This is a genomic window from Streptomyces sp. NBC_00859, assembly GCF_045161865.1.
GTDB lineage: Bacteria > Actinomycetota > Actinomycetes > Streptomycetales > Streptomycetaceae > Streptomyces.
In genome coordinates, this window is record NZ_CP108826.1 from 4,380,122 (window position 1) to 4,604,347 (window position 224,226).

Sequence of the window (224,226 nt, forward strand, 5' to 3'; positions counted from 1 at the left end):
GGGACATCCGGCAGGCATCTCTGGAATGACGTTCCAATGTTCTGGTACCAGACTGGAGCGGCGTTCCAGTGATGTCAAGCTGGAACGTGGTTCCAGGGATGTGTCAGGATGTGTGCATGGCAACGAGGACACGTCGTACAGAGCGACGGGAGGAACCGCTCTCCCGGGAGCGCATCGTCCGGGCCGCGGTCGAACTTCTCGACACGGCGGGTGAGGGCGGTCTCACCTTCCGAGCGCTGGCCGGTCGCCTCACCACCGGGCCCGGTGCGATCTACTGGCATGTCACCGGCAAGGAGGAACTCCTCAGTGCCGCCACGGACGCCGTCCTCGCCGCAGCCGGGACCATCGGCCCCGCCGATGCGGCGCCGCGGGAGGCGATCCACTCCCTCGCGCTCGGCGTGTTCGACGCGATCGAGGCCCACCCGTGGATCGGCCCCCAACTCGCCCGCGCCCCGGGGGAGTCACCGATGCTGCGGGTCTTCGAACACATCGGACGCCAGGTCCAGGCGCTCGGAGTGCCCGAAGCGGCCCACTTCACCGCCGCTTCCGCGCTGCTGAACTACATCCTCGGAGTGGGCCGGCAGAACGCGGCCGACGGCCGGGCCCACCAGGCTCACCAGCCGGACACGAGCCGGGCCGAGTTCCTGGACACCGCAGCGACCGCCTGGGCGAACCTCGATCCCGACGAGTACGCGTTCACCCGTAACGTGGCGGGCCGGCTGCGTGATCACGACGACCGGGTGGAGTACCTGGCCGGTATCGACTTCATCCTCACCGGAATCACGGCCGGTCAGGAGCCGGCCGGCCCGGCGCGAGCGTAGCGCAAGACCCCCTGGGCCGTGCCGTGGCGGGCCGTGCCGGGCTGGTGGCGTGGGGCAGCCGAGCGGGAGCGACCGCCGCCGTGGTGACCGTGGCCGGTGTCCTGTGGCGTCTGCTCGTCCGGGCGGAGAAAGCCGACGAAGTCGATCACGTCACTGGGTGCGGGGTTTCCAGGGTCCTCGGCAGTCGCGAGCTCGGCGCTGCTCGCCCCTGCTGCTGGAGTTCCAGCACGTCGGCGACGACGCAGCTGACGTTGTCGGGACCGCCGGAGCCGTTGGCGAGTGCGATGCATTCGCGTACGGCCTCCTCGGGCTCGGCGGCCCCGGCGAGCACCCGGTGGATGTCCTGGGCCGGCACGGCGGTCGGCAGGCCGTCGGAGCAGAGCAGGTACCGGTCTTCCGGCCGTGCGTCGTGGAGGCGCAGGTCCGGGGTGGTGTCGGCTCCTCGGCCCAGAGCCCGGACCAGCAGCGACCGCTGAGGGTGGGAGGCGGCTTCTTCCGGGCTGAGGCGCCCATCGTCGACCATCGACTGGACCATGGTGTGGTCGTGAGTGATCTGGAACAGCTCTCCGTCGCGCAGGAGGTAGACGCGGGAGTCGCCTATGTGGACGAGGGCCAGCTGTGACCCGGTCCAGAGCATCGCGGTGAGTGTCGTGCCGGTGTCTTCGGGCGCGGAGTCGCCCCCGGCGGCGTCGTGCACGGCCTGCCCGGCCTGTTCGATGACGTCTTCGAGGACGTTGAGAAGATTTCCGGCCGGGACGCCTTCGGTTTCCAGCTGCTTGAGCGCCTCGATGGCGGCGGCGCCGGCAGGGGCTCCGTGGCTGCCCCAGCCGTCGGCGACGGCCAGCAGGCGGGGTCCGGCGTAGGCGGTGTCCTGGTTGCTCTCGCGGACGAGGCCGGTGTCGGAGAGGGCTGCGTATCGGATGCCCAGGGGCTTGACGGTCGGGGACATGGCAGGGTCCTTCCGGTTCAGGTGGTCGATGAGGAAGGTGGCCAGGTCCCGCCGCGCGGCGGTGTCGGCTTCGGCCTGGGCCCAGAACGCGCGGACCTCCTGGGCTGCCGCGGCCGCGTCCAGCGTGCCGATGTGCTGGATGCGGGCCAGGGGCATTCCCAGGCGGCGGAGCCAGGCGACGAGCCGGGCTCGCTCCAGTTGTTCCGGTGCGTAGAGGCGGTAGCCGGTCACCGGGTCGACGCGAGCGGGAGTCAGCAGGCCGAGCTCGTCGTACAGCCGCAGCGCCTTCGGCGACAGCCGGGACGCCTTCGCGAACGCCCCGATGGTCAGCAACGTCATGCTCGTCCCTCCTCATGCCGGGCGCATCACCCGGCCCCACCGATGCTGCGGGCTCCCCCAAGGTGAAGGTCAACCACGGCTTCGTGCGTGCCTGTTGCGTGATCGGCCGAGGGCTGCGCAGGGGGCGGAGCGGCGCACGAGAAGTCATACACCGCCCAGTCGGTGAGCCTGCGATAGCCGAGACGCTGGTAGAGGGCGTTGCTGGTGGGGTTGGACAGGTCTGCGAACAGGATGACGTCCTTCGCGCCTGCGGCCCCCACAACCGAAGTCCGGTCCCGATCTCTCCAGTCTCTCCAAAAGCCTTGTAATCAGAGTGAGTTGGGTTCGCCTCGGCGACGCGGCGATCCGCCGCTGAAGCACTCTGTCCGAAGTGGCACTCGCAGCGCAGGCATGCTGCGAGTGCCACCTTCGGAGACCGGGCTCAGGGGCGAGGGCGCGTCCGCGGATCTCAGTCGAGACAGAACTCGTTGCCCTCGATGTCCTGCATCGGGATGCACGAGTCAATGCCGTCATACAGGGTTTGCAGGTACACCGCGCCGAGCGGGAGCAGTCGTGCGCATTCGGCCTCAAGTGCGACGAGGCGCTCTTCACCCACGAGTCCGGTTCCGACGCGTACATCAAGGTGCAGCCGGTTCTTGACGGCTTTCCCTTCGGGGACGCGCTGGAAGTAGAGTCGCGGCCCCACACCTGAGGGATCACTGCAGGCGAACCATGAATCCCGCTGCTCAGGTGGCTGCGAGCGCTTGAAATCGTCCCAAGTGGCAAACCCCTCCGGTGGTGGCGGTATGACGTACCCCAGCACCTCGCACCAGAATCGAGCGAGCCGCTCAGGTTCTGCGCAGTCGAAGGTGACTTGGAACTGCCTGATGGAAGTCATCGGCCCACCGTATGGGGGTGTGCTGTTCGCCGGAATCCCGGGTGTCAACGCCACGCGCGTCGAGGGCTCGCGTGACATGAGCAGCACCCATCTCACCAAATCATCTGGAGCGACGGCCACTTCGTGCGGCAGGGCACCCTCACAAGTACGCCGGGTCAGGACACTCACAAGGCGCGGGGGAGGAGGCGCGGGTCTGTGGCTACCCCGAGGGAGCGCGTTCACCGCGATCAGGTCACTCACCTGCTGAGCATTCGGCGAGGGGGCGGAGCCGAAGAGCTCGGTCAATGACCGCGGGGGGAATGAGGCTGCGGGGTTGTACAGGTTCGTCCCGGGCGGCACGATTTCGTCGATCCGGTCGAGGGTCGCATCGTCCAGGGTGAGCGCGGCGCCTTGAGCAGGTCCTCCAGCTGTTGCCCGGTCCGCGTTCCGATGATCGGCGAGGTGACGGCGGGATGGGCCACGGTGAAGGCTACGGCGAGTTGGGGGAGGGTGCAGCCGATGCTTGTCGCGAGCTCGATGAGTTGTTCGACGGCGTCGAGCTTGGCGGTGTTCTCGGCGATCGCGGGATCGAAGAACGCCGGCCGGAGCGCGGCACGGCCGGATTCCAGGTCGATGGGCCGGCGTAGGCAACGGAAGAACGACTCGCGCTCATGCGCGAGCGCCAGGCGCACGTCACCGCCCAGATCGGCAGGCTCACTGAGTCCCTGGACCTGATCCGGTTCAAGGCCGGGGTGCATGAGGATCTTGTCGACCAAGGCAGCGACACTGCCCGTCCATGTGACGCCCCTTCCTCTGCGGCTGACGAAGAACGCACACCGACGCCTCACCGCGAAGCAGTGATCGAGTAGCGGAACCGCACGGCGACCCGGGCGGGCTCGGTGCAAGGACCCCTTATGGCCTGAGAGTCACGCCGGTGGCCGGATGAGTTTGGCGGCCACGGCGTCGAGGACCCAGTCCAGGCCGGTCGCGAAGGAGGTCCCGGCGTCCACGTCCGTGCCGTCGTGCACGGCCTTGGCCAGGGCCGGGAAGCGGCCCGTGGCCAGCATTTTCGTCAGATGCGGGCCGCGGGCGCGCTGCCAGTCGTGCTGGGACAGGCCGGTGGCGCGCTCGGCCCGCACGTTTGTGATCTCGCGGCGGATCGCGCCGTTGAAATAGGCGCTGACGGTCCCGACGGCGCGCATGACGGTGTCGACGTCGGCGAGGCCGTCGAGGGCGGACAGTGTGGCCTCGGCCACGGCGAGGCCGTTCGGGCCGAACGCCGGGCGGCCGCCGAGCAGATCGGCCAGCCATTCGTGACGGAGTGCGGCCTGCCTGGTGCGGTGGGCGAGAACGCTCAGCGCCTCCCGCCAGTCACCGGGCTGCTCCTCGGGGAGAATCTCGGCCTGGACCTCGTCCACCATGAGGTCGAACAGCTCCTCCTTGGTGGAAATGTATCTGTACAGCCGCATCGGGCCGGCGTTCAGGCGGGCGGCGACCTTGCGCAACGACACCGCCTCCAGCCCTCCCTCGTCGGCCAGCGCGACAGCGGCGGCGACGATCCGCTCCCGGTCGAGCGACACGGGTCGAGGCGGCGGATCGGGCCGGTCCCAGACAGTCATGCTCACACCGTACCGTTGCGATCCATCGTATCTTGCCAATACAGTGTATCGACATGAGACATCGCATCGCAGTAGTCGGGGCGGGTCCCGCCGGCCTTACCTTCGCCCGCGTCCTGCACCGCCATGGCTACCCCGTCACCGTCCTGGAACTCGATCCCGCACCCGATGCCCGCCCTCCGGGCGGCACGCTGGACCTGCGGGAGGATCTGGGCCAGCTCGCGGTGCACAAGGCAGGGCTGATGGCGGAGTTCCAAAAGCTGTCCCGTCCCGAGGGGCAGGCCATGCGCATCCTGGACACGGACGGGACCGTCCTGCGCGACTGGCAACCCCGTCCGGATGACCGGGCCAATCCCGAGATCGACCGCGGGCAACTCCGTGACCTGCTGCTCGGACCTCTGGACGTCCAGTGGGGCCGGGGCGTGACGGAGGTGGTGCCGGGGACCCGGGATGGCGCACTGGTTCACTTCGCGGACGGGCGGCAGGACACGTTCGACCTCGTGGTCGGCGCGGACGGCGCCTGGTCCCGGATCCGCCCGGCGGTCTCGTCAGCGACACCGCACTACACCGGCGTCACCTATGTCGAGACCTCGCTCGACGAAGTCGACACCCGCCACCCTGGCCTCGCCCGGCTGATCGGTGACGGTTCCGTGGCTGTGTATGGCGTGAACCGCGCGCTCGTCGCCCAGCGCAACAGCGGCGGCCACGTCAAGGTGTACGCCCAGTTCCGCGCGGAACTGGACTGGCACAAGGGCCTGGACCTGGCCGACGCCGAGGCCGTGCGATTGAGCCTCCTGGCTCTGTTCGACGGCTGGGCCGCCCCGGCCCTCGACCTCCTCCGTCACGGCTCCGCTTTCGCCCACCGTCCCCTCTACGTCCTGCCCGTGTCCCACACCTGGACCCACACCTCCGGGGTGACGCTGCTGGGCGACGCCGCCCATCTGATGCCCCCATTGGGGGCGGGCGCGAACCTCGCGATGCTGGAAGGCGCCGAACTCGCCGAGTCCATCGCCGCCGGTCCTGAAGATCTGGACGAGACCGTCCGTGCCTTCGAGCAGCAGATGTGGGCACGGGCCGGCAGATGGGCGAAGATCACGACGGCCGGTCTGGAACGCCTCGTGAGCCCGGACCCCGCCGAAGCCCTCGCCCTCTTCGACCAGGTCCAGCCGGCCTGACGGGCGGGGGCGGGCAGCATCGGCGCCAACAAGCCCGCTACGGCTTCACGGAACAGTACGGCTGAGCCCCAGCACGACAGCTGTCATCGATCTCGCCGACCTCCCGCCCCGACCGGGCCTTTCCTGAAGCGCTGAGCACGATATCTGTCGCCGAATTCGCATCGTTGTTGAAGTGTCCCGTGCTTTTGCAGGCAAGTTGGCCGCAATCAGGCACCCCAGCCAGAGAAGCGGGCAATGTCAGGACTACGCGGTCCGGAACGCGAGATACCGGCTGAAGGCTTCGTAGCTGTCGGGGGTGAAGCGCCATTCCAGCAGGGCCGACCGCAGCTCCGGCTCGGTCAGCCAGCCATGCCAGGCGACCTCGTCAGGATCGGCGGCCACCGGGTCCGGCACCACGGCTCCGTGTACGCCGAGCCAGTGAGGGCTCAAACCGCTGCGGTTGAGGAACGTGAACAGCAAGCGCGGCAGCACACGAATGCCCAGCTCCTCGGTCAGCTCGCGCGCGGCGGCCTGTTCGTAGGACTCACCGGCAACCACGGCGCCACCGACCACGACCTCATGGAGCCCGGGGAAGCGCGACAGCTGCTCCGACCGCCGGTGAACGAGGATCCGCCCACGCTCATCACGACAGACCGTCACGGCGACCCGGTGCAGCCAACCCTCCCGGACGGCCTGTCGACGGCTGACCACCCCCAGCACACGATCTTGATCGTCGACACGCTCCACCAGTTCGTCCACGAAGCACACCCTGGCAGAGCCCACTGACAACGCCGCTCCGGCGGCCCGTGGTGACGACGCCGCGGATCGTGGGGGTGTTCACGATGACGGATCGTGTGTGGTGGTCGATCCGCGCTTTCCCTGGAGGACTCCAGCCCATCCTCGTCCAGGACGGTGCCGGACGGGAGCGGACGGCGGGGGGATCAGGGGTCTCGTCGACGAACGCCCCAGCCCTTCTTCGTAGTCAGTGACATCTGCGGGTTGGCGATGTCCTGTGGCGGAGCCTCGCTCACAGGCGGCTCCTGTCGGTGAAGGCATCGAAGACGCGGAAGGGAATGACGTTCGACGGCTGCTCCGGAACGGTGGTCTCGTCCTCGGTGTCTTCCGGAGCCGGTGTCTGCGGCAGCGCAGCGACGGACCGCGGAGGCCCCCAGGGCGGCGCGGGTTCAACCCGGTGCCGCTGTAGGTGCGGTGGTTGGCGCGGACACCGTAGTCGTTGACCGAACGCCGGAGTGCCGGCAGCAGGTCCAAGTAACCGGGACCGTTGAGTGGCATGGGCAGGTAGCCGGTGCGGGAGACCAGTAGGGCGTATGCGCCGTTGGGAGACATCGGCCGACCCGGTAGGAACGGGCCGCTATCAGCCGATGAGCGCCTCGGTGATCTGCCGGGTGGTCTGTGCTGCGACCTGAGGGCTGACGGCGGCGTAGGAGGTGTAGGCGTTCAGGCCGGTGGCCATGGCCCAGCCGCGGCCTCGCAACCATGTGGCGTCGTCCACGCCGAGCGTGTCGCGGAAGGTGGCTCGGCTGCCGGCCGTCATCAGGGTGAAGGCGATCATCAGGTCGCAAGCCGGGTCACCGAGGCCGAGCCCGCCAAAGTCGATGACGGCGCTGAGGTGACCGTGGATGGTCAGCAGGTTGCCCGAGTGGAAGTCGCCGTGGAAATAGACCGGAGGGCCGTCCCATCCGGGGGCGCTCATGGCCGCATCCCACAGACTGGTCATCGCCGAGGCGGCGAAGACGCCATCGACCTTTGCGATGGCGACCCGCGTCGCGCGGTCCCGGTCGGACAGCGACCAACTGGTGAGATATTCGCGGGCGGTCTTGGGTGTGTTCTCGGGCACGAACCGCTGTAGAGCGGCCAGGAAGTGCGCCAGTTCGATGGCGGTCCTGGTGGAGTCGGCCAGTGCGCCGACGGTCGCCACTTCGCCTTCGAGCCATCGGGACACCGCCCACGGCCACGGATAGCCGAAGTCGGGTTCCCCCACCCCTACCGGTAGCGGAATGGCCAGGGGGAGGTAAGGGGCGAGTTGGGGCAGCCACTGGAACTCCTTCCTGGCCTGACCGATCGCCCCGGCATGGCGGGGCAGCCGGACGGCCAGCTCCTCGCCCAGCCGGTAGATCACATGGTCGGAGCCGGCCGGGTCAAGCAGCTTCAGAGGCAGCCTCGCCCACCGCGGGAACTGGGTGTCGATCAGGCGCCTGACGAGTGCGGCATCGATCTCGGGTCGGATGTCTGCGGTTCTCGCGGTTGCCAAGTCAGCTCCTGCGGTCGGTCCACTCCGTGCGGCGCACGGTATGGGGCATCACAGTGTGCCGAGGCTCTGCCTGTCGATCGAATTATCGCCGTGCGCAGCCATTCATCGGAGCGCGGTTGGCTCCGGATGCTGATCGGGGTCCGTTCAGTTCACAGTGCGGGTCCGGCCGGCGGGAAACCGCAGACGTACCGGGAACGGACAATCGTGCTCAGGCTCAGGCTCAGGCTCAGGCTCACGGTCAGGGCCGGGTGGCATGTAACACTTTTGCAAGCGCCTGCTTGCAAAAGTTAGCGTCATGGGTGCAGCATCGACCTATGGCATCACTCAACGTCGGCAATCTCGGTGAGTACCTGCGCGAGCAGCGGCGCACCGCGCAGCTCTCGCTGCGCCAGCTTGCCGACGCCGCCGGGGTGTCGAATCCGTATCTGAGTCAGATCGAGCGCGGCCTGCGCAAGCCCAGCGCGGACATTCTCCAGCAGCTGGCGAAGGCGCTGCGGATCTCCGCGGAGACGCTGTACGTCCAGGCCGGGATCCTTGATGAGCGGGAGCGGGACGAGCTGGAGACGCGGGCCGTCATTCTGGCCGACCCCTCCATATCCGAGCGCCAGAAGCAGGTGCTGCTCCAGATCTACGAGTCCTTCCGCAAGGAGAACGGGCTCGAAGCGGACGGGCCCCTCACGGCGGCCACCGACACGGCGGCGGACGGCAGTGATGCCGCGCATCCGTCACAGCACGAAGCGCCAGGAGCGCGTGAAGCGGACCAGGCGCACAAAGCACACGACGAGCACGAACAGAACTGATCCGGGAGGACCACAGTCATGGCCATCACCGATGACCTGCGCAAGACCCTCACCGACCCGACCCCCCTCTACTTCGCGGCCGGCACCGCCGACTTCGCCGTGCAGCAGGCCCGTAAGGTGCCCGCGCTCCTTGAGAAGTTCCAGGCCGAGGCGCCCGCCCGTATCGACGCGGTGCGCAACACCGACCCCAAGGACGTCCAGGACCGCGTGACCACGCAGGCCAAGGAGGCGCAGGCCAGCGTCACCGCGAAGGTCAACGAGGTGATCGGGGCGTTCGACACCGACCTGAAGAAGTTCGGTGAGACCGCGCAGGACCTGGCGCTGCGCGGCGTGGGCGTGGCCGCGGAGTACGCGGTCCGGGCCCGTGAGACGTACGAGAAGGTCGCCGAGCGCGGCGAGCAGTCCGTACGGCAGTGGCGGGGAGAGGCCGCCGACGACATCGTCGTGTTCGGCACCGTCGTCGAGCCGGACGCGCCCACCAAGCCGAAGTCGGGCACCAGGGCGGGCGGCAAGGCCGGTACCACCGCCACGCCCAGGACCAAGACGAAGGCGGAGACCAAGACCGCTCCGAAGCCGGGGGCCAGGACCGAGTCGAGGATCGCTCAGCCCCGCACGGCCGCCAAGCCGTCGTCCCCGGCGTCCTCGGCCTCCACCTCCACTTCCTCGTCTCCGGCGAAGGCCCAGGCGAAGACCGAGGTGAAGGCGGAGGCCAAGCCCGCCGCGCCCAAGAAGCCTGCTGCCTCGCGCGGTACGACGGCCAAGAAGCCCACGCCGCCCGCCGGTAAGTAGGCGCTTGCGTCCAGATCAGTCCGGGCCGGGCACCTCCTGGGTGCCCGGCCCGTTCTCCCGGTAGCGTGGCCGTGTTGATGGCCGGTCGAACAGGCGGTGTTGCGCAGTGCTGATGCAGGGTTTCGCAGGATTGATGTCTCTGTTGAGCTTGGCGCTGATCCTCTTCAGCGGCTTCGCTCTGGTGGACGCGATGATCCGCCGGGAGGACGCGTACCGTGCGGCGAGCAAGCAGACGAAGCCGTTCTGGCTGATCATCCTGGCCATCGCGTTCGTGGTGAACTGGCTGTTCCCGATCCTGTCGTTCCTGCCCATCATCGGGCTGGTCGCGACGATCGTCTACATGGTGGATGTGCGTCCCGCGGTCCGGCAGATCTCGGGCGGTGGCGGCCGCGGACGCAGCGGCGGCGGCTCCAGCAGTGACGGCCCGTACGGTCCGTACAACGGCGGGCGGTAGACGGCTCGGGCGCCGGCCCCGGCCTCCCGACCGCGGCCCCCGGCCTCCCGACCCCCGGCCTCCCGACCCCCGGCCTTTCCCTGTGCCCAGCCGGTCCGTGCCCAGCCGGTCCGTGCCCAGTCCCCGGCGGGCCCTCACACGTTCTCCCGGTTCCTCCCGGCCCTCACCTGTAGCCCGCCCGTGGCGAAGCCTGATGCCGGGCCCCGGTCGACCGGGGCCCGGCATCAGGATTCGCCACGGGACAGCTGTCAGTGCGTACCCCGGCGCTCAAGAACCCCGGCGCTCAAGAAGCAGCACCGCCACGTCGTCGGTCAGCTCGCCGCCGTTGAGGTCGCGGACCTCTGCCACCGCGGCCTCCAGCAGGCTTTCGCCGCGCAGTCCGGCCGTCAGCTGGCGGTCGATCATCTCGACCATGCCCTCCTGGCCGAGCCGCTGCGTACCCTGGCCGATCCGGCCCTCTATCAGGCCGTCGGTGTACATCAACAGGTTCCAGGCGCGGCCGAGTTCGACCTGGTGGCGGGGCCAGCGGGCACGCGGGAGCAGGCCGAGTGCCGGACCGCCGTCCTCGTGCGGGAGGAGCCGTGCGATGTCTCCGTCGCGGGCCAGCAGCGGGGCGGGGTGTCCCGCCAGACAGAGCCCGGCCTGGCGGCCGTCCGGGGCGATGTCGACCGTGGTGAGCGTCGCGAAGAGCTCCTCGCTCTCCCGCTCGTGCTCCAGGACCTGCTGGAGCGTCGAGAGCAGTTCGTCCCCGCAGAGCCCGGCGAAGGTCAACGCCCGCCAGGCGATGCGCAGTTCCACGCCCAGCGCTGCTTCGTCGGGTCCGTGCCCGCAGACGTCGCCGATCATCGCGTGAACGGTGCCGTCGGGGGTCCGCACCACGTCGTAGAAGTCGCCGCCGAGCAGCGCGCGTGAGCGGCCCGGCCGGTATCGCGCGGCGAAGCGCAGGTCCGACCCATCGAGGAGGGGCGTCGGCAGGAGGCCGCGCTCCAGGCGGGCGTTCTCCTGGGCGCGCAGCCGGGACTCGGCCAGTTTGTAGTGCGCGGTGTCGGCGCGCTTGCGCTCCACCGCGTACCGGACCGCCCGGTTCAGCAGTCTGCCGTCCAGCTCCTCGCGGAGCAGATAGTCCTGCGCGCCGACCCGGACGGCGTCCGCCGCGCTCTCCGCGAGGCCCGACGTGGCCAGCGCCAGTACGGCATGGCTCGGCGCGAGCTTCAGGACATGGCGGAGTACGGACAGCTCGTCGTCCTCGTCCGCCCCGGGCAGGGCCAGGTCGAGCAGGATGCAGTGCACGTCGTCCGTGAGCAGCCGCTCGGCCTCGGTGAGGTTCCGCGCGGTACGGACGCGTACGCGCATCCCGGAGCCGTCGTGCGGTTCCGGAACCGTAAAAGTGCCCGCTGGATCGTTCTCGATCACCAGCAGCGTGAGGTCGGTGCTGCCGGTGGAGTCCGGTCCCCTGGTCTGGTGGGGCAGAACGGCCTGACCGTTCTCCATCGCTTGGTTTCCTTCCCTCCCCCCGAGGGCGCGGTGGAGCGCCAGTCGACGCACCACCGACGGGGACCTTAGCGGTTTGCGGGGCCACTGCGGAATGGGATCAGGAAAACCGCCGGGGTCATATGCCCTCTCCCGGCCCGCATCCGGCGGTTTGGCGGCAGGTCGGCCCATGACGAACGTCACTACGGGACCCGCTGGATCCGGGGTGACGCACGCCACCACGGCCCGGCCGGGAGGAGCGGCTGGCCGTCCGGCCGGGCGGCTACTTGTCCGGCCGGACCACGCCGAGGATCGGCATCGAGCCCGCACCGCCGATCGTGACGTCCCTGCCCGGCCGCGGGGCGTTCACCATGGCCCCGTCGCCGATGTACATCCCGACATGGGTCGCGTCCGAGAAGTAGATGATGAGGTCCCCGGGGCGCATGTCCTTCACCGAGACGTGCGGCAGCTGCTTCCACTGCTCCTGCGAGGTGCGCGGAATGGGTGTCCCGGCGGCGGCCCACGCCTGGGAGGTCAGTCCCGAGCAGTCGAACGAATCCGGTCCTGCCGCGCCCCACACGTACGGCTTGCCGATCTGGTCCGTGGCGAACTTGACGGCCTTCTTGCCCTCGGCGCTCGCCTTGTTGTCGATCTCCTTGAGGATTCCCGAGCTGAGCCAGGCGGTCTGCGCCTTGAACTCCTGGTCCTCCTCCAGCTTTTTGAGCCGCGCGCGCTCCTTCTTGGCCAGCCCCGATTCGAGCTTCTTGGCCGCATCGATCTTCTGCTCGATGTCCTTCTTCTTCTTGGCCTGCTTCTTGCGGTTGGCTTCCAGCTTCTGCCACTGGTCGGCCGCGTCCTGCGTGTAGTCGGTCAAGTCCTTCTGGGTGCGGCCCATTTCGGCCAGCAGGTTCTTCTGCGCCTGCTGCCCCGCGCGCATCCGGTCGGCGCCGTCGAGGAAACTGTCCGGGTCGCCGCTGAGCATCAGCTGCGCGGCGGGTGGCAGGCCGCTGTCCCGGTACTGGGCGCGGGCCTCGGCGCCCGCCTGCTTCTTCAGTGCCGAGATCCTCGACTGGCCCTTGACGATGCGCTGTGCCAGCTCGACGATCTCGGACGACTGCTTCTCGGACTGCTCCTTGGCGAGGTTGTACGCGTCCGTGGCGGAGCCGGCCTGACGGTAGAGGTCGTCGATCTTCTTCCGGACGGCTTCGAGGCGCTCGGTCTCGGGGCTCGAAGCCGTGGAGCCCGCCGACCCGGCGTCCTTGGGCTCGGAGTCCGCCGACCCGGAGTGCGGCGGCCTGGGATCGGCGTACGCGGCAGTCGGCGCGGTCAGCACGGTCAGTGCGCAGACCAGCGTGATCGCGGCGGCGACACAGCGGCGTCGGTTCACGAGCTCCCCCTCCAGAGCTGATTTACCGTCAGTAACTTAGGTGGCGTTGGCGCGATAGTGCCATGCCCTGCGCGAATGCGACAGAGGTGTACAACAACTCCCCGGCCCCACCCGTGTCCCCGTGTCACTCCCTGTTCCGTCCGACGAACGGAGCCCGGCTCAAGTTCCCGGCAGAGGCGCCAGCGCCGCCCAGTTCACGGTGACTTCACCCTGCCGCCACCTGCGGACATCGTCGGCGAGCGGCCAGTCGCCCGCGAGGGAGCGGACGGCTGTGATCCAGCGCTGCCGGGCGCCGAGCGACGCGTAGGGGGCCGCCGCCGCCCAGGCGCGGTCGAAGTCCCGCAGGAACGCGTGCACCGGCTCACCGGGGACGTTCCGGTGGATCAGCGCCTTCGGCAGCCGCTCCGCCAGATCGGAGGGCTGCCCCAGCGAACCGAGCCGGGTCGCGAACGTGACTGTGCGCGGACCGCCGGGGCCGAGCGCGACCCACACGTGCCGCCGCCCGATCTCGTCGCAGGTGCCCTCCACCAGCAGCCCGCCCGGCGCGAGCCGCGCGCACAGCCGCTGCCAGACGGCGGCGACCTCCTCCTCGTCGTACTGCCGCAGCACGTTGGCCGCCCGGATCAGCGACGGGCTGCGGCCGTCCAGCGGCACCTCGAAGCCGCCGTGCCGGAAAGCGAGCCCCGGCCGCTCGTACGGCTTCGCGGCGGCGACCCGGGCGGGCTCGATCTCGACGCCGACGACCTCGACGGCGGGCGCTGCTGTACGCAGCCGCTGGAGCAGTTCCACGGCGGTCCACGGCGCGGCGCCGTACCCGAGGTCCACCGCGACGGGGCCGTCCGCCCGGCGCAGGGTCGGTCCGTGCACGGCGGTGATCCAGCGGTCCATGCGGCGCAACCGGTTGGGGTTGGTGGTCCCGCGCGTCACGGCCCCCACCGGACGGGCGCCCGCCGTACGCGCTCCGGCGGTCCGGCCGGGGGCGGAGGCGGCGGACCGGTCGCCGGTGGGGCGGCGGGGGGAGGGCTGAGCCATGCCCCGAAGGGTATGCGAGCGGTGCCGAGGTAATTATTCGGTAAAGCGGAAATGTGACAGGGCGCCGCGCTGTTCCAGACGTCAGACGGGGTGCGCCTGCCCTGGTGTCGACCGTGCCCGCGCGAGGAGAGGACCGCCCACGTGAGCCAGTACGTGTCCCGGCTCGGTGGCCGGATCACGGGACCCGCGCGGCCGCCCAGGCTGAAGTTCGCCGGGAACCGCAAGCCGCGCCGGATCGCCATGCTCAGCGTGCACACCTCGCCCCTGCACCAGCCGGGCACCGGCGACGCGGGCGGGATGAACGTCTACATCGTGGAGCTGGCGAAGCGGCTGGCCGCGATCAACATCGAGGTGGAGATCTTCACCCGCGCGACCACGGGGGGCCTTCCGCCGCTCGTCGACCTCGCGCCCGGCGTGCTCGTACGCCATGTGGACGCCGGGCCCTACGAGGGTCTGGCGAAGGAGGAGCTGCCCGCTCAGCTCTGTGCCTTCACGCACGGTGTGATGCAGGCCTGGGCCGGTCACCGGCCCGGCTACTACGACCTGGTGCACTCCCACTACTGGCTCTCCGGCCATGTCGGCTGGCTCGCGGCCGAGCGCTGGGGCGCGCCGCTCGTCCACGCCATGCACACCATGGCGAAGGTCAAGAACGCCGCGCTGGCCGACGGCGACACCCCGGAGCCCGCCGCACGGGTCATCGGCGAGACCCAGATCGTGCGGGCGTCCGACCGGCTCATCGCCAACACCGACGAGGAGGCCGACGAGCTGGTCCGTCACTACGAGGCCGATGCGGGCAAGGTCGCCGTCGTCCACCCCGGCGTGAATCTCGACCGGTTCCGCCCCGCGGACGGGCGGGCCGCCGCCCGCGCCCGCCTCGGGCTGCCGCAGGACGCCTTCGTGCCGCTCTTCGCCGGCCGCATCCAGCCGCTCAAGGCGCCCGACATCCTGCTGCGGGCTGCGGCAGTCCTGCTCGACCAGGACCCCTCGCTGCGCAGGCGCATGGTCGTGCCGGTGGTCGGCGGCCCCAGCGGCAGTGGCCTGGCCAAGCCGGAGGGCCTGCAGAAGCTGGCCGCCCGCCTCGGTATCGCGGACATCGTCCGGTTCAACCCGCCGGTCGGCCAGGAACAGCTCGCCGACTGGTTCCGGGCGGCGTCCGTGCTGGTCATGCCCTCGTACAACGAATCCTTCGGGTTGGTGGCCATCGAGGCCCAGGCAGCCGGGACGCCGGTGGTGGCGGCCGCGGTCGGCGGTCTGCCCGTCGCCGTACGCGAGGGGTCGACCGGTTTCCTCGTCCCCGGCCACGACCCGGCGCGATACGCCGACGCGCTGCGCCGGTTCATCGAAAGGCCGGGGCTCGTGGACGAGATGGGCGGGGCCGCCGCACGCCACGCCGAACGGTTCGGCTGGGACACGGCCGCGTCGGCGACCGCGGACGTCTACACGGCGGCGATGCACGAACACCGCCGTCGCGTACGCTCGCACCATGGCTGATCAGGCGGGCGCGGCTGACGTACGAGAGGTCCTGGAGCAGGCGTTCAAGGACGCCGAGCTGGAGTGGGAGAGCCCGGAACCCGGCTCGTACGTGGTGAAGCTCCCCGGCACCCGCAAGCTCTCCACCACCTGCTCGCTGATCGTCGGAAAGCATTCGCTCTCGGTCAACGCCTTCGTGGTCCGCCACCCCGACGAGAACGACGCGGCGGTGCACCGGTGGCTCCTGGAGCGCAACCTCCGGCTTTACGGGGTGAGTTACGCGATCGATTCGCTCGGCGACGTCTATCTCACCGGGAAGCTGCCGCTGGCCGTGGTCACGCCGGACGAGATCGACCGGCTTCTGGGATCGGTGCTCGAAGCAGCCGACGGCTCGTTCAACACCCTGCTCGAACTGGGCTTCTCCAGTGCGATCAGGCGGGAGTACGCGTGGCGGGTCTCGCGCGGGGAGTCGACGCGGAACCTGGACGCGTTCACCCGGCTGACCCAGGAGCCGCAGGACTGACGGGCCGCCCGGCTACGGCGCGCCCGGCTTCCGGTCGAAGTCGCCGCCGGCTGGCCTCGCGCTCCCGCCGACGCCGCGCTCCTGTCGGCCCCCTACTCCCGTCCCTCACGCAGTTCCCCCGCGATGGACGTCACGACTGTGCACGTCGTCCCGCATCCCCATCACCATCGCCGCGATCCGCGTTTCCGGTGTGATCCCCGTGCACGCCCCTTCCCTGCCTCTCGGCGCCATGGCATGCTCACGCCTGACGCACCTCTGAACGACATTCATGTACATGAATTAGCATCGGAACGGGAACAGGTGGGCCTCATGGGGAACATCAGCAGACGTGCACTGCTCGGCAGCGCCGCCGCCGTCGCGTCCGTCGTCGCGACGGGCGGCGTCTCCACAGCCGCATCGCGCGGCCGGGCCCCGGCCATCAGCCCGCTCTGGCGAGAGTTCACCCGGACACCTCACACGCACCCCCAGATCCCGTACATCGGCGCATCGGGCCGCCGCGCGGGGGAGCGCGATTTCCCGCGGCCCCCGGTCGTGGCCGACGTCCGGGAGTACGGTGCGCTGCCCGACGGCTCCGCCGACTCCGCCCCCGCGATCAACCGTGCCATCGCCGCTGCCGGCCAACGCGGCGGTGGCACGGTCCTCATCCCGCCAGGCACCTTCCGTATCGACGGCCTCATCCGTATCGGGCACAGCAATGTCGTGCTGCGCGGGGCGGGAAGCGGTCGCACCACGCTCCACGCGACGAAGAGCCTCACCGAGCTGATCGGTCCGTACGGCTCCCGGTACGGCGGCGACAAGTCCTCGTGGTCCTGGGCGGGCGGGCTCATCTGGCTCTGCCCCGAAGCACGGTTCGCGAGCCTGACCGCCGCCATCACCTCCGCGGCCTGGCCCTTCGAGGGATGGACGGGTAACGGGCGCGACGAGTGGCGCACCCTCACCACCGTCGCCCCGGCTAGGCAGGGCGACCGCACGGTCACCGTGGCCGACACCGCGGAGCTCCACCGCGGCGATCTCGTGCTGCTCAGGCTCGCGGACGACGCCGGGCACACGCTCCTGGAGCACATGGCGGGCGGCGGGCCGGGCCCCGAGGCGTACGAGTGGGACGACAAGACCAAGCTGACCTCGTACGTCCCCTACGAGTGGCCCGTACGCATCACAGCGGTCCACGGCCACCGGCTGACCCTGGAACGCCCCCTCCCGCTCGACATCCGCCCCGAGTGGGACCCCCGGCTCACCACCCATGCGGTGCCGCTGACCGGGTCCGCGGTGGAGGGGCTCACGCTCGAAGCGGTCCTCACCCCGCAGTCGCCGCATCTGCTCGACAAGGGGTACAACGGCGTCGCGTTCCAGTGCACGTACGACTGCTGGGCAGACGATGTCGTCGTACGTGACGTCGACAACGGATTCGGCCTGGTCGCCGCGTCCGCCACCACCCTGCGCCGCACCCGGGTCGAGGGCCGGGGCTCGCACCACCCGTACTTCTGCCGGGAGGGCTCGCACGACAATCTCGTCGAGGGGTTCACGATCGCCGAGCGCACCGTGCCCGCGCCTGCGGGCACCCAGCTGCACGGCATCAACGTCGAGGGGCTCTCCAGCCACAACGTCTGGTCGCGGGGGCTGATGGAGATGGGCACCTTCGACTCGCACCGCGGACTGCCGTTCGCCAATGTGCGCACCGACATCACCGTCAACAACGACGGGCAGCACGGCGGGGACGCGTCGGCGGGCCCGCTCTTCGGCGCCCGGTTCACCCACTGGAACATCCGGGTCACCAACGGCCGCGAGGGCCTGATGAAGCTCGACGGACTCGCTCCGTACAGCGCGAGTGCCGGGATCAGTACGGTCAGGCCGTTCGGCCAGATCGACGTGCCGGACTTCACCGGTGACCTGCATACGCGGCTTGAGGCCTACGGCGCGCCGGAATCCCTGCATCCCGCCAATCTGCACGAGGCGCAACGGGCGCTGAACCCGTAGGGCGCCCTCCCGGGGCCCGGCGGGGCGGGGCGCCCTGCTCCCCATCTGCTTCTGCTCTCCCGCGTGCGGGATGCCCGGCTCCGGTGGACTATTTCCACCATGAGCGACAAAGGGGATCCCGCCGCCTCTCCTTCCGCGGCCGCCGCCGGTAAATTCGCGCCGAACCAGACGCTGACGCTGGCCGCCATGCTGTTCGCCGTCTCGATGACGTTCATCGACCAGACGATCGTGGCCATCGCGGCGCCGGACATCATCAACGAACTCGGTCTCTCCGCGTCCGGGATGCAGTGGGTGGTCAACGCCTATCTGCTGACCCTGGCCGCGTTCTTCGCTCTCGGAGGACGGCTCTCCGACATCTTCGGCCACCGCCGGATCATGGTGATCGGCACGCTGGTCTTCGTCATCGCATCGGCGCTGTGCGGTGCGGTGCCCAAGGGCGGGGGCGCCCAGACCTGGCTCATCGCCTTCCGGGCGGTCCAGGGGGCGGGTGCGGCGCTGATGTTCCCGGCGGCGCTCGCCGTGGTGGTCGCGGTCTTCCCGGTGGAGCGCCGGGGGCGCGCCCTGGCGCTGTTCTTCGGGCTGTCCGGCGCCCTTACGTGTGTCGGTCCGCTGCTTGGCGGCTGGCTCACGGACTGGACCTGGCGGGCGATCTTCTGGGTCAACGTGCCCGTCGCCGTCATCGCCCTGATCCTGACGGCGAGGGCGCGCATCCCCCGTACCGCGACCCGCGAGCCCCTCGACGTGCCGGGCGCGGTGCTCGTGGCCGTGGGAATGGGGCTGAGCGTCTTCGGTCTGCAGCAGGCCTCCGCGTGGGGCTGGGACAGCGTCGCCACCTGGCTCTGCATCGTGGGCGGGCTGCTGGTCCTGGTGGTGTTCGGCGCGCTGGAGCTCCGTACCGGTCACCCGCTCATCAGGCTCCAGGTGTTCCGGGACCGGGCCTTCACCGTCGATGTCGTCGTGCTGTTCTTCGCGATGATCGCGTTCGTCCCGGTCTTCTTCTTCGCTTCGGTGTACGCGCAGGTGTCGCTGAGCGCGTCGCCCAACCAGGCGGCTCTCTTCCTGCTCTATTTCTTCATCGGGTTCGGTATCGCCTCCCAGTGGGGCGGGCGCATCCTGGACCGGCGCGGTGCCCGGCCGGCCCTGAAGCTGGGCTGTGCCCTCGGCGCCATCGGATTCGCCCTGTGGGCGCACCGGATGACGACCCTGTCGATGCACGACCAGTGGCCGTACGCGGCGCTGGCGGGGGCCGGTATCGGATTCCTGCTCGCCCCGGCGTCCACAGACGCCGTCAACCGAGCGATCGACGCGTCGTACGGCGAGGTCACCGGCATCACACAGACGGTGCGCAACTACGCGGCGAGCGTGGGCCTCGCGGTGTTCGGCACAGTCCTCACCCATGTCACCACCGACCGGGTCGCCGACACCCTGCGCGCCCGCGGACTGCCGGACCGGGCTGCGAGGAGCACCGCGCACAGCATCGCCGAGGCCGTGACCGGGCACGGCGATGCGAGCGGGCCGACGGGCAGCGGGCCGGTGGCGACCGCCACGCGGCATGCGATGGGGGCGATCCGGATGGACTTCGCCGAGGCGAACCGGGCGGTCTTCTACGGGATGGCGGGCGCGCTGGCGATTGCCTTCGTCTGCTCGTACTTCCACCCGGGCACCCGAGTGACGGCGGAACCGCAGACCCCGCAGCGGAGCGGGGGCGACGCGCGGGTGTGACGCGCCAGCACAACACCCCCGCCGGGAAGAGATCCCAGCGGGGGCGTTGCTCATTCCTGGCCCGCGAGCCGCGGACTCACCTGCTCGTCACCCGACATCGGTCCCGGACCGCGGCCCGCCCGCCTCGTGCGAGGGCCTGCCGGACTGCTTTTCCGGGCGGAGGCTGGTCCTTGGGGCCGGGCGGACCGCTGACGCCTTCAGAGCTGTGCGCGGGGCGTGGCGAGGTTGCCCGGCGCGTGGGGCTCCGAGGACGAGAACAGGCTGGTGTCAGCCGTTGTGCGCGCCGTTGCCGGAGAGCACCGGAATGTTGTCGGCGATGTGGGACAGCGGCTCGTCGCCCTTGGCCTGCGACGAGTTCTCCGTGCACTGCTGGTTCTGCGGGGACGACAGGACGGGGATGTCCTGGACCGCGACCGGCACGAGGATGCCCACGAGGGAACCGACGTTCGCCTTGACGGGTACTCCGGCGCACAGCTTGTTCAGGGAGCCCTGGATCAGGGCTCCCTGCGGGCTCATGTTCCCGTCGGTCGAGGAGTTCCCGAAGGCCTGCTCGGCGCCATTGCCCGACAGAGAGGTCGTGCCGGGGTCGCCACCGGCGGCGGCTGCGCTTCCGGCGGCGCCGGCGATGGCGGCGGCGGCAAGGCCGGCGGCGGTGAGGGCAGTACGGACGCGCATGTCACTCCAGTGCAGGGTCTTTGAACAGAGACAGGCCTCAGTAGACCCACCGATTCAGCACATGCGGCGCGATTCACCTGAACGCCGGAGTGTCGACGTGGCCGATGTTGCCGAACACTCATTCAGTGATCGGGCAGCGCTCGCGGTGCTACTCACGCGAGCGAGCGCGCATGCGGGTGAGCGCAACAGGGCCGCATGTAATCCCCTCTATCGCCTTGTGAGTATTACGAAGGCCCTGTTCCGGGTCGCTACCCGGCTGACCCAGGGCGTCAATCCGTTGCCGTCCGGCCGTCGATTAGGCTCGGGGCCATGGCCGACGCACCGTACAAGCTGATCCTCCTCCGCCACGGCGAGAGCGAATGGAACGCTACGAATCAGTTCACCGGATGGGTGGACGTCAACTTGACCCAGAAGGGCGAGAAGGAGGCGGTGCGCGGCGGTGAGCTGCTCACGGACGCCGGTCTGCTCCCCGATGTCGTGCACACCTCGCTCCAGAAGCGCGCCATCCGCACCGCCCAGCTCTCGCTGGAGGCGGCGGACCGCCACTGGATCCCCGTGCACCGCTCCTGGCGTCTGAACGAGCGGCACTACGGCGCACTCCAGGGCAAGGACAAGGCGCAGACGCTCGCCGAGTTCGGCGAGGAGCAGTTCATGCTGTGGCGCCGCTCGTACGACACCCCGCCGCCGGTCCTTGAGGACGGCGCGCAGTACTCGCAGAGCGGCGACGCCCGGTACTCGACGATCCCGCCGGAGCTGCGCCCCCGCACCGAGTGCCTGAAGGACGTCGTCGTCCGCATGCTGCCGTACTGGTACGACGGCATCGTGCCGGACCTGCTCGCCGGGCGCACGGTCCTGGTCGCCGCGCACGGCAACTCGCTGCGCGCGCTGGTCAAGCACCTCGACGGCATCTCGGACGAGGACATCGCGGGCCTCAACATCCCGACGGGCATCCCGCTCGCGTACGAGCTGGACGCCGACTTCAAGCCGGTCAAGGCCGGCGGCACGTACCTGGACCCGGATGCGGCCGCTGCTGCCATCGAGGCCGTGAAGAACCAGGGCAAGAAGAAGTAAGCAAGGCTGACGAAGCCCCCCACCTGCGGGTTTTTCGCGGAGTGGGGGGCTTTCTGGTGTGCTGGGCCGTCTGTGGGCCGTCAGGCTCGACTACGGCAGCGGCGCACGCGGATGTCGAGCAGGATCAGCAGGGCTGCCGGGATCGCGATCTGGGCGGGGACGTCGCCCCACAGTGCAAGTGCTCCACCGCTTGCGCCGATCAGGACGGTCGGTCGATCGCGGGGATGGATGTCGACGCTCACGCCTGTGCGTGGGACCATGAAGTTCTCCTGCTGTGCTTCGGTTACACCGGATCTAGGTCATGACTGAAAAGCGGCATGGAGGCGAATGCCGCCCCTGGACGGGCGGCATTCTTATGCCGTGGAGATTTTCCCATGAATGTTGTTCCAGCGGCAAACGCCCAGCTTGTAGGTGGTTCTCCAGGGGGACCTCCGTTTTTTCTTCGAGTTGTGCATGCGTAAAAACAGAAGTGCATAAGGGGCTGCCCTGCTAGGCGCATTTCATGGACGAAACGTCCCAGGGCTGGGGCGAGGGCCGGGTCGACGGCTCGGGGCACAGGTGAGGGGCCTCGTTGTGGCTGCGAGACCTTGGACGGAAATCTTGCCCGGCTTGCTCGCTAGCAAGGTTTCTTGCTTTCTTTCTTTCAAGCAAGAAATCTTGCTTTCCTGCTAGCAAGCAAGGTTCCTCCTGCGGTAGGGATCCGCGCGGGCTTGGTAGAGGTTCCTGACGCTGCTTCATAGGTTCAGAGCGAATGGGGCAGACGTTCCGTAGGCGGCCGAAACTGCATTCCGAGTACGCTCCTGGCTCGACGGCATCAGATGCGCGTACACCCGCAGGGTCAGGCCCGGATCTGAGTGACCGAGGTACTCGGCCAGCGCCTTGATGTTCTCCCCAGCGTCCAGCAGTACTGACGCGTAGAAGTGCCGCATGGCGTGCATCCCGTTCTCGCGCGACTCGGCGTACGGGGTGCCGGCCTCGGGGACCGGGATGACGTCTGCCGAGGCGAGTGCCGGTTTCCACGCTTCCTCGTTGAGCGACGTACGCCAGACGTGGCCGCCGCGTAGCCCGGTGAATAGGAGCCGCTTGGTCACTGGCGGACCGTCGGCGACCTTCCACGGCAAGGTGATCCCAACCGGCGGGAACTGCTTCATGTGGGCCCGGAGCGCATCGGCGACTGGACCGGGAAGCGGTACGTCCCGGAGCTTGCCGCCCTTGGGCGGAGCGAAGACGGGCTTGCTGCGGCTCAGCTTGAGTTGCTGGACGACGTGCAGTGTGTCCGATTCGAAGTCGATCGCATCCACCGCGACACCCAAGATCTCCCCTTGCCGAAGGCCGCAACCGCCGCCCAGGTCGACCATGGCCTGATATCGGTCGGGCATGGCCCTTCGCACAGTGAAGAGCCGTTCTGCTGTCCACGGCGTGACGCGCTTCGTGTCCACGGTCGGAGGCCGGACCGAGCGGGCAGCGCAAGGATTCCGCGGGAGATGCCCATCGTCCACTGCCGCGCTCAGAGCTGCCCGGACGTTGGAGTAGATCGTCCTGGCGTACGAGCCGCGGACGCCGTTCGCCTGGAGCTGCTGCACCCAGTCACGAATGTGCGCGGGCTGGAAGGACCCGAGCGGACGAGTGCCGAGGTAGGGGTACGCGTGCAGACGGAGCTGTGACTCCATCGACGCCTGGGTGTTCGGGTCAGATCCCTGCGTGGCCACCCAGCTTTCCGCGTACTGCTGGAACGTGATCCGGGCCGCGCGAGGATCGATGTACTGACCGCGCGCCATGTCCGCTTCAATGTGGACCAGCCACTGATCGGCGAGCCGCTTCTGCCGGTCAGGGAAGCTCTTGGACTTCTCCGTTCCGTCTGGGCCGATGTAGCGGGCGCGGTAGCGGAGCCCGGACCCGTGCCGGACGGACTTGACCTTGATCTCCTTGCCATCGGCACTGGTCTTGGTCGTGTACCACCGGTCCTGTACGTGTCCGGCCATCAGGCAGCCACCCCGTTGCGAAGGGAGTCGACCCAGGTACGTACGTCGGCCGGGTCGAAGCGAAGGTGTCGGCCAACCCGGAAGCCGCGGGGACCGGTGCGCTTGCGGCGCCACTGATAGACCGTCTCGACGCTGGGCAGCTCGAACATCTCGACCAGGTCGTCAGGTGTCAGATAGCGAGGCGGCAGGGGCAGAGCCACGGTCACCACTCCCGCTCGTCGACCGGGCCCGCGAGGGCTTCGCGGGCTGTCTCGCGGTTGAGCTGGAGGTCGCGGGCGATGGTGGCGGCGAGGGCGGTTTCGCCAGGCGTGTGGCCGTGGCCGGCGTACTGCCAGTCGGACAGGACGAGCACGGTGTCCGGCTGACGCTCATCGAGGCCGAGGGCCTGGCGCTCTTGTGCCGAGCGGAAGTCGGCGCGGGCCTGGCGGTGTTCGCCGAGGGTTGTGGAGTAGCGGCGAGACTTGGAGGAGAAGTGGCCGCGGAAGCCGAGCATGTGGGCCCAGGCCCAGAGGCGGCGTTCGGGGTAGAGCGGATCGAGGTTCTTGCACTCGCTGATGAGGCGGCGGGCGTGGTCGGGTACGCCGTGGCGGTCCAGCTCGGAGAGTTCCCCGATGCGGCGGTCCAGAGTGCCGGTGTTCTCGGCGGCCTTGGTGGCGTACTTGGCGACGTAGGACGCCACAGCCTGCTCGGTGAGGTCGGAGCCGTCGCCGAAGGCGATGACGGGGCGGACGTCGAGCTGTGTGCCCCAGCGGAAGGTACGGGCGGGCTGGTCGTCGACGGCCGGGGAGGAGACGGAGGTGTAGTTGTGCTGGGCGGCGGCGTGGATCGCGTCGGTGAGCAGGTCGACGGTCGCCCAGGGCGGCGGCGGGCTGTCCGGGCCGTCGGGGCCGTCGATGCGCATCACGGCGTGGAAGTGGATCGCGCCGCGCTTCTGGAATTCCGCGACCTTGCCGTACGAGAGCCGTGCCGATTCTTTGAGTTCGGCTTGGGTGAGTCCGGCGCGGGCGGCGATCTCGCGGCGGAGGCGGGTGGTGAAGCGCATCCAGAGGTCGCCTGCGTGGTTGTTGAAGAGGACTGATGCGGCGTAGTCGTACGTTGCGGGGTCGAGCGCGGTGCCGAGTTCCTGGGCGTTCTCGGGGTGCCGGCTGCCGCAGCGGCAGGCGCCACGGTCGGGCCGGTTGTGGACCGGGCCGAAGGACGGGGCGGTGAGGGTGGCGAAGACGCGGGGGTGGTCGCGGACGGTGGAGGGGATGTCGCGGCGGTCGTCTCCGGCCAGGCCCGCGCGGATGAGGTGGTAGGTGTCTCCGGCGTACGTCCAGGCGCAGGACGGGCAGCGGGAGGCCCGGCGGTTGCCGCAGGCGAGGCGGAGGCGTCCGCCGGGCTCGGTACCGGTGGAGTACTCGTGCAGGGTCTCGCCGGTAGTCCTGTCCTTGGTGCGGGTCCAGCCCGTCAGGTGGATCGGGTCGGAGCAGCCGCCGGTGCGGCGGATCTGGTCTTCCCAGCGGTCGAAGTCGGGGGCCGAGGCCACCCTCAGCAGGTCGTTGAGGGTGATCTGGTCGCGCAGTGCGTCAGGCACGGGCGCCTTCCCGGCGATGGACCGGACGGCTCGTTCCGGCGCCGGTGGGCGGGCGCGGTCGGTCATGATGGTGCTTCCTTCCGGATCTGTGGTTCGGAGAGGGGAACGGCTTCCGGGCGGCGGATGCTTGGCGGTATCGAGGCCGCCCGGAGGCCGGTCAGCGGCGGTTCTGCGAGGCCATGAGCGAGCGGATGACGAGCGCGCAGACGGCGAGCGAGGCGGCGGTGACCGCGACCGCAAGGAGCATGGAAACGAGTACGGCACCGACGACCAGGACCACGGCCGTACCGCCGCCGACGAGGGCGACGACAGCGCCGGGCGTGAGCTGGACCGTGGGACGGGCCGGAGCCGGACCCATGGGTGCCGGGGCCGGGGCGTGGTGGACGACGGCGGACTGTTCGGCGGTGACCGATGCCGCTACGACTCCGGTCGGCATTGGGTTGGTCGGGACCTTCGGGCGGAACATGGCGGTCGTCCTTTCTGCGGAGGTCACTTGACGGCGGTGTTGATCACGGGGGCCAGCAGGCTGTCGGCGAGCAAGTAGCCACCGAGCAGGAGCACGGTCACGAGCCACCAGGGCGGGCGGATGAGCTTCAGGCCTAGCCAGCCGATGACGATCAGAGCGAGCCAGAGCGGGACGTCCACGGGGGTGGCTCCTTCAGCGGGGGTTGCAGCGGTGGGTGCGGGCGGCGAGCTGGGCGGCGGACTGGCTGTTGAAGTCGGACGACCAGCCGCATCGGTCGGCGGTGCACACGGCGGCATGCTTGGTACGGCCGTGCCGGTCGCGGTGGGTGCCGATCTGAACCGGTCCGATCCGCATGACCGAGTGGAAGTGGTCTCGGGCGGGCATGTAGGTCTCCTTGCAGGTCAGGTGAGTTGGGCGGCGATAGCGTCGGCGAGCTGGGGCGGGACGCCGAGGCGGGCGCGGAGGGTGTCGGTGTCGATCGGGGAGCCGGTACGGGTGCGGTGTTCGGCGGCGATCTTCCGGGCGTGGTCGACCAGGGCGGCTGGGACGGTCGGGGACGGTTCGGCGACGGGAAGCGCGGGAACGTCTTCGTCCTCCAGAGCCGCGGCCGGTGCGAGTGCCGGGGCGCTCGTTTCTTCGATGGGCACCGGCTCGCACGCAGGGGCTTCGGGTGCTGGCTGGTCGGGCGCGGGGGCGTCGACCGGGTCTGTCGCCTGCGTGGTGTGGGCGAGGAGTGTGCCGCCGAGGAAGGCGAGCGCGGGCCATCCGGCGACGCCGAAGCGCAGCCAGCCCGGCGGGTGTTGCAGGTCGAGGAATCCCGCGGTGGCGACGTTGGCTCCCAGCGAGGCGATGAGCGCGACCACGAACCAGCACCAGGCGAGCCTGGAAGGGCCGTCGTTCCGGAGCCGACGCCAGGCAGCGACCAGGAGCAGGTCAACGCTGATCGGGTAGGCCCACGCCTTCCATCCGTCCTGTCCGGCGGCGGAGGCGAGGTCGTGAAGGTGAGCGAAGGACAGCGCGCCGGCAATCACGGCCTGGACGAGTACGGCGTCCACGCGGACGGTGGGACGGGCCATCGCGGTCTTCTCCTTTTCGGCATGGGGTGGGTAAGGACCTGGCGCGATGAGGTCGCGCCGACCGGAGTGCGGGGAGATCAGGCGGTGGCTGTCGCGGCCTTGGAGAGCGACACGGAGGCCGGGACCAGCGGGGCGACGGCGGGCCGGAAGGCCGCGAGCGCGGGCAGGTCCGGGGTGCGGTCGGCGTACCGGTTGCAGATGTTCACGGCCTGGCGCAGTGAGGTGTGCGGTGCACGGATACGAGTCCAGCCGCCGGTCGAGTCGCCGGATACGGCGATGCCGGGAACGTCGGTGGGGATCTGGATCGCGGCAAGGACCGCGTCCGGGGCGATGTCGCCGAAGGCCATGTTGGCGCTGGACTCGTCGTTGACGCGATGAGCGGTCCGGCCGGTGAGCTGAGCCCGGAGCATCGTGATGCCCTTGCCGAGCTCCGAGCCGAAGCGCTGCCCGCAGATCTCCAGGTAGATCCCTGCGGCACGGCCGAGTTGGGCGAGGCGGACGAGGTCGGTGATGATCCGGTCGCGGCGCTTCTCCTCGTCCTTGGTGGCGTAGAGAGCGAGCTCCGCGACCTCGTCGACCAGGACCACGACGGGAGTGGGGCGCATGTCCTCGGGCAGGTCCCAGATGTCGGCGGCTATCGCGGCATCGGGGAGGTCGACGGTGATGCGCTGAGCGGAGCGGATCAGTTGGTAGACGTCCTGCATGTGTCCCACCAGGGCATCGAGCAGTGCGAGCGCGGTGTCCGGGTTGTCGGCGAGGGCGGAGAACCGGCGGGCGAGCGGGAAGAGCTCAACGCCTTGCTTGCAGTCGATGCCGACCAGGGCGACGTCATGAGTCGCGAGACCGGCGACCAGGTTCCGCTGGTAGACCGACTTCCCGGACTCAGTGGCACCCAGGGTCAGCCCGTGCGGAACGGCCCGATAGTCGCGGTAGTGGACGGCACCGTCCTCGCAGAGAGCTACGGGGATGCGCATCGGTGCCTGGTCGGTCTTGGTAGGCATCTGCACCCGCTTGAGGACGTCGTAGCCGGTCATGCGCAACTCGACTACCCCGGAACGGACTTCCCGGGAGGTGACCCCGTACATCCCGAAGGAGTGCCGCAGCCGGTCGGTGGCCGCCGAGACGTCGAAAGCGTCTTGGCCGGGGCGGAGCTTGAGGCGGATCACTAACCCGGTCCGAGTCGGACGCAGCCGCAGGATCAACGGGGCACGGGACTCAGGGACCGGCCGGTGAGCGAGACGGGCGAGCGAGAGACGCCAGCGCGAGGGCGGGACGGTGAGCCCGCAGGCGTCCATGACCGAGGTGTAGCGGATCGCGATCCGCAGCGCGGCGAAGGTGACCCCGAAGGCCAGCCAGTACCAGGCGGGGCGCCGCCACCGCAGGATCACTGCGGTGACGACGACCAGCAGCAGCGTGACCGTGAAGCTGGTCATGGTCAGGCCGCCTTGGACTTCTCAGCGCTAGCGGCGAGGGACGTAACCGCCACCGCTCGGAAGGCGATGCCGTGCCGCTTCTGCCCGTTGAAGTCGTTCTCCCACGGGCGGGCGATCAGACCGGTGACGGCGACGGGCGTGCCCATCATCAGCTCGCCGGAGATGCCCGGCTCGGGGACCGTCACCGACAGGATCTCCACCTCGTCGTTGGCCGCGAACATCACGTCCACGGTCATGAGCTTCGCGCCGCTCTCGATGTCCATGGCGATCTCGCCGGTACGGCGGTCCTTGATCTTGATCGCCGGGGGCTTGGCGACCATCACGGAAGCGCTGGAGGTGTCGACGGGGATCGTACGCACAGAAGATCACTCCTATAGATGTGCTTGACTCCGTCACTCATGTACATGAGTGACATGAAGAAGAGTGCATCACTCCTATACATGAGTCAACCCGCCGAGACGGAGAAGTCGCGGCGGGCTGTGAAGAGTTGAGCGAGCGTCAGTCGGTCGCGGGGATCCGGTAGCTGAAAACGAACTGGTCAGCAGCCATGAGGGTGTCGCAGACCTCCACCACCCGGCCTTCGGTGGTCTTGGCCTCACGGATCAGATGAACCACCGACGCACCGGGACTCAGAGCGAGTTCGGACGCCTCGGCCTTGGTGGCGAGCCGGGCTTGCAGAGTCTCGATGAACTCGGCGAACTCGTGTCCGTGCTCTTCGAGCCTGGCGTAGATCCCGCCCCCGCCGGGGTTCTCGGCGAACAGCTCGGGGATGTCCTTCACGGCGTCCCAAGGCAGGTACGACTTAGCGGTTTCGACAGGCGTGCCGTTACGGAAGTAGAGGCGCCGACGCGCGAGCACCTGGGTGCCGGCCGCAAGGTCCAGCCGCTCGGCGATGTCCTCCGGGGCCTCCATCGGCCCGATATAGAGGACGCTGACGCTCGGGGTCGCGCCCGACTGCTCGGACTCGGCCAGGTAAGCGGCCTTCCCGCCCTGCCGGTGCGAGCGCCGGAAACGATCGGAGGAACGGTGCCGCACAGGCGGACGCGCCTTGACCATGGAGCCCTTGCCCTGACGGGTCTCTACAAGGTCGCTCGCGCGCACCTCCACCATGGCCTTACGGATAGTGCCGCCCGAGACGCCATAGCGCTCGACCAGCTCCGATTCGCTGGGCACCATGTCGCCGGGCTTGAGGATCCCGGCCCGGATCTGCTCAACGATTTCGTCGGCGATCTGCACGTACCGAGGTACGGCCTTCCCACCTCCTGTTGCTGTTCCCATAGTCCTTCGCTTCCTCCTATGCTCCTGTACATGAGTAACAGCGCCCAGGAAAGCACGTCAACGCCGCTTCACTCTGTGTCCGTGGCCGGAGTGGTCGTGCGCGATGACGGACGGCTCCTGGCGATCCGCCGTGCCGATAATGGCACCTGGGAGCTCCCGGGCGGCGTGCTCGAACTCGACGAGAGCCCCGAGGCCGGCGTACAGCGCGAGGTCCGGGAAGAGACGGGCATCCACGTAGAGGTGGACGAGCTCACCGGGGTCTACAAGAACACAACGCGAGGCATCGTGGCACTGGTCTTCCGATGCAAGCCCACAGGCGGCATCGAGCGAACATCCAGCGAATCGTCCGCGGTTGCCTGGCTAACGCCCGACGAGGTCTCCGAGCGGATGTCCGAGGTCTACGCGGTTCGGCTGCTGGATGCGCTGGACGGGGCGGGACCGCATGTACGGAGCCATGACGGCCGACGGCTCCTGCACCGGTAGATGGACACCACGCAGACGCCGAACGAGCCACGACGCGCACCGAAGCACCCGACCGAGTTGGGCGATGTCTACGACTTCCTTGACGAGATTCGCCGACGTCCCGGGATGTGGGTACGCGGCAGTTCGCTGCTCCACCTCGAATCGATCCTGATGGGCTACCGAGTCGCCATGGCCACGCACAGCGTGACCGAAGATTGGCCCTTCTGGAGCCCTGGCAGCCAAGGCCCGTTCGCTGAATGGCTATGGCAACGGCTTGGCCACGAAAACGCGTTGGGTTGGGCGGTCGAGCTCGAACACGAGGCGCAGGCGGCCGGCCAGCAGCCCATCGACATGTTCTTCAGCCTGTTCGACGAGTACCGAGCCGAGCGGGACCAGGCCGCGCGATAGAACTTTCCCTACTTCATCAAGGCACCCGGCTGCGCTCCGCTCCGCCGGGCGCGCTTCCCGGCTCTGGCCGCTCCCGCGCTCCTGCCTTCGGCCCGCTCGTCGCTGCCGCCGCCGACGCGCGCCCGCAGTGGATAGGCCCGTGGGGCATGAGACGAGACCGATCCGCGGGCCAAGACATGCCTCCGGCGGAGGAGCTCAGACTCCGGGATGGGAGGGGCGCCGTTCGCGAGTGCCGGCCGGAGCGTGGTGAGCGTCGTGGGGCTCCCATCCCGACCACCTTCGACCCAGGCAAAGCCGAGCAGCCGCGGCCCAGGGCGTCAAGGTCGTTCGTACAGTGGCGCGCTCCACCTTGACGCCCTGGACCACGCCCGCTCCACGGTGTGTGGGTCGAAGGCGGACGGGATGGGAGCCGGGGAGGATGGTCGGTTGACGAATGTGCCCACGCCTCGCGCGCGGTGACTTAGGTCTACGAGGATCCCGCTTGCGCTTGCTGAGCCTCGACAGGGAGAAGACTGTCAAGGCTATCGAGCAGCCGTTCTGCGTAGTCACGGGCTGCGGCTCGGACCCAATCGGGGTTAACAACCCGCCACCATATTAGTGTCAGAATTAGGCTGGCTGCCGCGACCAGAGTGAAACCTAAACTCCAAATGGGTAGCCCGTAAAAGGATCCGACTGCGAATCCTAGTGTTGCAATACAGGTAGAAGTAGATACGAACAGGCCCACTGTGCGCATGCCGAGCATGTTGCGCCTAAATCCATATTGGCAATTCTCAAGGAATACCAGGCGAAAGGTTGCGGTGTCCCTGGTTCGCGAGATCAAGTACCGCACGGCCATTTCGTATGCCTGATCAGCCTTGTCGGGACTCCTGGCTTCTTGTCTCCGGGACGGCATTTCTTGGCCCAAAAGCAGTGCTAGTTGTCGATGCCTGCGTGCACGAAGCTTGGGATTCGTAGAGCCCCTATGGCGCAACGCCTGCTCTGCAGGAGGGCCACCCCAGGACTGCCACAGTCGTGACTGCATTTTGCGACCCTTTTCCCTAACGATCTGGTCTATTAGCCCGATCGCACCACTGGAGAGCACTAAGAGCCACAATTTATGCCAGTTAGCGAAATTTGGAATCACGGCAATGCAAATCATTGACACTGGCAGGGTTGCGATAAAAGCTGGCGCGAGTCGCGCCCGACGAGTGTATCCGTCGAAAATATTACTGAGGTTTGAACCGGTCACGGAACACATACCTCACGATTCAATCGTAGCGATGCGATCGCCGGAATGATTGTAGATCCAAATGTCTCCGTCATCCCAAATGTGGACCTTCATGGACCCGTTATATCGAGTCGAAAGTACGCGATTGGCAACCCTTGCGTACTCGCTTGATGCGTCCGTCGACGGCTTCTTGCCAACCGAGCAAATTACAGTGTCCGGCCCCATTGCCTCGACAGCTTCTTCGTGATATCCACTCATTCTCCCGTGGTGAGAGGCCTTGAGGATGTCGCACTGCAAGTCCTCTTTGGGATAGTGGGACAGGATCGAGCCCCAAGAAGCCTTTTCTGCATCGCCAGGAAGGATCACGTGACGACCCGCGTGACTGATCTTTACTACGTAGGAGCAATCGTTGTAGTCCTCCGTCTCGTTGCATGCAGATACAAGCTCTACTGTTGGGGAAAGGACTTGTATGCCATCCTCCTTCCAGAATGAGGCCGTTTCCTCCCTCTCCGCCTTGATTACTTTGTGACTACTCGACTGACCATTTGCGTCTTCTGGTCCAAATCCTAGGCGCAGACAGTTATAGACGACCCAGTCCACGTAGGCGAACCTACCCTTTGCGAAACTATCCTCTTCGAGCTCCTTCTTGTGCGCAGTGTCCCAAAAGTTTTGAAGCTCGACGCGCTCTTGCCAGAAGAATCTATGGAGGCCGCTCATGTGATCCATATCCGGATGCGTCTGAACATATCGGAATACAGATCTGCCCGCGAAATGTTTTGAATAATATTCGTACGGGTCAACTAGCAGAGACTCATAATACTGTTCCCATGATCGGGAACCTTGGGCCGCCATGTGCTTGAAGGCGTACTGCGAGACGCCCTTGTTTTCTGCTAGTGCTTCGAGGTCGTCCTCTGGCAGCGACTTGCTGTTGTTGATGTCGATCATCATCAGACGCCCGCTCGGGAATTCGATGAAAGTGCAGTCACCGTGTCCGACATTCAGGAAATGAAATACGAGCGACACTGTGCCCCCTGTTGTTCGGTTTTCTAGCTTCGCTAAGTGCGCGATCGATTTGGATCATCTGCTGGACGCAGCAGCAGGCTGACTGGTGGGGGCTGCAGCCGATGACCTGACACTCATAGTGGGGGAGAGTGGTCCAACTTGGTAGCAGTTTGGACAACTTGCGGGGGCAGTGTGCCAGGCGGTGGAGCAGAGGCGGGGGCTGAGGGGCGTGCGTGCCAGATCGAGCCGTCAGCTGCGATCAAGTGGGTTGCGTGACGGTACGGGTGTGTCCAGACGGCCTGGGTGTCCTCGTATGCACGCAGATCAGTCACGACCGGCCTGCGGTCCACCAGGCTTACAAGGCAATCACCACTGGGAGCTCGTCGTGTTCTGGCGCGCGTAGCCACGCTTCCGCCTGTGTGGCCGGATCGCTCCCTTGTGGATGCTTCAGGCGCCTGTCACACAGTTGATAGGCGGACGAGCGGGAGGGGGACGCTGTATGACTGTGTCAGCGGAGAACTGGGCCAGGCCTTCGGATTGGGCGGCGAAACGGTTCGGGCGGCAGGCCGGCAGGATTGCTGCTGCGGTGCCTGTGCAGTTGGCTCGGGCTCACGCGCAGGCTCATGCCACGCACCTCACGGCCGGGTTAAAGAAGCGAAGTCCTTACGGCTCCACACTCGCGGAAGCTGCGCGCGAGAAGCTGGCCGACACGGCGCGGGAGCTGAGTGAGTCCGTGCGAGACGTGCGCGGGTACGAGTATGCGGTGATCAACGATCACGCATTGTTCCCCTTCAGGTACGCGAACAGACCGAGGCCTCTTGATCGCGCCCGGTTGCCTTCCAATGCATCTCCCACGCGCCGTCGGCTGTTTCGGGCGCATGGACCACAGTCGCCGGAGGGACTGTTCGATCTCGACGACGACCTGACCACGGAAGAGTACCTAGGGCTGCACGAAGCCTTTGCGGAGCTCGGGGCCTCCACGAAGCTCGTTTGCGTCTTCTTCACGGCCGACGTGGTGAACGGCATTCACGCGATCTATTGGGGAGACGCCCACCTCGAACCTGATCGCACCTTCACGTGGCCCCACAGCGAACAGCTCCCGGTCGCCACCCACCCGCTTGTGTGACAGCCGGGGCGGGCATGCGACCCACTGGCCCTGCCTGCATCCGGATAGGTTCCCTTAACATTCACGTCTGACATCAACAGCGGCGGACGCAGGAAGCCTTGAGCTACCTTATATGACCGGTGGCTCCGCAAGCCTCCACGGAGGAGGACGCCACTGATCGAACTTCCAAAGCAGATGTCGGTGGTTCAAAGTGGGCCGCCCCCAGCACCGCAATGGCTCCCAACCGATCATGGTTGGGAGCCACTGGCATCCGCTTCTGACGTCAATGGGTCGGTCTACAGTGACGGTACGCAGCCGAACCCTGTGAGTTCTCAGTAATTGTGTATTGCTACTACCCGAACGCCGCCGCCGGCAGACGTGGCCCTTCGTTGTCTTCCTCACCAGTGCCGAGCCCCGGTACCGACAATCGATGACCGCGGCTGATGGCCACGCGGAGGACGTCGTGCAGGGCTCCCGTGAGGGACGCCGCCAGCAGCCTCAGTTCTTCCAGTTCCCCTGTCCCATCGCCGAGAACTTCGGGCGTGTGCTCCAGAAGTTCATCTGCTAGGCCAAGTTGTGCCGCTTCGGTGCTGTCAGCCAATCGGGACAGGTAGCCGTCGGCGTCGTCGGTACTCAGGTAGCAGGGCTTGCCCTCGGGGCCCGACCATGGGAGGAGTCGCAGCTCGTTATGGGTGATCATCCTTCCGTTCCCCTCTCTTCGCTTGTCGTGCGGTTGGTGAACAGGGCGTCTGCGCGGTTGCCGGGAAGCACCAGGAGCGCCGCCTCGACGACGCGTCCCGTGGTGTCGGCCGCCAGACGAGTTATCGCGAGCACTGAGCCTTTTCCAACCTCACGCTGATGCGTGGTGAAGGACAAGGACGGCTTTCACGACGTTGCTGATTCGGTTGGTGCTGCAGCGGAGCTTTCGCAGGAGGCGCCAGCCCTTGAGGGTCGCCATGGCCCGCTCGCCGACGCATCGGATCTTGGCGTGGGTGGTGTTGTGCCGTCGCCTCCACTGCCTGAGCCGACGGCCCCGAAACGGTACCCGGACGGATCCGCCAGCACCTTGATACGCCTTGTCCGCCCAGCATTTGAGTCCCGCATCAGCGAGGGCCTCGATGATCCCGTGCTGGCGCGCGGCGGTCAGGTCGTGGGTCGAGCCGGGCAGAGCCGGCGAGGCCCAGAGCAGTCGTCCGAACGGGTCGGTGAGGACCTGGACGTTCATGCCGTGGCGTTTGTGTTTCCCGGAGTAGTACGGGGTGTCGGCGGCAATGCGGTTGATCGGCAGCAGGGTGCCGTCGAGGATGACGAACGCCTTCGTCCGGATCGTTCTCATCGCTTCGGCCAGGGACGGGGCGAGGGTGGACAGAGTGTCGACGGCTTCACGTATGTAGCGGTAAACGGTGGCGATCCCGATGCCGAATCCGGCGGCGAGCTGGGCGTAGGTGTCACCGCACCGCAGGTGGGCCAGGGCGAGCAGAGCCTGACGTGCGGCGGAGAGGCGCCGCCATCGCGTTCCAATCTCCTGCCGCCTGGCTGTGAGTTGTCCGGTCAGAAACCGCAGGGTGCGGCTGGACAGGTCGATCGAGGACGGGTAAACAAGCACGCGAAGCTCCTGGCGGACACGGGTGATCTTGGTCGAGAACCCGTCTACCAGGAGCTTCTTCGTTGCGCAGGACTGTCCAACTCGCGGTCAGCAAAACCAGCTTGGAAAACGCTCACTGGCAGGGCTGAGCTAACTCGGAGGGTCGCTGCTTCCGATGGTGTCGGGGAGCGCGCGGTGACCTGTTCTTGGACTTCGGCCAAAGGCGGGCGGAGTTGAGCAAGCCGGGAATTCACTCCCTCGCGCCAGAGCGACTCGTCGTACCCCTCTACGGGGGCCAGATCGCGGGGAACGTAGATGTGGGCCAGGCTGTGCGGTGAGTTCCCGTCGTGGCTGAGGCAGAGGAATTCCGTCAGCGGACTGCTTGCTGGCACGCGCAGGAGACTGGCCAGATTTCCTCGCGCTTGGAGCTGGGTGGCGCGGACGTTGATGCGGAGTGGTGCAGGGGGCGCGGTTGCCATATCGGATGTGCGACCGCCGCCGACGTATGTGATTCTGCGCAGTGGGTACCGGACGAAGTTCCCCCTGCCGTGGATCTTCTCCAGGAGCCCTTCTCCTTGGAGGACCGCGAGAGCGCTCCGCAGTGTTGGTGTGCTGACCGTGTAGCGGGTGGCGAGCTGTGCCTCCGATGGGAGTCGTTCGCCGGCTTTGATGCGGCCGGTCGAGATCTGCTCCCGGAGGTCGTCGGCGATGACCTGACGGCGGGAAGCCACGGGCACTGTCACCACCTTCCCGACATGCGCAGGGCGACGAGCCGGGTCCGCGAGTGCATGGTGAGCAGTTCGCAGGACTCGAAGCGAAGCTGCTTCGCGAATCCAGGCAGTTGGAGGATGTCGGCCACGCGGCATGGTTGGCCGCCGATCTGGATGACGTCGCCGCGCTGGACGCTGGCCGAGGTGATCTCGACGTTGGCGGCGGTACTTCCGCTGGGTGTCCATCTCCTCACGTGGCCACCTCCCTCGGGGTGGTCGGGACGACGGTCGGGTGGCAGGAGCAGTCGCACGCTTCGTAGATAACGGGGACTCCGACCGGTGCCACGGCCGGGGAGGAGTATGCGCATTCACGGTGAGTACCGATCGAGCACGAACTCGACTTGTAGGGCGCCGCCTTCATCGCCACACGTGGCTGCTGACGAGCGGACATCAGACGGCCTCCGCCGCGGAAAACCGGGTGCGGAGAAGGGAGGCGGGCAACCCGGCTGCCTGGTGTCGTCGCCTCTGTTCCTCACTGGCCAGCACATATGGACGGACGAGCTCCGTCTCCTCCCCGGCGAGGACCTCGATGTGAGCTTGAAACCGCCCTGTCGGCAGCGAGGGCGGATTGAAGGCGTTGAGGTGCACGACTCGAGTTCGGGTGGGTGTTAAGGGGCGGCTATGCCGACACTTCGAGAGGCACCGCTCACTGGTGCGTGAGAGGGCACGGCGGATACGGTTGAACACGCTGATCAGCTCCTATCGCTGATGGCCAGGTCCCCGGACATCGCCCGTCGCGGGGACCGTTCTGCGTACGGCGGCCCATAAGGTGCGGCCGTTCACGTTGCTGGCGAGAAGGCCGAATCGATCGGCATCCGCCACCACTTCCAGGGCCTCCCTCCACGAGCCGGCCGGGAAGTCGTCCGGCACCTCCACTTCGATCGACGTGTGTCGCGCGTACTGCTCCACGCGCGGGGTGAGTCCGGCGGCGGACAACCGGGCGGCGATGTTCTCAGCGCTCAGTTCGGAAGCGGGCACAGGTGTCTCCGTCGCCAGGCGTTCACGGTACGTGAAGCTAGTTAACTAGATTAGAGCTAGTGGACTAGATTTTCCATATGCCTGAGCAGCCGCCCTATCTCCGCATCGCCGACACCCTTCGGCAGCGGATCGCGGACCACGAGTGGACGCCGGGCGACCGGCTGCCCTCACGCGCCCAGATCGCCCAGGAATGCGGCGTCGGCGAGAACGTGGTCCGACGGGCTCAGGAGCTACTGATCTCCCAAGGGGTTCTGGAAGGACGCACAGGTTCCGGCACGTACGTCGCCGAGCCCCGCCAGCGCGTGCGCGTGGTCCGCTCCACGGCGCGCGAGCAGCGCGACGGTTCCCCGTTCCGCGCGGACATGAAGGCCGTGGGCAGGCAGGGGGACTGGGAGAGCAGGACCGAGGCCAAGGTCCCCGCACCGACGGACATCGCGGCTCGGCTCGGTATCACCGAAGGTGACCTGTGCGTCCGTACGATGTACGAGTTCCTGGCCGATGCCAGGCCGGTGCAGCTGTCGACGAGTTGGGAACCGTACGACCTCACCGCCGGGACACTCGTCGTCCTCCCCGAGGGTGGGCCGCACGCCGGGGCGGGTGTCGTGAACCGCATGGCCGAGATCGGCATCACCGTCAGCCATGCGGTGGAGCAGCCGGAGCCGCGCCAGGCGACCACCGAGGAGGCGTCGCTCCTCGGCATCCAGAAGGCCGCACTTGTCACACACATCCGACGGACCTACTACAGCGACGAGGGACGGCCCGTGGAGACCGCGGACATCATCGTGCCCGCCGCTCACTGCGAGATCGTCTACGAGATCCCCATCCACCGTCGAGACCACTGACGTAGGCGGTACCGTCGTCGAACGGACGCGGGAGGGGCGGAATGAAGGATGACCTCCAGTTCACCTGGGAACTGAGCGGCAGCGGGTGGGCAACGTACCGAATCGCAAACAGCATGTCGGAGCGCAAGGACACCGTCAGCTACTGCACCAACGCCCTCTCCGACCTCTTGAACGCGGTCGCTGGGCTCTACGAGACAGACGCTGTCCAGCGGGTCTCCTTCGACCTTGAACCTGTCGAAGTCAGGTGGAGGCTCCGGCGCCACGAAGCGAACGTGGAAATCACCATCTCCCAATTCCCGGACGTGTCCGAGAGCTGGAACGCGCCCGATGATCAGGGCATCCCCTGTTGGAGCTCGACACAGCCGCGTAGCTCTTTGGGCCATGTAGTCATGGAGGCTGCCGAGACGGTGTTGCGGCTCCACGGCGAAGCCGGCTACCGGAAGAGATGGGTCCAGCACGACTTCCCCAGCGCCAAACTGGACAACCTCCGACAGTTACACCAGCGCGACGACGAGTGCCCACACGACCGATGCCGCGTCGAGCCTGATTCCTGACATCCAAAGTTGACATCAACGAGGCCGTACGGCGGCACGCACCTGCACCTCTGAACAACCGTCGGACCGGGCAACGAAGGCGTCCGGGGCGAGCCCGGATCGAACTCCTAAAGCGAGTGTCGGCCAGGAAGCCTGTGTCCTTGGTCCGAGCGGGCCGACAGATGATCGCGACCCAGGATGTTCGAAGACGGGCAGGGCTGGACAGCATGTTGGGGCTCTGCAACGCAGCCGCGCGCCGTGCCCTGTAAGAGACCTCGCGGCGGCAACTCCAAGAGACACGATGGAGAACCCGTGCCAGAAATGGAACCGGCCATCCGTGCCGTGGCGCAACTCGCTGACCACGTGCACTGGGTGCGAGCGTGGCCTGAGCTACCGACATGGCGCGACCGGCTCCGCCGATGGGCGTACCCCGAGTTCTACCGATTCGATCCGACCGCTACCCCGCCAAAACCATGGGTTGATCGGCCAGCTGGGGCCTTTGAGAGGACGGGTTGGCGTATCCGGTCGGGATACGTGCAATCCGAGCTGGCTTTTGAAGTCGAGTACGTGGTCTGTGATCTGTGCGAGATCGGTTGGGTTGAGTCACCTCTGTCCTATGAGGGCTATAGGCGCTGCGGCCTCGCCTCAGCCGCTCTCCGGTCTCTACGCCGGGCCTACCCGGGAGTCGATTGGCACACAGGCGGGGGACACTTCCGCGAGTCCGAACCCTTCTGGGCCTCCGCTGGCGTAGACGTTCCCGGGGGCTATACGCGGCAGGAAAGGTGTCGCCACGTGGAACCGTGGAGGGCGTCAGCGAGTTCCTGAAGCGGTGCTCGGGTGCCTCAGGCTGGGCCGTCTCTGGGCCGTCCGAGGTTGCTCAAGGGCACCCGATGACGACCAATGGCGACCACTCACCCGGAGTCGATCAGCGTCTCCACCTGCGAAAACCCTGGTCGGCGAGATATCCCGCAAGACCCAGGGCAAGAAGAAGTAAGCAGAGCTGACGAAGCCCCCTGCCCGCGGGATGTCCGCGGGCAGGGGGCTTTTTGGTGGCCTTGGGCCGCCTCTGGGCCGGCAGCGGCCTCAAGGCTTCAAGAAGCCCGGCTCCGGCCACTCCCTCGTCTCTGCCTGTGCTCCTGCGTCGCGCAGGGCTGCGACTGCTGCCTCAGGTTCTTCTGGGACACGCCGTCGAGAATCATGGAGGGAGCATCCGTTGCCGGAACCTGGCTGCGCCAGAGGTGCAGTCTCTAGGGGCTTTGCGCCAAGGCTCCGCGTTGCGAGGCGCGCTGAGTGTCCAACTGCGTGACGACCGCGACGCACAACCACGAACAACCGCGTACGGCACCGGGCCATCAACGCAGGCGGCAGGCGCAGCGGCCCAAGGACACCGGGCATCCAGAGTTGGCTATATGGGTTGTCCCGGTCCCGATACTCGGTGTCGATCGTGCCGCCTACCGTCGGCAGTAGCCGGCGAGATCTGTTCTTACAAAGCAGACGTCGATGGTTTGGGCTGTCTGTGTCAGTCAGGCGACGGCTGTGACCGTTCGTGAATGGCTCATGCGGACAGCCTGCGGGTGTGGACGCGAGGTCGGCGAGCGAAGGGCGTGGACCCAACAGAGAAGCCCCAGAGTTGGTCTGGGGCTTCTCTCATATTGGATGCGTGTTACCGCTAGCCGAAGGCTGCTGCCGGAAGGCGTGGACCCTCGTCTCCTTCATGGGGCGGAACCGGCGGCAGCAGGCGGTGGCCGCGGCTCGTTGCCACACGGAGCACCCCGTGGAGGGCTTCAGTCAGAGCCGTCGCCAGGTGGCGCGGTTCTTCCGGCTCGGCGTCCTTGTCTCCGGGTGCTTCGACTGCGCCCTCCAGGAGCTCGGTTGCCATGCCGAGTTGTAGCGCTTCGATGTTGTCTGCCAGGCGAGACAGGTGGCCGCTGTTGTCGTCGGTGCTCAGGTAGAGCGGGGCTTGCCCTCGGGGCCCAGCCATGAGAGGAGCCGCAGTTTGTTGTGTGTGGGCATTCTTCTGTCCTCCTGTCTCCGCTCATCATGTGGTGCGTGAAGAGCGCGTCGGCGCGATCGCCGGGAAGCGCCAGGAACGCTGCCTCGACGACGCGTCCGGTGGCGTCGGTCGCCACGCGGGTGATCGCCAGTACGGGCAGGGCTGTGCTGATGCGCAGGGTTGCGGCTTCTCTCGGGGTTGGGAAGCGGGCACTGACCCGCTCCTGTACCTCGGCCAGCGAAGGGCGCAGTTCCGCCAGCCTTGCCCACACCCCTTTGCGTAGGGCCGACTCGCTTGGGCCTTCGGGCGGCGCCAGGTCGCGCGGGACGTAGATGCGAGCCAGGCTGTGCGAGAACTTCTCCGCGTAGCTGATGCAGAAGAATTCAGTCAGTGGGCTGCTCGCGGACACCCTGAGAAGAGCGGTCGGATCCCCTTGTGCCGGGAGATGACAACGGGCACCTCAACAGCTGCATCGGTCACGGAACCACCCGAGCATGCCCGTTGACCATGCTGCCGCACCGGAAAACTCCAAGATCCCCGAAGAGTCCAACTCACATAGGGTGCGGTCGCGAGGGTGTCCAGGTTGTTCATCATGCAACAATCTTGGATACCCTCGTTTACGTCTCTCCGGGCACCCCTTGGAATAGATCATTTAGGGTGACCTGAACCTCAAATTTCACTCAACTGCCGCGACGGAAAAGCGAGTTGCTCCCTAAGGTCAGTTCCTGACGGTCGGCGATGCCGATTTCATCGAGAGAACTACGGGGAAAATACGTGCGCCAAATACCCAAGATCGTCGCAGTCGGCTGCGCCGCCGCCGCACTTGCCGCTGTGGGTGCTGTACCCGCCAGTGCCGGGACGCTCCATCCGATGAGCTGCCCGTCCGACCGAGGCTACGACTTCTCGGGCAGCTACACCTATTACAGGGACATGGAACCCCGTTCCGGCGGGGACAGCGGCACGACGATCAGCATCACCTTCCACAAGGGCAAAACGACGACGTCGACGGTCGGCGGGGCGGTCTCCGGCGAAGCCAAGGTGGTGTTCGTCAAGGCGTCGGCTGAGTTTGACTACCATTTCGCCTGGCAGTGGACGAACAGCTCCACCTACACGTGGTCGTGGAAGGTGCCGAATACGATGAAGCACGGTTACCTGCACGCCGGGGTGAAGGCCAGGTACACGAAGTGGAACTACAACCAAACCGAGCCCAACTGCAAGACCAAGGTGCTGCGTAAGGGAACGGCGCGGCTGGTCTACAACGGCCGCGAGACGTGGCACGGGAAAAGCTGATGCGAAGCGCAGGGATTGTTCTGCTGGTGGTGTCCGCCGCTGTGGTGTCCGGGTGCAGCGGCGGGAAGAGTACGCCGCCTTCGCCGCCTTCGCCGAGTGCCTCGAAGGCAGCGGCGGTGGTGTCCGATCCGGAGAATCCTGAGAAGGGCGCTAAGACACCGGGCAGGCTGGGTCCGGGGACGGTGAAGCTGCCCGTGGCTGCGGACCGGATTGCCGCATTGTCCGTGCGGTATGACTGTCTCGGTCCCTCGGGTGGCCTGAAGGTCAGTAATGGGACAGCGCTGCGCGCCGGGACCGAAGTGTGTGACGACAGCGCCACCTACGGTGCCTCGATGAAGGCGAAAGACCTGGCTGGCCGGAAGTTCGGCGGTGCGGTCAAGATCGAGGCCGACAAGCGGACGCGGTGGCGCGTTTCCGTCAGCGTCACCGACAAGGATGGCGTCAAACAGACAGTCCATAGCTGAACTTGACTCTGGCGGGGATCTTGGATTTGCCCGGTGCGTCGGCGTGACTGGTGGGCATGCTCGGGGTTCCGAGACCCTATGCAGTTGTTAGGTGTGTGTTGCCGCTCCGTCCTCGTTCGGGTGAGCGAGTCCCGCTTCTGACCGCGTAGATCGCGCGGGCGAGCAACCCGGGTGGTACGGCGGCGATGTGGGTAAGAGACCGCCTGGACGGGTTGTGACGTGACGAGGACTTCGCTGACTGGTATCCGCGTGACGGGCGTCCGGGTCTCTCGCCTGCCTCAGCTGGTCACTGTCTGTGTGCTGCAGTTCCTGCTCGGCCTGTCGGACCGGCAGGCCGAGCAGGCGTTGCGCTGCCGCATCGACGTCAAGTACGCCATGGCCCCGGAGCTGGACGATCCCGGCTTCCACCACTGCCTGCTGGCCGACTTCCGAGGCCGTCTCACCGAGGGCGACCGCGCCGACCGCCTCCTCGACCTCGCGCTGGTGCGCGAGCGCACCACACAGCGCACCGACTCCACCCACGTCCTGGCCGCGGTTGCAGCCGCTGGTGTTGGTGAGGTCGACGGCAATGAGTTCGGTGGGGGAGAGGTTGTGATCTACGCCTTTGGTCCTGATGCCGAGGCCTTGTTCCGGGTGATGGAGCCTGGGTTGCGCATGCTTCCGTTTCGGCCGGCACACGTCGTGCTGCGCTATGGCTTACAAAGCAGCGCTCAGGTCTCCCTCTGGCGCACACCGGTGCATGCCACCAACGCGCTTGCGTCCTCGGTGAGGAACAGTATGAAGACCCATGTCCCATCGGCGGCTTTGACTTGACCGAGACGCACGGTCCGGCCATGCCGGCCGAGGAGTTGCACTGCTCGTTCCAGGCCCACGGTCTGGATGCCTGTCCTTCGCGTGTGCCGAAGGCGGCGTTCGTAGATCCGGGCGGGCGAATCAGAGCGAGGAGCCCCGTCCCGGACGACGTAGGAAGCACCGCTGCGGAGCGCTTCCAGGGCGGCAACGGACGCCTCGTCATCGTCGGCCAGAAGCTGTGCCGGCACCTCCCCTTCCATAGCCACCCCCACGGGATCCTGCGGTACAGACGCGGCTCACGCCAATCGTAGGCATGGTGCCGGATTGGCCATGTTCCTGATCGAGCTGAGGCACAGCAGCGGAGTGAAACGACTCCCGCAAACGTGGGTGGCTGCCAACGGCTGGCACGAAGGGGCGCGCGCGGTCGGCGCTGGCAGGTCGCGCTCTTGGCCATCGACGAAGCCCGGCCGTCGGTTAGGTCCCGGGCTGTTCCCGGGCCGCCACCGGACAGAGCCGGGGATGCAGCTGCACTACAGAGCTGGGTACCTCGGATGCCGACCGCGCGTCTGTGACCGTAGCCCCAGCCACTGACAACGGTCGGGCTTGAGGCGCCCGGGGAGCATCAATGCTGGGCCGTCAGGTGTCGGCCGAACGCCGACGGCAAGGGGATGGGTGGCCGATAGCCTCAGCGTCCACTGGCCCGTCGGGGCCGACGCCGGAGTGGGGTTACGTGCTCAAGCGGGTACACCTGGCAGGTGTTGTCCCGGCGATACTCGGCTTGTCCGGGTGTGCCAACTCGACCTCGGAGGAGCCGAAGTCGCCTCCACCGCCCGTGCCCGTATCGCTGATGGTTCGTCAAGTACAACTGGCTGTAGTCAGGGTGGCGATCGGGTCGATCCCATGCTCCATGCTCCATGGTTCCTGGGCCCGGACTCCGCTGTCGTGCTGCACTTCAACGGCAACCGTGTCGAGCTGCTGGGCGCAGGCCGGTGCAGGGGGACTGTCGTCAAAGAACGGCGTGCACGCCGTACGGCTCAAGTGCGATGACGGGAACACGGATCACGCCGTTGGCAAGGTATGGGGCCTGTCGCAATCGAGCATGACGGTGGACTGGGAGGGGTTCGGCGCCGACACCTTTCGGCGGAGCAGCTGGCGGGACTGCTCCCGTCCGGACGTCGGGACCCTTGTTGTGCGGACAGCCGTGAGGGGGCCGTCCGCGCCACCGGAACAGGTGGCGCGGGACGGGCCCCACACAGCCGCGCCGAACGGCGCGCCTCAGCTCGTGCAGCCGCCGCACTGGCACGGTGCTCCGGACTGGCAGCCGCAGCCGCAGCCGGAGCCACAGCCGCACGCGGCGAGAACGCGCAGATGGTGCACTTGGACGGGGGCTTGCTGCTGAGGGTCGGTGACGGGGGAATCGGCCATGAGTTCCTCCTGCTCGGCGTGCGAGGACGTGCTGCCTCGGCCATCCCATACCCACCCAGGTGGGGCGCATCAACGGCGCATGCGCGCAAGCGCGCCGTTCACGCCCCCTCGACCTGGGCCGGGGCGGACTGGATCTCGTCCGCGTGCTCGCCCGTCACCAGGTAGACCACCCGCTTGGCCACCGACACCGCGTGGTCGGCGAACCGCTCGTAGTAGCGGCCGAGGAGCGTGACGTCGACCGCCGTCTCGATCCCGTGCTTCCACCGGTCGTCCATCAGGTGCTGGAAGAGCGTCCGGTGCAGCAGGTCCATCTCGTCGTCGTCCGTCTCCAGCTGGAGTGCCAGATCGACGTCCATGGTGATGATGACCTCGGCCGCCTTGGCCATCAGCCGCTGGGCCAGCTGTCCCATTTCCAGGATCGTGGCGTGCAGATCATGCGGAACGGCCCGGTCCGGGTAGCGGAGCCGGGTGAGCTTCGCGACGTGCTGGGCCAGGTCGCCCGAGCGCTCCAGGTCGGCGCTCATCCGCAGTGAGGTGACCACGATGCGCAGGTCGGTGGCGACGGGCTGCTGCCTCGCGAGCAGGGCGATGGCCCGCGCTTCGAGGTCGTGCTGGAGGTCGTCGACCTTCTGATCGGCGGCGATCACGCTCTCGGCGAGCTTCAGATCGGCGTCCAGCATCGCGGTCGTGGCCCGGCCGATCGCCGAACCGACGAGCCGGGCCATCTCGACCAGTCCCTCGCCGATCGAGTCCAGTTCCTCGTGGTACGCGTCCCGCATTGGAGTCCCTCTCTTGTACCGCTTCTTGTACCGCTGATCTTGTACAGCTGATCCTGCGCAGCTGACACGGTCCCGGGGCGCCCGGTAACGGCCGTGCGCCCGCACCTCCACGGTCGGTGGGCCACGCGTCCGTTTCCGTCATCCCAAGTGAACCGGCCCTATCCCCTCGGTGAACTCTGGGCGACGAACGTTCGAGCAGACACCTGTATGGCTGGGGATGTGTCGGTGAGGCCGCATAACCTGGAGGCATGGACGTGAACGCGGCGGTCGCCGCAGCAAGCGCGATCGCCGGGCTGTGCACCGGTGTGATCGGCGTGCTGGCGTTCCGCTGGAGCGAGCGCGAGCTGGCCCGCCCCACCCGGACCTCCCTGCACACCGACGACGTGCTGCCGCCCGGCGTGGACACCGTGCTCTCCGTGCTCAGTTCCTCCGCCGTGGTGCTCGACGAGAGCGATTCGGTGGTCAAGGCCAGTTCGGCGGCGTACGCCCTGGGCCTGGTCAGGGGCGGGAAGCTGGCCGTTGAGCCCATGCTGCACATGGCAAGGGACACCCGGCGCGACGGAGAGATACGCCAGGTCGAGCTGGACCTCCCCCGCAGGGGCACCGGTCGTGGCGAGGCACTCGCGGTCTCCGCCAGGGTGGCACCGCTCGGCTCCCGGCTGGTGCTGCTGCTCGTCGAGGACCTCACCGAGGCCCGCCGTATCGAAGCCGTACGCCGTGACTTCGTCGCCAACGTCAGCCATGAACTGAAGACCCCGGTCGGAGCGCTCTCGCTGCTCTCCGAGGCGGTCATGGGCGCCTCGGACGACCCGGAGGCCGTCACCCGGTTCGCGGGCCGGATGCAGACGGAGGCGACCCGGCTCACCAATCTGGTCCAGGAGCTGATCGACCTCTCCCGGGTCCAGAACGACGACCCGCTCGAAGACGCCGAGCCGGTCCGGGTCGATGTCCTGGTCGCCGAGGCCATCGACCGCTGCCGCCACCAGGCAGGCACCAAGCAGATCACCATGGCGGCCGGCGGCACGGCTGACCTGCACGTCTGGGGCAACCGCTCACAGCTCGCCGCCGCCCTGGGGAACCTCGTGGAGAACGCGGTCAACTACTCACCGGCCCGTACCCGGGTCGGCATCGCCGCCCGCTGCGCCTCCGCCCCCGGCGGCAACCTGATCGAGATCGCCGTCACCGACCAGGGGCTCGGCATCACCGAGAAGGACCGCGAGCGGATCTTCGAGCGCTTCTACCGCGTCGACCCGGCCCGTTCCCGAGCCACCGGCGGCACGGGCCTCGGCCTCGCCATCGTCAAACATGTGGCCGCCTCGCACGGCGGGGAGGTCACGGTGTGGAGCTCGGAGGGCCAGGGCTCCACCTTCACCCTGCGGCTGCCGGAAGCCGGTGCCGTACGCAACCGCCGCGGCACCGCCGCCACCGAGTCAGGCCCCGCCGGCGTGGCCGGCGAGGACGACGACCAGCCGTTCGCGACTTTCCTGTCCTCTGAACCCATTCCTGCCCCGGAGGTCCTTCCGTGACCCGAGTGCTTGTCGTCGAGGATGAGGAATCCTTCAGCGACGCTCTGTCCTACATGCTGCGCAAGGAAGGGTTCGAGGTCGCCATCGCGGCCACCGGCCCCGACGGACTCGACGAATTCGAGCGCAACGGCGCCGACCTGGTACTGCTCGACCTGATGCTGCCGGGGCTGCCCGGCACCGAGGTGTGCCGTCAGCTGCGCGGCCGCTCCAACGTTCCGGTGATCATGGTGACCGCCAAGGACAGCGAGATCGACAAGGTCGTCGGCCTGGAAATAGGAGCCGACGACTACGTCACCAAGCCCTTCTCGTCACGGGAGCTGGTCGCCCGCATCCGCGCGGTGCTGCGCCGGCGTGGTGAGCCCGAGGAGGTCTCGCCGGCCGCGCTGGAGGCCGGTCCGGTCCGGATGGACGTGGACCGCCATGTCGTGACGGTCTCCGGCGCCAAGGTCGACCTGCCGCTCAAGGAGTTCGACCTGCTGGAGATGCTGCTCAGGAACGCGGGCCGGGTACTGACCCGGATGCAGCTGATCGACCGGGTCTGGGGTGCGGACTACGTCGGCGACACCAAGACCCTCGACGTTCATGTGAAGCGCCTGCGCGCCAAGATCGAGCCGGACCCCGGCGCGCCCCGGTATCTGGTGACGGTCCGGGGGCTCGGCTACAAGTTCGAGCCGTAGACCGGCCCCTGCCGGGCGCCGCAGCCCGCGCCGGGGCTGCGTCGCCGTACGTACGGAGCGGCTGCCCCGCCGACGCAGGAAACGGAAAGGCGGTCGCCCGCCGCAGGTACGAAACCGAGGTGCCCCCGACCGGAATCAGTCCGATTCCGGTCGGGGGCACCTCGGTGTGTCCGTATGTCCGTGTGCGCCATGTCCCTCTGCGCCCGCGTGCGCCCGTACGCGCCCGTGCCGCTGGTCAGCCGTGCAGCCGGTCAGCTGCTGGTCGAGGCCGATGCCGGGCCGGACGGTGTCGCGTTGCCGCCGGGGGTCGCGTTGCTGCCCGAAGAGGGCTTGCCCGACGGGGAGGGCCCGCCCGAGGGCGCTCCCGAACCCGAAGGGGTCGAGCCGGGCGTCGCCACGGGGCTGGGCGTCGCGGGCAGGCTGCTCGGGCCGAAGCCGTGGAAGTAGCTGGTGGCGGGGACGACGAGCGCGGCCAGCGCCACCCGTCCGGTCTCGCTGAACTGGAAGACCAGGTTCTGCGTCGACCCCGCGGCGGCTGCCGAGCGGCCGTCGGCGAGGACGGCGGCCGCGTTGTTACGGCCGCCGATGACGACCGAACCGTGGGCGGGAACCGAGATCGGCCCCTTGCCCTTGGCCCCGGTGAGCTTGACCGGGGAGCTGGAGCCCGCGAGCTTGACGTTCTGGAGCGTCTGGTTCGTGTCGCCGTTGTTGAAGACGGTCGTCGCGATGACGGCAGGGCCCTTGACCGTGGCCTTCGGCTGGGTGATCACCGTCGCGTTCTGGACCTTGATGACGCCGACCGTGGTGGCGGCGTTGTCCGGCTTGATCTCGATCGTCGCCGCGTTGTTGCCTGCGCCACAGGCGGACAGGGCGGCGGTCGAGACCACGATGGCAGAAGCGGCGAGGACGCCGCGTCGAAGGCTGCTGCTCACGGCGGCGGCTTCTCCTAGGACGTACGGACAGACGGACAGGGGGGCGGGAGGGGGTAAAGCCTCCCTAAGGGTGTGTCAGCGGCCTCAGGTTACCGAGCCGCCGTCACGGCCCCGCACCCGACCCGCCCCGTCGCCGGTACCGGTACCTGCCGGTCGGCCGCGGGCCGTCCGATCCGGTGGCTTCGTACGCCGTTCACATATCGCGAGTGATCAATTCACTCTGCCGCTCTCCGCCGCCACGCATTCCTTACGGAAAACCCTCTTCCGGCGCACAGTGATCAATTCTCGAATGCGTCCGTATGGGTGATCGACATACGAACAAGGGTCGCGAAGTTCACCGTTTGGAACCCGGCAAATCGGGACGTTAGCCCCCTGGGGGAGGGCTCCGGATCCCTGTAGCGTGCGCGTTTCTCTTCGTGTGCAGAGCGGCTCCCACCTGCGAATACCGTCCCGCGGGAGCTGTTCGCAGCACGTTCGTGATGCTGTTGTCAAGCCCTGAGATATGCCCTGACCTGCGAAAACGTCATTCAGAAGAAGCCGTTCTCGTGTTACCCTGGATAGCCACGGAAGGGGTACCTGTCACATGACGTTCAAGGTTGGCGACACCGTGGTCTATCCCCATCACGGGGCCGCGCTGATCGAGGCTATCGAAACTCGCCAGATCAAAGGCGTGGACAAGACCTACTTGGTGCTCAAGGTCGCCCAGGGCGACCTGACTGTTCGTGTGCCGGCGGACAATGCGGAGTTCGTAGGCGTGCGTGACGTGGTTGGTCAGGAAGGGCTGGACCGGGTCTTCGAGGTGCTTCGTGCGCCGTATGCCGAAGAGCCCACTAACTGGTCCCGTCGCTACAAGGCGAATCTTGAGAAACTCGCCTCCGGCGACGTCATCAAGGTTGCCGAAGTAGTTCGTGACCTGTGGCGTCGCGAGCGTGAGCGCGGACTTTCGGCCGGTGAGAAGCGCATGCTCGCCAAGGCCCGCCAGATCCTGGTGAGTGAGCTCGCTCTCGCTGAGAACACCAACGAAGACAAGGCCGAGGCTCTGCTCGACGAGGTCCTCGCGTCCTGAATCGCTCGACCCGCTTGACGCATTGAATGCCGTGGTGCCCGCTGACCGCATGGACCAGTCCCATGTGTCGTCGGGCGCTACGGCATGTTGTTTTCTCAAGCAGCTCTCCCGCACGTGCCGTCTTCCCGCACGTCCGCCCCGCACACTCTTTTCACGCAGACCGGTGCGGCGGCTCAGCCGCTTCGACGCTCCGGCCGGCCCGGTGGCCCTGCTTCCGTCTTCGCCTGTTTTTCATGGAGCGATGCCGCGTGAGCAGTACCTTGATCGGTACGTGGTGTGCCGGGCCCGGGATGCCGACTCGCCCAGTCGTCACGGAAGGGGCCGGTCAGGGCGTCGCGCCCGGCACTCCCCCAACCTACGGCCGGGGGCACCCCCAGGCCATACCCACGCCGGCTGAGGACACAAACCCTGAACGCGCAATCGATGTCAGACGAGCCCGGACACCATTCCCGTACCGGATCCAGCGACGGATCCAGCGACGGATCCCGTACCGGATCCAGCGACGGCGCAGGCCCAGGATCCCGTACCGGACCCCGCGCCGAGCGTGCGGCCGGAGCAGGCCACACCACTGCCGCCGTGATCCCCGCCGCCGGCCGCGGTGTCCGGCTCGGCCCCGGCGCTCCCAAGGCGCTCCGCGCCATCGACGGAACACCCATGCTGGTCCACGCCGTGCGGGCGATGGCCGGATCACGTGCCGTCTCCCTCGTGGTCGTCGTGGCCCCGCCGGACGGTGCAGCGGAGGTCGAGGCACTGCTGGCCGGGCACCTCTGCCCCGCGGGCACCGAGCTCCTCGTCGTCCCCGGCGGCGACACCCGGCAGGAGTCCGTGCGGCTCGGGATCGGTGTACTCCCCGGGAGCGTCAGCACGGTGCTGGTGCACGACGCGGCCCGACCGCTCGTGCCCGTCGGCACCGTGGACGCGGTGATCGCGGCGGTACGGAACGGCGCCCCCGCGGTCGTTCCCGCCCTCCCGCTCGCCGACACCGTCAAGCAGGTCGAGCCGCGGACGGGAGGCGCCCCCGAACCGGTCGTCGCCACCCCGGTGCGGGCCCTGCTGCGCGCCGTACAGACGCCGCAGGGCTTCGACCGCGCGCTGCTCGCCCGCGCGCACGCCACGGTCACCCACGACGTCACCGACGACGCGAGCATGGTCGAGCAGCTCGGGGTGCAGGTCGTGGTCGTCCCCGGACACGAAGAGGCATTCAAGGTGACCAGGCCACTGGACCTGGTCCTGGCTGAGGCGGTTCTCGCCCGCAGGAGGGAAAACAATGGCTTCTGACGTGCCGATGGTCTTGCCGCAGGTCGGTATCGGGACCGATATCCACGCTTTCGACGAGGGGCGCGAGCTGTGGTGCGCCGGCCTTCGCTGGGAGGGCGAGGGCCCCGGTCTCGCCGGGCACTCCGACGCGGACGTGGTCGCCCACGCCGCCTGCAACGCACTGTTCTCCGCCGCCGGTATCGGCGATCTCGGGGCCCACTTCGGCACCGGCCGCCCCGAGTGGTCCGGGGCATCCGGGCTCACCCTGCTCACCGAGGCCGCCCGCATCGTCCGCGCCGAGGGGTTCACCATCGGCAATGTGGCCGTCCAGGTGGTCGGCGGCCGGCCGAAGATCGGCAAGCGCAGGGACGAGGCGCAGCAGGTCCTCTCGGAGGCTGCCGGAGCGCCGGTCTCGGTGTCGGCGGCCACCAGTGACGGACTCGGCTTCACCGGCCGTGGCGAAGGCCTCGCCGCCATCGCCACGGCCCTGGTGGTCCGTACGTAGGAGCCGTGCCCGCCGGCCGGACGGGGCCGGTCGCAGGAGCCGCACGGGGGCAGCCGTCCGCAGGAACCTGCGGCGTGCTCGGGCCTGCGGTCCGCTCGACCTGCGGTCGGCTCGGCCTGCGGGCCGCCTTGGGAGCCGCGCCCCGCCTTGGGAGCCGCGCCCCGCCTTGGGAGCCGCGCCCCGCCTTGGGGGCCGCGCCCCGCCCCTCTCGCCCCCGCACCCCGAGCCCCGTGCATACGCAGAGGGCCCCGTACCTGCGCGGCGCGACGTTTGGAGCCGGGTCCGGGGCCGGCTGTTGGGGTAGGCATGGGAGCGCAAGCTCTTGTTCCACCGTCTGTTTGCTCCACGATCCGTTCGACCATCCGTTCCGTACCCCGGAGGCCAGCACGTGTCTGCCGTACTCAGCGACAAGCTCAAGGAACTCCTCGACAGCCCCGTCTTCGTCAACATCGCCACCATCCAGCCCGACGGCAGCCCCCAGGTGAGCCCGGTCTGGGTCAAGCGGGACGGCAACGATGTCCTGATCTCGACGACGGCCGACCGCCGCAAGGAGAAGAACCTGCGCCGCGACCCGCGGGTGACGGTGCTGCTGCAGCCCGCCGACGCCCCCTACTCGTACGCCGAGATCCGGGGCACCGCGACGCTCACCACCGAGGGCGGCCAGGAGCTGATCGACGAGCTGGCGCTGAAGTACCAGGGAAAGCCGTACGCCGAGTTCAACCCGGACTCCGCCAACGACGGCACCCGGGTCGTCGTCAGGATCACCCCGCGCAAGGTCGTGGGCAGTATCTGAGGCACGACCCCGCGGAATCCGAGGCGCGATCCCGTTCCGGCCCGCCCGAGAACCCGCAAGAGAGCCCGCCGGAGCGCCCGCCCGGACGTGGGCCCGAGCTCCCGTCCGGCGGCCGGTCACGAGCCGCCGGACGGGCGCCCCGGAGCACTGTTGCGTCACACTTCCATGCCCCGTCGGCCAAAGGGTCGCGGGGCACTGGTATGGGGCCACTACCCTGGTGCAGTGACTATTCGTCTGTACGACACCAGCGCCCGGCAGATCCGTGACTTCGTTCCGCTCACAGCGGGCTGTGTCTCGATCTACCTCTGTGGCGCCACGGTGCAGGCGGCCCCGCACATCGGGCACATCAGGTCCGGGCTGAATTTCGACATCATGCGCCGCTGGTTCGCCTACCGCGGGTACGAGGTCACGTTCATCCGGAACGTCACGGACATCGACGACAAGATCATCAAGAAGGCCGCGGAGCAGAACCGCCCCTGGTGGTCGATCGGCTACGAGAACGAGCGCGCGTTCAACACCGGGTACGACGTGCTCGGCTGCCTGCCGGTCACCTACGAACCGCGTGCCACCGGTCACATGACCGAGATGATCGAGATGATGCGCGTGCTCATCGAGCGCGGTCACGCATACGAGGCCGACGGCAACGTCTACTTCGACGTGCGCTCGTACGACGGGTATCTCCAGCTCTCCAACCAGGACCTCGACGAGATGCGCCAGCCCGCCGAGGACGGCGTGACCGGCAAGCGCGACCCGCGCGACTTCGCCATGTGGAAGTCCGTCAAGCCCGGTGAGCCGTCCTGGGAGACCCCGTGGGGCCCCGGAAGGCCCGGCTGGCACCTGGAGTGCTCCGCGATGGCCCACAAGTACCTGGGCAGCGCCTTCGACATCCACGGCGGCGGGCTCGACCTGATCTTCCCGCACCACGAGAACGAGATCGCGCAGTCCAAGGCTTACGGAGACGACTTCGCGGCCTACTGGCTGCACAACGCCTGGGTCACCATGAGCGGCGAGAAGATGTCCAAGTCGCTGGGCAACTCGGTGCTGGTCAGCGAGATGGTCAAGCAGTGGCGCCCGATCGTCCTGCGCTACTACCTCGGCACCCCGCACTACCGCTCGATGATCGAGTACAGCGAAGAGGCACTGCGGGAGGCGGAGTCGGCCTTCGCCCGCATCGAGGGCTTCGTCCAGCGGGTCGTCGAGAAGGCCGGGGGAGCGGTCGCTCCGGCCGCCGAGGTGCCGCCCGCCTTTGCCGAGGCCATGGACGACGACATGGGTGTACCGCAGGCGCTCGCGGTCGTCCACACCACGGTCCGCCAGGGCAATTCCGCACTCGCGGCCGACGACAAGGAAGAAGCCGTCGCCCGGCTCGCGGAGGTACGGGCCATGCTGGGCGTTCTCGGTCTCGACCCGCTCGACGAACACTGGGCGGGCGACGGCGACCGAGGTGACGACCTGCACGGGGCGGTGGACACTCTGGTCCGGCTCGTGCTCGAACAGCGCGAGTCCGCCAGGTCCCGCAAGGACTGGGCCACGGCGGACGCGATCCGGGACCAGCTCCAGCAGTCGGGCCTGGTCATCGAGGACGGCCAGAACGGTCCGCGCTGGACTCTCGGCCCGCGGTGAGCACTCGGACGCCGTTCGCGGCACACTTTCCTATACGTAGTACGTACTGAGCAGCAAAGAAACAGGTAGGTCATGGCCGGGAACAGCCAGCGCAGGAACCGCCGCACGTCCAACAAGAAGGGCGCGCAGGTCGGCAGCGGGGGCCAGCGACGCCGCGGCCTGGAAGGGAAGGGCCCGACGCCCCCCGCGTCCGAACGCAAGGGGCACAAGAAGAACCGCGTCGCGGGCGCCCAGGCACGGCAGGCCGCGGCCCGCCGTCCCGCGCCACGCAGGGGCGGGGCCAAGGGCACGTCCGAGATGGTCGTCGGCCGCAACCCGGTCTACGAGGCGCTGCGCGACGGCGTCCCGGCGGTGACCCTCTACGTCCAGCAGTACATCGACAACGACGAGCGGGTGCGCGAGGCGCTCCAGCTCGCCGGGCAGCGCGGCAACATCAACCTGATGGAGGCCCCGCGCCCGGAGCTGGACCGGATGACGAACGGCCTGAACCACCAGGGCCTCGTCCTCCAGGTCCCGCCGTACGAGTACGCGCACCCCGAGGACCTCACATCCGCCGCGTACGACGCCAACGAGGACCCGCTGATCGTCGCCCTCGACGGTGTGACGGACCCGCGGAACCTCGGCGCGATCGTGCGCTCCGTGTCCGCTTTCGGCGGCCACGGCGTGGTCGTCCCCGAGCGCCGGGCGGCCGGCATGACGGCGGGCGCCTGGAAGTCCTCGGCGGGCACGGCCGCGCGTACGCCGGTCTCCCGCGTCACCAACCTGACGCGGGCGCTGGAGAGCTACCAGAAGGCCGGTATCACGGTCGTCGGCCTGGCGGCCGACGGCGAGCACGAGGTGCAGGACCTGGCGGCTCTGGGCGGCCCGGTCGTCATCGTCATCGGCAGTGAGGGCAAGGGGCTCGGCCGGCTCGTCGGCGAGACCTGTGACTACCGGGTGCGGATTCCGATGCCGGGTGGCGCCGAGTCGCTGAACGCGGGCGTGGCCGCGGGCATCGTCCTGTACGAGGCCGCGCGCCGCCGGGCCTGAGCCGCACGCGGCACGCCGCACAAGGCAGCCCGCACGCGGCACGTAGCACGCGGCACGCTGCGCAGCCCGGTCACGTACCGTCCGCGTCCATGGACGGTACGTGACCGGGCTGTTGTTGTGCTGTTGCTCCTGGCTCTGCCTGCCGCATCCGGAGCCGGTGGCTGCCGCTGGTTTGCCCCTGCCGGGGTGGTCCGCCGGCCGGCGCTTCGCCTTGTGGGCAACGCCTGTTGACGGGTCGCGGACAGATCCGGAGCGTCAAGGCAGTGTCCTAAACCTGTGTCACTCGGTTAGATGAGCGTGGACACCAGAACACCCGGGTTCGACGACCTGCCCGCGCTGAGCATGGTCAAGGTGCCGTGCGATCCCGCACAGGTCGTCGTCAACCACGCCAGCTTCCGGGTGCAGCTCGCACCGAACTCGATTCGCAGGCCCGCCGGTTCGGGTCCGAAGGGCACGGCAAGGGTCCCCGCGGCCGCCGGCGCGGGCGCGCGGCGCCGCGCGCCTGTCGTGTGGAGTGGAAAGTCAGCCCCTGACGACACCGGGGCGATCAGACTCCTCCAGGCCGTGCGGAACTCCGGCGTTCAGGAGGTCGGTTACGCGTCCGGCCACGACGCGGGAGCCACCCAGGTCATCCCCCGCGTCGGCGTCGGCGGAGCGGACGGCCCGCCGCGCGGCGGCCCCGGAGGCGAGGGCCCCGGCACCCAGTTGCTGCCCAGGATGCGTGAGGCCGTCGGCGCGTACGACGAGCAGGAGCGCTACTCCGGCCGGGCCGACGACGCGGACGACGCGTTCGACGACGGCCTCGGCTACGGCGCCGACGGCGCCGGAAGCCGTGAGGACCTCCAGCGGTCCGGCCAGGACGGCATCCGCCACGCGTATTACCCGGGCCGCCGGATGAACCTCGGTGTGGTGCTGCTCCCGCTCCGCGTGTTCCTCGGGTTCATCTCGATGTACGCCGGTATGGGCAAGCTCTGCGACCCGGTCTACTTCGACGGCGGCGAACGCGGCTCCATGGTCAAGTGGCTGCACTCCCTGCACCCTTGGGCCCTGGCGGAGCCGCTCCGGGACTTCGCGCTCTCGCATCCGGTGGGTGCGGGTCTGACCATCGCGTTCCTGCAGGTCGTCGTCGGGGTGCTGACCGTACTCGGACTCTGGCAGCGGTTCGCCGCGGTCTTCGGCGCGCTGCTCTCCGCGGCGCTGGTCGTCACCGTCAGCTGGCGGACCGTACCGGTGTACGACGCGCCGGACATCATCTACCTCGCGGCCTGGTCCCCGCTGATCATTGCGGGCGCCCCGGTCTACTCGATCGACGGCCGCCTCGCGGGCGAGGCATGGCGCACGCTCGGGCCGCGTTCCGAACTCGCGGACCTGCGGAGGCGGGTACTGCGGCGCGGCGCCGTCGTCGCGTCGCTCGTCGTGGGGCTGACGCTGATCATCGGCGCGCTTCTGGGCGGCGCCGTACGCTCCGCCCAGGTCGTGACCGTGCCGGGTCCGAACACCGACCCCACCAACCGGCTTCCGGGACAGCCGCTGCCGCAGGAGCCGGGCGCCTCGGGCAGTCCGACACAGCAGCGCACGTCGAGGTCCCCCTCGCCGTCCGCGAGCGGCACCGCGCGTCCCTCGGCGAAGCAGTCGGCGCCCGGCGCGGTCCGGGAGAGCGCGACAGCCGGATCCACGGGCCGGCAGCAGCCCAGCCAGACCCAGGGCACCGGGCAGCAGCAGCCGTCGGAACAGCAGCAGCAACAACAGCAGCAGGCCCCGCCGCCGCCCGCGGCGACCAGCGCGGGCCCCTCGGCCGCGGGCGGTACGAGCAGCGGCGGAGGCGGCACGGCCGGTGGCTCCAGCACATCGGGCGGGGGCCAGGGCGGCAGTTCGTCCGGCGGCGGTGGCAACAAGAACCCGATCGGCGGCCTTCTCGGCTGACGGAGGACTCCGCGTACGACGGCTTGAGCTGAGGTACGGAGTCGGTGAGGGGCGGCCGCCGCGAGTGGCCGCCCCTCACGCATGCCGCGGTGCTGACCGCGCCCCGGCGCCGCCGAGCGGCCTTCCTCGCGCAGTCCTGTTGAGCAGTCCGTTCAGCCCTGGCCGCCGAGCTCCTTCGCCGCCTCGGTGAGGTCTTTGGCGGTGTCGATGGCCCGCCAGTAGGCGCCGTGCGGGAGCGGATACCCGGCCAGCCTGCGTTCGCGGGCCAGCCGAGGGAACGTGGACCGCTCGTGGTCCCCGCGGTCCGGGAGCAGGGCCGTGAAGCCCGCGGAGAAGACGTACACGCCGGCGTTGATGAGGTACGGCGAAGGGGGCGACTCGATGAAGTCGAGTACATGCCCGAACTGGTCCGTCTCGACTGCGCCCCACGGGATCCGGGGGCGGGCGAGGGCGAGCGTGGCGACGGCGTCGCGCTCCGCGTGGAAGGCGGCCATCTCGCGCAGTGAGAAGCGCGTCCAGATGTCGCCGTTCGTCGCGTACCAGGGCTGGTCCGGCTGTGGCAGATGTACGGCGGCGTACTTCAGGCCGCCGCCGCGACCGAGCGGCTCGGACTCGACGACGGTCGTGACGCGCAGGGGCAGTTCGGCGCTGTCCAGCCACTCCTGGAGCACCTCGGCGAGATGGCCGCAGGAGATGACGGCATCGGTGACGCCTTCGGATGCCAGCCAGGCCAGCTGATGGCCGATGATCGGCGTACCGGTGCCCGGGATCTCGACCATCGGCTTGGGACGGTCGTCGGTGTACGGGCGCAGCCGGGAACCCTGGCCGCCCGCCAGGACCACGGCCTGGGTGGGCGTCGCGTGTACGTGGTGTGGATCAGGGGTCGTCGTCATGAGGCGCACCATACGACCTGGTGCGCCTCACGACGACGGTGTTCGGCGGCGGCGGTGCTCAGCCGCTCGGCGGGCCGCTGCCCTGCTGGGAAGGGCGGCCGGCCCCGAGGCCGGGGCTGCACCGCGTTGCCTGTGGCGGCCTGTGGCGGGCGTCAGTGCTGGTGTGCCACCCCGTACGCGAAGGAGGTGTCGCAGACCGGGCGCGAGAACGACTGGGCACGCGTCGGCCCGTACCGCTCGACGGCTGCACGGCCCAGCGAGCGGGCGATCGACATGCAGTGGCTCGCCAGGGACGGACGGCTCTCGACCTCGCGCTGGAGGTGCGTGAGCGCCTTGCCCGGGTCCTTCTCCTGGAGCTCGGTGAGGAGCTTGTCACGCAGAATGTCCTGGGGCGTACGGGTCTTGGCGCGCACCGACACCTCCTTGGTGGAGGCGGTCAGCATCTGCGAGCCGTTGGAGGTGCCTGCCCACGGGACGCGGGTGACCGCGAGCGTCCCGGAGAGAACCAGGACGACGGGCAGGACGAGTGCGAGAGTTCGGCCGATTCGGCGGGCTGTGTGGGTCACGCTGTGGAGCGTAGCGGTCGGTGATGATTTGGCGACATTTAGTCACTCGTGCGGGGGATGGTTCGAGTTTGCTTTTCGAATCAGGTGTTGACGCCCGCCGTGAAATGCCCGCTCTGCCGGGGTATTTGTCGACAACGCGCCGCGGCCCCGCGCCTCCTTCAGAGGAGGCGCGAGGCCGCGGTACGCGATCCGTCGGGGCGACCGTCAGCCGCTGAGGCGCTCGCCGGTCGAGGTCGAGAAGACGTGGATCTCGCCGGTACGCGGGACGACGTGGAGCTTGGTGCCCTTGTCCGGGACCTTGCGGCCGTTGACACGGACCACGAGTTCCTTGTCCACGCCGTTCACCTCGGCGGAGCCGTAGACGTAGCCGTCGGCGCCGAGCTCCTCGACGACGTTGACGGCGACCGCCAGGCCGGCCGGGGCCTCGGCGCTCTCCTTGGTGAGCGACTTCGGGACCTCGTCGTGCTCGACGACCTCGAAGTGCTCCGGGCGGACGCCGACCGTGACCGTGGTGTCGCCCTTCTCGGACGCGGCGGCGAGCGCCTCACGGGAGACCGGGACGACGCTGTTGCCGAACTTCACGCCGCCGTCGGTGATCGGGACCTCGACCAGGTTCATGGCCGGGGAGCCGATGAATCCGGCGACGAAGAGGTTGTTGGGGCGGTCGTACATGTTGCGCGGCGAGTCGATCTGCTGGAGCAGGCCGTCCTTCAGCACGACGACGCGGTCGCCCATGGTCATGGCCTCGACCTGGTCGTGCGTGACGTACACCGTGGTGATGCCGAGGCGGCGCTGGAGCGACGCGATCTGCGTACGGGTCGAGACGCGGAGCTTGGCGTCGAGGTTCGACAGCGGCTCGTCCATGAGGAAGACCTGCGGCTCACGCACAATGGCGCGGCCCATCGCGACACGCTGACGCTGACCGCCGGAGAGCGCCTTCGGCTTGCGGTCCAGGTAGTCGCTGAGGTCGAGGATCTTCGCGGCCTCTTCGACCTTGGCGCGGATCTCGGTCTTGTTGATACCGGCGATCTTGAGGGCGAAGCCCATGTTGTCCGCGACAGTCATGTGCGGGTACAGCGCGTAGTTCTGGAACACCATCGCGATGTCGCGGTCCTTCGGCGGAAGGTGCGTGACGTCGCGGTCGCCGATGCGGATCGCTCCGCCGTTGACGTCCTCAAGACCCGCGAGCATGCGCAGGGAGGTCGACTTGCCGCAGCCGGAAGGACCGACGAGGACGAGGAACTCGCCGTCCTCGACATCGATTTCCAGCGCGTCCACGGCGGGCTTGGTGGATCCGGGGTATATCCGGGTCGCCTTGTCGAACGTGACTGTTGCCATGAGCGTGTGCTCCTTCACCGGCAGGAACGTGCCGGACGATCCGAGTAAAGGTGAGTGGTGTAGTCCACACGGGTGAACTGTCCCGAGACGCTACCTGGCGCTTTGCGGTCTGTCAGTAGTTCCGGGCCGGGTAAATTCCGGACGTGGCAGCGTCCGCAGTGCGGTTAGAATGCTCCGACGCGCCTCCTTAGCTCAGCTGGCCAGAGCAACGCACTTGTAATGCGTAGGTCATCGGTTCGAATCCGATAGGGGGCTCTGTGGAAGCCCAGGTCACGTATCCCGTGACCTGGGCTTCTGTCGTCGGAGGACGCATCGGCGGCGTCGGGAGCCGGGCGCTTCGCGGTCGGCGGTCTCAGCTCTGGTCTCGGACGGCGCTCCGGGCCGGGGTGCGAAGGCGTTACCCCTGCGGAGCGAGGCGTACTGCGGCCGCCACCATCGCGTCCAGGCCCGTACCCCAGCTGTGTACAGTGGACGGCTGCGAAGGGGAGTAGCCCCGCAAACCGGTCGTCGACATGCTGGAGCCCTTGCGGTTCCCGGTGGCCGGGCTCGTGCAGAATCTGCCGGGCGGGCGAGACCTTCGGTTCCTTGTCGACGACGTACGCGCGTCGCGGGGCCGAGGTCGTACGCCGCAACCCTCTCTGCGCGTCTTTCCCAGGTTTCCGCGATGCGGGAAAGCTGGCTGATCAGTGTGATCCATTTTGTGTTGCTCATCGTGTGCGCGGTGGCGATCTACCTCTCGTGCGAGTGGTTCGTCAACGCCGTCGAATGGCTGGGCCGGCGTCTGAACGTCGGCAAGATGGCCGTCGGCACCATCCTGGCCGCGTTCGGCACTGCCCTGCCCGAGTCCGTGGTCACCCTGGTCGCCGTGACCACCGGCGGCAGCGAGGAAGCCAAGAACATCGGCGTCGGCGCGGCCATGGGCGGGCCACTGGCGCTGGCCACCGTCGCCTACGGCGTCACCGGAGCGATGCTGCTTCTCAAGCGCCGTAAGGAGAAGGCCCGCATCCTCGCGACCACCGGGATGCCGGACAGCCGCGCGGAGCGGGAGGACCAGGCGCTGGGTGACGAGAAGGACATGCGCCGCCTGGCCAAGGACCAGAAGTGGTTCCTGCCGATCTTCGTCGTGAAGGTCGCGCTGGGTCTGGTCGCCTTCGCGTTCAAGCCGACCCTGGGGCTGCTGTTCTTCGCCGCGTACGCCGTCTACTTCTGGCGCGAGATCCGTGGCGGCGACGAGGACGACGAGGAGGACGAGGAGCTGGAGCCGCTCAAGCTCCGGCCCAGGGCGGCCTCCCCGGCCACCTGGGCCGTGGTCGTGCAGACACTCGCCACCCTGGTCGTGATCTTCTTGGCCTCCCAGCTGTTCGTCAGGCAGCTCGATGCCATCGGCCCGATGCTGGGCCTGTCCGCGGCCGTCACCGCCCTGCTGCTCTCGCCGGTCGCTACAGAACTGCCCGAGATCATGAACGCGGTCATCTGGGTCCGCCAGGGCAAGACGAAGCTCGCCCTGGCCAACATCTCCGGCGCGATGATGATCCAGGCGACCGTCCCCAGCGGACTCGGTCTGCTCTTCACCACCTGGAAGTTCGACGGCGCCCTGCTGTGGGCCGGGCTGATCACCATGGCGGCCATCGTCTACCTGCTGCTCACCATGCGCGCCCACCGGCTCACCCCCGCTCGCCTCACGGTGGCGGCCGGTTTCTACGTCGTCTTCGCCGTCGGCCTCGTCCCGATCCTCAGCTGACCGGCGCCGTGCTGAGGGCGGCCCTCCCCCCGTGCTTGCGGCTGGCCGCGTCGCCCGGCGGACCCCTCCCCGGGGAGGGCGAGGCCCGGGTGGCCCGGTCCGAGCAGGCGGACGTCATGTGAGCCGTGCTCCGACGGGGTGGGCCCATGTGAGCGGCGCCCGGCGGGGGTTGGGCATCCGTACGGTGGGGTCGCTGGGGCGACAGCCAGGCAGGTCAGGCGGGGTCGGCGATGACAGCCGGCCGACGGGAGAGGGCGTCCGATGCCTTGGCTGTGGCGTAGAGGGACAACGCGAGTGCGAGTGCGAGTGCCACGCCCGCGGCGAAGATGCCCGCTGTCGGCTCGGCCTGCGGGCCACCGGCTTCCCCGCGAGCGGACCCGGAGAGGAAAGGGACCACTACGAGGACGGCCAGGCCGAGCGCTACCTCGCCCCAGACGACTCTGGGGAAGTGCCGGAGCGTCAGGTGGAAGAGGGAGGCGGTCTCGCCCGCACCGCGGGCTCTGGTCATGCGGGGCATCAGCCAGAACTGGTTGAAGGCGCCCGCGGTGACCAGTCCCAGAACGAGGACGATCTTGACGAGCAGAACGAGGCCGTAGCCGGTGGTCCAGAACTGGCTGATGCTGCCGACGTGTTCCCAGCTCATCCAGAGGCCCGAGATGACGACACCGGCGACGCAGATCATCGCGACGAGGCTGAATCGGCGCCACATGTCGGTCCAGAGCAGACCGGCGTCCGGGCTCAAGTGGCGCCGGGCGGCGGCGAGGACGCTCAGCATGACCAGTCCGCCGAGCCACACCGTGCCGCTGATGATGTGGATCTGGGTGAAGACCAGGTCCAGCACGTCGTCCGCGGTCTGCGTGGCAGTGGCCGGGAGAGCCGTTATCAGCGTCACCGCCAGTGCGAGCGGCAGAGCGGTGAGGGCGATGGGCTCCAGCCGGCGCCGCGCGCCCCGCGTGAACAGGGCCATGAGAGCGGCCGCGGTGACGAGGAGGACGACGTTCTGCACGAGGAAGAGGGTGCCTTGTGCGACCCAGGCACCTTTGTCGGCTGGTGCCCGCAGGAACTGCCATATGTGTCCGGGGGTGAGGGCGTCGGCGAACGGTGTGCCCGTGCTTGCCCTGGCCACGCGCGCGGCGAGCTGGAAGTACCCGGCCACCAGCAGCACCACGCCGGACCAGGCGAGGCAGACCGCTGACCGGTGGCGCAGTACGGCGACGTCGTCGGAGGTGTCCGTTGCCACCCTGAGTGCGGGCCGGACGGTGGCCGCGTAGGTGATGAGTCCGCCGATGGAGCCGGTCAGGCCGATGAAGTAGCCCGTCTTGGTCAGGGCTCGCCAGGCTGTGGGCAAGGCGTATCCGGCCGTGTCCGCGGCCAGCAACAGTGTGGTCATAAGGTAAGGCTAGCCTAAGTTAAAGGCAAGGGCGGTGTCGCTGACCGGGGCGGACGGTGAAGGTGCGGGCAGCGCGATGGCGCTGATCAGTGCGCCGTCGAGTCGGAGTTGGTGGCTGCTGAGGCGTCGGGGTGGAGGGCGAAGACTCGGTCCAGGCCGACGATGCGCAGGATCCGGAGGATGTCGGCGGGGACAGCGGCCAGGGCGATATCGGCGTTTCGTTCTGCGGCCAGACTGCGGGCCGCCAGCAGAGCGGAGATGCCGCTGGAGTCGCAGAGTCCCAGGCCGGCCAGATCCAGGACCAGTAGTTGGCCGGCAGCAGGCGCGAGACGGCCCACGGCCCGGCGGAGTTCGGGTGCCGTCATATGGTCCACGTCGCCGGTGATCTCGAGTACGGGACCAGTGGCGGCGTCTCGGGCGGTGATGGTCAGCGGACTCATGTCGGCTCTTCACTCCCGGGGGTGGGGAGCCGGGTGGGCATCCCGAGGGCGAGGAGCGCGGTGTCGTCGTCGAGTCCGTCGCCGAAGCTGGTGAGCAGTCCGGTCAGCGCGGTGACCAGGGCCTGCGGGCCGGCCGGCGGCTGGGCGGCTATGAAAGCGCGCAGGGCGTCATCCCCGTAGAGCTCGCGGTCGGCTCCGGGGCGGGCTTCGGTCAGGCCGTCGGTGTAGAGCAGCAGGGTGTCGCCGGGGAGCAACTGGGTGCGGGCGGGGGTGAACTGCGCCTGAGGCAGGGCTCCGATGAGCATGCCGCCGGGGGTGGGCAGGTCGTGTGCGCTGCCGTCGGCGCGCTGGATCAGCGCGGAGGGGTGGCCGCCGGAGGCCAGGTGCACGCTGACGCCGTCACTGCCGGGGCTGAGGACGCCGAACACGGCGGTGCAGTAGCGGGCCTCGCCGCTGGCGTACCGCTCGTGCAGCACGGTGTTCAAGGTGGTCAGTACGGTGACGGGGTCGGGGTCGTGCAGGGCGGCCGCCCGCAGTGTGTAGCGGGTCAGGGAGGTGACCGCGGCGGCCTGGGGGCCTTTGCCGCACACGTCACCGAGGAAGAACGCCCACCGGTCTGCACCCAGGGGGAACAGGTCGTAGAAGTCTCCGCCGAGAAGATCCGGAGAGGCGATGTGGTAGTAGGAACTGGCCTCCAGGCCCGGGACCGTGGGCAACTCGGCGGGCAGCAGGCTCTGCTGGAGGACGGCGAGAGCTTCCTGGAGGCGCCGGCGGTCGGCCTCGGCCTGCAGCCGCGCTTCTTCGGCGACTTGACGTCCGCGAAGCAGCTCGGTCTCGTAGGCGCGGCGGTCGCGGGCATCGAAGAGCGTGGTGCGTACGAGCATCGGCTCGCCGTTGTCGCTGGTCTTCACCTTTGAGGTGACCAGTACCGGCATCCGCTGCCCGTCGGCGGTCTTGATGTCCAGGGCGATACCGCTGGCCTCGCCGTTCATCTGCAACAGCGGGGCGAAGTGCGTCTCGTGGTAGAGCTTGCCGCCCACGGTGAGCAGGTCGGAAAACCGTATCCGGCCCACCACCTGGCGCCGCGAGAGCCCCAGCCATTCCAGCAGGGTGGTGTTGATCTTCGCGATGGTGCCGTCCATCAGCGTCGACATGTAGCCGCACGGAGCCTGCTCGTACAGCTCCTCCGCGCTGTCCTCCAGCAGAGCGGTGAAGGCCACATCGGTGGCGTCCACGTCCTGCTCCCGGCCCGGATCCTGATCGGTGGGGCCCATCATCGGGCCACGTCGGCGAAGTCGGCGATCGCCTCAGCGGTGGCCTGCGGAGCGCTCAGCTGCGGACAGTGCCCCGTCGCGTCCAGCGTGACCAGACGGCTGCCGGGGATCGCGGCATGGACGTACGCACCGACCTCGCGGGGGGCGATCGCGTCCTGCTTGCATTCCAGCACCAGCGTCGGAACAGCCACCGACTTGAGATCTTCGCGGGTGTCCGACAGGAACGTCGTTCGGGCGAAGACCCTGGCCATGTCCGGATCGGTGGCGCAGAACGAGGCCGTCAGTTCCTGGCCGAGCTCCGGCCGTTCCGCGTTCCCCATGATCACCGGGGCCATCGCCGCCGACCAGCCCAGGTAGTTCGACTCCAGCGACTCCAGCAGTTCGCCGATGTCGTCCGCGCTGAAACCGCCCCGATACCCGGCCTCGTCGATGTAGCGGGGTGAGGGAGCCACCATCACAAGGCGGGAGAACCACTGGGGTGCTTCGGCCGCCGCGAGCACGCCGACCATGGCGCTGACCGAATGCCCCACGAAGATCGCGTCCCGCAGATCCAGCTCCTCGCAGACGTCCAGAACGTCGCGGGCGTAGCCCTGCAAGGAGCTGTAGCGCTGCTCGCTCCAGGCCGATGGGTCCGAGCGTCCCGAGCCCACGTAGTCGAAGAGCACCACCCGGAAATCCTTGGCCAGCAGGGGGAGCACCAGGCGCCACATGTTCTGATCGCAGCCGAATCCGTGCGCCAGCAGGAGTACCGGCCCGTCCGCACGGCCGGTGACGGTGACGTTGTTCCTGCGCCGGACGTCCACGCCCGGCACTTTCCCACTGCTCGCGCCGGACGAGCCGACGTGGCTTCCCCGGCCCGAATCGGCGCCGGTGTCGAAAGCGGGTCCACCGGGCCGGCTGCGGTTATATGCGGCGGGGTCGTTCGCGGGTGTCGGATTCATTCGGGACCTTCCTGGATACGGCACGTATCAATGGAATTCCCGCGTGCAGGGGGAGGGGCAGGGATTCACAGGAACGGGCCGAATGGGATGGGGAAGCTGAGCTGGCACGGGGTGAATTTCGGGGCGTATTCGGGATCGGGTGCGGGTGGCTGAATGAATGGCGGTGGACTGGAATTCGTAATTCGGTACGGGTGTATTTACCGGACAGGCCCGCGCCCTCGGGGGGAGGGGCCGGGGTCCGGGGGAGGTGTTTCCCGCAGCTGAAGCCACTGCGGGAGAACCTGTGGCCGGCGCCGTGTTCCCCAGCTGCTGGGCATCAGCCCTGAAAAGCCGTAGCGCGGGGCGCGTGTGTCAGGCGGGAACGATGTTCTCGGCCGTCGGCCCCTTCTGGCCCGCCGCGATGTCGAAGGTGACCTTCTGGCCTTCGAGCAGCTCGCGGTAGCCCTCGGCGGCGATGTTCGAGAAGTGGGCGAAGACGTCGGCGCCACCGCCGTCCTGCTCGATGAAGCCGAACCCCTTGGCTGCGTTGAACCACTTCACGGTGCCGGATGCCATGTTGTATCTCCTCTGGGGCAGTGTGCCGAAGTCCGTAATGCACGGACACCGGGTCGCCGTAATGATGCCCCGACCGGAAATGACCGGAAATGAAAAAGCGCTCCCGGCGGCTGAATGTGCCGTCGGAGGCGCTTGACGTCTGGGAAACCACAACCACAACTCCAGCCGACAGTAGCATGGTATAGCGGTTCGAGTCTGTTAAGTAATTCCATTCCGTTCGTTGGGGTAAGAACACTCCCGGCACGGCATCTTAAATCCTCACGTCGCGGTCGCAGCTATTGGCCCGTGTGGGGCGCAATATTCCGGATGATCAGTGCGTTTCACCGTTTCAGCCGTCCCCGCGACCGCTTCAGTCCGCCGGAGGCGGTTTCACCGATTCGGCGGTTCTGCGGTGTTCCTCGTTGATGCGCTGCGCTTCTTCGAGCTGGTCTTCGAGGATGACGATGCGGCAGGCGGCCTCGATCGGGGTGCCCTGGTCGACGAGTTCGCGTGCACGGGCGGCGATGCGCAGCTGGTAGCGCGAGTAGCGGCGGTGACCGCCCTCCGAGCGCAGCGGGGTGATCAGACGGGCTTCGCCGATGGCGCGGAGGAAGCCCTGAGTGGTGCCGAGCATCGCGGCGGCCCGGCCCATGGTGTACGCGGGGTAGTCGTCGTCGTCGAGACGGCCGAACGAGTCGCCTGCTGTCATTGCACCTCTCTCACGGAACGCGTGGAGGGGCCCTGGTGCCATGTGGCACCAGGGCCCCGAAGGAACTGCTACACCATCTGCCGGCCCTGCTACTGCGCCGGCCTTCTGTTTCCGCTGACCCGACCTGGAAGTTGTCGGGGGCGCGGGGATCGCGGTTGCTTGACCGGAGACCACCTCACTATCGATGTCCTGCGGTACCCGGGCTCAAGGATTCCTCCCGGGCGATCCTGATGGCGCCTGGCTCCTCCGTTCTTCCCTCTGGGATCACTGCTGGTGAATACCGGATTGCTCAGTGGCCTGCGGCAGCGCCACTCTCCGGCAGCCAGCCCCGTCGCCCGTCCTGCGTCTGCTCTGGCTTGGAACCCCACTGCCGAACTTCCCGGTGCGCGCGCCCGCAGCCGACGCCTTCACCGAGGTACTGCTCACCTGACTTCACTGCTGAGTACTGCGCCTACGGGTACTGCCACTTCGGTACTGCTCGCGGCGGCCCCTGATTACTGCGGGCCACCCGGTCCGGTCGTCAGTCCCGTCGCCGCCCTGCGACAACCCTGGCTTCGGAACTCCACCACCGCACCGCCCTGCGACTACCTGTACTGCTGCCCGGCAGTTCGTCTCTGTCGGGCCCTGCTGTCTCTCTGGGCTACGAGAGAAACCATAACCGGAGCGTGCCCCAATGTCTACTCCGGCGAGAACAGATTTCCATGTGTGCCATGGAGAGATAGTCAGCCTCGGCGGCCGAAGGGGCGTGACGGGCGCTGCACCGGTACGTCTCGGCCCGTCGGCGCATTCGCGTGGGCCTCGCGGTGCGCCCCCGCGCTGGGACCGCGGTCGTTCTCCCGGCCGGTGCGGCACGGGGCGTACGGCGATGCGGCGTACGGCGCGGCACGGGCAAGGGCCGGAGGGTCTCGCTGGTGCGTCGGCCGTGGCCGGCTCGGCGGCGGCCGGTGTCACCGCCGTCCGTTACCGGTTGAGCCTGGCGTGGATGGTTTTACCGGATCCGGGCCCCGGCGTGACGGTCAGCTCCCTGGTGAGGCTGCGGACCATGTGCCAGCCGAAGCCGCCGGTGCCGTCGTTGAGGTCGGGCGTCCGTTCGTGTGGCGGAGCCGGGCTGGGATCGCTGACCGCGGCGGTCATGGTGGCGGTATCGGTGGAGAGTTCGAGCGAGTACCGGCCGCCACCGTGGCGCAGGGCGTTGGTGGCGAGCTCGGAGACTGCCAGGACGAGAGCCTCCACCGAGGCTGGGTCCGGGGCCGGGCTGAGGCCGTCGGCGAAAGCGCGGGTGGCCTCACGGGCCCGGTGGATGCTGCCGGTGCTGTCGCCTCGTACCACGGTCGGCGCGGGAGGCGCCGAGGCGATGGCGATCATCGTGCTGTTCATGCGCGTACACCCCACCTGTGATCGGTTGTGCCGCTCGGGACAGTGACAGCCTGCATGCCCCCTCAAGTGGCCTTCACACCTTTTAACCGCCACTCCGGTGCGGCATTCGCCTTGCGGGGATGTCAGAAGCCCGGCACTCATCCCAGTAAGAAATCTGTCATGGCGGGAGTAGACATGCGGAGTGTGCGTGGGTAGTGTCTTCCTCGTAGCCAAGAGATCGAAAAAGGCACGGCAGGGACGCACTGCCGTGCACGCAGGAACACGGCAGTGATGGCACGACAGCGGAGTGGTGAGGCCGGAAGGCTCTCGGGGTCTCCCCGCTGGTTGTCGGGTCGGCGGCTCATCAGGGGCCGCACGGTCCGCAGGACCACGTGCAAGCAGTTGATCAGCAGAAAGAACAGAAGGAGGAGCAAACACCATCAGGATCGCCCGAGCAGTCGGCTCGGGTACCGCAGGCCCCGAAACGGAAGGTGGTCCCACGGTCACGCATCCGCGATCCCCGCACACGCCCCATCCCCCTCGGAGACGGTGCGGAACAAGAAGGCCGGTGTCGCAGTAGGCCGGCAGGTGGTGTTCAATCCCTCGGGGCTCTGGTGCCGTACGGCACCAGAGCCCCTCGACGCGTTTCCCGGACAGAGGTGCAAATGACCGCAGAAGACCCGCTCGGCCCGCTCGATGACGACGACTACCCCGCCTACACCATGGGGCGCGCAGCCGAGATGCTCGGCACCACCCCGGCCTTCCTGCGGGCGATCGGCGAAGCCCGTCTGATCACCCCGCTGCGCTCGGAGGGCGGTCACCGCCGCTACTCGCGCTACCAGCTGCGCATCGCCGCCCGCGCACGCGAACTCGTCGACCAGGGCACTCCGGTCGACGCCGCCTGCCGCATCGTCATCCTCGAAGACCAGCTCGAAGAAGCGCAGCGCATCAACGAGGAACACCGCCGGGCCGCCGCCGAGCCGCACTCCAGCACCTGAGCCGGGCCGCCGCCGCCGGGCGGCCGGTTCGCGGTGACGGTTCAGGAAGTGGCGCCTCACACCCCGTTCCACACGCAGACGGCTCCGGCGGCGACATCGCCGGAGCCTCTCACCGCGGAGGGCGGATCCATGACCACTGCCCGGCGGCCGACGCCGGCCTGTGAAGGGGCTGCGACGTGCCGGACATCGAACCGGCCGATGCCGCCCACGCCACCCCCCCCAACGGTGCCGGGCCGGTGCGTTCCAGGTGGCCGGACGTGGCCGCGATTCCGACCCGCGGGCCGGGTTCGCGCCCTGTCCGCGCGAGTGGATCAGCGCGGCGCGCATACCTGCTGGGAGGCCGGACGCCCGATTCGATGATCGCGTCCTCCGCCTCCTCCGGGAACGGTAACGTCCCGTGGACGCTCACCTCGTTGATCTCGGCCACCGTGAGCGCCGAGCCGACGGGGAAGGCGGCGACGGAAGGAAGAACTTGCCCATCAAGACAGTGCAGATTCCCACCGCGGACGGTCGGGCCGACGCCTTCGCGGCGTTCCCCGACGACGGCGAGCGGCACCCAGGGGTGCTGATGTACGGGGACGCCTTCGGCATCCGGCCCGTGCTGCGGGAGATGGCTCTCGAACTGGCCGTGCACGGGTATTACGTGCTCGTCCCCAACTTCTTCTACCGGCAGGGCCCGACGCCGGTGATCGAGCTTCCCGAGTACATCGGAGAAGAGGCCAGGACCGCGGCCATCGCCCAGCTGATGCCCCTGATCGAGGCGCACACCACCGAGCGAGTCCTGAGCGACGCCGACGCCTACCTCAGCTTTCTCACCGCCCAGCCCGAGGTCGGCGCGGGACCGGTCGCGGTGACCGGCTACTGCATCGGCGGTCTGCTGGCGATGCGCACCGCCGTGGCGTACCCCGGCCAGGTGGCCGCCGTCGCCGGATTCCACAGCCCCGTGGGCGCCGACGGGCCCGACGGCCTGCGCCGCCTCTTCTCCACGCTCACCGCCCAGGTCCACCTGGGACACGCCGAAACCGACATGACGCCCGAGGCCGTCGGCGAGCTCAACGAGGCCCTGGACGCCGCGGGTGTTGAGTACACCTCCGAGATCTACCCCGGCACCGTCCACGGCTTCACCATGGCCGACACCGACGCCTTCGACCCCGCCGCGCTGCGGCACCACTGGGACCGCCTGCTCACCCTCCTGGACCGCGCCCTGGTCCACGGCTGAGGCCCTGGCTCGCCACCGGACCTGGAACACACGACGTACGAGACGTACGTGATTCCGGACGGTTCCCAAGGCGAACCGTGGCCGGCCCTGTCCGGTGGGGCAGGGCGGGCCACGCTACGGGTCAGTACACCTAGAAGGTGAAGTCCTTCGGCGCGCCCTCGCCCACGCGGCCGTCGACCGCCTCGCGGAGGAGGTCGGCGTGGCCCGTGTGCCGGGCGTACTCCTCGATCATGTCCAGGAGCATGTCGCGGACGGTGGGGGTGCGGCCGTCCGGCCAGGTGAAGGCTGCCGGTCCGTCGAGCCCGCGCTCCTTGACGACCTGAGCCACGAGTTCACGCGAGCGCTCGACTGCGTCCCGCCACACCGCGTACACGTCGTCCGGCGAGTCCAGCGCTCCGGTGCGCCATTCCCAGTCCGGGTCGGCGTCGAAGTCCACGGCGTCCCAGGGGGCTCCGTACTCGTGGCCCGCCAGCTTCACAGCCAGCCAGTCCGCCTCGACCAGGGCCACATGCTTGACGAGGCCGCCGAGCGTCATGGAGCTGGCGGCCGTCGTCGCGCCCAGCGCCTTCGCGTCGAGCCCCGACGTCTTCCAGGCGAACGTCCGCCGGTTGCGCTCCAGGACGGAGCGCAGCGCCGCCGCCTCGGCGAGGTCTGCGGATGCTTCAGGTGCGGGGGCAGGTACGGGAGTTGATTCGCTCACCGGCAGGAGGATAGTCGGCCGCTCCACCGGCCGCCACCCCTCCCTCGTGCCTGGTCCGGCGGCCATCGACGGGGCTCGGGACGCCGCCCGGCTACTTCGGTGCCACGTTCAGGTGGAGTGCCGCCGACGCGAGGCGCGGGGTGGTGCGGGCCTGGAGGATCCTGATCCGGACTCGGTCGGTGCTCACCGGTGCGGGCAGGGCCAGGATGCGGGCGTAACCGATGGTGGTGCCGGTAGCGGTCTGCTGCCAGGCGGTGCCGGTCCAGATGTCGACCGCGAAGCGCTCCACCTGCTGGCCCCGCGTGATGTCCTCGCCGAGCCTGACGCGGTCGAAGGCGCGGTGCGCGGACATGTTCAGCGTGACGGAGCCCGTGGTGGCCGCGTGGGCCGGTGACCAGGAGGTGGTGAGGCGGCCGTCCGTCAGGGTGCGCAGTACGGGGTCGCGGCGGCCGCGTCCTGCGGTGAGCAGGTTGGGGCCGTATGTCGCGGTGACGGAGTCGCCGAACGCGGTGAGCGATGCCACGTCGGGTGCGGCGATGCGGCCGTCGGGGCCCGGCGGGACGTTGAGCAGCAGTACGGCGTTGCGGCCCACCGACTCCTCGTAGATCGTGAGCAGTTGCTGGGGTGTCTTCGGTTTCTCGTCGGCGTGGAAGAACCAGCCCGGCCGCAGCGAGACGTCCGCCTCGGCCGGGAACCACTGGAGGTACTCGACCCCGGGTGCGGTGATCTTGTCGCGCGATCCGATGTCGGCGGCGCCGGCGCCGTCCGGGAGCAGTCCTTCGCCGTGCGCGGTGGCGGGGTCGGCGGTGGCGGGGGTGACGCTCCATTCCGTGGCGCGGCCCACTCCGTCCTCGTTGCCTATCCAGCGGGTCCCCTGCGGGCCCGCGAAGGTCACGGTGTCCGGTGAGAGCGCGTGGATGAGCCGGAACCAGGCGGTGAAGTCGTACTTCTCGGTGATTCCCGCGTCGGTCCAGGGGTTGGCGCCGTCGAGCCACAGTTCGTCGATGGGGCCGTACTGCGTGAACAGCTCGTAGAGCTGGTTGAGGTAGTACGCGTTGTAGTCGTCGGCCCGCACGGTGAAGGACGGGATCCGGTGTGCGGCGAGCGCGTCGGCCCGGTCGTCGTCCGGGACGAGCGTCGGGATCGTACGGCGGACGACCGCGCTTCCGCTGCCGTAGCGGCCCTGCCCGCCGGGGGCGCGGTCGCCGTCGTCGAGCGTGGCTTGCTCCTCGATGCTGAGGGACTGCCCCGACGCCTGCTTCGCGCGGATCTGCTCGACGTACTGGGCGTGCCAGGCGTGTGGTTGCTCGGAGCCGTCGGCGGGGGAGAGGTAGACCCCGACCCGGAGGCCGGCCCGGCGGGCCGCCTTGAGGTAGGTGCCGAGAACGTCGCCCTGCGGGTTGCGGCAGCCGGCGTTCCGGGCCCGCCAGTAGGCGGCGGAGTCGTCGGAGCGATGGGCCTCGGCCCCGTCGCGGGCCTTGGCGGTCGCGTCCTGCTCGGCCTGGGAACAGCCGTCGGTGCGGATCCACCAAGGGCTGGCGATGACTGAGTGGTTGGTGTAGCGGGTGGGGAAGAGGACGAAGCCGTCGTGGTGCTTGGCCGTGAACATCACCTGACGGGCGCCTGCCGCCTTGTACGCACGCATCCACTGGTCGGCGTCCATCCCGGAGGGGTCGAACGTCGCTTCGTCCTCGGCTCCCGAACCCCATTCGCGGTCGGTGAAGGTGTTCATTCCGAAGTGCGTGAAGGCGGTCACCTCCCGCTGCTGCCAAGCGACTTGAGAGGGCCGGGGAACGACATGTGCTGCCTTCCGGACGATGGTGTCCGGGGTGTCGGACGCATCGACGGCGATCTGTGATGCGGACGACCGTGCGGACCCAGGCGTGGAAGCCGGTGCGGCAGTAGTCCGATCTTTTCCGAGCAGGGGGCTGCTGGGGCTGCCCTTCGTGGCGGAGGCGGCTGCGGGTGCGGCGTTCAGGAGTGGCAAGGTAGCGACACCTACCCCCATGGCCAGTACGTTTCGTCGCCCGACAGGCGTTCCCATGAGTGCTCCTTCGGTCCGTGGACGCAGAGTGGAACGAATGGTCTAGACATCCAATGTCTGTCTGTCGGGCAGCAGTCTGGTGCGCGTCCGGGCGCCTTGACAAGGGTGCGTACGGGAACAGCTGTGAGGGGCCGGCCGCTGTACGCGGCGGCCACCCCTCACGGCCGGCTCCACGGCCACGGACCGCTTCCCGCGTTCCGGCTCAACTTCGCCTGTCATGCGTTCCGTTCGAGGCATGCGTCCCGGAACGTGCGGACCGGCCCGGACAGGTCCCGTGGCGGCGGCTCGCAGACGTGCGGCGCCCCCCAATGGGGGCGCCGCACGTGGTGTGTTGCTGCGGGGCCGGGTGTTACGGACGCGGTGCGGCTCCGGGCTTCGGCTTCTCCGGCAGGCGGGCCTGCCCGGAGGCGGCTGTACCCGAGCCGGCCACCACCGGGGTGGGGGCAGGCACCGCTGTGGCGGAGCGCTGGAAGCGGCGCGGCACGAGGCTGAAGAAGCGTTCGGCGTGGTGCTCCTCGTGCAGATCTATCCGGCGGGCCTCAAGGAGCTGGCGCAGACTCAGCAGCCCTTCGAGCCGGTCGGGATCGGCCCGGTCGATGATCACGACCCGGGTGACGTGGTGCGTGGCCATGCGGTTGGCGATGGTCCGCAGTGTCTCGTCGGGGTACGCGGTCACGGCCGGGCGGGCCAGATCGCCGAGCGGGGTCGGGTCGTCGAGCGAGCTGAACAGGAAGTCGGAGCGGGTGACGACACCGGCCAGGTGCCCCGCCGCGTCCATCACGGGGTAGAGCCGCTGAGCGAGGAATCCGTCGACGTCATGGCTGCCGTGCGGAGCCGTCAGCTCCCGCTTGATGTCGGCGACGGTCTCGTCGGTGCGGAACGTGGCGGTGATGGGTGATTCGAGCTGCCGTACGAGATGGACCTCCAGGGGGTCCACGGAGTACTCCCGGGTGAGGTGCAGCCCCCTGCGGGCGATCTTCTCGGTGAGGACGGACCGTTTGAGGATGATCACCGAGAGGAGGTACGCGGAGGAAGCGGTGATCACCATGGGGAGCATCGCGTTCATCTCGTGGGTCAGTTCGAGGCAGAAGACGATGCCGGTCAGCGGGGAGCGCATGACTCCGCCGAGCACGCCGGCCAGCGAGACCAGAGCCCAGAAGCCGGGACTCACGGAGGGGAAGATCAGCCCCTCGGCTGCGCCCAGCGCACCGCCGATCATGAACATCGGGGCGAGCACGCCTCCTGAGGTCCCCGAGCCGAGCGAAAGCCCCCAGATGAGGGTCTTGACCACGAGGATGCCGATGATCAGGCCCACGGTGGCCCGGCCGGTGAGGAGCTGGTCGATGACGTCGTAACCGACGCCGAGCGCGCGGGGCTCGATGAGCCCGCCGACGCCGATGATCAGGCCGCCGATGGCGGGCCACCACATCCAGTGCAGCGGGAGCTTGGCGAACATGTCCTCCGAGAAGTACACGAGGGCGGTGGCGCCGAGCGCGAGCAGCCCGGCACCGAGTCCGGAGACCAGGCACAGGCCGTACGCGGAGAGGGGCAGCTGGGCCGGGACATGGGCGCCGCCGAAGAGCGGGGCGCTGCCCAGGATCGGTTCGCGGACCAGGGTCGCGGTGACCGCGGCGAGCGCGACGGGGATGTACGAGCGCGGACGCCACTCGAAGAGCAGCAGTTCGACGGCGAGCAGGATCGCGGCCAGGGGGGAGTTGAAGGTGGCGGCCATGCCGGCGGCGGACCCTGCGACCAGCAGCGTCTTGCGTTCGTCGGTGGTGACGTGGAGGAACTGGGCGAGTATCGAGCCGACCGCGCCGCCGGTCATGATGATCGGCCCCTCGGCGCCGAAGGGGCCGCCGGTGCCGATGCTGATGGCGGACGACACCGGTTTGAGCACGGCCACCCGGGGCTGCACCTTGCTGCCGCCGACCAGGATCGACTCGATGGCTTCCGGCATGCCGTGACCGCGGATCTTCTCCGACCCGTAGCGCGCCATCACGCCGATGACCAGCCCGCCCACGATGGGCATGAAGAGGATCAGCCACCAGTGCGAGGTGGAGCCCGGTGTGGAGGTGCCGAAGGAGAACTGGCCGTGGAAGCAGAGGTTGGTGAACAGCGCGATCAGCTTGAGCAGGCCCACGGCGACCAGCGCGGCGGCCGCGCCGACCGGTACGGCGAGGACGGCGATCAGCGCGACCCGCGGCGGAACGTGGAAGTCGCCCAGGCTCTTGATCTTCTGCGGGGGTGGCAGCTGTCCTGGGACGCGGGCCGGTTTCGGGGCAGGGGCATGCTGGCTCACGGGGTTCCTCCGTCGGTGGTGCGGGCAGGGGCAGTGCCGTCACGGGCGCACGGAAGTGGGGTCGTCGGCGTACCGCGTGTGCGGCAGTGCCGGCGCCCTGCGTGTGACCTGCGTGATGGCGGGATCGGGCGTCATTGCCCGGGAGCTGCCGATGCCCTGTGCGGAGGGCGGCAGAACGAGGATGGGCGGGGCCGGGGCGCGGGAGGCGCCGTCGGTGGCTGCCCGGATACTGGTGGGGTGTGGTGCGGATGGGACGACTGATCCGAGATGACTGATTGAGCGGGACCCAGGCTACCATTGCACACTGCAATGATGGTTGCGGTCTCGTGAACAGCCTGATGAACGGCCTGATGAGCAGCCGGGTGGACAGCCCGGCGGACAGGACCGCCCGGGTGGAAAGCCGGCGGTCGGGAACGGTGGACGGACCGCATGACGGGCGAGCAGGCGACGGCTGACAGCCGGGCCGGGGACCTGGCAGCACCCACGGACGAGACCGACGAGGTCACCGCGGCGGTGATGGCCGCCGCGCGGCTGCTCGTCGGGCTCTCGGCTCGCGCGCTCGCCGAGGTCGGAAGCGCGCTGACCCTGCCGCAGTTGCGGACGCTGGTGGTACTGGACTCCAGCGGGCCCGTGAAGCTCGCGGCGCTGGCAGCCGCGCTTGAGGTCAACGCGTCGACGGCGATGCGGATGGTCGACCGGCTGGAGGCCGGCGGACTGGTGGACCGCAAGGTCAATCCGGGCAACCGCCGGGAGGTCGTCCTGCGGACCACCGACGAGGGCGCGGGGCTGGTGCGGACGGTTCTGGAGCACCGGCACCGGGAAGTCGCCGCTCTGGTGGGCCGGCTGCCGGTGGACGTACGGTCCGGCCTCGTCGCGGGTCTCCGGGCCCTGACCCGCGCCGCGGAGAGCCCGGCGCCAGGCCCGGCCGGTGCGCCGGACGCCACGGACGCATCGGACGCCACGGACGCATCGGGCACCACCGAGAGCAGGGCCGCCACTGAGGCCGCGGGCGTACCGGGTGCCACCGATGTCATGGATATCGCGGACGTACCGGATGTCGCGGACGCGCGCACGGGCGGCACCGGGTCCTGAACCGGCGCCGCCCGGGGTGGCAGGTCAGGACGTGTAGCCCGACCCGATGCTCTGCACCACGTACGCGCACTCCGTGTACCGGTAACCCGGCTGGATCTTCGCCGCGTTGCTGCCCGAGCTGGTGGTCGAGCTGTTCAGGGACTTGTGCAGGAAGTACGTGGTGCCGGGCGGCAGCGAGATGGTCCGCTTCGGGTAGCTCTTGCCGCCCTTGCAGGCGCTGAGCTGCGCGGTCGCGTCGCTGGAGTAGGCCGAACAGCCCTTGCACCCCTTGAGTTTGAAGCTTCCGGTGACGGGCCCCGTGTACAGGATCTCGACCTCGTCCGGGCTGTCGTTGCTGATCGTGACCGGGATGCTGCCGCCGGAGGACATCGACGGCAGGTGCTTGCCGGCCGCGGTCTCGCTCCGGGCGATCTCCGCGGCTATGGCGATCTTCTGCGCGCGTGCGCGGTTCTTGTCGCTCCGGTAGGCGCTCGCGAAGTCGGTCAGCGTCTTCTGCGCGCCGTCGAAGTCGCCGTCCCTGTACTCGTCGAGACCGCAGGCGTACGTCCCCGACCGCACCTGCTGCCCGGCGGTGGCGGCGTCCTTGCGCAGGGCGTCGGTCAGGGCGCCGTCCACACCCGCCTCCTTGCCCGGCAGTCCGACGGCCTGGCCCTGGAGGATCTTCAGGCGCTCGTTGGCCGCGCACGGCTCGCCGCCCTTCAGACCCCCCGCCGCCTTGTCGATCTCGGAGCTGACGGCCGGCTCCACCTTCGCGGCCTGCTGGGACGCGGGGAAGGTGGTGAGCAGTTCGCCGAGGTTCCCGCTCGGGGACACGACGTCCTTCCCGGTACCGAGGCCGGTCACCCCGCACTCGTACAGGGAGGTGGCGAGCCTGTCGTCCGGCCAGGCGGCCAGTGCGCCCAGCCGCTTCCTGCCGTACGTGGCGGGCACCGTCCGCAGGTACGTGAGCGGTTCGACGGCGTCGCAGTACTTCTTCGCTTCGAACGGTGCGCCGACCGTCTCGTAGTACGTCTTCAGCGAGGCCGGGACGCGGTGGGCGGCACGGGAGTCCGAGTGGTGGGCGTCGAGGTCGTGGTACGCGGTGAGGGCCTCGCGGTAGGACGTCCGCGCCGCGCTGAACGGCTGCGACTTCGCCTGTGCGACCAGCTGGTCGGCTGTGGCGAGCCGGTCGAGGAGCATCTTCTGGGTGGCCTCGTCGCGCGCCCCGCCGTACAGGACCGCACCTCCCACGGGCGCGGCCAGCAGCACCAGGCCGAGCGCGATCGCGACCGGTGCACGCGGAGGCCACATGAGGCTGTGCCGCAGGCCCCGGTACGCGCCATGGGCCGCGGCCAGGACCAGGAGGGCGAGATACGCGACGACCGCGCCGCCGGGCACGCCGTCCGGGTCGGCGGGCAGGGCGACCGCCAGCAGGGCACCCGTTGCCACCCAGCACACGGCCGTCGCGAGCCGGCGCCTGAGCAGCAGATAACCGAGGCCCAGGCCGCTGAGGTTGAGCAACGCCACCGCCAAGGCCCGCAGCGGGTCCGCCGGGGCGGGCGGGGTCGGTGGTGCGGGCGGTACGGCGGGCATCGGGGGCACGGGTGTCGCGTCGTAGGCGCCGTACGCCCCGTATCCCCCGTACGCTCCCGGACCGCCGGGCGGAGGCGGCGGCCCGAACCCTCCGGTGCCGCCTCCGCCCGGCGTATCCGCTCCGCCGTGTCCGCCGAAGCCGCCGGAGGCCCCCAGCACCTCGGGCGGCCCGAACCCGGCCGAGGACTCCGGCCCTTCGGCGCCGTCACCACTGCCGGACGCGCCGCCTCTGGCCGCCCCGTCCTGCTGATCTCCGGACATGCCGCATACCCCCCGGTCGCCGGCCTTCCGGCTCTGGGCGCCGGGAGGCCGTCACTGTGAAACACCAACAGCACAACAGCGGCGGCCAGTTGCCGGGCATCGACGCGACGCCTGCCGTCCAGCGGCCGACGGCCGGACACCGGAATGCTGAATGCCGGAATGCTGAATGCCGGACACCGAAGCTTTGTGCCTGCTGTGTATCTACCACGGACGGGCGGACCGTGAACTACCGATTACCTTGCGTGCGGACGGACTTGAGACTCGCCGGAGGGAGCCGGGGCATGCGCCGTGAACTCAGCGCCCCGCGATCCGGTCCGCGAACGTGGCGATCCGGTCGGTGGCCGTGCTGCGGGCGGACAGTTCGCGCGCGTCCGCAGCACGGTACGCCCGGTACATCCCGTGGACCCCCAGCCAGCGCAGCGGCTCGGGCTCCCAGTTGCGGACCTTGTGGTTCACCCAGGGAAGCGAGGTGAGGTCGGTCGGGCCCGACTGGCCGGAGTCCTGCTGGATCAGGTCGCGCAGCGTACGGGCGGCGAGGTTGGCGGTGGCCACGCCCGAGCCGACGTAGCCGCCCGCCCAGCCGAGGCCCGTCGAACGGTCAAGCGTGACCGTGGCGCACCAGTCGCGCGGGACGCCGAGCACCCCGGACCAGGCGTGGTCGATCCGTACGCCCGCCGTGGCCGGGAAGAAGCGGACCAGGATCTCGCGCAGCGCGTCGATGGTGGCGGGCTCGGTGCGCCCGGCGCGGTCGGAGCGGGCGGCCCGCGAGCCGAAGAGGTAGGGGACGCCGCGTCCGCCGAGCGCGATCCGGCCGTCAGCGGTGCGCTGCGCGTACATGTACGCGTGCGCCATGTCGCCGAGCGTCTCGCCGCCCTCCCAGCCGATGGTGTCCCAGACGGCCTGCGGCAGCGGTTCGGTGGCGATCATCGAGGAGTTCATCGGGAGCCAGCTGCGACGGGCACCCTTGAGCCCGGCCGTGTATCCCTCGGTGCAGCGCAGGATGTAGGGCGCGCGGACCGTTCCGTACGGGGTGACCGCGTGCTTGGGCCGGATTTCGGTGACCGGCGTCGACTCGTGGAGCGTGACACCGAGCGCTTCCACCGTCTCCGCCAGGCCCTGCACCAGTTTCGCCGGGTTCAGCCGGGCGCCGTGCGGGGTCCAGGTGGAACCGACGGCCCCCGTGACCCGGATCCGCTCGGCGGTCTCGCGGGCGCCGTGCAGGGAGCGGTCCGTTTCACCGAAGGCGATCTCGACCGAGTGGAAGTCCTTGAGCCTTCGCAACTGTGCTGGTGTGTAGGCGACTTCGAGAACGCCGCCCTGCTGGATGTCGGCGTCGATCGACTCGTCGGCGGCGGTCTTGACGACTTCGGCGACGGTGTCGTTCATGGCCTGCTGGAGTCGGACGGCCGCTTCGTGCCCGTGGAGCTTGGCGTACCGGTCGCGGCCCGCGATGCCGTTGTACAGCCAGCCGCCGTTGCGGCCGGAGGCGCCGTAGCCGCAGAACCTGGCTTCCAGAACGGTGATGTTGAGGAACGGGACGGCCTTCTTGAGGTAGTACGCCGTCCACAGCCCGGTGTACCCGCCGCCGACGATGACCACGTCGGCACTCGCGTCGCCCGGCAGGGGCTCGCGTGCGAGGGGGGTCCCCCGGTCCGCGTACCAGAACGATATGCCGCCGTTTACGGTGCCGTTGCCTGTGCCACTGCCGGTGGAGCTCATGGGACCTCTGCCTTCTGGACCGGTCCGCCGGATCGGACCGCTTGATCAGGGCCGTTCGGTGTTCCTCCGGCGGTTGCCGGGAGCGTAGCGCCGCAGTGACACCAGCAGGCTCATCGGGTTCCACGGGGGGCCGCCGATGCCCCGGGTCAGCGGATAGCAGGCGAGGCCGATGAGGACCGAGGTGAAGTGGCCCAGGTCCGTGAAGGTGCGGTCGGTGATCAGTGGCGGGGCGAAGACCGCGATGACACCGAGCAGATAGAGGTATCGCCAGGGCCTCGCGATCCGGTAGGTCAGTACGGCGACCACCCCGGCGAGCGCGTAGCTCACCCCCACATCGAGGGTGTGGGCCGCCGATTCGGGGGCCCGGCCGTGGCGGATCGCCCAGAGCAGGGCGCCCTCGCTGATGAAGGAGGCGAGAACGTGCGAGAGGACGGCGACAGCCAGCCAGCGCAGTGTGCCGAGCCAGCGTTCGGCCTGCGCGTGGAAGACGGTGTAGAGCACGGCGTACGAGATCCAGCCGCCACCGTCGATGTACATCGCACTCTGGATCAGCACCCGGACGGGGTGGGTGGACAGTTCATGGATATTGGTGGAGCGCCTGCCGAGGAAGGCCCGCTCGAACTCCGGTGACATCTGGTGCAGCGCGATGGTGGTGAAGAAGAGAATGAGGAGCCAGACGTAGGTGCCCGGTGCGCTGCGGATGTAGGAGACGACGGCGTGGAGGGCGCGTTTCATGCGCCCGATTCTGCTGGTTCGCGCCCCGGGCCGCCGGGGCACGCGCCGTGACGGAGCGGGGCGGAACCTGGCTCACGAGGGGCGGGCAACAGGAGCGGTACGCACGGAGCAGCGAGCAGCCGGATGAAGGAGCGAGGCGGTGACGGCGTGGGGGAGCGGGGGAGCGACGTGAGCGAGCCGGTGGGCGACGGCGCCGGCGCGGTGGGCCGTGCCGGGGAGTTCCTGGAACGCTGGGGGCTGGGCCAGGAGGGGCCGCCGATGCGCGGACACGTCGCGGTCGTCCTGCCCGTGGTGCGCAAGGCCGACGGGGTGCGGGCCGCGCTGAAGCTGCAGGACGTGGACGCCGAGACCGTGGGGGAGCCGTTCGCGCTGCGGGCCTGGGGCGGCCGGGGCGCCGTACGGCTGCTGGACCACGATCCGGTGAGCGGAACCATGCTCCTGGAGCGGCTCGACGAGGCCAGGCCGCTGTCGTCCGTACCGGACGTGCTGGCGGCGACCGAGGTCATCGCGGGGCTGCTCGCGCGGCTGACGTCCGTGCCGGCACCGGAGGGGACCCGGCAGCTCGGGGACATCGCGGCCCGGATGCTGGGCCGCGTACCGGCCGCCGCCGAGGCACTGCCGGACGAGGAGGACAGGCGGCTCCTGAAGAGCTGCGGCGCGGCCGTACGTGAGGTGGCGGGCGAGCCGGGGGACCGGCTGCTCCACTGGGACCTGCATTTCGGGAACGTCCTGGCGGCCGGGCGTGAGCCCTGGCTGGCCATCGACCCGAAACCGCTCGCGGGCGACCCGGGGTTCGAGCTGCTGCCCGCGCTCTGGAACCGCTTCGGGGAGGGCGGACTGCTGCGGCGGTTCGACCTGATGACGGACGCACTCGGGATGGCGGGGGACCGCGAGCGGGCGCGGGCCTGGACGCTGGGACGCGTCCTGCAGAACAGCGTCTGGGACGTGGTGGACCGCGGCAGCCGGCGGTTGAGCCCCGAGATGGCGGAGATCGCCCGCACGCTGCTGGCGCCGGGGGCCGTTGGTTAGTGTGCGTCCATGATTCGCAATGCCACAGCCGCCGATGTTCCCGTCATCCACGCGATGGTCCGTGAGCTCGCCGAGTACGAGAAGGCCCTGGACGAAGCACGCGCCACCGAGGCGCAGCTGCACGAGGCGCTGTTCGGCGAGCGCCCTGCGGCGTTCGCGTTCATCGCCGAGACGCCGCAGGGGGAGCCGGCCGGGTTCGCTCTGTGGTTCCTCAACTTCTCGACGTGGCGCGGGGTCCACGGGATCTACCTGGAGGATCTCTACGTACGCCCGGGACTGCGCGGCGGCGGGTACGGCAAGGCCCTGCTGACCGAGCTGGCGCGGACCTGCGTGGAGCGTGGGTACGAGCGGCTGGAGTGGTCCGTGCTCAACTGGAACGAGCCGTCGATCAGGTTCTACGAGGCGCTGGGCGCCCGGCCGCAGGACGAGTGGACGGTCTACCGGCTCACCGACGACGCGCTGGCCGAGCTGGGCGCGTGACCCGGTGAGGGCGGGCCGGACAGCGCGAGTGCGTCCGGCCCGGCCCCCCTCAGCCCGGGATGACGCCGGCCTCGGCCGTCTCCTCGTTCCGGCGCGGTGCGCGGGCGTTCACCATGAGGAAGGCGATCACACAGCCCACCACCATGAAGCCGGCCGCCCACGCCGTCGCGATGTTGAATCCGTGCACCACGGCGGTCTTCGAGAGCGCCGCCTCCTGGGCCTTGCTGATGCCGTGCCGCAGGTGGCTGGTGAGGTAGCTCGCCGTGGTGGTCGTCGCGATCGTGTTGAGCAGTGACGTACCGATGGATCCACCCACCTGCTGCGCCGTGTTGACCGTCGCCGATGTCACGCCCGAGTCCTGCGGCGCCACCCCCGACGTGGCCGTCGCCATCACCGGCATGAAGACCAGGCCCATGCCGAGCCCGAGCAGCATGGTGCCCGGCAGGATGTGCTCGACGTAGTTGGAGTGCGTCCCGATGAACGTCAGGGCGAAGAGCCCGCCCGCGCCGATCAGCATTCCGGGTGCCATCAGCATCCGCGGCGGCACGAAGTGCAGCAGCCGGGCCGAGATCTGGGTCGAGGCGATGATGATCATCGCGGACATCGGGAGGTAGGCGACACCGGCCCGCAGCGGGCTGTAGCCGAGGATGTTCTGGAGGTAGTACGTCAGGAAGAGGAAGAGTCCGAACATGGCCAGCGTCGCCAGCGCCATGGTGATCATCGAGCCGCCGCGGTTGCGGTTGCGGACGATGTGCAGCGGCAGCATGGGGTGCTCGGCGCGCGACTGCCACCAGGCGAAGACGGCGAGCAGTGCGGCGCCGGCGATGAGCAGGCTGACGACCAGGGCCGAGGACCAGCCGTGCGACTCGGCCTCGCTCATGGCGTAGACGATCGCGACGAGGCCGCCGCAGCCCAGGATCGCGCCCGGGATGTCGAGGTGGCTCTCCTTCTGCCCCTGCCGGTCACTGAGCAGCGCGAAGGCTCCGAAGACGGTGAGGGCGGCGATGGGTACGTTGACGTACAGGCACCAGCGCCAGTCGAGGAACTCGGTGAGGACACCGCCGAGGAGCAGCCCGATGGCGGCACCCGCGCCCGCGATGGCGCCGTAGATGCCGAAGGCCTTGGCGCGCTCCCTGCCCTCCGAGAAGGTCGTGGTGAGGAGGGAGAGGGCGGACGGCGCGAGGAGAGCGGCGAACGCGCCCTGGAGGGCACGTGCGGCGAAGAGCATCGTGCCGTTCACCGCGGCGCCGCCGAGCGCCGAGGCGGCGGCGAAGCCGATGAGGCCGATGACGAAGGTGCGCTTGCGCCCGACCAGGTCGGCCACGCGGCCACCGAGCAGCAGCAGTCCGCCGAAGGCCAGGGTGTAGGCGGTGATGACCCACTGGCGGTTGCCGTTGGTGAGGTGGAGGTCGTGCTGCGCCGACGGCAGGGCGATGTTCACGATGGTGGCGTCGAGCACCACCATCAGCTGCGCCAGCGCGATGACGCCCAGCCCCCACCAGCGGTGGGGGTCGGGCTGGTCGGGGGTGGGCTCCGGAGTGGTTATCGCCGGCTCGCTCATCTGTCCAGAGGATCACAGAATGTCCGGGTTCGCTTCTTGCCGGTGGCTGAGGCGAGGGCCGTCGCCCGCTCAGGGGAGCCGTCCAGGAGGTGGACGCAGGCTGCCGCGACGGCGGTGCGGACCTGCCCCGGGGCGGGTTCCGCCGGGTCGGTGACGGTCTCGTACGTGAGGTTCTCGACGGGCCCGGGGGTGTGCACTCGGCGGGCCCGTGGGTGTGCAGTCGAATCGCTCTCATGGGGCTACCGCGCAACTTCGACTCCACTTGAGGTCAAGGCCAGGCTGGCGGCCTCCAGCGCGCTGTTGAAGGAGACCTCGGCGAGCGCACCCGGCGCGGCGGTCTGATCGCCCGCGAGGAACACCCCGTCGCCGCGCCGGATGGCGGGCCGGTCGCGCCAGGTGGTGCCGGGCGGGTCGACCGCACCCGTCCGCCCTGCCGCGACGGACGACCGGCGCCAGGTGAGGCGTTCGCGCCAGCCGGGGAAGCCCAGATCGAACAGGCGCTCCGCGTGGGCTGCGCCGTCCGTCTTCGACTCGTCCGGCGCGATCGGAAGTTGCCCCTGGATCAGTTGCTCGCCCGCCGGAGCCAGGGTGGGGTCCTGGGCGGTGAAGCGTTCGATCCAGCCGGGGGCGTCGAGGTCGGAGATCACCCAGGCGTCGCCGCGCCTGGTCCTGAGTGCGACATCGACCAGGGTCGTACGGCCGCTGGGCCAGTGCAGGCTGTGGTCGCCGAGCAGGATCCGGGCCGCGTCCAGCGAGGTCGCGACGATCACCGGCCCCTCCGTTGCGGGCAGTTCGGTGAGGTGGGACCCCGTCTCGATCCGTACACCGAGCTCCCGGGCGCGGGCGGCCATCCGGTCGACGAGCGCGCCCCAGCCGCCCCGTACGAAGTGTGCCTCGGGCGGCAGCGAGGCGGCCCGGCGCAGCCGCGCGTGGACGAACGCTGCGGACAGCGAGCCCGGGTCGTGGTGGTAGAGGGCGACCGCTGCGTAGTGGGCGGCGGCGCGGGCCCCCGTCTCACCGACCTGGGAGGTGGCCCAGGAGAGGAAGTCCTGGCCCACGGGGGCCTGTCCGGCCGGGCGCCGGGTCAGCCTGAGCAGAGCCAGTGGGGGTGTTCTGTGCAGCTTCCCGCCGCGGTGGAACCGCAGCCGGCCGGCCTCCAGCGCGGGTACGGCGGCGATCGGCTCCAGCAGCCCGTGCTGTTTGAGCCAGGACCAGTGCGGGCCACCGCGGTAGAGCGCGTGCGGCCCCTCGTTCGTGCGGTACGGGCCATCGGCCGTACGGGACCGGCCGCCCAGGGTGTGGTGGGCCTCGTGCAGTGTGACCGTGGCGCCCGACTCGGCCGCGGTGATGGCGGCGGTTAGCCCGGCGAAACCCCCGCCGACGACGGTGATGCGGTGCATGGTCGTCCCCTCTTCCTGTCCGGTTCTTCCTGTCCGCTTCGGGCGTCCGGGTGCCCGGCCGGGCACGCCGCCCCCGCCGCCGTCCTGCTGTCCGTTCTGCTGTCCGGCTGTCCTGTCCTGTGTCTGTTCCGGAGGGCACACGCTCTTTTTCGGACGCTCTCTGTCATCAGGACGGATGGAGAAGACGCAGATGTGACATCGGAGAAGGTTCGATGTCAGTGGTGTGGGTCACCATGAAGGCATGGCAGCACGGAACGGCACGAAGAGAACTCCACAGGTGCGGCGGCCGGAGGTGCGGCTTCCGCCACTCAGCCCCTACACCGGGCGGGGTCTGGAGCCCGATGGTGACTACGACGGACTGGAGTTCACCGGCGAGGACTTCACAGGACAGTCGGGCCGCGGGGCCCGCTTCATGGACTGCTCACTCAGCGAGTGTGTACTGGAGACGACGGAGCTGGTGCGGGCCCGTTTCATCGACACGGTCCTGACCGGGGCGCGAGGAGTGGGCACGAATCTCGCGGAGGCGTCCCTCCGCGATGTCGAGGTGGTGGACGCGCGGCTCGGCGGCGTCCAGATGCACGGGGCCGTACTGGAAAGGGTGGTGGTGCGCGGCGGGAAGATCGACTATCTGAACCTGAGGGAGGCGCGGCTGAAGGACGTCGTCTTCGAGAGCTGCGTCCTGACGGAACCGGACTTCGGGTCGGCCCGGCTGGAGCGGGTGGAGTTCGTGGGATGCACCCTGCGCGGGGTGGACTTCAGCGGCGTACGGCTGAAGGACGTCGACCTGCGAACGGTCTCCGCGCTGGACATCTCCCGGGGTGTCGAGCGTCTGGAGGGCGCGGTCATCAGCCCGGCCCAACTTCTCTCCCTGGCACCGGCGTTCGCAACCCAGATCGGGGTACGGGTCGCGGCCCCGGGCGAGTAGGCGCCACCGGGACGGACTCCGGCTCCGCACCGGGCCCGGCCTGTTCGGGGCCCGGCCTGCTCGGGACCTGGTCTGTTCCGGAACCCGGCCTCCGCGGCGGACCCGGACCCCAGGTGCGAACGCTGGCTCCGCTCCGGATCCCGGCCGTGCTCAGGACCGGTCTGCTCCCCGTCCCCGTCCCGCGAGCCTGCTCAGGACCGGTCTGCTCCGGATCCCGGCCCTGCTCCGAGTCCCGGCCCCGAGCCCCTGCTCCGAGCCGCTGATCCAAATCCAAGCTCCTGCCCCGGCCCTTTCCGAACCCTGGCCCGGACCGTTCCCGGCCTCCGTTCCGGGCCTCCGTTCCGGGCCTCCGATCGGGGTCTGCGATCGGGGTCTGCGCTCCGGACCCGGCCCACTACACCCGCGGGAAGCGTCCCTGCAGGTCCCAGATCACCGGGTTGTCCGCGAGGCCCTCATGCATGTCCCCCAGATCCGCGATCAGGTCGTGCAGAAAGTCCCGCGCCTCCCGGCGCAGCACCTTGTGCCCGAACGTCAGCGGATCCTCCTCCACCGTCATCCAGTCGGCGGCCACATCCACCCAGCCGAACCGCCGCTCGAAGAACATCCGGTCCGCCGACTCCGTGAAGTCCAGCTCAGCGTGCTGCGGCCGCGACGCGCGGTTGCCGCGCGGGTCCCGGTCGAGCTGCTCGACGATGTCGCAGAGCGCCCAGGCGAAGTCGAGCACCGGGACCCATCCCCAGGCCGTGGACACCTCACGGTCCGCCTTGGTGTCGGCGAGATAGACGTCACCGCAGAAGAGGTCGTGCCGCAGCGAGCGGACATCCGCACGGCGGTAGTCGGTCTGCGGGGGGTCCGGGAAGCGTCGGGAGAGGGAGTAGCCGATGTCGAGCACGGGTCGATGGTGTCACGGGCGGGCGAACCGGGGCACCGCCCCCGGACCGGCAGGAGCCGTCCCGGCCCGCCCCGTGGGACAGCCCGCGACGTGCTCACGCCCTCCGGGTGCCCTCGGCGCGCCGTCCTCGCCCTCTCGCTCATAAGATCGAGCCGTGGACCAGCGCCGACGCCGTACAGCCGTACCCGCAGCGATGGCGGCCGCCCTGCTGGCCCTCTCGGCCTGCGGCGGGGGCGTGCACGGAACGCCGGGCGGCGACCGGCTGCGCGACCCCGACCCGTACTTCCCCCGGCTCGGCAACGGCGGCTACGACGTCCGCCACTACAGCCTCACCCTCGCCTACGACCCCGGCTCCGGCCGCCTCACGGGCGCCGCGGACATCACCGCCCGCGCTACGCAGGACCTGTCCGCGTTCAGTCTGGACTTCGCGGGGATGACCGTGCAGGGCGCGACCGTCGACGGCGCCTACGCCCCCGCCAACCGTGCCGGTACCGAACTGACCATCCGCCCGCACCACGACCTGGAGCGGGGCGCCACCTTCCGTACCGTTGTCCGCTACTCGGGCAAGCCGAGGACGATCACCGACCCGGACGCATCGCAGGAGGGCTGGCTCCCTGACCACGGCGGCGCGCTCGCCCTCGGGGAGCCGACCGGCTCGATGGCCTGGTTCCCCGGCAACAACCACCCGTCCGACAAGGCGACGTACGACATCGCGGCCACCGTCCCGGCCGGGCTCCAGGCCGTTTCGAACGGGCGGCTGACGTCGCGGCGGACCAGCGGGGGACGCACCACCTTCCACTGGCACACCGCCGAGCCGATGGCGAGCTATCTCGCGATGCTGGCGATCGGCCCGTACAAGACCCACTCCTTCACCACGCCGTCCGGGTTGCCGGTGTTCACAGCGGTCGCGCCGTCGGAGGAGAAGAGCAGCGCGTCCGTGGTGGCCCGGGTCCCCGAGGTCATCGCCTGGGAGAGCAAGAAGTTCGGCCCGTACCCCTTCGGATCGGCGGGTGCCGTCATCGCCCCGGCCGGGGCCGCGGGCTACTCCCTGGAGACCCAGACCAAGCCGGTGCTCCCGGGCGACCAGGCAAGTCTCTCGACGCTGGTCCACGAGCTGTCCCACCAGTGGTTCGGCGACTCGGTCACCCCCGCGTCCTGGCGGGACATGTGGCTGAACGAGGGCTTCGCGACGTACGCGGCCTGGCTGTGGGACGCGGACCACGGCGGCGAGAGCATCCAGGACCACTTCGACGATGCGTACGACTCGGATGCCAACTGGGACTTCCCGCCGGCCGACCCGCCGGGCCCGAAGGAGATCTCGGCCTCGCCGGTCTACGGGCGCGGGGCGATGGTGCTGCAGATGATCCGCCGGACGGTCGGCGACGACGCGTTCTTCGCCCTGGTGCGGGGCTGGGTCAAGGACCACCGGTACGGCAACGCCACGACGGCGGATTTCACGCGGTACGCGGACAGGAAGACCGGTAAGGACCTGAGCCCCGTCTGGAAGACCTGGCTCCACGGCAAGGACAAGCCCGCCAGGCCGGCGCCCGCGCCGGACAAGCGGTAGCGCCGCCGGCCTGGCACCGGCCCCGCACACGTGCGGCGGGTCAGACCCGTTCCACGGCTCCCAGATGGTCGCTGAGCTGCTGGAGGAACGACCAGGCGCGGGCGTCGGTGCCGTCTCCGAGGGGATAGTGCAGCGCGGGACGGGCCGACGGTCCCAGCGGAAGGGGCCGCAGGCTCAGTGGCGGGCGGCGGGCGTGGGTTCGGGCTCGCGCAGTACACGGAAGGCGACGACGAGCTGGCGCTCACCACCGCCGGTGGTCTCGGCGAAGGCCCCGGCGACCGGGCTGTCGCCCGTTCCCGAGGTGGTGTGGGCGGGGGCGAAGGTGCCGTCCTGCCAGCGCAGTACGGCTCCGGAGAGACCGTCGTAGTAACCGCACTCAGGGTCTTGCACGACCCACCGGTTGGGGTGGCCGGTCAGCGCGGCGCGCAGTGGCCGGACGAGTTGGTACCGGTGGCCCTGCCGGGCGAGGATGCCCCGGCAGGGCAGCTGCGCTGTGGCGTAGAAGCCGTCATGAAGCCGTCATCGGATGATGACGCTCAGTCCAACGGTGCGCGAAGACCGGCGAGCGGATCCCTGCCGTGGTGGTCGCTCATGAACTGCCGACGCCAGCTGTCAACCTCGTCTGCGACTGCTTGACTACAGTAGTCCCAGAAGTCGAGCAACATCATCTGAGTCTCAGCGAGAGAGTATTCGCCACGAACTTCTTCAACGAATAGATTCTCAATGACTACTCCCGAAGGGCCGATGTTGGCGTTGTAGGAATTTCCATCGAAGTGTACGAATTCTTGGTTCGCGTTGTTCTTAGCAGCGAGGACAAGGTCCAACGCATCGAGGACAGAGTAGGGAGAAAGCTGGATGTCGCCCGTTACCCATTGACCCATAATCGTCAAAGAGTCGGGGCCGTTGAATTCGGGAGTCTCGTGCATGTCTTCAGTGAAGTACGCGGTACTGATGGGCAACGCTAAATTCCTCTTTCCATGGGCATCACCGGGTATGCGTCTTTGCGTCGCTCGTGATTGAATCGAAGTAGCCCTCGATCCAGGTCCCTTGTGGTGTCCCTTCCGTCCGAACGCACTGGGATCGACTGCATCGGACTCCTTTGGTGGCTGCACGCCGCGCATCTCGTTCCGTTCAGTCCTGCGGAAAAATGTGCTCCTTTTCTGCTTCGGCGCCCGTGTGTGGGAATGATCATTTTCCCTCAACTCTATCTGGCCTTCACTGAGTCCAGCGCGGTGATCGACCCTCAAGATCTTGGTGGCTATTGTGTTTTCGTTCACAATTCCGTCGGGGCAGAAATTTAGTGCCTAGTCCTGGCACCGTTCGCCACGTACTTCATCTCGCCCTTCAGGATGTGGCCGTCGATGATGTGATCGGGGAGGCGAGCGGTGGTTCCGTTCGGACGGACGACCGTGCCCTCGTCTATGTCCAGGCGGGTGCCTTCGGGCTGGAGACGTCCGGTGCCCCGTGCGGCGGCCGGTATGTCTTCCCTCGATGGGACCTGGCGATGGTTGCCGAACACACGCCCTGCTCAACCGTGTTGACGGTAAAGCAGGGCGCCGGGCGTGCTCACGGTCCGTCGGCCTATGTGTCGGTCTCTTGGCCGGTCTCTCTGTCGGTCGGCAGGCGTGTGCGCCTGGTTGCGGTCATCGGGGCCGGTAGGCGGTGGCCAGTACGGAGACGGTGACCTGGTCGGGCACGGCGCTGTGATCGTCCAGGTCCGTGCCGTTCAGATGGCGGGCGCTCGGCGTCATCCCCACCAGATCCAGGGCTTCCGGCCGGGTCAGTGGGGTGACGTATTGGACCAGCTCGGTATCCACCGCCTCGAAGAAAGGGTTCAGCGCCTTGTGCAGGCGGCATTCCTTGGACGGGTCGATCGCGACCATGCCGGGCACCTGGCTTCGCAGTTCGAGCAAGTGTCGGCCGGTGGGACGCAATACGACCAGCCGACCGTCCGGGCGCAGCACCCGGTGAAACTCGGCCGGGTTGCGTGGGGCGAACACGTCCAGCACAACATCGGCCGCCCCGTCGGCCAGTGGGAGAGGGCGGAAGACGTCCCAGGTCGCGGCAGCTGCCCGCTCGTGGACACGGGCCGTCGCGCGCAGGGCGCGCACCGAGGTGTCGAGGCCCAGGCCGCGGGCATCGGGCGCCTGGTCGAGGACGCCTGCCAGGTAGTAGCCGGTGCCGCACCCGACGTCCACCACGGTGTTCTGCCGGACAGGGTGCTGACCGCCAGGTGAGCCACGATCCGGTGTATCGGCCCGTACCTGCCGGTGGCCAGGAACCGGTCCCGGGCACGGGACATGGCCGCGTCGTCGCCGCTGGTGGCGCGGGTGCCTGTCAGGAGACTGCCATAGCCATGGCGGGAGATGTCGAAGGTGTGGCCCGCCGGGCAGCGCAGTGCGCCGCCCTCGGAGTGGAGACAGGCGCCGCATGTCGGGCAGCGGGAGATCGAGGAACGATGCGAGGGCCGGGGGAAGCGAAACAGGCACAAGGCACTCCTGGCAACGGTGAAGGGAGGGGACCGTGCCTGCACGCGCGCTCAGGAGAGCGCCGTCCCAGGAGGAACGGACCGGTGGCGGCCCTCGATGCGGGCGGCGCCATAACGCGGTTCATGCAGCAGGCACGCCACGCAGGGCGGTGCCGTCCGGCATCGCCCTCACAGCCTCCCGGTCAGTGGAAGCAGCACTGCGGAGTGCTCATGAATGCCTGACCGGGAGCCTATGGGGCTCGGGCGAACCCCTTTGAGAGCGGGGGCGGTTACCAGCAGGTGCTCGCAGGTGCTCGCAGGTGCTCGCAGGTGCTCGCAGTCAGTGCTCATGTCGAACGACTCGTTGGTCGGGCCGACACTGTCCTGGTCGGCGCCCCGATATACAACTTCGCGGTGCCCGCCGCGCTGGAGGTGTGGGTGGACCGGGTAGGTTCCCCGCTGCGCTCACCGAACCCGGCGCCGGGGACAGCCTGTCGCGTACGACCCGGGTCGTGGTGATCAGTACTCGGGGCGGGGCCTACGGTCCGGGCACGCCGCGCGGGGCGTGAGACTTCCAGACGCGCTGGTGCGCGCGTACTTCGGCGGGCTCGGTGTGGCGGAGATACAGATCGTCAGCGCTGAGGTGCCCTTGGCGGGCTCGGTGCCGCATCTGGCTCGCTTCCGGCCGCCCGCCGCGAGTTCGCTGGATGCGGCGCGTGCCGGGGTGACCGCGTTGGCCTCCGGGCAGGTCGGAGCAGGGGGCCGGGTCGACCGGATCGGGTGTCGAACGGGCTGAGCCCCGGGCGACGACCGCCAGGGGCTCAGCGCGTGGTGGTAGCCGGCGTCAGACGGTGACGCCGAAGTCCTGCGCGATACCGACCAGGCCCGAGGCGTACCCCTGGCCGACCGCGCGGAACTTCCACTCCGCGCCGTTGCGGTAGAGCTCGCCGAAGACCATGGCGGTCTCGGTGGCGGCGTCCTCGCTCAGGTCGTAGCGGGCGATCTCGGCCTCGCCCGCCTGGTTGATGATGCGGATGAAGGCATTCCGCACCTGGCCGAAGTTCTGCGAGCGGTTCTCCGCGTCGTAGATCGAGACCGGGAAGACGATCTTCTCGATGTCGGCGGGCAGACCGGCCAGGTTGACCTTGATCTGCTCGTCGTCGCCCTCGCCCTGACCCGTGACGTTGTCACCGGTGTGCACGATGGTCTGGTCCGGCGTCGCCTTGTTGTTGAAGAAGACGAAGTGGCCGTCGGAGTAGACCTTGCCCTCCGTGTTCACCGCGATGGCCGAGGCGTCGAGGTCGAAGTCGGTGCCGGTGGTCGTACGGACGTCCCAGCCGAGGCCCACCGTGACGGCGGTCAGGCCCGGGGCCTCCTTGGTGAGGGAGACGTTGCCGCCCTTGGACAGGCTTACAGCCATGGGGATGTCCCTTTCCGTTCTGTACGCGGGCTTCGTGTGGTCACGACGCTACCGTTACTGGGCATAACGTCGGCAGGGGACCGGGAGGTTCCAACTCTCTTTACTTTCTTTGCCCGAAGTGTTCCGCCGTGGGCGGCGAACCCCGGTCGGCCCCGGCGTTTCGCGGTGTTTTTCCCGGCCTGTTGAGAGCCCGCGGGGGAGACGCAGGGGAAAAACGGGTGACGGGCCGGTCCGGACCAGCGACCATGGATGACATGTCCGGTCCCTATGTCGTCCGTGGTGCGGTCTCCCTGCCGGAGGCCGAGCTCATGTGGCGCTTCTCGCGCTCGTCAGGACCCGGCGGCCAGCACGTCAATACCAGTGACACGCAGGTGGAGCTCCGCTTCGACCTCGCGAACACGGAGGCGCTGCCACCGGTGTGGAAGGAGCGCGCCCTGGAGCGGCTGGCCTCGCGGCTCGCCGGCGGGGTGATCACCGTACGGGCGTCGGAGCACCGGTCGCAGTGGCGCAACCGGGAGATGGCGGCGGTGCGGCTCGCGTCGCTCCTCGCGGAGGCCACGGCGCCACCGCCGAAGCCCCGGCGGGCCACGAAGATTCCCCGCGGGATCAACGAGCGGCGGCTCCGCAACAAGAAGCAGCGCAGCGACACCAAGCGGGGCCGGACAGGGCGCGGCTGGGACTGACCCGGGGTGAACCCGAGGGCGGGCTCCCGTACGGGCTGGGACTGACCCGGGGTGAACCCGAGGGCGGGCTCCCGTACCGGCTGGGGCTGACGTACCCGGTCTTGGCCCGGACCCCGTCCCGGCCCCGGGTGCCGGCCCCGGCCCCGGGTGCCGGCCCCGGCCCCGGGTGCCGGCCCCGGCCCCGGGTGCCGGTCTCGGCCCAGATGCCGTTCCGGTCCAGATGCCGTCCCGGCCAGGACGCCGCTCTCAGCCCAGGTGCCGGTACCGGCCCCGGAAGTACGTCAGTGGGCTGCTCTCGCCGCCCGGCAGGTCGGCAGTCAGCACGCGGCCGATCACCAGCGTGTGGTCCCCGGCCTCCACCCGCTGCTCCGTCAGACACTCCAGCGTCGCCAGTGCGCCCCCGATCAGCGGGGCCCCGGACACCTCGCCACGGCTGAACGGGACATCGGCGAACAGCAGGTCGTCGCTGATACGGCCCTTCATCGCGAACCGGCCCGCGACCTGCCGCTGGCTCTCCGCCAGGAGTGAGGCCGCCCAGTAGGGCTGCTCCGCCAGCAGGTCGTCCATCCGGGAGCCGTTCCGTACGCTCACCATCGCCAGCGGCGGTTCCAGTGACACCGACATGAACGAGGTCGCCGTCATCCCGACGTCGGCGCCCCGTGGGCCGCCGTCCGCGTCATGGGCCGTCACGAGCACCACGCCGGCGGTCAGCCGGGACATGGCGGCGCGGAAGTCGTCGTTGCTCACCCCCTCAGGATGGGGGATGGGCTCGGGGCGCGGGGTGGGGATCGTCTGGAACACATCAAGAACGCTAGCCCCGGCCCCCGGACGACCGCATCGGGCCACAGGACCAGACGAGTCCTAAGCCTGTCCTGGGCCTGTCCGCGAAGTCGGGCACGGCGACCGCTACGCCGTACCGGTGACCGCCATGGCGTACGCCGTACCGGTGACCGCCACGCCATCCCGGCGGCGGGGGCGGCCGGACACGCGCGGTGAGAAGCGCCGGACCCGGACCCGGCACGGATACGGATACGGGCGGTGACGAAGGCCGCGAAACGGCAGGCCTGACCGGTTGATTCACATTCAACCCTTCATCCCCTGTTGTGACTTGAGTCACGACCGGCATAAATTGTTGACCCTGCGTACCTGACGCACAGCTCGCTGTGATTCAGTGGCAGAGACACTGCACCAAGAGCGCCGACAAAGAACCCTGGAGTTGCTGTCGAGGTCTCGGGGAGAGCGAACGATGGAGAGCGAGTCGGAGCCGTACGTCCGTCTTGCGACCCTGCGGCAGTTGCATCAAGCGGTCGCCAATCTGAATCAGGCCCGCAGCCTGGCGGACACCCTGCAGACCGTGGCCGACGGCATAGTGGCTGGTCTCGGGTATGAGCTGGCCTGCGTCAATCTGGTGCGCCCTGACGGCGACCTCATGGTCGCGGCGCTCTCGGGGGACGAATCCGCCGCCGCCCTGATGTCCGGCCGGGTCGGATCCCGTACGTCATGGGAGCGCAGGCTCTCCATGGGTGTGGCCTGGGGCGACCTGAGGTTCATCCCGTACACCGACGGCTGGGTCCTCGACAACGACGACGTGCCGCAGGTGCACAACGACGGACCCGAGCCGCGCTTCGAGGACGAGTGGCACCCCTCCGACCGGCTCTTCGCCCCGATGTACGCGACCGACGCGTCCGGTGGCGAGCTGATCGGCGTCATATCCGTCGACCGCCCGCGCAACGGCAGGCACCCCGGGGCCTGGGGCCAGGAAGCGCTCCAGATGTACGCCTTCCAGGCCGCCATCGCGATCACCAACGCCCGGCTGCGCGCCAATATGCAGCGCGCCCTGGTCCGCCTGGAGCGTGAGCAGCAGGCCCTGCGCGCCAGCGAGGAATCCTTCCGGCAGGCCTTCGAGTACGCGCCGAGCGGGATGGCCATCGCGGAGATGGGAGGCGACCAGCACGGGCGCCTTCTGCGCACCAATGACGCGCTCTGCCGGCTGCTCGGGCGGCCCGCGTCGGCGATGCGCCGCTACTCCTTCGCCGATCTGGTCCATCCCGAGGACGTCGGCACCCTGCTCAGGACATCCGCCGAGGGCGGCAGGGCCGAGCTGCGGCTGCGGCGCCGTGACACCTCGTACGTCTGGGTCTCGCTCCGTAACTCCGTCGTGGCCGACACCACCGACGGGCCCCGTTTCCTGCTCACGCACGTCGAGGACGTCGAGGAGCGCAAGCGCCACGAGCTCCAGCTCGCGCACCGCGCCTCGCACGACTCGCTGACCGGGCTGCCCAACAGCGCGGAGCTGCGCGCCCGGCTCAGCTCGCGGCTCTGCGACTGGCCCGACGCGGTGCGCGAGACGGCGGTCGAGGCACTCGACGCGGCCTACGAGCAGGGGCCGGCGCGGGCGGACCGGCGCCGCGGCGGCGGACCGTTCGCCTTCGGTGGTGGCGCATGTCTCTATGAGCATGTCCACACGGCTGCTCCCACGAACGAGACGGGCGACGGAGCCGGGGCCGGGACGGGGGCGGTCGCCGACGACGGCACGAAGGGCCTCGCGGTGCTCTTCTGCGACCTCGACGGCTTCAAGTCCATCAACGACCGCTTCGGTCACCACACCGGGGACGCGGTCCTCATCGAGGTGGCGCGCAGACTCACATCGGGGGTGCGCGACGGTGACACGGTGGCCCGGCTCGGCGGTGACGAGTTCGTCGTCCTGGCGGACGGGCTCGGTTCGGCCGACGCCGCTGACCTGGCCGTACGGCTGCGCAACGCGATCATTCCGCCCATCAGGGTGGACGGCAGGGCGGTCCGGGTGGGGGCCAGTTTCGGGATCGGCTGGGCGAGCTGCGGCATGTCGGTCGAAGAGGTGCTGCGCTCCGCCGACCAGCGCATGTACGTGGAGAAACGCTCCAGGTCGAAGCTGCATCGGCGGGCTGGGTAGGCGGTACTGCCAGGAGCGCCCGGGACGGGGGCAGGGCCCGGCGGACTGGCCGGACTGTTCATCCGTACGGGGTAAGCTCGCCCGGGTCAGCGATGTGTGAGGAGTGCAAGGGATGACGGCCGGCAACAACGGCACGAGCACGCCCGAGGACGACGATCCGTTCGGCTATCTGTACGAGGACGGCCGGGCAGCAGGAGCCGTTCCCCCGCCCGGCGGCGGCGGATACGGCTACCCGGGTCCGACGTCCGGCGGGCAGCCCGGGGTGCCCCGGACGTCGTACAACCACGTGCGGACAGTCGGCGAGCGCCAGTACGGGCAGCAGGCACCGCAGGCACCTCAGCAGCAGTACGGGCAGCCGCCCCAGCAGTACGGGCAGCAGCAGGCGTACGGCCAGCCGACCGCGCAGTACGCGGCCCCGGAGACGTATCCCGGCGGTCCGCCCGTCCAGCAGCCCCCGCGTCAGCCGGGCGGCGGCGGCCGGAGCGGTGGCCCGAATCACAAGGGGCTGCTGATCGGCGCGGTCGCGGTGGTCGCGGTGGTCGTCATCGGCATCGGTGTGGCGCTGGCCACCAGCGGCGGCGACACGAAGGACGACAACGCCGGCTCGGACAACGCGGGCGGCGGGCAGACGGCAGCCTCCTCGGTCAAGCCGAGCGAGAGCGCTTCGGCGTCCGCCAAGGCCGACCTCCCGAAGCAGGATGCGGCGACACTGCAGCTCGGCGGCGCGGCGACCACGGCCAAGGACGTGCCGGGCGCCAAGGGCGCCGGCGGCACGTACGTCGTGATCAACCAGCCCGGCGACTCGGCGACCTGGACGCTCGACGCACCCGCTGCGGGCACGTACAAGCTGTCGATCAACTACGGCGTGCCGGGCAAGGATGCCAAGACGTCCCTCACGGTGAACGACGCGCCGAAGCCCGCGTCGATCCGCATGGAGAACTTCGCCCACGCCGCGGACGGCGACGCCTCCAAGGGGTGGACCAACACCTGGAACCTGGTGAACCTCAAGAAGGGCTCCAACACGATCAAGATCTCCTGCGAGAACGGTGATCAGTGTGGGGTCAATCTGGACCAGGTCATCCTGCAGAACACGAAGGACCAGTAGAGGGCCAGTGACCGACCGGGGGCTGCCGCCCCCGCTGACCGCCGTCCGGCAGCTAAGCGGGCGGCGGGTGTTCGTCGACGAGGACCTGCGGAAGCAGGTCCTCGTACGCGTCCCGGTCGAACTCGCCGGCGGCGGGCGCCAGCACCGTGGCCGCCGAGAGCGCCACCGCCCTGGCCAGCCGTTCCGGCCAGGGGAGCCCTTCCACCAGGCCCGAGAGCAGTCCGGCCACCGCCGAATCGCCCGCGCCCGTCGGGTTGCCGTCGAAGCGGGCCGGGGGCAGGGCCTGCCAGGTGCCGTCCGGGGACGCGGCCAGCATGCCCTCGGCGCCCAGTGAGGCGACCACCGTGTGCGCGCCGCGGCGGCGTGCGTCGCGGGTGGCGCGCAGCGGCTCGCGTGAGCCGGTCAGCTGGGCCAGTTCGTCGGCGTTCGGCTTGACCAGGTCGGGGCGGGCCGCGATGCCCCGGCGCAGCGGTTCGCCGCTGGTGTCCAGGAGGACCGGGACGCCGGCGCCGCGGGCCTGTTTCACCAGCTGGGCGTACGCGCCGACCGGGACGCCCGGCGGCAGGCTGCCGCAGAGGGCCACGGCTTCGGCGTCGGCGAGCAGCTTCCCGTACGAGGTGAGGAAGGCGTCCCACTCGTCGGCTGTGACCGTGGGGCCCGCCTCGTTGAGCTGGGTCGTGTCGCCCGAGGTGGCGTCGACCACGGCGATCGTGCGCCGGGTGGTCCCGGCGCACGGGACGAGGGCGTCGGTGGGGGGCAGCCCGGCGAGGAGTTCGCGGAGCACGCCGCCCGTCGTCCCGCCGGCGAAGCCGGTGACGACGGTCTCGTGGCCGAGCGCCGCGAGTACCCGGGCCACGTTCAGGCCCTTGCCGCCCGCGCGCTCGGTGACCGATTCGACACGGTGACTGGCGTGCGGGATCAGTGCGGGGACGTGGTAGGTGATGTCCAGGGCGGTGTTCAGGGTGACGGTCAGCAGCACTTGATTGATCATGCCAAACAGAGAGCGGCAGGCCCAGCCCTGGACCCGCCGCAGACCGTCATTTCTGCGCGATTCTGCTCGCTGTCGCTCAGTTCTGCTTAGGTTCGATCACCCAGGAGCCCTTGCGCATCACTCCGGCCAGTGCGAAGTCCGCGTCCAGGACGACCAGGTCCGCGTCCTTGCCGGGCTCGAGCGAGCCGATCCTGTCGTCCATGCCGAGCAGCCGTGCCGGGTTGGCGGAGATGGACCGTACGACGTCTTCCACCGGCAGTCCGTCGATGGTCACCGCGCGCCGGAAGGCCGTGTCCAGGGTGAGCGTGGAGCCGGCGATCGAGTCGCCTTCCACCAGCCGGGCGACGCCCTCCTTGACCTCGACCTCCAGCGGGCCGAGCAGATAGATACCGTCGCCGAAACCGGCGGCGTCCATCGCGTCGGTGATGAAGGCGACGCGAGCGGAGCCGGCCGCCCGGTAGGCCAGTTCCAGCGCGGCCGGGTGCAGATGGGTACCGTCGTTGATCAGCTCGACGGTGACCCGCTCGTCCTCCAGCAGGGCGGCGATGGGGCCGGGGTCGCGGTGGAGGAACGGCGGCATGGAGTTGAAGAGGTGGGTGGCGACGCTCGCACCCGCCTCGATGGCCTCGACGGTCTGCTCGTACGTGGCGTCGGTGTGGCCGACGGCCGCGATGATGCCGTTCTCCGCGAGCAGCCGTACGGAGTCGATGCCGCCCGTCATCTCGGTGGCCAGCGTGAACATCCTGGCGGTGCCGCGCGCCGCGTCCATCAGCTTGCGGACGTCGGCCGGGTCGGGGTCGCGCAGCAGCGAGGCGCTGTGTGCGCCCTTGCGGCAGGGGGAGATGAACGGGCCCTCGAAGTGGATGCCGGCCAGGTCGCCCTGCTCGACGAGTTCCGACAGGACCGCGGCGCGCTCGGCGAGGAAGTCCATCTCGCCGGTGACGGTGGAGGCGACCATCGTCGTCGTGCCGTGCTGCCGGTGGGTGTCGATGCCCTTGCGCACCTCTTCGGGGGTTCCCGATGTGAAGGACGCGCCGCCGCCGCCGTGCACGTGCATGTCGACGAAACCGGGGACCACCCAGTGCCCGGCGAGATCGAACACGGCCGCGCTCTCGGGAGCGCTCCCCGCGATGCGCGAGCCCTCCACGATGACCCGGCCGCCGTCGACGGTCCCGGTGGGCAGCACCACGCGGGCTCCGGCGAGGACTGTGCTTGCTTCGCTTCCGGCCATCAGGCGGATACCTCCGTGGAGAGAAGATCCCAGGCGAGCAGCCCTGCGCCCAGGCATCCAGCGGTGTCCCCGAGGGCCGCCGGGACGATGTGGGGCAGCTTCTGGAACGTCACGCGCTCCGCCACCGCTGCCTTCAGTGGTACGAACAAGGTTTCCCCGGCTTCGGCGAGCCCGCCACCGATGATCAGGGTGCGCGGGTCGAGCAGGGTGAGCGCGGTGACCAGTCCGTCGGCGAGCGCGTCCACCGCGGTCTGCCAGACGGCGGTGGCCGCCGGGTCGCCCGACTCGACAGCCTTGGCGCAGTCGGCCGCGTCGGCCTCCGGGTCGCCGGATGCCACGGCCCAGGCCAGCGAGACGGCGGAGGCGGACGCGTACCGCTCAAGACAGCCGCGCTGCCCGCAACCGCAGTCGACGCCACCGGGCCGTACGACGATGTGGCCGATCTCGCCGGCGTACCCGTGGGCGCCCGCCTCGATGGAGCCCTCGATGCCGATGGCGCCCGCGATGCCGGTTCCGAGCGGCATGAAGAGGAAGCGGTCGGCGCCCTTGCCCGCTCCGATGCGGCCTTCGGCGAGCCCGCCGGTGCGGACGTCGTGCCCGAGCGCCACCGGTACGCCGTGCAGCCGGCCGCTGAGCAGCTTCCGCATCGGGACGTCGCGCCAGCCGAGGTTGGACGCGTAGACGGCGATGCCGTTCTCGGCGTCGATGATGCCGGGGACCGCCACGCCGGCGGCTGCCGCGGTCCGGCCGAAGTGCTCCTCGCCGTAGGCCCGCAGCTCGGCCGCGAAGTCGAGGATCGACTCGACGACGGCCTCGGGACCGCGCTCCCGTCCGGTGGCCCTGCGTGCCTCGTGGAGCAGGGTGCCGTCCGCCCCGACCAGGGCGGCTTTCATGCCGGTGCCGCCCACGTCGAGGGCGATGACATGGTGCTCGGCCGGGAGACCGGGGGCGGTTCCCCGGGAGAATGCAGTCACTCGGACAGTGTGGCTCGGATAACCGAAAAAGGTCTAGTCCACTCTGTTGGATTGTTGCGCATCCATACAAAGTCTGGGCAAAAAAACCGCCGTGGCCGCAGTGCAGGTGGTGCGCATGTGGCCTGTGTTGCCGAAGCGAGACCGGAATGCTGTGGACCCACGGATGGCCGTAAGGGAAAATCGCAGCTACGTGCGACGGTACGGCACCGGGGGACCGGCTGGAACATAGTGCAACAGAGGGTGGGAAAAGGGCTGTGCGGCGGCGCTTCTTGGGGCTTACAGCGGCGGTTGCCGCGCTCGGTATGACAGCGGTGCTCTCCGGCTGCGGATCGGACAGCGGGTCGGGTGACGTCACCCTGAAGGTCGTCGCCGCCAACTACGACCCCAACGACGGGCCCAGCAACCAGCAGTACTGGGACAAGGTCGCCTCCGCCTTCGAGGCGAAGAACCCGCACATCAAGGTCGACGTCTCCGTCTACTCCTGGAAGGACATCGACGCGAAGGTCGCGGCGATGGTCAAGTCGGGCCACGCCCCCGACATAGCCCAGATGGGCTCGTACGCCGACTACGCCGACCAGGGCAAGCTGTACAGCGCGGACGACCTGCTCTCCATCGAGGTCCAGTCCAACTTCCTCTCCTCGCTCTCCGATGCGGGCGAGCAGGACCGGGTGCAGTACGGAATGCCGTTCGTCGCCTCCACCCGGCTGCTCTTCTACAACGAGAAGATGTTCGCGGACGCCGGACTCAAGCCGCCGAAGACCTGGGACCAGCTCAAGTCCGACGCGCAGGCCCTCAAGGCGAGAGGCGTGAAGTACCCGTACGCCCTGCCCCTCGGTACCGAGGAGGCACAGGTCGAGGCCACCCAGTGGCTGCTGAGCGGCGACGGCGGCATCACCGACGGCGTCGGTACGTACACGATCGACTCGGCCCAGAACGTCAAGACCTTCAACTGGCTGAAGGACGACCTGGTCGGCGCCAAGCTGACCGGGCCCGTCGAGCCCGCCAAGTTCGACCGCAGGCAGGCGTACGACGCCTTCACCAAGGGCCAGGTCGGCATGCTCAACGGCCACCCGCAGCTGGTGCAGCAGGCCGTCAAGAAGGGCATCAAGGTCGGCATGGTCCCGATGCCGGGCGTCAGCGGTCCGACCAAGTCGACCATGGGCGTGGCCGACTGGATCATGGGCTTCAAGCAGAACGGCCACCGCACCCAGATCGGCAAGTTCCTCGACGACGTCTTCAGCGACAAGAACGTGCTGGCCTTCACCCGCGAGTACAACCTGCTGCCGTCCACCACCTCGGCGTCCGGCACGCTGGCGGAGGACCCGGACCACAAGTCCCTCAAGACCTTCCTCGACGAGCTGCCCGACTCGCAGCTGCCGCCGGTCGGCAAGACCTCGTGGGCGCAGGTGAGCGACGACATGAAGAGGGAGATCGGCAAGGCCGTGCAGCCGGGCGGCAACCCGGCGAGCGTCCTCAACCAGATCCAGAGCGAGGCGTCCGCCGAGGAAGCGCAGTAGCCCGCCCGGCGGGTACCCCAGTACGTTTGCTCATATGACTGGCGACGACGCGCACGGCCCCGCGCTCCCCGAGCGCGACCGCGCCGTGCTCGCGCTGGAGCGCCGCTCCTGGCCGGGTGCGGGCGCCAAGGAGCGGGCCATCAGGGAGCAGCTCGGTATCTCGCCGGTCCGCTACTACCAGCTCCTCAACGCCCTGCTGGACGACGAGAGTGCGCTGATCCACGATCCGGTGACGGTCAACCGCCTCCGCCGGGTCCGGGCGGCCCGCCGCGAACGCCGCTGACGGCTGCCGCAGCCGGCCGCACGCATAGGGGCGGCCGCCCGTCCATCGCCTAGGGTCACCCCATGGGCAGCTCACCGAACACCCTGCCGACCCCCGCCACCGCCGCCGGCCGTGACGGCCTCGCCGCCTTCCTGGCGGGGCCCGAAAAGGCCGTCGTGGCACTCGACTTCGACGGCACGCTCGCCGATATCGTCCCCGATCCGGAACAGGCCCGCGCCCACCCGGGCGCCGTCGCCGCGCTCGTCGCGCTCGCGCCGCACGTCGCGTCCGTCGCGGTGATCACCGGACGCCCGGCCGCGGTGGCCGTGCAGTACGGGGGGCTCGCCGGGGTTCCCGGCCTCGAACACCTGGTCGTGCTCGGTCACTACGGCGCGGAGCGCTGGGACGCGGCCACCGGCACGGTCGACGCCCCCGACCCGCCCCCGGGCGTCGAGGCCGTACGCGCCGAACTCCCCGGGCTGCTGGACACCGAAAGCGCTGGGCGCGGCACCTGGATCGAGGAGAAGGGCGGCCGGGCCGTGGCCGTCCACACCCGTCGCGCCGCCGACCCCGAGGCCGCCTTCGAGGCCCTGCGCGCCCCGCTGGCCGCCCTCGCCGCCCGGCACGGCCTGATCGTCGAGCCGGGCCGGATGGTCCTGGAGCTGCGCCCGCCGGGCGTCGACAAGGGCGCGGCGCTGACCGCGTACGTACGCGAGACCGGTGCCGGGGCGGTCCTCTACGCCGGGGACGACCTCGGGGACCTGCCGGCCTACGACGCGGTCGACACGCTCCGCGAACAGGGTGTGCCCGGCCTGCTGGTGTGCAGCGGCGGCGGCGAGGTGCCCGAACTGGCCGCGCGGGCCGACCTGGTGGTGCCGGGGCCGGGCGCGGTGGTCGGACTCCTCGCGGACCTCGCCCGCGCTGTCGGCCCGTGACCGCTATCCGGCGGGAGCGGCCGGGCCGAGCGCGTTGAGCTGGTCCAGGAACCACTGCTGCGGCGGCAGCGCGGTCGCGGCGGCGGACAGCCGCGCGGTCCGCTCGGTGCGCTCGCCGTCCGGCATGGTGAGCGCCTCGTGCAGCGCGGCCGCCGTCGCGCTCACGTCGTACGGGTTCACTGTGATCGCGTCGCGCCCCAGTTCCTCGTACGCCCCGGCCTCCCGCGAGAGCACCAGCGCGCACCCGTGGTCGCTCACCAGCGGAACTTCCTTGGCGACCAGGTTCATGCCGTCGCGGATCGGGTTGACCAGGGCGACGTCCGCGAGCCGGTAGGCGGCCAGCGAGCGGGCGAAGTCGTCCTTGAGATAGAGCACGACCGGCGTCCAGTCCGCCGTGGCATAGCGGGAGTTGATCTCGTCGGCGACGCGCCGCACCTCGTCCATGTAGTCGCGGTAGACCGCGAGGTCCTGGCGCGAGGGGTAGGCGAAGGCCATGTGCACGACGCGGCCGTGCCACTCGGGGCGGGTGTCGAGGAGCTCGCGGTAGGCGAGCAGCCCGCGCACGATGTTCTTGGACAGCTCGGTCCTGTCCACCCGGACGATCGTCCTCCGGCGGCCGTCGGGCCCCTCGCCCGTGCCGCCGCCGATCCGCTCGCGCAGCGCCGTCATCCACTCGTCCACGTCGGACTGGTGCGACCGCGCCCGCAGGAAGTCCGCGTCGGCGCCGAGGCCGTGCACCGCGACCTCCGTCTTTCCGGTACCGCCGACGACCGCGGCGCAGCAGGCGACGAACGCGTCGGCCCAGCGCCGGGTCAGGAATCCGGCCCGGTCGGCGCCCAGGATCCCGTGCAGCAGCTCATCGCCGATGTCGTCGGGCAGCAGCCGGAAGTACTCGACCGGAGCCCACGGGGTGTGCGAGAAGTGCGCGATCCGCAGGTCCGGGCGTAGCTCACGCAGCATCCCGGGGACCAGCGACAGGTGGTAGTCCTGTACCAGCACGGCCGCGCCGTCGGCGGCCTCGGCGGCCAGCGCTTCGGCGAAGGCCCGGTTGTACGTACGGAACGCGGCCCACTGGCGCCGGAACTCCGCGTCGAAGACGGGCTCCAGCGGGGTCTGGTACAGCATGTGGTGGACGAACCAGAGCACGGAGTTGGCGATGCCGTTGTACGCGTCGGCGTGCACCTCCGCGTCGATGTCGAGCATCCGCACCCCGTCCTCGGCGACCCCGCGCCGCACGGCGGCCCGGTCACCGTCCCCGAGCGCGGCGCAGACCCAGAGCGACTCGGCGTTCCCCTCGATGGCGGAGAGCCCGGAGACGAGACCGCCGCCGCCCCGCTTCGACGCGAGCTCACCGTCGTCACGAAGGGTGTACGAGACGGGGCCCCGGTTGGAGGCGACGAGGACGCGTGCGGCGTGCGGAGATGCCATGACGCGAACCTAGCCCGTGCCGCAAACGCTCAAACGTGCGGACGTCCGCCGGACGGGCTGTCGGCGCGCACCCGTCAGTGCGGCGCGGAGGCTGTGTCCGCCGCAGTCGTGTCCGCCGCGGGGGCCCGCTCGTCCTCGGGGACGGAGATCACCCAGTGCGTGGCCTGCCGGGGGCGTAGGTACAGCGCCCAGTACGCGGCGGCTGCGGCCACGATGACCCCGGTGATGATCAGGCTCTTCGCGCTCTGCTGGAAGAGCACCCAGGCCAGGACGACGACCAGCAGACCCGGCACGGCGGGCCACAACGGCATCCGCCAGGCCAGCCGGTGCTTGTGCTCCCCGCGGCGCGACACCAGGGCGCCCAGCGCGACGAAGACGTACATCGCGGCCACCGCGACACCGGTGACATCGCTCAGCGTGTCCAGGTTGACGAAGCACAGGACCGCTCCGGGGACACCGACGGCGAGCGTCGCCGCCCAGGGGGAGGCGTAGCGCCGGCCGATGTGCGACAGGACGCGGTTGACGGGGTTCGGCCAGGCCGCGTCGCGTGCCGACGAGTAGACGACGCGGGAGTTCTGGATGACCATCACGATCGCCGCGTTGATGATCGCGAGTGCGATGCAGAGGCTGACGAACGTGCCGACACCGGAGTTGCTCCAGCTCTGCACCATGCCCGCGACGTCACCGGTCGCGAGCGTCTTGAGGTCCGGGGCGCCGAGCGTGATCGCGACGACGGGGATCAGTACGACTGCCGCGCCGATGGCGAGCGTCCACAGCACGGTGCGGGACACGTTGCGGCGCGGGTTGTCCATCTCCTCGGCCAGGTAAACGGCGGTGGAGAAGCCCTGGAGGATGAAGAGCGCGGTGGCGAGTCCGGTCACGATCAGCCCGGCGGTGACGGCCGAGCTGTGGCCGTGTCCCGCGTCCATCACCGGGTGGACGAGCACCGAGGCCGACCGGCTGGTGTGGGTGAAGCCGAGGAAGGCGACGACCGCGCAGGCCACGACTTCGAGGACCAGGAAGACGCCGGTGATCCAGGCGTTGGCGCGCAGGTCGAGCAGACCCATCGCGGTGGCGAGCAGCATCACGCCGGCCGCTGTGTACTGCGGGTTCAGATGGACGATCGGCGCCAGGTAGTCGGCGGTGCCCAGGGCGATGATGGGCGGCACGATCATGACCACGATCAGTGAGAGGACGAAGACCAGCCACCCGGCGAGCCGCCCCATCAGGGTGCCGACCATGGCGTACTCGCCACCGGAGCTCGGTATCAGCGTGCCCAGCTCGGAGTAGGTGAACGCGACACCTATGCAGAGCAGGCCCGCGATGGCGATGGTGAGGGCTGTTCCGGTGCCCAGGGTGGCGAACGAGTCCGGCACGATCACGAACAGTGAGGATGCCGGAGTCAGGCAGGACAGCGTGAGCAGCGTGCCTCCCACCACACCGATCGACCGGGTGAGCGTGGGAGCCTCTCCGGCCTTCGCGGCCTTCTCGGCGAGGGTGTCTGCCTCCGGGTCCCCGGGGGGTGCGGCAACGGTCGTGTCGGGCGTATGGGTCATCCGTTGTCCCATCGGTGCTGACGGCATGAGGCTGGCGGCATGAGGGGGAAGGCACCTTCGCTGAAGAGTGCCGCACATGCGGGGCGTACCCGTAGGACGTCCGCGCCGCTCCGGTGACCGAATACAACTCCCGACGGTCATTCCCGTCAAGGGTTCGTTAACGCGACATGGCAACGAAATCCGTTGCCTGTTTAAGGTATTGAAGTGCTCATGTGCGCTGAAAGCGCTGTGTTCGCACGGATTTCGCGGGGCGGTGGGGGGTTCGGATTCTCGTGTGTGCGATGGCCAAAACCTTTCCATGGACACCGGCAGCTGACGCTCCGCCCCCGCCGGCGTCCGGCGGGGGCGGAGCCGTCGGCTGTCACCCGTGGGCCGTCACCCGTCCGTCAGGCCGCCCTGCGTGCCGCGTACTCCCCCACGCCGCGCATCGGGGGCCGCTCCTCGGTGTCCACCGGGTATGTGCGCGGTACGAACCCCTCGGCGCCGCGCTCGAACTGCGTCAGCGACGGCCGCACCAGATGCCCCCGCGACAGCCGCAGCTGCGCCGTGCGGTAAATGGCCGCCGCCATCCGCCCCAGCGCGAGCCCGTCCTGGTGGCGGTGTTTGCGTGAGCCCACGTCGACCTGCGCCAGCGCGTCGAGTCCGACCGTGTGGAGCGCGTCGACCAGCAGGCCCAGCTCCACTCCGTAGCCGACGGGGAAGGGCAGCTGTTCGAGCAGTGAGCGCCGCACCGCGTACTCGCCGCCGAGCGGCTGGACGAAACCGGCCAGCTGCGGCCAGTGCAGATTCAGCAGGGGCCGCGCCACCAGCTCGGTCACCCGGCCGCCCTGCCCCGCGGCCTCGCCGAGCGGCCGGTCGTACATGGCCTTCACGAACTGCACATCGGGGTCGGTCAGCAGGGGTCCGACGATCCCCGAGACGAAGTCCGCCGAGAAGTCCCGCAGGTCCGCGTCGACGAAGCAGACGATGTCACCGCCGGTCACCAGGAGGGAACGCCACAGCACCTCGCCCTTGCCCGGCACGGCCGGTATCCGCGGCAGGATCTCGTCCCGGTGCACCACCCGGGCCCCGGCGCTCGCCGCGGCCTCGGCCGTACGGTCGGTGGAGCCGGAGTCGACGACCACCAGCTCGTCCACGAGGGGCACCGGCAGGGAGTCCATCAGCTCGCGCCTGATGGTCGCGACGATCGCCCCGACCGTCGCCTCCTCGTTGAGCGCGGGCAGGACGACACTCACCGTGGTGCCGCGTTTCGCCGCGGTCAGCCGGTCCAGCGGACGGTCGGCCACCGACCAGGAACGCCTGGTCAGCCAGCGGTCCACCTCTTCCAGCACGGCGCGTCTCCTTGACTGTGAGCCATCTCGCGGTTCGGACGACTATCTCAACCGTCCCTGCCTTCGGTTACAGTCTTGAACAACGCAAATGGTCACGGCATGCCGGGGTCCGCACGCGTCGACAAACACGCCGGGCCTCGAGGCCCGCGTCATAAGCGCTCATCCAGAGGGACTGAGGGAACGGCCCGTAGAAGTCCCGGCAACCCTCCTGCCGACCGCGAGGTCATGGTGGGGAAGGTGCCAATTCCGTCTTGCGGCGAAGTACGTCGCGAGGAAGATGAGGAGAGGACCTCGCCACCATGGCTGTGCAGACCGTTACCAGCACCAACGACTCCACCGGGACCGTCGATCTCGGCCCCGCCGCCGCGCTCTCCTGCCGCGAGTGCGGCGAGCGTTTCCCGCTCGGTCCCCTCTTCGCCTGCGCGTCCTGTTTCGGGCCGCTCGAAGTGGCGTACGACCTGCCGAGCGGCTCTCCCGACGAGCTGAAGAAGCGCATCGAGGCCGGCCCGGACAACATCTGGCGCTACGCGCCGCTGCTGCCCGTCCCCGCCGAGGTGGCCGACCACCCCAACCTGAACCCGGGATTCACCAAGCTCGTCAAGGCCGACAACCTCGCCCGTGAGCTGGGTATCACCGGCGGCCTGCACGTCAAGGACGACTCCGGCAACCCGACGCACTCCTTCAAGGACCGTGTCGTCGCCATCGCCGTCGAGGCCGCCCGCGCCTTCGGCTTCACCACACTCTCCTGCTCCTCCACGGGCAACCTGGCGGGCGCCGTCGGCGCCGCCGCCGCCCGCGCCGGCTTCCGGTCCTGCGTGTTCATCCCGCACGACCTGGAGCAGGGCAAGGTCGTCATGGCCGCGGTCTACGGCGGCGAACTGGTCGGCATCGAGGGCAACTACGACGACGTCAACCGCTTCTGCTCCGAGCTCATCGGTGACCCGATCGGTGAGGGCTGGGGCTTCGTCAACGTCAACCTCCGCCCGTACTACGGCGAGGGTTCGAAGACCCTGGCGTACGAGATCTGCGAGCAGCTCGGCTGGCAGCTGCCCGACCAGATCGTCATCCCGATCGCCTCGGGCTCCCAGCTCACGAAGATCGACAAGGGGCTCCAGGAGCTGATCAAGCTCGGTCTCGTCGAGGACAAGCCGTACAAGATCTTCGGCGCGCAGGCCGAGGGCTGCTCGCCGGTCTCCACCGCGTTCAAGGCCGGGCACGACGTCGTACGGCCGCAGAAGCCGGACACGATCGCCAAGTCGCTGGCCATCGGCAACCCGGCGGACGGCCCGTACGTCCTGGACATCGCCCGGCGCACCGGCGGCGCGGTCGAGGACGTCAACGACGCGCAGATCGTCGACGCGATCAAGCTGCTGGCCCGCACCGAGGGCATCTTCGCGGAGACCGCGGGCGGCGTGACCGTCGGCGTGACGAAGAAGCTCATCGAGGCCGGTCTCCTCGACCCCTCCCTCACCACCGTCGTGCTGAACACGGGCGACGGCCTCAAGACCCTGGACGCGGTCGCCCCGACGTCCGGCCCGACCGCGACGATCCGTCCGACCCTGGACGCCTTCCGCGAGGCCGGTCTGGCCACGGGCGCCTGACCGGAGCCCCGTCCCGCCGGGCCGGGCCCGCCCTGCCCGGCGGCGCCCCTGCCCGCGCCCTGCCCGTATCCGTATCAGTCAGCCCCGTCCCGCCCCGGACTCCTGGAAGGCAATCCGCATGAGCGTCAAGGTCCGCATCCCCACCATCCTCCGCACCTACACCGGCGGACAGGCCGAGGTCGCCGCCGACGGCGGCACCCTCTCCGAGGTCCTCGCCGACCTGGAGAAGAACCACACCGGCATCGCTGCCCGCGTCCTGGACGACGAGGGCAAGCTGCGCCGCTTCGTGAACGTGTACGTGAACGACGACGACGTCCGCTTCGAGCAGGGCCTGGAGACGGCCACGCCGGACGGCGCGGGCGTCTCCATCATCCCCGCCGTCGCCGGCGGCTGAGCGAGCCCTCCGCCGCCGCGCCGCGCCCACAGGGCTGCGACGCCCCCGCGGCACCCGCTGGACCCATTGCCCTCTCCGCGCACGAAGCGGAGGGGGCAATTCAGCATGATTGAACGCGGTAGAGTTGGGGCAGCCCCCTTCGTCGCCTGTGCCACGTGCATATGAGAACGCGAGAAGGTCCGGTCAATGTGTGCGATCCCTTTGCGTCGTAAGTGCCCTTTGCCTGGCCCGACTTGCCCGAGGATCCCCGGAAATCCCCCCAATCGGGTGTTCGGGTGCGTGCAGAATTCTCGTCCGATTGACCTGTTGCAGAGGGCAGTTGGGCAGATACATTCAGCCGCGGTCGACGCGTTCCGGCGCAAGGTCTGACCCGGATCCCGCGAAGTGCGGGCTCTGCGCAAGGGCCAGTAATAGGGGAGTTAGGCATGGCTCAGGGCACCGTCAAGTGGTTCAACGCGGAGAAGGGGTACGGCTTCATCGCGGTCGACGGTGGTGCGGATGTTTTCGTCCACTACAGCGCGATCCAGATGGACGGTTACCGCACCCTTGAAGAAGGTCAGCGAGTTGAGTTCGAGATCTCGCAGGGCCAGAAGGGTCCGCAGGCGGACATGGTCAAACTCGCCGTCTGATCCAGACGCGATCGGCCACCGACGCACTCACGCCGAGAGGCCCGTACCCCGCAGAGGGGTGCGGGCCCCTCGTGCGTCCCGGGGTCCCCTGGGGGCTTCCTGAGGGTGTTACGAGGGCGCAGCCGCCCGCCTGATCCTTCTTCGAAGACACGTGCGCCCCGCCGCCGCCCGCCCCCTCGCGGAGCCTTCTTCGGAGGTGCTTGTTTCACTCATGCACCTCCCGACCGCAGCCACCCACCTGCGCCTTCGTCGAAGGCGCTTGCACTCAATGGGGGCGAGTGCTAATCATTGGCGTTAGCACTCTCCCAGTGAGAGTGACAGAAAGATCGGGTTGGCGAGGCCCGCGGGCCGGGTGGGGCAAGGAACCACCGGGCAAGCAGGCCGTCCGTCGCGGGCGCCGCCAGGTCTGACTCCACCCGCCCCCAGACTTTGTCCGGGGGGACCCCCAGTCCTGGGAGGACCACTTCACATGGCCAAGATCATCGCGTTCGACGAGGAGGCACGGCGCGGTCTCGAGCGCGGGATGAACCAGCTCGCCGACGCCGTCAAGGTCACCCTCGGCCCCAAGGGCCGCAACGTCGTCCTTGAGAAGAAGTGGGGCGCCCCCACGATCACCAACGATGGTGTCTCCATCGCCAAGGAGATCGAGCTCGAGGACCCGTACGAGAAGATCGGCGCCGAGCTGGTCAAGGAGGTCGCCAAGAAGACGGACGACGTCGCCGGTGACGGTACGACGACCGCGACCGTCCTCGCGCAGGCGCTGGTCCGTGAGGGCCTCCGTAACGTCGCCGCCGGTGCCAACCCGATGGCCCTGAAGCGTGGCATCGAGAAGGCCGTCGAGGCCGTCTCCGCCGCCCTCCTGGAGCAGGCCAAGGACGTGGAGACCAAGGAGCAGATCGCTTCGACGGCCTCCATCTCCGCCGCTGACACCCAGATCGGCGAGCTCATCGCCGAGGCGATGGACAAGGTCGGCAAGGAAGGCGTCATCACCGTCGAGGAGTCGCAGACCTTCGGGCTCGAGCTTGAGCTCACCGAGGGCATGCGCTTCGACAAGGGCTACATCTCGGCGTACTTCGCCACCGACATGGAGCGCATGGAGTCGTCGCTCGACGACCCGTACATCCTGATCGTCAACTCCAAGATCGGCAACGTGAAGGACCTCCTTCCGCTGCTCGAGAAGGTCATGCAGTCCGGTAAGGCGCTGCTGATCATCGCGGAGGACGTCGAGGGCGAGGCTCTGTCGACGCTGGTCGTCAACAAGATCCGTGGCACCTTCAAGTCCGTCGCCGTCAAGGCTCCGGGCTTCGGCGACCGCCGCAAGGCCATGCTCGGCGACATCGCCATCCTCACCGGTGGCACGGTCATCTCCGAGGAGGTCGGCCTCAAGCTGGAGAGCGCCGGTCTCGACCTGCTCGGCCGCGCCCGCAAGGTCGTCATCACCAAGGACGAGACCACGATCGTCGACGGTGCCGGTGACAGCGACCAGGTCCAGGGTCGCGTCAACCAGATCCGTGCCGAGATCGAGAACTCCGACTCGGACTACGACCGCGAGAAGCTCCAGGAGCGCCTCGCGAAGCTGGCCGGCGGCGTGGCCGTCATCAAGGCCGGTGCCGCGACCGAGGTCGAGCTCAAGGAGCGCAAGCACCGCATCGAGGACGCCGTTCGCAACGCGAAGGCGGCCGTCGAGGAGGGCATCGTCGCCGGTGGTGGCGTGGCCCTGCTCCAGGCTTCCGCGGTGTTCGAGAAGCTTGAGCTCGAAGGTGACGAGGCGACCGGCGCCAACGCCGTGAAGCTCGCCCTTGAGGCCCCGCTGAAGCAGATCGCCGTCAACGGTGGTCTCGAAGGCGGAGTCGTCGTCGAGAAGGTCCGCAACCTGACGGTCGGCCACGGCCTGAACGCTGCGACCGGCGAGTACGTCGACATGATCGCCGAGGGCATCATCGACCCGGCGAAGGTCACGCGCTCCGCGCTGCAGAACGCCGCGTCGATCGCCGCGCTGTTCCTCACCACCGAGGCCGTCATCGCCGACAAGCCGGAGAAGGCCGCTGCCGGCGGCGCTCCGGGCGGCATGCCGGGCGGTGACATGGACTTCTGATCCTCTGCTTCCAGCGAGGATCGGCTGCTCCAGCAGTAGTACGGCAAGCAGTACGGACCGAGGGCGGTACCCCTTCTCGAAAGGGGTACCGCCCTCGGGCGTTCGCGAGCTTGCCGGGGAGGGGTGGGGGGCTTCAGCGAACGTAGTCCTTGAGCTTCCCGGTCTCCAGGGTGATCGAGACGGGAGCGGGAAGCGTGAGCGTAGTGCCGTACGTTTCGGGAGCGTGGCGGGCGAGCTCCTCGAAGTCCTCGACGGACATCTGGGCGTGGTCGGCGGGGCTTGGGGTCATGGCGTTGCCTCCTTCCCCCCATCGTGCTCTGCTCCGGCGCCGAGTGAGCTGAACGGTCATGCGTGGGTCCTCTCGCGTTGCCCAGCCGCTGCCGCGCGGGCTTGTGCCGCGCGGGTGTGGACCTGCGCCGGGGTGAGCGGGGCCTTGCGGCTCACGGGTCTTCCCCGGCACTCCGCGCATTCGCCGCCCGGCAGCGCCTCCGGCAGCCCCGGTGCGCCGCACTTGCCGCACTCCATGACACGCAGGGCGGGCCGCGGGGCGGGCGGCGCCGGATGCGGTGCGCGCTCGGGCGGGAGCTTGTCGGTGAGCCGCCTGCGGACGAGTGAGGACGCGCGGTGCACGGGGGTGGGCAGCCCGGCGGTCAGGGCGTGCAGCATCTCGGGTTCGGTGGCGCCCCGGTCGAACCACACGGCGGCCAGGGGCTCCAGCGCCGCACAGTCGGCCGCCGACAGGCTCAGCGAGGGTGCGGTGCGGCCGAGGGCGGCGAGCAGGATGAACGCCCGCGACCGGGTGGGCCGTTGCGTCGGAACCGGGGCATCCGGTACGTCCCCGGTGGTGAAGGCGGCCCACCAGGCGTCGTCGCGGGCCGAGCGGGAGAACCACGTACGCGTCACCCACCGGGCGCTGTCCGACCCGGTCAGGTGCTCGGCGCCCCGGCGCAGATGCCCGGCGCGCTGGAGGGCGTTGAGCGCCGTCCGCAGCGCGCACTGTCCGTAGGGCAGGACTCTGGCGAGCGTCTTCACGGAGATGTCCGACCCGTCCGGCAGCCGGTCGATGTACGCGGCGATGGCCGCTTCGCGGGGCGGCAAGTGTGCGAAGTCTGGTGCGGTGTGCGGACGTTGACCGGTCGCGGAACGCTTCCCGTAACCCGGATTGGCCATCGGGTGAGGGGGCGTGTGTGCCGGATGGGGGGCAGCATTAAAGTGGCCGTCAGCCATGGATCGACGCTCTTTCGATCTAGTTGGTCAGGCCCCGGAGCCGGTGTTGGCGCACCGACCGGGGCCGTTCACGTTCTGTGAGCACGCTAGAGCCTCGCCACCTTCCGTGGCAAGTCGGTCACGAAAAGTCAACCGGGCGCGCGGGGAGGGTGGTTGGGTGGGATATCAGGCCCCTCCACCCCATCACTGTTAAGAGGGCTCGGGGCTCGGGGCTTGAGCTCCGGGGCGGCTTGGGGCGGGGTGGTTTTCCACCGCCGGGGGTGACCACCGTCCCGGGGTCTTGAACACGAGGTCTGGGCGCGCCGGGCGGGGATCAGTGAGCTGAGCCGGCTCGCCGGTTCGAGCACGCCGTACCGGACGGCCATCCGCGATCCTTCGCATGCTGTATCCGGAGATGCTGGAACGGATCGCCGTAGCTGGGGCCTGCCCGGCGGATTCTGCCGGACAGGCCCCAGGTCCCTGGGGAAGGCTCAGCGCTTGAGCGTGAAGGTGAAGTCGCCGGAGAGCTTGCCGTTCTGCCGGACTGCCGAAACGAGTTTCCCCTCCGTGATCAGTCTCTCGGCCTCGGCCCGCGAAAGACCGCAGCCTTCAGCGATCAATCGCACCGGCCGGACAGGGATCCGCCCCGCGAAGCGGACCCGGACGTCGATCGCCTCGCGGCCCAGGTGATCCGATCCGCCGGTGTCGAGACGCCAGGCGTTGTCCCAGTCGAGGGCGATGCGATTGCGGCGCTGCATGACCGGACCCTGGAGCAACTCGGCTGTCAGGCCGAGGTCGTTGGAATGCAGGCGGTCCAGCAGTTCAGGCCGTATGGAGCGCACATTCACCCGCTCCAGGACCGTGAGCCTTGCCGTCTCCCCGCAAGAGGTGCAGAGCACGAGGAGCCAGGCGTCGATGAGCTTGTGGTGTGCGTTGACACGGAACTTGCCGTTTGCCCGGAAGCGTTCAGACGCGCATGTGTGGCAACGCCGGACGACGAGAGGCAGGCAGGTGGGCATGACGACCCAGTTGTTGAGCACAGAAGTACACCGGTTTCAGTGAGAAGACCGCAGCAGAAAGGAGCGCGCCGCACATGTGCGGCGCGCGACGAATCAGCACTCGGGAGGTCTCACAGGGTGTACAAGGCATGTCCTTGCCTGGACGACTGGTTCGGCAGCACGGTAATGGTGCGCAGCGGCGCCGCTCCACTGCTTTTTCGAGCACCCCACCGCCAGGTTCCGGCCGACGGATCACGGGCGGAGCCAGAGTCGGGCCAAGGTAAAGGTGACGGTGCCGTGGAAGACGCGGGCGCGCTTGTCGTACCTCGTCGCGACGGCCCGGAAGTTCTTCAGGGCGTTGCCCGTCCGCTCGACTTCGTTGGGGTGGGAGTGAGCGACGGGAATGGCTCGTTCGGCACCCTTGCCGGGGGGCGGGCGTGGATGTTCGATGTCCTGCGGCGAACCACGGCAACACACACGGGGTGTCGGTTATGGCTTCCAGCAAGCGCTTGGCGACGGCAGTCGTAGGAACCGCGATCTTGGCAGTGACACTGGTCGGTTGCGGAACCGAGGGAACGATTCAGGACTACGACAACGTGACTGTCTGGCCGGCCGCGGACCCCCGGGGCCGTGAACCGATCGGCGAGCTCACCACGCTCCAGAAAGTAACGGTCAAGTGCATCACCCGCGGCCAATTGGACGCGAACGGGATGGGGTACGGGGACACGTACAAGATCGACTTCAAGGGTGGCTCCGGGTACATCGATACCAGCACCTCGATCCAGACCGATGACGGTGAGCTGTCCCCCGGCGATGTGGACGAGTGCTGAACTCAGGCACGCGACGTCCACGCCCACCTGTCGCCCCTCGGTCAACACGATTCAGCTCGCGGCCGGCGGTGTGGCCAGGGACGACCGCAGGGTCGCGGATGTCGTTGTCGTCCCGGCCGCCGAAGCGGAAGTCCGCGAGGGCGCAGGTCCCGGCGGGGCGTGCAGGTCCCGGCGGGGCTCTCCGGTGCCCCAGAGGAGCCGGCCGCGCACTCCATGCGAGTAAGTCACCGGTCCCACCAGTCACCTGCGCAACATCTCCACAGCATGCAGTGGGCAGATTGACAGTGCCTGTCATCACACAAGTAGGTTCGGTATAAACCGAGTTTCCGCTACATTCCGGCGTCCCCACGCCGGCAGGAGGAACGTTCATGGGTTCCCACGCCCGTCCCAACCGGATACACCGCACGGGGGTCCGGATCGCCACGGCCGCACTTGTCGGAGTCGCTCTGCCGATCACCGCCGCAGGCCTCGCCAATGCCGCCACGCCCGGCGCCACGCACTCCGCCGATGAGAACGGCGGCCAGAGCGGCAAGGCCGCTACTCCGGCCGCCACCACGCCGGCCGCCGCTACTCCGGCCGCCCAGAGCCAGGACGTGAAGGACCAGGCCGGGCCCCAGATCAGCGCAGACCACGCCTTCCTCCTGGATGCCCGCGACGGCAGCCAGGAGAGGGAGATGTGGGCCGGGGCCGAGGCCGACGAGAGTGTTCCGATGGCCAGCACCACCAAGATCATGACTGCCCTGGTGGTGCTCAAGCACCCGGAGTGGCTGGAGCACCAGATCACGGTGAAGCAGGAGTACCGGGACTACGTCCAGCAGGCCGGCGGCAGCACCGCCGATCTGCAGACCGGCGACAAGCTGACGGTCAGGCAGATGCTGAACGCCATGCTGATCCCGTCCGGCGACGACGCCGCCATGGCCCTGGCCGACAACTTCGGCACCGGGGACACCCAGGACGCGCGGATCGCCGACTTCGTGAACCAGATGAACGCCGAGGCGCAGCAGCTGGGTCTGACCGGCACGCACTTCGACACCTTCGACGGCATCTCGCACGGCAACAACCACAGCACCGCCCGCGACCTGGCCAAGCTCGGCCAGCGCGCGATGCTGCAGCCGGTCTTCGTCGACGTCGTGAACAAGACGCAGTTCAAGACCGAGGCTCCGGCGGCCAACGGCCACACCCGGTACTACACCTGGAACACCACCAACGAGCTGCTGGGCAGCTACGACGGTGCCCTGGGCGTCAAGACCGGCAGTGGCCCGGAGGACGGGTACTGCGTCGTCTTCGCCGCGAAGCGGGACAACCGCACCCTGGTCGGTGTGGTCCTCGGGGACACCACCGACAAGGCTCGTTTCGACGACGCCACCAAGATGCTCGACTGGGGCTTCGCCCACTGATCCGCTCACTGATCCGCTCAGTGGTCCGACCCCTGACCGACCCCTGACCGACCACTGGTCCGCCCGCTGATCCGTCAGTGAGCAGACAGCTCCCGCTCCGGCGCTGAGCAGCACGTACCGTCGCGCATCGCGTGCGGCACCCGCAGGCCCCTGCCCGTCCCCACCCCCACGGCGGATGAGCGGGGGCCTTCCCCGTCGTGCCGGTCCGCGCACGGTGCCATGCCCGGTTGAGCTGCCGCGGGCAAAGGGGGCGGTCGGCTGTTACGTGCCGTTACAGGTCCCGGACAGTCCTGTGAGAACTCCCCGGCCGGGCGGCCCATCTCACTTTCCGTAAGACGCACTGGAATACGGAGCGCGCCGGGCCTCAGAACCCGGCGCTGGAAAAGGGGAACCATGACCGCGAAGCTGAACCGGGTCGCCCGCTGCGCCGCCGCCGTACTGGCCGTCGTCGCCGTCGGAGCCGGCGCCGCCGCGTGCGACTCCTCCTCCGGTCCGGCTGCCTCCAAGGCCGACGCACAGTCCGGCAGCACGGCGCAGGGCTCATCGGACTCCAAGTCCGGTGCGCAGAGCGGTTCCCAGGACACCGCACAGGGCGGTACGGACGACAAGGCCCAGTCCACCTCCACGAGGCCGGATTCCCCCACCGCACAGAACGCGTCCCGGCACGACACGGTGTCGACCGCTCAGAAGGGCTCGCGGACCGATGCCGTGAACCCCGCGTCCGCAGCCACCAGCAGCCGCTGCCACACCAGCGGGCTGCGCTTCACCTGGAGCGCCGGCGCCCCGGACATGAGGGACGAAGCCGACGCGCAGACCGCCATGATCACGCTCAAGAACACCAGCGCCCACACGTGCACCCTCCACGGCTTCCCGGGCCTGCGCCTGATCAGCACGACCGGTACGGCCTGGGACCTGCGCCGCTCGTCGGACACCCCCAGCACCATCACCCTGCACCCCGGTGACGACACGGCCGCCGTCAGCTTCAACCTCCTGGCGGTCCCCGCCACCGCCAAGGACACCAAGCCCTTCATCCCCAGCAAGGTCCAGATCACCCCGCCCAACGAGACCACCCACGCCACCCTCAGCTGGCCCTACGGCGGAGCCATCCTCGACCAGTCGGGCGCCACCCACCCCGGCACCTTCGTCAACCCCGTCGGCTACTGAACCCCACCGCACGGGGGAGGAGCAGGCCACCGCCGGCCGGTCCGCCACGCCGAGGTGCTGCCTCAGCGATGAGTTCCGGCCGGGCCGTGAGTCTGTTCCGGTGAGTGTCAGAGGACGTCGTACGACGCTGCCCGGCACGCGACAGCACGGAGGACACCATGGCGACCACGCCCGGCAACGCGAGCAGCGATCTCTCCGGCAAGCCGCCCGTCGTCGACCTGGCCGACTGGCAGGCGGCGCGCGACGAGCTGCTGGTCCGCGAGAAGGCGCACACCCGGCAGGGCGACGCGATCGCCGCGGCTCGGCGGCGACTGCCGATGACCGAGATCGACGGGACGGCCGAGGTCACCGGCGCCGACGGGCCGGTCCCGTTCCTCGACCTGTTCGAGGGGCGCGACGAGCTCGTCGTCTACCAGCACATGTGGTACGACGGAGCGCCCCATCAGGGACAGTGCGAGGGCTGCACCACCACGGCCTGGCACGCGAAGGACGCCGTCTACCTCAACGCCCGGGGAGTCTCGTTCGCCATCCTGACCTCGGGGCCGTGGGACGAGGTGGCTCCCTACGTCGAGTTCATGGGTTACACCCAGCCCTGGTACTCGGTGCGGGGCGTGGAGGCACCGGTCGGCGGGCAGATGGGGCACATCCTCTGTTTCCTGCGGGAGGGTGACCGAGTGTTCCTCACGTACTCCACGACAGGCCGTGGCAACGAACCGGTCAACGGCTCCCTCGGTCTCCTCGACATGACGCCCTACGGCCGCGGCGAGGCGTGGGAGGACAACCCTGAGGGCCGTCCCGTGATCGGCGATGTCCGCGAGGGGCACCCGTCCGAGGGGAACCAGGCCTGCTGGTACTGGCGGACGGACGCGGACGGCGTCGCCACCTGGGGGCCGACCGGCCGGCCGGTGCCGCAGTGGACCCGCCCCGGCGCGACCCCCGTCCAGAGTCTCGGCCGGAACGGCCACCACCACTGAGGGTTTCTGACGGCCTTCCGCAGGCGCAGGCGCAGGCGATGGCCGGGCGGCGTAACCCGGCGCAACGCAGCCGAACTCAGAGGAACATGAGGCGACGCACGGCAGACGATCAGACGATCAGGCGCTCTGCGGTTCGCCGGACGCTGAGCGACGGCCACCGTAGGAAGCTGCCAGTGCGTCGGCCACGGTCGCCGCGTCCGCTTCGGCCACGTCTGCCGGGTACTCCGGCAGCAGGTCGTCCCAGATGGGCATCCACGACCCGTACAACTGGGCCTGCCCTTCGGGCCGGGCGAAGAACCAGACGTGCAGGTGCGCGCCGCCGTCCCCGATCCGGTAGACGTGGGCCCGTGCGATGTGCGGCAGCGCCTGTACATGACGTGCGATGTGAGCTGTCAGCACTCCGAGTTCGGCCGCCAACTCGTCGGGCAGGTCCGCCAGGTCGTAGTGATCGCGCGGATGCAGCATGAGTACCAGCGGCACGCCGACTCCGGTGATCCGGGTCAGCCGCCAGTGGCCATCGCGCCAGATCCCCTCGTCCCGGCTGCGGCACGCGCGGCAGTCCGATGGGTCCTCGCCGTGCCGGGCAGGCTCGGGCAGAACCGGCGGCCGCAGGGGAGCGACCCGTAGTCCGTCCTGCTCGAACGGACTGATGTCCCATCCCGTCATACGGGCCAGCGGGAGCCGGCGTTCACCATCGGAAGCGGCGACAGCGTGGTCGTAGAACTCATCAGGTCGCAAAGCCATGGAGCGGAGACTAGTACGGCGGCGGCAGCGGGCGGCCGTTCGTGATCCATCGGTATTGGGCGGGGCAGCTGTCCTGTCGGCCAGGGGCCCCGCAGCAGCCGCTTGCTGCGGGGCCCGACTGCCGCTACCGCTGCGGCAGTCGGTCGATGATCCAGGAGCCCAGCTCTTCGGTCATGACGGAGTGCGCCTCGTTCCGGGAGGAGAGCTTGAACTCGTCCAGGTCGCTTTCGGCCTGATCCAGGTCGTTCACGGGCGTGTAGAGCTCGCTGTGGTCGGAGATGTTCCGGATACCCACGGCGCTGACCGCCGGCACGAAGCAGTGCTCGCGGATGAGGGCCTCCGAGGCCATACCGGCGTACCCGGGCAGAGCGTTGAGTGCGTCGGCGAGGATGCCGAAGCCCTCCAGGGTGCCGCCGGGGGCGCCGTCGATGTCGGGGAGGCCCGAGGTGCGGATCTGGGGTTTCTTCAGGGTCACGACCCGCAGCTGGGCGACGAGTTGGTCGCTGCCGGTGGACTGGGAGTACAGCTCGGTTCCGGTGATGGCCAGCCCCTTGCCCCGGAACGCTTTCGCGCCGGGCTGGATGCCGTTGCCCTCGCCGGTGCCCACGCCGTTGGCGACGCCGATCTTCCGGGGCCGCACCGGCCAGCGGCCGACGCTGTCCAGTGCGCGCAGGAACTCGTCCCTGAGCGGGCTCTGGGCAGGGGTGTCTTCCCACGTGTCGATGTGCAGGCTGAGGAGCTGCTGGGCGGCCGGGCTGTTCATCTGGTCCGAGAAGCGGCTGTCCAGCTTCCTGATGTAGTGCGCGAACGCCTGGAGCGCGACGGGGATCCAGGCGCCCCGGTGGGGGCTGTCGTAGGAGAAGTAGAGCTCGGTCTGGTGGTCGACGTGGTCATTCTCCAGCTTGGCAAGTGCGTAGCGGGTGACCAGCCCGCCCATGCTGACGCCGCCCACCGTCAGGGGGGTGTTGCCCTGTCGCTCCGCGACCGCTCGCAAGATGGCCTCGGTAGCCGTCCTGGCGTTGTCCAGGATGGAGGCACTGCGCTCGTCGAAACCGAGAAGTACGACGTCGTGGCCCCTGCGGCGAAGTTCACTGAGGAACGCGTAGGCGCCGTTATCGAAGTGGTTCCACAGCGGGTCGCGTTCGCTGGGGCCGGAGTTGAAGCCGTCGGCGAGGATGAACGGGCGGGTCAGGGCCTGGTTGCCGTTGCCGTAGTACACCCAGGCGGTGCCGCCGCGCAGCTCCCATGTGTCATCGGGCGCGGGCGCGGCCTGCGCCACCTGCTCCCTGGGGCCCGGCGCGAGCAGGATCGGTGCCGCGCTCGTCAGGGCTTCGGCGAGCTGCTGCTCGGTCGGTGCTTTCTGGTCGGCCATGGAGAGGTCTCCTCACGAAGGGCGATGACTTTCGGTGTCATCGTCGTGACGTGAGGTAGCCGCAAGGGTGGAAATGTCATATTCCGAACTGGTGTCGGGCGGCTTCCGGACAGTGCGCGGGCGGACGCCTCTGTCCGGAATGCGTACGGCAGTGACCGGTGGGCGCCGGAGCTGCGGCCCGCCCCATGCGTGGCCGCACGGCGCGAACCGGACAATCCTGCGGCCGCGCGGCCGGGCGAATTCTGTCGCGAAGGGGACCATGGCCGCGCGGTCTCCGGTCAGGCCGTACTCGGCGCTTCCTCGGGGGCCGGTGACGGCGTTCCGGTGGCCGCGGGGGGCGCCGTCGGGGTCAGGCCCTCGGCCGCCGCTTCCTCCGCTTCGACGTTGAACTCCGCGAGCATCGCCCTGCTGAAGCCGAAGAAGTACGTCGCCGCGAAGCCCGCGACATAGCCCGCCAGCAGGCCGCCCGCGTAGATCGCGATCGACGTGGTCAGTGTGTGGTCGCCCTTGAGCAGCGGGAACAGGGCCCAGCCCGACGGGCCGATCGCCGTCGAGCCGACCGTCGTGCCCAGCTGGTTGAAGAGGCCGACGAATCCGCCGCCGAACGCCCCGCCGACGCACGCGGTGATGAAGGGGCGGCCCAGCGGGAGCGAGACTCCGTAGATCAGCGGCTCGCCCACACCCAGGAAGCCCGCCGGGAGCGCCGACTTGATGGTCTTGCGGATCGACTTGTTCTTCGGGAGGCGGAGATAGACCGCGACGGCCGAACCGACCTGGCCCGCGCCCGCCATGGCCAGGATGGGGAGCAGCACGGTGTAGCCCTGCTGCTGGATCAGCGTGGTGTGGATGGGGATCAGCGCCTGGTGCAGGCCCAGCATCACCAGCGGGAGGAACAGACCGCCGAGGACGAAGCCCGCGCCCGCGCCGCCGTGCGCCAGCAGCCAGGTGGCGAAGGTGCCGATGGCGCTGGACACCTCACCGGCCACGTACATCAGCCCGAAGAGCGTGACCAGGCCGGAGACCAGCACCGTGATGGTAGGGGTGAGGAGTACGTCCAGGGATTCGGGCATCCATCGCCTGCACCACTTCTCGACGTACACCGCGAGCGCCGCGGCGCCCAGCGCGCCGAGGACACCGCCCTGGCCGGGGGAGAGTTTCTCGCCGAAGGCGGTCACGTTCGTCACGCCCGCGTAGACGATGATCGCGGCGACCGCGCCGCCCAGGATGGGTGTCCCGCCGAACTCCTTCGCCGTGTTGTAACCGACGAACACCGCGATCAGCGCCATGAAGCCGGACGCGACGGCGGCCAGCGCCGGGGTGATGCCCGGCAGCCAGCCCGCGTTGACCAGCAGACCGTTGATGCCCGCGATGATGCCGCAGCCGATGAGGGCGGGGATCAGCGGCACGAAGATGTTCGCGATCCGCCGCAGGAAGAGTTTGAACGGGGTCGCGTTCTTCGCCTTCCGTGACGCCCTGATGGCCGCACCCTGCGCGGCCAGCTCCTCGGCTGTCGCCGGGCCGGCCGACGGGCTGCCCGCGGCGGCGGGGCCCGCCGCCCCCTCCGGGGTCCGGCCCTCCGCCACCAGGGCCTCGAACTCGGGCGTCACACGGGCGACCGCACCGGGGCCGAGCACGATCTGGTACGTGTCGTCGTCGACCACACCCATGACGGCGGGCAGCGCCTTCAGGGCCTCTTCCTGTACGAGCGAACGGTCCGCGAGGCCGAGCCGCAGGCGGGTCATGCAGTGGACCGCCGATGTGACGTTCTGCGCGCCGCCCACGAGGGGCAGGATCGCGGCAGCCGTGGCGCGGTTCTTGTTCCCATGGGCCCCGTGGGCTCCAGGAACGGCGGGGCCGCCTGAAGCGCCGGGGCTTCCCGGAGTGTCTGGGGTGTCCGGGCTGTCCGGGGTGTTCGGAAGAGTGCTCATGGCGCGTGGTGCCTCTGGTTCAAGTGGCGCTCAGGTGGAGCGGGGGTTCCAGAGTCAACTGGTGCGGGCCCTGGACTGCAGCGCGGCGCGCAGATGTCCCCCGGTCTCATCCAGAAGATGCGTCGCGGTGGAGGCATCCACGGCGCCCAGGATGATGAGGATGGCCGTCTTCACCTCGCCCTCGGCCGCGGTCAGCGCGGCCTCGATCTCGGCGTCGTCGGCGCCCGTCGCGAGGGCGACGATGCGGCGAGAGCGGGCGCGGAGCTTCTCGTTCGACGCCCGGACGTCGACCATGAGGTTCCCGTACGTCTTGCCGAGCCGGATCATGGTGATCGTCGAGAGCATGTTGAGGACGAGCTTCTGCGCCGTGCCTGCCTTGAGCCGGGTGGATCCGGTCAGCAGCTCGGGCCCGACGACGACCTCGATGCCGTGCTCGGCGGCGTCGCCCAGCGCACTCCGGGCGTTGCAGGAGAGGCCGATGGTGAGTGCGCCGAGAGCGCGGGCGTGCTCGACGGCTCCGATCGCGTACGGGGTGCGGCCCGATGCGGAGATGCCGACGACGGTGTCGTCCGCGGTGAGGTGCAGCGCGTCCAGGTCGGCTGCCGCCAGCTCCTTGGAGTCCTCGGCACCCTCGACGGCCTTGATCATCGCGGACGGGCCGCCCGCGATGAGGCCCAGCACCTCGGACGGGTCGGTGTTGAAGGTCGGCGGGCACTCGCTGGCATCCAGCACGCCCATCCGGCCGGCCGTCCCGGCACCCGCGTAGACGAGCCGTCCACCGCGCGCCATCCGTTCCGCTGTGGCGTCGATGGCGGCGGCGATCTGCGGGAGCTGTGCGGCGACGGCGGCCGGAACGGTGGCGTCCTCACCGTTCATCAGCCGGGCGATCTCCTTGGTGGGCAGCTGGTCGATCTCGGCGAGCTCCGGCCGGAACGCCTCGGTGGTGAGGGTGGCCAGCTGGGCGCGCAGCGCCCCGTAGTTGTTGGAGGCGGTGGAGGTCATGGTGTGCGGCTCTTTCCGGTTCAGCGCTTCTGCGGTCGTGCGGTGCGATGGCGCGGCTTGTGCGGCTCTTGCGGTGCGGTGGTCCTGCGGTGCGGCGACTGTGCGGGTCTGACGGCTGTTCGGGGTACGGCGACCGTGCGGGTGTGACGGCTGTACGCGGTGCTGCGACTGCGCGGGTGCGGGGCTCCGCGGTGTGACGGTCCTGCGGCGCTGTGGGTTCACGGTGCGGCGGGTTCAGCGGTTGGTGGCGCCGCGCGGGGTGTGGCGGTGCGCGAGGGCCTCGTACGAAGCGGAGAGCGCCGGGGCCGCCCGGTCGTACGTCCGCTGCATGACGCCGATGAACAGGCAGTCCACGACCAGGAGCTGGCTGGTACGGGAGGACATCGCGGCGGGCCGCAGTTCGCTCTCGCGGGCTGTGGACGTGGTGAGTATGTGGTCGGCGTACTGCGAGACCCGGCCGTCCGGGCGGCCGGTGATCGCGATCGTCGTCGCCCCGTGCTCGAAGGCGGTGTGCAGCGGCTCTATGACGTCACCGGTCGCGCCGGAGTGGGTGATCGCGATGGCCACGTCACCGGAGCGCAGCTGCACGGCGTTGGTGACGGCGAGGTGCGGGTCGCTGTGTGCGTGCGCTATCAGGCCGATGCGCAGCAGCTTCTGCGCGAGGTCCTGGCCGACGAGCGAGGAGGCGCCGACACCGTAGATGTCGATGCGGCGGGCGGTCGAGAGCGCGGAGACAGCGGCGCCGAGCTGGACGGTGTCCAGGGCGGCGGCGGTGTCGGCGAGAGTCTGCTGCTCGTCGTAGGCGAGCTTGGTGACGACGTCGGCGATCGGGTCGTCGACGGCGATGTCCGCGGTCACCGATGGAGCCCGGCCGGACTGCTGCTGGGCGGCCAGCCCGGCGAGCGCGAGGCGCAGATCCCGGTAGCCGGGGTAGCCGAGTATGCGGGCCGTGCGGACCACGGTGGCTTCGCTGGTGCCGGTGAGTTCGGCGAGGCCGGTGACCGTGAGGGCCGCGCAGCCTGCCGGATCGCCTGCGACGGCCTCGGCGACCAGCTGCATCGAGCGGGTCATGGAGGGGGCCAGGGTGCGGACCTTGGCCGCCAGGGCGGCGGGAGCGGGAGGGGCGGAGGCGCTGGTGAAAATTTCCTTCACATTGTTGGTCACCTTTGAAAGATATTTTCGGTCCCGGGGGGCGTCAACCCCTCAGGCGGTCGCTTCCCCCGGCAACCGGGGACAATGGGTCCATGGACCCCGTGACACCCCTCGAACAGTCCCTGCACGAAGCGCGGGCACTGGTGCTCGCCGATCTCGCCGCGCGCGATGTGGCCGAGGCCGACGTCGTCTCGCTGGTGGAGGACGCGGTGACGCATCGACGCTGGTGGGTGGAGCAGTGGCCGCAGGGCGCCGAGTTCGTCGCCGGGCTGGTGGCCCAGGACGTGCAGGACGCGCTCCTCGAGCGGTACGGCCGCTGGCCGCTCTGCCCCGTGTGCGCGGATCCGCACGCTCTGGAGGTCGAGCCCGAACTGGGCCCCGACCCGCACTGGGTGTGCGCCAAGGAGGCCGTGATCGTGGCCCCGGTGGGCTCGCTCTCGTGACGCTGTACATCGACCCGCCGACCTGGCCCGGCCACGGCAGGATGTGGTCGCACCTGGTCAGCGACGTCTCGTACGAGGAGCTGCACGCGTTCGCCGCGGCGCTCGGCTGCCCGGCGCGGGCCTTCGAACGGGACCACTACGACCTGCCTTCGCACCGGTACGCGGACGCGGTGGCGGCGGGAGCGGTCGAGATCGGCTCGAAGGAGCTGGTGCGCAGGCTCACGGGGGCGGGGCTGCGGCGGCCGAAGGGACGCCCGGCGTAGGGGGGCGGCCGCCGGGGCGGTCGCGCAGGGTGTTCGTGGCGCCGGGCGGATCAGCGCCGGGTGCCGGGCCGGTCGCCGGGCAGGTCAGAGCGGGAAGGCGCCCGTGTCCAGGATGCCGCCGAAGGGATCCGGCAGCTTCACCTGCTCCCCGAACGGGATGCGTTCGCTGTGCTTGTACGCACCATTCAGCGGACCGCTGAAGAGCGTCGTCGTCGGACCGTGCTCATCGAAGCGGTCGATCAGGAGGTAGGCGGGCACCGGTGCGTGCGCGTAGGCCCAGAGCTTCTTGGTCCGGTCGTCCTTGGCGTTGCCCTTCGACGTGATCTCGACGACGAGGAGGGCTTCGGCGGCGTCCACCGGGTCGCTGGTGTCGGGGTCGGCCGCGGCGATGAGCGCGGCCGGCATGACGACCAGGTCGGGCACGTACAGCTTGTCCAGCCGGGCGATGTGGATGCCCAGGGTCTGGTAGATCTCCAGCTCCTCGGACAGGTTTCGATACAGCGACCGCTGTACCTTGGCCGCGATTCCGTTGTGATGTGCGTGTGGTGGCGGTACCACGAGGATCTGCCCTCCGTCGATCTCGGCGCGCCACCCCTCGGGCACGTCCAGCTCCCGCCAGGCCCGCAGCAGGTCGTCCCACGGACGACGGTGCGGCATCCGGTCGTTCTCGGCCATCGCGGCGGTCATCGCGACTCCCTTCTTCGGTGGCCCGACGGGGGCGAGCGTAGATCGACAGCGGTAATGGATCGCACCGCTTCGCTCAGCGTCCCACGGACGAGTGAACGACGCAGCAACCCCGGCCCCGCCAGGTCAGACGGTCTCCGTCGCGGCCGCTTCCGGGACGAGGTCCGACGAGCGGGCCACCACCCGCGACTGCGACTTCTGGAGCCGCAGGGAGAGCGACACCGCGATGATCGCCACCACCGCCATGGCCGCGCCCGCCCACGCCGTCGCCGCGTACCCGAGGCCCCCGCTGATGACCGCGCCGCCCAGCCAGGGGCCGCCCGCGTTGCCCAGGTTGAAGGACGCCGTGGTGGTCGCGCCCGCCAGCGTGGGGGCCGCGCCCGCCACGTTGAACATCCGGGCGTTCAGCGCGGGAGCCGTGTAGAAGGCCGAAGTCCCCAGCAGGAAGGAGAGGATCACGACCGCGACCGAGTGGTGGGCCAGCAGCGCCAGGGCCACCAGGAAGGCTGTCGACGCGGCTATGCCGGTCAGCAGGACACCGAAGAGGTGCGCGTCCGCGACCCGGCCGCCCACCGTCGTACCGACCAGGGCGCCCACGCCGAAGAGCGCCAGCACCGTCGGGACCCAGCTGTCCGCCAGGCCCGCCACGTCCGTGAGCAGCGGCGCCAGATAGCTGAACGCGCAGAAGACCCCGCCGGCGGCGAGCGCCGTGATGACGATGGACAGCCATACCTGGCGGTCGCGGTAGATGCTCAGCTCGTTGCGGAGCCGGGGCCGTACGGCGGGCAGCGGAATCCGGGGGATCAGGGTGGCGACACCGACTAGGGCGATCGCGGAGGCCGCGCCGACCGCCCAGAACGCCGACCGCCAGCCCAGGTTCTCGCCGAGGAAGGCACCCGCGGGGACGCCGAGGACGTTGGCGATCGACAGCCCGCCGATCATTACCGCCATGGCACGGGCACGGGCGTTCACCGGAACCATCGCGATGGCGACCGCGGCGCCGACGGCCCAGAAGCCCGCGCAGGCGAAGGCACTGATGACGCGCGAGGCGAAGAGCAGCGCGTAGTTCGGGGCGAGCGCGCCCGCGACCTGGCCGAGGCCGAAGACGGTGATGAGGGCGATGAGGGTGGTGCGCCGGGGCAGCCGCAGGGTGGCGACGGCGAGCAGTGGTGCACCGACCACCATGCCGATCGCGAAGGCCGAGATCAGCAGACCTGCCCGCGGGATGGACACATGCATGTCGTCGGCCATGTCGGGCAGCAGCCCGGACAGCATGAACTCGCTGGTACCCAGCGCGAAGACCGCGAGCCCCAGTATTCGGACGGCGAGCGGCATACGGGCGGATTCGGTGGAGGCGGGCATGCCAGGTGCCAACGATGCCGTGGCACCTGACATTCCCGAACCGGCCGGGCCGCGCAGCCGGGCCGTTGAGGCTGTGCGGGCGGGGCCGTCCGGGGGCGAGGTGGCCGGATGATGTGGCCAGGTGGTGCAGGTCCCGTGTGCCCGGGTGGTGCGGGCGGGTGGTCCATGGTCACGCTGTGCATGTCGCGGGGGAGTTGGGGGAGGAGAAAGACATGACGGTGAGCACAGATGCCCAGGAGGCGGACGGCGGGCCGGCGAACGGCTCGTACGTCATGGACACCCGGTGTGGCCAGGTCGGAGAGGTCATCGGGCACGACGGTGTGTTCGTGCGGTTGAGGCCGCCCGCGGGAGGTCCCGAATGGGACAGCCCCGTCGGCGTCCTCCGGTCGGTCACCGCGCGTGAGCAACTGGTGGCACGCAATGCATTGGCCAACGCCCGTAGCCGGGGCGACGTCTGCCGGTGAATGCGGCTCCGACGGGCATGGCTGCGTGACCGGCCGGCTGAGTGGCTGCCGACCGCGTGACCGGCCGACTGAGTGGCGGCCGACCGTGTGGCTGCCCGGCCGTGTGACGGGCCCAGCACCCTGACCCGATGACGCCGGTCCGTCCCCACCGGTCCGTCCCCACCGGGCGACCCCACCAGCCCACCCCCACCGGGCCATTCCCACCGGTCCGGTCAGAGCGTCAGCAGCTCCAGCTCCGTGGCCAGGTTCTGGCGGGCCCGCGACTCCCACTCTGCCTGCCCATGGGCGGTGCGGAACAGCCTTGGCAGCCCGAGCAGTTCGCGCAGAACCGCCGAGCGTCCTTCACGGAACGCCTGGTCAGGAACGAACGCGTACTCCTCCCGTACCGCCGCCGCGTACCGCGCGTAATCGGCCGGAACAGCGGCCAGGATCGCCAGGTCGGCGTCGCACAGCACCTCACCGTCCGTGTCACCGGGGCGCGGATCGTGGCCGACGGTCAGCCGCACCAGCCGGGCCACCTCCGCCGTACGGGCCTGCCCCACGCCCGCCTCGGGGAGCGCCCATTCGGCCAGCTGGGCGCTGCGTTCCTCGTTCTCCGAACGGTCCGGCCGGTACACCGCGTCGTGGAACCAGGCCGCGAGCCGCACGGCCGCCGGGTCGGCCGCGTGTCCGGCGAGGGTGTCGATGTGATCCAGTACGGCGGTGAGATGGGCCGTCGTGTGGTAGCGGCGGTGGGGCTCGGCCCAGCGTGTGAGCAGGTTCTCGGCGTACGGGGCCGGGTCGGGCGCGGTGGCGCCGTCGCGCGCGGCGGTGAGGGCCTGGTGCCAGCGGGTGGCGAGGCCGGGGGGCACGTCCTGAGGCACGTCCTGGGGCATGGGGGCCATTGTGCCGGTGCGGGCAGCTGCCCGGTGGAGCCGGATACGGGGCTGCGGATGCGCGAGTCCTGGCCGTAGGGTGTCCACTGGACTAGACCTGTAGCCCTCGAAGATGGGGAATTGATGAGCAACCGTGCAGTTCTGGAGGTGATCGCGCTCTCCGTGGAGGACGCGGTTGCCGCCCAGGCCGGTGGTGCCGACCGCCTTGAGCTGGTCACCGACATGGCGGCCGACGGCCTTACACCGTCCCGTGAGACGTTCGCGGCGATCCGCGCCGCCGTCGACATCCCGCTGCGCGTGATGCTCCGGCTCACCGACGGATTCGCCGCCGGTGACATCGACGCACTCGTGGCGGCGGCACGGAGTCTGCGGGCCGAGGGCGCGGACCAGTTCGTGCTCGGCTTCCTGGACGCCGACGGCAACCCGGACCTGGTGGCGGTCGAGCGGATCGTCGCCGAGATCGAGGGCTGCCCGTGGACGTTCCACCGGGCGATCGACCGCGCGGCCGACCGCGACGCCCTCCGCAAGGAGCTCGCCGACCTGCCGGGGCTCGACACCTACCTCACGGCGGGCTCGGCGTCCGGGGTCTCCGACGGCATGCCGACCCTGCTCGCGGAGGCGGCGCGCGGCGGTGAGCCGGGGTACGAGGCGCAGATCCTGGTCGGCGGCGGGCTGCGGCTCGAACACCTGCCGCGGCTGCGGGGCGCGGGCGTCGGCGCCGTACACATCGGCGGCGCGGCCAGGCCGGGCGGATGGTCACTGCCGGTCGACGCGGGCGCCGTGCGCGCGTGGCGCGCGGCGCTGGACGGCTGAGCCGCCCCCAGGGGGCAGCCCCGGGCCCCGCTCCTCGGCCGCCCCCGCTCTCCACCGCCTTGCTCCCCGGTCTGCGGCGTTCTCCGTCTTCCGGGCCCCTCAGCCTCCGGAGGGGCCGGCGAGCTGCTCGGGCAGCGGCAGCGCGTGCGTGACGATCAGGCCGGACACGGCCCTGGTGAGGGCAACGTACAGGCGGCGCAGGCCGGTTCGTTCGTCGGGCTCGCCCGCCACCACCGCCGCCGGCTCGTCCAGGACCACGTAGTCGTACTCCAGACCCTTGGCCAGCGACGCGGGCACCAGCGTCAGACGGGAGTCGGCGCTGGTCTCCTGGCCGGGGGCCAGGTGAGCCAGGCCCGCCGCCGTCAGCGCCGCCGACAGGGCGGGGATGCGGGCGTCGGCCGCGATCAGGCCCGTCGAGCCCTCGTGCCGCAGGGAGTCCCTGCAGGCGGTGACGGCGGCGGCGTCCGTCCCGTCGAGGTCCCGCACCGCCCGTACCTCCAGCGAGCCGGGGTTCTCGCGGACGGACGAGACGGGCGCCAGGCCCGGCGACATGTGCGGCAGCAGCCGGGACGCGTACGCGATGACCTCGCGCGGTACGCGGAAACCGGCCGTCAGCTCCTCCACGTGCGCGTCGCCCTTGCCCAGATGCCGCAGCGCCTCGTCCCAGCCCGACGTCGCCCAGGGCGTGGTGCCCTGGGCCAGGTCGCCGAGGATCGTCGCCGATCCGGTCGTGCAGCGGCGGCCCACCGCGCGGTACTGCATCGGCGAGAGGTCCTGCGCCTCGTCGAGCACGACATGGCCGAGCGAGTGTGTCCGGGCGACCAGGTCGCCCGCCTCGTCGATCAGTACGGCGTCGGCCAGGGACCACTTGGCGGACTTCACCGACCGGGCTGGCTTCTCCCGCAGGATCGTCCGCTGCTCGTCCCCGGTCAGGATCCCCTCCGCGTGCTCGGCGAGGAACTCCGCGTCCCCGAGCAGCCGCAGCACCAGCTTCGCCGGATCGACCTGCGGCCAGGCCGCCTTGACCACGGCCTTCACCGCGGGGTTGCGGGCCACCGCGTCCTGTACCCGGTCGTCGGGGGCCTCGCCCGCCTGCTCCATGCGGACCAGTACGGCGTGCGCGATGCGCTGGGGGAGGGCGTCGTGGGCGGCGCCGTAGCGGATGTCCCGGGCCAGCAGTTCGGCGACGATCTCCTCGATCTCGTACGCGGGGATCCGCCAGCGTCGTGAGCCGCGCACGACCATCGCGGGCTCGGTCGGCATGGTCACGTGTGAGCGCAGTGCGCGGCGCAGCACCTCCGCCATCCGGGCGTCGCCCTTGATGACCGCGGCCTCGGCGGTGTCGGTGCCCTTGATCTCGACGCCCGAGACCAGATCGTCGACCGTGGCCTGCTTGACCTCCAACTCGCCCAGCGCGGGCAGGACTTGCTCGATGTAGTGCAGGAACGACTTGTTCGGCCCGATGACCAGGGTGCCGGTGCGGGCCAGCCGCTCGCGGTGCGCGTACAGGAGGTAGGCGACCCGGTGCAGTCCGACGGCGGTCTTCCCGGTGCCGGGGCCGCCCTGGACACACACCGTGCCGCCGAGGTCCGACCGCACGATCTCGTCCTGCTCGGGCTGGATGGTCGCCACGATGTCCCGCATCGGTCCGACACGGGGCCGCTCGATCTCGGCCTGGAGCAGCTTGCTGGTGGTCTGCTGATCGGACGCGACGGGCGAGGTCAGGTGCTCGTCCTCGTACGCGGTGAGCTCGCCGCCCGTGTAGCCGAAGCGGCGCCGGAGTCCGATGTCCATCGGGTTCTTGGTGGACGCGCGGTAGAACGCCTGCGAGACGGGGGCGCGCCAGTCGATGACCATCGGGTCGCCGTCGGCGTCGTGCACATGGCGGCGTCCGATGTAGAACCGCTCGCCGCCCCCGCCCTCGGCGAGGTCGGCGCCCGGGGCGTGCAGATAGTCGAGCCGGCCGAAGAAGAGCGGAGTGTGCGACAGGTCGGCGAGCGCCTTGATGCGGTCGGCGATCTGCGCTTCCAGGACGGCGGCGTTGACCCAGTTCGCCGTGACGTCGCTGATATTGAGCCCCTGGACGTCCTCGCGCATGGCGCGCAGCGCCGCGCGGGACCCGGCGAGGTGGGCGCGTTCGCGCGCCAGGGGGTCGGCCGGGTCGCCGGGTGCGTGAGGCGTGTCCTGGGTGTCGGGAATGTCCTGCGGGACGTGCGTGGGCACGGTGTGGCCTCCGGGCGGGTACGGCTGATCACGACGTGGCAGCCGCCGGTTTCCGTCCGGGCGGCGGCGCTCCCTGGGGGAGGCGGGGGGAGGCGAGATTGTAGTCGGGGGGTGGGGGCGGGGGCCAATGGGTTTTCCCGGCCTGCCCCGTCGCGCGGGACCTGGTTGATTCAGATATGGCCGTGTATGCCCGCGTATAGGGCTTCAGTGCCGCGCCAGTGCCAGCATGCTCAGTCCGAACGGCAGGACGCTCAGGGGGAGACCGCTTGGAGGAAGATGGTCAGGGTCTGCGCGGCGATGGCCGCCTGCAGAATCGAGAAGCGGTGCTGTGCCGGCGCCTGGGTCGTCATCCCAGGTTCCCCTCGGATCGCTTGCGAGGGAGAGCTGGTCACACTCCACGACGACCTGGTGGTCGGCAGTGTCGTGGAGATCACCGGAGACTACTGGCGGGTTGGCGATGTCACATACAGGAAGCACCTCGTTCTTGAGCGGGAGACGAACCGTGCGTAGGCCGGCGGTCCTCGGCGCTGCCGGCGCCACGGTCGTCATAGCTGGTGTTCTGCTTACGGGATGCGGTGCCGATGGGGGGAACGGTGACAAGCACCCTGCTGTGTCCTCGGCGTCGCCGTCCGCGTCGTCCTCCCAGGATCTGCGGGACGCGGCTCCCATCTGTGACGGCGCCGCCGACCCGGACGCCCTGGAAGTCCTGTTCGGCGGCGGGGCCCAACTCCCGGGTGGCGGAGGCATTCAATACGTCTCGTCGCACTCCGACGGCGCGTCGCGTTCGGCGACCTTGCGTGAAGGGGCGAAGTACGCCGACGGTCAACGGAAGAGGCTGACCCGGCCGGGCGACACGGTGGACCTGGCCGGTCATGCGTACACGGTGGAGCAGGTGTGTACGTACCGGGTCCTGCTGAAACCGGTGAAATCCGGGGACGGCTCGGGGAAATCGGCAAGTGGCGCGCCCGCGGGGAAGTTCCCCTTCGAGAACGACCACAGCTGGACCATCCGTGAGCACACGCCGTACAGCGCGAAGTACCGGGGCCGGACCTGCTCCGTGTCGGCGAAGACATATGCGCAGCCTTCGCCGTACGGGCAGATCACGGTGGTCGCTGACGGCGGGCTGGTCGTCGCGGACTACGACCGGCTCGTGGCGGGAGACATGGTGGAGATCACCGGAAAACTCTGGCGGGTGAGCGCGGTGGATCCAGGAGCTCGCATCTCTCTGGAGCGGAAGGACTGACGGGCCGGACGCACCCACTCGTCGCGGCAGAGCCGAGGGCTGCCAACCGGTCGGTTGCCGGCCCTCACTCGGCCTCGCACTGTTCAGCCCGGCATGCGGGGGCCGGCGGTCAGACGGTGCCGAGCCCGCCGTCTTTGACGCCGGTCACGAACGAGGCGAACGCACCGGCGGGGATGTCCAGCACCGGGCCGCTCGGGTTCTTGGAGTCGCGGACGGGGACGATGCCGCGTGAGGCGACGAGGTTGGTCGCGGCCTCCACGCAGTTGCCGCCGTTGTAGCCGTAGGAGGACTTGAACCAGCGGGGGGACTCGTCGGTCGTCATGGGGCGCCCTTCCGGGCCTCGTTGATCATGGCCACGGATGCCGCCTGCGACAGCGATTCGGCCTGTAGCTGATGGTAGGTCGTCAGCATGGGCATCACAGATGCACTCTCCCGGTCCAGGTGTCCCTGAGACTGGGACTCGGCGTAGCAGATCACAGACCGATCCGGCAGCGTCAAGAGATTGACGGGCAGGTCGATCGCGCGGCGTTCACCTATCTCGAATGGTGCCACCTGCAGCACTGTGTTCGGCATCTCGGCGAACTCGACCAGACGTGCCAACTGGGCTGCCATGACGGCCGCTCCGCATGTCGACTTCGACGACATCGGAATCGACGAGCCGTGCTCGCGCTGCGAGGGCTGCAACCGCCCCGCCCACAGGATCTCCCTGGGCTCCATGTCCGTGGCGGAAGCAGCCCAGTTCGCCGACCGGATCAACCGTCGGCTCGACGGACTCGCCGGGGATCCCGTACCGAGGCAGCACCTCCGCGATCCCGCCGTCACACCACGCAGAACTCGTTGCCCTCCGGGTCGGCCATCACCATGTGGTCCGGTCGGCCCTGGAGCGTCTCCTCGCTCAGTACCGTCGCCCCGGCGCCGGTCAGCCGCTCGACGGCGGCCAGCACCCGCGGCCACCGCACCTCCCACGGGGTCTCACGGCCGCCACCCGCCTGCACGTCCAGGTGCAGGCGGTTCTTCGCCACCTTGCCCTCAGGCACCTTGATGAAGGACAGCCCGGGGGCGGTCCCCTCCGGATCGGAGAGGTAGGCGCCGTCGTTCCACTCGTCCTCGGGGACGCCGTGGTGCATGAGCCACTCCGGCCAGTTCGCGAACCCCTCGGGCGCGGGCCGCTCGCCGTATCCGAGCGCCTCGGCCCAGAACCGCGCCAGCAACGCCGGGTCGGCGCAGTCGACGGTCAGACTCCACCGGGTCGCCATCTGGACCTCACTCTCCTCGCATCCGTGCCGCGACCGCGCTGCCGCGTGCACTCCGGGCCCGTCTCCCGTAGGGGTTCCTATGGGCCTTGAGTCGTACGCGTCCGCCTCGCGCGGTCCGACCACAGCCTGACGCGTTACGACCGCGCCCGAACCATCATGGGGATCATGACGACAGCAACCGCCACCGCGGCGCCCCGCCCCGCAGCCGGCTCCTCGGCCAACGCCGTCCGCAGCACCCTCCGCGCGCTCAGCGCCTTCGCATCGGCCGCCTTCAGCGTCATGATCCTCGGCGAGCACGGCCGCCGCTGACCCGCGGCCGACTCGCCACTGACAACCCTGACCCGCCGTCAGCCCCCTGCGAGGAGGCCGTGCTCACCGCGCCCCGGTCAGTGAGCCGTCCCGTCGCCCGTGTCCTTCGGGTCGGTGGGGTCGGTGGGAGCGGTCGAGTCCGTGGGGTCCGTCAGGTCCGTCACATCGGCCGGGCCCGCCAGCAGTTCGTCCGCGTCCACGATCCGGTACGCGTACCCCTGCTCGGCCAGGAACCGCTGCCGGTGCGCCGCGAAGTCCTGGTCGATCGTGTCCCGTGCCACCACCGAGTAGAACCGCGCCTCGTGCCCGTCCGCCTTCGGACGCAGCACGCGGCCCAGCCGCTGGGCCTCCTCCTGGCGTGAGCCGAACGTCCCGGAGACCTGGATGGCGACCGTCGCCTCCGGGAGGTCGATCGAGAAGTTCGCGACCTTCGAGACGACGAGCACACTGATCTCGCCCTCACGGAACGCCCCGAAGAGCTTCTCGCGCTGCGCGTTCGTGGTCTCGCCCTTGATGACCGGCGCGTCCAGATGCTCGCCCAGCTCGTCGAGCTGATCGATGTACTGCCCGATGACCAGCGTCTGTTCGCCCTGGTGCTTACGGACCAGCGCCTCCGTGACCTTCCGCTTGGTCGCCGTCGTCGCGCAGTAGCGGTACTTCTCCTCCGCCTCCGCCGTGGCGTACGCGAGCCGTTCGGTGTCCGTCAGGTTGACCCGGACCTCCACGCAGTCGGCGGGCGCGATGTAGCCCTGCGCCTCGATCTCCTTCCACGGCGCGTCGAACCGCTTGGGCCCGATCAGCGAGAAGACGTCCGACTCGCGGCCGTCCTCCCGTACGAGCGTCGCGGTGAGCCCGAGCCGCCGCCGGGCCTGAAGGTCGGCGGTGAACTTGAAGACCGGCGCGGGCAGCAGATGCACTTCGTCGTAGATCACCAGGCCCCAGTCGCGCGAGTCGAACAGCTCCAGGTGCGGATAGACGCCCTTCCTGCGGGTCGTCAGCACCTGGTATGTGGCGATGGTGACCGGGCGGATCTCCTTCTTGGTGCCGCTGTACTCGCCGATCTCCTCCTCCGTGAGGGAGGTGCGTTTGATCAGCTCGTGCTTCCACTGGCGGGCCGAGACGGTGTTGGTGACCAGGATCAGCGTCGTCGCCTTCGCCTCGGCCATCGCACCGGCGCCGACCAGCGTCTTCCCCGCACCGCAGGGCAGGACGACCACACCGGAGCCGCCGTGCCAGAAGTTCTCCACGGCCTGCTTCTGGTACGGCCGCAGAGACCAGCTCTCCTGGTCCAGATCGATCTGGTGGGCCTCGCCGTCCACGTACCCCGCGAGGTCCTCGGCGGGCCAGCCCAGCTTCAGCAGCGTCTGCTTGATCTGGCCCCGCTCGGACGGGTGCACGGCGACCGTGTCGGGGTCGAGGCGGGCGCCCACCAGCGGGGCGACCTTCTTCGACCGGAGGATCTCCTCCAGGACCGGGCGGTCGGTCGAGGTGAGGACCAGGCCGTGCACGGGGTGCTTGGAGAGCGTGAGACGCCCGTAGCGGGCCATGGTCTCCGCGACGTCCACCAGCAGCGCGTGCGGCACGGGATAACGCGAGAACTCGACCAGCGCGTCGACGACCTGCTCGGCGTCGTGGCCCGCGGCGCGGGCGTTCCACAGGCCGAGCGGGGTCAGCCGGTAGGTGTGGATGTGCTCGGGCGCGCGCTCCAGCTCCGCGAACGGGGCGATGGCACGACGGCAGGCGTCGGCCTGATCGTGGTCCACCTCCAGCAGGAGTGTCTTATCGCTCTGGACGATGAGAGGTCCATTCACGCCATGAGTCCCTTCGCGCCGTGAGGCCTTTCCGTACGGCCAAACCACCAGTGTCGCGCATCCCGGCGGGGGTACACGCTGCGTCATGGACTCCGAACCGCGACTGCAGCGCCGTACGTGGGCCTCGACGCTGATGCGCACCCTCGTTCTACTGATCGGTTTCGTCTGCATGGTGGGCTTCGCCGTCGCCCTGGCCAAGGTGACGCTCGTGCCCTCCGCGTCGTCGGTCGACCTCACGCACACCAACCTCAAACCGGGCGATTCGATCCGGACGTACCTCGACCAACCCGCCTTCCGCGACACGGTCAAGCAGATCGGCGGCAACCTGCTGCTCGGTGTGCCGTTCGGGGTGCTGCTGCCCGTCCTCATCCCCAAGGCGCGCGGGCTGCTGCGGGTGGTTTTCGTGACCGCGGTGGTGATGCTCCTCGTCGAGACCGCGCAGGGGCTGCTGATCACCGGGCGCGCCTTCGACATCGATGACGTGATCCTCAACACGGCGGGCGCGCTGATCGGCTATCTGCTGCTGGGACAGCGGCTCGGGCGGGCGCTGCACCCGCGGCGTACGCACTGGTGGCAGCGGGCCTCCCGGAAGCCGCAGGCGGGCTCCGCAGCGCCCGGCACGTCCGGGCCTGTCGCTGCTGACACCGGCGCCTCCGGCACCTCGCGCAGGCCCGCGCTGCCGACCGCGCTGCGGCGCAAGTCCGCCCCGGCGGGGAAGAAGACCTCCCCGACCCGCAGGGCCTCCGCGACCGGCAAGGCACCCGCGACCGGCAAGGCACCCGCGGCCGGGAAAACCCCTGCGAAGAAGCCGGCCGGGAAGGCTCCCCGCTGGTGGTCCGCCGTCAGGACGGGTCGTCGGTCAGCTCCGCAACGCCCGTGATGCGGTGCAGCGGATACGTGCGGACGTCGTCGGCGGTGTGGTCGTACGCCGTGACGAACCCGCCCTCGACCCGGACCGGCGCGATCACCCGCTTGCTGGCCGCGCCGTCCGCGTTGACGTAGCCGATCCAGAGCGCGGCGCCCGTCATGGCCGCCGCCTGCACCGTCGCGAGTGTCTCGGCCGACGGGGTGCGCGGCAGGTCGCCGTACTCGGGCACCGGCGTGTGGACCACGGTGGCCGCCGTGTCGCCGGCCCTGATCGCCCGCAGTGCGGCGCCGAGCAGGACGTCGTCGGGGACCGGCGGCCCCTCGGGGACCGGGGTGGGGGCGGTGCGCGGCGGGGTGCGGTAGGCGTTGGCGCGGGTGATCATGACGTCTCCCTCGGCGGATTCCGCGGCCGGCGCGAACCCCATCGAGCGCAGCCCTTCCAGCAGCCCCGCCGGGTCCGCCATGGAGGCCAGCACCGTGGGCGCGAGGCGGCGCAGCCGCAGCGACTGGGACCGGGTGTCGGCCAGGATCTCGCTGAGGACCGCGTCGTCGTCGCAGCGCACGTACGAGGAGGCGGCGCCGACCCGCAGGTGGCCGTGTTTCCGCGCGACGTCGTCGATCAGATACGTGAGCGGCTGCGGCACCGGCGTCCGGCTGTGTGCCGCGAGGAAGGCGTGCAGGTCGGTCGCTGTCTGTCCGGCGTCGAGTGCCCTGCGCACGGAGCCCGCGGTGAAGCGGTAGACGGTGGCGCCGCCCTTGGACTCGATGTCGGCGGCGACGCCCAGCAGTGCGGCGAGCGGGCGCTCCAGCGGGCCGGGGGCGACGGCCGTGAGGTCGGCCTGGAGCAGGACGTGGTCGAGGGGTTCGGGGATCAGCGGGGTGATCGCGTCGGCGGCGCGGGCACGCGCCGCGGCGAGTTCCGCGGCGGTCGGGACGGGGCGGGCGCCGGGGCCGGGACCGGTGTCGCCCAGGAGCGCCCGGCCGGCCGTGGAGAGGGCGCCGCGGCCGGTGACGCCGAGCAGCTCCGTCTCGTTCAGCGTCCAGTGGGCGATGCGTGAGCGCAGATCGCCGATCGCGGTCGCGCCGTGCGGGGTGTGGCGGGCGGTCGGGATGTCCGCGGCGGTGCCCGCGCTCCGGCCGGAAGCGGCGCCGCGCACCGGGCGTTCCCAGCGCAGCCGGGCCAGCAGGGATTCCGGTTCGGGCGCGGTGCCTTCCGGGAGGGTGGCCATCAGGGCGAGAATCCTGCGGCGCACGTCGGGCGCGGCGGCGCGGTCCAGGTCCGGCCCCAGCGTGGACAGCGCGCGGCCCTTGGGGTCGAGGCCGCCGATGAGGCCCGACGTACGGGTGGCGGTGAGCCAGGCCGTGACGAGGGCGGCCCAGCGGTGCTGGGCGGGCGATTCGAGCCACATGTCGTACGCGGGGGTCGCGGCGAACCGCTCGTCGGCCTCGCCGTCGGCCGCCAGCAGCCCTGCCGCGTAGGCGAGTTCGATCCAGAAGGAGGCCAGTTGCTCGGTCGTGTCCAGTGCCGCGGCGGTCCGCTTCAGGTCGCGGACGCTGAGGCCGCCGGAGCGCAGGACGGCGGGGCCGCCCTCGTTCCAGTCCTTGAACAGGTCCTCGATGGTGGAGAGCGCGGTGAATGCCTGTCCGGCCGCTGCCGCGTCCACAGCCTGTGGACCGTATTCGCGGGCGGGCGCCACGGCGGGCGGCTGCGGTTCAGCGTTGCGGTGCGCGCGCCCGGAGCGCAGATGCAGCGCGGCCTCCCTGGGCAGTACGACCGTGCGTGCGCTCGCGGGCAGCAGCAGTCCGTGGTCGCGCAGCCAGCGCACCGGCCTGGTCGGGTCGGCGGCCACCTCGCCGTACGGCGGGCCCCAGACGAGCCTGCTCAGCACGTTCAGGGACTCGGTCGGCGCCTCGTCGAGCAGCGCCGACATCCGCGTCCTGTCGGTGAACAGCGAGGTCAGCGCGGCGACCGCGGACACCGAGTCATGGGTGCCTGCCAGCCCGACCGCGGTGACGATCTCCTGCACGCGGCCCGGGGACATCCCGACCGTCGCCTCCGCCACGGTCGGCCCGAGACCGGTCGGTGAGGGGTGCGTGGGGGAGGGGGCGAGGAGTTCGCGGGCGGTGCGGACGAGCCGCAGCCGGTCGTCCGCACCCCAGATCAGGGCCTGCTCGCGGAGCCGCTCGACCGCGCCGGGCAGTGCGGCCGCGACCGCGGAGTCGCACTCGTCACCCGCCATCAGGGCCAGCAGCGCCGCGTACGGGGCGGGATCGGGGGCGACCGCGAGCGCCTCCGCGGTCTGGAGGGTGAACCGGTCGAGGTGTTCCAGCGCCCGGACGACGGATGCACGGGTGCCGGCGCGCGTGGCGAGCTGGCTGAGATCGCTCGGCACCGGAGTGAGCAGATCGGGCCGTGCCCGCAGCAGCCCGGTCAGGGATGCGTCGTCGCGGATGCGCAGGGCCTCCGCGAGGGTGCGCGGTGGCGTGCTGCGTGTTCGTTCCGGCACGTGCGCCTCCCATAGTGCTGACGGGTCCCCATCCGGCCCACGTTACTGAGATTTGCGGGGAGATGACGCACCGCCCCACTTCGGACCCGATGACTTCGCTCAGTACGGGCGGACATGCCGCCGGGCGGGACACGGGGAACGGCGGCGTGTGAGAGGCGCCGAAGAGGACCGGACAAGGGCTCCGGGAGGACCGGCGGACCGGCCGCGAGCGGCCGGGGGAAATCGGTGGGAGCGCGGGGCGGTAGCCGGGCGATCACCGGGAAAGCGCCGGGGACGGGCGTGGAGGGCGGACGGTGCGCGGTGAGAGCGCTACGGTCGGTGCAGAGCGGCGTGAAGGGGTGCGACTCCGTGGGGATCGAGAGCGATCAGCTCGTCTACGACTATCTGAGCCGGGTCGGTGACCTGGCGCAGCGGCAACTGACCTCGGGCGACCGGATGAGGCTGGTCTCCTCGCTGCGCGGCGAGATCGACCGGCAGCGCGCGGGGGACGACGCGGACGGCGAGGCCGCCGTACGCCGCATCCTCGGGCGGCTCGGCACACCCGCGCAACAGGTGGCGGCGGCGACGGGCGGCGGCATGCCGCCCGGCGCGCCGGAACCGGAATCCGAGCCGGTAAGCGACCGGGCGCGCCGCATGCCGCGTCCGCGCCGGAACGAGCGGGCCGGGAGCGACCGGACCCCGGACGGCGATGACAGGCCTCAGCGGACCGGCCTGGGCAGAGTGGGGCTGGGCAAGGCCGGTCAGGGAGGCGGGGGATGGGGGAAGAAGGGCAGGGGCGAGAAGTCCGAGCCGCTGCCTCCGCGTTCGACGGCCGCCTCGCCGCCGCACCTGGCGGGCGAGGATGAACTGGGCCCGTCCGGCGGTGAACCGGACTGGTGGCGCATCCAGTCGGGGCCCTTCGGCGCCGGTGACGCGGTGCCCGGCTTCACCGGCGGCGTCGAGATCCCCGAGATACTGAAACCGCCGCCCGGCGCGGAGACCGGTGCCGACGAGGACGAGTACGGGGGCGATGCCGGGGGCGACGGCGGTGAGTCCGTGGAGGCCGAGCAGCCTCGAAGGCGGTCGCGGTTCGGCCGCGGACCGGCCGGACAGGGCGGCGGCGGGGCCGCACGCGCCGTCGCAGGGGGCTTCTCCAGCCCGTTCCTGCTGCTCGCGGCGGTCCTGCTGGTCGTCGGCGCCGTCCTGGGCTCGCTGATCGCGCTCGGCGCGGGATGGCTCCTCGCGTACGTCTCGCGCAGGCTCAGCCGCGCCGAGGCGAAGTGGGCGGTGCTCGGCCTGCCGGGGCTGGCCCTGACGGGCGGAATCGTCTGGCTGTGGGGGCGTTCGAGCGGGCGCTGGGGCTCGCCGATCCCGCCGCACGGGATGGGCGACGCGATCTCCGGGGTGTGGCCGGTGGTCCTGCGGGTGGCAGCGGGCGCGTCGGCGCTGTATCTGGTGTGGCGGGCGCGGAGGCGGCTGCCGTAACGCCTCCGCGGCACGCCTGGCATCGGGACTGCTTCCGCTGTCCCGGCCACTTCTCTGTGTCCGGTGTGTCGGCGTTTGGGTCTGTAGCAGGCGTGTTGCCTTCCCGTGACGATCTTGGGCCGGTGTACAGGGCAGGCTGTTCGCAGACAGGGGTTCGGCAGGTCTTGACCGGCCGGACCGTGAGCTGATGCGAAGGAGAGCCGGTCATGGGCATGTCTCGTAGGTTCGTCGTCACGGTTGCCGCCACCGCGCTGGCAGGAGCCGCCGGGGTGGGAGTCGCGCAGGCATCCACCACGGCCCACACGGCTGCCGCGACCGGCGCCACTGTCTCCGCCTGCCGCCCGGCCAACCACACGGCGAAGATCACCCCGGACGCCGGCAGCGCCGGGCACCGCCACTACCGGGTCACGCTGACCGCGGCGCCGCACACCCTCTCCTGCAAGCTGGCCGGTTCGCCCAGCGGCGTGCGCTTCCTCAACCACGGTTCTCCGGCCGGGGTGACGGCGAAGTCGTACGGCAAGCAGGGCACCGCGGTGACCTTCGGCCCCGGCCACCCGGTCCACTTCGACATCCAGGTTCCCAACGGGGCCGCGGGCGCGAAGGCCAACGAGGTCGCGTTCACGCTCCGGACTCCGGACGGAGTGATTCCCGGTGAGTCCTCAGCGGACGGCGCGCTCTCCGTCGACGCCGGTACCCAGATCGGTGCCGTGCAGGCCGGAGCCTGAGGCTCCCGCGCAACCTCCGGTACACCGTGTGCCCTTGTGCCGCCGTCCCCCTCCCGAGGGGTCGGCGGCACAGTGCTGGGCTGACCGCGTCGTCGAACCGGGACCCGTACCAGGACCGGGCTCGGAACCTGGCTGCGCGCAGGGTGCGTCAGTGGCGGCCGGCCGTCGGCGCTTCCGGGTCGCGCGGTCCGGGGCGCCCCTGGGCAGGGGCCGGAGTCGGCGCCTGCCAGCCCGGCCCTGGGCGGTTGCTGAGCCGCTCGGTGAATCCGTAGACACCACGGACTCCGGTGAAGGCGGCCACGAGGGCCAGGCCCCAGGACAAGAGGTCGGGCCCCACGCCGCGTTCGGCCACGACCAGGGCGAGGAGCGTCACCGCTGCCATGGCCAGTGTGTATCCGTGCACATCGGGGCGGTAGAGGGAGGCGCGCGGGGCCCGGCGTACCCGCCGGGGGGCTGTGGGGTGCGAATGCTGCGGTGCGTACGCCATTTCCGCGGTGCGGCGGTCCGTGGCTCCCCAGACCACGTAGCCGTCGTCGGTGACCAGAGCGGCGCCCATCTGGTCCTCCGGCTCGCCCCAGGAGCCGCCGGCCGCTGCCCAGCACAGCCAGCCCTCTCGGCCCTGCAGAACGCCGGCCGACTCCATGTCCAGCCACCGGAAGTGCGCGCTGTCCTGGCCCGCGGCCCGGAACGAGAACCGCGTGCCGTCGGCCGACAGCATCAGCCGTCGCGACAGGTCCCAGCGCACACTGGCCTCACCCGTCCACAGCGCGGGCCCCACGCGCACCCGTCGGGCGGCGACAGCCCCGGCGGCGGCGTCCCGGCGCAGCTCACGGGGTCCGCTGTGGGGGCTTCTGCCGGCCAGGCCGACCAGCCAGACACGGAGCAGGAACAGCGAGACCAGCACGGCGAGGACGGTGGCCGCCGTCATCGCGGGTTCCAGCGGTCCTGCGTGGGCTCCGATCGTGCGGACCACCGCGAGCGGGAGCAGGGCCAGGAGCAACGAGGGCAGAAGCGTCGCCCGTGTCGCCCGGCGGCGCGGCAGCCGCTCAGGGACGGCAACCGGGGCGGGAACGGAATCGGCCGACAGTGGCGGGGCGGTGAGAGGCGGTGCCGTCAGGGGCGGGGCGAGCAGCGCGCCGATCCACCACAGGGCGGTCAGCAGCGCTGTCAGGGACGCCCAGATGACGACGTAGTCGCGTGAGATTTCGGTTTCAGGCGTCGGGAAGAGCAGTTCCAGCGTGGTGACGGCGCCGCTCACCAGCGCCGCCGTCCCGGATATCCGGCACCACCAAGTGGCCCGTCTCAGCCGCACCGCATGGCCTCTGTGTGTCATGGATTTCCCCCTCAGGCCGCCCCGCGGCCGAAACGTACGCCGAAGTCCCGCTGTCGGTAAGTGGTTTGTCGGTGTGTGGCACGGAGGCCGGGCAGCGGGCCCCGGGTGTCCGAGCGGGCCCTGCGCCCCTGCGGTGACGCCCCCCCCAGCGTCCCTGAGGGTCCTTGCACTGTGCCCGCCCGGCCCACGCGACCTCACCGGACGCTCATCGTGCAAGGACCGCTAAGTCAGGTCCCTCGTCAGCTCGTTGAGGATCCTATCGGCTGCCGTATAGCCGATGCCCTGGATCCACAGCTGATCGTCGACGCCGAAGGACTTGCCGTTCTTCACCGCGGTCAGGTTCTTCCACAGGCCGCTCCGCGTGGTCTGTGTCTCCTTGGCCTTCGCGGGGTCGCCGTACGTGGAGTGGAAGAGGGCGTCCGCGTTCGCCAGGTCGATCCTCTCCGGGCTCACGTCGTACGAGAAGCCGTCCTTGGCCTTGTCGGTGATGGCGGGGCGGCCGACGCCGAGGTCGGTGAGGATCGTCCCGATGTAGTTCTTCCTGCCGTAGATCCGGATGTCGGCGCCTTCCACGAACCGCACCACGCCGACCTTCGTGGCTGCCGCCTTCGCGGGCCCGCCGAGCGCGGCCACGACCCGCCGGATGTGCGCGGTGTAGGCGGCGACGGTCTTCCGCCCTTCGGCCTGCCTGCCGAGCGCGGCGGCGTGCACCTGGAAGTTCGCCTTCCACGGATAGCCCGTGTTCTCCGTCATGACGGTCGGCGCGATGGCGCTGAGCTGGCTGTACTTGTCGCCGTGCCGGATCTTGCTGGTGAGGATCAGATCGGGCTTGAGGGCGGCGACGGCCTCCATGTTCGGCTGCGTCATCTCGCCGACGTCCTTGATGCCGGCGACCTTGTCCCTGGGCAGGTAGTCCAGGAAGCCGGACTTCACATCGGCGTGCGTGGCGCCGACCGGCTTCACGCCGAGAGTGATGGCGGAGTCCAGCTCCGCGGTGTCCAGGACGACGACCCGCCGGGGGTGGTCGGGGACCTTCACCTCTCCCATGGCGGTCTTCATGGTGTGGGTGGCGGCCGTCCCCGGAGATGCCTTGCCGCTGGTGCCGTCGGAGCCGCACGCGGTGAGAGCCAGCGCGCCGGTGAGCGCGAGAGCGGCTGCGGCGGCGCAGCGGCAGTGGTGGCGGTGGGGTAAGTGCTTCATGAGGATCCCTTTCGACGGCGTTCCATCGGACGGTGTTCCTGTTCCTGCGGAGTGTCAGGCGTCAACCAGGTTGTTCTCGGGCGGACTTGGGGGTCCTTACGGGCCTTCGGAGCACGGCCCCTCAGAGGAGGTCCGCCGGTTCGGTGGCACCCGCGTCCTTCCCCACCCGGTTCTCCTCCCCGTCCGCGTTCCACGGTGCCCCCGCCACGACCAGCGGCGAGCCGGTCACCGGGTCCGGGATGACGACCGATTCCAGGCCGAACACCTCCCGTACGAGCTCGGCGGTGACGATTTCCGCCGGGGGCCCTTCGGCGACGATCCGGCCGCTCTTCATGGCCACCAGGTGGTCGGCGTACCTGGCCGCCTGGTTGAGGTCGTGCAGCACCGCGACCACGGTCCTGCCGCGCTCCTTGTTGAGCCGGCGCACCAGGTCAAGCACGTCCACCTGGTGGGCGATGTCGAGGTAGGTGGTGGGCTCGTCGAGCAGCAGGAGATCCGTCTCCTGGGCGAGTGCCATCGCGATCCACACGCGCTGGCGCTGCCCGCCGGAGAGTTCGTCCACCGCCCGTTCGGCCAGGGCCGTGATGTCCGTGCGCTCCATGGCCCCGGTGACGGCGCGCTCGTCCTCGTCCGACCACTGCTGCCACCAGTGCTGGTGCGGCTGGCGGCCCCGCGCCACCAGGTCGGCGACGGTGATCGCCTCGGGTGCCGAAGGGGACTGCGGGAGCAGCCCGATCGACTGCGCGATCTTCCGCGTGGGGGTGCGCGACAGCTCGGCGCCGTCCAGTAGCACCGCCCCGCCGCGCGGTTTGAGCAGTCGTCCCAGAGCCCGCAGGGTGGTGGACTTCCCACAGGCGTTGGGCCCGACGATGACGGTGACCTGTCCGTCGGGCACGGCCAGGTCGAGTCCGTCGACGACGGTGCGGTCGTCGTACGCGAGCGTCAGCTCCCGGGCGGTCAGCCTGGTCTCCGGCGTCGTCCTGCTGGTCATGCGCTGCCTCCACTACGGCCGCGGGCACCGTGATTCTTCGCGATCAGCCAGATCAGATACGGGGCGCCGACCGCCGCCGTGAGGACGCCCACCGGGAGTTCGGTGGGCGAGAGGAGCTTGCGGCCGAGCAGGTCGGCGAGTACGACGATGAACGCGCCTGTCAGCGCCGAGCAGAGCAGCGGGATCTGCGCGGTCCTGGTCATCCGGCGGGCGATCTGCGGGGCGAGCAGCGCCACGAAGTCGACAGGACCCGCGGCCCCGGTCGCCACCGACGCCAGCACCACGCCGAGCAGTACGAGCCCCAGCCGCACCCGCCCGAGCCGGACACCGAGCGCGGTCGCGGTGTCGTCGTCCATGGTGACGGTGCGCTGGGCGTACGCGGCCCACAGCATGGCCGGTACGAGGGCGAGCAGCACCCAGCCGAGGAGCCCGGCCTGGCCCCAGCCGCGGCCGTTCAGCGAGCCGGTGAGCCAGATCTGGGCCTGCTGGGCGACCAGGTAGTCGCCCTTGGTCAGGAAGAGCTGGGTGACGGAGCCGAGCGCGATCGCGAAGCCGATGCCTATCAGGACGAACCGGGTGGCGTGCAGCCCGCCGCGCCAGGCGAACACGTAGACCAGCGCGGCTGCGGTGATCCCGCCGGCGACCGAGAGGTACGGCAGCACCGCGGGCGATGTCACCCCGAGGGACATCGCGCCGACGGTCAGCGCGCCCGCGCCCTTGCTGATGCCGATGATGTCGGGGCTGGCCAGCGGGTTGCGTGCGACGGTCTGGATGAGCGCCCCCGCCACGCCGAACGCGGCGCCCACGAGCAGTCCGACGACCATGCGGGGCAGCCGCAGGGTGCCGACGACGAGTTCGTCGGGCGACGGCCTGCCGGTGATCACCTTCACGACCTCGCCGGGCGCGATGAAGTCCTCACCGACGCAGAGGTAGGCGACGCAGGTGGCGGCCAGCAGCACGGCGAGCGCCGCGGCGACGGCCGTCGCCCGCCGGTGCAGCAGGAACGTCCCGCGTCCGGCCCGTACGAGCGAGTACCCCGCGGGGCGCATGGTTGCCGGGGCGGTCGTCACGCCGGGACCGCCTTCCGGCGTACGAGGGTCACCAGGAACGGCACCCCGATGAGGGCCGTCATCACTCCGGCCGGGACCTCGCTCGGCGGGAAGACGATCCGGCCGATGGTGTCGGAGACCAGCAGCATCACGGGGCCGATGAGGGCCGCCATCGGCAGCACCCAGCGGTGGTCGCTGCCGACGACCGCGCGGGCGATGTGCGGCACGGCGAGTCCGATGAAGGCGATGGGCCCGGCGGCTGCGACTCCGACGCCCGTCAGGACGGTGGCACCGATACCGCCGACGATGCGTACCGTCGCGACCTTCTGGCCGAGCCCCCTCGCCATGTCGTCGCCCAGTGCCAGGGCGTCGAGACCGCGCGCGACCGAGGCTACGAGCACCACGCCCACCAGCAGGAACGGCCATATCTGGCCGACGATGCCGGCGTCCCTGCCACTGATCGAGCCGACCTGCCAGAAGCGGAACTCGTCCAGCGCCGACGCCTTGGTCGTCAGGACCGCCTGCACCACCGAGACGAGCAGCGCGTTGATCGCGGCGCCCCCGAGTGCGAGCTTCACCGGGGTGGCGCCGCCGCGTCCGCGGGACGCGATGGCGTACACCGCGACCGATGCGACCGCCGCCCCCGCGAACGCGAACCAGACGTATCCGGTGAGGGTGTGGATGCCGGCGAAGGCGATGGCCAGCACCACGCCGACCGATGCCCCCTGGCTGATGCCGAGGATGCCGGGGTCGGCGATGGGGTTACGGGTGATGCCCTGGAGCACGGTCCCCGCCAGGGCCAGCGCGGCGCCCACCATGAGGCCGATGAGGGTGCGCGGCAGCCGCAGTTCGCGTACGACCTCCGCGGTGTTGCTGTGACCGCCGTGCAGCAGCGCGTCGATCACCGCCGACGGTGCGATGGCCCGTGCCCCGACCGCGAGGCTGAGCAGGACCGCCAGCAGCAGGGCCACAACGGCGGCGGCCGTCCAGGCGATGCGGCGGCGGGCCACGGGAGCTGACATGTGACCCATTCCGGAGGTTGGTAAGGCTTGGCTAAGTCTAAGCTCAGCGCTCCGGGGGCAACCGGTCAGGTGTCCGACGGAGGGAGGATGGAAGGCATGCCTTCACAGCCTCTGACGGTCGGCTTCGACCTCGATATGACCCTGATCGACTCCCGGCCCGGGATCCACGCCGCCTACCAGGCGCTTTCCGCCGAGACCGGTACGTACATCGACGCCGACCTCGCGGTCACCCGGCTCGGCCCGCCGCTGGAACTGGAGCTGGCCGAGTGGTTTCCGGAGGATCGCATTCCGGCGATGCGGGACCGCTACCGTGAGATCTACCCCACATATGCGATAGAGCCGTCCCCGGCGATGGCGGGGGCGGCCGAAGCGGTGGCCGCGGTGCGCGGGCTCGGTGGCCGGGCCATCGTCGTCACCGCCAAGAACCAGCCGGACGCCGTGCGCCACCTCGTGCACCTCGGCATCGAGCCGGACGCCGTCATCGGCTGGCTCTGGGCGGAGGCCAAGGCGGATGCGCTGCGCGAGCACGGCGCGTCCGTGTACGTCGGCGACCACGTCGGCGACGTGCGCGGGGCGCTCGCGGCGGGTGCGCTCTCCGTTGCCGTACCGACAGGCCCCATCGGCGCGGACGAACTGCGCGCGGCCGGCGCCGGCGTCGTCCTGGGAGACCTCACGGAGTTCCCCGCGTGGTTCGAGGGCTATGCCGCCGAGGTCACCGCGGGCGCCTGAGCAGCCATCGCGGCGCGGGCGCGGCGCCGCTGGTCCGCGATGGAGCGCAGCACGCCGGCCGCCGCGACGAGGAATCCGACGCCCATCAGCATGCACACGGCATACGCGATGGACGGGAACGGATCCGTGCCGAGGAAGAGCGGGGCCACAGTGACGAGTGTGGCCACGGCTCCGATGAAGAAGATGATCGCGCCGACCTGGACCAGACGGTCGCCCGCACGGGTGTCGGTCGATTGGGTTTCATTGCTCACCCCGCCAGGGTAGTTCCCTGCGCGGAGGAACTACGCGGTGACGTCTTGTTACTGGTCCCCGGACCATTAGCCTGAGTCCCGGCGGGTCGGGTGACCCGCTGCAGTGCTATCCAGAGCCGTTTTCTACGACTACGAGGACGAGGACAGACGGTGCCCACCGGCAAGGTGAAGTGGTTCAATTCGGAAAAAGGCTTCGGCTTTCTTTCCCGCGACGACGGGGACGATGTCTTCGTCCACTCGTCGGTGCTCCCGTCCGGAGTCGACGCCCTGAAGCCGGGGCAGCGCGTGGAGTTCGGTGTCGTCGCGGGCCAGCGCGGCGACCAGGCGCTGACCGTGACCGTCGTCGATCCCACGCCGTCCCTTGCGGCGGCCCAGCGCCGCAAGCCCGACGAACTGGCCTCCATCGTGCAGGACCTGACGACACTGCTCGAAAACATCACGCCGAGCCTGGAGCGCGGCCGCTACCCCGACAAGGCGGCGGGCGCGAAGATCGCCGGTCTGCTGCGCGCGGTCGCCGACCAGCTGGACGTCTGACCGCACGGAAGCGGTCCCCCGGTGGGCCGGGGCGGGGTCTCCCCGTCCCGGCCCACCGCCGTGTGCGCACCGGTCACGGCCGGGGCCAGGGCTGCCCGATCATCGTCTCGATGCTGGTGTTGAAGCGCTCCAGCGCCGCCGCGAACATCTCGGCCTCCTCCGGTGTCCAGTCGGCGAGCACCCGCCGCAGTCCGTCGACGGTGTCCTGGCGGTCGGCGCGCAGCTTCCGCGCGCCCTCCTCGGTCATGCGGAACTTCCGGGCGAGGCCGCCCTCCGGGTCGGGGATGCGCTCGACCAGTCCGGCGCGGGTCATGGCGGCGGTCTGCCGGTTCAGTGTGGAGGTGTCCAGGGCCAGCGCGTCGACCAGCTGCCCGATGGAGAGCGGGCCGTCGATCTCGATCCGGCAGAGCAGGACATAGGCGCTGCGCTCGAGGCGGGTCGGCTGCGCGACGTCCATGTACCGGTACCGGGCCAGCAGGGTCATTTCCCGCTCGATGTTCTCGCTCGCCTGACGCACGAGGCGTCTCCCTTCCTGCACTTCCCGCACTTCCCGCATTTCCTGCACCGCGCGCTCTTCCCGCAGGTCCCGCTGCGCCGCTCCGGCCCGTCGTCCGGTGCCGGTTTGCATGTATAGCACGCGGTATATGCATCATGCACAAGCTATGTATGCTGCACACCCACGCCGCCGCGTGTGCAGCCGAAGAGGAGATTCCCGTGACCCCGACCGCCCCCGCGCAGCCACCCGCCAGAACCGGTCCCGTAGTCGCCGTCCTGGCGGGTGCGGGCATCGTCGCCGCCCTGATGCAGACCCTGGTCGTCCCGCTCATCGCTCAGCTCCCGCGGCTGCTGCACACCACGTCGGGCAACGCCTCCTGGGTCATCACCGCCACACTGCTCGCCGGCGCGGTCGCCACCCCGGTCACCGGCCGGCTCGGCGATCTGTACGGCAAGCGTCGGCTGATGCTGATCTGCGTCGGGCTGCTGGTGGCCGGCTCCCTGGTCTGCGCCCTGGCGGGCTCACTGGCGCCCATGGTCATCGGCCGGGCGCTCCAGGGCACCAGCATGGGCATCATCCCGCTCGGCATCAGCGTGATGCGCGACGTCCTGCCGCCCGAGCGGGTCGGTTCGTCGATCGCGCTGATGAGTTCGTCGCTCGGCATCGGCGGCGCACTCGGGCTGCCCATCGCGGCGGCGGTGGCGCAGAACGCCGACTGGCACACGCTGTTCTGGGGCTCGGCCGGGCTGAGCGCGGTCCTCGGTCTGCTGGTCCTGCTCTTCGTCCCCCCGGCCCCGGTCCGCGCCGGAGGCCGCTTCGACTACCCCGGAGCCGTGGGCCTGGCCGCCGGTCTTGTGTCCCTGCTGCTGGCCGTGTCCAAGGGCGGCGACTGGGGCTGGGGCAGCGCGAGCACGCTGGGCCTGCTGGCAGCAGCGGTCGTCGTCCTGCTGCTCTGGGGCGCCTTCGAGCTCCGTGCGGCGGATCCGCTGGTCGACCTGCGCACCACAGCGCAGCGCCAGGTGCTGCTGACCAATGTGGCGTCCGTCGTGGTCGGCTTCGCGATGTACGCCCAGTCGCTCGTCACACCGCAGCTGCTCCAGCTCCCGGTGGCCACCGGTTACGGCCTGGGCCAGTCGATGGTCGCGGCCGGCCTGTGGATGGCCCCGGCCGGGCTGGTGATGATGGCCGTGTCCCCGTTCGGCGCGAAACTCTCCGCGGCCCGCGGCCCCAAGGTGTCCCTGCTCACCGGGTCCGTGATCATCGCGGTCGGCTACGGCCTGGCGACCGTCCTCATGGGCTCGACCTGGGGCCTGGTGGCCGTCGCGTGTGTGATCAGTGTCGGCGTGGCCTTCGCCTACGGAGCGATGCCGGCGCTGATCATGGGCGCGGTCCCGCTCTCCCAGACCGCGGCGGCCAACGGGTTCAACTCGCTGGCGCGATCGGTCGGCACTTCGGTCTCCAGCGCGGTCGTGGGTGTGGTGCTGGCCCAGATGACGGTCTCGTCCGGGGGCTTCACGATCCCGTCGGAAGCGGGCTTCCGTACGGCCTTCGCGATCGGCGGCGTGGTGGCGCTGGTGGCCGCACTGGTGGTCCTGGCGGTCCCCGGACGGCCGAAGGTCCGGGCAGCCGCGGAGGCCGTCCCGGTCGCCGACAGTCCGAGCCCATCGGGCGTCTGAGAGGGGCCTCCCGACGGCGGGCGGCCCCGAGGGGCCGCACTTCCGCCCTCAACCCCTCAGACGAATCCTCAGACGAAGTCCAGTGCCCCGGGCCTCAGCGCCGGTACGAGACCTTCGGCCGCGGCTCGGGTGAGCAGCCCCCGTACCGCCGCGTAACCGTCCTCACCGAGATCCGCGGTGAACTCGTTGACGTACAGACCGATGTGCTGGTCCGCGACCGCCGGGTCCATCTCCTGCGCGTGGCCCAGCACATAGGGCCTGGACACCTCGGGGTCGTCCCAGGCCTGCCGTACCGACTCCCGCACCGTCCGGGCCAGCTCCCGCAGCCGGTCGTCGCCGAGCGAGCGCTTGGCGATGATCGCGCCGAGCGGGATCGGCAGGCCCGTCGTCAGCTCCCAGTGCTGCCCCATGTCGGCCAGCGAGTGCAGCCCGTAATCCTGGTAGGTGAAGCGCGCCTCGTGGATGACCAGGCCCGCGTCGACCTTGCCGTCGCGCACGGCGGGCATGATCTCGTTGAACGGCATCACGACGATCTCGCCGACCCCGCCGGGCACCACCTCGGCCGCCCACAGGCGGAAGAGCAGATACGCGGTCGAGCGCTCGCTCGGCACGGCGACCGTCTTCCCTGTGAGGTCCACGCCGGGCCCCCTGGTCAGGACCAGCGGCCCGCAGCCCCGCCCGAGCGCCCCGCCGCACGGCAGCAGCGCGTACTCGTCGAGGACCCAGGGCAGCACCGCGTACGACACCTTCAGGACGTCGGACTCGCCGCGCTCGGCCATGCCGTTGGTGATGTCGATGTCCGCGAACGTCACATCGATCGCGGGCGCCCCCGGCACCCGGCCGTGGGCCCAGGCGTCGAAGACGAACGTGTCGTTGGGGCAGGGCGAGAACGCGATGTTCAGGGCATCGGTCAGGAGCGGTGCCTCTGTTGCTTCGGTCATGTGCGGGTCCAGCCTTCCAGTACGGGCGCGAGCTTCCCGAAAGCCGTGGTGAGCGCGGCCAGCGCGTCGCCGATGCGCCAGGCGTCGCGGTCGCGCGGGCCGACAGCGTTGGAGACCGCCCGGATCTCCAGCACCGGCACACCTGCCTGGGCCGCGGCCTCGGCCACCCCGAATCCCTCCATCGCCTCGGCCACGGCCGCGGGGTGGGCGGCCAGCAGCCCGGCGGCACGCTCCGCGGTGCCGGTGACGGTGGAAGCGGTGAGTACGGTGCCGGGCGTCGCCCCGGTGGCGTCGGCCACGGCCCGTACGAGGGCGGCTGGCGGCAGGTGCTCCACCGTGCCGAAGCCGAGACCGGTGACGGACACGAAACCTTCGGGCGTCTCGGCGCCCAGATCCGCCGCGACGATCGCGTCGGCCACCAGGAGGGAGCCCGGCGGGGCGTGGAAGCCGCCGCCGATACCCGCCGACACCACCAGGCCGTACGAGCCACGGGCGAGCGCTGTCGCCGTCCCGGCGGCCGCGGCTGCCGGACCGACCCCGGCCGCGATCACGTCGTAACAGCCGGTCTCCGCGGCCGGGTCCGAGGTGTCCCCGAACGCGCGCGTGACCGCGTCCCGCTCAGCGGGGACCGCGGTCACGATGAGTACACGCAAGATGTCAGGCGTCCTTCTTGAAGACGAACGACCAGAGCCCGAAGACCTTGGTGGTGCCGTCGCCCTCGGCGATGGCGATGGTCGACGAGTTGCCCTTGGCGCCGTACTGGGAGTTGAAGAACACGTTGCCCGGCACGGTCGTGTAGGTCTTCTTGCTGATGCCGGTCAGCTGCTGACCGTTGAGCAGCAGCACCCAGCCCTTGTCGGCGATCTTCGGGTCCACGCCGATCCGCACGGTCCTGTCCGGGTCGACCTTGACGGACTTGGTGCCCTGCTTGTCCGTGGCACAGGACTTGGTCTTGGCCATGTCCAGGCTCTTGCCGTCGTTGTAGCAGGCGGCCTCGGAGTGCACCGAGTTGGTGCCGACCGTCACGGTGGCCAAGGGGGTCGGCTTGCCGCAGGCCGACAGGACAAGGAGTCCGACGGACACGGCACCGAGGGCGGCAGCGGTGCGGCGGCCCTTACCAGTAAGAAGCGCAACGGTCATGGGGCGAAGGCTATCGTCCGGCGCAGGTCACGCCACGCGGGGGTGCGGCGAGCCGCGCCGCGCGGCTGTCAGGAGCCCCCGTACGGTCGTGACCGCACCCGTCGCGACCAGCGCGGCCCCCACCGACGCGCCCAGCACGCCGTTCAGCGGCAGGACCATCGCGATGGCGCCGCCCACCACCCACGCGAGCTGGAGCACCGTCTCTGACCGGGCGAACGCCGAGGTCCTGACGGTCTCCGGCACATCCCGCTGGATCATCGCGTCCAGCGACAGCTTGGCCAGCGCCTGGGCGAACCCGGCGACCGTGGCCAGCAGCGTCACCAGCACCGAGGTGAAGAAGACGGCCGTGAGCACCGCGGTGCCCAGTGCCACCCCGAGCAGGGTGGCGATCATGATCTCGGGCCCGCGCGAGCGCAGCAGCGCGCCGACGGCCGTGCCCACCGCGTTGCCCCCGCCGGCCGCCACGCCCACGATGGCCAGCGACACGGCGCCGTTCTGCCCGGCCATCGGGTGCTCGCGCAGCAGGAAGGCCAGGAAGAAGATCAGGAAGCCGGAGAGCGAGCGCAGCGCGGAGTTCGCCACCAGGCCGTTCAGCACGGAGGGCCCGACCGTGCGCAGCGACGGCTTGCGCCCGTCGGCCTGCTCCACGAGCCGGGCCTTTCCCTCGCCCTTCGCGGAGTCCACCTTGCGGGGCAGCGTGAACGCCAGGAACGCCCCGAACAGGAAGACGGCGGACGCCCCGTAGAGCGGCCAGGCCGAACCGATCCGGTGCAGTCCGGCGCCGATCATCGCCCCCACACCGGTCGCGAGCAGCCCCCCGAGCGTGACCCGGGAATTGGCTTTGACCAGTGAGAACCGTGGTGGCAGCAGCCGGGGGACCACCGCGCTGCGCACCACGCCGTACGCCTTCGACGCCACCAGGACGCCCAGGGCGGCGGGGTAGAGCTCAAGGCCGCCGGTGGCCACGGCCCCCGACATGACGAGCGCGAGGGCCACCCGGGCCAGCATCGCCGCGGCCATCGCGGCCCGGCGGCCGTGCGGCAGCCGGTCGAGCAGCGGGCCGATCACCGGAGCGAGCAGCGCGAACGGCGCCATGGTGACCAGAAGATAGAGCGCGACACGGCCGCGGGCCTGATCGGTCGGCACGGAGAAGAAGACGGTCGAGGCCAGCGCAACCGTGATCATCACGTCACCCGCGCTGTTCACGGCGTGCAGCTCGATCAGTTTGCCGAGGCCCGACTCGCCCGCGCCATGGGCGTTCGTCGCCCGTCTGATCCCCTTTGCGGTACCAGTGAACGGCCGATGGAGGGCATGCCCGACGGCCCGCCCCACCCTGCGCGCCGGGCTGAATCCGTCGGACGACCTTGCGGTGGTCACCCCGTCATAGTGCCCCAACCCCGTACGACCCGAACCGGGATTCGGACGCGCAGGTGGGACGAGAGCCGGAGAAGGGGTAGCGTGCACGGAGGCTGCCGACCTCTCCCGGGCGGGCCCGCGACGCCTGTCACCGCACCTCGCTGCGTTGTCGGAACCGCCCAGTGACTTCGGTCGACAGGGCGATTTCCGCCTTGCGATGCACGGCGCCAGACGCCGCGGGCTCATCCGCCCGGGAGCGGCCGGCAGCCTCCAGCGCGCCACCGGCGGTTGCCCTTGGCTGTGCGCCTCTCCGTTATCCCGCAGAATGGGTGGGAGAAGGTGCGCCCCCGGGCATGTCGGGCGCGGACGTTGACGCGGTCCTCTGGTCCGCTCCGCCCGTAGCTCGTACGCGATGTTCGTCCGGCGCACCCGTGAGACGGCGTAGGAGAGAAGCGAGACCTGTGAGTGCTGCGACGACGAGAAGCCGTACCCCTGACCGCCTGTGCGCCGAGGCGGTCGACCTGGCCCGTGAGGCGGCGGAGGAAGCCGCCTTCCCCGGGGTGGTCGGTGAGCACGTCTCTGTGGTGGCCGAGGGTGACCGCGTGGTCACCCACTTCTTCGAGTGCAAGGAGCCCGGCTACCGGGGCTGGCGCTGGGCGGTGACGGTGGCCCGCGCGTCCCGGGCGAAGCTCGTCACGCTTGACGAGACGGCTCTGCTGCCCGGTCCCGACTCGCTGCTGGCCCCCGAGTGGGTGCCGTGGAGCGAACGGCTGCGCCCCGGCGACATGGGCCCCGGCGACCTGCTGCCCACCGAGGCGGAGGACCTGCGCCTGGAGCCCGGTTTCTCGGGCGAGGACGCACCGCCGCCCAACTCGGTGCTGTCCGACGAGCTGGCGGAGCGGGTCGAGGCGGAGGACGCCGAGGTCACCGACCGCACGGCGGTCCCGGCCCGTGGCACGGTCGCCGCGGTCGCCGACGAGCTGGGCATGCGCCGGGCGCGGGTGCTCTCCCGTTACGGCCTGCACCAGGCGGCGGACCGCTGGGACGAGGAGTACGGCGCGAAGACCCCGATGGCCCAGGCGGCCCCGGCTTCCTGTGTGACGTGTGCGTTCCTGGTTCCGCTCTCCGGTTCGCTGCGGCAGGCATTCGGGGTCTGCGGGAACGAATTCGGTCCGGCGGACGGGCATGTGGTGTCGCTGTCCTACGGCTGCGGCGGGCACTCGGAGGCGGCGGTCATGCCGAAGCCGCCGCGGCCCGCGCCGCTGGTGCTGGACTCGACAGCCGCGGACCCGTTCGCGCTGCGGCCGGATCCGGAGGGCGGTTCCGTGTCGGCGGAGGCGGCTTCCGGGGCGGACGATCTGGGGCATTCCTGAGGGTGGGGCGGCCCCTGCGGTGAGGCGGGGCTTCCCTGCCTTGCCGCCTCGCCGGGCGTCCGGGGCCGGTGTTCCGGCCGGGCGGCGGTAACGGGTGCGGGCGGGCCGACGGGCCTCCCCGCGACGGGTGAGGCCTGCGGACCGGCGACGGCGTTTCCCTGTCGTGGTGAAACGCCCGAAGTGTGGGTGAATCACCCGAATGACCCCTTGCCTGCGGTCTTGATCCGGCGCGCGGGTGATCGGCCGGGTGGCGCGCTCGCCGTTGCGGGGGAGACCAGGTTCCGGAGCTGATCGAGGGCGGTCCTGAGGGCTTCCAGCTCGGCGACGCGTTCTGCGTTCCGCTCGGCGACCGCGGCGTTCAGCCCCGCGAAGAACCGCGTGCGGTGTGCGAGGTCCGACTCGATGCGTTGCAGTTCGGCGAACAGGGCGGGCAGCCCGGACCGTTGCGGGGCGAGCAGGCGCATGACGCGGGGCAGGTGCCGGCGTAAGCGGGCCTGTACGACTCCTGCGGTGAAGACCAGCCGGATCAGTGAGAGCGTCACGCCTGCCGCCCTCCGTGGCCGGACTGCCGGTGGCGTCCGCGCAGGACCCGGCAGTCGGTTTCCCTGCTCGCGTCACCCTCGGCTCTGGCGACAGCTTCGGCGAGCTCGAACTCTTCGCACTCCCGGCAGGACCCGTCGTCGCTCGCGTCGCTCTCGCCGGGTGATGGCGGTGATGGCGTAGCGGTGGGGGTCACGGTTCCAGCCTCCTGCGGTTCCGGCTCCGGGCGTTGGCCCGTGCGATCTCAGCGGCAAGAAGCTCCGTGCGATTCGGCGTCCGGACCTGCTCGGGTGCGGCCTCCCACTCGATGCCACCGCTGACCGGCCGCAGTGACCAGTACGAACCGGCCAGCCCCCGGAACTCCCCGGTCCGGTTGCCGTGCCCGGTATCGACCATGAGCGCGCCGAGATCCGGGACGTACGAAGGTTCCTGCCTGTCCGGGGTGCTGTTCTGTGCAGCCACCGCCACTCCTCTCCGTAGTCATTCCACTACCAAGCGGACTCAGCGTGACCTAGAGTCAGAACGCCTTCAACTTGCGTTACGTGTAGAGAGAGTTGAGTGACGGCCGTTGAACAGAAAAGAGCTGGATCCCGAGAAATCCCCGAAGGCGGCGTTCGGACAGCTTCTGCGCAGACTGCGGGATGAGCGCGGTTGGACACAGGACGGACTGGGGGAGCGGACGGGCTGTTCCGGGACGCATATTTCAGCTGTCGAAACTGGTCGCCGCCCTCCAACTCGCCGCTTCGCGGCAAGTGCTGACCGGGCGCTCGGTACGGGGGACCGGCTCCAGCGTCAGAGCCAGGCCGTTCGGCAAACGGCGCTGCTGGAGGGGTTTCCGGAGTACGTCCGGCATGAGGGCCGCGCGGCGGAGATCCGGTTGTACGAAGTGGGCGTGATTCCCGGGCTGCTTCAGACGGTCGAGTACGCGGCAACGCTCGGCGAGAGCACTGTGAAACGTGGCGTCACCACGCCCGACCAGGCGGACGAGCGGATTGCCCTGGTTGCGGAGCGTCAGGCATCGCTGATCCGGACGCCGCCCCCATTGGTCTTCGTGGTACTGGATGAGAGCTGTCTCCGTCGGCCCATCGGGGACAGCGCTGTCATGGACGGTCAGTTCGCCCGGCTGACTGCGTTCGCCGAACTGCCGAACACCGTCCTCCAGGTCGCCCCGTTCGACATGGGGGTCCGCCGCCCGCTCAGCCTGCCGGTAACCGTGCTCACGATGCCGGATCGGTCGCTCATGTCGTACGCCGAGTCGGCCCAACGGGGCCATCTGGAAAGGGAAAGTACGTTCGTGCTGCCCATGCTGACCGCCTACCATCAGCTACAGGCCGAAGCTGTCTCCCAAGCGGCATCCGTGGCCATGATCGACCAGCTGCGAAAGGGCACCCCGTGACGACTGAAACCCCCCGCTGGATCAAGTCCTCGTACAGTGAGAACGGCGGTCAGTGCATCGAGGTCGCGGCCAACCTGGCTGCCCCGCGCGGCGTGGTCCCCGTCCGTGACTCCAAGAACCCGAGCGGTCCGGTTCTGGGCATCCCCGCCACCGCGTTCGCCTGCTTCGTGGCGAGCGTCAGGACCGGAGAGTTCGGCACCGTCTGACCCCCCCCTCGGTCCGGGGCGTACCGGTTCACGGCTGCCTTCGGTGCCGCTCCACACGTGCTGCCCGGCCGGTGGGCCGTGATGCCGGACTTTTCCCGGTGCGGTTGTCCGCCGCCGGGTTTCCACCCGGCGCTCCTGGCCGCCTGGTCGGGAGCGCCGGCTGAGTGCGGGTGAGATGCCGCCGAACCCGCCTGCCCCAGGCGCGAACCGGCCGGAGCGAGGCGGGTGGCGACGGCCTCCGCCCGGCCTCTGGCACCAGTGCGGCCGCATCCGTGCCGCCACCGGTCTGACGTCCGGCCGGGGCGCCTGTCAGTTCGTGCTCCATGGGCGTCGCGGGCTCCGGGCGGGCGCCCCGCCCCGGAGGTGCGCCCCGGCTGCATGCCCGTCGGGGGGCGGGTCAGACCGTGGCGAGCCGGTCCACCAGCAGCTCCACCCTCTGCTCGGTTTCCTCCGGGGGCAGGCGTCCGGACCGGCCCAGGGTCGCGAGGCCGTGCAGGGCCGCCCAGAACACCTCGGTGAACAGCCCCGGTTGGACGTGGTCCCCGGCGACATCGCCGAGGCTCTCCAGTAGCGCGGCGAAGGCGTCCTTGAGCGGTTCCGGGGTGTCCTCCTGCGCGAACGCCAGGCCGCCGTCGAGCTGGAAGATGGCGTCGTAGACCGCCGGGTTGCGTGCGGCGAAGCCGAGGTAGGCGCGGGCGAGGGCGGTGACCCGGGCGCGGGGGCCGTCCACGGCGGAGGTCGCGGCCCGCAGCGCCGCGGCCATCTCGGTGGAGCCCTCCAGGGCGACGGCGCCGATGATCTCCCGCTTGCCGCGGAAGTGGCTGTAGAGGACGGGCTGGCTGTACTCGATGCGCTCGGCGAGCCGGCGGGTGGTGACCGCGTCCCAGCCCTGCTGCTCGGCGAGTTCGCGGGCCGTCGCCACGATGAGGCGCTCGCGGCCCGCCCGTTCACGCTCCTTGCGTTCCTGTACCGACATGACTCGATTCTAGCACCGCTAGACAAGCGATCGGCAGTAGTACTAGCCTTGCTTCATCACCTAGCAACGCTAGATTCCTCGGAGGGATCATCATGCTCGATGCGCTTCAGGTCGTCACCACCGTGGCCTTCGGACTGATGGTGGGGGTGGAGTTCTCCGTCGCCTTCGTCATGAACCCGATCTTCAACGCACTTCCCGAGGACAGCGGTCAGCTCGGCCGCGCCCACGGGGGCCGGATGCTCGGCGCCGTGATGCCGTTCTGGTACATCGGCTCGCTCGTCCTCATCGCGGTCTGGGCCATCGCCGGATGGCACCACGGCGGAACCGGACTCGTCGTCACCGCCGGCGGGCTGCTCATCGTCAGCGTGGTCATGTCGCTCCTGCTGCTCGTCCCGATCAACAACCAGGGCAAGACGTGGACCCCCGAGAACCGGCCCGAGGACTGGAAGGAGCAGATGCACCGCTGGGACCGCTTCCACTACGTCCGCGTCGCCCTCATCATCGCCGCCTTCGCCCTGCTCGTCGCCGCCCTCGTCTGAGCCCGCGGACCGGCACCACAGGACTCGGCAATCCACACGAAGCTCACCGGGCCGACGAAGACCCCAAGGAGAAGAACAGTGTTACTGAAGAAGATCAACACCGTCCTGGCCGCCGCGTTCATCCTCTTCATCCTCTGGTTCGGGACGGATTTCATCCTGAGCCCTGAGACGGCGGCGGCGGGCTTCGGCCTGCCGAGCCCGCCGTCCGGCGACGGTGGCGGCTTCCTGATCATCAAGGGGATCCGCGACGTCGTCCTGGCCCTGGTCCTGGGCATCCTGCTGGTGACGGGCCACCGCCGGGCGCTGGGCTGGGCGCTGCTGGTGGAGTCCCTCGCCGCGTACGGCGACATGACCACCGTGCTGGCCCACCACGGCTCCGTGGCCACCGCGCTCGGCGTCCACTGCCTGACCGCGACGCTGATGGTGGTCAACGGCCTGCTGATCATGCGCGAGACCCGCAAGGCCGTGGCCGCTCCGGCGGCGCCCGCCCTGCAGCCCGCCTGACGCCACCGCCTCGGCGCGTGCCGGTATCCGCCCGCCGGATCGCGGAAGCAAGATGCCGCGTGGGCGCGAGCAGGTCCCGGCAGGCACCTTCGCCCGGTAAGTGCTCTTCTTCGCGGCCGCGTTCCCCCTCAGGGGTCCTCGCACTGTGCCCGTCCGGGGCGCGCGCTCACAGTGCAAGGACCCCTCAGACGTTCTCCGACGGTGCCCGGGGGCGTGGGCCCCCGGCTCACGTAAGCGGCGATTCCCGCGACGGAGACGACGCGGCATCCGATTCAGGTTCTCGGACGGCTCGGCGCCCGGCGGGAGCAACGGTGGCACGCGCTCTGCGCGGGCCACAGGCGTCCCCGCCCCACCCGCGCCGCTGACCGCCCCCGCCACGCGGTACCTTCAGCCCGGACCGGGACGGTCCCCCCCACCCGCCCCACAGAGGAGCACAAGCCGTGACCGTGGAAGCGACAGACGCAGCCGACCCCTTCGGGACGGCCCGCCTGAGGCGCGGCGTGCTCGATGCCTGGGCCACCACCCCCGCCCGCTTCCGCGAGGACGCCAACGCCGAGGAAGACCTCGCGCTGGGCGGCTACCGTGACCGCCTCGTCGTGGAGCTCGCCCAGAACGCCGCCGACGCGGCGGCCCGCGCCGGCGTACCGGGCCGGTTCCGGCTCACGCTGCGGCCGGGCGGGGGAGAGAGCCCGGCTGTGCTCGTCGCCGCCAACACCGGCGCCCCGCTGGACGCCACCGGCGTCGAGTCACTGAGCACGCTCCGCGCTTCGGCCAAGCGCACCGACGCCGACACACACGCCGCGGTCGGCCGCTTCGGGGTCGGGTTCGCAGCCGTCCTCGCGGTGAGCGACGAGCCGGCCGTCGTCGGCCGGCACGGCGGCGTCCGCTGGTCACTCGCCGAGGCCCGCGAGCTGGCGGCCCAGGCGGCCCGCGCCACCCCGGGGCGTCCGCAGGCACCGGAGGACGGCCTCGCCGACGAACTGCGCCGCCGCGAGGGGCACGTACCGCTGCTGCGCCTCCCGCTGCCCGCCGAGGGCACCGCCCCCGACGGGTACGACACCGTCGTCATCCTGCCGCTCCGCGACGGGGGCGCCGAGGCCCTGGCCGAGCGGCTGGTCGCCGCGATCGACGACGCGCTGCTCCTGACCCTGCCCGGCCTGACCGAGATCGTGATCGAGACCCCGGACGGCATCCGCACCCTGAACCGGTCGGAACACGGTGCGTACGTCCACATCGACGACAGCGCGGCGGGTGGCGGGATCCACCGCTGGCGCACCGTCGCCCACCACGGCCCGCTGGAGCGCGCGCTGCTCGCGGACCGCCCCGTCGAGGAACGGCTGCGCCCGCACTGGTCGGTGACCTGGGCCGTCCTGGTCGACGGCGAGGGAGCGCCGGTACGTCCCGGCACCGCTCCCGTCGTTCACGCGCCGACCCCGACCGACGAGCCGCTCGGTGTGCCCGCGCTGCTCATCGCCTCGCTTCCGCTGGACACCGCCCGCCGCCACCCCGCACCCGGACCGCTCACCGACTTCCTCGTGCAGCGGGCGGCGGACGCGTACGCGGAGCTGCTCGGAGGCTGGGAGCCGGTCTCCGTCGCCACCATCGACCTGGTGCCGGGGCCGCTCGGGAAGGGCGAACTGGACGGCGCGCTGCGGGCCGCGATCCTGGAGCGGCTGAACAGGGTGGCGTTCCTCGCGCCCGCCGCGCCGCTTGACGGCACCGGCGGCGGCGCGGCGGCCGGTGAGACGGACGAGCCCGAGGACGAGCGCCGTCACGCTCTGCGCCCCTTCGAGGCCGAAGTCGTCGAGGGCGCGGGCGAGGACACCGTACGGGTGCTGGCCGAAGTGCTGCCGACGCTGCTGCCCGCCGGGCTCGAACGCCGCGCCGAGCTGCGAACGCTGGGCGTGGGCAGGCTGCCGCTCGGCGATGCCATCGACCGCATCGGCGGGGCCGAACGCGAACCGTCCTGGTGGCGCCGGCTGTACGAGACCCTGGCCGGCGTCGACCCGGACCGGCTCGCCGGGCTGCCCGTGCCGCTCGCGTCGGGGCGTACGGCCGTCGGACCCCGGCAGGTCCTGCTGCCGCTGGCCGACACCCCGGCCGATCTGGCCCGCCTCGGCCTGAAGGTCGCCCACCCGGACGCGGCGCACCCGCTCCTGGAGAAGCTGGGCGCCCTGCCCGCCACCCCGCGTGCGGTCCTGACGACCCCGCAGGTACGCGCTGCCGTCGCCGCTTCGATGGACGCAGGGGAGATCTGGTACGACGAGGGGGACGCGGGGGCGCCGGGTGCCGACGAGCTCGCCGACATCGTGCTCGCGCTCGTACGGGAAGCGGATCTGGAGCCGGGCGACGAGCCCTGGCTCGCGGCGCTCGCCCTCCCGGACGAGGACGGCGAAACCGTACCGGCCGGTGAACTGGTCCTGCCCGGAAGCCCGTTCGCAGCGATCATGCGCGAGGGCGAACTGGCCCTGTGCGACGGTGAACTGGCCGAGCGCTGGGGGGAGCAGCCGCTGACCGCCTGCGGTGTGCTCGCCACGTTCGCCCTGGTCCGCACCACGGACGTCGTCCTGGATCCCGATGAACTGGAGCCCCGCGACGGCGACTTCGCCGAGCCCGACGACGCCGGACTCCTCGACGCGGTGGACGTCTGGTGCGAGGACGTGCTGGACCAGCTGCCGCACGGCCCGGTGCCGCCCGTCGCGACGGAGATCGTCGCCGTACGGGATCTGGAGCTGGTCGACGACGACAAGTGGCCGCAGGCCCTCGCCCTGCTCTCCCGCCCGCCGCTGCGGGACGCCCTGACGCAGCCCGTGCGGGTGCTGCTGCCGGACGGGACGACCGAGTCCGTACGCCCGTACACCGCCTGGTGGCTGCGCGGTCACCCGGTGCTCGACGGCCGGCGCCCGGCCGGTCTGCGGGCCGCAGGCGGTGACCCGCTGCTGGCCGGTCTGTACGACGAGGCCGACGCGACCGGTTTTGAGGACGAGCAGGTGCTGCGTGCGCTGGGCGTACGGACGTCCGCTGCCGCACTGCTGGACGAGCCCGGCGGCGCGGCGGAGCTCCTCGACCGGCTCGCCGACCCGGACCGCGAGGTGACGGCACGGCAGCTGCACGCGCTGTACGGGCAGCTGGCCCGGCTGGATCCGGAACAGGTGACGCTTCCCGATGACCTGCGGGCCGTGGTGGACGGCGAGGTGCGGGTGGTGGACGCCGCGGACGGCCTGGTGGCCGACGCCCCCGACCTGCTCCCGCTGACATCCGGCGCCGCGCTGCTCCCGGTGGCCCCCGACCGGGCGGCCGAGCTGGCCGAGCTGCTCCAGGTCGCGCGGCTCAGCGAGAGCGTGGAGGCCGAGGTGACCACGGCGGGGGAGGAGCACCAGGTCCCGGACGCGGTCCGCGCGCTGCTCGGGGCGGGCACTGCGCGTACGTACTTCGAGCACGAGGAGCTGCTGGCGAACGGCGTCGAGCTGGACTGGCACCGGACGCGGGACGGGGTGCTGCACGCGGCCACGCTGGAGGGCGTGGCGGCGGGGCTCGCCTGGGCGGCGGGGCAGTGGCCGCGCCGTTTCGAGGTGGCGGCGCTGATCGAAGACCCGTCCCGGACCGCCGAGCTGGAGCGGGACCGCTGGTTCGACTGAGCCCGCGGGCGGGGTCGCGGGGCAGGGGCAGGACCGGCGTGCGGGGGGCGCCGGTCACCACTCGGTTTCAAAATCTTCACATCCTGTACAACCATTCGCTTCTGCCGCTCGTCTCGTCTGTGGAGCCACCAGGCTTCACAGACCACATGGGCCACGCGGATGGACGAAACCTCCGCTGGTCCCCTTCTCCACATGGGGAACAAAACATGCGCATACGTGCCACCGTGGCCGCCGTTACCGGCGCCCTGGCTCTCTCCGCTCTCGTCGTTCCGGCCGCCGCGCAGGCGGACGGGACCCATGGGGCGGGCCCGACGGCGATCCCCCGCTCCGTGTTCCAGCACGCCGCGCCGTCCGGCGCGAAGGTCCGCACGGCGCTGGTCGCCGGCGACCCGAAGATCAGCAGCGTCACTGTGAACGGCGGCAAGGACATCGTCCTCGGCACCACCGCAGCGAAGACCATCACGGCCACCCTCACCGCCAGCGACGACTCCGGCATTCAGGACGCCATCGTCTACCTCTGGCACGGCGCCAACGTCGACAGCGTCGACGGCTACCTCGGCCCGATTGTGGGCGACGACACCGCGCAGATCGCCAAGTGCACCGCGGCGAGCGCCACCACGTCGACCTGCAAGGTCACCTTCAAGGTGAACCCGCGCTCGCAGAACGACCTGTACAAGAACAGCCTGGCCGGCACGTGGAAGGTCGCCGTAGCCGCACTCGCCAAGGACGGCGGCTCGACCGAGAACGAGGCGTACAAGTCCCAGCACGTGCAGCGCGCGTCGACCCAGTCGGTCAACGCGGCCCCCGAGCCGGTGAAGAAGGGCAAGACCATCACGGTCACCGGCAAGCTGGCCCGCGCCAACTGGGAGACGTACAAGTACGCGGGCTACACCGGTCAGCCCGTCAAGCTGCAGTTCCGCAAGAAGAACAGCAACGCCTACACCACCGTCAAGACGGTGAAGACGAACAGCACCGGCAACCTCAAGACGACCGTCAAGGCCGTCGAGGACGGTTACTGGCGCTACAACTACGCCGGTACGACCACGACTCCGGCAGTCGTCGCCACCGGTGACTTCGTCGACGTGAAGTAACCCCGTTCACGTGACCGGGGTCATTTGATCCCGGTCACGTGACCCCGGTGGGACACAGCGGTGATGTGATCCCGGAGGCCGGGTGAACCGGGCCGCCGGCAGCGGCCCAGGGCTCGGCGGGCGGCCCGGACATCAGCGGGATCAGCTCGGGTGATGGCGGTCCACCCACCGCCACACCAGCTCCACGCCGAGCGACGCGACAGCGGCGATGGCGACACCCAGCCACGGCATGGCAGCCCCCACGAGCTTCAGCGCGAAGAAGTGCTGGAGCGCGGGGACGACCATGACCAGCAGGAACGCCGCGGCCATCGCCAGCACGAGGCAGACCCGCCACCAGGTGTACGGGCGGGCGATGATCGCCAGGACCCACATCGAGACCAGGAAGAGCGTCAGGGTCGCGACGCTCGTCTCGGCGTCCAGGGACCCGGCCCCCACGTAGTAGTGGCGGGCGATCAGATACGCCACGAAGGTGGCGGCCCCCGCGATGGCGCCGCACGGGATCGAGTACCGCAGCACCCGCCTTACGAAGTGGGGCTTCGCCCGCTCCTTGTTGGGGGCGAGGGCCAGGAAGAAGGCCGGGATGCCGATCGTCAGGGTGGAGAGCATGGTCAAGTGCCGCGGCAGGAACGGGTACTCGATCTGGAAACAGGACACCAGGATGGCCAGCAGTACCGAGTAGACCGTCTTCACCAGGAAGAGCGTCGCCACCCGCGTGACGTTCCCGATGACCCGCCTGCCCTCGGCGACGACCGAGGGCAGCGTCGCGAAACTGTTGTTGAGCAGCACGATCTGTGCGACGGCGCGGGTGGCCTCCGAGCCCGAACCCATGCTCACGCCGACGTCGGCGTCCTTCAGGGCCAGTACGTCGTTGACGCCGTCCCCGGTCATGGCGACCGTGTGGCCGCGGGACTGGAGCGCCGCGACCATGTCGCGCTTCTGCTGCGGCGAGACCCGGCCGAAGACCGAGTGGGAGTCCAGCGAGTCCGCCATCTCCTCCTGGTCCGTGGGGAGCTGCCGGGCATCGATGGTGTCCGCCGCGCCGGCCAGGCCGAGCTTCGCGGCCACCGCCCCCACCGACACCGCGTTGTCGCCCGAGATCACTTTGGCGGCGACGCTCTGGTCGGCGAAGTACGCCAGGGTCTCGGCCGCCTCGGGCCGCAGCCGCTGTTCGAGCACCACCAGCGCGGTGGGCCGCGCACCGGCCGCCCTCGCGTCCCTGCCGCCCTCGCCGCCGCTGTCGTCGTCCAGATCGCCGGCGGCCCGCGCGAGGAGCAGTACCCGCAGCCCCTCCTCGTTGAGCCGGCCCACCTCCTGGAGCGCCGGGTCCTTTTCGGGCAGCAGCACATCGGGGGCGCCGAGCAGCCAGGCCGACGTCGTGCCGCCGCCCTCACCGAAGGCCGCCCCGCTGTACTTGCGGGCCGACGAGAAGGGCAGGGCCTGGGTGCAGCGCCAGCCCGAGCTGTCCGGGTAGGTGTCGACGATCGCCTGGAGGCTCGCGTTGGGCCGCGGGTCCGAAGCGCCGAACGCGCCGAGCACCTGACGTACGTACGACTCGTCCGCATCGCCCAGCATCCGCAGCCCGGAGACGTTCATCCCGCCCTCGGTGAGCGTCCCCGTCTTGTCCAGGCAGACCACGTCGACCCGGGCCAGCCCCTCGATCGCGGGGAGCTCCTGCACGAGGCACTGCTTGCGGCCGAGCCGGATGACACCGATCGCGAAGGCGATCGAGGTGAGCAGGACCAGCCCCTCGGGGATCATCGGGGTGATGCCGCCGACGGTCCTGGCGATGGAGTCCTTGAGGTCGTGCCGCTCGTGGACCAGCTGGCTGACGATCAGTCCCGCAGCGGTCGGGACCATCATCCAGGTCACGTACTTGAGGATGGTGGAGATACCGCTGCGGAGCTCGGAGTGGACGAGCGTGAAGCGGGAGGCCTCGTCGGCGAGCTGCGCCGCGTAGGCCTCGCGGCCGACCCGGGTCGCGGTGAACGCCCCGCCGCCCGCGACGACGAAGCTGCCGGACATCATCGGGTCGCCGGGCTTCTTGTGGACCGGCTCGGCCTCGCCGGTGAGCAGCGACTCGTCGATCTCCAGGCCCTCGGCCTCGACGGTCTCCCCGTCTACGACCACCTTGTCGCCGGGGCCCAGTTCGATGAGGTCGCCGAGGACGAGCTCGGACGTGGAGACCTCCGCCGATGCCCCGTCGCGCCGTACGGCCGGTTTGGCCTCGCCGATCACCGCGAGTCCGTCGAGGGTCTTCTTGGCGCGGTGCTCCTGGACGATGCCGATGCCGGTGTTGGCGATGATCACGAAGCCGAAGAGGCTGTCCTGGATCGGCGCGACGAACAGCATGATCACCCAGAGCACGCCGATGATCGCGTTGAACCGGGTGAAGACGTTGGCCCGGACGATGTCGGCTGTGGACCGGCTGGACCGTACGGGCACATCGTTGACCTCGCCCCTGGCCACCCGTTCGGCCACTTCGGCGGTGGTCAGTCCCGTCGCGCGGGCCGGGTGCGGCGGCTCGACGGGATGGACGGGGTCGAGTTCGGACCCCGCGTCGATATACCGCCCTTGCGTCATGGATCCGACGTTAAGGCCAGAACCACACGTTTACCCGGTGAGATACGGGAAGATCGGCCCCGGGGATGAGGCGGAACAGGACGGTGCTCGTCCTGTGGCCGTACGGACCCGCCCAGGGGCCCGGAGGGGAAGTCGGTCCAGGACCGGCGCCGCCGGCCGGAGGCGCGCCCTACGCGGGGCCGGACGTGGTGCCCGCCGCCGGACCGGCCTCGGCCGCCGCGCGCTTGAGGGCCGCGTCGCGCCCCCGTACGTACCAGATCCCGATGAGTCCGAGCGCGGCACCGGCCGCGCAGGTCCAGAGCCACCACAGGTGCCCGTGGTCGTCGAACCAGCCGTAGAACGGCAACTGCACGAGGAAGAGGACGAACCAGATGATCGTGCCGCCGGTGACAGTGGCGACGACGGGCCCCTCCAGGGGGTCGGGTGCCTCGTGTGCTGGTGTCCACTTCGCCATGGCCGACAGTCTATGCGGGGGAGGGGGAGGCGCTGCCAGGTCAGGTGGCTCAAGGGTCTACGCGCGGAGATAGCGATCTTCGGCCTATGTATTCATACTGAAACGGCTTTCGATTGGCTCGTTCCTTTCGTTTAAACGTCCAAATATGGCCGTTTCTCATCACATGACACTTGAGGTCGCGCGCATGTCATCCTCGGCCCCCGCTCCGGTCGACGCTGTTCCACCAACGCCACCCGGCGGCGGGCCGCAGAACGGCTTCGACCGCTACTTCAGGATCACCGAGCGCGGCTCCAGCATCGCCCGGGAGATCCGCGGCGGCTTCGCGACCTTCTTCGCGATGGCCTACATCATCGTGCTGAACCCGATCATCCTGGGCAGCGCGCACGACATGAACGGGCACCAGCTGGGCGGCGGCCAGCTCGTCACCGCCACCGTGCTGACCGCCGCCTTCTCCACGCTGCTGATGGGCGTCATCGGCAATGTGCCGATCGCCCTGGCGGCCGGACTCGGTGTGAACACGGTCGTGGCCCTCCAGCTCGCGCCCCGGATGACCTGGCCGGACGCGATGGGCATGGTCGTCCTGGCGGGCATCGTCGTGATGCTGCTCGTCGCCACCGGGCTGCGGGAGCGCGTGATGAACGCCGTGCCGCTCAGCCTGCGCAAGGGCATCGCGATCGGCATCGGCTTCTTCATCCTGCTGATCGGCCTGGTCGACTCGGGCTTCGTCTCGCGCGTCCCCGACAACGCGCACACCACGGTCCCGCTGCAGCTCGGCTCCGACGGGCATCTGCACGGCTGGCCGGTCCTGATCTTCGTGGTCGGCGTGCTCCTGACGCTGGCGCTGATCGTCCGCAAGGTCTCCGGCGCGATCCTGATCTCCATCGTCGCGATGACGATCGCCGCGATGATCGTCGACGCCGTCGCCACGGTCCCCAGCTGGGGCCTGACCACCCCGCACTGGCCGGGTAACCCGGTGGCTTCCCCGGACTTCGGTCTGGTCGGTCAGGTCAGTCTGTTCGGCGGTTTCCACAAGGTCGGCGTGCTGACCGGCATCCTGTTCGTCTTCACCGTGCTTCTCTCGTCGTTCTTCGACGCCATGGGGACGATCCTCGGTGTCGGCGACGAGGCGAAGCTGACGAAGCCCGACGGCACCTTCCCCGGCATCAACAAGGTGCTGTTCGTCGACGGCATCGCGGTCGCGGCGGGCGGTGCGACCTCCTCATCCGCCAACACCTGCTTCGTGGAGTCCACGGCGGGGGTCGGGGAGGGTGCCCGTACGGGTCTGGCGAGCGTGGTGACGGGCCTGCTCTTCACGGTGGCGCTGTTCCTCACCCCGGTGGCGACCATGGTCCCCTCGCAGGCGGCCACCCCGGCGCTGCTGGCGGTGGGCTTCCTGATCCTGGCGGGTTCGGTCAGGGACATCGACTGGTCCGACTTCACCGTCGCCATCCCGGCGTTCCTCGCGATGGTGATGATGCCGTTCACGTACTCGATCACCAACGGGATCGGGGTCGGCTTCATCTCGTTCACCGTCCTGCGGATCGCCGTCGGGCGCTGGCGCGAGGTGCCGGCGGCGATGTACATCGTGTCGCTGGTCTTCGTCTTCTACTACGCGATGCCGGCCCTCGGCCTCACGTGATGCCCGGTCCGCTTCGGTAAGGGCGTCCGCGGTAAGGGCGTTCGCGGTAAGGGCGTTCGCGGTGGGGGCCTCTACGTACGCCCGTAGAACTTCTCCGTCTCGTCGACCGCGGACTGGAACCGCTCGTCGAAGTCGTCGCGAATGAGCGTCCGGACCACGTAGTCCTGGACGCTCATTCCGCGTTTGGCCGCGTGATTCCGGAGACGGGTGAGCAGCTCCCCGTCTATGCGCAGGCTGAGCACGTTCGATCCCATGCCGGACAGCGTTGCGGGACGGGGCGCCGCCGCGCGTCACTTTCGCGCCTCATCTCACTCGTATGGGTGATCTCACTCACGGCATGGCATACCGAGTTGTTCTTTAGCATAGGTAATGAGTTACGCTAACGAACATGCCTGACCTTTCGCCCGACGACAAGGCTGCCGCCGTCGACTCACTGCGCTCCACCGTGATGCGCCTGAGCCGTCGTCTCAAGCACCAGCGCGTCGACGAGTCCCTGAGTCCGACCGAGATGTCGGTTCTCGCGACCCTCGCCCGCTGCGGCTCCGCCACCCCCGGCGAGCTGGCCCGCAAGGAGCATGTGCAGCCGCCCTCGATGACCCGCATCGTGGCGCTCCTGGAGGCCAAGGGCCTGGTCAGGCTGGAACCGCACCCCGACGACCGCAGACAGAAGGTCGTCAGCCAGACCGAGGAGGCGCAGGCGATGCTCGTGGAGAGCCGGCGCCGACGCAACGTCTGGCTGGCCGAGCTGGCCGAGGGGCTCAACGAGGACGACTGGGTGAAGCTGCGCGCTGCCGCCCCCGTCCTGGAGAAGCTCGCCCAGCTCTGACCCCCGTAAGCGGTCATCCAGGTGACCTTGTCTACGCCCAGGAGGCGACCACTGTTGAGTTCGGGACCCGGAGCAGACTCCGCCCCCGCACCGCAAGAAACTGCTACCCGGACTTCGATGTTCAGCTCGTTGAAGATCCGTAATTACCGGCTGTTCGCCACCGGTGCCGTCGTATCCAATACGGGCACCTGGATGGCACGCATCACCCAGGACTGGCTGGTCCTGAGCATCACGGGATCGTCTGCCGCCGTCGGCATCACCACGGCCATGCAGTTCCTGCCGATGCTGCTCTTCGGTCTGTACGGCGGCGTCATCGCCGACCGTTTCCCGAAGCGGAAGCTGCTCTTCTGCACTCAGGGCGCGATGAGCATCGGCGGTCTGTTCCTCGCCGCGATGACCCTCACCGGCAACGTCGAGGTCTGGCACGTCTATGTGACCGCCTTCTTCACCGGCCTGGTCACGGTCATCGACAACCCGACCCGGCAGTCCTTCGTGTCCGAGATGGTCGGCCCGGACCAGGTCCGCAACGCCGTCAGCCTGAACTCGGCGAACTTCCAGTCCGCCCGCCTCATCGGCCCCGCCGTCGCGAGTGGACTCACCGCGGCTGTCGGCCCCGGCTGGGCCTTCCTCGCCAACGGCCTCTCGTTCCTGGCCCCGCTCACCGGACTGCTGCTGATGCGCAGCAGCGAACTGCACCACACCTTCCGCACCCCACGCGGCAAGGGCCAGCTCCGCGAGGGCCTGAACTACGTCTCCAAGCACCCCGATCTGATCTGGCCGATCGTCCTGGTCGGCTTCGTGGGGACCTTCGGATTCAACTTCCCGATCTGGCTCAGCGCGTTCGCCAACAACACGTTCCACGGCGGCGTCGGGATGTACGGCCTCTTCAACACGCTGATGGCGGTCGGCTCGCTGGTCGGAGCACTGCTCGCGGCCCGGCGCGGCACGTCCCGGCTGCGCATCCTGGTCGGAGCCGCGATCGTCTTCGGCACTCTCCAGGCCATCACCGCCTGGTCCCCGTCGATCTGGATGTTCGTCCCGCTCATCACCGTGATCGGCATCCTCGGCCTGACGGTCAACGTGACAGCCAACTCCTCGGTGCAGATGGGCACCGAACCGGAGATGCGGGGCCGGGTGATGAGCCTGTTCATGATGGTCTTCACCGGCGGTACGCCGCTGGGCGGCCCGCTCTTCGGCTGGCTCACGGACACGTACGGCGTCCGGGTCAGCTTCACGCTGGGCGGCGCGATCTGCGCGCTGGCAGCGATGGGCGTCGGCCTGATGCTGGCCCGCGCGGCCAACCTCCGCCTGGAGGTCGACCTCAGGCGTGGCCGCCGCCACGTGGGTTTCGTACCACGTGAACAGCTCACCACGGCGGCGTGAGCGAGAACGGCGCCTCAGGTGATTTCACCGGCGGGCCGGGGCGGACAGCTCCGGCCCGCCGGTGCTGTTTCCGGTCCTGGGTTCAGTCGCGGGGGAGTCAGTCGCGGGGGAAGCCGCCGGTCTCCAGGGTGAGGCCGACGGCTGTTCCGGTCAGGTCGACGGGGTAGCCGAAGTCGAGGGTCACGGTGCCGTGGTACTCGTCGTCCTTCGGCAGAGTGTGGAGCTGCCACCTGCCGGTGTACGGGTCGGCGATGACGTACACCGGGACGCCGGCGGTGGCGTAGGTGGCCTTCTTGGGCCCGTAGTCGTTGGCGGCGGTGTTCTTGGAGATCACCTCGGCCACGAACTCGATGTCCTGGTATCGCCAGTGGCCCTTCTCGTCCTTGGTGGCCCCCTCCACGAGAGCTACGACGTCCGAGGCGAAGCCGTTCAGCAGCCCGGGGAAGTCGATGCGGACGTCGGACTTCACCCGCTGGCGGGGGTAGACGGCGCGGAGCTGCTCGACGATATCCAGGATGATGTCCCAGTGCGTGTCCCGCTGCGGTGACATGAAAATGTTCCCCCCGACGATCTCGACCTTGAATCCCTCGGGGGTCGGCTCAAGCCACTCGAACATCGAGTCCAGAGTGCGCTCGTCGCTGGTGTCGGCCATCTCGATCCTGTCGTCGACGACGGTCATCGTGGCGCTCCTCCCCACTGCCGCAAGGTGCGGGCAGTCGCGCGGTACAACGATACGCACGGTGACCGGGATACGCCGGGAACGGGCCGGGGCGGACAGCTCCGGCCCGCCGGTGCTGTTTCCGGTCCTGGGTTCACTCGCGCGGGAGTCAGTCGCGGGGGAAGCCGCCGGTCTCCAGGGTGAGGCCGACGGCTGTTCCGGTCAGGTCGACGGGGTAGCCGAAGTCGAGGGTCACGGTGCCGTGGTACTCGTCGTCCTTCGGATATGTGAAGACGTGGCAGACGCCCGTGTACGGGTCGGCGATCAGATAGACGGGGACTCCGGCTGCGGCGTACGCGGCCTTCTTCGGGCCGTAGTCGTTGGTGGCCGTGCCCTCGGAGATCACCTCGGCGATCAGCTCGACATCCTGGTACCGCCAGCGGCCCCGGGCGTCCTTCGCCGCGTCGGCCCGCAGCTTGGCCACGTCGGGGGCGAAGCCGTTCAGATGGCCGGGGAAGTCGATCCGGACGTCGGACGTGACCTTGACGTCCATTCCGAACGTGTCCTCCAGCGCCCGCACGATCCTGCGGATGATCTGCCAGTGCGCGTCCCGCTGCGGCGACATGTGGATTGTTCCCCCGACAATCTCGACGTGGTAGCCCTCGGGGACGGACTTCACCTGCTCGAAGAGCAGGTCCAGACTGTCGGCTGCCATCTCGATCCTGTCGTCGACGACGGTCATCGTGGCGCTCCTCCCCACTGCCGCGTTCTCGCATGCAGTCGCGCGGTACAACGATACGCACGGTGACCGGGATACGCCGGGAACGGGCCGGCACCGGCCCGCCACCCGCGACACTGGTCCGCATGAGGCTCTTCGCGGCACTGCTGCCCCCGCAGGATGCGGCCCTTCAGCTCGGTGCGCCGGTCGACCGGGCGCGGGCGCTGCCCGGCGCCGACCGGCTCCGCTGGACCGAGCGTTCCGGCTGGCACTTCACGCTCGCCTTCCTGGGGGAAGTGGACGACGGCCTCGTCCCGGCCCTGGAGGAGCGGCTCGCGCTCACCGCCCGGGAGCACGCGCCCTTCACGCTGCGCGTCGCGGGAGGCGGCCGGTTCGGGGACCGGGCGGTGTGGGCGGGCGCCGCCGGGGGCGTCACACAGGTGGGGCGGCTGGCTGCCGGGGTGGAGGCGGCGGTGCGGGAGGTGGGCGTACCGATGGAGCGCGAGCATTCCTACGTGCCGCATCTCACCCTCGCCCGCGGAGACGGCGGGACCGGCCTCGGACCGTACGCGGAGACCCTGGCCGGGTTCGAGAGCAGCCCCTGGACCGTGCGGGAGCTGGTTCTCGTGCGGAGCGGGTCGCGGCCCCGGTACGAGGTGGTCGCCGCCTGGCCGCTGGGGCCCGGCAAGTAACCTCGGAGCGTGGACCCGAAAACCAGGAACCGGATCATGGCCGGTGTGCTTGTGCTGCTGTTCGTCGTCGTCGCCGTGGCGGCCGCCGTCGGACAGTGACGGCGGCCGCCCGCGGCTGACCGCGACGGCGGGCGGTCTTCCCGCCCGCCGTCGTACGCGTCTACCAGGCGAACGCCTCCGGCGAGGGGCCCGGACCGGGGAAGATCTCGTCAAGCCCGGACAGCACGGCCTCCGGCAGCTCCAGTTCGATCGCGCGCAGCGCCGAATCCAGCTGTTCCGCGGTGCGCGGGCCGACGATCGGACCCGTCACGCCCGGCCGGGTCAGCAGCCAGGCCAGACCGGCTTCACCCGGCTCGAGACCGTGCTTGTCGAGCAGGTCCTCGTACGCCTGGATCTTCGCCCGTACGGCCTGGTCGGCGAGCGCGTCCGCCGAGCGGCCCGACGAGCTGCGCCCGGTGCTGCCGTCCCGCTCCTTGCGGATCGCTCCGCCGAGCAGCCCGCCGTGCAGCGGCGACCACGGGATGACCCCCAGGCCGTAATCCTGCGCGGCGGGGATGACCTCCATCTCCGCGCGGCGCTCCATCAGGTTGTAGATGCACTGCTCGCTGACGAGCCCGACCGAGCCGCGGCGCGCGGCCAGTTCGTTCGCCTGCGCGATCTTGTAGCCGGGGAAGTTCGACGAGCCCGCGTAAAGGATCTTGCCCTGCTGGATCAGGACGTCGATCGCCTGCCAGATCTCCTCGAACGGGGTGTTCCGGTCGACGTGGTGGAACTGGTACAGGTCGATGTGATCCGTCTGGAGCCGCTTCAGCGAAGCCTCGACGGAACGGCGGATGTTGACCGCCGAGAGCTTGTCGTGGTTGGGCCACGCCTCGGCGGTGGCGGCCATGTTCCCGTACATCTTGGTGGCGAGCACGACCTTGTCGCGCCGCTCGCCGCCCTTGGCGAACCAGGTGCCGAGGATCTCCTCGGTGCGCCCCTTGTTCTCGCCGAAGCCGTAGACATTGGCCGTGTCGAAGAAGTTGACGCCCGCGGCGAGCGCGGAATCCATGATCGTGTGGCTGTCGGCCTCGGTCGTCTGCGGCCCGAAGTTCATCGTGCCGAGGACCAGTCGGCTGACCTTGAGTCCGGTGCGTCCAAGCTGCGTGTACTTCATGGGGCTCAGCCAACCCGTTGGAGTGCGCTCGAATCAAGGACGCGCGGGCCATCCGGGGAGGAGGTGCTGACACCCGGTCGTTGGGCCCGACCGGATGGAGCTCCGGGTGGCGGGCATCGGGCCGCCGGGAGCGCGGCTCGCTGGTCGCCTCCCGCAACGGGGGTGGACGAAAGGCCCGCAGGGCGTGCTCGCGATGCTCGCGACGACGCCCGGACCGAGGTGGGCAGGGTGGTTTGGCATGGCAGAAAGCAATGCGGAACCGGCAGGACGCGACCGTGATCAGCTGTGGCGGGGAGGCGGCTTCGTCATTCTGCTGTTACTCGTGGGGGCGGCCATGGGCGCCGCGGCGGAGTCCGGGATGCCGGTGTGGGCGGCGGTGGCGGTCTGTGCCGTCGCGCTGGCTGTCCTCATCGGCTATGTGACGGTGTGGCTACGGAACGCACGGCGCGGTCTCGCCGACCGGGCCGGGGTGGAACAGGGGCAGCTGCGCCCGCTCGCCAAGGACATACAGCGGGAGCGGATCCCCGACGACGAGAGCACCCGGGAGTCCATGCGCCGCCTGGTGGGGGAACAGCGCCGTCAGCTCGCGCGCCAACGACGGCTGTACCGCTGGCTCGTTCCCATGCTGATCGTGGTGTACGGGTTCAACGTGGTCGTCCAGTTACTCACGCACGGATCGCTGACGGCGGTGCTGGGGTGGCTGGCGATCGGAGCGCTGGTCACAGGGTCGTTGTTTGCCGGTCCCCGTCGGACGGGGCGCAGGCTGAACCGGATGGCGGCGCGGCTGGAGCAGCCGGGTGCGGGGCGTCCGGACTGACGCGCTCGGCCGCTTCAGAGCGCCGGCTGTTGCGGCGCGGTCCGCAGGACTTCCTTCGCGTGGGCGCTCCACACGCGGAGGGTGTCCGTCACGGGTATGGAGCCGGGTGAGAGGAGGGAGTCACGGCGGTGGAGGACGGTCTTCCCCTCCGGCTCGCGGTACCGGTCCTGCCAGCGCACCAGTTCATCCGGGTTCAAGGTGGTCTGTTCCGGGTCGGCATGCAGGAGCCGGTCCACCTGTCCCGCGAGGCTGAGGAACTCGTGGTACAGGGTGCTGCGCTCTTCGGCCTTCCCCATGCTTTCCTCACAGTTGAATCAGTGAACTCGCATTCTGTTCACACTATCCGCACATGGGTTCGGCTCGGAGGCCGGGCTATCGCTCACGGCCCTCAGGCGCGCGGTGAGCGTTCGGGGCACCCGTCCGGGCCCCGCGTGGTGACGGCGTGCGGGAGGAAGGCGGTCCAGGTGCCGGGGGAGACGGTGAGGGCGGGACGGGTGGTGTCCTTGGAGTCCCGGATGTGGACGGCGGCGGGGGCGGCGGCTATCTCCACGCATTCGCCCTGCTCGGCGCTGTAGCTGCTCTTGAACCAGTCCAGCGTGCTGCTCATAGCGATTGAGTCACCTCTTCGACGAGCTTCGCCGACTCTTCGGGGGTGAGAGCCTGAGCCCGCAGAATGCCATATTTGCCAAACAGGTGCCCGACGGCAGGTTGTTCGCTTACGAAGTAGCCGCCGCCTTGTCCTTCCACGTAGGCAAGCTGGGGATATTCGGCTGTCTCCAGCAGGATCATGGGTCCCGCCAGGCCTGCATGAGCCATTCTCCGGTGTGGCATCACCTGAATCTGGACATTCCGCAGTCGGCCCATCTCGATTACGTGGAACAGTTGCTCTTTGAGGACCTGGTCTCCACCGAGCGGGCGGGTGAGTGCGGATTGCTCAAGTACGAACCCGACGACCGGCAGGGGCTTTCGGCTGAAGAGTTCCTGGCGCATGAGTCGCGTTGACACCTGCACTTCGATCTCTTCATCGTCCAGGGGCGGGCAATAGTTGCAGTCGAAGATCGCCCGTGCGTAGGCGCCGGTCTGGAGCAGGCCGGGGATCACGTGGTTCGCGTACGTGTGCAGGGCGCTTGCGGTTCGCTCTCGCTCTGCGTACTCCTCGGTCCACTGCGGCAGATGGCCGATGCGCAACTCTTTGGCGACCGCGAGAAGTGCACCCTGTGCACTTGTGGCGTCGTCCGCCATCGCCACGAACTGCCCCGAGGGGGACGCTCACCACGCTCCACCATCGCTACTTGGGACTTTGAGTACCCCACTCTCAGTGCCAACGCATCCTGCGACATACAGGCTCGCTCGCGGTGGAAACGCAGCAACGAGCCGAACATCTTCGCGTTGCCGGAGCCTCGTTCACTGGAGTGCACAACATCCTCCTCGGGTGCACAGACGTGCACGGTCACCCTGTGGCCCTGGTCACATTGAACCCCGCTGCGGAAAAGTCGGGTCCATGAACAGCGAAACTGCTCCCACCTGGATTCCCGCCACAGGCCACGCCCTGCGGCACGCCGGTATTCACTTCGACGCCGTACGCGTCGAAGGCATCGTCGGCGAACAAGTGGCGTACGAAATTATGCAGTTCACGGACTTCGACGCCGGGCCGATCGTGCGGGAGGCCACCGGTTCGCGATGCATGTATTTCCTGTTGCCCCCGCGAACCGCCGCCGCGTACCGGTGGCGTTCCGGGGTGCGGGCGCTGACGCGGCACTCGGGGTGGACGGCGTTCGTCGGCGTTCCCGCGCTGGAGGGTTTCACCTGGCCGCTGGACTGGCAGTCCCGGCCGACGCTCCAAGCGCCGTTCGTGGCACCGGACTTGTTGCACGAAATGGTCGGACGCGTCCTGGATGCTGTACGGTGACCGCGTCATCACGCTCCGTAGAAGCGTGGCGGTCCCCGGAGGTGCTACCAACACCACCCGAGGACCTTCACCACCGACTGGATCAGAGGTCCAACGGGATGCTTCGGCATGCTATCGCGCCCATGCGGCGCTACACCAAGGCTTCGCACGACGTCGTACGGCATCAGGTGCTGAACAGCGACGCGAAGATTCTCCTGCTCTACGTACAGGGCCTCCCGGACGGCGAACTCGGCCGGCCGCTCAGCGCGTACGCACTCAAGCTGGGTATCAAGGGCCGCGCGTACCAGCGGGTCAAGCAATCCCTCTCCGCCTGCGGCTACTTGCACGAGTGGCGGTGGCAGGGCGAGCGCGGGCGATGGGTCACCGAGCAGCTGCTCACGACCGTCGTGTTGACGCGGGACGAGGCGAGCGGCGTACGGGACGGAGCGGCGCCGCCGCCGGGCCGGGGTGCGGGGGACCAGCCCGTGTGCCATCGGGCTGCCCGCCCCCAGCCTGTGACCGAGGAGCCTGCTCGCCCCCAGCCTGCGCGCGAGCAGTCTGCGAGGGTCCAGCCCGCGCGCGACCAGCCCGCGAGCGTGGCCGAACAGGGCCCGAGCGGGCGCCGTCCGCATGAGCAGTCACCGAGTGCGCGGTCTCCGGCCGTCGGTGGGCCGGGGCGCCGGAGAGCCGGTGGCTCTTACCGGGAAGAACAATTACTGAAGAAGAACCTTCCCCACCCCCCACCCGAAGCGCAGCAGCCCCGGACGCCGGAATCGCTGTCCGCCGAGCGGGTGTTGCTGTCGCTGCGCGGGACGTCCCACGATCTGCATCTCGGCGTACGGGAGGCGCGTCAGCTCGCGGAGGCGGCGGCGGAATGGCTGCGCCGAGGCGTGTCGGCGGGTGAGCTGCGCGGTGCGCTGACGGCAGGGCTGCCTCCGGGTGGCATCCGTTCGGCGGTCGGGTTCCTGCGGCACCGGCTGGCGGTGAAACTGCCTGACCCGGAGGCCCGCCCCGATACCGGGGATGGGCCACGGGCCGCCGGTCTGTTCGTGTGCCGGGGGCCCGGCGACGAGCATGTGTTCCGGCCAGTGGGGGACGAGGCCCACTGCCGCCGGTGCCGGACCGTGGGCGAGAGCCGGCCTCAAGGACCGGCGGTACGGGGCACGCCCTGGCGGGCGAGGGTGGCGGCGGTGAATGGCTGAGGCGCGTTCGCAGCGTGCCCACGCGACACGGCGGCTGGCTGAGTGGTGGACTCCCCTATCGTGTGGCCATGTCACCCACCTCCGTCCTCCTCGTCATCGACATGCAGAACGCCACCGTGGCCATCGCGCACCGGGCGGCCGAGACCGTCACCGTGATCGCAGGGCTCCGCCAACGGGCCCTTGCGGCAGGTGTGCCGGTCGTGATGGTTCAGGACCAGGGCGAGGGGACGCAGGCCGGTACCGACGTCTGGCAGATCGTTCCCGAACTCGCCCCCGTATCAGGGGAGTCGGTCGTACAGAAGACCAGCCCGGACAGCTTCCTGGGTACCGGTCTGGACGCGAGCTTGAAAGCGATGGGAGCCACCGAGGTGATCGTCACCGGGTTCGCGACCGAGATCTGTGTGGACACCACGGCACGGCAGGCACTGAGCCACGGGTATGACGTTGTCCTGGTCGCGGACGGGCACACCACCTCCGTACGGCCCGAATCCGATGCGGGAGCCTACGCCTCGCCCGGCCGGTCGATCGCACATCACAACGAGATCTTCCGGCACCTCGGCTTCCCGGGGCGGAGCGTGCGGGTGCTGGCCGCGGCCGAGGTCGAGTTCAGCGGTCGCTGAGGCTGGGTGCTGTGCTCAACGGTGGTCGCCGGTGAGCGCGGCGAGCAGCTCGGGATCGGAGCGGATCTCGGCTGTGTGCTGCCAGGTGATAAGTAGTTGGGTGACCCATGACTTCGAAACTAGGGCCTGTGTGGGGTAGTGATCACTCGATCGTCGGTGTGAGGTCGTTGACAGATCATGGAGGCCCGGGGACGGAGCCCGGCGTCAGACGCCAGACCCGGAAGCGGCCGTAGACGGTGGGGCAAGGACCGAACTGCTCGGGCATCTCCCGCCACTGGGCGCCGGGCCGGAAGCGTTAGATGACTCCCTCCAACTGCTTCCTGCAGTCTCGCCGGGTAGGGACCGTACTCGCCGACCGGCACGTACTGCTTGATGAGTTCCCATTGGTCGTACCGGAGCTGTCGGCGCGTCACACCGGCGTTCTGCCGTGACCCGCCCCGCCCCGGTACGGCAGCGGAATGCAGATATTGATCAAGACCTCACACAGGCGCCTAAGCCCGCGCCGGAACGGTTGAACGCAACAGATGCTCTCTTCCTTCCGGCGCCGGAGGGAAGAGAGCATTGCCATGCAAAGTACCACCGGCGAATGTGAGTTGGCGGTGAAGCTACTTAACGGACCTGGTTACGTCACGACGGGGCGTCTGACGAGGCCCAGGGAGTTCAGGCCTGGAAAGTCGGGTGGTTGTACATCCGCGCCTCAGCCGCGGGCACCTTATCGGGCTGGCCCTTGATTGCAGCATCAACGACGGGCAGAAGCTTCTCAACCTGGCCCACCAACCTCTTGTGTCGGCCATTGAGCTCCATATGCCAGGCTCTGGCGTTCTTCCCTACCCAGACCTTGTCTCCGCCCACGTCAGCCGTCGGCTTCTTCAAAGCCGCCCGGAACGCATCGACTTGCTTGGCCAGGTCGGAGCGCAGGCGTACAAGGTCCGCCTTACGTGGATTTGGCACCTTCGGTTCAGATTGAGTCACGGTTCCCCCTATTTGCCAACTCATCGTGCAACACGTTTACCAAGACTCTACCAACAACTCTTCGTGTCGGCAGGGTTACATTGCGTGCGACTGTTACGCGCCCATAATCTGGGCCAATGACCTCGGCAGCAGCACCACAAGAGACGCCAGACCCTCGAGCGAGGACGAATGTAGCTGTAGCTACTCTCGAGCGGGGAAAGCCCCATGCGTTGGCGATCGACATGACAGAGGCCCTTCTCAATGATTGATCCCAACTTCTCCGGGATCAATCCCGACAACCTCCAACACACCATCAATAACCTGGTCTCGGGCAGCAAGACGCTGCACGGTGGCAAAGCGACGTACATGAGCAGGTTCCAGAATCTCGGGCTCGACACGAGTCATCTCGCCGAGATGGAGCGAATCGCCACTTGGGTGGACGACCAACTCCCCATGCTGCGTCGACGCCACACGCTGGCAGTAGCAATGGAATCCGATGGGGACACGAAGAGCAAGCACGATCGCTCTACGATGGTCCAGATCCCGGAACCCGTTATAAGCGCCACCCAGGCACAAGTAAATGGCAAGGAACTTGCCGACGAATTCAACGGAAACATCAGTGGCGATGCCAAAGCAGGGCAGAAATATCATGACCTCGCCAAACAGCTGGCCGAGCATAAGGACGATCCTGACTACTGTTCGGCGTTCTACGCCAGTCTCAACCCGCCAGGCCAGGCCGAAAACATACCCAGTCTGCTCGTCGCGACCGGTAGCTCCACTGCAGCCGAAGACCTCAAGGGATTCAGCGAGGCTCTCGGTACAGCGATAAGTACCGACAATCCGGCTCCCGGCTTCAACAAGGTCAAGAAGCTGTACCTCAACCCAGCCCCTAAGGGAGACTATTCCCTGGGGTGGGACCGCGCCGCAATGCTGCGATACGGTCATTTCCCGTCGACCTTTCTTGCCAAGGCGACCCGTGCCAACGTCCTTGACCAACTGGCGAAGAACAAGAACCAAGACTTCCGGGGAGGTGCGGACAAGGAAAGAGCACTGCACCTGCCCGAGGACACTGTTGCCCTGAATCTCGCAATCCTTGGCAACAACGGGCGGGCAGCCTTTGACGCCATCGCGCAAATGGGCGACCCGGACAACCCGGATCTGCAGGGCCACCTCAAGCTACTCATGGAATACGGTCATTCAGACTTCGATGTGCAGACCGCACTCGGACAGGCCATTGATGCCGGCGCCGGAGTGCGCGGTCACACCGACGCGAACGGTGCCTGGAATGTCGAAACCACCGCCCACACCCCATACGAGAACACCTTCGCGTTCGCTGCGATCCAGGCTGCCGGGCACAGCGAGGTCCTTGACTTCGACAGGCACTTCAAGCAGGACATGGGCCGGATGGCTGCCTCATACGCTCCGGAGATGCTGACCGGCGGGCACAACGTACACGAGGACGTCGGCGACTCATCCATGGACGAACCAGTCCCGTACGACAAAGTTCCCGGCGTGAATCCCGGGTTTTACCTCAGTCCACAGGACACCTACAGGTTCATGAAGACGTTCGCCGATGACGACGCCATGTCCGCTCCCTTTGATGCGGCCATGGGGAAACTGCAGCACGACGTGCTGGTGAAGAGCGCGAAGATCGATCACGACGCGATAGCCGAGGGTAAGCAAGATCCGGGCAGTTTCGGCAATGCGGCTAAGTTCTTCGGTAGTACTCAACGCTTCGAATACGCTGCTCAGCTGAAGATCCGCGGTGAGATGGACGAGTCGGAGGAAGCATTCAGGGAGCACCTCAAACAGGCAGCCGTTCTTGGCTCAGAGTTGGTCGGCGAACCCGAGCTTGGGGCTGCAGCGACGATGGCTTGGCGAGGCGGCATGTTCGCGCTCAAGGAGTATGGCGGGGGCGCATACGTCGAATCTGGCGCTGACAGAGCGGAAGAGGTCAAGGAAAAGGACCTTGAGACTGTCCTCCAGTCCAGGTACACGATGACTTCAACGCTCGCCGAAGGGGGGTGGAGTACGACGCCCATCCCAGCGGATTTGAAGGGCGAGGACGGAAAGCTGAAGCCCTACGAAGAAATCGTTGCACAGCACAAGACCGAGGCGCTCGAAACTTGGATGAATGATCAGCGTGACGGGGCCGTCCCATTCCATAAGAAAGAGGACGACGCGGCTGCTCTTCTCACGAACAGGGAGGCTGACCCCTATGTGGAAGAAGTAGACGGGGAATAGCCGCTGGGTTCCATTACTTGAGGCGCAGGCAATCGGTTGTTCCTGTCACTAGGGTGTCCACGGACTGGGCGCCCGTCTGAGTTAGCATGACCGTAATCTGCGCCCCGGCTTTCTTGTCGAACATCGGCACGACGTATTTGGTGTCGCTCTTACGGAGGGGGCCTTCCTTCGCGTGCAAGTCATAGCCCCACTCCGTGAGGAAACCACTGGCACCACTCGCGCTGGTGTCCAAGTTCTGTCGGATATTCGGGACCGGTGACATGTGCGCCTTGGCGGAGAACTGATACTTCTCCTTATTTTCACCACACGCGACACCCTTGGACGCATTATTGGAAACGTTGAAGTGAGCCTTGGTCTGGAGCAAAGATGGCATCTTGGTCAACAGTCGACTCGCGTCATTTGACAACTTCTTACCTGCTTGAGGGGCCGCCGGGCCGGTGGGGGATGAATCACAACCCGAAGCCACGGTCAACGTGATGCCGACTGCTATCAAGCAGGCGACGCTATTCCGTGCACGCATCTTCACCGCGACAGCCACTGTCAGGCTCCTCTTCTCGCTGCCCCGCAGCGAATCGCTTGGAGCAGCTCCTCAATGGGGCTTTAGCTCAAGATATACACACCAACACGACCATGTTCCAGGGCGGGGCGAACCATGCCAAGTGTCCTGGTAACCGCTCAGTCCTGACCAAGTTGCCTTACCGGTCGATGGCTTGGATCTCCTGAACGGTGACGTCCTGAGTGCCGCCGAACTCCCCATCGGGAAGGGGCTGGTCTCCGGTAACTCCCGTACCGGTCCAGTGAATCTTCCAAGTAACCGTAGCCCTGAGCTTGTACACCCCGTCTCCGGAGGACCGCAGGTACTCCACGCCGCAGGGCGGAGTCTCGTCAGCATTGCCCTTAACGTAGGGCTCACCGACCTGTCCGTGGACAATTGGGCACTGGCCGGAGGACGGAAACGTGATTGCGTCTTCGGTGCCGGGATCCAGCTTGAGTGAAGTCGGTTCGGCCGTGGTGGTGGCGTGAATGTTGAGTCCGCCAGCGTTCAGAGCCGCGGTTACGGAAACTGGGTTGAAGTTCGCCTTGTCTAGCCAGGCCCAAGTGGGGAGGTTGACTTTGGTGTTATTCGCAGGCGCCAGAGTGGCCTTGGTGTCCGGAAGCTTGATCCTGTGGTAAGCGAGTTTGGCTAGGACCTCAGGCGTGACAGCGTTTTTGACCTTGGGCGTCACACCGTTCTTGACCCAGAAGGTGGCTGTGTCACAGTCGAACGCAGCAGCATCGCCTGCTTTCTCGCGCGTCTTATCGCGGACGGCGTCCCACCACATACCTTTGCCCGCCTGGGACTTGTTGAAGTCCTTGTAGGGGCTGCCCTTGATGTAGCGGGCCTCGTCCATGGCGTGCGCCTCGCCCACACCGCTTGCGGTAGGTATATTCCAGCGTCTCTGGAATTCCACTTTGAACTGGGCGGGGGACCATTTTGGCTCGTACCAGCAGGCAGGTGGAGTCCAGTCCGTCGCCGGCGTCACCGGTGCCGCGAGCTTATTCGCGCCGTTCTTTGACTCGTCGAAGTGGATTGCTGTGGCATAAATGCTTTGCTTAGCGGATCCGCCCGAGGCCTTCGCAGGAATTTGCCCTGCCGATGCGCCGCCCCCTCCGCCACGGCCCGCCCCATATGCAGGCGAAATTGAAATGAGAACGAAAGTTGTAGAGAGAGTCGCTGCCAGAATATGTCGATGTCTTACTGGCACTGAGAGGCTCCCCTGTCGGAGACAAGGTCGGTTGTCTGCCAGACGCCATTCATGTTCTTCTTGAGTCGCGTGTTGTAGAACACAACATAGTCATCCGGATTTGAAACCGTCCCAGACTTCTTGCCGGTCTTGAGGTTCTTGTTAAATGACTTCGACTCGTCGGAGCAGTACGTCAACGTCGCAACACTCCCCTTCAGAGAGGTGATTCGACGTTCGTAATAGCGGACCTTGCCAGTCCAGGTGATCCCGTCGTCGTAGAAACCTTGGACCCAGAGAGCTCCAGTTTTGGCCGCGTCCCCCGCGAGGTAGGTCCCGAAGGCGGGTTTCTGAAGACTTCGGGTATAGACCGCCTCATCCATTGCGGAGACGGCCTGCGCGTTGTCATGAAGGATTGATTCCTTCACTGGATCGCCAGTCGTACCGCCCTCGAAAACATTCTGCATGTCTTTGGCAAGCGTAATCTTCGGGCGGCCGGCTGCAGTGTCAGACGGGCTCGCAGGCGGGGACTTTGTCACTTTGGTGCCGTTGTCGGCCCCCGCGATTTTGCCGCTGTCACTCTGTTTGTCGCCGCTACTGCAGGCCGCCAGGAGGAGGGTTGCCGCGACAGCGAGGGTGGCGGCAACGGACAGAGGGCGGCGGTTCACTTGCGACTCCCAGTGGGGTGAAAGTAACTCAGACGTACCGACGCTATCGGCAGCGTGGCGCGTACACCAGAGCGAACTTCTACGCGAGTGTGAAGGAAGGTGGCATATCGGCTCCGACACGACCTGCGAGATTGATTGAAATGAGCAGGAGACGGCGGCCCTGCCGACCACGGAGCCGGTTTGGAGTTGGTGTTCAGTACGGGAATGACTACAAGCGTCGGTCCCAAGTCGGGTGATCTTGCTGGTTAAGAGGTGGACGAGCAACGGCCTCTGAGTGCGGCTTACTTGGCTGTCGGCTCAGCGTCACAGAAAGGCGCCCACGCCCGTGCGTGACGCAGAGAGCGTCAGTGGCTCAGGTTGGATGCTGTGTGCCTGCCCGCACCTCATCCCGCCTGGTCCGCTCGACCGGGCGAACGGCTTGGCCGTTGGGCAAGCCGCTGACCTGCCAACTAGCTAGTGTCCTGCGCCTGAGATCCGTCGTTAGTTTGTGTATGAGTGCCTCTGGGGATGTGCCGGTGCCACGTCGTGGCCCGAAGTTGGAACCGTTGTTGTTGTCCGCCGATGAGCGTGTGGTGTTGGAGCGTTGGGCCAGGCGGGCGTCGTCTGCCCAGGCGGTGGCCCTGCGGGCCCGCATCGTGCTGGCATGTGACGGCGCCGATGTTCCGCCGATTGTCGTGGTGGCACGGGAGTTACGGATCGCGGCGGACACGGTCCGCAAGTGGCGTCGCCGGTTTCTGGCCGGCCGGCTGGACGGGTTGGTGGACGAGCCCCGGCCGGGCCGGCCGCCCAGCATCAGTGTCGATCAGGTAGAGGCAGTCGTGGTCAGCACGTTGGAGGAGATCCCGAAGAATGCCACTCACTGGTCGCGTGCCTCGATGGCCGACCGCAGCGGGCTGTCGAAGTCGACCGTGGGCCGGATCTGGCGGAAGTTCCAGCTCAAGCCGCACCTGAGCGACACTTTCAAGCTCTCGACGGATCCGTTGTTCGTGGAAAAGGTCTACGACGTGGTGGGGCTGTACTTCAACCCGCCCGAGGGCGCGGTGGTGCTTTCGGTGGACGAGAAGTCCCAGATTCAGGCCCTGGACCGCTTTCAGCCGGTGCTGCCGATGATGCCGGGCATGCCCGAGCGCTGCACCCATGACTATGTTCGCAACGGCCTGACCACCTTGTTCGCGGCTTTCGACGTCGCCACCGGTGAAGTCATCACCAGCCTTCATCGTCGGCACCGGGCAGTGGAGTTCAAGAAGTTCCTCGTCAAGATCGAGAAAGAGGTCCCCTGGCACCTCCAGGTCCACCTCATCGTGGACAACTACGGCACCCACAAGACACCGGCGATCAGGGCATGGCTGACCAAACACCCGCGGTTCCACCTGCACTTCACGCCCACCGGCTCCTCCTGGATCAACCAGGTGGAGCGGTGGTTCGGCTTCCTTGCAGACCAGAAGATCCGTCGTGGCGCCCACGAAAGCGTGCGCTCCCTGGAGGCGGACATCCGTGCATGGGTCAAGCAGTGGAACGAAAGCCCGACCCCGTTCACCTGGACCAAAACAGCCGAAGATCCTCGACTCGCTCGCCCGCTTCCGCCAACGGATCTCTGGCGCAGGACACTAGCCCGCTAGCGGGCCCGATCGGTGGATCGCGGGTGTGCAGTTCCCGCGTACACCACCCAGCAGGTCTCCCGCGCAGTGTCGAGCAAGTACCAGATGCGGCCGCCGCCGGTCACCTCGATCTGCCATTGTTCGCAGGCCTGACCCCGGTAAGTTCCGTGCGCCAACTGTCCTTTGAGCCGGTGGTGGCGGGGTGTTTCCGCCGTCGGCCTCGGGTCTGTACGCATGATGACCCAGGCGCGGTAGGTGTTCTCACGGGCTTGCTGGGTGAGGCTCTCCCAGCCCTTGGCCGAGGAGGCGTTGGCGAATCGGACTTCCCAGTGACCCTCCGGCGCGGGAGGAGCGGCTCGGTCGCCGCGGCCCGCCGGTCACGTCACCTGCCGTGGGTCGGCCGCGATGCCGTAGTCAGCTTCGTGGTCGACGGTGAGCGCGGCGAGCAGCTCGGGATCGGAGTGGATCTCGGCTGTGTGCTGCCAGGCGATGAGTAGTTGGGCGACGGAAGTGTTGTTGGCGATCGAGTCGGCGGCTCGCATAGTGTCGACGAGTTCGACAGCGAAGGTGCCATCGATGCCCATGACTTTGAAACTAGTGCGAAACCGGCAGAACCGCCATCGCCCCCAAGGGGGACAAGCGCGACGGCCCGCCGACCCCCCACCCCTGGTGCAGCGCGTCCGCGAAGGCGCCCGCCAGTTTCCGCTCGCCGCTCCCGTTCGGGTGTGTGCCGTCGTACGTGTCGGCGTGGATGTCGTACGCATCGGGCCGCGAGGCCAGCAGGAGCGGTGACCGCGGTTCGTCCAGGTCGGCTACCGCCTTCGCCAGCAGAACGTTGAAGTGGGCGACCTCCGACGCGAACGGCGCGTCCGTCTCGGCGCGGATGTTCGGGATCACCGGGAGGATCACCACACGGATGTGCGGGTTCGCCTCGCGGGCCTCGGCCAGGAAGCGGCGGGCGTTGAGCGCGGTCTGCTCGGCGTCCGTGTAGAAGCCGATGTCTATCAGGCCGAGGGAGACGAGCAGCAGGTCCACCCGGTGCGCGGCCACCGTCTCGCGGATCACCGGAGCCATGTGCTGCCAGCCCTCGCCCCAGCCCGACAGGTGGCGGCGGGCCTCGGCGGGGAATGCGGGGTCCGCGTATGCCGTGTCCGACTCGTACAGCCCGGTGCGTGGCCCGACGAAGTCGTGGTCCCCGCCCAGGTGCTGCCACATGCGGTAGCGCCAGGTGAAGTCGCCGGCGCGGCCTATGGTCATCGAGTCACCGACGAACATCATCCTCAGACGCATCCCGTCATCATCGCCGATGGCGCGAGGGTGGCAATCTTGGGGGCATGCGTTCGCTTCAGTACGTCGCCGGGGCCGCGGCCACCGTCCTTTTCGCCCTCGTTCCGGCCGTGCCGTCGGCCGCGGACGACGGCGGCTTCACGATCAAGGATCCGCGGATCAAGGAGTCCAGCGGCCTGGCCGCCAGCCGTCTCCACCCCGGTATCTACTGGACACACAACGACAGCAGCGACGGCCCGTACGTCTACGCCGTCGACTCGAAGACCGGGCAGACGGTGGCCCGGGTCACGATGCGCGGGGTCGGCGCGCCCCGGGATGTCGAGGCGATCTCGATCGGGCCCGACGGTGACATCTATGTCGGGGACATCGGCGACAACCTGGACGGGAGCTGGGACCACGTCTGGATCTACCGCTTTCCCGAGCCGAAGCAACTGAAGAAGGACGAGACGGTCCGGGCCACGCAGTTCACGGTCAAGTACGCGGACGGGCCGCGCAACGCGGAGGCGCTGATGGTCCACCCGAAGACCGGCCGCGTCTACATCGCGTCGAAGAACCAGTCCAAGGGCGGTCTCTACGTGGGGCCCACGACGCTGTCCGCGACGAGGACCAACGTGTTCCGGCGCATCGATGACGTGCCGTGGGTGACCGACGGCGCGTTCTCGCCGGACGGGAAGCAGTTGACTCTGCGCGGTTACCTCGGGGCGGAGTCGTACGACTGGAAGCCCGGCGGGGGGCTCGGCACGGAACACGAGTTGGGCGTGCCGTTCCAGGGGCAGGCCGAGTCGGTGACGTACACACCGGACGGGTCGGCGCTGATGATGGGCTCCGAAGGAGCGGACAGCCGGGTGCTGCGATTCCCGGTGGAGAAACCGAAGGGATCCGGTGACGGGGGTAACTCGTCTGCGGGCGGCGGGAGTTCGTCGAGTGCTTCGGGCGGCGACGGCGGGTCCGGTGGTTCCGGGGGGTCTCCGACGGCGTGGGGCGTGGGGGTCTTCGCCGTGCTGTTCGTGCTGTTCATGGGGGTGAAGCGGCTGTTCGGCTCCGGGCGGAAGTGACGCAGGGGGCGGCTGCGTCGCGACTGGCCCTGCGGGCGTCAGTCCTGGACGCGGGCCTTCGAACCGGCCTGGAGGACCGCGGCGACATCGAGCGTGACGTCGCCGCCGATCGAGGAGGGGAGCGGCGCCTGCTGCCCGGCGGCGAAGATCTGGTGGCTGGCGTAGTCACTGCCGACCGGCGTGGCAGTCGGCGGGAGACCTGTTTCCGGCGCCTGGCCGGCTGTTAGCGTGCGTGCATGTCAGATCTGGGGCCCGTCGGCTGGCCGCCCGAGCCGATCAGGACCGAGAGGCTCGTACTCCGTGGGTCCGAGGCCCGGGACCGTGCCGCGTTCATCGAGCTGCTCGCCTCTCCGGAGGTGCACACCTACCTCGGCGGCCCCCGGCCGCGTGCCGAGCTCGAGCGCGAGCTGCCCGGGATTCCCGAGCAGTGGCCCGGCAGTTTCGTCGTCGGTCTCGACGGGGCGATGATCGGCCAGATCCTGCTCAGGAGAGCACCGGAGCACCGCCGCCCGGCTGCCGTGGGCAAGGTCGATCTCGGTTACATGTTCCTGCCGCGGGCGTGGGGATCCGGATACGCGGCCGAGGCGTGCGCGGCGGCACTCGACTGGTTCGACGGCGTCCTTCCCGGTGAGCCGGTGGTACTCGCCACCCAGACCGCCAACGCCGGCTCGATGCGGCTCGCCGCGAAGCTGGGGTTCACCGAGGTGGAGCGGTTCCGGGCCTGGGACGCCGAGCAGTGGCTCGGTCTGCGGCCCCCGGTCACGCCGTCCGTCTGAGGCGCCGGCCCCGGTCCTGTCCCGCCCGGCCCCCGCTGTCCCGCCGCTGCCGGGTGCGCCCCTCGCACAACGGAGTTCACCGGGCAGGCACGTTGTCCGATTCCGGGCGCCGCGGATCCGGCATCCCGGCCTCCAGGATCCGTATGGCGCGTGGCACGACCAGGCCGCGGCCGATGGCGAACCACAGGGCGAGCAGCACCATCCCGGGCAGCTGTGAGGTGAGCGCCGACTGGGCGACGGCCCCGGCCGGTTGGCTGTAGATCACGACGATCCGCAGCAGGGAATCAACGAGCAGGACCACCCCGAGCCCCGCGGTCAGCCCGCGGTAGACCGTGCGGAACCGCCGGGAGCTGTCCCAGGCGCGCTCGAACGCCATGGCGCGGACCGGGTCTCCCATGGTCGCGACCGGCTTGAGCGCGACGCGCATGAGCGGCTGCGCCGACCAGGCGGTCGCGAGTACGTAGACGCCGGCCACCCCCGGGTAGATCGAGCTGCGAGCGAGTACGAACCGCGGATCGCCGCTGATCGACGAGATGACGACGGAGGCTCCCACCTCGATCAGGACGAGCAGTGCGAACCGGTCGAGTCCGGGTCCGCCGTCGTCCCGCCGCCTGCTCCGCACAAGGTCGCCGCAGACGATCGCGGCGGACGAGGCGGCGGCCACGACCATGCACGCGACGTCGGCCAGGCCCGCCGCGTGGCAGCCGAGCAGGGCCGCGACCGGTATGGCCGCCGACACGGCGCCCAGCCGCCACCGGTACCGCTGGGCTCCGATCGTTCCGGCCAGGGCCTTCGCCGCCACAAGGGTGCCGCCGACGGTCAGGCGCAGGGTGGCGGACAGGCCGGTGGGCGCGAGCACCACCAGCGCGATGACCGGCAGGAGGATGTCGACGACGGCGTTGGCCAGCATGGCCAGCGGCATCAGGATCTTGGCGCGGGTACCGGCGTCGGGCATGGGGGGTCTCCTCGGGAGGTTTCATCGCGGTCGGCGGTGTGCGCGGGCGATGACGCAGTACGTGGTCGATGGCGCGCGCCGGGCCATGACGTACGTGGTCGATGGCGCGGGCGGTGGTGAGTGCGGCGACGGTTGTAGCGCCGTGCCCGCTGCCACCCGGAACACTCCCGTCCCGCGTGCTCCGTCCTCCGCGCCCGAGCCGCGCAGCCCGTTCGCGGGGCAGAGCCGACCAGTCCCGCGCCGACACTGCTGACACACACCCGCCCGCCATTTTCCATCACACACTAAGTGTCTTAGTTACCAAGATAGTGAGAGGCTAAGTTACATTGAGGGCATGACGCAAGACGGATCGACCGAGGCAGCCGAGGCGGCCACCCTGCTCGGCCGCGAGTTCGCCGGCGCGGTGGTCAACTTCCACGAAACCGTCGGCAAGCTGATGGGCCTGCGTGCGAGCGAGCGCAAGTGCCTCGACACGCTCATGCGGCTCGGCCCCGTCACGGCGGGCACCGTCGCGGAGCACACGGGTCTGACCAGCGGCGCCGTGACCGGGCTCGTCGACCGGCTGGAGAGGGCGGGCTACGCGCGCCGCACCCGCGACCCGGACGACCGCCGCAGGGTGGTCATCGAGTTGGTGCCCCACGAGCGGCTGAACGCTTTCCAGGCGGCCGTCTTCGGCCCGTTCGGGGCGGAGATGGGGGCGACCACGGCCGGATACGACGAGGTGGAGCTGCGCGCGATCCTGGACTGGATCCGCAAGGCCACGGACGTGCTGATCGCCAACACGGCGCGGGTCTCGGCGATGAAGGGGCTGAAGTAGGGCGCTGGGCCTCGCTCGGGACTTCGACTTCGACGGGCGAGGGCGAAAGGACACGGCGAACGCCAGGCTCGGCAACTCTCTGTCCTGAGCAAGTGGAAACACGCGGTCCCGATGCGCTGTTGAGCGTCCCGGGCAGGCCCCGGAGGTCACGCCCGTGGACGAGAACCCGCCCTCGACCGACAGATGCGCGACGCATCGGCGGGCGCTCTCACCGGTCCCGCACCCGCCTCAGGGTTCCTTGCGCTGTGCCCGGCCGGGTCGCGCGCTCACAGTGTGAGGGCCCCTACTCCACGCCCCAGTGATCCGGCCGGACCAGCGAGGGAGGCAGCCTGGTCGTCGCGTCGCCCCTCGCCGCGTTCAGCTGTGGCTGGGTGAGGAAGAAGCAGCCGGTGAGGTCCGCGCCGGAGAGGTCGGCGTCGCGCAGGTCGGCGCCGATGAGGTCGGCCAGCCGGAGGTCGGCACCCGTCAGGTCGGCGGCGATCAGATAGGCGCCGCGCAGTGTGGCGCCGCGCAGATCGGCGCCCCGGAGGCGGGCACCCATGAGGTCCGCGCCCCGGTGGTCCTTCGTCGCCCTCCTCGCCCTCTTGGGGCGACCGCCCTTGCGGTTCCCGCCCGGCCTGTCCGCGGGCGCCCGGCCCGGTGCCTCTGGTGTCGCCCCGCGCGGCGCTTCCGCTGTCGCCCGGACCAGCTCACTGGTGCGCAGCAGCAGAGCATTGACCTGCTCACGGTGGGCCCCGACGTCCAGGGCGGCCAGTTCCTCCGGGCCGAGGAGGGTGAGCGCCTCGGTGGCGTCGAGGAGGCGGCGCAGGTCCGGGTGGACCGGGCGTGCGGGGGCGAGGGTCAGTGCCTCGGTCAGGTACCAGAGCAGTTCGTGAAGCTGCCGTACGACGGGGAAGGCGGCGAACATCTGCTGCGCGGTCTCCGGCGCCTGCCGCCAGTCCCGGCCGCCGAAGGTGACCTGCGAGACGCGTTGTCCCGCGCCGAAACAGTCGTACACCGTGCAGCCCTGGAAGCCCTTGTCGCGCAGCCGGGTGTGAATGCCGCACCGGAAGTCCCTCTGGAGGTTGGTGCAGGGATCACCGGCGCGTTTGCTGACCGCGAAGTCCGCCGACGCGGCGAAGGGCAGAGCGACGCAGCACAGCCCGAAGCAGTTCGCGCAGTCGCCCCGGAGCGTGGGTTCCTCGGGTATGGGGAGGGGCACGGGGCGGGGCCTTCCGGGAGGGGTGGAGTGCGTGGGCGGAGGGGTGCGGCGGCGCCGGCTGCTCCGGGCCCGGCGGTCATTTTAGGGGGCCTGGCGCTATGAGACCCGGGCGGGCATGGTGCCAGGACCCCTGAGGGATCGCCTGCCGCCACGGCGCCGGGGGAGTGTGCCGCGCCCCGTCGCGGGCGCGGGGGAAGCTCGGGCGTGGGGGAAGCTCGGGCGTGGGGGAAGCTCGGGCGTGGGGGAAGCTCGGGCGCCGGGGGCGCCTCGGTATCCCGTACGCCGCTATCCCGTACGCCGCTCTGCCGTCTCCCTGTGCCACCCGTGATCGCCCGGACCGGACAGGTGTGTTCGGCTCCCGGAATATCGGGTCACCGGCGCCGTATTCGCGGCCGCCCGGCGGCAGTTCGCTGAAGCCGTCGTCGTCCTGGGCGACGACGGCCTTCGGTGCGGTGGGCGCCGCCGCAACGCCGTTGCCGGGGAGGCATCATGGTGGCCATGTCCCGCACCGACGCTCCCAGCGAGTCGGCGACTGAACCGCTTACCGTGCCACGGACCGTCTACGGGACGGCATGGCGCTGCGTCGTCACTCTGTTCTTCGCCCTGGTTTCGCTGGGCGCCGCTGCCTGGCTGGACGCGCAGTTCGACATCGACGGGGCGACCGAACGTGGGCGGTGAGCTGGGCGGTGACGTGGGTGGTGACCTGGGTGGTGAACTGGGCGTGCTCCGCCGGAAGATGCTCTCGCGGTGCCTGTGCGATCGGCTCGCCCGAGGGCGGCGCCCTGCGCGTGGCGAGTCGGTTGTCGGATGGCACGTGTAACGCTTTCGTGCGCCGTGGACTAGTACCGGGTGTAAGGCAACCGCACCTTGACCCGTCCTGAGGAGCCATCCGTGCCAGCGGAGCATCCGACAGCCCCACCCGCGAAGGACCCGGCCGGGTTCGCCGCGTTCTACGAGCAGCAGTTCGACACTGTGCTCGGGTTCGTCACCAGGCGCGTCGACAGCGCGCACCTGGCCGCCGACCTGACCGCGGACATCTTCGTGGCCGCCCTGGAGGGCGCGCACACCTACGACGCCCGGCGCGGTACACCCGTCGCCTGGATCTACGGCATATCGCGCAATGTCCTGAACGCCCACTTCCACGGCGCGGTTCGCGAGCAGCAGGCGGTTGCCCGGATCAGCGGGCGGCGGCTGCTGGACGAGCAGGACGTCAGCGCCATTGAGGCGCGGATCGACGCGGGCCGCGCAGCCCGGCGGCTCGCGGCGGCCCATGCGGAACTCTCCGATCCGCTGCGCGCGGTGCTGGACCTGGTCGTTCTGGACGGGCTCACGGTCCACGGGGCGGCGAAGGCCCTGGGCATCAGCTCGGCCACCGCCCGTGTGCGGCTGCACCGGGCCCGCAAGGTCCTGCGCACCGTGGGTCAGACCCACGCCGCCACCCACGACACCCTTCTGGAGGCCGCCCAGTGAACGCCCCTACGCACCTCAACGCCCCTACGCACTTCAAGGAGCAGCTCGCCGACGAGCTGAACGCCCGTGCCGCCGCCCTGTCCGCCCCCGCCGGCCACCGGAGTCTGCTCCGCATGCCGCGCCACCGGGTGGCGCTCACCGTGGGCCTCGCGGCGGCGGCTGCCACCGTGGCGGTCGCGCTGCCGCTGACGTCCGGGACGCCCGGCGCGCAGCAGACCGCGTCGGCACCGCACAGCACCGCGGCCCCCGGGAGCAAGGAGTCGGCCGCGCCGACGTCGCAGGGCGCCAGTGGCCTGCACATCGTCAACGCCGACTACGCCGTGCAGTCCAAGGCGGGCGGCCTGGTCTCGGTACAGCTGTTCAGTGCGAAGGGAGTCCCCGGCCTGCAAGCCGCTCTGGACAAGGCAGGCATACCCGCGAAGGTGATGGTGCGCTCGGCCTCCTGCCCTGCCACCGGCCGTACCGGCACCAGCCCGCAGGGCAGCCTCCTGAAGGTGGCGCCGCAGTCCGGATTCCACAGCAACGGGGCCCGCGACTTCAAGCCCAGTGCCATTGTGCCGGGCGACCACCTGTTGTTCACCGCGGAATCGAAGAGCGGCGGCCCGGTGACCATGCTGTCCATCAGGCTGGTGCGCCAACTGCCCAGCTGCCTGCCGGCCGACTAGGACCGGGCAGGGCCTGGCCGGAGTGTGGACGGGCAGTGGCCGGGCCCCCTGCCGCCGCCCAATGACGCCATCGGCGTCCGCGGACCGGCCCACATAGGGTGCCCCCATGTCCGGGACGAATGAGAACGCGAACGGGCCCGCGGCGTTCTCCACCGACCGGCTCGATCTGCTGCCACTCCGGGTCGCGTATGCCGACGAGATGGCCGGGGTGCTGGCCGATCCGGGCCTCCACGTGTTCATCGGCGGCGCTCCGCCGACCGTCGACGAGCTCCGCGCCCGGTACGCACGTCAGGCAGCGGGCTCACCCGACCCCACGGTGACCTGGTGGAACTGGGTGATCCGGCTGCGTACGGCGGGAGCCCTGGCCGGGACCCTGCAGGCGACGGTCCAGGGGCCGGTGGCGGAGATCGCCTGGGTGGTGGGCGCCGAGTGGCAGGGGCGCGGGATCGCCAAGGAGGCCGCGGCCGGACTGGTGGCGCTGCTCGGCGAGGTGCCGGGTGTGCGTGAGGTGGTCGCGCACATCCATCCCGGCCACAGGGCGTCCGCGGCCGTGGCCGGGGCGGTCGGGCTCAGCCCGACGGGGGACCGGCAGGACGGCGAGGTGCGGTGGCGGTCATCGCCGCCGCACGGTTCACCGGACGGCCGCCGCACTCCCCGGTGAGGGGCGGCTGGACCGACGGGGAGGGGGCGCCGGAGGGGGCGCTGGGGCGGGGCAGGCGTACCGGCCCGTCCCGCGCCGGGTCTTCCGCGGTTCCGACAGGGGTGCACAGACGTTTACTCTGGGGGGTGAACGTCTGTGCACCCCCCAGTCGCGCCAGGCCGGGGTCCACGCCACACGAGCAAGCCCGACGGAGAGCCATGCCCCCAGCGATACCCGGCCCCGCAGAACCGGCCGAGCCGACCGGACCGACCACAGCGGCCACCCCGGCCACGCCGCTGACCGCGCCGACGGACCGGTCCGGGCCGGTCGGGCCCGCGGCCGAGGCATCCGCTGCCGAGGCATCCGTAGCCGGGACCCCCGCGGCCGGGACATCCCCCGCCGGGCCCGCTTCGGCCGGGGCCGCCCCACTCGGCGTCGCGTCAGCAGTCACCGTGCCCGAAGAGGCGCCCCACCACCCCCGGATGCTCGTCGGTGTCCTCGCCTTCTGCGGTGTCGTCGTCGCCGTCATGCAGACGCTCGTCGTGCCGCTGCTGCCGCACATCCCGGCGCTCACCGGAGCCACCCCCGCCGCCGCCAGCTGGCTCGTCACCGTCACGCTGCTGACCGGAGCCGTGTGCACGCCCGTGCTGGGGCGGGTCGGGGACATGTACGGGAAGCGGCGCGTCCTCGTCGCCGCGCTCGGAGTGCTGGTCGTCGGGTCCGTGTTCTGCGCGGTCAGCTCCGACATCGGCGTGCTCATCGTCGGGCGGGCTCTCCAGGGGGCCGCGCTCGCCGTCGTACCGCTGGGCATCAGCATCATGCGGGACGAGCTGCCGCCCGCGCGGGTGCTCTCGTCCGTCGCGCTGATGAGTTCCACGCTCGGCATCGGCGCGGCCGTCGGACTGCCCATCGCGGCCTTCGTCGTCGAGCACTACGACTGGCACACCATGTTCTGGGCCTCGGCCGGGCTCGGGGTCCTCGACCTCGTCCTGGTGCTGACCTTCGTCCCCGAGTCCCCGCTGCGTACCCGCGGCCGGTTCGACGCACTCGGCGCCCTCGGGCTGAGCGGCGCGCTGGTCTGTCTGCTCCTCGCCACCACTCAGGGCGGCGAGTGGGGCTGGGGCTCCGCCCGGGTCGTCGGGCTGTTCGCCGCCGCCGTGGTGATCGGCCTGCTCTGGGGCGTGTACGAGCTGCGCGTCGCATCGCCCATGGTCGACCTGCGGGTCTCGGCGCGCCCCGCTGTGCTGTTCGCCAACCTCGCCGCTCTGCTCATCGGGTTCGCCTTCTACGCCAACTCCCTCTCCACCGCGCAGATGGTCCAGGAACCCAAGAGCACCGGATACGGCCTCGGGGCCTCGATCGTGGTGGGCGGGCTGTGCCTGCTGCCCGGCGGGCTCTCGATGGTGGCGCTCTCGCCGGTCTCCGCGCGGATCTCCGTCCGGTACGGCCCGAAGGTCACCCTCGCGCTCGCTTCGGGCGTCCTGGCCGTCGGATACCTGGTGCGCTTCTTCACCAGCCACAGCCTGTGGCTGATCATCGTGGGCGCCACGGTTGTCGCATCGGGCACCGCCCTCGCCTACTCCGCGCTGCCCTCGCTCGTGATGCGCGCCGTCCCGGTGAGTGAGACCGGCGCCGCCAACGGGCTGAACACGCTGATGCGTTCGGTCGGGCAGGCGTTCTGCAGTGCGGTGGTGGCCGCCGTGCTGGCCAACGTCACCTTCCGGGTCGGCGGACACACCGCGCCCACCCTGCACGCGTATCTGCTGGTCTTCCTGATCGCCTCGGGCGCGGCCCTCGCCGCGCTGGCCGTCACGCTGTGCATCCCGCGCACTCCGGCGGCACCTGCCGGTACCGTCGGGGAGCGAGGTCCGAAGGTACTTGTCCGGGAGGGTGCATGACCGTCGGCGGTACGGAAGTCAGTGCTCAGGACGGTACCGGCGCCGAGCAGCCCGGCACGCGGTCCGGTGCGTTCGGGGCGACGGGCCGCGACGCCATCCTGCTCGCGGCCCGGCGCGCGTTCACGCAGCGCCCGTACGCGGAGGTGACGATGCGCGGCATCGCCGCCGACGCCGGGGTGAGCGCGTCACTGATCGTCAAGCGGTTCGGCACGAAGGAGGAGCTGTTCAACACGGTCGCCGACTTCGGCTCGGCCGCCGACGAACTGTTCGACGCGCCCCTCGGAGTGCTCGGCCGGCACCTGGTGCTCGCTCTCGTACGCAGCCGCCGCGAGCGGCAGGCCGATCCGCTGCTCCGGGTGGTCTTCTCGCTCGGCAACCAGGACGAACGCTCCCTGCTCAAGGAGCGCTTCCGCGAGCAGGTCACCTCACGGCTGGCCGCCCGCCTCACAGGCGACGAGTGCGAACTGCGCGCCGAGCTGATCGCAGGCCAGCTCCTCGGCATCGGCGCGGCCCTCAGCCTGCACCGGCCGGGCGCGGGTGAACTGGCCACGCCCGAGCGGCTGGCGGAGCTGTGCGGGCCCGCGCTCCAGCGGCTCATCGACGGTTCCGGGCGGGCACCCGGGGCCTGATCCAGAACCCGGCCTGCTCATAGGTGAGGGGCCTCGGCGACCAGCCGGCCGCCGAGGCCCCTCACCTACGCGTACAGGCCCGCAGCCCCTACGGCTGAACCTGGAGCTGCTCGGTCACAGCTGCCCGATCACGTAGTCGATGCAGGCCGTCAGCGCCTCGATGTCCTTCGGGTCGACCGCCGGGAACATCGCCACACGCAGCTGGTTGCGGCCCAGCTTGCGGTAGGGCTCGGTGTCCACGATGCCGTTGGCGCGGAGCGCCTTGGCGACGGCCGTCGCGTCGATCTCGTCCGCGAAGTCGATCGTGCCGATGACCTGCGAGCGCTTCGCGGGGTCGGTGACGAAGGGGGTCGCGTACTTGGACTCCTCGGCCCAGCCGTACAGGGTGCGCGCGGACGTCGCGGTGCGGCGGACCGTCCAGTCCAGGCCGCCCTGGGTGTTCATCCAGGTGAGCTGCTCGTTGAGGAGGAACAGCGTGGCGAGGGCCGGGGTGTTGTACGTCTGGTTCTTGAGCGAGTTGTCGATCGCTGTCGGCAGGCTGAAGAACTCCGGTACGTGCCGTCCCGACGCGTGGATACGCGCCGCGCGCTCCAGCGCCGCCGGGGAGAACACGCCGATCCACAGGCCGCCGTCGGACGCGAAGGACTTCTGCGGTGCGAAGTAGTAGACGTCGGTCTCGGTGATGTCGACCGGCAGGCCGCCCGCGCCCGATGTGGCGTCCACCAGGACGAGGGAGCCCTCGTCCGCGCCGGTGACGCGCTTGATCGGGGCTGCGACGCCCGTCGATGTCTCGTTGTGCGTCAGCGCGTACACGTCGACGCCCGCCTCGGCCTTCGGGTCCGGGTGGGTGCCCGGGTCGGAGGCGATCACGGTCGGTTCGGCCAGCCACGGGGCCAGCTTGGACGCCTTGGCGAACTTCGATGAGAACTCGCCGAAGTTGAGGTGCTGCGACTTGGACTCGATGAGCCCGTGTGTCGCCACGTCCCAGAAGGCGGTGGACCCGCCGTTGCCCAGGATCACCTCGTAGCCCTCGGGGAGCTGGAAGAGGTCGCGCACGCCTGCACGCACCGCGCCGACCAGGTTCTTCACCGGGGCCTGGCGATGGGACGTGCCCATGAGGGAAGTGCCGGTCGCGGCGAGGGCGTCCAGCGCCTCCGTGCGCACCTTGGAGGGGCCCGCGCCGAAACGGCCGTCGGCGGGCTTGATGTCAGCGGGAATCCGGATCTCAGCCACGAGCCGGAGCGTAGCCGGTTCCGGGCGTTTACGGACAGCGGGTCCGGCCGGTGAGACAGACGCCACGGTGTGTGACGGGGGTCTCCCGGCCGGACCGGCGTGCTCAGCCGCCGAGCTTCACCGGCAGCTCGAAGAGGTCATTCTGGGTGACCACCGGCTTGTTGCGCAGCTCCGTCGCGGGAATCGCCAGGTGCAGCTCGGGGAAGCGGTCGAACAGCGCGGGCAGAGCGACGCCCGCTTCGAGCCGGGAGAGTGCGGCGCCGGGGCAGACGTGCGGGCCGTGCCCGAAGGAGATGTGCCGGTTGGGCGTGCGGGTGATGTCGAAGTCACCTGCCGTCGGGCCGTGCGCCTGATCGTCACGGCCGATCGCGCCGAACGAGACGATCAGCCCCTCGCCCTTCGGCAGTACCGCGCCGCCCACCTCGATGTCCTCCGACGCGAAGCGGATGAGTACGTGCGACGTCGGGGTCGACCAGCGCAGTGTCTCCTCGATGACGTTCTCCCACGGCACCTCGCCGTCGAGCACCATCCGGCGCTGCTCGGGGTGGGCCTGGAGGGCGACCACGGCGTTCACGATCAGGCTGATCGTCGTCTCGTGGCCTGCGGCGATCATCAGCTGGAGGGTGTTGGTGATCTCCTCCGTCGTGAGGTGGTCGCCGTTCTCGGACGCGGCTATCAGCGCGCTCGTCAGGTCGTCGCCCGGTTCGGCGCGCTTCGCGTCGACGATCTTCGAGAAGAGCGCGCTGAGGTCCGCCATCATCTGTGGGACCTCCGCCGGCGGAGTCTGTGTGGAGAAGAACTTCTCGAAGAGGGTCTTCAGCCGGGGGTGGTCGACGGCGTCCACGCCCATCAGCTCGCTGACGACGTTCATCGGCAGCGGATACGCGAACTCCGCCTTCAGGTCGACCGTCTCCCCGGCCGGCACCTCCGCCAGCCGGTCCAGCATCCCGGTGGTCAGCTTCTCGATGCCGGCGCGCAGCCGCTCCACGCGGCGCACGGTCAGGGCCTGGGCGACGAGCGTACGGAGCCTGCGGTGCTCGGCGCCGTCCGCTGTCAGCATCGAGCGGCCAGGATTGGCCAGCCCGATCAGCGGCCAGTCCAGCGGGATCTCTCCACGCTGCCACGCACCCCAGACGTCGATGTCCTTCACCAGCCGGGAGTCCGTGAGCAGCTGCCTGGCCTCGGCGTGCCGTGTCACCGCGTAGCAGGCGACTCCGCCCGGCAGGACGACACGGGCCAGTGGGCCCGCCGCGCGCAGGGCGGCGCTCTCGCCGTCCAGATCCTGGACGAACGGGTCCAGGGCGATGCTCTCGGCTCGGCTTCCGTGGTCGACCGGGCAACTCATCTGTGCCTCCTGAGGCGGGAACGGCCGCGCTGCGAGGGTCTTCGGTTCACAGCGCGGGTACCGGAGTGAAGGTGACGGGCAGGGTGGACAGACCGCGCAGCCAGGGAGAAGGGCGCCTGGTGAGGCTCTCCCCGGGGGTCGCGAGGTCGACGTCGGGAAGACGGTCGAGGATGACCTCGATCCCCGTGCGCGCGATGACCTCAGCGATCTCCTGGGCCGGGAACGGGCAGCGGTGCTCGCCGTGGCCGAAGGAGAAGAAGGCGTTGTTGCCGCCGGTCAGCGCCGAACCGTCGGTGCGGACCTGCGGGTCGGAGTTGGCGGCGGCGATACCGAGCAGCAGCATGTCGCCGCTCTGGATGTGCCGGCCGCCGAGGTGGGTGTCGCGCGAGGCCCAGCGGCCCGCGACGTTCTGGGTGGGGGTGTCCTCCCAGAGGACCTCGTTCATCGCCTCGGCGACGCTGTGCCTGCCGCCGGACAGCGAGGCGGCGAACCGGTCGTCGGTCAGCATCAGCCGCAGCGAGTTGCCGATCCAGTCGGCGGTGGGCTGGTGGCCCGCCGCCATCATGACCATCAGGTCCTGGGCGACCTCCTCGACGGTGAAGCCCGCCTCGTTGCCCAGCATGTGCGAGGCGACGTCCTCGGCGGGCGACGCCTGCCGGGCGGCGAGCAGGTTCATCATCGACTGCCCGAGGTACTGCTGTCCCGCCAGGGCGAGTTCGCGGCCGTCGATCATGTCGTTCATGGCCTTGACCAGCGCGGGGCCCTCGTCGTCCGGGAAGCCGTACAACCGGGCGAGCACCCGCACCGGCAGCAGCATCGCGTACTGGCCGATGATCTCCGTGTCGCCCTTTCCGCAGAACGAGTTGATCAGCTCGTCGGCGAACTGCTCCGCGATGCGCCTGAGTTCGAACGGGTCGACCGACTCCAGTGCGTCGCCGATCATCGCGGCCCGCTCGCGGTGCCGTTCGCCCACGGTGTAGAGGATCGAAGGCTGCTTACGGCCGATCATCGGCAGCAGCGGCCAGTCGCCGGGGATGCGGTCCCACTGGTTCCACAGGTCGGAGTCCCGGCTGAAGAGCACTGGATCGGAGGTGACCTGGTGCAGCTCGCGGTAGTCGAGCACCAGCCAGGCCGGTACGTCGCCGTCCAGCAGCACCGGCGCCACCGGGCCGTGCGCACGCCGCATCTCCCGGTAGAGCTGCGTGGGGTCCGTCTGGAATCGCGGGCCGCTCAGCGGAGTGGGCGGGGTGTCGGTGGTCATGTGGTGCTTGGCTCCCGTGCGGACGTCGCTGTCGATGGTGAGGACCCTGAGGACGCTGTGGACAGGGCGTGCAGGTGCTGGAGCAGGGTGATCAGTACGTACTTGCTCGACGTACGGTCACGGGCGTCGCAGTCGATCAGCGGGATCTCGGGGGAGAGGTCCAGCGCCTCACGGAGCTGCTCCAGGGAGTGCACCGGGCCGCCGAAGTCGTTGCAGGCGACGATGAACGGCGTGCCGTGGTGCTCCAGGCGGTCGATGGCGTACCAGGAGTCGGCGAGCCTGCGGGTGTCGACCAGGACGACGGCGCCGAGCGTGCCCGAGAACAGCCGGTCCCAGAGGAACCAGAAGCGCTCCTGGCCGGGCGCGCCGAAGAGGTAGAGGATCGTCCGCTCGTCGATGCTGATGCGGCCGAAGTCGAACGCGACGGTGGTGGCGGTCTTGGCCTGCACCCCGTCGAGGTTGTCGACGGCAGCGCCGGCCTGCGTCATCGTCTCCTCGGTGTTCAGCGGACGTATCTCGCTGACCGACCGGACCATGGTGGTCTTCCCTGCGCCGAAACCCCCGACGATGACGATCTTGAGACCGTTGTCGGCGGTGCCGGCCAGGGCGTTCTGGTTAGAGGTTGCGGAGTCCAACGAGCACCTGCTCCAGGATGTGAGGGTCGGGAAGGCTGTCGGCGCCGCGTGCGGTGCGCGGGTGGCGGGCGCTGATCCGCCCCGTGTCGAGCAGGTCGCAGAGCAGGATCCGGGTGATGGACACGGGCAGCTTCAGCCCGGCCGCGATCTCGACGACGGCCGTGGGGCGGCCGCACATCCGCAGGATCGTGGCGTGCTCGGACTGCATGCCGGGCGTCGGGTCGCACTCGCCGACGACGAGGGTCACCAGGTCGAAGGCGGTGGCGTCGGAACGGCTGCGCCCGCCGGTGACCGTGTAGAGGCGGTCCGGGTCGTCGTCACGGCCCGGCCTGCGCCTGGGCGCCGGGGCGGTCACGCGCGCGGCTCCGCGCTGAGGTGTTCGCCCAGCTGCTCGACCAGTTCGCTCATGTTGTGGCCGATGAGGCCGACGTCGGCCGACTCGTCGGCGATCACGGAGAGATGGGCGCCGTCGCCCGCCTCGACGATGAACAGCACGCCGCCGTAGAACTCGGCCATCGCGGTCCGTACGCCGCCGGTGCCGTCGCCGAACTCGATGGACGCGCCGTGCGAAAGGGACTGGATACCGGCCGAGATGGCGGCCAGCTGGTCGGCCTGGTCGACGGAGAGCGCGGACGTACGGCAGAGCTTGAGGCCGTCACGGGAGAGAACCAGGGCGTGCCGGGCGCCCGGGGTGCGCTCAAGGAGGCTCTCCAGGAGCCAGTTGAGCTTCTCGTCGGTGGTGGTCGTGCTCATGAGCTGCTGCCTTCCGGATTCGGGGAATCGCCACGTACGGCCTGGCGGAACGTGCTGAACCTGGCGGCGGATGTCGTGGAGGAGGTCGAGTCGACGGACTTGGACGAACCGGGGATCCGGGTACCTTCCGGGTGCGCCGCCGCCATGGTCTGGCCGCGTCGCCGCTTCGGAAGCCCGCTCTCGCCCAACTCGGCTGTGGAGTGCGCGGGTTCGGGCTCAGGTGCGGTCTGCTCCGGTGCGGTCTGCGGGCCGACGGGGGTGGCCGCTGCGGGCGCTTCCGTGGATGTGGCTGCCGAGGCGGGCGCGGGTGAGCGGGTGGGCAGCGGGGCCGGTGCGTCCTGCGGGGCTTCGGAGGCCTGGGGGGCGAGCGGGGTCTCCGGCGCGAGCGAGGCATGCGGCCCGGTGTGCCGGGCCGGGGCGGCCAGGGGAGCCGGAGCGGACGGCCTGGGCGTCCGGGTGATCAGCTCGTGCGGGAGGAGCACCAGGACACCGGTGCCGCCGCGGGCCGACGGACGGAAGGACACGGTCAGCCCGTGCTTGCGCGCCAGCCGCCCGACCACGGCGAGACCGAGCCGCGTCCCGGAGAGACCGGCGAGGTCGGTCTGCTGGGTGGTCTCCGATGTGACGGCCCGTTCGGCGCGGCGCAGCTGGACGTCGCTCATCACCAGACCGCTGTCCTCGATGGTGAGGATCACGCCGGCCGGGACCTCCTCGACGTACACATGGACCTCGGCGGTGGGCGGCGAGAAGTTGGCCGCGTTGTCCAGGAGTTCGGCGAGCGCGTGCATGATGCCCTCGGCCGCGTGCCCCGCGATGGCGATCTCGCTGGTCGAGTGGGACCGCACTCGCTGGTATCCGGCGATGCGGCCCATCGCGCCGCGCAGGATCGACTCCATGACGATCGGCTTCGCCCAGCGGCGCCCGGAGCGCGCACCGGCCAGGACGGCGATGGAGTCGGCCAGCCGGCCCGCCTGCGCCGTGCGGTGGTCGAGGTGCAGCAGATCGCCGAGTACGTCCTCGTCGGTGTGCCGGTGCTCCATCTCGCGCAGGTCGGCGAGCATGCCGGTGGCGAGGGCCTGCATCCGGCCGGCGGCGTTGGCGGCGGCCGACATGGCGGCGGAGCGTACGGATTCGGCCCGGGTGATCCGGGCGTTCAGCCTGGCGGTCTTCGCGTTGTACTCGGCCGTGAGCCCGGCGGCGGTGGCTTCACGCTGCGCTGTCAGCTCGGCGGTCTTCGCCTCGTAGGCGGCGGTGAGCTGCGCGGTCCGCGCCTCGTACTCGGCGGTGAGCCGGGCGGCCCGCGCACCGGACCGGGAGCTCTCCGCGCTCAGTTCATCGATCCGGGCGCGGAGCGTCCGCGATGTTCTGGACGCGTGCGCCACCGCGTGCACGGCGGTGGCGACGGCGGCACTGAGCAGCAGGGCTGCCCCGGCCGAGCACCAGGCGAGTGGGGTGCGTATGTGGTCGGGGGCTGCGGCCACCGCCCATACGCACAGCAGGCCCGAAGCGATCACGGAGATCAGCAGAGCCAGTGCGGTCGGGCGGAGCGGGGGGCGCTCTGTCATCTGGCGGAGTCCTATGGACGGGTGGGGCGAAGGGGGAGGGTGTAAAAGGGAAATCGGCAGGACTTATGGAAAACTAGCTACAAATGGACAAAAGGGATTCGATTATTCCTGCGTAACACCTGTCAACTATAGGAGGGTTGGTGATCGGTTTGGGAAGTTGAGGGTGTGGAAATTGTTGACTCAGGTACACATTCTGCACAGGGGCATGCTGGAACCATGGGCGAGTACCGGGACGGCAGGAACAGCGGTCACGACAGTGGCCACGGCGGAGGACGCCACGGCGGCCGACGGGGCGGTGGCCTGGAACAGGCGCTGCGTCAGGCCGCGCGCGGGGACGTCGACTTCGGGGTGACCGCCCGCTCGCTGATGACCATGGACGCCTCCAACTACCGGCGGGTCCCGCTCGGAGTCGTCGCCCCGCGCGACGCCGACGACGTCGCCGCAGTGCTCGACGTGTGCCGGGCGCACGGGGTGCCCGTGGTGCCGCGCGGCGGAGGTACGTCCATCGCGGGGCAGGCCACCGGCTTCGGCGTCGTCCTCGACTTCACCCGGTACATGCGGTCGATCGTCTCGCTGGACGCCGAGGCCGGGACCGCAGTGGTCCAGCCCGGTGTGATCCTCGACGAACTGCGCTCCGCCGCCGGGAAGTACGGCCTGACCTTCGGCCCCGATCCCTCGACGCACGGCCGCTGCACGCTCGGCGGGATGATCGGCAACAACTCCTGCGGCTCGCACTCGGTCGCCTGGGGAACCACCGCCGACAACGTCATCCGGCTGACCACCGCCGCCTACCGGGGTGGCACCCACCACCTGGGGCAGGGCTGGGGCGGCGCACCGCCCGGACTGCGCGAACTCGCCGAGTCCCACCTGGCGCTGCTGCGCACCGGCTATCCGCAGGGACTGCCCCGCCGGATCTCCGGGTACGCGATCGACGCGCTGCTCCCCGAGAACGGCACCGGTCTCGCACGGGCCTTCTGCGGCAGCGAGGGCACCCTGGGCGTGCTGACCGAGGCGACCGTACGGCTGGTGGAGGCACCCCGTGCCCGCGCGCTGGCCGTCCTCGGTTACGCGCACGAGGGCGACGCCGCCGACGCGGCGGCCGGGCTGCTGCCGCACCACCCGCTGACCGTCGAGGGCATGGCCGCCGACCTGGTGCGCGAACCGGCGGGGCTGCCGCGCGGAGGCGCCTGGCTCTTCGTCGAGACGGGTGGCGCCGACCCGGCCGAGGCTCGTGCGCGGGCCTCGGCGATCGCGCGGGCGGCGGACGCCCTGGACGCGGTGGTCATCGACGACCCGGTGGCCCAGCGGGCCCTGTGGCGCATCCGGGAGGACGCGAGCGGTACCGCGACCCGCACGGCGGACGGTTCCGAGGCCTGGCCCGGCTGGGAGGACTGCGCCGTGCCCCCGGCCCGGCTCGGCGCGTACCTGCGGGACTTCCGCTCCCTGCTGAGCACGTACGGCCTGCGGGGAACCCCGTACGGTCACTTCGGGGACGGCTGTATCCACGTACGGATCGACTTCGACCTCCTCACCCCGGCAGGTGTCGGACGCTTCCGCGCCTTCTCCGGTGAACTGGCCGAGCTGGTCGTCGCGCACGGCGGCTCCCTGTCCGGTGAACACGGCGACGGGCAGGCCCGCGCCGAACTGCTGCCGAAGATGTACGGCGACGAACTGGTCGCACTCTTCGGGAGGTTCAAGGACGTCTGGGACCCGGAAGGCGGCATGAACCCCGGCATGCTCGCCAGGCCGCACCGCCTGGACGAGAACCTCCGCTTCGCGGTGCTGCCCCGGAAGCCGGTGGACGTGGAGTTCGGATACCCGCACGACAAGGGGGACTTCTCGGCCGCCGTGCGCCGCTGCGTGGGCGTCGCCAAGTGCCGCACGGAGACGGCGTCCGGCGCCGGGGTGATGTGCCCGTCGTTCCGTGCCACCGGCGACGAGCAGCACTCCACGCGTGGTCGTGCCCGGCTGCTGCACGAGATGCTGGCGGGCGAGGTCGTCACGGACGGCTGGCGCTCGGAGGAGGTGCGGGACGCCCTGGACCTCTGCCTCTCCTGCAAGGGCTGCCGGAGCGACTGCCCGGTCGGCGTCGACATGGCCACGTACAAGGCGGAGTTCCTGCACCACCACTACGCGGGCCGCCGCCGGCCCGCCGCGCACTACGCCATGGGCCGGCTGCCGCGTTGGCTGCGCGCGGCCGCTCCGTACGCCCGCGCCGTGAACGCGCTGGCCGGGGTGGGGCCGCTGGCGTCGCTCGCCAAGCGCCTTGCCGGGATCGCCTCTGAGCGGACGATCCCGGCGCTCGCCCCACAGACGTTCCGGAAGTGGTTCGGCACCCGCGTGCAGCCACCGGCGCGGGTCATCCTGTGGCCCGACACCTTCACCGACCACCTCTCCCCGCAGGTCGGCCGGGCGGCGGTGCAGGTCCTGGAGGCGGCGGGTCTCGGCATCGCGCTGGCGCCGGACGGGGTCTGCTGCGGGCTGACCTATGTCACCACCGGCCAGCTCGACCAGGCCCGCGTGGTGATGCGCCGCACGCTCGACCGGGTGGAGCCGCTGCTCGACGCGGGCCTGCCTGTCGTCGTACTGGAACCGAGTTGCGCGGCCGCCCTCAGGACGGATCTGCCCGAGCTGCTGGCTGACGACCCGCGTGCGCCCCGGCTGGCGGCCGCCGTGCGGACTTTCGCGCAGGCGCTGGAGGAGCAGGCCCCGCAGTGGCGGCCCCCGGTTCTCGACCGGGAGGTGGTGGGCCAGACCCACTGCCACCAGCACGCGGTCCTCGGCGACGCGGCCGAACGCCGGCTGCGCGCCAAGGCCGGCCTGACGGGCGAACTGAGCGGAGGCTGTTGCGGTCTCGCCGGAAACTTCGGCTTCGAGAGCGGCCACTACGAGGTGTCGGTCGCCTGTGCCCAGGAACAGCTGCTGCCCTCGGTGCGGGCGGCGGGGGACGGGACGGAGATCCTGGCGGACGGGTTCTCCTGCCGCACGCAGCTGGCACAGCTGGCGGGACTCGGCGGCCGGCCGGGGCGGCATCTCGCGGAGGTACTGGCGGAGGGGCTGGAACGCGGAGCTGAACAAGACGGGGAGTCCCGGCCGGACTCGTGAGCACCCGGTCGGGAAGCACCCGGAAACCGTAATAGGGAAGTGCCGCTCCGGGCCCTTACTGTGGACGTCATGGATCCGATCGCCCCCGCCGACGCCAAGGCCCTCGACACCTCTTTGACCGCCCCCTCCGCCGCGCGTCCCGCTGCCCCGGCCGCCACCGGCGAATCCGCGGCCACCGGCCAATCGGGGGCCGCCGGCCTGCGTGGCCGGCTGGGGCCGCTCGGGCTGGTGCTGGCCGGCGGGATCTCGGTGCAGTTCGGTGCGGCGGTCGCCGTCTGGCTGATGCCCAGGGCCGGGGCGCTCGGTGTTGTCTCGCTGCGGCTGACCGTCGCCGCGGTGGTGCTGCTCGCCGTGTGCAGGCCCCGGGTGCGCGGCCTTTCACGTGCGGACTGGGGCACGGTCCTGGTCTTCGGGGTCGCGATGGCCGGCATGAACGGTCTCTTCTACCAGGCGGCCGACCGCATCCCGCTGGGTGCGGCCGTGACCCTGGAGGTGCTCGGCCCGCTCGCCCTCTCGGTGATCGCCTCGCGCCGGCTGGTGAACCTGCTCTGGGCCGGGCTCGCGCTCTGCGGCGTGGTACTGCTGAGTGGCGGCGGCTTCGGCGGCCTGGACCTGGCCGGTGTGGCCTTCGCGCTCGGCGCGGGCGGGATGTGGGCCGCGTACATCATCTTCAGCGCCCGCACCGGCGCCCGTTTCCCGCGCGCGGACGGGCTGGCGCTGGCGATGACGGTCGGTGCCCTGCTGATGCTGCCCCTGGGGATCGCGGACGCGGGCTCGAAGCTCCTCGTGCCGAGCACGCTGGGTCTCGGTGCGGCGGTGGCGGTGCTGTCGTCCGTACTCCCGTACACGCTGGAACTGCTCGCACTGCGGCGGCTGCCCGCTTCGACCTTCGCGGTCCTGATGAGCCTGGAGCCCGCCATCGCGGCGACGGCGGGCTTCCTCGTCCTGCACCAGGCGCTCTCCGCGCTGGACGCCCTGGCGATCGCGCTGGTGATCGTCGCGAGCCTGGGCGCGGTACGGACGCAGATCACCGGGAAGTGACCTGGGGCCGGGCGCCGGGCGCTGCGGTCGGCGGGCCGGGGCCGGCGTGCCGGCGAAGGGCCGTGAGGCGGTCCATGAAGTGCGTCACACCCTGCTGGGCGCACCTGCCTGCCCCGTCGGAGTCCGGCGCTCGCAACGGCCCGCTCCCGTCGGCGGATCCGGCTGCGCCCCGCCATGGCCAGGGCGGAGCGGGCACCAGCCCCGGACCACGGGCGACTTAGGTCACCCTTCCCTGGAGGCGCGAGGGCCTGGTACAGATGGTGGGAGTTTCCCCAGCACATCGGAAGTACTGCCATGAATCAGGACAACAGCACCGGGCTCACCCCCTTCACGCTCGACCTGACCCTCGACGAGACCCGGCGACGGGCCGAGGTCCTGGCCGCGCTCGGGCCCGACTGGGACCCGGTGGCCGCCCTCCGGGGCGAGGAAGAGGCGTATGCCCTCCTCTACTCGGGCCTGGACGCGGAGCAGCAGCGCACCTACGACATGCTGGTGGCGGCCGGTGTCCTGCCGGGGGAGGAGCCGGGCCGTGCGGCTGCCCATTGATCCGCAGGCGGACTCCGGTCGTCGTGCCTGGGTGGCCTGCCCCGTCTGTGACGACGCGCGCCACTGCGCGACCTGCGCCGGCCGTCGCAACTGCTTCGAGCACTGGCGTTACCTGATCTCCAACAAGGGGCCGGTCGTCCATCTTCAGTGCCCCCGGTGCACGCACATGTGGTCATGGAACACCCGCCCCGGCGTCACCGGCCGCGGCGAGGGCGTCGGCCACTCCTGACCCGCCGGGTGCCCCTGGCGCGGTCGATGGCCCGGCGCCGCTCCTGACCTGATCCGCCGTCTCCGCACTCGCGTCCCCCTCGGCCGTGTGGCAGGCGGAGTGGTCTCCGGGCGCCCCTCGCTGGACCGGGTTCCTACCGCTCCGCGTAGGGGAGTGCGGCTTCTGCCGCGGCAGCGACGAAGGAGGCGACCAGGCGGCGGCGGTCGTCCTGCGACCACGCGAGGACAAGTTCGCTGCTGGGGGCATCGGTCACGGGCCGGTAGACCAGGTCGGGGTGCATGGGCTGGGTCAACGAGCGGGGCAAGATCGCGAGGGTGCGTCCCAGCCTGATCATTTGCAGGGCTTCGGCTGCGTCCGCGACCTCGGGCCCCGGCCCGGCTTCGGGTGCTCCGGTCCAGCGCACGCCTTTCCAGCGCGGCAGTGTTTCCTGGGCGAGGTCGGCGAGGGTGACCTCCGAGCGAGAGGCGAGCCGGTGGTCCGGCGGCAGGATCGCGACACGTCCTTCGACCATCAGCGTCTCGTGGTCCAGGCCGGTCATGTCGTCGAACGGCGCGTACAGCAGGGCAACATCAGCGCGGCCATCGCGAACGTGATCGGCACGGTCGGTGGCTCCGCCGAAGAGGATGTCCACCTGGCGGGCATCGGGCTGGTCGGCGTAGGCGGCCAGGATCCCGGACAGGAGGTTTGCGTCACCGCCGGGTTTGATCACCAGGCGCAGGTGGGCTTGCCGATCGCCGGCCCGGCGGGTCTTCTCGGCAGCCGCGCTGACAGCGTTGAGTGCGTGCCGGCCATGGTGCAGGAGTGCTTCACCGGCGGGGGTGAGGGCGACGTGCCTGCTGGAGCGCTCCAGCAACTTCACTCCGAGCGAGGATTCCAGTCGCCGGATCGCCTTGGACAGGGCCGGCTGCGCGATCGCAAGGCAGGCCGCGGCGCGACCGAAGTGCAGTTCCTCGGCCACGGCGACGAAGTACTCCAGCTCGCGGGTCTCCAGCTCGGCCATGTCGGAAGACTACCGCCCTATCCATTCCTGCCAGGCATCGAACGAGAACGGATAGATCTTGGACGGGCGCGAGAAATGCCTGTTTTCTGGAGGCATGATTCACCACACGATGATCGTAGCGTTCGACAAACCGATTCCCGCGAGTGATCTGGACCAGTACCTCAAGGAGTTCGAGGAACTCGTGCAGGGATCCGGTCTGGTCGAGTCGTTCGCGGCCCAGCCCCATATCCGCGTCCCGGGCGACGATCACGCCCCGGTGGCCGTCGCCACCGCAGTCCTGCAACTGCGCCTGACCGACCTCGATGCCCTGAACGCGACCTTCACCCTGCCCGGGGCGGTCGACCTCATCAAGCGCTGGCAGGGCCGCTACCCGTACAAGGCGATCTGGGTCAACCACGAGCCGCTGACCTGAGCGGCCGGACCGGTTTCCGTCGCCCGTCGTCCGTTCGGCAAAAACAATGCAAGCACGCTTGCTTGTTTTCCTGCCCGCTGCCATGCTCCGGGGCACGAAGCCGTGCCCCGGAGGGAGCGTCCCGTGTCCGATGCAGGAGCCGTGCTGGATGATCTGGTCGCCGAGAGCGCGGAACTGGACCAGCTCGTAGCGGAGTTGGGCGACGAGCAGTGGGTGCGCGTCACCCCTGCGCCCCGCTGGACCGTCGCTCATCAGATCGCCCACCTGGCCTGGACCGACCGGGCCGCGCTCATCGCGGTGACCGATCCCGAGGGATTCGGCGCGGAGGTCGAGAAGGCACTGGCCGCGCCGGACACCTTTGTGGACACCGGGGCCGAGGAGGGGGCCGCGCTCAACCCGGCTGCCCTGCTCGCCCGTTGGCGTGAGGGACGCGAGCGCCTCAGGGGGCGCTGCGGACCGCCCCGCCCGGCGCCCGGTTTCCCTGGTACGGCCCGCCGATGAGTACCGCGTCGATGGCCACCGGCCGGCTGATGGAGACCTGGGCGCACGGCCAGGACGTGGCGGACGCGCTCGGTGTGAAGCGGGAACCCACCGCGCGGCTGCGGCACGTGGCGCGGATCGGCGTACGGGCCCGGGACTTCGCCTTCGGGGCGCGGGGACTCGCGGTGCCCGGCGAGGAGTTCCGGGTCGAGTTGACGGCGCCGGACGGTGAGCTATGGGAGTACGGGCCGGCCGACGCAGTCCAGCGCGTGACCGGGCCCGCCCTCGACTTCTGCCTGCTGGTCACCCAGCGCGCGCACCGCGACGACCTGTCCCTGCGCGCGGAGGGCGCCGACGCCGAACGGTGGCTCGGGATCGCGCAGGCCTTCGCCGGGCCGCCCGGAGCCGGACGTGCCCCGAAGGGCGCGGCATGAGGACGCTGCGCGTCGGCAACGCGTCGGGCTTCTACGGTGACCGGTTCGGCGCGATGAGGGAGATGCTCACCGGCGGCCGGCTGGATGTGCTGACGGGGGACTACCTTGCCGAGCTCACCATGCTCATCCTCGGCCGTGACCGCCTCAAGGACCCCCGTACCGGCTACGCCAGGACGTTCCTGCGCCAGTTGGAGGAGTGCCTCGGCGAGGCGCACGACCGTGGGGTGCGGATCGTCAGCAATGCGGGCGGCCTCAACCCGGCCGGACTCGCCTGCGCCGTACGGGAGTTGAGTGAGCGGGTCGGCGTACCGGTCCGGGTCGCGCACGTGGAGGGCGATGCGCTGCCCCTGACCGATGACGCGCTCACCGCCAACGTCTATCTGGGCGGCGCCGGGATCAGCGAGTGTCTCAGGAGCGGTGCCGATGTGGTGGTCACGGGCCGGGTGACGGACGCGGCGCTGGTCACCGGACCCGCAGCCTGGCACTTCGGCTGGCAGCCCGACGACCTCGACCGGCTGGCCGGTGCGGTGGTCGCCGGGCATGTACTGGAGTGCGGGACCCAGGCGACCGGCGGCAACTACTCCTTCTTCACCGGGCACGACGTACGCCACCCCGGTTTCCCCGTCGCGGAGATCGGCGCCGACGGGTCAGCCGTCATCACCAAGCACGACGGTACGGGCGGGACGGTCGACATCGGGACGGTCACCGCGCAACTGCTCTACGAGACGGCCGGAGCCCGGTACGCGGGCCCCGACGTCACGGCCCGGCTCGACACCGTACGGCTGACGCAGGACGGCCCCGACCGGGTGCGGATATCGGGTGTACGGGGGGAGGCGCCGCCCGCCGTGCTCAAGGCGGGGGTCACCCGGATCGGCGGCTGGCGCAACGAGGTCGTATTCGTACTCACCGGGCTCGACATCGAGGCCAAGGCGGCGCTGGTCCGCGAACAGGTGGAGGACGCCTTCGGGGCGGCGGGCACGTCGCGCCCGGCGGGCGTGCGGTGGGATCTGGTGCGCACGGATCACGCCGACGCCGAAACCGAGGAGTGCGCGAGCGCGCTGCTCCGCCTCGTGGTGCGCGACAGCGACCAGGAGGCGGTCGGACGGGTGGTCAGCGGGGCGGCGATCGAGCTGGCGCTCGCCAGCTACCCCGGCTTCCATGTGACCGCTCCACCGGGCAAGGGCACGCCGTACGGGGTCTTCGACGCGGTGTACGTGGAGCGGGAAGCGGTGGAGCAGCTGGCCGTACTGCCGGACGGGGAAAGGGTGGTGGTGCCAGGACCCTCCCGTACGGCGGAGCTGTCGGCGGTCGGCGAGCCGCCCCTTCCCGAGCCGCTGCCCGCGGGGAGCGGTGTACGGCGGGTTCCGCTCGGGCGGGTCGCCGGGGCCCGCAGCGGGGACAAGGGCGGGGACGTGAACGTGGGCGTGTGGGTCCGGACGGACACGGCGTGGCGCTGGCTGGCCCACGCCCTCACCGTCGCGCGGTTCCAGGAGCTGCTGCCCGAGACGCGGGGCCTGGTGGTCACGCGCCATGTGCTGCCGAACCTGCGGGCGTTGAACTTCGTGGTGGAAGGGCTGCTGGGGGAAGGGGTCGCGGCGCAGGAACGGTTCGACGCGCAGGGGAAGGGGGTGGGGGAGTGGCTGCGGAGCCGGCTGCTGGACGTGCCGGCGGAGGTCCTGGACGCCCCGGGCAGCCTCCGCCGGTGAGGCCCGCTCCGGCATCCCCGTCCCCCTTTCCCCCGCACCCTCGGACAAGCCGCCCCCTCATGCGCCGTGCGGGCGGGCGGGCGGGAGCACGCGTCCGTCCTCATTCAAGGAGTTCCGGTTGACCACCCTCCGCACCACCATCGACCCCGCTTCCCCCGAGTACACCGCCCACCGCGAGGCCATGCTCGCCAAACTCGCCGACCTGGAGACCGAGCACACCAAGGCGCTCGCGGGCGGCGGGGAGAAGTACACCGAACGCCACCGCAAACGCGGCAAGATGCTCGCCCGTGAACGCGTCGAGCTGCTGATCGACCCCGACACGCCCTTCCTGGAGCTGTCCCCGCTCGCCGCCTGGGGCACCGACTACCCACTCGGCGCCTCCATGATCACCGGAATCGGCACCGTCGAGGGCGTCGAGTGCCTGATCACCGCGAACGACCCCACAGTGCGCGGCGGTGCCAGCAACCCCTGGACACTGAAGAAGGCCTTCCGGGCCAATGAGATCGCGTACGCCAACCGCCTCCCGTGCATCAGCCTCGTCGAGTCCGGAGGGGCCGACCTCCCGTCACAGAAGGAGATCTTCATCCCCGGCGGCGCGCTCTTCCGGGACATCACCCGGCTCTCCGCCGCCGGGATCCCCACGATCGCCGTGGTCTTCGGGAACTCCACAGCGGGCGGCGCGTACGTGCCGGGCATGTCCGACCACGTGATCATGATCAAGGAGCGGTCGAAGGTCTTCCTCGGCGGGCCCCCGCTGGTCAAGATGGCGACCGGTGAGGAGTCCGACGACGAATCGCTCGGCGGTGCAGAGATGCACGCCCGGGTCTCCGGTCTCGCCGACTACCTGGCGCTCGACGAGCCCGACGCGCTGCGCCAGGCCCGCCGCGTCGTCGCCCGCCTCAACTGGCGCAAGGCGCAGCCGGATCCGCCAGGCCCTGTGGCGCCGCCCCAGCACGACGAGGAGGAGCTGCTCGGCATCGTTCCCGGCGATCTGAAGACCCCGTTCGACCCGCACGAGGTCATCGCGCGGATCACCGACGGCTCGGACTTCGACGCGTTCAAGCCGCTCTACGGGCCGAGCCTGGTCACCGGCTGGGCCGAACTGCACGGCTACCCGGTCGGTATTCTCGCCAACGCGCAGGGTGTCCTCTTCTCCGAGGAGTCCCAGAAGGCCGCCCAGTTCATCCAGTTGGCGAACCAGCGCGACATCCCGCTGATCTTCCTGCACAACACCACCGGCTATATGGTCGGCAAGGAGTACGAGCAGGGCGGCATCATCAAACACGGCGCCATGATGATCAATGCCGTCTCGAACTCGAAGGTCCCGCACCTCTCCGTCCTGATGGGCGCCTCCTACGGCGCCGGCCACTACGGCATGTGCGGGCGCGCCTACGATCCCCGGTTCCTCTTCGCCTGGCCCAGCGCCAAGTCCGCTGTGATGGGACCGCAGCAGCTGGCGGGAGTGCTCTCGATCGTCGCCCGCGCCTCCGCGCTGGCCAAGGGGCAGCCGTACGACGAAGAGGCGGACGCCGCGCTGCGCGCCGTCGTGGAGCAGCAGATCGAGTCGGAGTCCCTGCCGGCCTTCCTTTCCGGGCGGCTGTACGACGACGGGGTCATCGATCCGCGCGACACCAGGACGGTTCTCGGACTGTGTCTGTCCGCCATCCACAACGCACCGGTCGAGGGCGCCCGCGGCGGCTTCGGCATCTTCCGGATGTGAGGACGAAGATGATCACCTCCCTCCTTGTCGCCAACCGCGGTGAGATCGCCTGCCGGATCTTCCGCACCTGCCGTGCCCTGGGCATCGCCACCGTGGCCGTCTTCTCCGACGCCGACGCGGACGCGCTGCACGTACGGGAGGCGGACACCGCCGTACGGCTGCCGGGGGCCGCCCCCGCCGACACCTATCTCCGTGGCGACCTCATCGTCGCAGCGGCCCGCACGGCGGGAGCCGATGCCGTCCACCCCGGCTACGGCTTCCTCTCCGAGAACGCCGGATTCGCCCGCGCGGTCGCCGGCGCCGGGCTCACCTGGGTCGGCCCCACCCCCGGCGCGATCGAGGCGATGGCCTCCAAGACCCGCGCCAAGAAGCTCATGGCGGGCGCCGGGGTCCCCCTCCTGGCCCCTGTCGACCCGGCCGGCGCCACGGCCGCCGATCTGCCGCTGCTGCTCAAGGCGGCGGCCGGCGGCGGCGGGCGCGGGATGCGCCTCGTACGTGAACTCGGCGCGCTGGAAGCCGAGATGACGGCTGCCGCGGCCGAGGCGAGGTCGGCCTTCGGGGACGGTGAGGTGTTCGCCGAGCCGTATGTGGAGCGCGGCCGTCATGTCGAGGTCCAGATCATGGCCGACGCTCACGGCACCGTCTGGGCGCTCGGCACCCGGGACTGCTCCCTCCAGCGCCGCCACCAGAAGGTCATCGAGGAGGCCCCCGCTCCCGGGCTCCCCGACGCCCTGCGCCGCACGCTGCACGAGGCCGCCACCACCGCGGCCCGCGCGGTGGATTACCGGGGCGCGGGGACCGTGGAGTTCCTCGTCACGGAGAGCGGCGACCGGGCGTACTTCCTGGAGATGAACACCCGGCTCCAGGTGGAACACCCGGTGACCGAGGCCGTGTTCGGCCTGGACCTGGTCGCACTCCAGCTCCGGACCGCGGAGGGCGAACCGCTTCCGCCCGGTGGCCCGCCGGCACCGCACGGCCACGCGGTGGAGGCCCGGCTGTACGCGGAGGACCCGGCGGCCGGATGGGCACCGCAGACCGGTGCCCTGCACCGCCTCGACGTGCCCGGTACCGGCGAAGCGGCCGCCGGTACGGCGTCCGGCACCACCGTTCGCCTGGACACCGGGTACGCGGGCGGTGACACCGTCGGCATCCACTACGACCCGATGCTCGCGAAGGTCATCGCCCATGCCCCCACCCGTACGGAAGCGCTCCGCGCACTCGCGTACGCCCTCGAAAGGGCCCGTATCCACGGCCCGGTCACCAACCGCGACCTGCTCGTACGGTCCCTGCGCCACCCGGACTTCACCGCGGCCCGCCTCGACACCGGTTTCTACGACCGGCACCTTCCCGGACTCACCGCCACCGCACCCGGTCAGGACGCGGCGCTCGCCGCTCTCGCCGCGGCCCTCGCGGACGCCGCGAACGCCAGGATCGGCGGGTGGCGCAACGTACCGTCCCAGCCGCAGAGCAAGACCTACCGCCGCGAACCCGACGGCGCCGAGTACGAGATCCGCTACCGCCTCACCCGGGACGGGTTGCTCGCCGACGGGTTCCCGGGCATTCGGCTGGTCGCTGCCACGCCGCAGCGCGTGTCGCTCGAAACCGGCGGGGTGCTGCGGCACTTCGACGTCGAGGTGCACGGCGACCGCGCCCATGTCGGCCCGCACACCCTCACGCGGCTGCCCCGCTTCCCCGACCCGGCGGCCCGTACCGCGCCGGGCTCGCTGCTCGCGCCGATGCCCGGCACGGTCGTCCGGGTCGCCGAAGGGCTTGCCGTGGGGGACGCGGTCAGCGCGGGCCGGCCCCTGATCTGGCTGGAGGCCATGAAGATGGAGCACCGCATCACCGCCCCCGCCTCCGGCACCCTCACCGAGCTGCACGCCACCCCCGGCCGCCAGGTCGAGGTCGGCGCACTGCTCGCCGTCGTACAGGAAACACAGGAAGCACAGGAAGCACAGGACGCTCGGGCAACACAGGACGCACGCGGCATACAGGAGGCCCTGGAGTCATGAGTATGAGCACTGGCACTGGCACCGGCACTCGTATCGGGAGCACGGCGGTCGAGACCGAGGAACGTGCGGCCCTGCGCGCGGCCGTCGCCGCCCTCGGCAGGCGCCACGCGGGTACGAGCCACCGCGACTACGACCGGCAGGCCCTGTGGGCCGACGCGGCGAAGCTCGGCTACCTCGGGGTGAGTCTCCCCGAGGAGTACGGCGGCGGAGGCTGCGGCATCGGCGAACTCTCCATCGTGCTGGAGGAGTTGGGTGCGGCGGGGTGTCCGCTCCTGATGATGGTCGTCTCGCCCGCCATCTGCGGCACGGTCATCGCCCGCTTCGGCACGGACGAGCAGAAGCAGCGATGGCTCCCCGGCCTCGCGGACGGCTCACTCACGCTCGCCTTCGGCATCACCGAACCGGACGCCGGGTCCAACTCGCACCGCATCACGACCACCGCCCGCCGCGCCGAAGGGGGCGACTGGCTGCTCACCGGGCGCAAGGTCTTCATATCCGGCGTCGACATGGCCGATGCGACCCTCATCGTCGGGCGCACCGAGGACTCCAGGACCGGGCGACTCAAGCCGTGCCTCTTCCTGGTGCCCCGTGACGCCCCCGGATTCCAGCGTACGCAGATCGATATGGAGATCCAGGCGCCGGAGAAGCAGTTCGAGCTGGTCCTCGACGACGTGCGGCTGCCTGCCGACGCACTGATCGGTGACGAGGACGCCGGGCTGCTCCAGCTGTTCGCCGGGCTCAACCCCGAACGGATCATGACCGCCGCCTTCGCGATCGGCATGGGCCGCTACGCGCTGGCGAAGGCCGTCGACTACGCGAAGACGCGACAGGTCTGGAGGGAACCCATCGGCTCCCATCAGGCCATCGCGCATCCACTCGCCCAGTCCCACATCGAGCTCGAACTGGCCCGCCTCATGATGCAGAAGGCCGCCGCGCTCTACGACGCGGGTGACGACCTGGGCGCGGGCGAGGCCGCCAATATGGCCAAGTACGCGGCGGGGGAGGCCTGCGTGAAGGCCGTCGACCAGTCCGTGCACACCCTCGGCGGCAACGGCCTCACCCGCGAGTACGGCCTGGCGGCGCTCATCACCGCGTCCCGGGTGGCGCGGATCGCGCCGGTCAGCCGGGAGATGATCCTCAACTTCGTGTCCCACCAGTCCCTCGGCCTGCCCAAGTCCTACTGAGAGCCCTGCCGGCAGCCCTGTTGGCACTCCTGCCACCAGTCCTGCCGGCGACCGCACTGGCAGTCCTACCGACGGGAGCGAGTCCGGTGTTGTTCCGCAGTGAGTACGAAGACGTCCCGGTCGTCGACCGGCCCGTCCACGAAGCCGTCCTGGGCCGGGCCCAGGAGTACGGCGACACCCCAGCGCTGATCGACGCGGTGGACGGCACCACCGTCACCTACCGCCAACTCGACGCCGCCCACAAGTCGGTCGCCGCCGGGCTGAGCGCCGCCGGGTTGCGCAAGGGCGATGTCGTAGCCCTGCACAGCCCCAACAGCATCGCCTACCCGGCGGTCTTCCACGGGGCGAGCCGGGCGGGTGCCACGGTCACCACCGTGCACCCGCTCGCCACACCGGATGAGTTCGCCAAACAGCTGCGGGACTCCGCCGCGCGCTGGATCATCACCGTGTCACGGCTGCTCGACGTGGCGCGCCGGGCGGCCGAACTGGCGGGCGGAGTCGAGGAGATATTCGTCTGCGACCGGGCGGAAGGCCACCGCTCCGTGCTCGACCCGCCCGCATCCGGGGAGCGCGCCCCGGAGGTCGTCATCGACCCCGCGGACGACGTCGCCGTACTGCCCTACTCCTCGGGCACCACCGGTACCCCCAAGGGCGTCATGCTCACCCACCGGTCCGTCTCCACGAACCTGGCGCAGCTGCACCCGTTCGCGCGCATGGGGCCGGGCGAGCGCATCCTCGCCGTGCTGCCGTTCTTTCACATCTACGGTCTCACCGCGCTGCTCAACGCACCGCTGCGGTACGGCGCGACGGTGGTGGTGCTGCCCCGGTTCGAGCTCGGCCAGTTCCTGTCCGCCATCGAGAAGCACCGCATCAGCGGCCTCTACGTGGCCCCGCCGATCGTCCTCGCCCTCGCCAAGCATCCGTCCGTCGCACGCTACGACCTGTCGTCGCTGGAGTACATCGTCAGCGCCGCCGCCCCCCTGGACTCCTCGCTGGCCGCCGCGTGTTCGGCCAGGCTCGGGCTCCCGCCGGTGTGCCAGGCGTACGGCATGACGGAGCTGTCACCTGGTACCCATGTCGTCCCGCTGGACGCGGTGGACCCGCCCCCGGGAACGGTCGGAAAGCTGTTCCCCTGCACCGAGATGCGCATCCTCTCGCTGGAGGGTCCGGAGCGTGATCTGGGTGTCGGAGAGGAGGGCGAGGTCGCCATCCGCGGCCCCCAGGTGATGAAGGGCTATCTGGGCCGTCCCGAAGCCACTGCCGAGATGATCGACGCTGACGGCTGGGTGCACACCGGGGACGTCGGCCGGGTCGACGAGGACGGCTGGCTCTTCATCGTCGACCGGGTCAAGGAACTCATCAAGTACAAGGGCTTCCAGGTGGCTCCCGCCGAGCTGGAAGCACTGATCCTCACCCATCCGGCCGTCGCCGACGCCGCGGTCATCGGGGTGTACGACGAGGACGGCAACGAAGTGCCCATGGCGTTCGCCGTCCGTCAGGCGTCGGTGGACCTCACGGAGGAGGAGCTGATGGCGTACGTCGCGGGGCGCGTCGCCCCGTACAAGAAGATCCGGCGGGTGGAGTTCATCGACGCCGTGCCGCGCGCCACCTCCGGCAAGATCCTCCGGCGCGAGCTGCGGGAGCGGGAGCGCCGGACCGGCGGCGAGGTGGCCGGCGGCCCGAGCGGGGCCGGGAGCGCCGACCAGGGCGCGGCCGGTGCGGAGCGGACGAGGAGGGGAAGCGCGTGACGCCGACGCCCAGCACGGTCCGGACGGCGCACGACCGGGGGATCACCACCCTGACGCTGGACGCGCCGCACAACCGCAACGCGCTCTCCGCGCGCCTGGTGGGCGAGCTGGAGGAGGCGCTGTCGGCCGCCGGTGATTCGGTACGCGCGGTGGTCCTCACCCACACCGGGAACACGTTCTGCGCGGGGGCGGACCTCAGGGAGCCGCCCGAACCGGCGGCGTTCGTACGGCTGATGCGGTCGATTGTCGCGTGCCCCCGGCCGGTCGTGGCCCGGGTCACCGGCCATGTCCGCGCCGGCGGGCTGGGGCTGCTGGGGTCCTGCGACATCGCGATGGCGGGCCCCGGTGCCACCTTCGCGTTCACCGAGTCCCGGCTCGGCCTGGCCCCCGCCGTCATCTCGATGCCGCTGCTGCCACGCATGGACGCACGGGCCGCGGCCCGCTACTACCTCACCGGCGAACGGTTCGACGGTGCCGAAGCAGCCCGTACGGGGCTGATCACCGGCGCCGCCCAGGACGTGGACGCCGCGCTCGCTCCCGTCATCGATGGCCTGCGCCGGGCCTCGCCGCAGGGCCTGGCCGCATCGAAGTCCCTGGTCACCGCTACGGTGCTGGAGAACTTCGACCGCAGAACGGAAGACCTCATCGCCCACTCGGCGTCCCTCTTCGCGTCCGCCCAGGCGCGCGAGGGCGTACAGGCCTTCCTCGAACGACGGGAGCCCGCATGGGTGTTGTGACCGACCCGGGGAGCGGTAACGGCGGCACGGTCCGGGGCCCCAAGCAGGACCGCAGCCGCGCCACCCGGCAGCGTCTGCTGGAGGCCGCCGTGTCCTGCCTGGCCGAACACGGCTGGACAGGGTCGACCGTCTCCGCCGTGGCGGAACGCGCGGGTGTCTCCCGGGGCGCGGCCCAGCACCATTTCCCCACCCGCGAGGACCTGTTCACGGCCGCGGTCGAGTACGTGGCGGAGGAGCGGTCCACCGCCCTGCGGACGCTGCCTCCGCAGGACCGCCGCACGGTGGTGGCGGCGCTCGTCGACCTCTACACGGGCCCGCTGTTCCGCGCCGCCCTGCACCTGTGGGTGGCTGCGTCGAACGAACCGCAGCTGCATGCCCGCGTCACCGAGCTGGAGGCGCGGGTGGGCCGCGAGTCGCACCGGATCGCCGTCCGGCTCCTGCGCGCCGACGAGTCCGTGCCCGGTGTACGGGAGACCGTGCAGGGCCTGCTGGACATGGCGCGGGGGCTGGGTCTCGCGAACCTGCTCACGGACGACGGGGAGCGGCGGGAGCGGGTGGTGGCCCAGTGGGGTGAGCTGGTGGAGCGGGCGCTGGGGTGAGAGTGGCGCCGTCGCCGGGGTGTCCTCGCCGGGGCGGGGTGTCCCGTACGGCCCGGACTACTTGGAGTCGACCCGTCCGAGCGGCGCGGGCCCGGCCGCCAGCGCTTCCCGTGCCGTCCGCCAGGAGGTGTCCCCGGGGTACAGCTCACTGCGGAGGTAGGCCCAGGTGAGCCGCTGGACGGCGGAGACCCGCTCGGGGCTCTCGTCGGTGGTCTCGGCGACGTCGTACCCGGAGATGCCTCCGAGCCCGTGCTCCGCGTCGAACAGGGTGAGCAGCGCTTTGGGGCCCGGGGAGAGGAAGTAGGGATCGGCGTGCCAGTCCGCGCCCGCGACCGTCAGATGGGCGGACAGGTCCTTGTCGCCGGCGACCACGAGCGTGGGCGTCGTCATTCCGGAGAAGTCGTTGGTCAGGAAGATGGGGTAATTCCTGGCCGTGAACTCGCTGAGGGCGTCGCCGCCCCGGCCGGGTGCGGCAAGCAGTACCCCTGCCTTGATCCGGGGCTCCGCCAGATCGACTTCCGCCCCGTCGTGGGGGTCCGTGGTCCGCGCGCCGAGCAGCAGACCGGCGGTGTGTCCGCCCATGGAGTGACCGGCCACGGCGACCCTGCTCGGGTCCAGACGTCCGAGCAGCTGCGGGACGGCGGCCCCGATCGCGTCGAGCTGGTCGAGTACGCGCTTCATGTCCTCGGCCCGCGACCGCCAGTACAGCGGTGCCTCGGGGTCCCCGGGATCCAGGGTCAGTGTGCTGGAGCTCAGATGGGTGGGCTGAATCACGGCGAAGCCGTGCGCCGCCCAGTAGTTGACGAGGGGGGCGTAACCGTTCAGCGAGGAGAGGTGGTTCGAGTGGCCCTGGCCGTGCGAGAGGAGGATGACCGGCAGGTCGCTCCCGGTCACCGGCGCGGTGACCCGTACCTCCAGATCCACGGCCCGGTCGGGGGCCGGCAGCACTACCGGGGCGACCGAGAAGACGGGTGCGGAGGTAGGGGCGGGGACGGGTGTGCCGTAGGTGTCGGTGGGGCGGGTGGACTCACTCATGACGTGTCCTTCCATGTGATGGGCTCCGCTCGATGGGCTCCGCCCGGCCTGTGCCTGGCTCTGCCGTCGGCCCAGTTCGCCGGTTCGGTTCGCCGGGCAGCGGGCAGCGGGCAGGGAGCGCAGGATTGCCCGGGTTCAGCGCCGCACGAAAAGCGGAGCGTCGTTCCGATTAATATACGGAGCACCGTTCCGCTTTGTCAACGAGTGCGTCCCGGCACCAGTGGTGCCACGGGTGCCAGGGTGGGAGAGGCCCTGGGCCCTGCCGGAATACCGGCGGACGGACAGCGGTTGGTACCGCAGAACTCAGCCGCTGACCGGGGGAACGGCGACTGCCGAACGGCGGATGTCAGAGGTGGATGCCGAAGCCCCCGGGCCGACCCTGGAGCACGCCATGGCCCGCTCGTTCCTCTTCGTCCTCGGCAGCGCCCGGATGGACGGCAACACCGAACTGCTGGCCCGCGCGGCAGCGGAGCAACTGCCGGGCGACACCGAGCAGCGCTGGCTGAACCTGGCGCAGCTTCGCCTGCCCGACTACAGCGACTCCCGCCTCGCACCGGGCTCGCGGCCCGACGGGGAGAGCGATGAGGTGTTGCTGCGGGAGGCGACGGTCGCGGCCACCGACCTCGTGATCGCCTCGCCGCTCTACTGGTACTCGGTGTCGTCCTCAACCAAGCGCTACCTCGACTACTGGTCGAAGTGGCTGTCCACTCCGGACGCCGGCTTCAGGGCCAGGATGTCCGGGCGCACGCTGTGGGGCGTGACGGTGATGGCGCACCGCGAAGAGGTGGTCGCCGAACCGCTGGCCCTCACGCTGCACCACACGGCGGCCTACATGGGCATGCGGTTCGGCGGCGTGCTGCTCGGCAACGGTTCCCGGCCGGGCCAGGTACTCACGGACGAGCGGGCGGCCGCACGGGCCAAGACGTTCTTCTCGCAGGAGGCACCCCTCGCCCGCTTTCCCTACGACGAGCAGTGACAGGTGGTGGGGTGCGGCACCAGCGGGCCACGCCGGGCGGAGCCGGTCAGGGTGCGGACAACGGCCTAACGCCGTGACATGTAGACGTCGAATGCCTTGTGCAGCAGCTTGTTGAGCGGGAAGTCCCACTCGCCGACGTACTCGGCCGCCTGTCCGCCGGTGCCGACCTTGAAGCGGAGGAGGCCGAGCAGGTGGTTGCTCTCGTCCAGCGTGTCGGTCGTACCGCGGAAGTCGTAGACGGACGCGCCCATCGCGTGGGCGTCGCGGATCATCTGCCACTGGATGGCGTTGTTCGGCTGCACCTCGCGTTTGCGGCTGGTGGAGGCTCCGTAGGAGTACCAGACGTGCCCGCCGACGGTGAGCATGGTGGCGGCGGCCAGCACTTCCCCGTCGTGCTCGGCGAGGTAGAGGCGCATCCGGCCGGGGTCTTCGGCGGTCAGGGCCTTCCACATGCGCTGGAAGTACTCCAGTGGGCGGGGCATGAACTGATCGCGGGCAGCGGTCTCGGCGTAGAGCCCGTAGAAGGTGGTCAGGTCGTCGTAGTCGCCCTGGACGACCTTGACGCCGGCCTTCTCGGCCTTCCTGACGTTGCGCCGCCACAGCTGGTTGAACCCGCGCTGGATGTCGTCCAGCGAGCGGTCGGCGAGGGGGAGTTGGAAGACGTACCGCGGCTGACCGGCGGCGAATCCGTCCTCGTGGTCCCCGCCGGACTGCCGCCAGCCCATGTCCCGCAGCCGGTCCGTCAGCTCGATGGCCCGGGGATCGTGGGTGGTGGCCTCGACGTCACCCAGACGGTGGGTCCCCGGATCCGCGATCGCGTCCTTG

General features: G+C 69.8%; 218 protein-coding genes, 1 tRNA gene, 10 pseudogenes and 1 riboswitch (1 of these 230 running past the window's edge). Of the genes and pseudogenes, 104 read left to right on the top strand and 125 right to left on the bottom strand.

From position 1 onward, the window contains the following. The first annotated feature begins 116 nt into the window (after positions 1-116). On the top strand, positions 117-821 hold the full coding sequence (locus OG584_RS18925; protein WP_405779345.1) for a TetR/AcrR family transcriptional regulator: 705 nt from the start codon (positions 117-119) through the stop codon (positions 819-821). 145 nt (positions 822-966) lie between these two features. Here the strand turns inward: OG584_RS18925 and OG584_RS18930 are convergent, their stop codons facing one another. From OG584_RS18930 to OG584_RS18950, 5 genes and pseudogenes are all read right to left on the bottom strand, one after another. After that, entirely contained in the window at positions 967-2,109 is a 1,143-nt protein-coding gene (locus OG584_RS18930; protein WP_405779347.1) for a MerR family transcriptional regulator, read from the bottom strand. Between the two features lie 26 nt (positions 2,110-2,135). Then, positions 2,136-2,363 (bottom strand): annotated as a pseudogene (locus OG584_RS18935) (GNAT family N-acetyltransferase); the annotation flags it as partial. 194 nt (positions 2,364-2,557) lie between these two features. After that, positions 2,558-2,986, bottom strand: a complete 429-nt coding sequence (locus OG584_RS18940) for a VOC family protein (protein ID WP_405779349.1) — start codon at positions 2,984-2,986, stop codon at positions 2,558-2,560. Between the two features lie 232 nt (positions 2,987-3,218). Beyond that, positions 3,219-3,606: pseudogene (locus OG584_RS18945) on the bottom strand (aldo/keto reductase); the annotation flags it as partial. 285 nt (positions 3,607-3,891) lie between these two features. After that, complete coding sequence (locus OG584_RS18950) at positions 3,892-4,584, bottom strand: TetR/AcrR family transcriptional regulator (RefSeq protein ID WP_405779351.1); 693 nt, start codon at positions 4,582-4,584, stop codon at positions 3,892-3,894. A gap of 53 nt (positions 4,585-4,637) precedes the next feature. On the opposite strand from OG584_RS18950, the gene OG584_RS18955 reads away from it, so the two are divergent. Then, positions 4,638-5,756, top strand: coding sequence for an FAD-dependent oxidoreductase (locus OG584_RS18955; protein ID WP_405779353.1), 1,119 nt, complete (start codon positions 4,638-4,640; stop codon positions 5,754-5,756). A 243-nt stretch (positions 5,757-5,999) separates the two neighbouring features. Here OG584_RS18955 and OG584_RS18960 read toward each other — a convergent pair whose 3' ends face one another. Both OG584_RS18960 and OG584_RS18965 read right to left on the bottom strand, forming a co-directional pair. Continuing rightward, positions 6,000-6,494, bottom strand: coding sequence for an NUDIX domain-containing protein (locus OG584_RS18960; RefSeq protein ID WP_405779354.1), 495 nt, complete (start codon positions 6,492-6,494; stop codon positions 6,000-6,002). Between the two features lie 616 nt (positions 6,495-7,110). After that, a complete protein-coding gene (locus OG584_RS18965; protein ID WP_405779356.1) occupies positions 7,111-8,007 on the bottom strand; it encodes an aminoglycoside phosphotransferase family protein in 897 nt (298 codons plus the stop codon). A gap of 314 nt (positions 8,008-8,321) precedes the next feature. Here OG584_RS18965 and OG584_RS18970 point away from each other — a divergent pair, with 314 nt between their 5' ends. The 3 genes from OG584_RS18970 (at position 8,322) to OG584_RS18980 (ending at position 10,050) form a co-directional block, all read left to right on the top strand. Further along, positions 8,322-8,807 carry a helix-turn-helix domain-containing protein gene (locus OG584_RS18970; RefSeq protein WP_405779357.1) on the top strand — a complete coding sequence of 162 codons (486 nt, stop codon included), beginning with the start codon at positions 8,322-8,324 and terminating at the stop codon, positions 8,805-8,807. Positions 8,808-8,825: 18 nt separating this feature from the next. Further along, positions 8,826-9,596 (top strand): hypothetical protein, encoded by a 771-nt coding sequence (locus tag OG584_RS18975; protein ID WP_405779359.1) that lies wholly within the window; start codon positions 8,826-8,828, stop codon positions 9,594-9,596. A gap of 106 nt (positions 9,597-9,702) precedes the next feature. Further along, positions 9,703-10,050, top strand: coding sequence for a DUF2516 family protein (locus OG584_RS18980; RefSeq protein WP_405779361.1), 348 nt, complete (start codon positions 9,703-9,705; stop codon positions 10,048-10,050). Positions 10,051-10,317: 267 nt separating this feature from the next. On the opposite strand, the gene OG584_RS18985 is transcribed toward OG584_RS18980, so the two are convergent. From OG584_RS18985 to OG584_RS18995, 3 genes are all read right to left on the bottom strand, one after another. Continuing rightward, positions 10,318-11,541, bottom strand: coding sequence for a PP2C family protein-serine/threonine phosphatase (locus OG584_RS18985; RefSeq protein ID WP_405779363.1), 1,224 nt, complete (start codon positions 11,539-11,541; stop codon positions 10,318-10,320). 262 nt (positions 11,542-11,803) lie between these two features. Then, positions 11,804-12,907, bottom strand: coding sequence for an NlpC/P60 family protein (locus OG584_RS18990; RefSeq protein WP_405779365.1), 1,104 nt, complete (start codon positions 12,905-12,907; stop codon positions 11,804-11,806). 159 nt (positions 12,908-13,066) lie between these two features. Next, the gene (locus OG584_RS18995) at positions 13,067-13,795 is read right to left on the bottom strand and encodes a class I SAM-dependent methyltransferase (RefSeq protein ID WP_405784141.1); all 729 of its coding nucleotides are present in this window, start codon (positions 13,793-13,795) and stop codon (positions 13,067-13,069) included. A gap of 285 nt (positions 13,796-14,080) precedes the next feature. Between OG584_RS18995 and mshA the strand changes: the two genes are divergently transcribed. From mshA to OG584_RS19015, 4 genes are all read left to right on the top strand, one after another. Beyond that, a complete protein-coding gene (gene mshA / locus OG584_RS19000) occupies positions 14,081-15,430 on the top strand; it encodes a D-inositol-3-phosphate glycosyltransferase (RefSeq protein WP_405779367.1) in 1,350 nt (449 codons plus the stop codon). Beyond that, on the top strand, positions 15,423-15,932 hold the full coding sequence (locus tag OG584_RS19005; RefSeq protein ID WP_405779369.1) for a YbjN domain-containing protein: 510 nt from the start codon (positions 15,423-15,425) through the stop codon (positions 15,930-15,932). Before mshA ends, OG584_RS19005 begins: the two co-directional genes overlap by 8 nt. A gap of 309 nt (positions 15,933-16,241) precedes the next feature. After that, positions 16,242-17,906, top strand: coding sequence for a glycosyl hydrolase family 28-related protein (locus tag OG584_RS19010; protein ID WP_405779371.1), 1,665 nt, complete (start codon positions 16,242-16,244; stop codon positions 17,904-17,906). A gap of 99 nt (positions 17,907-18,005) precedes the next feature. Continuing rightward, complete coding sequence (locus OG584_RS19015; RefSeq protein WP_405779373.1) at positions 18,006-19,628, top strand: MFS transporter; 1,623 nt, start codon at positions 18,006-18,008, stop codon at positions 19,626-19,628. 267 nt (positions 19,629-19,895) lie between these two features. On the opposite strand, the gene OG584_RS19020 is transcribed toward OG584_RS19015, so the two are convergent. Next, positions 19,896-20,303, bottom strand: a complete 408-nt coding sequence (locus OG584_RS19020) for a rodlin (protein WP_405779375.1) — start codon at positions 20,301-20,303, stop codon at positions 19,896-19,898. A gap of 309 nt (positions 20,304-20,612) precedes the next feature. Between OG584_RS19020 and OG584_RS19025 the strand changes: the two genes are divergently transcribed. Then, a complete protein-coding gene (locus tag OG584_RS19025; protein WP_405779377.1) occupies positions 20,613-21,374 on the top strand; it encodes a phosphoglyceromutase in 762 nt (253 codons plus the stop codon). An 80-nt stretch (positions 21,375-21,454) separates the two neighbouring features. Here OG584_RS19025 and OG584_RS19030 read toward each other — a convergent pair whose 3' ends face one another. The 11 genes from OG584_RS19030 to OG584_RS19080 all read right to left on the bottom strand — a co-directional run bounded on the left by OG584_RS19030 (position 21,455) and on the right by OG584_RS19080 (position 29,185). After that, complete coding sequence (locus OG584_RS19030; protein ID WP_405779379.1) at positions 21,455-21,634, bottom strand: hypothetical protein; 180 nt, start codon at positions 21,632-21,634, stop codon at positions 21,455-21,457. 474 nt (positions 21,635-22,108) lie between these two features. Beyond that, entirely contained in the window at positions 22,109-23,356 is a 1,248-nt protein-coding gene (locus tag OG584_RS19035; RefSeq protein ID WP_405779381.1) for a tyrosine-type recombinase/integrase, read from the bottom strand. Further along, a complete protein-coding gene (locus OG584_RS19040; RefSeq protein WP_405784143.1) occupies positions 23,356-23,505 on the bottom strand; it encodes a helix-turn-helix transcriptional regulator in 150 nt (49 codons plus the stop codon). Before OG584_RS19040 ends, OG584_RS19035 begins: the two co-directional genes overlap by 1 nt. A gap of 53 nt (positions 23,506-23,558) precedes the next feature. After that, a complete protein-coding gene (gene repSA, locus OG584_RS19045; protein ID WP_405779383.1) occupies positions 23,559-24,998 on the bottom strand; it encodes a replication initiator protein RepSA in 1,440 nt (479 codons plus the stop codon). Between the two features lie 91 nt (positions 24,999-25,089). Then, a complete protein-coding gene (locus OG584_RS19050) occupies positions 25,090-25,398 on the bottom strand; it encodes a SpdD-like protein (protein ID WP_405779384.1) in 309 nt (102 codons plus the stop codon). Between the two features lie 23 nt (positions 25,399-25,421). Continuing rightward, positions 25,422-25,577, bottom strand: a complete 156-nt coding sequence (locus OG584_RS19055; RefSeq protein ID WP_405779386.1) for a hypothetical protein — start codon at positions 25,575-25,577, stop codon at positions 25,422-25,424. 13 nt (positions 25,578-25,590) lie between these two features. Then, the gene (locus tag OG584_RS19060) at positions 25,591-25,782 is read right to left on the bottom strand and encodes a mobile element transfer protein (RefSeq protein ID WP_405779388.1); all 192 of its coding nucleotides are present in this window, start codon (positions 25,780-25,782) and stop codon (positions 25,591-25,593) included. Between the two features lie 17 nt (positions 25,783-25,799). Then, the gene (locus OG584_RS19065) at positions 25,800-26,474 is read right to left on the bottom strand and encodes a DUF2637 domain-containing protein (RefSeq protein ID WP_405779390.1); all 675 of its coding nucleotides are present in this window, start codon (positions 26,472-26,474) and stop codon (positions 25,800-25,802) included. Between the two features lie 77 nt (positions 26,475-26,551). Next, positions 26,552-27,907: an FtsK/SpoIIIE domain-containing protein gene (locus OG584_RS19070; protein WP_405779391.1), complete on the bottom strand. Its 1,356-nt coding sequence runs from the start codon at positions 27,905-27,907 to the stop codon at positions 26,552-26,554. Positions 27,908-27,909: 2 nt separating this feature from the next. Further along, on the bottom strand, positions 27,910-28,266 hold the full coding sequence (locus OG584_RS19075) for a hypothetical protein (protein WP_405779392.1): 357 nt from the start codon (positions 28,264-28,266) through the stop codon (positions 27,910-27,912). 139 nt (positions 28,267-28,405) lie between these two features. Beyond that, positions 28,406-29,185 carry a GntR family transcriptional regulator gene (locus OG584_RS19080; RefSeq protein ID WP_405779394.1) on the bottom strand — a complete coding sequence of 260 codons (780 nt, stop codon included), beginning with the start codon at positions 29,183-29,185 and terminating at the stop codon, positions 28,406-28,408. Between the two features lie 18 nt (positions 29,186-29,203). Here OG584_RS19080 and OG584_RS19085 point away from each other — a divergent pair, with 18 nt between their 5' ends. Further along, complete coding sequence (locus OG584_RS19085) at positions 29,204-29,668, top strand: NUDIX hydrolase (RefSeq protein ID WP_405779396.1); 465 nt, start codon at positions 29,204-29,206, stop codon at positions 29,666-29,668. Then, complete coding sequence (locus OG584_RS19090) at positions 29,669-30,055, top strand: hypothetical protein (protein ID WP_405779398.1); 387 nt, start codon at positions 29,669-29,671, stop codon at positions 30,053-30,055. A gap of 1,240 nt (positions 30,056-31,295) precedes the next feature. On the opposite strand, the gene OG584_RS19095 is transcribed toward OG584_RS19090, so the two are convergent. Next, the gene (locus OG584_RS19095) at positions 31,296-32,210 is read right to left on the bottom strand and encodes a ComEC/Rec2 family competence protein (protein ID WP_405779400.1); all 915 of its coding nucleotides are present in this window, start codon (positions 32,208-32,210) and stop codon (positions 31,296-31,298) included. A 553-nt stretch (positions 32,211-32,763) separates the two neighbouring features. Here OG584_RS19095 and OG584_RS19100 point away from each other — a divergent pair. Next, entirely contained in the window at positions 32,764-33,390 is a 627-nt protein-coding gene (locus OG584_RS19100) for a hypothetical protein (protein WP_405779402.1), read from the top strand. Between the two features lie 331 nt (positions 33,391-33,721). Here OG584_RS19100 and OG584_RS19105 read toward each other — a convergent pair whose 3' ends face one another. The 5 genes from OG584_RS19105 to OG584_RS19125 form a co-directional block, all read right to left on the bottom strand. Continuing rightward, positions 33,722-34,069: a hypothetical protein gene (locus OG584_RS19105; RefSeq protein WP_405779404.1), complete on the bottom strand. Its 348-nt coding sequence runs from the start codon at positions 34,067-34,069 to the stop codon at positions 33,722-33,724. A 150-nt stretch (positions 34,070-34,219) separates the two neighbouring features. Beyond that, positions 34,220-34,975, bottom strand: coding sequence for a transposase family protein (locus OG584_RS19110; protein ID WP_405779056.1), 756 nt, complete (start codon positions 34,973-34,975; stop codon positions 34,220-34,222). Positions 34,976-35,019: 44 nt separating this feature from the next. Beyond that, positions 35,020-35,700, bottom strand: a complete 681-nt coding sequence (locus tag OG584_RS19115) for a GntR family transcriptional regulator (protein ID WP_405779405.1) — start codon at positions 35,698-35,700, stop codon at positions 35,020-35,022. Further along, complete coding sequence (locus tag OG584_RS19120; RefSeq protein ID WP_405779407.1) at positions 35,694-35,918, bottom strand: hypothetical protein; 225 nt, start codon at positions 35,916-35,918, stop codon at positions 35,694-35,696. Before OG584_RS19120 ends, OG584_RS19115 begins: the two co-directional genes overlap by 7 nt. A gap of 505 nt (positions 35,919-36,423) precedes the next feature. Then, the gene (locus OG584_RS19125) at positions 36,424-36,702 is read right to left on the bottom strand and encodes a hypothetical protein (protein WP_405779409.1); all 279 of its coding nucleotides are present in this window, start codon (positions 36,700-36,702) and stop codon (positions 36,424-36,426) included. A gap of 77 nt (positions 36,703-36,779) precedes the next feature. Here OG584_RS19125 and OG584_RS19130 point away from each other — a divergent pair, with 77 nt between their 5' ends. Together OG584_RS19130 and OG584_RS19135 are read left to right on the top strand one after the other, a co-directional pair. After that, a complete protein-coding gene (locus OG584_RS19130; RefSeq protein WP_405779410.1) occupies positions 36,780-37,544 on the top strand; it encodes a GntR family transcriptional regulator in 765 nt (254 codons plus the stop codon). Between the two features lie 41 nt (positions 37,545-37,585). Beyond that, on the top strand, positions 37,586-38,098 hold the full coding sequence (locus tag OG584_RS19135) for a hypothetical protein (protein ID WP_405779412.1): 513 nt from the start codon (positions 37,586-37,588) through the stop codon (positions 38,096-38,098). A 2,102-nt stretch (positions 38,099-40,200) separates the two neighbouring features. Here the strand turns inward: OG584_RS19135 and OG584_RS19140 are convergent. Then, positions 40,201-40,479, bottom strand: a pseudogene (locus OG584_RS19140) (UTRA domain-containing protein); the annotation flags it as partial. 365 nt (positions 40,480-40,844) lie between these two features. On the opposite strand from OG584_RS19140, the gene OG584_RS19145 reads away from it, so the two are divergent. The 3 genes from OG584_RS19145 (at position 40,845) to OG584_RS19155 (ending at position 42,637) form a co-directional block, all read left to right on the top strand. Then, positions 40,845-41,360 (top strand): hypothetical protein, encoded by a 516-nt coding sequence (locus OG584_RS19145; protein WP_405779414.1) that lies wholly within the window; start codon positions 40,845-40,847, stop codon positions 41,358-41,360. 119 nt (positions 41,361-41,479) lie between these two features. After that, on the top strand, positions 41,480-41,824 hold the full coding sequence (locus OG584_RS19150) for a hypothetical protein (protein ID WP_405779415.1): 345 nt from the start codon (positions 41,480-41,482) through the stop codon (positions 41,822-41,824). A gap of 297 nt (positions 41,825-42,121) precedes the next feature. Continuing rightward, positions 42,122-42,637: a transposase gene (locus OG584_RS19155; RefSeq protein WP_405779417.1), complete on the top strand. Its 516-nt coding sequence runs from the start codon at positions 42,122-42,124 to the stop codon at positions 42,635-42,637. A 1,502-nt stretch (positions 42,638-44,139) separates the two neighbouring features. On the opposite strand, the gene phoU is transcribed toward OG584_RS19155, so the two are convergent. Further along, positions 44,140-44,820, bottom strand: a complete 681-nt coding sequence (phoU, locus tag OG584_RS19160; protein WP_164259765.1) for a phosphate signaling complex protein PhoU — start codon at positions 44,818-44,820, stop codon at positions 44,140-44,142. Between the two features lie 248 nt (positions 44,821-45,068). Between phoU and OG584_RS19165 the strand changes: the two genes are divergently transcribed. Next, positions 45,069-46,346: a sensor histidine kinase gene (locus OG584_RS19165; protein WP_405779418.1), complete on the top strand. Its 1,278-nt coding sequence runs from the start codon at positions 45,069-45,071 to the stop codon at positions 46,344-46,346. Further along, positions 46,343-47,023, top strand: coding sequence for a response regulator transcription factor (locus tag OG584_RS19170; protein WP_102918029.1), 681 nt, complete (start codon positions 46,343-46,345; stop codon positions 47,021-47,023). The genes OG584_RS19165 and OG584_RS19170 overlap by 4 nt, the downstream gene beginning before the upstream one ends. Before the next feature lie 251 nt (positions 47,024-47,274). Here OG584_RS19170 and OG584_RS19175 read toward each other — a convergent pair whose 3' ends face one another. After that, positions 47,275-47,955 carry a DUF461 domain-containing protein gene (locus tag OG584_RS19175; RefSeq protein WP_405779420.1) on the bottom strand — a complete coding sequence of 227 codons (681 nt, stop codon included), beginning with the start codon at positions 47,953-47,955 and terminating at the stop codon, positions 47,275-47,277. Between the two features lie 583 nt (positions 47,956-48,538). Between OG584_RS19175 and OG584_RS19180 the strand changes: the two genes are divergently transcribed. The 7 genes from OG584_RS19180 to OG584_RS19210 all read left to right on the top strand — a co-directional run bounded on the left by OG584_RS19180 (position 48,539) and on the right by OG584_RS19210 (position 56,151). Continuing rightward, positions 48,539-49,021: a CarD family transcriptional regulator gene (locus tag OG584_RS19180; RefSeq protein ID WP_006380568.1), complete on the top strand. Its 483-nt coding sequence runs from the start codon at positions 48,539-48,541 to the stop codon at positions 49,019-49,021. A gap of 423 nt (positions 49,022-49,444) precedes the next feature. Next, on the top strand, positions 49,445-50,299 hold the full coding sequence (gene ispD, locus OG584_RS19185; RefSeq protein WP_405779422.1) for a 2-C-methyl-D-erythritol 4-phosphate cytidylyltransferase: 855 nt from the start codon (positions 49,445-49,447) through the stop codon (positions 50,297-50,299). After that, positions 50,289-50,783, top strand: coding sequence for a 2-C-methyl-D-erythritol 2,4-cyclodiphosphate synthase (ispF, locus tag OG584_RS19190; protein ID WP_405779423.1), 495 nt, complete (start codon positions 50,289-50,291; stop codon positions 50,781-50,783). Before ispD ends, ispF begins: the two co-directional genes overlap by 11 nt. A gap of 388 nt (positions 50,784-51,171) precedes the next feature. After that, positions 51,172-51,576, top strand: a complete 405-nt coding sequence (locus OG584_RS19195) for a PPOX class F420-dependent oxidoreductase (protein WP_405779424.1) — start codon at positions 51,172-51,174, stop codon at positions 51,574-51,576. Between the two features lie 222 nt (positions 51,577-51,798). Continuing rightward, positions 51,799-53,199 carry a cysteine--tRNA ligase gene (cysS, locus tag OG584_RS19200; protein WP_405779426.1) on the top strand — a complete coding sequence of 467 codons (1,401 nt, stop codon included), beginning with the start codon at positions 51,799-51,801 and terminating at the stop codon, positions 53,197-53,199. 72 nt (positions 53,200-53,271) lie between these two features. Further along, on the top strand, positions 53,272-54,228 hold the full coding sequence (gene rlmB, locus OG584_RS19205) for a 23S rRNA (guanosine(2251)-2'-O)-methyltransferase RlmB (protein WP_405779427.1): 957 nt from the start codon (positions 53,272-53,274) through the stop codon (positions 54,226-54,228). A 291-nt stretch (positions 54,229-54,519) separates the two neighbouring features. Next, positions 54,520-56,151 carry a DoxX family membrane protein gene (locus OG584_RS19210; RefSeq protein ID WP_405779429.1) on the top strand — a complete coding sequence of 544 codons (1,632 nt, stop codon included), beginning with the start codon at positions 54,520-54,522 and terminating at the stop codon, positions 56,149-56,151. A gap of 152 nt (positions 56,152-56,303) precedes the next feature. Here OG584_RS19210 and OG584_RS19215 read toward each other — a convergent pair whose 3' ends face one another. The 3 genes from OG584_RS19215 to OG584_RS19225 all read right to left on the bottom strand — a co-directional run bounded on the left by OG584_RS19215 (position 56,304) and on the right by OG584_RS19225 (position 58,948). After that, a complete protein-coding gene (locus OG584_RS19215; protein WP_405779431.1) occupies positions 56,304-57,044 on the bottom strand; it encodes an NDP-sugar synthase in 741 nt (246 codons plus the stop codon). 152 nt (positions 57,045-57,196) lie between these two features. Then, positions 57,197-57,610: a hypothetical protein gene (locus OG584_RS19220; RefSeq protein WP_266855551.1), complete on the bottom strand. Its 414-nt coding sequence runs from the start codon at positions 57,608-57,610 to the stop codon at positions 57,197-57,199. Positions 57,611-57,814: 204 nt separating this feature from the next. Beyond that, entirely contained in the window at positions 57,815-58,948 is a 1,134-nt protein-coding gene (locus OG584_RS19225; protein WP_405779432.1) for an ABC transporter ATP-binding protein, read from the bottom strand. Between the two features lie 181 nt (positions 58,949-59,129). On the opposite strand from OG584_RS19225, the gene OG584_RS19230 reads away from it, so the two are divergent. Beyond that, a tRNA-Thr gene (locus OG584_RS19230) sits at positions 59,130-59,203 on the top strand. Between the two features lie 409 nt (positions 59,204-59,612). Next, positions 59,613-60,689 carry a sodium:calcium antiporter gene (locus OG584_RS19235; RefSeq protein WP_405779434.1) on the top strand — a complete coding sequence of 359 codons (1,077 nt, stop codon included), beginning with the start codon at positions 59,613-59,615 and terminating at the stop codon, positions 60,687-60,689. A gap of 214 nt (positions 60,690-60,903) precedes the next feature. Here the strand turns inward: OG584_RS19235 and OG584_RS19240 are convergent, their stop codons facing one another. From OG584_RS19240 to OG584_RS19270, 7 genes are all read right to left on the bottom strand, one after another. Beyond that, positions 60,904-62,079: a copper resistance D family protein gene (locus tag OG584_RS19240; protein ID WP_405779436.1), complete on the bottom strand. Its 1,176-nt coding sequence runs from the start codon at positions 62,077-62,079 to the stop codon at positions 60,904-60,906. Between the two features lie 86 nt (positions 62,080-62,165). After that, positions 62,166-62,519, bottom strand: coding sequence for an STAS domain-containing protein (locus OG584_RS19245; RefSeq protein WP_405779438.1), 354 nt, complete (start codon positions 62,517-62,519; stop codon positions 62,166-62,168). Continuing rightward, a complete protein-coding gene (locus tag OG584_RS19250; protein WP_405784145.1) occupies positions 62,516-63,793 on the bottom strand; it encodes a PP2C family protein-serine/threonine phosphatase in 1,278 nt (425 codons plus the stop codon). The genes OG584_RS19245 and OG584_RS19250 overlap by 4 nt, the downstream gene beginning before the upstream one ends. After that, positions 63,793-64,596: an alpha/beta fold hydrolase gene (locus OG584_RS19255; protein ID WP_405784147.1), complete on the bottom strand. Its 804-nt coding sequence runs from the start codon at positions 64,594-64,596 to the stop codon at positions 63,793-63,795. The genes OG584_RS19250 and OG584_RS19255 overlap by 1 nt, the downstream gene beginning before the upstream one ends. Before the next feature lie 489 nt (positions 64,597-65,085). Then, the gene (locus OG584_RS19260) at positions 65,086-65,289 is read right to left on the bottom strand and encodes a cold-shock protein (protein WP_405779439.1); all 204 of its coding nucleotides are present in this window, start codon (positions 65,287-65,289) and stop codon (positions 65,086-65,088) included. A gap of 349 nt (positions 65,290-65,638) precedes the next feature. Beyond that, positions 65,639-65,977 carry a MerR family transcriptional regulator gene (locus OG584_RS19265; protein WP_405779441.1) on the bottom strand — a complete coding sequence of 113 codons (339 nt, stop codon included), beginning with the start codon at positions 65,975-65,977 and terminating at the stop codon, positions 65,639-65,641. 960 nt (positions 65,978-66,937) lie between these two features. Further along, positions 66,938-67,354, bottom strand: coding sequence for an ATP-binding protein (locus tag OG584_RS19270; RefSeq protein WP_405779443.1), 417 nt, complete (start codon positions 67,352-67,354; stop codon positions 66,938-66,940). Between the two features lie 644 nt (positions 67,355-67,998). Here OG584_RS19270 and OG584_RS19275 point away from each other — a divergent pair. Then, positions 67,999-68,331, top strand: a complete 333-nt coding sequence (locus OG584_RS19275) for a MerR family transcriptional regulator (protein ID WP_405779445.1) — start codon at positions 67,999-68,001, stop codon at positions 68,329-68,331. A 472-nt stretch (positions 68,332-68,803) separates the two neighbouring features. Beyond that, positions 68,804-69,550, top strand: a complete 747-nt coding sequence (locus OG584_RS19280; protein WP_405779447.1) for a dienelactone hydrolase family protein — start codon at positions 68,804-68,806, stop codon at positions 69,548-69,550. 130 nt (positions 69,551-69,680) lie between these two features. Here OG584_RS19280 and OG584_RS19285 read toward each other — a convergent pair whose 3' ends face one another. The 3 genes from OG584_RS19285 to OG584_RS19295 all read right to left on the bottom strand — a co-directional run bounded on the left by OG584_RS19285 (position 69,681) and on the right by OG584_RS19295 (position 74,596). Continuing rightward, positions 69,681-70,250, bottom strand: coding sequence for a DinB family protein (locus OG584_RS19285; protein ID WP_405779449.1), 570 nt, complete (start codon positions 70,248-70,250; stop codon positions 69,681-69,683). Between the two features lie 91 nt (positions 70,251-70,341). Continuing rightward, positions 70,342-72,258, bottom strand: coding sequence for an alpha-L-fucosidase (locus OG584_RS19290; RefSeq protein WP_405784149.1), 1,917 nt, complete (start codon positions 72,256-72,258; stop codon positions 70,342-70,344). Positions 72,259-72,643: 385 nt separating this feature from the next. Further along, a complete protein-coding gene (locus OG584_RS19295) occupies positions 72,644-74,596 on the bottom strand; it encodes a chloride channel protein (protein WP_405779451.1) in 1,953 nt (650 codons plus the stop codon). Between the two features lie 429 nt (positions 74,597-75,025). Between OG584_RS19295 and OG584_RS19300 the strand changes: the two genes are divergently transcribed. Then, positions 75,026-75,688 (top strand): MarR family winged helix-turn-helix transcriptional regulator, encoded by a 663-nt coding sequence (locus OG584_RS19300; protein WP_405779453.1) that lies wholly within the window; start codon positions 75,026-75,028, stop codon positions 75,686-75,688. A gap of 24 nt (positions 75,689-75,712) precedes the next feature. On the opposite strand, the gene OG584_RS19305 is transcribed toward OG584_RS19300, so the two are convergent. The 3 genes from OG584_RS19305 to OG584_RS19315 all read right to left on the bottom strand — a co-directional run bounded on the left by OG584_RS19305 (position 75,713) and on the right by OG584_RS19315 (position 79,975). Beyond that, a complete protein-coding gene (locus tag OG584_RS19305; RefSeq protein ID WP_405779455.1) occupies positions 75,713-77,521 on the bottom strand; it encodes a hypothetical protein in 1,809 nt (602 codons plus the stop codon). Between the two features lie 294 nt (positions 77,522-77,815). Beyond that, a complete protein-coding gene (locus OG584_RS19310; RefSeq protein WP_405779457.1) occupies positions 77,816-79,240 on the bottom strand; it encodes an NAD(P)/FAD-dependent oxidoreductase in 1,425 nt (474 codons plus the stop codon). Between the two features lie 45 nt (positions 79,241-79,285). Next, positions 79,286-79,975, bottom strand: coding sequence for a rhomboid-like protein (locus OG584_RS19315; protein WP_405779459.1), 690 nt, complete (start codon positions 79,973-79,975; stop codon positions 79,286-79,288). A gap of 123 nt (positions 79,976-80,098) precedes the next feature. On the opposite strand from OG584_RS19315, the gene OG584_RS19320 reads away from it, so the two are divergent. Beyond that, positions 80,099-81,004 carry an aminoglycoside phosphotransferase family protein gene (locus tag OG584_RS19320; protein ID WP_405779461.1) on the top strand — a complete coding sequence of 302 codons (906 nt, stop codon included), beginning with the start codon at positions 80,099-80,101 and terminating at the stop codon, positions 81,002-81,004. Positions 81,005-81,013: 9 nt separating this feature from the next. Beyond that, positions 81,014-81,484 carry a GNAT family N-acetyltransferase gene (locus OG584_RS19325; protein ID WP_405779462.1) on the top strand — a complete coding sequence of 157 codons (471 nt, stop codon included), beginning with the start codon at positions 81,014-81,016 and terminating at the stop codon, positions 81,482-81,484. Between the two features lie 49 nt (positions 81,485-81,533). On the opposite strand, the gene OG584_RS19330 is transcribed toward OG584_RS19325, so the two are convergent. Next, positions 81,534-83,045, bottom strand: a complete 1,512-nt coding sequence (locus tag OG584_RS19330; RefSeq protein WP_405779463.1) for an MFS transporter — start codon at positions 83,043-83,045, stop codon at positions 81,534-81,536. Between the two features lie 239 nt (positions 83,046-83,284). After that, positions 83,285-84,445, bottom strand: a complete 1,161-nt coding sequence (locus tag OG584_RS19335) for an FAD-dependent oxidoreductase (protein ID WP_405779465.1) — start codon at positions 84,443-84,445, stop codon at positions 83,285-83,287. A gap of 241 nt (positions 84,446-84,686) precedes the next feature. Here OG584_RS19335 and OG584_RS19340 point away from each other — a divergent pair, with 241 nt between their 5' ends. Then, a complete protein-coding gene (locus OG584_RS19340; protein WP_405779466.1) occupies positions 84,687-85,370 on the top strand; it encodes a pentapeptide repeat-containing protein in 684 nt (227 codons plus the stop codon). A 394-nt stretch (positions 85,371-85,764) separates the two neighbouring features. Here the strand turns inward: OG584_RS19340 and OG584_RS19345 are convergent, their stop codons facing one another. Next, positions 85,765-86,262 (bottom strand): hypothetical protein, encoded by a 498-nt coding sequence (locus OG584_RS19345; protein WP_405779468.1) that lies wholly within the window; start codon positions 86,260-86,262, stop codon positions 85,765-85,767. A gap of 193 nt (positions 86,263-86,455) precedes the next feature. Here OG584_RS19345 and OG584_RS19350 point away from each other — a divergent pair, with 193 nt between their 5' ends. After that, positions 86,456-87,829, top strand: a complete 1,374-nt coding sequence (locus tag OG584_RS19350; protein ID WP_405784151.1) for a M1 family metallopeptidase — start codon at positions 86,456-86,458, stop codon at positions 87,827-87,829. A 40-nt stretch (positions 87,830-87,869) separates the two neighbouring features. Here OG584_RS19350 and OG584_RS19355 read toward each other — a convergent pair whose 3' ends face one another. The 5 genes and pseudogenes from OG584_RS19355 to OG584_RS19375 form a co-directional block, all read right to left on the bottom strand. Beyond that, entirely contained in the window at positions 87,870-88,007 is a 138-nt protein-coding gene (locus OG584_RS19355; RefSeq protein ID WP_405784153.1) for a DUF6177 family protein, read from the bottom strand. Next, positions 88,004-88,219 (bottom strand): DUF6177 family protein, encoded by a 216-nt coding sequence (locus OG584_RS19360; protein WP_405779469.1) that lies wholly within the window; start codon positions 88,217-88,219, stop codon positions 88,004-88,006. The genes OG584_RS19355 and OG584_RS19360 overlap by 4 nt, the downstream gene beginning before the upstream one ends. Before the next feature lie 146 nt (positions 88,220-88,365). Further along, the gene (locus tag OG584_RS19365) at positions 88,366-88,755 is read right to left on the bottom strand and encodes a hypothetical protein (protein WP_405779471.1); all 390 of its coding nucleotides are present in this window, start codon (positions 88,753-88,755) and stop codon (positions 88,366-88,368) included. Positions 88,756-89,126: 371 nt separating this feature from the next. After that, on the bottom strand, positions 89,127-89,348 hold the full coding sequence (locus OG584_RS19370; RefSeq protein WP_405779473.1) for a hypothetical protein: 222 nt from the start codon (positions 89,346-89,348) through the stop codon (positions 89,127-89,129). 124 nt (positions 89,349-89,472) lie between these two features. Next, positions 89,473-90,318, bottom strand: a pseudogene (locus OG584_RS19375) (methyltransferase domain-containing protein). Between the two features lie 308 nt (positions 90,319-90,626). On the opposite strand from OG584_RS19375, the gene OG584_RS19380 reads away from it, so the two are divergent. Further along, the gene (locus OG584_RS19380) at positions 90,627-90,815 is read left to right on the top strand and encodes an NAD(P)H-dependent oxidoreductase (protein ID WP_405779474.1); all 189 of its coding nucleotides are present in this window, start codon (positions 90,627-90,629) and stop codon (positions 90,813-90,815) included. Between the two features lie 46 nt (positions 90,816-90,861). Then, on the top strand, positions 90,862-91,092 hold the full coding sequence (locus tag OG584_RS19385; protein ID WP_405779476.1) for a hypothetical protein: 231 nt from the start codon (positions 90,862-90,864) through the stop codon (positions 91,090-91,092). A gap of 48 nt (positions 91,093-91,140) precedes the next feature. On the opposite strand, the gene OG584_RS19390 is transcribed toward OG584_RS19385, so the two are convergent. Further along, a complete protein-coding gene (locus tag OG584_RS19390; protein ID WP_266855589.1) occupies positions 91,141-91,716 on the bottom strand; it encodes a TerD family protein in 576 nt (191 codons plus the stop codon). A gap of 245 nt (positions 91,717-91,961) precedes the next feature. On the opposite strand from OG584_RS19390, the gene arfB reads away from it, so the two are divergent. After that, positions 91,962-92,399, top strand: coding sequence for an alternative ribosome rescue aminoacyl-tRNA hydrolase ArfB (arfB, locus tag OG584_RS19395; protein ID WP_405779478.1), 438 nt, complete (start codon positions 91,962-91,964; stop codon positions 92,397-92,399). A gap of 246 nt (positions 92,400-92,645) precedes the next feature. Here the strand turns inward: arfB and OG584_RS19400 are convergent, their stop codons facing one another. Continuing rightward, positions 92,646-93,200, bottom strand: a complete 555-nt coding sequence (locus OG584_RS19400) for a flavin reductase family protein (protein ID WP_405779480.1) — start codon at positions 93,198-93,200, stop codon at positions 92,646-92,648. Positions 93,201-93,645: 445 nt separating this feature from the next. Between OG584_RS19400 and cdgB the strand changes: the two genes are divergently transcribed. Then, complete coding sequence (gene cdgB / locus OG584_RS19405; protein WP_405779482.1) at positions 93,646-95,331, top strand: diguanylate cyclase CdgB; 1,686 nt, start codon at positions 93,646-93,648, stop codon at positions 95,329-95,331. A gap of 112 nt (positions 95,332-95,443) precedes the next feature. Continuing rightward, a complete protein-coding gene (locus tag OG584_RS19410) occupies positions 95,444-96,436 on the top strand; it encodes a carbohydrate-binding protein (protein ID WP_405779484.1) in 993 nt (330 codons plus the stop codon). 52 nt (positions 96,437-96,488) lie between these two features. On the opposite strand, the gene OG584_RS19415 is transcribed toward OG584_RS19410, so the two are convergent. The 3 genes from OG584_RS19415 to OG584_RS19425 form a co-directional block, all read right to left on the bottom strand. Beyond that, complete coding sequence (locus OG584_RS19415; protein WP_405784155.1) at positions 96,489-97,415, bottom strand: 1-phosphofructokinase family hexose kinase; 927 nt, start codon at positions 97,413-97,415, stop codon at positions 96,489-96,491. Positions 97,416-97,503: 88 nt separating this feature from the next. Beyond that, the gene (gene nagA, locus OG584_RS19420; RefSeq protein WP_405779486.1) at positions 97,504-98,658 is read right to left on the bottom strand and encodes an N-acetylglucosamine-6-phosphate deacetylase; all 1,155 of its coding nucleotides are present in this window, start codon (positions 98,656-98,658) and stop codon (positions 97,504-97,506) included. Then, entirely contained in the window at positions 98,658-99,566 is a 909-nt protein-coding gene (locus OG584_RS19425) for an ROK family protein (RefSeq protein ID WP_405784157.1), read from the bottom strand. The genes nagA and OG584_RS19425 overlap by 1 nt, the downstream gene beginning before the upstream one ends. A gap of 335 nt (positions 99,567-99,901) precedes the next feature. On the opposite strand from OG584_RS19425, the gene OG584_RS19430 reads away from it, so the two are divergent. The 3 genes from OG584_RS19430 (at position 99,902) to otsB (ending at position 102,346) form a co-directional block, all read left to right on the top strand. Continuing rightward, positions 99,902-101,149 (top strand): ABC transporter substrate-binding protein, encoded by a 1,248-nt coding sequence (locus tag OG584_RS19430; protein ID WP_405779488.1) that lies wholly within the window; start codon positions 99,902-99,904, stop codon positions 101,147-101,149. A 34-nt stretch (positions 101,150-101,183) separates the two neighbouring features. Further along, on the top strand, positions 101,184-101,432 hold the full coding sequence (locus OG584_RS19435; protein ID WP_405779489.1) for a DUF3263 domain-containing protein: 249 nt from the start codon (positions 101,184-101,186) through the stop codon (positions 101,430-101,432). A gap of 62 nt (positions 101,433-101,494) precedes the next feature. Beyond that, on the top strand, positions 101,495-102,346 hold the full coding sequence (gene otsB / locus OG584_RS19440) for a trehalose-phosphatase (protein WP_405779490.1): 852 nt from the start codon (positions 101,495-101,497) through the stop codon (positions 102,344-102,346). Between the two features lie 3 nt (positions 102,347-102,349). Here the strand turns inward: otsB and OG584_RS19445 are convergent, their stop codons facing one another. The 3 genes from OG584_RS19445 to OG584_RS19455 form a co-directional block, all read right to left on the bottom strand. Next, positions 102,350-103,774 (bottom strand): trehalose-6-phosphate synthase, encoded by a 1,425-nt coding sequence (locus OG584_RS19445; protein WP_405779491.1) that lies wholly within the window; start codon positions 103,772-103,774, stop codon positions 102,350-102,352. 74 nt (positions 103,775-103,848) lie between these two features. Continuing rightward, positions 103,849-105,330: an APC family permease gene (locus OG584_RS19450; protein WP_405779492.1), complete on the bottom strand. Its 1,482-nt coding sequence runs from the start codon at positions 105,328-105,330 to the stop codon at positions 103,849-103,851. A gap of 386 nt (positions 105,331-105,716) precedes the next feature. Continuing rightward, a complete protein-coding gene (locus OG584_RS19455; RefSeq protein WP_405779494.1) occupies positions 105,717-106,661 on the bottom strand; it encodes a glucosyl-3-phosphoglycerate synthase in 945 nt (314 codons plus the stop codon). A 156-nt stretch (positions 106,662-106,817) separates the two neighbouring features. Beyond that, positions 106,818-106,945: riboswitch (SAM riboswitch) on the top strand. Between the two features lie 15 nt (positions 106,946-106,960). On the opposite strand from OG584_RS19455, the gene thrC reads away from it, so the two are divergent. The 4 genes from thrC (at position 106,961) to groL (ending at position 111,380) form a co-directional block, all read left to right on the top strand. Beyond that, positions 106,961-108,262 (top strand): threonine synthase, encoded by a 1,302-nt coding sequence (thrC, locus tag OG584_RS19460; RefSeq protein WP_405779495.1) that lies wholly within the window; start codon positions 106,961-106,963, stop codon positions 108,260-108,262. A 118-nt stretch (positions 108,263-108,380) separates the two neighbouring features. Beyond that, positions 108,381-108,656, top strand: coding sequence for a MoaD/ThiS family protein (locus OG584_RS19465; RefSeq protein ID WP_405779496.1), 276 nt, complete (start codon positions 108,381-108,383; stop codon positions 108,654-108,656). Positions 108,657-109,081: 425 nt separating this feature from the next. Beyond that, a complete protein-coding gene (locus OG584_RS19470) occupies positions 109,082-109,285 on the top strand; it encodes a cold-shock protein (protein ID WP_005315736.1) in 204 nt (67 codons plus the stop codon). A 469-nt stretch (positions 109,286-109,754) separates the two neighbouring features. Further along, complete coding sequence (gene groL, locus OG584_RS19475; RefSeq protein ID WP_405779498.1) at positions 109,755-111,380, top strand: chaperonin GroEL; 1,626 nt, start codon at positions 109,755-109,757, stop codon at positions 111,378-111,380. 133 nt (positions 111,381-111,513) lie between these two features. Here groL and OG584_RS19480 read toward each other — a convergent pair whose 3' ends face one another. From OG584_RS19480 to OG584_RS19495, 4 genes and pseudogenes are all read right to left on the bottom strand, one after another. Next, positions 111,514-111,669 (bottom strand): hypothetical protein, encoded by a 156-nt coding sequence (locus OG584_RS19480; protein WP_405779499.1) that lies wholly within the window; start codon positions 111,667-111,669, stop codon positions 111,514-111,516. A 56-nt stretch (positions 111,670-111,725) separates the two neighbouring features. Then, complete coding sequence (locus OG584_RS19485; RefSeq protein WP_405779500.1) at positions 111,726-112,550, bottom strand: hypothetical protein; 825 nt, start codon at positions 112,548-112,550, stop codon at positions 111,726-111,728. Between the two features lie 527 nt (positions 112,551-113,077). Beyond that, positions 113,078-113,626, bottom strand: coding sequence for a DUF1062 domain-containing protein (locus OG584_RS19490; RefSeq protein ID WP_405779502.1), 549 nt, complete (start codon positions 113,624-113,626; stop codon positions 113,078-113,080). A 210-nt stretch (positions 113,627-113,836) separates the two neighbouring features. Further along, positions 113,837-113,965 (bottom strand): annotated as a pseudogene (locus OG584_RS19495) (IS5/IS1182 family transposase); the annotation flags it as partial. 215 nt (positions 113,966-114,180) lie between these two features. Here OG584_RS19495 and OG584_RS19500 point away from each other — a divergent pair. The 4 genes from OG584_RS19500 to OG584_RS19515 all read left to right on the top strand — a co-directional run bounded on the left by OG584_RS19500 (position 114,181) and on the right by OG584_RS19515 (position 117,949). Further along, complete coding sequence (locus OG584_RS19500; RefSeq protein ID WP_405779504.1) at positions 114,181-114,414, top strand: hypothetical protein; 234 nt, start codon at positions 114,181-114,183, stop codon at positions 114,412-114,414. Positions 114,415-114,782: 368 nt separating this feature from the next. Next, positions 114,783-115,811 (top strand): D-alanyl-D-alanine carboxypeptidase family protein, encoded by a 1,029-nt coding sequence (locus OG584_RS19505; RefSeq protein WP_405779507.1) that lies wholly within the window; start codon positions 114,783-114,785, stop codon positions 115,809-115,811. A gap of 393 nt (positions 115,812-116,204) precedes the next feature. Further along, positions 116,205-116,975: a DUF4232 domain-containing protein gene (locus OG584_RS19510; protein ID WP_405779509.1), complete on the top strand. Its 771-nt coding sequence runs from the start codon at positions 116,205-116,207 to the stop codon at positions 116,973-116,975. Between the two features lie 158 nt (positions 116,976-117,133). Continuing rightward, the gene (locus OG584_RS19515; protein ID WP_405779511.1) at positions 117,134-117,949 is read left to right on the top strand and encodes a DUF899 family protein; all 816 of its coding nucleotides are present in this window, start codon (positions 117,134-117,136) and stop codon (positions 117,947-117,949) included. A 117-nt stretch (positions 117,950-118,066) separates the two neighbouring features. On the opposite strand, the gene OG584_RS19520 is transcribed toward OG584_RS19515, so the two are convergent. From OG584_RS19520 to OG584_RS19540, 5 genes are all read right to left on the bottom strand, one after another. Further along, the gene (locus OG584_RS19520) at positions 118,067-118,693 is read right to left on the bottom strand and encodes a hypothetical protein (RefSeq protein ID WP_405779512.1); all 627 of its coding nucleotides are present in this window, start codon (positions 118,691-118,693) and stop codon (positions 118,067-118,069) included. Between the two features lie 124 nt (positions 118,694-118,817). Continuing rightward, the gene (locus tag OG584_RS19525) at positions 118,818-120,065 is read right to left on the bottom strand and encodes an esterase/lipase family protein (RefSeq protein ID WP_405779514.1); all 1,248 of its coding nucleotides are present in this window, start codon (positions 120,063-120,065) and stop codon (positions 118,818-118,820) included. Positions 120,066-120,343: 278 nt separating this feature from the next. Then, the gene (locus OG584_RS19530; RefSeq protein ID WP_405779516.1) at positions 120,344-121,993 is read right to left on the bottom strand and encodes a PTS transporter subunit EIIC; all 1,650 of its coding nucleotides are present in this window, start codon (positions 121,991-121,993) and stop codon (positions 120,344-120,346) included. A gap of 54 nt (positions 121,994-122,047) precedes the next feature. Then, entirely contained in the window at positions 122,048-122,995 is a 948-nt protein-coding gene (gene murQ / locus OG584_RS19535) for an N-acetylmuramic acid 6-phosphate etherase (RefSeq protein WP_405779518.1), read from the bottom strand. Between the two features lie 234 nt (positions 122,996-123,229). Beyond that, the gene (locus OG584_RS19540) at positions 123,230-124,159 is read right to left on the bottom strand and encodes a MurR/RpiR family transcriptional regulator (protein ID WP_405779520.1); all 930 of its coding nucleotides are present in this window, start codon (positions 124,157-124,159) and stop codon (positions 123,230-123,232) included. Between the two features lie 80 nt (positions 124,160-124,239). Between OG584_RS19540 and OG584_RS19545 the strand changes: the two genes are divergently transcribed. After that, complete coding sequence (locus OG584_RS19545) at positions 124,240-124,590, top strand: hypothetical protein (RefSeq protein WP_328318174.1); 351 nt, start codon at positions 124,240-124,242, stop codon at positions 124,588-124,590. Further along, positions 124,587-124,853 (top strand): DUF4031 domain-containing protein, encoded by a 267-nt coding sequence (locus tag OG584_RS19550; protein WP_405779522.1) that lies wholly within the window; start codon positions 124,587-124,589, stop codon positions 124,851-124,853. The genes OG584_RS19545 and OG584_RS19550 overlap by 4 nt, the downstream gene beginning before the upstream one ends. Positions 124,854-124,937: 84 nt before the next feature. On the opposite strand, the gene OG584_RS19555 is transcribed toward OG584_RS19550, so the two are convergent. Together OG584_RS19555 and OG584_RS19560 are read right to left on the bottom strand one after the other, a co-directional pair. Then, complete coding sequence (locus OG584_RS19555; protein WP_405779523.1) at positions 124,938-125,540, bottom strand: Uma2 family endonuclease; 603 nt, start codon at positions 125,538-125,540, stop codon at positions 124,938-124,940. A 123-nt stretch (positions 125,541-125,663) separates the two neighbouring features. Continuing rightward, positions 125,664-126,872 (bottom strand): Cmx/CmrA family chloramphenicol efflux MFS transporter, encoded by a 1,209-nt coding sequence (locus OG584_RS19560; RefSeq protein ID WP_405784159.1) that lies wholly within the window; start codon positions 126,870-126,872, stop codon positions 125,664-125,666. A 239-nt stretch (positions 126,873-127,111) separates the two neighbouring features. On the opposite strand from OG584_RS19560, the gene OG584_RS19565 reads away from it, so the two are divergent. Continuing rightward, complete coding sequence (locus tag OG584_RS19565) at positions 127,112-127,363, top strand: hypothetical protein (protein WP_405779524.1); 252 nt, start codon at positions 127,112-127,114, stop codon at positions 127,361-127,363. Positions 127,364-127,575: 212 nt separating this feature from the next. Here OG584_RS19565 and OG584_RS19570 read toward each other — a convergent pair whose 3' ends face one another. Beyond that, entirely contained in the window at positions 127,576-128,238 is a 663-nt protein-coding gene (locus OG584_RS19570) for a hypothetical protein (RefSeq protein WP_405779526.1), read from the bottom strand. A gap of 123 nt (positions 128,239-128,361) precedes the next feature. On the opposite strand from OG584_RS19570, the gene OG584_RS19575 reads away from it, so the two are divergent. After that, positions 128,362-129,051 (top strand): copper homeostasis protein CutC, encoded by a 690-nt coding sequence (locus OG584_RS19575; RefSeq protein WP_405779528.1) that lies wholly within the window; start codon positions 128,362-128,364, stop codon positions 129,049-129,051. A 99-nt stretch (positions 129,052-129,150) separates the two neighbouring features. On the opposite strand, the gene OG584_RS19580 is transcribed toward OG584_RS19575, so the two are convergent. Continuing rightward, entirely contained in the window at positions 129,151-131,250 is a 2,100-nt protein-coding gene (locus OG584_RS19580; protein ID WP_405784161.1) for a HelD family protein, read from the bottom strand. Positions 131,251-131,884: 634 nt separating this feature from the next. Here OG584_RS19580 and OG584_RS19585 point away from each other — a divergent pair. Next, a complete protein-coding gene (locus OG584_RS19585) occupies positions 131,885-132,517 on the top strand; it encodes a hypothetical protein (protein ID WP_405779530.1) in 633 nt (210 codons plus the stop codon). A gap of 109 nt (positions 132,518-132,626) precedes the next feature. Here the strand turns inward: OG584_RS19585 and OG584_RS19590 are convergent, their stop codons facing one another. The 3 genes and pseudogenes from OG584_RS19590 to OG584_RS19600 form a co-directional block, all read right to left on the bottom strand. Beyond that, positions 132,627-132,839 carry a DUF397 domain-containing protein gene (locus OG584_RS19590; RefSeq protein WP_405779532.1) on the bottom strand — a complete coding sequence of 71 codons (213 nt, stop codon included), beginning with the start codon at positions 132,837-132,839 and terminating at the stop codon, positions 132,627-132,629. Continuing rightward, a pseudogene (locus OG584_RS19595) lies at positions 132,836-133,141 on the bottom strand (Scr1 family TA system antitoxin-like transcriptional regulator); the annotation flags it as partial. The gene OG584_RS19590 and the pseudogene OG584_RS19595, both read right to left, overlap by 4 nt. A gap of 194 nt (positions 133,142-133,335) precedes the next feature. Beyond that, entirely contained in the window at positions 133,336-133,773 is a 438-nt protein-coding gene (locus tag OG584_RS19600; RefSeq protein WP_405779534.1) for a VOC family protein, read from the bottom strand. 165 nt (positions 133,774-133,938) lie between these two features. Here OG584_RS19600 and OG584_RS19605 point away from each other — a divergent pair, with 165 nt between their 5' ends. After that, the gene (locus OG584_RS19605) at positions 133,939-134,082 is read left to right on the top strand and encodes a hypothetical protein (RefSeq protein ID WP_405779536.1); all 144 of its coding nucleotides are present in this window, start codon (positions 133,939-133,941) and stop codon (positions 134,080-134,082) included. Positions 134,083-134,159: 77 nt separating this feature from the next. Here OG584_RS19605 and OG584_RS19610 read toward each other — a convergent pair whose 3' ends face one another. Further along, positions 134,160-135,893, bottom strand: a complete 1,734-nt coding sequence (locus OG584_RS19610) for a DNA repair helicase XPB (protein ID WP_405779537.1) — start codon at positions 135,891-135,893, stop codon at positions 134,160-134,162. Between the two features lie 85 nt (positions 135,894-135,978). Between OG584_RS19610 and OG584_RS19615 the strand changes: the two genes are divergently transcribed. Further along, the gene (locus tag OG584_RS19615) at positions 135,979-136,773 is read left to right on the top strand and encodes a VanZ family protein (protein ID WP_405779539.1); all 795 of its coding nucleotides are present in this window, start codon (positions 135,979-135,981) and stop codon (positions 136,771-136,773) included. On the opposite strand, the gene OG584_RS19620 is transcribed toward OG584_RS19615, so the two are convergent. After that, complete coding sequence (locus OG584_RS19620) at positions 136,736-139,267, bottom strand: helicase-associated domain-containing protein (RefSeq protein WP_405779540.1); 2,532 nt, start codon at positions 139,265-139,267, stop codon at positions 136,736-136,738. The genes OG584_RS19615 and OG584_RS19620 overlap by 38 nt on opposite strands. 348 nt (positions 139,268-139,615) lie before the next feature. Between OG584_RS19620 and OG584_RS19625 the strand changes: the two genes are divergently transcribed. After that, on the top strand, positions 139,616-140,731 hold the full coding sequence (locus OG584_RS19625) for a hypothetical protein (protein WP_405779542.1): 1,116 nt from the start codon (positions 139,616-139,618) through the stop codon (positions 140,729-140,731). Between the two features lie 206 nt (positions 140,732-140,937). Beyond that, the gene (locus OG584_RS19630) at positions 140,938-141,456 is read left to right on the top strand and encodes a DUF4232 domain-containing protein (RefSeq protein ID WP_405779544.1); all 519 of its coding nucleotides are present in this window, start codon (positions 140,938-140,940) and stop codon (positions 141,454-141,456) included. Positions 141,457-141,604: 148 nt separating this feature from the next. Here OG584_RS19630 and OG584_RS19635 read toward each other — a convergent pair whose 3' ends face one another. The 5 genes from OG584_RS19635 to OG584_RS19655 form a co-directional block, all read right to left on the bottom strand. Then, on the bottom strand, positions 141,605-142,789 hold the full coding sequence (locus OG584_RS19635) for a hypothetical protein (RefSeq protein WP_405779546.1): 1,185 nt from the start codon (positions 142,787-142,789) through the stop codon (positions 141,605-141,607). A 222-nt stretch (positions 142,790-143,011) separates the two neighbouring features. Next, positions 143,012-143,989 carry an ABC transporter substrate-binding protein gene (locus OG584_RS19640; RefSeq protein WP_405779547.1) on the bottom strand — a complete coding sequence of 326 codons (978 nt, stop codon included), beginning with the start codon at positions 143,987-143,989 and terminating at the stop codon, positions 143,012-143,014. A 121-nt stretch (positions 143,990-144,110) separates the two neighbouring features. Further along, positions 144,111-144,980: an ABC transporter ATP-binding protein gene (locus tag OG584_RS19645; protein ID WP_405779549.1), complete on the bottom strand. Its 870-nt coding sequence runs from the start codon at positions 144,978-144,980 to the stop codon at positions 144,111-144,113. Then, positions 144,977-146,029 carry a FecCD family ABC transporter permease gene (locus tag OG584_RS19650; RefSeq protein ID WP_405784163.1) on the bottom strand — a complete coding sequence of 351 codons (1,053 nt, stop codon included), beginning with the start codon at positions 146,027-146,029 and terminating at the stop codon, positions 144,977-144,979. Before OG584_RS19650 ends, OG584_RS19645 begins: the two co-directional genes overlap by 4 nt. A 17-nt stretch (positions 146,030-146,046) precedes the next feature. Next, on the bottom strand, positions 146,047-147,051 hold the full coding sequence (locus tag OG584_RS19655) for a FecCD family ABC transporter permease (RefSeq protein ID WP_405779550.1): 1,005 nt from the start codon (positions 147,049-147,051) through the stop codon (positions 146,047-146,049). Between the two features lie 96 nt (positions 147,052-147,147). On the opposite strand from OG584_RS19655, the gene OG584_RS19660 reads away from it, so the two are divergent. Further along, positions 147,148-147,780, top strand: a complete 633-nt coding sequence (locus OG584_RS19660) for an HAD family hydrolase (RefSeq protein WP_405779552.1) — start codon at positions 147,148-147,150, stop codon at positions 147,778-147,780. Here the strand turns inward: OG584_RS19660 and OG584_RS19665 are convergent. Continuing rightward, entirely contained in the window at positions 147,750-148,031 is a 282-nt protein-coding gene (locus OG584_RS19665) for a hypothetical protein (protein ID WP_405779554.1), read from the bottom strand. The two genes, OG584_RS19660 and OG584_RS19665, sit on opposite strands and share 31 nt — an antisense overlap. A gap of 150 nt (positions 148,032-148,181) precedes the next feature. On the opposite strand from OG584_RS19665, the gene OG584_RS19670 reads away from it, so the two are divergent. Next, positions 148,182-148,565, top strand: coding sequence for a cold-shock protein (locus OG584_RS19670; RefSeq protein WP_405779556.1), 384 nt, complete (start codon positions 148,182-148,184; stop codon positions 148,563-148,565). A gap of 73 nt (positions 148,566-148,638) precedes the next feature. Here the strand turns inward: OG584_RS19670 and OG584_RS19675 are convergent, their stop codons facing one another. Then, positions 148,639-149,121: a MarR family winged helix-turn-helix transcriptional regulator gene (locus OG584_RS19675; RefSeq protein ID WP_405784165.1), complete on the bottom strand. Its 483-nt coding sequence runs from the start codon at positions 149,119-149,121 to the stop codon at positions 148,639-148,641. A 110-nt stretch (positions 149,122-149,231) separates the two neighbouring features. Between OG584_RS19675 and OG584_RS19680 the strand changes: the two genes are divergently transcribed. Continuing rightward, on the top strand, positions 149,232-150,737 hold the full coding sequence (locus OG584_RS19680) for an MFS transporter (RefSeq protein WP_405779557.1): 1,506 nt from the start codon (positions 149,232-149,234) through the stop codon (positions 150,735-150,737). 68 nt (positions 150,738-150,805) lie between these two features. Here the strand turns inward: OG584_RS19680 and OG584_RS19685 are convergent, their stop codons facing one another. From OG584_RS19685 to OG584_RS19700, 4 genes are read right to left on the bottom strand one after another with little or no spacing between them, the layout of a single operon-like run. After that, on the bottom strand, positions 150,806-151,678 hold the full coding sequence (locus tag OG584_RS19685; RefSeq protein WP_405779559.1) for a 1,4-dihydroxy-6-naphthoate synthase: 873 nt from the start codon (positions 151,676-151,678) through the stop codon (positions 150,806-150,808). Then, the gene (locus OG584_RS19690) at positions 151,675-152,331 is read right to left on the bottom strand and encodes a futalosine hydrolase (RefSeq protein ID WP_405779561.1); all 657 of its coding nucleotides are present in this window, start codon (positions 152,329-152,331) and stop codon (positions 151,675-151,677) included. Before OG584_RS19690 ends, OG584_RS19685 begins: the two co-directional genes overlap by 4 nt. Before the next feature lie 4 nt (positions 152,332-152,335). Next, positions 152,336-152,818 (bottom strand): DUF2771 domain-containing protein, encoded by a 483-nt coding sequence (locus OG584_RS19695; RefSeq protein ID WP_405779562.1) that lies wholly within the window; start codon positions 152,816-152,818, stop codon positions 152,336-152,338. A 27-nt stretch (positions 152,819-152,845) separates the two neighbouring features. Next, on the bottom strand, positions 152,846-154,195 hold the full coding sequence (locus tag OG584_RS19700; RefSeq protein WP_405779564.1) for an MFS transporter: 1,350 nt from the start codon (positions 154,193-154,195) through the stop codon (positions 152,846-152,848). A 440-nt stretch (positions 154,196-154,635) separates the two neighbouring features. Here OG584_RS19700 and OG584_RS19705 point away from each other — a divergent pair, with 440 nt between their 5' ends. Beyond that, positions 154,636-155,547, top strand: a complete 912-nt coding sequence (locus OG584_RS19705; RefSeq protein WP_405779565.1) for a DUF3027 domain-containing protein — start codon at positions 154,636-154,638, stop codon at positions 155,545-155,547. A gap of 191 nt (positions 155,548-155,738) precedes the next feature. Here the strand turns inward: OG584_RS19705 and OG584_RS19710 are convergent, their stop codons facing one another. The 3 genes from OG584_RS19710 to OG584_RS19720 are packed head-to-tail and all read right to left on the bottom strand — an operon-like array spanning position 155,739 to position 156,549. After that, complete coding sequence (locus tag OG584_RS19710) at positions 155,739-156,089, bottom strand: hypothetical protein (RefSeq protein ID WP_405779566.1); 351 nt, start codon at positions 156,087-156,089, stop codon at positions 155,739-155,741. Beyond that, the gene (locus OG584_RS19715; protein ID WP_405779568.1) at positions 156,086-156,283 is read right to left on the bottom strand and encodes a hypothetical protein; all 198 of its coding nucleotides are present in this window, start codon (positions 156,281-156,283) and stop codon (positions 156,086-156,088) included. Before OG584_RS19715 ends, OG584_RS19710 begins: the two co-directional genes overlap by 4 nt. Then, a complete protein-coding gene (locus OG584_RS19720) occupies positions 156,280-156,549 on the bottom strand; it encodes a hypothetical protein (protein ID WP_405779570.1) in 270 nt (89 codons plus the stop codon). Before OG584_RS19720 ends, OG584_RS19715 begins: the two co-directional genes overlap by 4 nt. Before the next feature lie 106 nt (positions 156,550-156,655). Between OG584_RS19720 and OG584_RS19725 the strand changes: the two genes are divergently transcribed. Together OG584_RS19725 and OG584_RS19730 are read left to right on the top strand one after the other, a co-directional pair. Next, a complete protein-coding gene (locus OG584_RS19725) occupies positions 156,656-157,483 on the top strand; it encodes a helix-turn-helix domain-containing protein (protein WP_405779572.1) in 828 nt (275 codons plus the stop codon). Continuing rightward, complete coding sequence (locus OG584_RS19730; protein WP_405779574.1) at positions 157,480-157,689, top strand: DUF397 domain-containing protein; 210 nt, start codon at positions 157,480-157,482, stop codon at positions 157,687-157,689. Before OG584_RS19725 ends, OG584_RS19730 begins: the two co-directional genes overlap by 4 nt. A gap of 397 nt (positions 157,690-158,086) precedes the next feature. Here OG584_RS19730 and OG584_RS19735 read toward each other — a convergent pair whose 3' ends face one another. Beyond that, positions 158,087-158,665: a TetR/AcrR family transcriptional regulator gene (locus OG584_RS19735; protein WP_405779575.1), complete on the bottom strand. Its 579-nt coding sequence runs from the start codon at positions 158,663-158,665 to the stop codon at positions 158,087-158,089. Positions 158,666-158,757: 92 nt separating this feature from the next. Between OG584_RS19735 and OG584_RS19740 the strand changes: the two genes are divergently transcribed. From OG584_RS19740 to OG584_RS19755, 4 genes are all read left to right on the top strand, one after another. Beyond that, positions 158,758-159,204, top strand: coding sequence for a DUF1772 domain-containing protein (locus tag OG584_RS19740; RefSeq protein ID WP_405779577.1), 447 nt, complete (start codon positions 158,758-158,760; stop codon positions 159,202-159,204). A gap of 78 nt (positions 159,205-159,282) precedes the next feature. Next, positions 159,283-159,708 carry a DUF4267 domain-containing protein gene (locus OG584_RS19745; RefSeq protein ID WP_405779579.1) on the top strand — a complete coding sequence of 142 codons (426 nt, stop codon included), beginning with the start codon at positions 159,283-159,285 and terminating at the stop codon, positions 159,706-159,708. 446 nt (positions 159,709-160,154) lie between these two features. Continuing rightward, positions 160,155-163,346, top strand: coding sequence for a sacsin N-terminal ATP-binding-like domain-containing protein (locus OG584_RS19750; protein WP_405779581.1), 3,192 nt, complete (start codon positions 160,155-160,157; stop codon positions 163,344-163,346). Positions 163,347-163,552: 206 nt separating this feature from the next. Then, positions 163,553-164,437, top strand: a complete 885-nt coding sequence (locus OG584_RS19755) for a DUF5707 domain-containing protein (RefSeq protein ID WP_405779583.1) — start codon at positions 163,553-163,555, stop codon at positions 164,435-164,437. A 141-nt stretch (positions 164,438-164,578) separates the two neighbouring features. Here OG584_RS19755 and OG584_RS19760 read toward each other — a convergent pair whose 3' ends face one another. Together OG584_RS19760 and OG584_RS19765 are read right to left on the bottom strand one after the other, a co-directional pair. Next, on the bottom strand, positions 164,579-167,017 hold the full coding sequence (locus tag OG584_RS19760) for a cation-translocating P-type ATPase (protein WP_405779584.1): 2,439 nt from the start codon (positions 167,015-167,017) through the stop codon (positions 164,579-164,581). Positions 167,018-167,186: 169 nt separating this feature from the next. After that, positions 167,187-167,471 carry a DUF2530 domain-containing protein gene (locus tag OG584_RS19765; protein WP_405779586.1) on the bottom strand — a complete coding sequence of 95 codons (285 nt, stop codon included), beginning with the start codon at positions 167,469-167,471 and terminating at the stop codon, positions 167,187-167,189. Between the two features lie 184 nt (positions 167,472-167,655). Here OG584_RS19765 and OG584_RS19770 point away from each other — a divergent pair, with 184 nt between their 5' ends. Further along, complete coding sequence (locus OG584_RS19770; RefSeq protein WP_405779588.1) at positions 167,656-169,110, top strand: NCS2 family permease; 1,455 nt, start codon at positions 167,656-167,658, stop codon at positions 169,108-169,110. A gap of 71 nt (positions 169,111-169,181) precedes the next feature. Here the strand turns inward: OG584_RS19770 and OG584_RS19775 are convergent, their stop codons facing one another. Continuing rightward, complete coding sequence (locus OG584_RS19775) at positions 169,182-169,364, bottom strand: ribbon-helix-helix protein, CopG family (protein WP_405779589.1); 183 nt, start codon at positions 169,362-169,364, stop codon at positions 169,182-169,184. 134 nt (positions 169,365-169,498) lie between these two features. Here OG584_RS19775 and OG584_RS19780 point away from each other — a divergent pair, with 134 nt between their 5' ends. Together OG584_RS19780 and OG584_RS19785 are read left to right on the top strand one after the other, a co-directional pair. Continuing rightward, positions 169,499-169,936, top strand: coding sequence for a MarR family winged helix-turn-helix transcriptional regulator (locus OG584_RS19780; RefSeq protein ID WP_405779590.1), 438 nt, complete (start codon positions 169,499-169,501; stop codon positions 169,934-169,936). A 54-nt stretch (positions 169,937-169,990) separates the two neighbouring features. Further along, complete coding sequence (locus tag OG584_RS19785; protein WP_405779591.1) at positions 169,991-171,319, top strand: MFS transporter; 1,329 nt, start codon at positions 169,991-169,993, stop codon at positions 171,317-171,319. Positions 171,320-171,416: 97 nt separating this feature from the next. On the opposite strand, the gene OG584_RS19790 is transcribed toward OG584_RS19785, so the two are convergent. Then, positions 171,417-171,998 (bottom strand): Uma2 family endonuclease, encoded by a 582-nt coding sequence (locus tag OG584_RS19790; protein WP_405779593.1) that lies wholly within the window; start codon positions 171,996-171,998, stop codon positions 171,417-171,419. A gap of 148 nt (positions 171,999-172,146) precedes the next feature. Further along, a complete protein-coding gene (locus OG584_RS19795; protein WP_405779595.1) occupies positions 172,147-172,719 on the bottom strand; it encodes a Uma2 family endonuclease in 573 nt (190 codons plus the stop codon). Between the two features lie 122 nt (positions 172,720-172,841). Between OG584_RS19795 and thpR the strand changes: the two genes are divergently transcribed. Continuing rightward, positions 172,842-173,387, top strand: a complete 546-nt coding sequence (gene thpR / locus OG584_RS19800) for an RNA 2',3'-cyclic phosphodiesterase (RefSeq protein WP_405779597.1) — start codon at positions 172,842-172,844, stop codon at positions 173,385-173,387. Positions 173,388-173,547: 160 nt separating this feature from the next. On the opposite strand, the gene OG584_RS19805 is transcribed toward thpR, so the two are convergent. Next, positions 173,548-174,543 carry an aldo/keto reductase gene (locus tag OG584_RS19805; protein WP_405779599.1) on the bottom strand — a complete coding sequence of 332 codons (996 nt, stop codon included), beginning with the start codon at positions 174,541-174,543 and terminating at the stop codon, positions 173,548-173,550. A gap of 238 nt (positions 174,544-174,781) precedes the next feature. Between OG584_RS19805 and OG584_RS19810 the strand changes: the two genes are divergently transcribed. Continuing rightward, a complete protein-coding gene (locus tag OG584_RS19810; protein WP_405779601.1) occupies positions 174,782-175,360 on the top strand; it encodes a hypothetical protein in 579 nt (192 codons plus the stop codon). Between the two features lie 14 nt (positions 175,361-175,374). On the opposite strand, the gene OG584_RS19815 is transcribed toward OG584_RS19810, so the two are convergent. The 4 genes and pseudogenes from OG584_RS19815 to OG584_RS19830 form a co-directional block, all read right to left on the bottom strand. Continuing rightward, the gene (locus OG584_RS19815; protein WP_405779603.1) at positions 175,375-175,656 is read right to left on the bottom strand and encodes a hypothetical protein; all 282 of its coding nucleotides are present in this window, start codon (positions 175,654-175,656) and stop codon (positions 175,375-175,377) included. 92 nt (positions 175,657-175,748) lie between these two features. Further along, positions 175,749-175,967, bottom strand: coding sequence for a DUF397 domain-containing protein (locus tag OG584_RS19820; RefSeq protein WP_405779604.1), 219 nt, complete (start codon positions 175,965-175,967; stop codon positions 175,749-175,751). Then, entirely contained in the window at positions 175,964-176,602 is a 639-nt protein-coding gene (locus OG584_RS19825) for a DUF5753 domain-containing protein (RefSeq protein ID WP_405779606.1), read from the bottom strand. Before OG584_RS19825 ends, OG584_RS19820 begins: the two co-directional genes overlap by 4 nt. A 59-nt stretch (positions 176,603-176,661) precedes the next feature. Then, positions 176,662-176,742: pseudogene (locus OG584_RS19830) on the bottom strand (transcriptional regulator); the annotation flags it as partial. 119 nt (positions 176,743-176,861) lie between these two features. Between OG584_RS19830 and OG584_RS19835 the strand changes: the two are divergent. From OG584_RS19835 to OG584_RS19845, 3 genes are all read left to right on the top strand, one after another. Beyond that, positions 176,862-177,269, top strand: coding sequence for a hypothetical protein (locus OG584_RS19835; RefSeq protein WP_405779608.1), 408 nt, complete (start codon positions 176,862-176,864; stop codon positions 177,267-177,269). 122 nt (positions 177,270-177,391) lie between these two features. Next, the gene (locus OG584_RS19840; protein ID WP_405779610.1) at positions 177,392-178,450 is read left to right on the top strand and encodes a hypothetical protein; all 1,059 of its coding nucleotides are present in this window, start codon (positions 177,392-177,394) and stop codon (positions 178,448-178,450) included. A 68-nt stretch (positions 178,451-178,518) separates the two neighbouring features. After that, on the top strand, positions 178,519-179,070 hold the full coding sequence (locus tag OG584_RS19845) for an isochorismatase family cysteine hydrolase (protein ID WP_405779612.1): 552 nt from the start codon (positions 178,519-178,521) through the stop codon (positions 179,068-179,070). Between the two features lie 208 nt (positions 179,071-179,278). Here OG584_RS19845 and OG584_RS19850 read toward each other — a convergent pair. Together OG584_RS19850 and OG584_RS19855 are read right to left on the bottom strand one after the other, a co-directional pair. Then, positions 179,279-179,483 (bottom strand): annotated as a pseudogene (locus OG584_RS19850) (transposase); the annotation flags it as partial. A 247-nt stretch (positions 179,484-179,730) separates the two neighbouring features. Continuing rightward, complete coding sequence (locus tag OG584_RS19855; protein WP_405779614.1) at positions 179,731-180,042, bottom strand: hypothetical protein; 312 nt, start codon at positions 180,040-180,042, stop codon at positions 179,731-179,733. Positions 180,043-180,282: 240 nt separating this feature from the next. Here OG584_RS19855 and OG584_RS19860 point away from each other — a divergent pair, with 240 nt between their 5' ends. After that, entirely contained in the window at positions 180,283-182,265 is a 1,983-nt protein-coding gene (locus OG584_RS19860) for a hypothetical protein (protein WP_405779616.1), read from the top strand. Positions 182,266-182,278: 13 nt separating this feature from the next. Here OG584_RS19860 and OG584_RS19865 read toward each other — a convergent pair whose 3' ends face one another. The 3 genes from OG584_RS19865 to OG584_RS19875 form a co-directional block, all read right to left on the bottom strand. Then, positions 182,279-182,803, bottom strand: coding sequence for a hypothetical protein (locus OG584_RS19865; RefSeq protein WP_405779617.1), 525 nt, complete (start codon positions 182,801-182,803; stop codon positions 182,279-182,281). Positions 182,804-182,960: 157 nt separating this feature from the next. Next, positions 182,961-183,989: a hypothetical protein gene (locus OG584_RS19870; RefSeq protein WP_405784166.1), complete on the bottom strand. Its 1,029-nt coding sequence runs from the start codon at positions 183,987-183,989 to the stop codon at positions 182,961-182,963. Between the two features lie 11 nt (positions 183,990-184,000). After that, positions 184,001-184,654, bottom strand: coding sequence for a hypothetical protein (locus tag OG584_RS19875; RefSeq protein WP_405779618.1), 654 nt, complete (start codon positions 184,652-184,654; stop codon positions 184,001-184,003). A 491-nt stretch (positions 184,655-185,145) separates the two neighbouring features. On the opposite strand from OG584_RS19875, the pseudogene OG584_RS19880 reads away from it, so the two are divergent. Then, positions 185,146-186,265, top strand: a pseudogene (locus OG584_RS19880) (IS630 family transposase). Between the two features lie 364 nt (positions 186,266-186,629). Here OG584_RS19880 and OG584_RS19885 read toward each other — a convergent pair. After that, complete coding sequence (locus OG584_RS19885; protein WP_405779620.1) at positions 186,630-186,836, bottom strand: hypothetical protein; 207 nt, start codon at positions 186,834-186,836, stop codon at positions 186,630-186,632. Positions 186,837-186,846: 10 nt separating this feature from the next. After that, on the bottom strand, positions 186,847-187,536 hold the full coding sequence (locus OG584_RS19890; RefSeq protein WP_405784168.1) for a GDSL-type esterase/lipase family protein: 690 nt from the start codon (positions 187,534-187,536) through the stop codon (positions 186,847-186,849). A 50-nt stretch (positions 187,537-187,586) separates the two neighbouring features. On the opposite strand from OG584_RS19890, the gene OG584_RS19895 reads away from it, so the two are divergent. Next, on the top strand, positions 187,587-188,594 hold the full coding sequence (locus tag OG584_RS19895; RefSeq protein WP_405779622.1) for a WD40 repeat domain-containing protein: 1,008 nt from the start codon (positions 187,587-187,589) through the stop codon (positions 188,592-188,594). A 236-nt stretch (positions 188,595-188,830) separates the two neighbouring features. Continuing rightward, complete coding sequence (locus tag OG584_RS19900) at positions 188,831-189,370, top strand: GNAT family N-acetyltransferase (RefSeq protein ID WP_405779624.1); 540 nt, start codon at positions 188,831-188,833, stop codon at positions 189,368-189,370. A gap of 76 nt (positions 189,371-189,446) precedes the next feature. Here OG584_RS19900 and OG584_RS19905 read toward each other — a convergent pair whose 3' ends face one another. After that, the gene (locus tag OG584_RS19905) at positions 189,447-190,325 is read right to left on the bottom strand and encodes a VC0807 family protein (protein ID WP_405779626.1); all 879 of its coding nucleotides are present in this window, start codon (positions 190,323-190,325) and stop codon (positions 189,447-189,449) included. 334 nt (positions 190,326-190,659) lie between these two features. On the opposite strand from OG584_RS19905, the gene OG584_RS19910 reads away from it, so the two are divergent. Next, positions 190,660-191,142 carry a MarR family winged helix-turn-helix transcriptional regulator gene (locus tag OG584_RS19910; protein WP_405779628.1) on the top strand — a complete coding sequence of 161 codons (483 nt, stop codon included), beginning with the start codon at positions 190,660-190,662 and terminating at the stop codon, positions 191,140-191,142. A 283-nt stretch (positions 191,143-191,425) separates the two neighbouring features. On the opposite strand, the gene OG584_RS19915 is transcribed toward OG584_RS19910, so the two are convergent. After that, the gene (locus tag OG584_RS19915) at positions 191,426-192,343 is read right to left on the bottom strand and encodes a pentapeptide repeat-containing protein (protein ID WP_405779629.1); all 918 of its coding nucleotides are present in this window, start codon (positions 192,341-192,343) and stop codon (positions 191,426-191,428) included. A 498-nt stretch (positions 192,344-192,841) separates the two neighbouring features. On the opposite strand from OG584_RS19915, the gene OG584_RS19920 reads away from it, so the two are divergent. The 6 genes from OG584_RS19920 to OG584_RS19945 all read left to right on the top strand — a co-directional run bounded on the left by OG584_RS19920 (position 192,842) and on the right by OG584_RS19945 (position 197,645). Further along, positions 192,842-193,021: a hypothetical protein gene (locus OG584_RS19920; RefSeq protein WP_405779631.1), complete on the top strand. Its 180-nt coding sequence runs from the start codon at positions 192,842-192,844 to the stop codon at positions 193,019-193,021. Positions 193,022-193,234: 213 nt separating this feature from the next. Further along, a complete protein-coding gene (locus OG584_RS19925) occupies positions 193,235-193,813 on the top strand; it encodes an RNA polymerase sigma factor (RefSeq protein WP_405779633.1) in 579 nt (192 codons plus the stop codon). Continuing rightward, complete coding sequence (locus tag OG584_RS19930) at positions 193,810-194,478, top strand: hypothetical protein (RefSeq protein ID WP_405779635.1); 669 nt, start codon at positions 193,810-193,812, stop codon at positions 194,476-194,478. The genes OG584_RS19925 and OG584_RS19930 overlap by 4 nt, the downstream gene beginning before the upstream one ends. Positions 194,479-194,584: 106 nt before the next feature. After that, a complete protein-coding gene (locus OG584_RS19935) occupies positions 194,585-195,139 on the top strand; it encodes a GNAT family N-acetyltransferase (protein ID WP_405779636.1) in 555 nt (184 codons plus the stop codon). A 461-nt stretch (positions 195,140-195,600) separates the two neighbouring features. Continuing rightward, positions 195,601-197,016 carry an MFS transporter gene (locus tag OG584_RS19940; RefSeq protein ID WP_405784170.1) on the top strand — a complete coding sequence of 472 codons (1,416 nt, stop codon included), beginning with the start codon at positions 195,601-195,603 and terminating at the stop codon, positions 197,014-197,016. Then, positions 197,013-197,645: a TetR family transcriptional regulator gene (locus tag OG584_RS19945; protein WP_405779638.1), complete on the top strand. Its 633-nt coding sequence runs from the start codon at positions 197,013-197,015 to the stop codon at positions 197,643-197,645. The genes OG584_RS19940 and OG584_RS19945 overlap by 4 nt, the downstream gene beginning before the upstream one ends. Positions 197,646-197,759: 114 nt before the next feature. Here the strand turns inward: OG584_RS19945 and serC are convergent, their stop codons facing one another. The 7 genes from serC to OG584_RS19980 all read right to left on the bottom strand — a co-directional run bounded on the left by serC (position 197,760) and on the right by OG584_RS19980 (position 204,437). Continuing rightward, complete coding sequence (gene serC, locus OG584_RS19950) at positions 197,760-198,878, bottom strand: phosphoserine transaminase (RefSeq protein WP_405779640.1); 1,119 nt, start codon at positions 198,876-198,878, stop codon at positions 197,760-197,762. 103 nt (positions 198,879-198,981) lie between these two features. Next, the gene (locus OG584_RS19955; RefSeq protein ID WP_405779642.1) at positions 198,982-200,223 is read right to left on the bottom strand and encodes a cytochrome P450; all 1,242 of its coding nucleotides are present in this window, start codon (positions 200,221-200,223) and stop codon (positions 198,982-198,984) included. A 46-nt stretch (positions 200,224-200,269) separates the two neighbouring features. Next, the gene (locus OG584_RS19960) at positions 200,270-201,484 is read right to left on the bottom strand and encodes a cytochrome P450 (RefSeq protein WP_405779644.1); all 1,215 of its coding nucleotides are present in this window, start codon (positions 201,482-201,484) and stop codon (positions 200,270-200,272) included. Then, positions 201,481-202,119 (bottom strand): GTP-binding protein, encoded by a 639-nt coding sequence (locus OG584_RS19965; protein WP_405779646.1) that lies wholly within the window; start codon positions 202,117-202,119, stop codon positions 201,481-201,483. Before OG584_RS19965 ends, OG584_RS19960 begins: the two co-directional genes overlap by 4 nt. Continuing rightward, positions 202,100-202,474: a DUF742 domain-containing protein gene (locus OG584_RS19970; RefSeq protein ID WP_405779648.1), complete on the bottom strand. Its 375-nt coding sequence runs from the start codon at positions 202,472-202,474 to the stop codon at positions 202,100-202,102. The genes OG584_RS19965 and OG584_RS19970 overlap by 20 nt, the downstream gene beginning before the upstream one ends. Next, on the bottom strand, positions 202,471-202,872 hold the full coding sequence (locus tag OG584_RS19975) for a roadblock/LC7 domain-containing protein (protein WP_405779650.1): 402 nt from the start codon (positions 202,870-202,872) through the stop codon (positions 202,471-202,473). Before OG584_RS19975 ends, OG584_RS19970 begins: the two co-directional genes overlap by 4 nt. Further along, positions 202,869-204,437 (bottom strand): ATP-binding protein, encoded by a 1,569-nt coding sequence (locus OG584_RS19980; protein WP_405779652.1) that lies wholly within the window; start codon positions 204,435-204,437, stop codon positions 202,869-202,871. Before OG584_RS19980 ends, OG584_RS19975 begins: the two co-directional genes overlap by 4 nt. 216 nt (positions 204,438-204,653) lie before the next feature. Here OG584_RS19980 and OG584_RS19985 point away from each other — a divergent pair, with 216 nt between their 5' ends. From OG584_RS19985 to OG584_RS20000, 4 genes are all read left to right on the top strand, one after another. Continuing rightward, positions 204,654-207,542, top strand: coding sequence for an FAD-binding and (Fe-S)-binding domain-containing protein (locus OG584_RS19985; protein ID WP_405779654.1), 2,889 nt, complete (start codon positions 204,654-204,656; stop codon positions 207,540-207,542). A 114-nt stretch (positions 207,543-207,656) separates the two neighbouring features. Continuing rightward, positions 207,657-208,583 (top strand): EamA family transporter, encoded by a 927-nt coding sequence (locus OG584_RS19990; RefSeq protein WP_405784172.1) that lies wholly within the window; start codon positions 207,657-207,659, stop codon positions 208,581-208,583. Positions 208,584-208,877: 294 nt separating this feature from the next. Beyond that, positions 208,878-209,129 carry a DUF6400 family protein gene (locus OG584_RS19995; protein WP_405779655.1) on the top strand — a complete coding sequence of 84 codons (252 nt, stop codon included), beginning with the start codon at positions 208,878-208,880 and terminating at the stop codon, positions 209,127-209,129. Then, positions 209,113-209,358: a hypothetical protein gene (locus OG584_RS20000; protein ID WP_405779657.1), complete on the top strand. Its 246-nt coding sequence runs from the start codon at positions 209,113-209,115 to the stop codon at positions 209,356-209,358. Before OG584_RS19995 ends, OG584_RS20000 begins: the two co-directional genes overlap by 17 nt. Positions 209,359-209,491: 133 nt before the next feature. Here the strand turns inward: OG584_RS20000 and OG584_RS20005 are convergent, their stop codons facing one another. Then, positions 209,492-210,358 carry a LysR family transcriptional regulator gene (locus OG584_RS20005; protein ID WP_405779659.1) on the bottom strand — a complete coding sequence of 289 codons (867 nt, stop codon included), beginning with the start codon at positions 210,356-210,358 and terminating at the stop codon, positions 209,492-209,494. Positions 210,359-210,452: 94 nt separating this feature from the next. Between OG584_RS20005 and OG584_RS20010 the strand changes: the two genes are divergently transcribed. The 9 genes and pseudogenes from OG584_RS20010 to OG584_RS20050 all read left to right on the top strand — a co-directional run bounded on the left by OG584_RS20010 (position 210,453) and on the right by OG584_RS20050 (position 221,390). Beyond that, complete coding sequence (locus OG584_RS20010; RefSeq protein WP_405779661.1) at positions 210,453-210,770, top strand: hypothetical protein; 318 nt, start codon at positions 210,453-210,455, stop codon at positions 210,768-210,770. Positions 210,771-210,893: 123 nt separating this feature from the next. After that, positions 210,894-211,684, top strand: a pseudogene (locus OG584_RS20015) (TIGR03084 family metal-binding protein). Beyond that, positions 211,681-213,390, top strand: coding sequence for an acyclic terpene utilization AtuA family protein (locus tag OG584_RS20020; RefSeq protein WP_405779663.1), 1,710 nt, complete (start codon positions 211,681-211,683; stop codon positions 213,388-213,390). Before OG584_RS20015 ends, OG584_RS20020 begins: the two are co-directional and overlap by 4 nt. 118 nt (positions 213,391-213,508) lie before the next feature. Continuing rightward, positions 213,509-215,110, top strand: coding sequence for an acyl-CoA carboxylase subunit beta (locus OG584_RS20025; protein ID WP_405779665.1), 1,602 nt, complete (start codon positions 213,509-213,511; stop codon positions 215,108-215,110). Between the two features lie 8 nt (positions 215,111-215,118). After that, positions 215,119-217,122, top strand: a complete 2,004-nt coding sequence (locus OG584_RS20030) for an acetyl/propionyl/methylcrotonyl-CoA carboxylase subunit alpha (RefSeq protein WP_405784174.1) — start codon at positions 215,119-215,121, stop codon at positions 217,120-217,122. A 2-nt stretch (positions 217,123-217,124) separates the two neighbouring features. Next, entirely contained in the window at positions 217,125-218,306 is a 1,182-nt protein-coding gene (locus tag OG584_RS20035; protein ID WP_405779666.1) for an acyl-CoA dehydrogenase family protein, read from the top strand. Between the two features lie 86 nt (positions 218,307-218,392). Then, the gene (locus OG584_RS20040) at positions 218,393-220,054 is read left to right on the top strand and encodes a 4-coumarate--CoA ligase family protein (RefSeq protein WP_405779668.1); all 1,662 of its coding nucleotides are present in this window, start codon (positions 218,393-218,395) and stop codon (positions 220,052-220,054) included. Continuing rightward, positions 220,051-220,791, top strand: a complete 741-nt coding sequence (locus OG584_RS20045) for an enoyl-CoA hydratase family protein (protein WP_405779669.1) — start codon at positions 220,051-220,053, stop codon at positions 220,789-220,791. Before OG584_RS20040 ends, OG584_RS20045 begins: the two co-directional genes overlap by 4 nt. Further along, complete coding sequence (locus OG584_RS20050) at positions 220,779-221,390, top strand: TetR/AcrR family transcriptional regulator (protein ID WP_405779670.1); 612 nt, start codon at positions 220,779-220,781, stop codon at positions 221,388-221,390. Before OG584_RS20045 ends, OG584_RS20050 begins: the two co-directional genes overlap by 13 nt. Positions 221,391-221,447: 57 nt before the next feature. Here the strand turns inward: OG584_RS20050 and OG584_RS20055 are convergent, their stop codons facing one another. Next, entirely contained in the window at positions 221,448-222,425 is a 978-nt protein-coding gene (locus tag OG584_RS20055) for an alpha/beta hydrolase family protein (protein ID WP_405779672.1), read from the bottom strand. A 391-nt stretch (positions 222,426-222,816) separates the two neighbouring features. Between OG584_RS20055 and OG584_RS20060 the strand changes: the two genes are divergently transcribed. Continuing rightward, positions 222,817-223,401 (top strand): flavodoxin family protein, encoded by a 585-nt coding sequence (locus OG584_RS20060; protein WP_405784175.1) that lies wholly within the window; start codon positions 222,817-222,819, stop codon positions 223,399-223,401. A 65-nt stretch (positions 223,402-223,466) separates the two neighbouring features. On the opposite strand, the gene OG584_RS20065 is transcribed toward OG584_RS20060, so the two are convergent. After that, positions 223,467-224,226, bottom strand: partial view of a lipid II:glycine glycyltransferase FemX gene (locus OG584_RS20065; RefSeq protein ID WP_405779674.1) — the 3' portion only. 362 nt of this gene lie beyond the right edge of the window; only the last 760 of its 1,122 coding nucleotides appear in the window; its start codon lies off the right edge, out of view; it ends in the stop codon at positions 223,467-223,469.

Excerpts from the sequence above, each read along its gene's own strand:
- OG584_RS18925 (WP_405779345.1), top strand. The coding sequence starts at position 117 with ATGGCAACGAGGACACGTCGTACAGAGCGACGGGAGGAACCGCTCTCC.
- OG584_RS18930 (WP_405779347.1), bottom strand. The coding sequence starts at position 2,109 with ATGACGTTGCTGACCATCGGGGCGTTCGCGAAGGCGTCCCGGCTGTCG.
- OG584_RS18940 (WP_405779349.1), bottom strand. The coding sequence starts at position 2,986 with ATGACTTCCATCAGGCAGTTCCAAGTCACCTTCGACTGCGCAGAACCT.
- OG584_RS18950 (WP_405779351.1), bottom strand. The coding sequence starts at position 4,584 with ATGACTGTCTGGGACCGGCCCGATCCGCCGCCTCGACCCGTGTCGCTC.
- OG584_RS18955 (WP_405779353.1), top strand. The coding sequence starts at position 4,638 with ATGAGACATCGCATCGCAGTAGTCGGGGCGGGTCCCGCCGGCCTTACC.
- OG584_RS18970 (WP_405779357.1), top strand. The coding sequence starts at position 8,322 with ATGGCATCACTCAACGTCGGCAATCTCGGTGAGTACCTGCGCGAGCAG.
- OG584_RS18975 (WP_405779359.1), top strand. The coding sequence starts at position 8,826 with ATGGCCATCACCGATGACCTGCGCAAGACCCTCACCGACCCGACCCCC.
- OG584_RS18985 (WP_405779363.1), bottom strand. The coding sequence starts at position 11,541 with ATGGAGAACGGTCAGGCCGTTCTGCCCCACCAGACCAGGGGACCGGAC.
- OG584_RS18995 (WP_405784141.1), bottom strand. The coding sequence starts at position 13,795 with ATGGACCGCTGGATCACCGCCGTGCACGGACCGACCCTGCGCCGGGCG.
- OG584_RS19005 (WP_405779369.1), top strand. The coding sequence starts at position 15,423 with ATGGCTGATCAGGCGGGCGCGGCTGACGTACGAGAGGTCCTGGAGCAG.
- OG584_RS19010 (WP_405779371.1), top strand. The coding sequence starts at position 16,242 with ATGGGGAACATCAGCAGACGTGCACTGCTCGGCAGCGCCGCCGCCGTC.
- OG584_RS19015 (WP_405779373.1), top strand. The coding sequence starts at position 18,006 with ATGAGCGACAAAGGGGATCCCGCCGCCTCTCCTTCCGCGGCCGCCGCC.
- OG584_RS19020 (WP_405779375.1), bottom strand. The coding sequence starts at position 20,303 with ATGCGCGTCCGTACTGCCCTCACCGCCGCCGGCCTTGCCGCCGCCGCC.
- OG584_RS19025 (WP_405779377.1), top strand. The coding sequence starts at position 20,613 with ATGGCCGACGCACCGTACAAGCTGATCCTCCTCCGCCACGGCGAGAGC.
- OG584_RS19030 (WP_405779379.1), bottom strand. The coding sequence starts at position 21,634 with ATGGTCCCACGCACAGGCGTGAGCGTCGACATCCATCCCCGCGATCGA.
- OG584_RS19035 (WP_405779381.1), bottom strand. The coding sequence starts at position 23,356 with ATGGCCGGACACGTACAGGACCGGTGGTACACGACCAAGACCAGTGCC.
- OG584_RS19040 (WP_405784143.1), bottom strand. The coding sequence starts at position 23,505 with ATGTTCGAGCTGCCCAGCGTCGAGACGGTCTATCAGTGGCGCCGCAAG.
- repSA (WP_405779383.1), bottom strand. The coding sequence starts at position 24,998 with ATGACCGACCGCGCCCGCCCACCGGCGCCGGAACGAGCCGTCCGGTCC.
- OG584_RS19050 (WP_405779384.1), bottom strand. The coding sequence starts at position 25,398 with ATGTTCCGCCCGAAGGTCCCGACCAACCCAATGCCGACCGGAGTCGTA.
- OG584_RS19060 (WP_405779388.1), bottom strand. The coding sequence starts at position 25,782 with ATGCCCGCCCGAGACCACTTCCACTCGGTCATGCGGATCGGACCGGTT.
- OG584_RS19065 (WP_405779390.1), bottom strand. The coding sequence starts at position 26,474 with ATGGCCCGTCCCACCGTCCGCGTGGACGCCGTACTCGTCCAGGCCGTG.
- OG584_RS19070 (WP_405779391.1), bottom strand. The coding sequence starts at position 27,907 with ATGACCAGCTTCACGGTCACGCTGCTGCTGGTCGTCGTCACCGCAGTG.
- OG584_RS19080 (WP_405779394.1), bottom strand. The coding sequence starts at position 29,185 with ATGGGAACAGCAACAGGAGGTGGGAAGGCCGTACCTCGGTACGTGCAG.
- OG584_RS19085 (WP_405779396.1), top strand. The coding sequence starts at position 29,204 with ATGCTCCTGTACATGAGTAACAGCGCCCAGGAAAGCACGTCAACGCCG.
- OG584_RS19090 (WP_405779398.1), top strand. The coding sequence starts at position 29,669 with ATGGACACCACGCAGACGCCGAACGAGCCACGACGCGCACCGAAGCAC.
- OG584_RS19095 (WP_405779400.1), bottom strand. The coding sequence starts at position 32,210 with ATGATGATCGACATCAACAACAGCAAGTCGCTGCCAGAGGACGACCTC.
- OG584_RS19100 (WP_405779402.1), top strand. The coding sequence starts at position 32,764 with ATGACTGTGTCAGCGGAGAACTGGGCCAGGCCTTCGGATTGGGCGGCG.
- OG584_RS19105 (WP_405779404.1), bottom strand. The coding sequence starts at position 34,069 with ATGATCACCCATAACGAGCTGCGACTCCTCCCATGGTCGGGCCCCGAG.
- OG584_RS19130 (WP_405779410.1), top strand. The coding sequence starts at position 36,780 with ATGCCTGAGCAGCCGCCCTATCTCCGCATCGCCGACACCCTTCGGCAG.
- OG584_RS19135 (WP_405779412.1), top strand. The coding sequence starts at position 37,586 with ATGAAGGATGACCTCCAGTTCACCTGGGAACTGAGCGGCAGCGGGTGG.
- phoU (WP_164259765.1), bottom strand. The coding sequence starts at position 44,820 with ATGCGGGACGCGTACCACGAGGAACTGGACTCGATCGGCGAGGGACTG.
- OG584_RS19165 (WP_405779418.1), top strand. The coding sequence starts at position 45,069 with ATGGACGTGAACGCGGCGGTCGCCGCAGCAAGCGCGATCGCCGGGCTG.
- OG584_RS19180 (WP_006380568.1), top strand. The coding sequence starts at position 48,539 with ATGACGTTCAAGGTTGGCGACACCGTGGTCTATCCCCATCACGGGGCC.
- ispD (WP_405779422.1), top strand. The coding sequence starts at position 49,445 with ATGTCAGACGAGCCCGGACACCATTCCCGTACCGGATCCAGCGACGGA.
- ispF (WP_405779423.1), top strand. The coding sequence starts at position 50,289 with ATGGCTTCTGACGTGCCGATGGTCTTGCCGCAGGTCGGTATCGGGACC.
- rlmB (WP_405779427.1), top strand. The coding sequence starts at position 53,272 with ATGGCCGGGAACAGCCAGCGCAGGAACCGCCGCACGTCCAACAAGAAG.
- OG584_RS19210 (WP_405779429.1), top strand. The coding sequence starts at position 54,520 with ATGAGCGTGGACACCAGAACACCCGGGTTCGACGACCTGCCCGCGCTG.
- OG584_RS19215 (WP_405779431.1), bottom strand. The coding sequence starts at position 57,044 with ATGACGACGACCCCTGATCCACACCACGTACACGCGACGCCCACCCAG.
- OG584_RS19225 (WP_405779432.1), bottom strand. The coding sequence starts at position 58,948 with ATGGCAACAGTCACGTTCGACAAGGCGACCCGGATATACCCCGGATCC.
- OG584_RS19235 (WP_405779434.1), top strand. The coding sequence starts at position 59,613 with ATGCGGGAAAGCTGGCTGATCAGTGTGATCCATTTTGTGTTGCTCATC.
- OG584_RS19240 (WP_405779436.1), bottom strand. The coding sequence starts at position 62,079 with ATGACCACACTGTTGCTGGCCGCGGACACGGCCGGATACGCCTTGCCC.
- OG584_RS19245 (WP_405779438.1), bottom strand. The coding sequence starts at position 62,519 with ATGAGTCCGCTGACCATCACCGCCCGAGACGCCGCCACTGGTCCCGTA.
- OG584_RS19250 (WP_405784145.1), bottom strand. The coding sequence starts at position 63,793 with ATGGGCCCCACCGATCAGGATCCGGGCCGGGAGCAGGACGTGGACGCC.
- OG584_RS19260 (WP_405779439.1), bottom strand. The coding sequence starts at position 65,289 with ATGGCATCCGGCACCGTGAAGTGGTTCAACGCAGCCAAGGGGTTCGGC.
- OG584_RS19265 (WP_405779441.1), bottom strand. The coding sequence starts at position 65,977 with ATGACAGCAGGCGACTCGTTCGGCCGTCTCGACGACGACGACTACCCC.
- OG584_RS19270 (WP_405779443.1), bottom strand. The coding sequence starts at position 67,354 with ATGAACAGCACGATGATCGCCATCGCCTCGGCGCCTCCCGCGCCGACC.
- OG584_RS19275 (WP_405779445.1), top strand. The coding sequence starts at position 67,999 with ATGACCGCAGAAGACCCGCTCGGCCCGCTCGATGACGACGACTACCCC.
- OG584_RS19290 (WP_405784149.1), bottom strand. The coding sequence starts at position 72,258 with ATGGGGGTAGGTGTCGCTACCTTGCCACTCCTGAACGCCGCACCCGCA.
- OG584_RS19300 (WP_405779453.1), top strand. The coding sequence starts at position 75,026 with ATGACGGGCGAGCAGGCGACGGCTGACAGCCGGGCCGGGGACCTGGCA.
- OG584_RS19305 (WP_405779455.1), bottom strand. The coding sequence starts at position 77,521 with ATGTCCGGAGATCAGCAGGACGGGGCGGCCAGAGGCGGCGCGTCCGGC.
- OG584_RS19310 (WP_405779457.1), bottom strand. The coding sequence starts at position 79,240 with ATGAGCTCCACCGGCAGTGGCACAGGCAACGGCACCGTAAACGGCGGC.
- OG584_RS19315 (WP_405779459.1), bottom strand. The coding sequence starts at position 79,975 with ATGAAACGCGCCCTCCACGCCGTCGTCTCCTACATCCGCAGCGCACCG.
- OG584_RS19320 (WP_405779461.1), top strand. The coding sequence starts at position 80,099 with ATGAAGGAGCGAGGCGGTGACGGCGTGGGGGAGCGGGGGAGCGACGTG.
- OG584_RS19325 (WP_405779462.1), top strand. The coding sequence starts at position 81,014 with ATGATTCGCAATGCCACAGCCGCCGATGTTCCCGTCATCCACGCGATG.
- OG584_RS19330 (WP_405779463.1), bottom strand. The coding sequence starts at position 83,045 with ATGAGCGAGCCGGCGATAACCACTCCGGAGCCCACCCCCGACCAGCCC.
- OG584_RS19335 (WP_405779465.1), bottom strand. The coding sequence starts at position 84,445 with ATGCACCGCATCACCGTCGTCGGCGGGGGTTTCGCCGGGCTAACCGCC.
- OG584_RS19340 (WP_405779466.1), top strand. The coding sequence starts at position 84,687 with ATGGCAGCACGGAACGGCACGAAGAGAACTCCACAGGTGCGGCGGCCG.
- OG584_RS19350 (WP_405784151.1), top strand. The coding sequence starts at position 86,456 with ATGGCGGCCGCCCTGCTGGCCCTCTCGGCCTGCGGCGGGGGCGTGCAC.
- OG584_RS19365 (WP_405779471.1), bottom strand. The coding sequence starts at position 88,755 with ATGCACGAGACTCCCGAATTCAACGGCCCCGACTCTTTGACGATTATG.
- OG584_RS19390 (WP_266855589.1), bottom strand. The coding sequence starts at position 91,716 with ATGGCTGTAAGCCTGTCCAAGGGCGGCAACGTCTCCCTCACCAAGGAG.
- arfB (WP_405779478.1), top strand. The coding sequence starts at position 91,962 with ATGGATGACATGTCCGGTCCCTATGTCGTCCGTGGTGCGGTCTCCCTG.
- cdgB (WP_405779482.1), top strand. The coding sequence starts at position 93,646 with ATGGAGAGCGAGTCGGAGCCGTACGTCCGTCTTGCGACCCTGCGGCAG.
- OG584_RS19410 (WP_405779484.1), top strand. The coding sequence starts at position 95,444 with ATGACGGCCGGCAACAACGGCACGAGCACGCCCGAGGACGACGATCCG.
- nagA (WP_405779486.1), bottom strand. The coding sequence starts at position 98,658 with ATGGCCGGAAGCGAAGCAAGCACAGTCCTCGCCGGAGCCCGCGTGGTG.
- OG584_RS19435 (WP_405779489.1), top strand. The coding sequence starts at position 101,184 with ATGACTGGCGACGACGCGCACGGCCCCGCGCTCCCCGAGCGCGACCGC.
- otsB (WP_405779490.1), top strand. The coding sequence starts at position 101,495 with ATGGGCAGCTCACCGAACACCCTGCCGACCCCCGCCACCGCCGCCGGC.
- OG584_RS19445 (WP_405779491.1), bottom strand. The coding sequence starts at position 103,774 with ATGGCATCTCCGCACGCCGCACGCGTCCTCGTCGCCTCCAACCGGGGC.
- OG584_RS19450 (WP_405779492.1), bottom strand. The coding sequence starts at position 105,330 with ATGACCCATACGCCCGACACGACCGTTGCCGCACCCCCCGGGGACCCG.
- thrC (WP_405779495.1), top strand. The coding sequence starts at position 106,961 with ATGGCTGTGCAGACCGTTACCAGCACCAACGACTCCACCGGGACCGTC.
- OG584_RS19465 (WP_405779496.1), top strand. The coding sequence starts at position 108,381 with ATGAGCGTCAAGGTCCGCATCCCCACCATCCTCCGCACCTACACCGGC.
- OG584_RS19470 (WP_005315736.1), top strand. The coding sequence starts at position 109,082 with ATGGCTCAGGGCACCGTCAAGTGGTTCAACGCGGAGAAGGGGTACGGC.
- groL (WP_405779498.1), top strand. The coding sequence starts at position 109,755 with ATGGCCAAGATCATCGCGTTCGACGAGGAGGCACGGCGCGGTCTCGAG.
- OG584_RS19480 (WP_405779499.1), bottom strand. The coding sequence starts at position 111,669 with ATGACCCCAAGCCCCGCCGACCACGCCCAGATGTCCGTCGAGGACTTC.
- OG584_RS19485 (WP_405779500.1), bottom strand. The coding sequence starts at position 112,550 with ATGGCCAATCCGGGTTACGGGAAGCGTTCCGCGACCGGTCAACGTCCG.
- OG584_RS19505 (WP_405779507.1), top strand. The coding sequence starts at position 114,783 with ATGGGTTCCCACGCCCGTCCCAACCGGATACACCGCACGGGGGTCCGG.
- OG584_RS19510 (WP_405779509.1), top strand. The coding sequence starts at position 116,205 with ATGACCGCGAAGCTGAACCGGGTCGCCCGCTGCGCCGCCGCCGTACTG.
- OG584_RS19515 (WP_405779511.1), top strand. The coding sequence starts at position 117,134 with ATGGCGACCACGCCCGGCAACGCGAGCAGCGATCTCTCCGGCAAGCCG.
- OG584_RS19520 (WP_405779512.1), bottom strand. The coding sequence starts at position 118,693 with ATGGCTTTGCGACCTGATGAGTTCTACGACCACGCTGTCGCCGCTTCC.
- OG584_RS19525 (WP_405779514.1), bottom strand. The coding sequence starts at position 120,065 with ATGGCCGACCAGAAAGCACCGACCGAGCAGCAGCTCGCCGAAGCCCTG.
- OG584_RS19530 (WP_405779516.1), bottom strand. The coding sequence starts at position 121,993 with ATGAGCACTCTTCCGAACACCCCGGACAGCCCGGACACCCCAGACACT.
- murQ (WP_405779518.1), bottom strand. The coding sequence starts at position 122,995 with ATGACCTCCACCGCCTCCAACAACTACGGGGCGCTGCGCGCCCAGCTG.
- OG584_RS19545 (WP_328318174.1), top strand. The coding sequence starts at position 124,240 with ATGGACCCCGTGACACCCCTCGAACAGTCCCTGCACGAAGCGCGGGCA.
- OG584_RS19555 (WP_405779523.1), bottom strand. The coding sequence starts at position 125,540 with ATGACCGCCGCGATGGCCGAGAACGACCGGATGCCGCACCGTCGTCCG.
- OG584_RS19560 (WP_405784159.1), bottom strand. The coding sequence starts at position 126,872 with ATGCCGCTCGCCGTCCGAATACTGGGGCTCGCGGTCTTCGCGCTGGGT.
- OG584_RS19565 (WP_405779524.1), top strand. The coding sequence starts at position 127,112 with ATGACGGTGAGCACAGATGCCCAGGAGGCGGACGGCGGGCCGGCGAAC.
- OG584_RS19570 (WP_405779526.1), bottom strand. The coding sequence starts at position 128,238 with ATGCCCCAGGACGTGCCTCAGGACGTGCCCCCCGGCCTCGCCACCCGC.
- OG584_RS19575 (WP_405779528.1), top strand. The coding sequence starts at position 128,362 with ATGAGCAACCGTGCAGTTCTGGAGGTGATCGCGCTCTCCGTGGAGGAC.
- OG584_RS19590 (WP_405779532.1), bottom strand. The coding sequence starts at position 132,839 with ATGACGACCGACGAGTCCCCCCGCTGGTTCAAGTCCTCCTACGGCTAC.
- OG584_RS19600 (WP_405779534.1), bottom strand. The coding sequence starts at position 133,773 with ATGGCGACCCGGTGGAGTCTGACCGTCGACTGCGCCGACCCGGCGTTG.
- OG584_RS19605 (WP_405779536.1), top strand. The coding sequence starts at position 133,939 with ATGACGACAGCAACCGCCACCGCGGCGCCCCGCCCCGCAGCCGGCTCC.
- OG584_RS19615 (WP_405779539.1), top strand. The coding sequence starts at position 135,979 with ATGGACTCCGAACCGCGACTGCAGCGCCGTACGTGGGCCTCGACGCTG.
- OG584_RS19630 (WP_405779544.1), top strand. The coding sequence starts at position 140,938 with ATGGGCATGTCTCGTAGGTTCGTCGTCACGGTTGCCGCCACCGCGCTG.
- OG584_RS19635 (WP_405779546.1), bottom strand. The coding sequence starts at position 142,789 with ATGACACACAGAGGCCATGCGGTGCGGCTGAGACGGGCCACTTGGTGG.
- OG584_RS19640 (WP_405779547.1), bottom strand. The coding sequence starts at position 143,989 with ATGAAGCACTTACCCCACCGCCACCACTGCCGCTGCGCCGCCGCAGCC.
- OG584_RS19645 (WP_405779549.1), bottom strand. The coding sequence starts at position 144,980 with ATGACCAGCAGGACGACGCCGGAGACCAGGCTGACCGCCCGGGAGCTG.
- OG584_RS19650 (WP_405784163.1), bottom strand. The coding sequence starts at position 146,029 with ATGCGCCCCGCGGGGTACTCGCTCGTACGGGCCGGACGCGGGACGTTC.
- OG584_RS19655 (WP_405779550.1), bottom strand. The coding sequence starts at position 147,051 with ATGTCAGCTCCCGTGGCCCGCCGCCGCATCGCCTGGACGGCCGCCGCC.
- OG584_RS19660 (WP_405779552.1), top strand. The coding sequence starts at position 147,148 with ATGCCTTCACAGCCTCTGACGGTCGGCTTCGACCTCGATATGACCCTG.
- OG584_RS19675 (WP_405784165.1), bottom strand. The coding sequence starts at position 149,121 with ATGCGGGAAGTGCGGGAAGTGCAGGAAGGGAGACGCCTCGTGCGTCAG.
- OG584_RS19680 (WP_405779557.1), top strand. The coding sequence starts at position 149,232 with ATGCTGCACACCCACGCCGCCGCGTGTGCAGCCGAAGAGGAGATTCCC.
- OG584_RS19685 (WP_405779559.1), bottom strand. The coding sequence starts at position 151,678 with ATGACCGAAGCAACAGAGGCACCGCTCCTGACCGATGCCCTGAACATC.
- OG584_RS19695 (WP_405779562.1), bottom strand. The coding sequence starts at position 152,818 with ATGACCGTTGCGCTTCTTACTGGTAAGGGCCGCCGCACCGCTGCCGCC.
- OG584_RS19735 (WP_405779575.1), bottom strand. The coding sequence starts at position 158,665 with ATGTCGGTACAGGAACGCAAGGAGCGTGAACGGGCGGGCCGCGAGCGC.
- OG584_RS19740 (WP_405779577.1), top strand. The coding sequence starts at position 158,758 with ATGCTCGATGCGCTTCAGGTCGTCACCACCGTGGCCTTCGGACTGATG.
- OG584_RS19755 (WP_405779583.1), top strand. The coding sequence starts at position 163,553 with ATGCGCATACGTGCCACCGTGGCCGCCGTTACCGGCGCCCTGGCTCTC.
- OG584_RS19760 (WP_405779584.1), bottom strand. The coding sequence starts at position 167,017 with ATGACGCAAGGGCGGTATATCGACGCGGGGTCCGAACTCGACCCCGTC.
- OG584_RS19765 (WP_405779586.1), bottom strand. The coding sequence starts at position 167,471 with ATGGCGAAGTGGACACCAGCACACGAGGCACCCGACCCCCTGGAGGGG.
- OG584_RS19770 (WP_405779588.1), top strand. The coding sequence starts at position 167,656 with ATGTCATCCTCGGCCCCCGCTCCGGTCGACGCTGTTCCACCAACGCCA.
- OG584_RS19775 (WP_405779589.1), bottom strand. The coding sequence starts at position 169,364 with ATGGGATCGAACGTGCTCAGCCTGCGCATAGACGGGGAGCTGCTCACC.
- OG584_RS19780 (WP_405779590.1), top strand. The coding sequence starts at position 169,499 with ATGCCTGACCTTTCGCCCGACGACAAGGCTGCCGCCGTCGACTCACTG.
- OG584_RS19790 (WP_405779593.1), bottom strand. The coding sequence starts at position 171,998 with ATGACCGTCGTCGACGACAGGATCGAGATGGCCGACACCAGCGACGAG.
- OG584_RS19795 (WP_405779595.1), bottom strand. The coding sequence starts at position 172,719 with ATGACCGTCGTCGACGACAGGATCGAGATGGCAGCCGACAGTCTGGAC.
- thpR (WP_405779597.1), top strand. The coding sequence starts at position 172,842 with ATGAGGCTCTTCGCGGCACTGCTGCCCCCGCAGGATGCGGCCCTTCAG.
- OG584_RS19805 (WP_405779599.1), bottom strand. The coding sequence starts at position 174,543 with ATGAAGTACACGCAGCTTGGACGCACCGGACTCAAGGTCAGCCGACTG.
- OG584_RS19810 (WP_405779601.1), top strand. The coding sequence starts at position 174,782 with ATGGCAGAAAGCAATGCGGAACCGGCAGGACGCGACCGTGATCAGCTG.
- OG584_RS19815 (WP_405779603.1), bottom strand. The coding sequence starts at position 175,656 with ATGGGGAAGGCCGAAGAGCGCAGCACCCTGTACCACGAGTTCCTCAGC.
- OG584_RS19820 (WP_405779604.1), bottom strand. The coding sequence starts at position 175,967 with ATGAGCAGCACGCTGGACTGGTTCAAGAGCAGCTACAGCGCCGAGCAG.
- OG584_RS19825 (WP_405779606.1), bottom strand. The coding sequence starts at position 176,602 with ATGGCGGACGACGCCACAAGTGCACAGGGTGCACTTCTCGCGGTCGCC.
- OG584_RS19835 (WP_405779608.1), top strand. The coding sequence starts at position 176,862 with ATGAACAGCGAAACTGCTCCCACCTGGATTCCCGCCACAGGCCACGCC.
- OG584_RS19840 (WP_405779610.1), top strand. The coding sequence starts at position 177,392 with ATGCGGCGCTACACCAAGGCTTCGCACGACGTCGTACGGCATCAGGTG.
- OG584_RS19845 (WP_405779612.1), top strand. The coding sequence starts at position 178,519 with ATGTCACCCACCTCCGTCCTCCTCGTCATCGACATGCAGAACGCCACC.
- OG584_RS19860 (WP_405779616.1), top strand. The coding sequence starts at position 180,283 with ATGATTGATCCCAACTTCTCCGGGATCAATCCCGACAACCTCCAACAC.
- OG584_RS19885 (WP_405779620.1), bottom strand. The coding sequence starts at position 186,836 with ATGGGCATCGATGGCACCTTCGCTGTCGAACTCGTCGACACTATGCGA.
- OG584_RS19895 (WP_405779622.1), top strand. The coding sequence starts at position 187,587 with ATGCGTTCGCTTCAGTACGTCGCCGGGGCCGCGGCCACCGTCCTTTTC.
- OG584_RS19900 (WP_405779624.1), top strand. The coding sequence starts at position 188,831 with ATGTCAGATCTGGGGCCCGTCGGCTGGCCGCCCGAGCCGATCAGGACC.
- OG584_RS19905 (WP_405779626.1), bottom strand. The coding sequence starts at position 190,325 with ATGCCCGACGCCGGTACCCGCGCCAAGATCCTGATGCCGCTGGCCATG.
- OG584_RS19910 (WP_405779628.1), top strand. The coding sequence starts at position 190,660 with ATGACGCAAGACGGATCGACCGAGGCAGCCGAGGCGGCCACCCTGCTC.
- OG584_RS19920 (WP_405779631.1), top strand. The coding sequence starts at position 192,842 with ATGTCCCGCACCGACGCTCCCAGCGAGTCGGCGACTGAACCGCTTACC.
- OG584_RS19935 (WP_405779636.1), top strand. The coding sequence starts at position 194,585 with ATGTCCGGGACGAATGAGAACGCGAACGGGCCCGCGGCGTTCTCCACC.
- OG584_RS19940 (WP_405784170.1), top strand. The coding sequence starts at position 195,601 with ATGCTCGTCGGTGTCCTCGCCTTCTGCGGTGTCGTCGTCGCCGTCATG.
- OG584_RS19945 (WP_405779638.1), top strand. The coding sequence starts at position 197,013 with ATGACCGTCGGCGGTACGGAAGTCAGTGCTCAGGACGGTACCGGCGCC.
- OG584_RS19955 (WP_405779642.1), bottom strand. The coding sequence starts at position 200,223 with ATGAGTTGCCCGGTCGACCACGGAAGCCGAGCCGAGAGCATCGCCCTG.
- OG584_RS19960 (WP_405779644.1), bottom strand. The coding sequence starts at position 201,484 with ATGACCACCGACACCCCGCCCACTCCGCTGAGCGGCCCGCGATTCCAG.
- OG584_RS19975 (WP_405779650.1), bottom strand. The coding sequence starts at position 202,872 with ATGAGCACGACCACCACCGACGAGAAGCTCAACTGGCTCCTGGAGAGC.
- OG584_RS19980 (WP_405779652.1), bottom strand. The coding sequence starts at position 204,437 with ATGACAGAGCGCCCCCCGCTCCGCCCGACCGCACTGGCTCTGCTGATC.
- OG584_RS19985 (WP_405779654.1), top strand. The coding sequence starts at position 204,654 with ATGGGCGAGTACCGGGACGGCAGGAACAGCGGTCACGACAGTGGCCAC.
- OG584_RS19995 (WP_405779655.1), top strand. The coding sequence starts at position 208,878 with ATGAATCAGGACAACAGCACCGGGCTCACCCCCTTCACGCTCGACCTG.
- OG584_RS20005 (WP_405779659.1), bottom strand. The coding sequence starts at position 210,358 with ATGGCCGAGCTGGAGACCCGCGAGCTGGAGTACTTCGTCGCCGTGGCC.
- OG584_RS20010 (WP_405779661.1), top strand. The coding sequence starts at position 210,453 with ATGATTCACCACACGATGATCGTAGCGTTCGACAAACCGATTCCCGCG.
- OG584_RS20020 (WP_405779663.1), top strand. The coding sequence starts at position 211,681 with ATGAGGACGCTGCGCGTCGGCAACGCGTCGGGCTTCTACGGTGACCGG.
- OG584_RS20030 (WP_405784174.1), top strand. The coding sequence starts at position 215,119 with ATGATCACCTCCCTCCTTGTCGCCAACCGCGGTGAGATCGCCTGCCGG.
- OG584_RS20035 (WP_405779666.1), top strand. The coding sequence starts at position 217,125 with ATGAGCACTGGCACTGGCACCGGCACTCGTATCGGGAGCACGGCGGTC.
- OG584_RS20050 (WP_405779670.1), top strand. The coding sequence starts at position 220,779 with ATGGGTGTTGTGACCGACCCGGGGAGCGGTAACGGCGGCACGGTCCGG.
- OG584_RS20055 (WP_405779672.1), bottom strand. The coding sequence starts at position 222,425 with ATGAGTGAGTCCACCCGCCCCACCGACACCTACGGCACACCCGTCCCC.
- OG584_RS20060 (WP_405784175.1), top strand. The coding sequence starts at position 222,817 with ATGGCCCGCTCGTTCCTCTTCGTCCTCGGCAGCGCCCGGATGGACGGC.